174 protein-coding genes, 1 other RNA gene, 2 pseudogenes and 2 riboswitches (1 of these 179 cut by a window edge) are annotated in these 230,686 nt (G+C 66.0%); of the genes and pseudogenes, 116 read left to right on the top strand and 61 right to left on the bottom strand.

Features of this window, described 5'->3' with window-relative positions; all coding sequences use genetic code 11:
- The 3 genes from AC3WJE_RS02520 to AC3WJE_RS02510 form a co-directional block, all read right to left on the bottom strand.
- A protein-coding gene (locus tag AC3WJE_RS02520) for a valine--tRNA ligase (protein ID WP_493729197.1) crosses the window boundary here: on the bottom strand, positions 1 to 2,904 show its 5' portion. The gene continues 102 nt to the left of window position 1, outside the view; 2,904 of the gene's 3,006 nt are visible here — the first part of the coding sequence; its start codon is at positions 2,902 to 2,904; its stop codon lies off the left edge, out of view.
- A gap of 144 nt (positions 2,905 to 3,048) precedes the next feature.
- Positions 3,049 to 3,474, bottom strand: a complete 426-nt coding sequence (locus AC3WJE_RS02515) for a DNA polymerase III subunit chi (RefSeq protein WP_493729196.1) — start codon at positions 3,472 to 3,474, stop codon at positions 3,049 to 3,051.
- A gap of 96 nt (positions 3,475 to 3,570) precedes the next feature.
- Positions 3,571 to 5,046 (bottom strand): leucyl aminopeptidase, encoded by a 1,476-nt coding sequence (locus tag AC3WJE_RS02510; RefSeq protein ID WP_493729263.1) that lies wholly within the window; start codon positions 5,044 to 5,046, stop codon positions 3,571 to 3,573.
- 111 nt (positions 5,047 to 5,157) lie between these two features.
- Here AC3WJE_RS02510 and lptF point away from each other — a divergent pair, with 111 nt between their 5' ends.
- Positions 5,158 to 6,240 carry an LPS export ABC transporter permease LptF gene (gene lptF, locus AC3WJE_RS02505; protein WP_493729195.1) on the top strand — a complete coding sequence of 361 codons (1,083 nt, stop codon included), beginning with the start codon at positions 5,158 to 5,160 and terminating at the stop codon, positions 6,238 to 6,240.
- Entirely contained in the window at positions 6,237 to 7,343 is a 1,107-nt protein-coding gene (lptG, locus tag AC3WJE_RS02500; protein ID WP_493729194.1) for an LPS export ABC transporter permease LptG, read from the top strand. Before lptF ends, lptG begins: the two co-directional genes overlap by 4 nt.
- A gap of 107 nt (positions 7,344 to 7,450) precedes the next feature.
- Here the strand turns inward: lptG and AC3WJE_RS02495 are convergent, their stop codons facing one another.
- On the bottom strand, positions 7,451 to 7,927 hold the full coding sequence (locus tag AC3WJE_RS02495) for an RDD family protein (RefSeq protein ID WP_493729193.1): 477 nt from the start codon (positions 7,925 to 7,927) through the stop codon (positions 7,451 to 7,453).
- A 214-nt stretch (positions 7,928 to 8,141) separates the two neighbouring features.
- Between AC3WJE_RS02495 and xerD the strand changes: the two genes are divergently transcribed.
- From xerD to AC3WJE_RS02405, 18 genes are all read left to right on the top strand, one after another.
- Positions 8,142 to 9,071 carry a site-specific tyrosine recombinase XerD gene (gene xerD / locus AC3WJE_RS02490; protein ID WP_493729262.1) on the top strand — a complete coding sequence of 310 codons (930 nt, stop codon included), beginning with the start codon at positions 8,142 to 8,144 and terminating at the stop codon, positions 9,069 to 9,071.
- Positions 9,072 to 9,215: 144 nt separating this feature from the next.
- Entirely contained in the window at positions 9,216 to 10,034 is an 819-nt protein-coding gene (locus AC3WJE_RS02485; RefSeq protein WP_493729192.1) for a DsbC family protein, read from the top strand.
- Between the two features lie 261 nt (positions 10,035 to 10,295).
- Positions 10,296 to 14,339, top strand: coding sequence for a phosphoribosylformylglycinamidine synthase (gene purL / locus AC3WJE_RS02480; RefSeq protein WP_493729191.1), 4,044 nt, complete (start codon positions 10,296 to 10,298; stop codon positions 14,337 to 14,339).
- Between the two features lie 415 nt (positions 14,340 to 14,754).
- Positions 14,755 to 21,372 carry an ESPR-type extended signal peptide-containing protein gene (locus AC3WJE_RS02475; RefSeq protein ID WP_493729190.1) on the top strand — a complete coding sequence of 2,206 codons (6,618 nt, stop codon included), beginning with the start codon at positions 14,755 to 14,757 and terminating at the stop codon, positions 21,370 to 21,372.
- 212 nt (positions 21,373 to 21,584) lie between these two features.
- Positions 21,585 to 23,411, top strand: coding sequence for a S8 family peptidase (locus AC3WJE_RS02470; RefSeq protein ID WP_493729189.1), 1,827 nt, complete (start codon positions 21,585 to 21,587; stop codon positions 23,409 to 23,411).
- Positions 23,412 to 23,558: 147 nt separating this feature from the next.
- The gene (gspE, locus tag AC3WJE_RS02465) at positions 23,559 to 25,274 is read left to right on the top strand and encodes a type II secretion system ATPase GspE (RefSeq protein WP_493729261.1); all 1,716 of its coding nucleotides are present in this window, start codon (positions 23,559 to 23,561) and stop codon (positions 25,272 to 25,274) included.
- Positions 25,275 to 25,378: 104 nt separating this feature from the next.
- Positions 25,379 to 25,747 (top strand): GIY-YIG nuclease family protein, encoded by a 369-nt coding sequence (locus AC3WJE_RS02460; protein WP_493729188.1) that lies wholly within the window; start codon positions 25,379 to 25,381, stop codon positions 25,745 to 25,747.
- 28 nt (positions 25,748 to 25,775) lie between these two features.
- Positions 25,776 to 26,990: a type II secretion system protein XpsF gene (gene xpsF / locus AC3WJE_RS02455; RefSeq protein WP_493729187.1), complete on the top strand. Its 1,215-nt coding sequence runs from the start codon at positions 25,776 to 25,778 to the stop codon at positions 26,988 to 26,990.
- 153 nt (positions 26,991 to 27,143) lie between these two features.
- A complete protein-coding gene (gspG, locus tag AC3WJE_RS02450) occupies positions 27,144 to 27,578 on the top strand; it encodes a type II secretion system major pseudopilin GspG (RefSeq protein WP_493729186.1) in 435 nt (144 codons plus the stop codon).
- A 24-nt stretch (positions 27,579 to 27,602) separates the two neighbouring features.
- Positions 27,603 to 28,076: a type II secretion system protein XpsH gene (xpsH, locus tag AC3WJE_RS02445; protein ID WP_493729185.1), complete on the top strand. Its 474-nt coding sequence runs from the start codon at positions 27,603 to 27,605 to the stop codon at positions 28,074 to 28,076.
- Positions 28,073 to 28,477, top strand: coding sequence for a type II secretion system protein XpsI (xpsI, locus tag AC3WJE_RS02440; RefSeq protein ID WP_493729184.1), 405 nt, complete (start codon positions 28,073 to 28,075; stop codon positions 28,475 to 28,477). The genes xpsH and xpsI overlap by 4 nt, the downstream gene beginning before the upstream one ends.
- Positions 28,478 to 28,647: 170 nt before the next feature.
- A complete protein-coding gene (locus AC3WJE_RS02435) occupies positions 28,648 to 29,331 on the top strand; it encodes a type II secretion system protein J (RefSeq protein ID WP_493729183.1) in 684 nt (227 codons plus the stop codon).
- The gene (locus AC3WJE_RS02430; protein ID WP_493729182.1) at positions 29,328 to 30,317 is read left to right on the top strand and encodes a type II secretion system minor pseudopilin; all 990 of its coding nucleotides are present in this window, start codon (positions 29,328 to 29,330) and stop codon (positions 30,315 to 30,317) included. The genes AC3WJE_RS02435 and AC3WJE_RS02430 overlap by 4 nt, the downstream gene beginning before the upstream one ends.
- Positions 30,314 to 31,438, top strand: coding sequence for a PilN domain-containing protein (locus AC3WJE_RS02425; protein WP_493729181.1), 1,125 nt, complete (start codon positions 30,314 to 30,316; stop codon positions 31,436 to 31,438). Before AC3WJE_RS02430 ends, AC3WJE_RS02425 begins: the two co-directional genes overlap by 4 nt.
- Positions 31,422 to 32,057, top strand: a complete 636-nt coding sequence (gene gspM, locus AC3WJE_RS02420; protein ID WP_493729180.1) for a type II secretion system protein GspM — start codon at positions 31,422 to 31,424, stop codon at positions 32,055 to 32,057. The genes AC3WJE_RS02425 and gspM overlap by 17 nt, the downstream gene beginning before the upstream one ends.
- Positions 32,047 to 32,811, top strand: a complete 765-nt coding sequence (locus AC3WJE_RS02415) for a type II secretion system protein, XpsN-like (RefSeq protein WP_493729179.1) — start codon at positions 32,047 to 32,049, stop codon at positions 32,809 to 32,811. Before gspM ends, AC3WJE_RS02415 begins: the two co-directional genes overlap by 11 nt.
- 15 nt (positions 32,812 to 32,826) lie before the next feature.
- Positions 32,827 to 35,118: a type II secretion system secretin GspD gene (gene gspD / locus AC3WJE_RS02410; protein WP_493729178.1), complete on the top strand. Its 2,292-nt coding sequence runs from the start codon at positions 32,827 to 32,829 to the stop codon at positions 35,116 to 35,118.
- Positions 35,115 to 35,951, top strand: coding sequence for a glycosyltransferase family 2 protein (locus AC3WJE_RS02405; RefSeq protein ID WP_493729177.1), 837 nt, complete (start codon positions 35,115 to 35,117; stop codon positions 35,949 to 35,951). Before gspD ends, AC3WJE_RS02405 begins: the two co-directional genes overlap by 4 nt.
- Positions 35,952 to 36,031: 80 nt before the next feature.
- On the opposite strand, the gene AC3WJE_RS02400 is transcribed toward AC3WJE_RS02405, so the two are convergent.
- The 6 genes from AC3WJE_RS02400 to AC3WJE_RS02375 all read right to left on the bottom strand — a co-directional run bounded on the left by AC3WJE_RS02400 (position 36,032) and on the right by AC3WJE_RS02375 (position 42,860).
- Positions 36,032 to 36,772 carry a UTRA domain-containing protein gene (locus AC3WJE_RS02400; RefSeq protein WP_493729176.1) on the bottom strand — a complete coding sequence of 247 codons (741 nt, stop codon included), beginning with the start codon at positions 36,770 to 36,772 and terminating at the stop codon, positions 36,032 to 36,034.
- Positions 36,773 to 36,860: 88 nt separating this feature from the next.
- Positions 36,861 to 37,442 carry a nicotinamide riboside transporter PnuC gene (pnuC, locus tag AC3WJE_RS02395; protein WP_493729175.1) on the bottom strand — a complete coding sequence of 194 codons (582 nt, stop codon included), beginning with the start codon at positions 37,440 to 37,442 and terminating at the stop codon, positions 36,861 to 36,863.
- A gap of 109 nt (positions 37,443 to 37,551) precedes the next feature.
- Positions 37,552 to 39,744, bottom strand: a complete 2,193-nt coding sequence (locus AC3WJE_RS02390; protein ID WP_493729174.1) for a TonB-dependent siderophore receptor — start codon at positions 39,742 to 39,744, stop codon at positions 37,552 to 37,554.
- Between the two features lie 88 nt (positions 39,745 to 39,832).
- Positions 39,833 to 40,804 (bottom strand): sulfurtransferase, encoded by a 972-nt coding sequence (locus AC3WJE_RS02385; protein WP_493729173.1) that lies wholly within the window; start codon positions 40,802 to 40,804, stop codon positions 39,833 to 39,835.
- On the bottom strand, positions 40,801 to 41,943 hold the full coding sequence (locus AC3WJE_RS02380; protein WP_493729172.1) for a phosphotransferase enzyme family protein: 1,143 nt from the start codon (positions 41,941 to 41,943) through the stop codon (positions 40,801 to 40,803). Before AC3WJE_RS02380 ends, AC3WJE_RS02385 begins: the two co-directional genes overlap by 4 nt.
- Positions 41,940 to 42,860, bottom strand: coding sequence for an ABC transporter substrate-binding protein (locus tag AC3WJE_RS02375; protein WP_493729171.1), 921 nt, complete (start codon positions 42,858 to 42,860; stop codon positions 41,940 to 41,942). Before AC3WJE_RS02375 ends, AC3WJE_RS02380 begins: the two co-directional genes overlap by 4 nt.
- A gap of 552 nt (positions 42,861 to 43,412) precedes the next feature.
- Here AC3WJE_RS02375 and AC3WJE_RS02370 point away from each other — a divergent pair.
- The 10 genes from AC3WJE_RS02370 (at position 43,413) to AC3WJE_RS02325 (ending at position 58,030) form a co-directional block, all read left to right on the top strand.
- A complete protein-coding gene (locus AC3WJE_RS02370; protein WP_493729170.1) occupies positions 43,413 to 44,252 on the top strand; it encodes a glycosyltransferase family 2 protein in 840 nt (279 codons plus the stop codon).
- 28 nt (positions 44,253 to 44,280) lie between these two features.
- Positions 44,281 to 45,462 carry a nicotinate phosphoribosyltransferase gene (gene pncB / locus AC3WJE_RS02365; protein ID WP_493729169.1) on the top strand — a complete coding sequence of 394 codons (1,182 nt, stop codon included), beginning with the start codon at positions 44,281 to 44,283 and terminating at the stop codon, positions 45,460 to 45,462.
- Between the two features lie 214 nt (positions 45,463 to 45,676).
- The gene (gene bcsD, locus AC3WJE_RS02360; RefSeq protein ID WP_493729168.1) at positions 45,677 to 46,129 is read left to right on the top strand and encodes a cellulose biosynthesis protein BcsD; all 453 of its coding nucleotides are present in this window, start codon (positions 45,677 to 45,679) and stop codon (positions 46,127 to 46,129) included.
- 45 nt (positions 46,130 to 46,174) lie between these two features.
- Complete coding sequence (locus tag AC3WJE_RS02355; protein WP_493729167.1) at positions 46,175 to 46,504, top strand: hypothetical protein; 330 nt, start codon at positions 46,175 to 46,177, stop codon at positions 46,502 to 46,504.
- A 70-nt stretch (positions 46,505 to 46,574) separates the two neighbouring features.
- Positions 46,575 to 48,713 (top strand): UDP-forming cellulose synthase catalytic subunit, encoded by a 2,139-nt coding sequence (gene bcsA, locus AC3WJE_RS02350; protein WP_493729166.1) that lies wholly within the window; start codon positions 46,575 to 46,577, stop codon positions 48,711 to 48,713.
- A 47-nt stretch (positions 48,714 to 48,760) separates the two neighbouring features.
- Positions 48,761 to 51,082: a cellulose biosynthesis cyclic di-GMP-binding regulatory protein BcsB gene (gene bcsB / locus AC3WJE_RS02345; RefSeq protein ID WP_493729165.1), complete on the top strand. Its 2,322-nt coding sequence runs from the start codon at positions 48,761 to 48,763 to the stop codon at positions 51,080 to 51,082.
- Positions 51,079 to 52,260 carry a cellulose synthase complex periplasmic endoglucanase BcsZ gene (gene bcsZ, locus AC3WJE_RS02340; RefSeq protein ID WP_493729164.1) on the top strand — a complete coding sequence of 394 codons (1,182 nt, stop codon included), beginning with the start codon at positions 51,079 to 51,081 and terminating at the stop codon, positions 52,258 to 52,260. The genes bcsB and bcsZ overlap by 4 nt, the downstream gene beginning before the upstream one ends.
- Positions 52,242 to 56,693, top strand: coding sequence for a cellulose biosynthesis protein BcsC (locus AC3WJE_RS02335; protein ID WP_493729163.1), 4,452 nt, complete (start codon positions 52,242 to 52,244; stop codon positions 56,691 to 56,693). Before bcsZ ends, AC3WJE_RS02335 begins: the two co-directional genes overlap by 19 nt.
- Positions 56,694 to 56,808: 115 nt before the next feature.
- Entirely contained in the window at positions 56,809 to 57,336 is a 528-nt protein-coding gene (gene def, locus AC3WJE_RS02330; RefSeq protein WP_493729162.1) for a peptide deformylase, read from the top strand.
- Positions 57,337 to 57,559: 223 nt separating this feature from the next.
- Positions 57,560 to 58,030 (top strand): hypothetical protein, encoded by a 471-nt coding sequence (locus AC3WJE_RS02325; RefSeq protein WP_493729161.1) that lies wholly within the window; start codon positions 57,560 to 57,562, stop codon positions 58,028 to 58,030.
- Positions 58,031 to 58,076: 46 nt separating this feature from the next.
- Here AC3WJE_RS02325 and AC3WJE_RS02320 read toward each other — a convergent pair whose 3' ends face one another.
- Positions 58,077 to 59,201 (bottom strand): cytochrome-c peroxidase, encoded by a 1,125-nt coding sequence (locus tag AC3WJE_RS02320; RefSeq protein WP_493729160.1) that lies wholly within the window; start codon positions 59,199 to 59,201, stop codon positions 58,077 to 58,079.
- 122 nt (positions 59,202 to 59,323) lie between these two features.
- On the opposite strand from AC3WJE_RS02320, the gene AC3WJE_RS02315 reads away from it, so the two are divergent.
- From AC3WJE_RS02315 to AC3WJE_RS02295, 5 genes and pseudogenes are all read left to right on the top strand, one after another.
- Positions 59,324 to 65,443, top strand: a complete 6,120-nt coding sequence (locus AC3WJE_RS02315; RefSeq protein WP_493729159.1) for an IPT/TIG domain-containing protein — start codon at positions 59,324 to 59,326, stop codon at positions 65,441 to 65,443.
- Between the two features lie 216 nt (positions 65,444 to 65,659).
- A complete protein-coding gene (locus AC3WJE_RS02310; protein ID WP_493729158.1) occupies positions 65,660 to 70,801 on the top strand; it encodes an RHS repeat-associated core domain-containing protein in 5,142 nt (1,713 codons plus the stop codon).
- Between the two features lie 633 nt (positions 70,802 to 71,434).
- A pseudogene (locus AC3WJE_RS02305) lies at positions 71,435 to 71,635 on the top strand (RHS repeat-associated core domain-containing protein); the annotation flags it as partial.
- Between the two features lie 144 nt (positions 71,636 to 71,779).
- Entirely contained in the window at positions 71,780 to 72,019 is a 240-nt protein-coding gene (locus AC3WJE_RS02300) for a hypothetical protein (protein ID WP_493729157.1), read from the top strand.
- The gene (locus AC3WJE_RS02295; protein WP_493729156.1) at positions 72,009 to 72,347 is read left to right on the top strand and encodes a hypothetical protein; all 339 of its coding nucleotides are present in this window, start codon (positions 72,009 to 72,011) and stop codon (positions 72,345 to 72,347) included. Before AC3WJE_RS02300 ends, AC3WJE_RS02295 begins: the two co-directional genes overlap by 11 nt.
- A gap of 648 nt (positions 72,348 to 72,995) precedes the next feature.
- Here AC3WJE_RS02295 and ettA read toward each other — a convergent pair.
- Positions 72,996 to 74,660, bottom strand: a complete 1,665-nt coding sequence (gene ettA, locus AC3WJE_RS02290; protein ID WP_493729155.1) for an energy-dependent translational throttle protein EttA — start codon at positions 74,658 to 74,660, stop codon at positions 72,996 to 72,998.
- Between the two features lie 479 nt (positions 74,661 to 75,139).
- Here ettA and AC3WJE_RS02285 point away from each other — a divergent pair, with 479 nt between their 5' ends.
- From AC3WJE_RS02285 to ribD, 5 genes and pseudogenes are all read left to right on the top strand, one after another.
- Complete coding sequence (locus AC3WJE_RS02285) at positions 75,140 to 75,607, top strand: RcnB family protein (RefSeq protein WP_493729154.1); 468 nt, start codon at positions 75,140 to 75,142, stop codon at positions 75,605 to 75,607.
- Positions 75,608 to 75,883: 276 nt separating this feature from the next.
- Positions 75,884 to 77,137: a serine hydroxymethyltransferase gene (gene glyA, locus AC3WJE_RS02280; RefSeq protein WP_493729153.1), complete on the top strand. Its 1,254-nt coding sequence runs from the start codon at positions 75,884 to 75,886 to the stop codon at positions 77,135 to 77,137.
- A gap of 105 nt (positions 77,138 to 77,242) precedes the next feature.
- A pseudogene (gene nrdR, locus AC3WJE_RS02275) lies at positions 77,243 to 77,692 on the top strand (transcriptional regulator NrdR); the annotation flags it as partial.
- A 71-nt stretch (positions 77,693 to 77,763) separates the two neighbouring features.
- Positions 77,764 to 78,249 (top strand): GNAT family N-acetyltransferase, encoded by a 486-nt coding sequence (locus tag AC3WJE_RS02270; RefSeq protein ID WP_493729152.1) that lies wholly within the window; start codon positions 77,764 to 77,766, stop codon positions 78,247 to 78,249.
- Between the two features lie 46 nt (positions 78,250 to 78,295).
- Positions 78,296 to 79,399 (top strand): bifunctional diaminohydroxyphosphoribosylaminopyrimidine deaminase/5-amino-6-(5-phosphoribosylamino)uracil reductase RibD, encoded by a 1,104-nt coding sequence (gene ribD / locus AC3WJE_RS02265; protein ID WP_493729151.1) that lies wholly within the window; start codon positions 78,296 to 78,298, stop codon positions 79,397 to 79,399.
- A 259-nt stretch (positions 79,400 to 79,658) separates the two neighbouring features.
- Here the strand turns inward: ribD and AC3WJE_RS02260 are convergent, their stop codons facing one another.
- The gene (locus tag AC3WJE_RS02260) at positions 79,659 to 80,303 is read right to left on the bottom strand and encodes a hypothetical protein (RefSeq protein WP_493729150.1); all 645 of its coding nucleotides are present in this window, start codon (positions 80,301 to 80,303) and stop codon (positions 79,659 to 79,661) included.
- Positions 80,304 to 80,471: 168 nt separating this feature from the next.
- Positions 80,472 to 80,669, top strand: a riboswitch (FMN riboswitch).
- Between the two features lie 123 nt (positions 80,670 to 80,792).
- Here AC3WJE_RS02260 and AC3WJE_RS02255 point away from each other — a divergent pair.
- The 16 genes from AC3WJE_RS02255 (at position 80,793) to AC3WJE_RS02180 (ending at position 101,500) form a co-directional block, all read left to right on the top strand.
- Positions 80,793 to 81,395, top strand: a complete 603-nt coding sequence (locus AC3WJE_RS02255) for a riboflavin synthase (protein ID WP_493729149.1) — start codon at positions 80,793 to 80,795, stop codon at positions 81,393 to 81,395.
- Complete coding sequence (ribB, locus tag AC3WJE_RS02250) at positions 81,392 to 82,522, top strand: 3,4-dihydroxy-2-butanone-4-phosphate synthase (RefSeq protein ID WP_493729148.1); 1,131 nt, start codon at positions 81,392 to 81,394, stop codon at positions 82,520 to 82,522. The genes AC3WJE_RS02255 and ribB overlap by 4 nt, the downstream gene beginning before the upstream one ends.
- Positions 82,523 to 82,692: 170 nt before the next feature.
- A complete protein-coding gene (gene ribH, locus AC3WJE_RS02245) occupies positions 82,693 to 83,157 on the top strand; it encodes a 6,7-dimethyl-8-ribityllumazine synthase (protein WP_493729147.1) in 465 nt (154 codons plus the stop codon).
- The gene (gene nusB, locus AC3WJE_RS02240) at positions 83,154 to 83,627 is read left to right on the top strand and encodes a transcription antitermination factor NusB (RefSeq protein WP_493729146.1); all 474 of its coding nucleotides are present in this window, start codon (positions 83,154 to 83,156) and stop codon (positions 83,625 to 83,627) included. Before ribH ends, nusB begins: the two co-directional genes overlap by 4 nt.
- Positions 83,628 to 83,711: 84 nt before the next feature.
- Positions 83,712 to 84,686: a thiamine-phosphate kinase gene (gene thiL / locus AC3WJE_RS02235; RefSeq protein WP_493729145.1), complete on the top strand. Its 975-nt coding sequence runs from the start codon at positions 83,712 to 83,714 to the stop codon at positions 84,684 to 84,686.
- A gap of 257 nt (positions 84,687 to 84,943) precedes the next feature.
- Positions 84,944 to 86,524 (top strand): CocE/NonD family hydrolase, encoded by a 1,581-nt coding sequence (locus AC3WJE_RS02230; protein ID WP_493729144.1) that lies wholly within the window; start codon positions 84,944 to 84,946, stop codon positions 86,522 to 86,524.
- Positions 86,525 to 86,947: 423 nt separating this feature from the next.
- Positions 86,948 to 87,655 (top strand): TorF family putative porin, encoded by a 708-nt coding sequence (locus tag AC3WJE_RS02225; RefSeq protein WP_493729143.1) that lies wholly within the window; start codon positions 86,948 to 86,950, stop codon positions 87,653 to 87,655.
- A 13-nt stretch (positions 87,656 to 87,668) separates the two neighbouring features.
- Positions 87,669 to 87,761, top strand: a complete 93-nt coding sequence (locus AC3WJE_RS02220; protein WP_493729142.1) for a potassium-transporting ATPase subunit F — start codon at positions 87,669 to 87,671, stop codon at positions 87,759 to 87,761.
- A 10-nt stretch (positions 87,762 to 87,771) separates the two neighbouring features.
- The gene (kdpA, locus tag AC3WJE_RS02215; protein WP_493729141.1) at positions 87,772 to 89,472 is read left to right on the top strand and encodes a potassium-transporting ATPase subunit KdpA; all 1,701 of its coding nucleotides are present in this window, start codon (positions 87,772 to 87,774) and stop codon (positions 89,470 to 89,472) included.
- 63 nt (positions 89,473 to 89,535) lie between these two features.
- A complete protein-coding gene (gene kdpB / locus AC3WJE_RS02210; protein ID WP_493729140.1) occupies positions 89,536 to 91,599 on the top strand; it encodes a potassium-transporting ATPase subunit KdpB in 2,064 nt (687 codons plus the stop codon).
- A 9-nt stretch (positions 91,600 to 91,608) separates the two neighbouring features.
- Positions 91,609 to 92,223 carry a potassium-transporting ATPase subunit KdpC gene (gene kdpC / locus AC3WJE_RS02205; protein ID WP_493729139.1) on the top strand — a complete coding sequence of 205 codons (615 nt, stop codon included), beginning with the start codon at positions 91,609 to 91,611 and terminating at the stop codon, positions 92,221 to 92,223.
- 105 nt (positions 92,224 to 92,328) lie between these two features.
- A complete protein-coding gene (locus tag AC3WJE_RS02200; RefSeq protein WP_493729138.1) occupies positions 92,329 to 94,989 on the top strand; it encodes a DUF4118 domain-containing protein in 2,661 nt (886 codons plus the stop codon).
- Entirely contained in the window at positions 94,979 to 95,707 is a 729-nt protein-coding gene (locus AC3WJE_RS02195; RefSeq protein ID WP_493729137.1) for a response regulator, read from the top strand. Before AC3WJE_RS02200 ends, AC3WJE_RS02195 begins: the two co-directional genes overlap by 11 nt.
- A gap of 497 nt (positions 95,708 to 96,204) precedes the next feature.
- Positions 96,205 to 97,764, top strand: a complete 1,560-nt coding sequence (locus tag AC3WJE_RS02190; protein ID WP_493729136.1) for a pyridoxal phosphate-dependent decarboxylase family protein — start codon at positions 96,205 to 96,207, stop codon at positions 97,762 to 97,764.
- Complete coding sequence (locus AC3WJE_RS02185; protein ID WP_493729135.1) at positions 97,761 to 99,101, top strand: lysine N(6)-hydroxylase/L-ornithine N(5)-oxygenase family protein; 1,341 nt, start codon at positions 97,761 to 97,763, stop codon at positions 99,099 to 99,101. The genes AC3WJE_RS02190 and AC3WJE_RS02185 overlap by 4 nt, the downstream gene beginning before the upstream one ends.
- On the top strand, positions 99,098 to 101,500 hold the full coding sequence (locus AC3WJE_RS02180; RefSeq protein WP_493729134.1) for a GNAT family N-acetyltransferase: 2,403 nt from the start codon (positions 99,098 to 99,100) through the stop codon (positions 101,498 to 101,500). The genes AC3WJE_RS02185 and AC3WJE_RS02180 overlap by 4 nt, the downstream gene beginning before the upstream one ends.
- An 88-nt stretch (positions 101,501 to 101,588) precedes the next feature.
- On the opposite strand, the gene AC3WJE_RS02175 is transcribed toward AC3WJE_RS02180, so the two are convergent.
- The 5 genes from AC3WJE_RS02175 to AC3WJE_RS02155 form a co-directional block, all read right to left on the bottom strand.
- Positions 101,589 to 102,488, bottom strand: a complete 900-nt coding sequence (locus AC3WJE_RS02175; protein WP_493729133.1) for a siderophore-interacting protein — start codon at positions 102,486 to 102,488, stop codon at positions 101,589 to 101,591.
- A gap of 216 nt (positions 102,489 to 102,704) precedes the next feature.
- Positions 102,705 to 104,099 (bottom strand): FAD-binding oxidoreductase, encoded by a 1,395-nt coding sequence (locus AC3WJE_RS02170; RefSeq protein WP_493729132.1) that lies wholly within the window; start codon positions 104,097 to 104,099, stop codon positions 102,705 to 102,707.
- A complete protein-coding gene (locus AC3WJE_RS02165; protein WP_493729131.1) occupies positions 104,096 to 104,644 on the bottom strand; it encodes a metal-dependent hydrolase in 549 nt (182 codons plus the stop codon). The genes AC3WJE_RS02170 and AC3WJE_RS02165 overlap by 4 nt, the downstream gene beginning before the upstream one ends.
- Entirely contained in the window at positions 104,644 to 105,012 is a 369-nt protein-coding gene (locus AC3WJE_RS02160; protein ID WP_493729130.1) for a YraN family protein, read from the bottom strand. Before AC3WJE_RS02160 ends, AC3WJE_RS02165 begins: the two co-directional genes overlap by 1 nt.
- 2 nt (positions 105,013 to 105,014) lie before the next feature.
- A complete protein-coding gene (locus tag AC3WJE_RS02155; RefSeq protein WP_493729129.1) occupies positions 105,015 to 106,742 on the bottom strand; it encodes a penicillin-binding protein activator in 1,728 nt (575 codons plus the stop codon).
- A gap of 82 nt (positions 106,743 to 106,824) precedes the next feature.
- Here AC3WJE_RS02155 and rsmI point away from each other — a divergent pair, with 82 nt between their 5' ends.
- A complete protein-coding gene (gene rsmI, locus AC3WJE_RS02150; protein ID WP_493729128.1) occupies positions 106,825 to 107,649 on the top strand; it encodes a 16S rRNA (cytidine(1402)-2'-O)-methyltransferase in 825 nt (274 codons plus the stop codon).
- A 177-nt stretch (positions 107,650 to 107,826) separates the two neighbouring features.
- Positions 107,827 to 108,179, top strand: an RNA gene (gene rnpB / locus AC3WJE_RS02145) — RNase P RNA component class A.
- A 390-nt stretch (positions 108,180 to 108,569) separates the two neighbouring features.
- On the opposite strand, the gene AC3WJE_RS02140 is transcribed toward rnpB, so the two are convergent.
- Positions 108,570 to 109,334 carry an NRDE family protein gene (locus tag AC3WJE_RS02140; RefSeq protein ID WP_493729127.1) on the bottom strand — a complete coding sequence of 255 codons (765 nt, stop codon included), beginning with the start codon at positions 109,332 to 109,334 and terminating at the stop codon, positions 108,570 to 108,572.
- Between the two features lie 320 nt (positions 109,335 to 109,654).
- On the opposite strand from AC3WJE_RS02140, the gene mraZ reads away from it, so the two are divergent.
- From mraZ to lpxC, 15 genes are all read left to right on the top strand, one after another.
- On the top strand, positions 109,655 to 110,101 hold the full coding sequence (mraZ, locus tag AC3WJE_RS02135) for a division/cell wall cluster transcriptional repressor MraZ (protein ID WP_493729126.1): 447 nt from the start codon (positions 109,655 to 109,657) through the stop codon (positions 110,099 to 110,101).
- Positions 110,102 to 110,115: 14 nt separating this feature from the next.
- The gene (gene rsmH / locus AC3WJE_RS02130) at positions 110,116 to 111,141 is read left to right on the top strand and encodes a 16S rRNA (cytosine(1402)-N(4))-methyltransferase RsmH (RefSeq protein WP_493729125.1); all 1,026 of its coding nucleotides are present in this window, start codon (positions 110,116 to 110,118) and stop codon (positions 111,139 to 111,141) included.
- Positions 111,138 to 111,401, top strand: a complete 264-nt coding sequence (gene ftsL / locus AC3WJE_RS02125; RefSeq protein ID WP_493729124.1) for a cell division protein FtsL — start codon at positions 111,138 to 111,140, stop codon at positions 111,399 to 111,401. The genes rsmH and ftsL overlap by 4 nt, the downstream gene beginning before the upstream one ends.
- Positions 111,398 to 113,242 (top strand): peptidoglycan D,D-transpeptidase FtsI family protein, encoded by a 1,845-nt coding sequence (locus AC3WJE_RS02120; RefSeq protein ID WP_493729123.1) that lies wholly within the window; start codon positions 111,398 to 111,400, stop codon positions 113,240 to 113,242. Before ftsL ends, AC3WJE_RS02120 begins: the two co-directional genes overlap by 4 nt.
- Positions 113,239 to 114,744, top strand: a complete 1,506-nt coding sequence (locus AC3WJE_RS02115) for a UDP-N-acetylmuramoyl-L-alanyl-D-glutamate--2,6-diaminopimelate ligase (protein WP_493729122.1) — start codon at positions 113,239 to 113,241, stop codon at positions 114,742 to 114,744. The genes AC3WJE_RS02120 and AC3WJE_RS02115 overlap by 4 nt, the downstream gene beginning before the upstream one ends.
- On the top strand, positions 114,741 to 116,246 hold the full coding sequence (locus AC3WJE_RS02110; protein ID WP_493729121.1) for a UDP-N-acetylmuramoyl-tripeptide--D-alanyl-D-alanine ligase: 1,506 nt from the start codon (positions 114,741 to 114,743) through the stop codon (positions 116,244 to 116,246). The genes AC3WJE_RS02115 and AC3WJE_RS02110 overlap by 4 nt, the downstream gene beginning before the upstream one ends.
- Positions 116,236 to 117,321: a phospho-N-acetylmuramoyl-pentapeptide-transferase gene (gene mraY, locus AC3WJE_RS02105; protein WP_493729120.1), complete on the top strand. Its 1,086-nt coding sequence runs from the start codon at positions 116,236 to 116,238 to the stop codon at positions 117,319 to 117,321. Before AC3WJE_RS02110 ends, mraY begins: the two co-directional genes overlap by 11 nt.
- Positions 117,321 to 118,646 (top strand): putative lipid II flippase FtsW, encoded by a 1,326-nt coding sequence (gene ftsW, locus AC3WJE_RS02100; RefSeq protein ID WP_493729119.1) that lies wholly within the window; start codon positions 117,321 to 117,323, stop codon positions 118,644 to 118,646. Before mraY ends, ftsW begins: the two co-directional genes overlap by 1 nt.
- On the top strand, positions 118,643 to 119,923 hold the full coding sequence (murG, locus tag AC3WJE_RS02095) for an undecaprenyldiphospho-muramoylpentapeptide beta-N-acetylglucosaminyltransferase (RefSeq protein ID WP_493729118.1): 1,281 nt from the start codon (positions 118,643 to 118,645) through the stop codon (positions 119,921 to 119,923). Before ftsW ends, murG begins: the two co-directional genes overlap by 4 nt.
- Positions 119,920 to 121,356, top strand: a complete 1,437-nt coding sequence (murC, locus tag AC3WJE_RS02090) for a UDP-N-acetylmuramate--L-alanine ligase (protein ID WP_493729117.1) — start codon at positions 119,920 to 119,922, stop codon at positions 121,354 to 121,356. Before murG ends, murC begins: the two co-directional genes overlap by 4 nt.
- The gene (locus AC3WJE_RS02085; RefSeq protein ID WP_493729116.1) at positions 121,353 to 122,306 is read left to right on the top strand and encodes a D-alanine--D-alanine ligase; all 954 of its coding nucleotides are present in this window, start codon (positions 121,353 to 121,355) and stop codon (positions 122,304 to 122,306) included. The genes murC and AC3WJE_RS02085 overlap by 4 nt, the downstream gene beginning before the upstream one ends.
- A 136-nt stretch (positions 122,307 to 122,442) precedes the next feature.
- The gene (locus AC3WJE_RS02080) at positions 122,443 to 123,264 is read left to right on the top strand and encodes a cell division protein FtsQ/DivIB (protein WP_493729115.1); all 822 of its coding nucleotides are present in this window, start codon (positions 122,443 to 122,445) and stop codon (positions 123,262 to 123,264) included.
- Positions 123,261 to 124,496 (top strand): cell division protein FtsA, encoded by a 1,236-nt coding sequence (gene ftsA, locus AC3WJE_RS02075; RefSeq protein WP_493729114.1) that lies wholly within the window; start codon positions 123,261 to 123,263, stop codon positions 124,494 to 124,496. The genes AC3WJE_RS02080 and ftsA overlap by 4 nt, the downstream gene beginning before the upstream one ends.
- A gap of 195 nt (positions 124,497 to 124,691) precedes the next feature.
- On the top strand, positions 124,692 to 125,924 hold the full coding sequence (ftsZ, locus tag AC3WJE_RS02070; protein WP_493729113.1) for a cell division protein FtsZ: 1,233 nt from the start codon (positions 124,692 to 124,694) through the stop codon (positions 125,922 to 125,924).
- A 248-nt stretch (positions 125,925 to 126,172) separates the two neighbouring features.
- Positions 126,173 to 127,084 carry a UDP-3-O-acyl-N-acetylglucosamine deacetylase gene (gene lpxC, locus AC3WJE_RS02065; RefSeq protein ID WP_493729112.1) on the top strand — a complete coding sequence of 304 codons (912 nt, stop codon included), beginning with the start codon at positions 126,173 to 126,175 and terminating at the stop codon, positions 127,082 to 127,084.
- A 182-nt stretch (positions 127,085 to 127,266) separates the two neighbouring features.
- Here lpxC and AC3WJE_RS02060 read toward each other — a convergent pair whose 3' ends face one another.
- A complete protein-coding gene (locus AC3WJE_RS02060; protein WP_493729111.1) occupies positions 127,267 to 127,704 on the bottom strand; it encodes a DciA family protein in 438 nt (145 codons plus the stop codon).
- A gap of 10 nt (positions 127,705 to 127,714) precedes the next feature.
- Here AC3WJE_RS02060 and AC3WJE_RS02055 point away from each other — a divergent pair, with 10 nt between their 5' ends.
- From AC3WJE_RS02055 to AC3WJE_RS02045, 3 genes are all read left to right on the top strand, one after another.
- Positions 127,715 to 128,659 carry a peptidoglycan DD-metalloendopeptidase family protein gene (locus tag AC3WJE_RS02055; protein WP_493729110.1) on the top strand — a complete coding sequence of 315 codons (945 nt, stop codon included), beginning with the start codon at positions 127,715 to 127,717 and terminating at the stop codon, positions 128,657 to 128,659.
- 163 nt (positions 128,660 to 128,822) lie between these two features.
- On the top strand, positions 128,823 to 131,555 hold the full coding sequence (gene secA / locus AC3WJE_RS02050; protein ID WP_493729109.1) for a preprotein translocase subunit SecA: 2,733 nt from the start codon (positions 128,823 to 128,825) through the stop codon (positions 131,553 to 131,555).
- 420 nt (positions 131,556 to 131,975) lie between these two features.
- Entirely contained in the window at positions 131,976 to 132,920 is a 945-nt protein-coding gene (locus AC3WJE_RS02045; RefSeq protein ID WP_493729108.1) for a Nudix family hydrolase, read from the top strand.
- Positions 132,921 to 133,119: 199 nt separating this feature from the next.
- On the opposite strand, the gene AC3WJE_RS02040 is transcribed toward AC3WJE_RS02045, so the two are convergent.
- The 4 genes from AC3WJE_RS02040 to AC3WJE_RS02025 form a co-directional block, all read right to left on the bottom strand.
- Positions 133,120 to 133,686: a hypothetical protein gene (locus AC3WJE_RS02040; protein WP_493729107.1), complete on the bottom strand. Its 567-nt coding sequence runs from the start codon at positions 133,684 to 133,686 to the stop codon at positions 133,120 to 133,122.
- A gap of 146 nt (positions 133,687 to 133,832) precedes the next feature.
- Positions 133,833 to 134,660 (bottom strand): methylenetetrahydrofolate reductase [NAD(P)H], encoded by an 828-nt coding sequence (gene metF, locus AC3WJE_RS02035; RefSeq protein ID WP_493729106.1) that lies wholly within the window; start codon positions 134,658 to 134,660, stop codon positions 133,833 to 133,835.
- Between the two features lie 146 nt (positions 134,661 to 134,806).
- Positions 134,807 to 135,556: an SDR family oxidoreductase gene (locus tag AC3WJE_RS02030; RefSeq protein WP_493729105.1), complete on the bottom strand. Its 750-nt coding sequence runs from the start codon at positions 135,554 to 135,556 to the stop codon at positions 134,807 to 134,809.
- Positions 135,557 to 135,576: 20 nt separating this feature from the next.
- Positions 135,577 to 136,008, bottom strand: a complete 432-nt coding sequence (locus tag AC3WJE_RS02025) for a (R)-mandelonitrile lyase (protein ID WP_493729260.1) — start codon at positions 136,006 to 136,008, stop codon at positions 135,577 to 135,579.
- 296 nt (positions 136,009 to 136,304) lie between these two features.
- Here AC3WJE_RS02025 and AC3WJE_RS02020 point away from each other — a divergent pair, with 296 nt between their 5' ends.
- Both AC3WJE_RS02020 and AC3WJE_RS02015 read left to right on the top strand, forming a co-directional pair.
- Positions 136,305 to 137,288: an aldo/keto reductase gene (locus AC3WJE_RS02020; RefSeq protein ID WP_493729104.1), complete on the top strand. Its 984-nt coding sequence runs from the start codon at positions 136,305 to 136,307 to the stop codon at positions 137,286 to 137,288.
- Positions 137,289 to 137,597: 309 nt separating this feature from the next.
- Complete coding sequence (locus tag AC3WJE_RS02015; protein ID WP_493729103.1) at positions 137,598 to 140,591, top strand: TonB-dependent receptor; 2,994 nt, start codon at positions 137,598 to 137,600, stop codon at positions 140,589 to 140,591.
- A gap of 200 nt (positions 140,592 to 140,791) precedes the next feature.
- Here the strand turns inward: AC3WJE_RS02015 and AC3WJE_RS02010 are convergent, their stop codons facing one another.
- Entirely contained in the window at positions 140,792 to 142,219 is a 1,428-nt protein-coding gene (locus AC3WJE_RS02010; RefSeq protein WP_493729102.1) for an alpha-amylase family protein, read from the bottom strand.
- A gap of 267 nt (positions 142,220 to 142,486) precedes the next feature.
- On the opposite strand from AC3WJE_RS02010, the gene AC3WJE_RS02005 reads away from it, so the two are divergent.
- Positions 142,487 to 143,044 carry a DUF3228 family protein gene (locus tag AC3WJE_RS02005; RefSeq protein WP_493729101.1) on the top strand — a complete coding sequence of 186 codons (558 nt, stop codon included), beginning with the start codon at positions 142,487 to 142,489 and terminating at the stop codon, positions 143,042 to 143,044.
- Positions 143,045 to 143,168: 124 nt separating this feature from the next.
- On the opposite strand, the gene AC3WJE_RS02000 is transcribed toward AC3WJE_RS02005, so the two are convergent.
- The 6 genes from AC3WJE_RS02000 to ahcY form a co-directional block, all read right to left on the bottom strand.
- Positions 143,169 to 143,873 (bottom strand): DUF4097 family beta strand repeat-containing protein, encoded by a 705-nt coding sequence (locus tag AC3WJE_RS02000; RefSeq protein ID WP_493729100.1) that lies wholly within the window; start codon positions 143,871 to 143,873, stop codon positions 143,169 to 143,171.
- Between the two features lie 208 nt (positions 143,874 to 144,081).
- Positions 144,082 to 145,848, bottom strand: coding sequence for a CocE/NonD family hydrolase (locus AC3WJE_RS01995; RefSeq protein ID WP_493729099.1), 1,767 nt, complete (start codon positions 145,846 to 145,848; stop codon positions 144,082 to 144,084).
- Between the two features lie 96 nt (positions 145,849 to 145,944).
- On the bottom strand, positions 145,945 to 147,084 hold the full coding sequence (locus AC3WJE_RS01990; protein WP_493729098.1) for a helix-turn-helix domain-containing protein: 1,140 nt from the start codon (positions 147,082 to 147,084) through the stop codon (positions 145,945 to 145,947).
- A 297-nt stretch (positions 147,085 to 147,381) separates the two neighbouring features.
- The gene (locus AC3WJE_RS01985; RefSeq protein ID WP_493729097.1) at positions 147,382 to 147,606 is read right to left on the bottom strand and encodes a CGNR zinc finger domain-containing protein; all 225 of its coding nucleotides are present in this window, start codon (positions 147,604 to 147,606) and stop codon (positions 147,382 to 147,384) included.
- Positions 147,607 to 147,701: 95 nt separating this feature from the next.
- Positions 147,702 to 148,145, bottom strand: a complete 444-nt coding sequence (locus AC3WJE_RS01980) for a ribonuclease domain-containing protein (protein WP_493729096.1) — start codon at positions 148,143 to 148,145, stop codon at positions 147,702 to 147,704.
- A gap of 253 nt (positions 148,146 to 148,398) precedes the next feature.
- A complete protein-coding gene (gene ahcY, locus AC3WJE_RS01975; RefSeq protein ID WP_493729095.1) occupies positions 148,399 to 149,844 on the bottom strand; it encodes an adenosylhomocysteinase in 1,446 nt (481 codons plus the stop codon).
- A 36-nt stretch (positions 149,845 to 149,880) separates the two neighbouring features.
- Positions 149,881 to 149,972, bottom strand: a riboswitch (S-adenosyl-L-homocysteine riboswitch).
- A gap of 350 nt (positions 149,973 to 150,322) precedes the next feature.
- On the opposite strand from ahcY, the gene ppc reads away from it, so the two are divergent.
- From ppc to AC3WJE_RS01945, 6 genes are all read left to right on the top strand, one after another.
- A complete protein-coding gene (ppc, locus tag AC3WJE_RS01970) occupies positions 150,323 to 153,037 on the top strand; it encodes a phosphoenolpyruvate carboxylase (protein WP_493729094.1) in 2,715 nt (904 codons plus the stop codon).
- A gap of 170 nt (positions 153,038 to 153,207) precedes the next feature.
- A complete protein-coding gene (locus AC3WJE_RS01965) occupies positions 153,208 to 153,795 on the top strand; it encodes a TetR/AcrR family transcriptional regulator (protein ID WP_493729093.1) in 588 nt (195 codons plus the stop codon).
- On the top strand, positions 153,792 to 154,811 hold the full coding sequence (locus AC3WJE_RS01960; RefSeq protein ID WP_493729092.1) for an Lnb N-terminal periplasmic domain-containing protein: 1,020 nt from the start codon (positions 153,792 to 153,794) through the stop codon (positions 154,809 to 154,811). Before AC3WJE_RS01965 ends, AC3WJE_RS01960 begins: the two co-directional genes overlap by 4 nt.
- On the top strand, positions 154,808 to 156,748 hold the full coding sequence (locus tag AC3WJE_RS01955) for an esterase/lipase family protein (RefSeq protein WP_493729091.1): 1,941 nt from the start codon (positions 154,808 to 154,810) through the stop codon (positions 156,746 to 156,748). Before AC3WJE_RS01960 ends, AC3WJE_RS01955 begins: the two co-directional genes overlap by 4 nt.
- Positions 156,749 to 156,993: 245 nt before the next feature.
- Positions 156,994 to 159,777, top strand: a complete 2,784-nt coding sequence (locus AC3WJE_RS01950; RefSeq protein ID WP_493729090.1) for a TonB-dependent receptor — start codon at positions 156,994 to 156,996, stop codon at positions 159,775 to 159,777.
- Between the two features lie 7 nt (positions 159,778 to 159,784).
- Positions 159,785 to 161,032: a histidine-type phosphatase gene (locus AC3WJE_RS01945; protein WP_493729089.1), complete on the top strand. Its 1,248-nt coding sequence runs from the start codon at positions 159,785 to 159,787 to the stop codon at positions 161,030 to 161,032.
- Positions 161,033 to 161,061: 29 nt separating this feature from the next.
- Here the strand turns inward: AC3WJE_RS01945 and AC3WJE_RS01940 are convergent, their stop codons facing one another.
- The 4 genes from AC3WJE_RS01940 to metK all read right to left on the bottom strand — a co-directional run bounded on the left by AC3WJE_RS01940 (position 161,062) and on the right by metK (position 165,113).
- Positions 161,062 to 161,346, bottom strand: coding sequence for a hypothetical protein (locus tag AC3WJE_RS01940; RefSeq protein WP_493729088.1), 285 nt, complete (start codon positions 161,344 to 161,346; stop codon positions 161,062 to 161,064).
- Positions 161,347 to 161,828: 482 nt separating this feature from the next.
- Positions 161,829 to 162,341 carry an acyl-CoA thioesterase gene (locus AC3WJE_RS01935; RefSeq protein WP_493729087.1) on the bottom strand — a complete coding sequence of 171 codons (513 nt, stop codon included), beginning with the start codon at positions 162,339 to 162,341 and terminating at the stop codon, positions 161,829 to 161,831.
- 536 nt (positions 162,342 to 162,877) lie between these two features.
- Positions 162,878 to 163,786 carry a ketopantoate reductase family protein gene (locus AC3WJE_RS01930; protein ID WP_493729086.1) on the bottom strand — a complete coding sequence of 303 codons (909 nt, stop codon included), beginning with the start codon at positions 163,784 to 163,786 and terminating at the stop codon, positions 162,878 to 162,880.
- Between the two features lie 115 nt (positions 163,787 to 163,901).
- Entirely contained in the window at positions 163,902 to 165,113 is a 1,212-nt protein-coding gene (metK, locus tag AC3WJE_RS01925; protein ID WP_493729085.1) for a methionine adenosyltransferase, read from the bottom strand.
- Positions 165,114 to 165,317: 204 nt separating this feature from the next.
- Here metK and olsF point away from each other — a divergent pair, with 204 nt between their 5' ends.
- The 3 genes from olsF (at position 165,318) to AC3WJE_RS01910 (ending at position 168,825) form a co-directional block, all read left to right on the top strand.
- Complete coding sequence (gene olsF, locus AC3WJE_RS01920; RefSeq protein WP_493729084.1) at positions 165,318 to 167,033, top strand: bifunctional ornithine lipid synthase OlsF; 1,716 nt, start codon at positions 165,318 to 165,320, stop codon at positions 167,031 to 167,033.
- Positions 167,030 to 167,848: a UDP-2,3-diacylglucosamine diphosphatase gene (locus tag AC3WJE_RS01915; protein ID WP_493729083.1), complete on the top strand. Its 819-nt coding sequence runs from the start codon at positions 167,030 to 167,032 to the stop codon at positions 167,846 to 167,848. Before olsF ends, AC3WJE_RS01915 begins: the two co-directional genes overlap by 4 nt.
- Positions 167,849 to 168,225: 377 nt before the next feature.
- Positions 168,226 to 168,825 (top strand): nitroreductase family protein, encoded by a 600-nt coding sequence (locus AC3WJE_RS01910; protein WP_493729082.1) that lies wholly within the window; start codon positions 168,226 to 168,228, stop codon positions 168,823 to 168,825.
- Between the two features lie 696 nt (positions 168,826 to 169,521).
- Here the strand turns inward: AC3WJE_RS01910 and dusB are convergent.
- The 4 genes from dusB to AC3WJE_RS01890 all read right to left on the bottom strand — a co-directional run bounded on the left by dusB (position 169,522) and on the right by AC3WJE_RS01890 (position 175,197).
- Positions 169,522 to 170,523, bottom strand: coding sequence for a tRNA dihydrouridine synthase DusB (gene dusB / locus AC3WJE_RS01905; RefSeq protein WP_493729081.1), 1,002 nt, complete (start codon positions 170,521 to 170,523; stop codon positions 169,522 to 169,524).
- Between the two features lie 46 nt (positions 170,524 to 170,569).
- Positions 170,570 to 172,687 carry a TonB-dependent receptor gene (locus AC3WJE_RS01900; RefSeq protein WP_493729080.1) on the bottom strand — a complete coding sequence of 706 codons (2,118 nt, stop codon included), beginning with the start codon at positions 172,685 to 172,687 and terminating at the stop codon, positions 170,570 to 170,572.
- 156 nt (positions 172,688 to 172,843) lie between these two features.
- On the bottom strand, positions 172,844 to 173,800 hold the full coding sequence (locus tag AC3WJE_RS01895) for a ribokinase (protein ID WP_493729079.1): 957 nt from the start codon (positions 173,798 to 173,800) through the stop codon (positions 172,844 to 172,846).
- Positions 173,801 to 173,871: 71 nt separating this feature from the next.
- On the bottom strand, positions 173,872 to 175,197 hold the full coding sequence (locus tag AC3WJE_RS01890; RefSeq protein ID WP_493729078.1) for a NupC/NupG family nucleoside CNT transporter: 1,326 nt from the start codon (positions 175,195 to 175,197) through the stop codon (positions 173,872 to 173,874).
- Positions 175,198 to 175,416: 219 nt separating this feature from the next.
- Between AC3WJE_RS01890 and AC3WJE_RS01885 the strand changes: the two genes are divergently transcribed.
- The 3 genes from AC3WJE_RS01885 to AC3WJE_RS01875 all read left to right on the top strand — a co-directional run bounded on the left by AC3WJE_RS01885 (position 175,417) and on the right by AC3WJE_RS01875 (position 177,631).
- On the top strand, positions 175,417 to 176,388 hold the full coding sequence (locus AC3WJE_RS01885) for an aldo/keto reductase (RefSeq protein WP_493729077.1): 972 nt from the start codon (positions 175,417 to 175,419) through the stop codon (positions 176,386 to 176,388).
- Between the two features lie 144 nt (positions 176,389 to 176,532).
- Positions 176,533 to 176,727: a hemin uptake protein HemP gene (gene hemP, locus AC3WJE_RS01880; protein ID WP_493729076.1), complete on the top strand. Its 195-nt coding sequence runs from the start codon at positions 176,533 to 176,535 to the stop codon at positions 176,725 to 176,727.
- Between the two features lie 226 nt (positions 176,728 to 176,953).
- The gene (locus AC3WJE_RS01875) at positions 176,954 to 177,631 is read left to right on the top strand and encodes a hypothetical protein (RefSeq protein ID WP_493729075.1); all 678 of its coding nucleotides are present in this window, start codon (positions 176,954 to 176,956) and stop codon (positions 177,629 to 177,631) included.
- 132 nt (positions 177,632 to 177,763) lie between these two features.
- Here the strand turns inward: AC3WJE_RS01875 and AC3WJE_RS01870 are convergent, their stop codons facing one another.
- The 7 genes from AC3WJE_RS01870 to AC3WJE_RS01840 form a co-directional block, all read right to left on the bottom strand.
- Positions 177,764 to 178,117, bottom strand: a complete 354-nt coding sequence (locus tag AC3WJE_RS01870; protein WP_493729074.1) for a DMT family protein — start codon at positions 178,115 to 178,117, stop codon at positions 177,764 to 177,766.
- A gap of 103 nt (positions 178,118 to 178,220) precedes the next feature.
- Complete coding sequence (locus AC3WJE_RS01865) at positions 178,221 to 179,036, bottom strand: ABC transporter permease (RefSeq protein WP_493729259.1); 816 nt, start codon at positions 179,034 to 179,036, stop codon at positions 178,221 to 178,223.
- Between the two features lie 53 nt (positions 179,037 to 179,089).
- The gene (locus AC3WJE_RS01860) at positions 179,090 to 179,944 is read right to left on the bottom strand and encodes an ABC transporter ATP-binding protein (protein WP_493729073.1); all 855 of its coding nucleotides are present in this window, start codon (positions 179,942 to 179,944) and stop codon (positions 179,090 to 179,092) included.
- Between the two features lie 3 nt (positions 179,945 to 179,947).
- The gene (locus tag AC3WJE_RS01855) at positions 179,948 to 180,997 is read right to left on the bottom strand and encodes an ABC transporter substrate-binding protein (protein WP_493729072.1); all 1,050 of its coding nucleotides are present in this window, start codon (positions 180,995 to 180,997) and stop codon (positions 179,948 to 179,950) included.
- Positions 180,998 to 181,043: 46 nt separating this feature from the next.
- Positions 181,044 to 181,943, bottom strand: a complete 900-nt coding sequence (locus tag AC3WJE_RS01850) for a TauD/TfdA dioxygenase family protein (RefSeq protein WP_493729071.1) — start codon at positions 181,941 to 181,943, stop codon at positions 181,044 to 181,046.
- Between the two features lie 157 nt (positions 181,944 to 182,100).
- Positions 182,101 to 184,578 carry an ABC transporter permease gene (locus AC3WJE_RS01845; RefSeq protein WP_493729070.1) on the bottom strand — a complete coding sequence of 826 codons (2,478 nt, stop codon included), beginning with the start codon at positions 184,576 to 184,578 and terminating at the stop codon, positions 182,101 to 182,103.
- A complete protein-coding gene (locus AC3WJE_RS01840; protein WP_493729069.1) occupies positions 184,575 to 185,336 on the bottom strand; it encodes an ABC transporter ATP-binding protein in 762 nt (253 codons plus the stop codon). The genes AC3WJE_RS01845 and AC3WJE_RS01840 overlap by 4 nt, the downstream gene beginning before the upstream one ends.
- On the opposite strand from AC3WJE_RS01840, the gene AC3WJE_RS01835 reads away from it, so the two are divergent.
- The 3 genes from AC3WJE_RS01835 (at position 185,327) to AC3WJE_RS01825 (ending at position 188,157) form a co-directional block, all read left to right on the top strand.
- Positions 185,327 to 185,950, top strand: coding sequence for an arylesterase (locus AC3WJE_RS01835; protein WP_493729068.1), 624 nt, complete (start codon positions 185,327 to 185,329; stop codon positions 185,948 to 185,950). The genes AC3WJE_RS01840 and AC3WJE_RS01835 overlap by 10 nt on opposite strands.
- 91 nt (positions 185,951 to 186,041) lie before the next feature.
- Entirely contained in the window at positions 186,042 to 186,755 is a 714-nt protein-coding gene (locus AC3WJE_RS01830) for a response regulator transcription factor (protein WP_140723889.1), read from the top strand.
- A gap of 130 nt (positions 186,756 to 186,885) precedes the next feature.
- On the top strand, positions 186,886 to 188,157 hold the full coding sequence (locus AC3WJE_RS01825; RefSeq protein WP_493729067.1) for a sensor histidine kinase: 1,272 nt from the start codon (positions 186,886 to 186,888) through the stop codon (positions 188,155 to 188,157).
- A 638-nt stretch (positions 188,158 to 188,795) separates the two neighbouring features.
- Here AC3WJE_RS01825 and AC3WJE_RS01820 read toward each other — a convergent pair.
- Entirely contained in the window at positions 188,796 to 189,494 is a 699-nt protein-coding gene (locus AC3WJE_RS01820) for an SGNH/GDSL hydrolase family protein (RefSeq protein ID WP_493729066.1), read from the bottom strand.
- A 209-nt stretch (positions 189,495 to 189,703) separates the two neighbouring features.
- Here AC3WJE_RS01820 and AC3WJE_RS01815 point away from each other — a divergent pair, with 209 nt between their 5' ends.
- The 8 genes from AC3WJE_RS01815 (at position 189,704) to AC3WJE_RS01780 (ending at position 195,464) form a co-directional block, all read left to right on the top strand.
- A complete protein-coding gene (locus AC3WJE_RS01815; protein WP_493729065.1) occupies positions 189,704 to 190,084 on the top strand; it encodes a diacylglycerol kinase in 381 nt (126 codons plus the stop codon).
- A gap of 24 nt (positions 190,085 to 190,108) precedes the next feature.
- Positions 190,109 to 190,858 (top strand): TerC family protein, encoded by a 750-nt coding sequence (locus AC3WJE_RS01810; RefSeq protein ID WP_493729064.1) that lies wholly within the window; start codon positions 190,109 to 190,111, stop codon positions 190,856 to 190,858.
- Positions 190,859 to 190,955: 97 nt separating this feature from the next.
- On the top strand, positions 190,956 to 191,597 hold the full coding sequence (locus AC3WJE_RS01805; protein ID WP_493729063.1) for a LemA family protein: 642 nt from the start codon (positions 190,956 to 190,958) through the stop codon (positions 191,595 to 191,597).
- Between the two features lie 10 nt (positions 191,598 to 191,607).
- Entirely contained in the window at positions 191,608 to 192,504 is an 897-nt protein-coding gene (locus AC3WJE_RS01800; RefSeq protein WP_493729062.1) for a TPM domain-containing protein, read from the top strand.
- Positions 192,504 to 192,995, top strand: coding sequence for a TPM domain-containing protein (locus tag AC3WJE_RS01795; protein WP_493729061.1), 492 nt, complete (start codon positions 192,504 to 192,506; stop codon positions 192,993 to 192,995). The genes AC3WJE_RS01800 and AC3WJE_RS01795 overlap by 1 nt, the downstream gene beginning before the upstream one ends.
- Before the next feature lie 176 nt (positions 192,996 to 193,171).
- A complete protein-coding gene (gene lgt / locus AC3WJE_RS01790; RefSeq protein ID WP_493729060.1) occupies positions 193,172 to 194,077 on the top strand; it encodes a prolipoprotein diacylglyceryl transferase in 906 nt (301 codons plus the stop codon).
- On the top strand, positions 194,074 to 194,868 hold the full coding sequence (locus AC3WJE_RS01785) for a thymidylate synthase (protein ID WP_493729059.1): 795 nt from the start codon (positions 194,074 to 194,076) through the stop codon (positions 194,866 to 194,868). Before lgt ends, AC3WJE_RS01785 begins: the two co-directional genes overlap by 4 nt.
- Positions 194,869 to 194,885: 17 nt before the next feature.
- The gene (locus tag AC3WJE_RS01780) at positions 194,886 to 195,464 is read left to right on the top strand and encodes a dihydrofolate reductase (protein ID WP_493729058.1); all 579 of its coding nucleotides are present in this window, start codon (positions 194,886 to 194,888) and stop codon (positions 195,462 to 195,464) included.
- Positions 195,465 to 195,548: 84 nt separating this feature from the next.
- Here the strand turns inward: AC3WJE_RS01780 and AC3WJE_RS01775 are convergent, their stop codons facing one another.
- From AC3WJE_RS01775 to msuE, 4 genes are all read right to left on the bottom strand, one after another.
- Positions 195,549 to 196,622, bottom strand: coding sequence for a sigma-54 interaction domain-containing protein (locus AC3WJE_RS01775; protein ID WP_493729057.1), 1,074 nt, complete (start codon positions 196,620 to 196,622; stop codon positions 195,549 to 195,551).
- Between the two features lie 98 nt (positions 196,623 to 196,720).
- Positions 196,721 to 197,908: an acyl-CoA dehydrogenase family protein gene (locus AC3WJE_RS01770; RefSeq protein ID WP_493729056.1), complete on the bottom strand. Its 1,188-nt coding sequence runs from the start codon at positions 197,906 to 197,908 to the stop codon at positions 196,721 to 196,723.
- A 70-nt stretch (positions 197,909 to 197,978) separates the two neighbouring features.
- Positions 197,979 to 199,133 (bottom strand): FMNH2-dependent alkanesulfonate monooxygenase, encoded by a 1,155-nt coding sequence (ssuD, locus tag AC3WJE_RS01765; RefSeq protein WP_493729055.1) that lies wholly within the window; start codon positions 199,131 to 199,133, stop codon positions 197,979 to 197,981.
- Between the two features lie 15 nt (positions 199,134 to 199,148).
- Entirely contained in the window at positions 199,149 to 199,712 is a 564-nt protein-coding gene (gene msuE, locus AC3WJE_RS01760) for an FMN reductase (RefSeq protein ID WP_493729054.1), read from the bottom strand.
- A 516-nt stretch (positions 199,713 to 200,228) separates the two neighbouring features.
- Between msuE and AC3WJE_RS01755 the strand changes: the two genes are divergently transcribed.
- The 8 genes from AC3WJE_RS01755 (at position 200,229) to AC3WJE_RS01720 (ending at position 212,916) form a co-directional block, all read left to right on the top strand.
- Positions 200,229 to 202,328, top strand: a complete 2,100-nt coding sequence (locus AC3WJE_RS01755) for a TonB-dependent receptor family protein (RefSeq protein ID WP_493729258.1) — start codon at positions 200,229 to 200,231, stop codon at positions 202,326 to 202,328.
- Positions 202,329 to 202,689: 361 nt separating this feature from the next.
- Positions 202,690 to 204,831, top strand: coding sequence for a TonB-dependent receptor family protein (locus AC3WJE_RS01750; protein ID WP_493729053.1), 2,142 nt, complete (start codon positions 202,690 to 202,692; stop codon positions 204,829 to 204,831).
- A 56-nt stretch (positions 204,832 to 204,887) separates the two neighbouring features.
- Complete coding sequence (locus tag AC3WJE_RS01745; RefSeq protein WP_493729052.1) at positions 204,888 to 206,180, top strand: acyl-CoA dehydrogenase family protein; 1,293 nt, start codon at positions 204,888 to 204,890, stop codon at positions 206,178 to 206,180.
- Positions 206,177 to 207,637, top strand: a complete 1,461-nt coding sequence (locus AC3WJE_RS01740) for an LLM class flavin-dependent oxidoreductase (RefSeq protein ID WP_493729051.1) — start codon at positions 206,177 to 206,179, stop codon at positions 207,635 to 207,637. Before AC3WJE_RS01745 ends, AC3WJE_RS01740 begins: the two co-directional genes overlap by 4 nt.
- Positions 207,634 to 209,268: an ABC transporter substrate-binding protein gene (locus tag AC3WJE_RS01735; RefSeq protein WP_493729050.1), complete on the top strand. Its 1,635-nt coding sequence runs from the start codon at positions 207,634 to 207,636 to the stop codon at positions 209,266 to 209,268. The genes AC3WJE_RS01740 and AC3WJE_RS01735 overlap by 4 nt, the downstream gene beginning before the upstream one ends.
- On the top strand, positions 209,265 to 210,245 hold the full coding sequence (locus tag AC3WJE_RS01730) for an ABC transporter permease (RefSeq protein ID WP_493729049.1): 981 nt from the start codon (positions 209,265 to 209,267) through the stop codon (positions 210,243 to 210,245). Before AC3WJE_RS01735 ends, AC3WJE_RS01730 begins: the two co-directional genes overlap by 4 nt.
- Positions 210,242 to 211,126, top strand: coding sequence for an ABC transporter permease (locus AC3WJE_RS01725; RefSeq protein ID WP_493729048.1), 885 nt, complete (start codon positions 210,242 to 210,244; stop codon positions 211,124 to 211,126). Before AC3WJE_RS01730 ends, AC3WJE_RS01725 begins: the two co-directional genes overlap by 4 nt.
- A complete protein-coding gene (locus AC3WJE_RS01720; protein WP_493729047.1) occupies positions 211,123 to 212,916 on the top strand; it encodes a dipeptide ABC transporter ATP-binding protein in 1,794 nt (597 codons plus the stop codon). The genes AC3WJE_RS01725 and AC3WJE_RS01720 overlap by 4 nt, the downstream gene beginning before the upstream one ends.
- Before the next feature lie 360 nt (positions 212,917 to 213,276).
- On the opposite strand, the gene AC3WJE_RS01715 is transcribed toward AC3WJE_RS01720, so the two are convergent.
- The 10 genes from AC3WJE_RS01715 to AC3WJE_RS01670 form a co-directional block, all read right to left on the bottom strand.
- Positions 213,277 to 214,182 carry a symmetrical bis(5'-nucleosyl)-tetraphosphatase gene (locus AC3WJE_RS01715; protein WP_493729046.1) on the bottom strand — a complete coding sequence of 302 codons (906 nt, stop codon included), beginning with the start codon at positions 214,180 to 214,182 and terminating at the stop codon, positions 213,277 to 213,279.
- Between the two features lie 13 nt (positions 214,183 to 214,195).
- Positions 214,196 to 214,579 (bottom strand): Co2+/Mg2+ efflux facilitator ApaG/CorD, encoded by a 384-nt coding sequence (apaG, locus tag AC3WJE_RS01710; RefSeq protein ID WP_493729045.1) that lies wholly within the window; start codon positions 214,577 to 214,579, stop codon positions 214,196 to 214,198.
- Between the two features lie 150 nt (positions 214,580 to 214,729).
- Positions 214,730 to 215,533, bottom strand: coding sequence for a 16S rRNA (adenine(1518)-N(6)/adenine(1519)-N(6))-dimethyltransferase RsmA (rsmA, locus tag AC3WJE_RS01705; protein ID WP_493729044.1), 804 nt, complete (start codon positions 215,531 to 215,533; stop codon positions 214,730 to 214,732).
- Complete coding sequence (locus AC3WJE_RS01700; RefSeq protein ID WP_493729043.1) at positions 215,530 to 215,868, bottom strand: tRNA-binding protein; 339 nt, start codon at positions 215,866 to 215,868, stop codon at positions 215,530 to 215,532. Before AC3WJE_RS01700 ends, rsmA begins: the two co-directional genes overlap by 4 nt.
- A gap of 155 nt (positions 215,869 to 216,023) precedes the next feature.
- The gene (pdxA, locus tag AC3WJE_RS01695; RefSeq protein ID WP_493729042.1) at positions 216,024 to 217,010 is read right to left on the bottom strand and encodes a 4-hydroxythreonine-4-phosphate dehydrogenase PdxA; all 987 of its coding nucleotides are present in this window, start codon (positions 217,008 to 217,010) and stop codon (positions 216,024 to 216,026) included.
- Between the two features lie 3 nt (positions 217,011 to 217,013).
- A complete protein-coding gene (locus tag AC3WJE_RS01690) occupies positions 217,014 to 218,387 on the bottom strand; it encodes a peptidylprolyl isomerase (RefSeq protein ID WP_493729041.1) in 1,374 nt (457 codons plus the stop codon).
- A complete protein-coding gene (gene lptD / locus AC3WJE_RS01685; protein ID WP_493729040.1) occupies positions 218,384 to 220,768 on the bottom strand; it encodes an LPS-assembly protein LptD in 2,385 nt (794 codons plus the stop codon). The genes AC3WJE_RS01690 and lptD overlap by 4 nt, the downstream gene beginning before the upstream one ends.
- Positions 220,769 to 220,896: 128 nt before the next feature.
- Complete coding sequence (locus AC3WJE_RS01680) at positions 220,897 to 221,805, bottom strand: histone deacetylase family protein (protein WP_493729039.1); 909 nt, start codon at positions 221,803 to 221,805, stop codon at positions 220,897 to 220,899.
- Positions 221,806 to 221,873: 68 nt separating this feature from the next.
- Positions 221,874 to 222,416 carry a cob(I)yrinic acid a,c-diamide adenosyltransferase gene (locus AC3WJE_RS01675; protein ID WP_493729038.1) on the bottom strand — a complete coding sequence of 181 codons (543 nt, stop codon included), beginning with the start codon at positions 222,414 to 222,416 and terminating at the stop codon, positions 221,874 to 221,876.
- A 7-nt stretch (positions 222,417 to 222,423) separates the two neighbouring features.
- On the bottom strand, positions 222,424 to 223,005 hold the full coding sequence (locus AC3WJE_RS01670) for a hypothetical protein (protein WP_493729037.1): 582 nt from the start codon (positions 223,003 to 223,005) through the stop codon (positions 222,424 to 222,426).
- 568 nt (positions 223,006 to 223,573) lie between these two features.
- On the opposite strand from AC3WJE_RS01670, the gene AC3WJE_RS01665 reads away from it, so the two are divergent.
- Genes AC3WJE_RS01665 through AC3WJE_RS01640 form a run of 6 tightly spaced genes read left to right on the top strand, consistent with a single transcriptional unit; the run spans position 223,574 to position 230,320 of the window.
- On the top strand, positions 223,574 to 224,140 hold the full coding sequence (locus tag AC3WJE_RS01665; RefSeq protein ID WP_493729036.1) for a GspH/FimT family pseudopilin: 567 nt from the start codon (positions 223,574 to 223,576) through the stop codon (positions 224,138 to 224,140).
- A complete protein-coding gene (gene pilV, locus AC3WJE_RS01660) occupies positions 224,130 to 224,621 on the top strand; it encodes a type IV pilus modification protein PilV (RefSeq protein WP_493729035.1) in 492 nt (163 codons plus the stop codon). The genes AC3WJE_RS01665 and pilV overlap by 11 nt, the downstream gene beginning before the upstream one ends.
- A gap of 8 nt (positions 224,622 to 224,629) precedes the next feature.
- Positions 224,630 to 225,550 (top strand): PilW family protein, encoded by a 921-nt coding sequence (locus AC3WJE_RS01655; protein ID WP_493729034.1) that lies wholly within the window; start codon positions 224,630 to 224,632, stop codon positions 225,548 to 225,550.
- A complete protein-coding gene (locus tag AC3WJE_RS01650) occupies positions 225,547 to 226,086 on the top strand; it encodes a pilus assembly PilX family protein (RefSeq protein WP_493729033.1) in 540 nt (179 codons plus the stop codon). The genes AC3WJE_RS01655 and AC3WJE_RS01650 overlap by 4 nt, the downstream gene beginning before the upstream one ends.
- Entirely contained in the window at positions 226,083 to 229,904 is a 3,822-nt protein-coding gene (locus AC3WJE_RS01645; protein ID WP_493729032.1) for a PilC/PilY family type IV pilus protein, read from the top strand. Before AC3WJE_RS01650 ends, AC3WJE_RS01645 begins: the two co-directional genes overlap by 4 nt.
- On the top strand, positions 229,904 to 230,320 hold the full coding sequence (locus AC3WJE_RS01640; protein ID WP_493729031.1) for a type IV pilin protein: 417 nt from the start codon (positions 229,904 to 229,906) through the stop codon (positions 230,318 to 230,320). The genes AC3WJE_RS01645 and AC3WJE_RS01640 overlap by 1 nt, the downstream gene beginning before the upstream one ends.
- Positions 230,321 to 230,686 lie beyond the last annotated feature (366 nt).

Raw genomic sequence — 230,686 nt, 5'->3', positions numbered from 1 at the left:
GAACTTGGCCAGCTTGCTCTCGCTCTTGTCCTTTTCGATGCTGACGCGGGCGATCTCCTTGTCCAGGCGCACGCGTTCGGCATCCAGATCGACCAGCCCTTCCAGCGGGATGTTCAGTACCAGCTGGGTGCCGTTGGGAATGCCGGATGCGGATGGCGGCGCGCTCTCGCCCGCCTCCAGCCAGCGGATCGAATCGAGCTTGGCCAGGAAGCGGATCTGACCGGTGAACCGCTCGATGCGCTGCCGGTCACTGGTGTGGCCGGAGCCGAGCAGCAGCGGAACGGCCAGCGACGGCGAGATGCCGAGGCTGCTGCGGATCTTGCGCAATTCGGAGATGACGTTCTTCAGCCATTCCACGTCGGCTTCGGCAGTAGCGAAATCCTGTCCGGCGGCCGCTCCCGGCATCCTGCCTTCCGTGGCACTTGTGCATCCATGCACGGCGAAATCGGCCGGCTGCGGATAGCGTTGCAGCGAAACCGTGCTCGCATCGATACCCAGGCGCGGGGCGACCTGCTGCCACAGTTCCTCGGTGACGAACGGGATCAGCGGGTGCAGCAGGCGCAGCAACGCTTCGAGCACGTATAGCAGGGTATGACGGGTGCTGTCGGCGGCGACGCTATCACCACCGTTGAGCGCCGGCTTGGCCAGCTCGACGAACCAGTCGCAGAACTCGTTCCAAGCGAATTCGTACAACACTTGCGCGAGCAGATCGAAGCGGTAGGCGGCAAATTGCGCCTCGGCCTCCTGCGTGACTTTCGCCAGCCTCGACAGGATCCACTTCTCGGCCTCGGTGACGGGAATCCGCGATGGGTTGAACGAATCCCCAATCCCGAATGCCGAATCCCCGCTGTTCATCAACGCGAAGCGGCTGGCGTTCCACAGCTTGTTGCAGAAGTTCTTGTAGCCCTCGGCGCGGCCGAGGTCGAACTTGATGTCGCGACCGTGGCCGGCCAGTGCGGCGATGGTGAAACGCAGCGCATCGGCGCCGTGGGCGGCGATGCCCTCGGGGAATTCCTTGCGCGTGGCCTTGGCGATGCGCTCGGCATCCTTGGGCTTCATCAAGCCGGTGGTGCGCTTGGCGAGCAGGTCATCCAGCGAGATGCCGTCGATGATGTCCAGCGGATCGAGCACGTTGCCCTTGGACTTGGACATCTTCTGGCCCTGCGCATCGCGGATCAGGCCGGTGATGTAGACGTCGCGGAACGGCACCTGACCGGTGAAGCTGTCGGTGGCCATGATCATCCGCGCCACCCAGAAGAAGATGATGTCGAAGCCGGTGACCAGCACGGACGAGGGCAGGTAACGATCGAAGCCGCGCTCGGCCATCGCCTGTTCGTTGGGCCAGCCCAGCGTCGAGAACGGCCACAGCTGCGAGGAGAACCAGGTTTCCAGCACGTCGCTGTCCTGGGTGAGGATGGCATCGGCGCTCAGTCCGTGCTTCTCGCGCACCTCGGCTTCGTTGCGGCCGACGTAGCACGTGCCGTCGCCGTCGAACCACGCCGGAATACGATGGCCCCACCACAGCTGGCGGCTGATGCACCAATCCTGGATGTTCTCCATCCAGTGGCGATAGGTGTTGATCCAGTTCGGCGGGACGAACTTCACGTCACCGTTCTCGACCAGCTCAAGGCCGCGCTTGGCCAGCCCGTCCATCTTCACGAACCACTGGTCGGTCAGGTACGGCTCGATCACCTGGCCGGTGCGATCGCCACGCGGCACCTGCAGCTTGTGCGGCTTGGCCTCGACCAGCAGGGTGAGTTCTTCCAGTTCGGCCAGCACCAGCTTGCGCGCCTCGTAGCGATCCAGGCCGACATATTTGGTCGGAATCTTGTATGCAAGGTGCTGACCGAGACGCTTGCGTTGAATTTGATTCAGGTCATGGAAATCGATGTCCTGAACAAACGGGTACTCATCGTCCGGATATTGCTTGCGGGGATCGAGAATCTTCGCCTCTGGCGTGAACAGATTCACCAGCGGGAGGTTATGTCTCTCGCCGACCTGGTAGTCGTTGAAATCATGCGCCGGGGTGACCTTGACCACGCCGGTACCGAAGGCGCGATCGACATAGTCATCGCCAATGATGGTCACGCGACGGCCGGTCAGCGGCAGCGTCACCTGCTGGCCGATCAGGCTGGCGTAGCGCGCATCTTCCGGATGCACCATCACCGCGGTGTCGCCGAGCAGTGTCTCCGGGCGGGTGGTGGCGACGATCAGGTAATCGCGGGTTTCGCGCAGGATTTCGTTGCCGTCGGCATCGTGCTCGACATGCTCGTAGCTGACGCCGTCGGCCAGCGGATAGCGGATCGACCACAGGAAACCGTCTTCTTCGACATTTTCCACTTCCAGATCGGAGATCGCGGTCTTCAGCACCGGATCCCAGTTGACCAGGCGCTGGCCGCGATAGATCAGGCCCTGCTCGTACCAACGCACGAACGCCTCGTTCACCGCCGCCGACGGCTGCGGATCCATCGTGAAGGTGCTGCGTGACCAGTCGGCCGAGGTGCCGATGCGGCGCATCTGCCGCTCGATGATGTCGCCGGACTGCTGCTTCCACTCCCAGACCTTGGCGATGAAGCCATCGCGGCCCAGCGAGTCGCGGGTTTCGCCGTTGCCTTCGAGGGCGAGGTTGCGGCTGACCACCATCTCGGTGGCGATACCGGCGTGATCGGTACCGACCTGCCACAAGGTGTCGTAGCCGCGCATGCGGTGATAGCGCACCAGCGCATCCATCAGCGTCTGCTGGAAGGCATGGCCCATGTGCAGCGTGCCGGTGACGTTCGGCGGCGGCAGCAGGATGGTGTACGGCTCGCCCTTGCCGGACGGCTTGAAATGGCCGGCGGCCTCCCACTCGGCGTACAGGCGCGATTCGAAGGATTTGGGTTCGTAGCTGGAGGCGAGGGACATGAGCGGCGTGATTCGTGATTGGTGATTGGTGATTCGAAAGAGCAGTGATTCGCAGCGGGTGTTTCGCGGGATCGGTTCAGAGCGACAGTCGATTTTCGCCTTTAACCAATCACGAATCCCCGATCACGAATCACGGCCTTCCAACTACATGTCGTACTTGTTCACATCCAGGCCGCGCGCCTTGTACTGCTTCCAGCGCTCGCGCAGCGGTTCACGTGCGCTGGGATCGGCGGGCACCACTTCCAGCACGCGTTCGCAGGCGCCGGTCCAGGCATCGTCGCGCAGGTTGATCACCAGCGGGCGCGAGGGCGTATCGCTGTCCGGCGTGGCGATCAGCACCGGGGTGATCTCATCATCCTCGTCGCTGCTGGCGATCTGGTGCGGGATGTAGGCATCTGCATCGAATGACCACAGCAGGTCGTCCAGTTCCTCGGCCTGCGCGGTATCGCGGGCCAGGATCAGGATCGGCTGGTTGCTGTCGTAGCCCTTGCGCGCCAGTTCACAGACCAACCGCAGCGGTTCGGCTAGGAAGCGCGGTTTGGCGATCAGGTAGAAGTCGGCGCGGGGCATAGGGGCAGGGATTCGTTATTGGGGATTCGGGATTTGCAAAAGCGGTGTTTCAGGAGCGGGGATGTTTTTCACGAATCCCCAATCCCGTATCCCGAATCACACCGCGCCACCGGCGCGGTCCAGCAACCACTGCGTCAACAACCCGACCGGGCGGCCGGTGGCCATGCCGCGCTTGCCTTCGTCGCTGGCGCTGCCGGCGATGTCCAGGTGCGCCCAGCGCTGGCCTTCGGTGAAGCGCGACAGGAAGCAGCCTGCGGTGATTGCGCCGCCCCAGCGGCCGCCGATGTTGTAGACGTCGGCGAAGGTCGAATCCAGCAGGCTCTGGTACTCGTCCCACAGCGGCAGGCGCCAGGCGCGGTCGAAGACCTGCTCGCCGGCGGCCAGCAGTTCGTTGGCCAGGTCGTCGTGCTTGCTCATCAGGCCGCTGGCCTGGTGGCCGAGCGCGACCATGCAGGCGCCGGTCAGCGTCGCCACGTCGACCAGTGCGGCCGGGTTGAAGCGCTCGGCGTAGGTCAGTGCGTCGCACAGGATCAGGCGGCCCTCGGCGTCGGTGTTGCCGACCTCGATGGTCCTGCCGGACATGCTGGTGATCACGTCCGACGGGCGATAGGCGTTGCCGTCGATCGCGTTCTCGACCGCCGGCACCACCACCACCAGGTTGATCGGCAACTGCGCGGTGACGGTGGCGACGAAGGTGCCGATCACGGTGGCGCCGCCACACATGTCGTACTTCATTTCCTCGATGCCGCCCTGCGTCTTCAGGTTGACGCCGCCGGTGTCGAAGGTGATGCCCTTGCCGACCAGCACGTAGGGGCGTGCATCGCCGCCGCCGTTCCACTTCAACACCACCAGGTGCGGACGGTTGGCCGAGCCACGCGCGACCGACAGCAGCGAGCCCATGCCGAGCGCTTCCATCTGCTGCTCGTCGAGGATCTCCGACTCGGCGCCGGTGTGCGCGGCGGCGAAGGCCTGCGCCTGCTCGGCCAGGTAGGCCGGGGTGCAGATGTTCGGCGGCAGGTTGCCCAGCTCGCGGGCGAACTCGACGCCGGCGGCGATTGCGATGCCCTGCGGCAGCGCGGTGGCGTCGTCGCCGGCCAGCACCAGTTCGGTCAGTGCGCGCTCTTCGGGCTTGCGCTTGCCGAGCGTGGCGGTATAGCGGTAGGCGGCGTGATCGGCGGTGGCGATCGCCTGGCGGATGTTCCAGGCGGCATCGCGGCCCTTCACGGTCAGTTCGGTCAGGGTCAGCAGCGCCTTGGCGACCGGAGTGCCCTTGAGGGCGCGCACTGCATCGCCGATCACCTTGAGGTACTGCGGCACACCGAACTTGCCGGCTTCGCCCAGCCCGATCACCAGCACGCGCGGGGCGGTCACGCCCGGCAGGTCGTGCAGCAGCGTGCTCGTGCCGGTCTTGCCGGCGAGGTCGCTGCGTGCGGCCAGTGCCTTGATGCGGCCCTCGCTGGCGGCGTCCAGCGCCTGGCCGGCGGGCGACAGCGAGCCGTCGGCAAAGGCGCCGACCACGACGCAGTCGAGTTCTGCGCTGGCGGGCGCGGCTTGGTTCAGGGTGAATTGCAGGGCCATTGATCAGATTCCGTTGGCAAGTACGTACAATCGCGGGTCGTCCACGCCGGGTATGGCAGGCTGTCCGGCGCCGCGAACGAATCCGAGAGTTTAAATCAACACCCCATGCCGAAGCTCGACCGATACCTGCTGAGCGATTTCACCCAGAGCTTCCTGGCAACCCTGATCGTGTTGTTGGTGGTCAGCGTGGGCGGCGTGCTGGTGGACATCCTCGGCAAGATTGCCGATGGCGGCATCCCCGCCCGCTTGCTGTTGTCCCAGTTGGGCCTGCAATTCGTGACCTATCTGCCGCTGATCCTGCCGCTGGCGCTGATGCTGGGCCTGCTGCTGGCACTGGCACGGCTGTATCGGGATTCGGAGATGGCGGTGCTGATGGGCATCGGGGTCGGCCCGCGCCGGCTGCTGCGCCCGATCCTGATGCTGGTGGTGCCGCTGGTGCTGGTGATCGGCGCCTGCTCGCTGTGGCTGGGCCCGTGGGCCAGCGCCACCGCTGACAAGATGGTGGAGGATGCCAATCGCAGCGTGGTCATCGCCGGACTCGAACCCGGCCAGTTCACGCCGTTGTCCGGCGGCGGGGTGGTGTACCTGAATACGGTGTCCCAAGACGGCAGGCAGCTCGGCAAGGTGTTCATGCAGCGCGAGAAGGATGGCCGCCTGGACGTGGTCACCGCTGACCGTGGCGAGGTCTATCTGGAGAGCAATGGCCGGCGCTTCCTGCGTCTGCGTGATGGTTACCGGGTGGAAGGGCCGACCAACGCCACCGACCTGGATTACCGGTTGATGCGTTACGAGACCAGCGAGTCGGCGTTGCCGGACAGCGCCGCCACCCATGACGAGAACGATCCGGAAGTGATGAGCACCGCACGCCTGATCGCCGATTCCCGGCCCGAAGCCAAGGCGCAGCTGCACCTGCGCATCGCCCCGCCGCTGCTGGCGCTGGCATTCGCGCTGATGGCGCTGCCGCTGTCGCGCAGCGCACCCCGGCAGCAGCGCTATGGCCGGATGATGATGGCGTTCCTCGGCTACGTGGTCGGCAGCAACATGTCCACGATCGGTGCGCGCTGGATCGCCGATGGGCGGATCCCGGCCGCCGCCGGCCTGTGGTGGCTGACCCTGCCGCTGCTGGCGCTGGCGATCTGGCTGTACGCCCGTGACGGCCGCATGGGCCGCCCGCGGAGGACCGCATGAAGCTGCTGCCGCGCATCCACGACGTCTACGTCGGTCGTTCGGTACTGTCCACGGTGCTGCTGACCTGGGCGGTGCTGGTCGGCCTGTTCGTGATGATGGGCGTGTCCGACCAGTTCAAGGACATCGGCAAGGGCAGCTACACCTTCGGCCACGCCATCGCCTACGTCGCTTACGGTGTACCGCGCAATGCCTACAACCTGTTCCCGACCGCGGCGGTGATCGGTGCGTTGATGGGGTTGGGGCAGATGGCGGCGACGTCCGAACTGACCGCCTTGCGCGCGCTGGGTTTGTCGCGGCGCCGGCTGGGGCTGTCGGTGGCGGCCACGATTTCGATCATCACCGCGGTGATGGTGATCAATGGCGAGACGCTGGCGCCATGGGCGCAGAACCAGGCCGATGTGCTCAAGGCCAACGCCAAGTTCAATACCAACATGGCCACCGCCCGATACTCCGGGCTGTGGGCGCGCGAGGGCGATACCTTCCTCAATGCGCAGGGCGGCGAGGAGAAGCTGGGCACGTCGGGTGGCATGTCGCTGCAACTGCACGACGTGCGGCTGTACCAGATCGGCGACGACGGCCGCATGGAAACCCTGACCTATGCCGCCATGGTCGAGCATCTGGCTTCCGGCTGGGTGCTGCATGGCGTGCATCGCGATACGTTCGATGCACGTTCGGTCAAGCGTGAGACGTTCGATCAACTGCCGTGGCAGTCGCGCCTGGATCCGGCGGCGCTGGCGGCGGGCCTGTCCAAGCCGCGCAACCTCTCGGTGAGCGAGCTGCACAGCAGTATCAAGTACCGCCATCGCAACGGCCTGGACGCGCGCGATTACGAAGACCAGTACTGGAGCCGTTGGTTCTACCCGGCCAACGTGCTGGCGCTGTGCCTGGCGGCGGTGCCGTTCGCGTTCGGTTCGCTGCGCAGTGGCGGCATGGGCAAGCGGCTGTTCCTGGGCGTGCTGTTCGCGCTGGGGTTCTGGTTGCTGCAGCTGTTCTTCGGGCGCATGGCCGGCGCGCTCAAGCTCGATTACCGCATTGCCTACGCGCTGTCGCCGGTGATGATGCTGCTGATCTCCGGCTGGCTGTTCCGGCGGCGTAGTACCTGACCGCGTTTTTTGACTGTGCTCTTGACTGTGCTGTTGTAGGAGCGGCTTCAGCCGCGATCGGGCTTTACCGGTAAAACCCGATCGCGGCTGAAGCCGCTCCTACAGGGTCATTTGCGTCGATGCTTCCGGACCAGCCTTGTCCCGCTCGCGCGGTCGTGCCAGGTCAGGCGCTCCCGATCCACCAACGCCCACCAGAATCCCAGGCCGCCGGCCAGCAGCGACAGCGTGCCGATCAGGTAGCGCAGCCACAGCGTCTTCCATGACACGGGCCCATCGACAGATCCCGCCAGATGCAGCCGCCATGGCCGCATGCCGAGGGTCTGGCCGCCGTGCCGCCAACTGATCGTCGCGTACAGGCCGGTCACCAGCCAGCAGGTGCCCCACAGCAGCCAGCTCAGCGGCGAGAACGGCGCGATGTTCTGGTGCGGATCGTGATGGCCGAGGAAGGTGTAGCCGAGCGTGAACGGCACCGCGACCAGCATCCATAGCGCGAGTGCCGGCCAGATGTCATAGGCCAGTGCGAGCAGGCGCCAGCCGATCAGGCTGCGTGGGCGGTCGAGGGGCGTCGTCGGTGCGGTCGGCATGCGTTGCAAAGCATAACGGCAGAGCGCGATCGGGCATGTGGCGCTGCGGAAACCGGCGATCATTCCCGCGTAGCGCTTCGGCTGCTGAGAAAGGCTTCCCGTCTTCGCGGCGATGACGGCACTGCAATTTGATGGTTTCCGATTCCGGGTTAGGTTCTAAGCTGTAGGCATGAGCGCACTCACTCCAGCCGAGCGACGTCAACTCGCCTTGCGATTGCCCGCGCTGCGTGAGGATGAAGCGCAGGCAATCCAGCGTTTCCTCGATGCCATCTGGGCCGAGCAGGGACTGTCTCAGCTGACGCTGGACAGCTATCGCCGCGATCTGGGGGGCTTCGCGCGCTGGCGTGACGGCGTCGGCGGCGGGCTGATCGGTGCCGATCGGGCCACGCTGTCGAAGTATCTGGCGTGGCGCTTCGAACAAGGTTACTCGCCCAAGAGCAACGCCCGCCTGCTGTCCTCGCTGCGCGCGTTCTTCGGCAGGCAGGTGCTGCGCGGTGAGCGCAGCGACGATCCGACCGCGCTGCTGGATCCACCGCAACTGCCGCGCTCGCTGCCCAAGGCGTTGACCGAGAGCCAGATCGACGCGTTGCTGGCCGCGCCCGACATCACCTCCCCGTTGGGCTTGCGCGATCGCGCGATGCTGGAGCTGATGTACGCCGCCGGGTTGCGCGTGAGCGAATTGGTCGAGCTGCCGGCGAACGCGATCAATCTGCGTCAGGGTGCACTGCGGGTCACCGGCAAGGGCAGCAAGGACCGGCTGGTGCCGTTGGGCGATGAATCCCAGCATTGGCTGCAGCGCTATCTGGATGTCGCGCGGCCGGCGCTGAGCGGTGGCAAGGCGGTGCCGCCGATGAGCAACAAGCAGGTGCCGTTGTTCATCGACGCCGAGCGGCAGGCACTGAGCCGGCAGGCGTTCTGGGGGCTGGTGAAGCGCTACGCGGCCGTGGCCGGCATCGACCCGGCCAAGGTCAGCCCGCATGGACTGCGCCACAGCTTCGCCACCCATCTGCTCAACCACGGTGCCGATCTGCGTGTGCTGCAGATGCTGCTGGGACACAGCTCGCTGTCGACCACCCAGATCTACACACTGGTGGCGCGCGAGCATCTGCAGAAGCTGCATCGCCAACATCACCCGCGTGGGTGAACGGGGTTCGCAGCGCCGGGCCTGCTCGGCTGGGGCTCTCCCGCGAATGCCTCAGCCGAGCGAGCTCGGCTCTACCGAAGGGGCGGCGATCGCTTCATGTTGGCTGTGCGAGAATCGACACAACCATCGCTTCCGGATGCACGAATGCTTCGTCTTGCCACTGCCGCTCTGCTGGGCGCCCTGAGCCTGTCCGCCTGTGCCCAGTCTTCGGCTCCGCCACCGGCCGCCAAGGGGGCTCCCGCCCCGTCCACGACGTCTGCGGCTGCGCCGGCTGCCGGCTCGGCCGATCAGAAGGTGCGTGCCGCGCTGACCACGCTGGATCCCGATTTCAAGCCGGATTACCTCGGCGCCGCGCCGTTCCCGGGCTTCCGTGAGGTGGTGGTGGGTGGGCAGGTGCTGTACGTGTCCGACGATGGCCGCTACCTGATGCAGGCACAGCCGTTCGACATCCAGGCCAAGCAGTTCGCCGCCAGCGAGGGCCTGCTGGCCTATCGCCGCAAGCAGTTGGAGGCGATTCCGGCCGCCGACCGCATCGTGTTCTCGCCGCCGAACCCGAAGTACACGATCAGCGTCTTCACCGACATCGAGTGCGGCTACTGCCGCAAGCTGCACAGCGAGATCGCCGAGCTGAACAAGCAGGGCATCGCGGTGGAATACCTGGCGTTCCCGCGCATGGGCCTGGGCAGCCAGGACTACAAGGACATGGTCTCGGTCTGGTGTGCGGCGGATCGCAAGCAGGCACTGACCGCCGCCAAGCAGGGCCAGCCGGTGTCGGCACGCAGCTGCAAGAACCCGGTGACGATGGAATACGACCTGGGCCAGCGCCTGGGCGTGAACGGCACCCCGGCGATCTTCGCCCCGGACGGCACCCAGCTCGGTGGCTACCTGCCGCCGGCCCAGCTGCGCGCCGCGCTGGAAAAGCGCGCTGCCGCGGCCGCCACGAGCACCGCCGGCAGTCCCTGAAAGGCTGGGATTCGGGATTTGGGATTTGGGATTTTAGGGGATTCGTAAAAAGCCAGCTTCGGAGAGTGGCTGGCAGGGGTAGGGGATTCCAGCCTCGACGGGCTTTGCCGGCCTGCTGTCACGGGCGCTGAAGCCGCTTCCGTAGAGGTGCATCGAATCGTTTGACTGCCAGAACCTGGCAAAGACGCTTTTCCCGAATCCCGAATCCCGAATCCCGAATCCCACTACAATAGCCGGCCCGTTATCTCCACGGTTTCCCGGATGATCGTCCTCGAGGGCGCCGCCGCCCTGTCGCCGTTCCGCCTTGCTCGGCTCGAATCCCGCCTGCAGTCCGTCGCGCCTGACCTGCGTATCGCGGGTGCCTGGCACGTCTACTTCATTGAACCGGAGGCCGGGCGCACGCCCGACCTGACCACGCTGCGCCGCATCCTGCAGGCCGAGGGCGAGCCGGTCAGCGCCGAGGCCGCCGCGCAATCGCGCTTCGTGGTGCCACGCCTGGGCACGCTGTCGCCGTGGTCGAGCAAGGCCACCGAGCTGGTGCGTGGTGCCGGCCAGCCGATCAAGCGGGTCGAGCGCGGCATGCGCATCGATCTGCTGGGCTGGCCCGCCGATGCGGCGGTGCAGACCGCGCTCGGCAAGCTGCTGCACGATCCGATGACCCAATCGCTGCTGGACAATGCCGAGGCGGCACAGGCGCTGTTCACCGCGCTGCCGCGTGGCACGGTCGAGCGCATTCCGCTGGCGTCGCTGGAGGAGGCCAACAGCCGCCTCGGCCTGGCGCTGGCGGCCGACGAGATCGAGTACCTGCGCGCGCGCTACGCCGAGCTGGGGCGCGATCCGTCGGATGTCGAACTGATGATGTTCGCGCAGGCCAATTCCGAACACTGCCGGCACAAGATCTTCAACGCCAGCTGGACCATCGACGGCAAGGATCAGGACCGATCCCTGTTCCGGATGATCAAGCACACCCACCAGCAGACGCCGCAGCACACGCTCAGCGCGTACAGCGACAACGCGGCGGTGATCGAAGGGCATCCGGCGGCGCGTTATCGCCCCGATCCGAAGACCGGCCAGTACCGCAGCGAGGCGGTGGTGCCGAGCGCGTTCCAGATCAAGGTCGAGACCCATAACCATCCAACCGCGATCGCGCCGTTCCCGGGCGCCTCGACCGGCGCCGGTGGTGAGATCCGCGACGAGGGTGCGACCGGTCGCGGTGGCAAGCCCAAGGCCGGTCTGACCGGTTTTTCGGTCTCGCACCTGCGCATTCCGACGTTGCCACAGCCGTGGGAAGCGCCGCGCGCGCTGAATCCGCGCATGGCCTCGGCGCTGGAAATCATGCTCGACGGCCCGCTCGGCGGCGCCGCGTTCAACAACGAGTTCGGCCGTCCCAACCTGCTCGGCTATTTCCGCAGCTTCGAGCTGGCCGAAGACGGCATCGCGCGCGCCTACGACAAGCCGATCATGCTGGCCGGCGGCCTGGGCGCGATCGACCGCGTGCAGGTGGACAAGATCAAGCTGCAGCCGGGCGATGCGGTGATCGTGCTCGGCGGCCCGGCGATGCTGATCGGCCTGGGCGGCGGCGCGGCCAGTTCGGTGGCCTCCGGCGAGAGCGCCGAGGACCTGGACTTCGCCAGCGTGCAGCGCGACAACCCGGAGATGGAGCGACGCTGCCAGGAGGTCATCGACCGTTGCGTGGCGCTGGGTGCGGACAACCCGATCCAGTTCTTCCACGACGTCGGCGCCGGTGGCCTGTCCAACGCGATTCCCGAGCTGCTGCACGACTCGGGCGTGGGCGGTGTGATCGACCTGGGCAAGGTACCGACCGACGACCCGTCGCTGTCGCCGCTGGAGCTGTGGTGCAACGAATCGCAGGAGCGCTACGTGCTTGGCGTGCCGGCCGAGCGGCTGGAAGAATTCGCGGCGATCTGCGCGCGCGAGCGCTGCCCGTTCGCGGCGGTCGGCGTGGTCACGGCCGAGGAGCGGCTGGTGGTGGGGTATGGCGTGTTTGGTGCCGGGATTGGGGAGTCGGGATTCGGGATTGGCAAGAGCGCCGCTTCCGCTTCTGACGAATCACCAATCCCCGCTTCCCACAGCCGAATGGCTGGTCATCCCGAATCCCGGCACCCCATCGATCTGCCGATGGACGTGTTGTTCGGCAAGGCGCCGAAGATGCACCGCGACACCGCGCATCCGCCGGCACCGCGCTGGCCGCAGCTGGCGACCGATGCGCTGGAACTGCGTGAGACCGGTCTGCGCGTGCTGGCGCACCCGACCGTCGCGGCCAAGAGCTTCCTGGTCACGATCGGCGATCGCAGCGTCGGTGGCCTCACCGCGCGCGAGCAGATGATCGGTCCGTGGCAGCTGCCGATGGCCGATTGTGCGATCACCCTGGCTAGCTTCGAAGGCTATGCCGGTGAGGCGATGTCGATCGGCGAGCGCACCCCGCTGGCGCTGTTGAACTCGGCCGCAGCCGCGCGCATCGCGGTCGGCGAGGCGATCACCAACCTGTGCGCCGCTCCGGTCGAGACGCTGGACACGGTCAAGCTGTCGGCCAACTGGATGGCCGCCGCCGGCCACCCCGGTGAAGACGCGCTGCTGTTCGACGCGGTCAAGGCCGTCGGCATGGAACTGTGCCCGGCGCTGGATATCAGCATTCCGGTGGGCAAGGACTCGCTGTCGATGCAGGCGCAATGGGCAGGGATTGGGGATTCGGGATTCGGGATTGGTGAAGAGCCATCCGCGTCTGCGAATCCCGAATCCCGAATTTCGAATCCCGTCGCTCACAAAAGCGTTTCGCCCGTCTCGCTGGTCATCACCGCGTTCGCGCCGGTCGCCGATGCGCGTCGCCAGTTGGTGCCGCTGCTGGATCGCGAGGAAGACAGCGATCTGTGGCTGATCGGTCTGGGCGCGGGCAAGCAGCGTCTGGGTGGGTCGGTGCTGGCGCAGGTGCATGCCGGTGACGAGGCGTTGCCGGCGTTCGGGGGCGAGGTGCCTGACCTGGACGATCCGCAGCGTCTGCGTGCGTTCTTCGAGCTGATCCGCGATGCGCGTGAGGCCGGGCTGTTGCTGGCCTATCACGACCGCAGCGACGGCGGTGCTTTCGCTGCGCTGTGCGAGATGGCGTTCGCCTCGCGTCGTGGTCTGGACATCGTGCTCGACGGCTGGGGTGAGGATGCCTTCCGCAGCCTGTTCAACGAGGAACTGGGTGCGATCGTGCAGATCGCCAGCGAGGATCGCGCCGCGTTTGCCGATCTGGTCGAGCGCCATGCGTTGACCGAGTGCGCACAACGCATCGCCCGGCCGGTCAGCGCGCCGCGCATCCGCGTCGGTGCCGAGGGCAAGACCCTGGCCGAGTGGAGCTGGCAGGAGCTGTTCGATGCCTGGTGGTCGGTCACGCATGCGATGCAGAAGCTGCGCGACAACCCCGACAGCGCCGACGAGGAGCGGGCGATCGCACGCGACTTCAATGCGCCGGGATTGAAGCCCAAGCTCAGCTTCGATCCGGGCGAGGATGTGGCAGCGCCTTACATTGCTACCGGCGCTCGTCCGAAGATCGCGATCCTGCGCGAACAGGGCATTAACGGCCAGATCGAGATGGCCAACGTCTTCGAACGTGCCGGCTTCACCAGCCATGACGTGCACATGAGCGACCTGATCGCCGGGCGCGTGGATCTGAAGGATTTCCGCGGTCTGGCCGCGTGCGGTGGCTTCAGCTACGGCGACGTGCTCGGTGCAGGCCGCGGCTGGGCGACTTCGATCCTCGAACGCCCGGCGCTGCGCGAGGCCTTCGCCGCGTTCTTCGCGCGCGAGGACAGCTTCGCGCTGGGCGTGTGCAATGGCTGCCAGATGCTGAGCCAGCTCAAGGACATCATCCCCGGCGCCGAGCATTGGCCGCGTTTCCTGCGCAACCGCAGCGAGCAGTTCGAGGGGCGCACTGCGTTGCTGGAGGTGGTGGAATCGCCGTCGATCTTCCTGCGTGGCATGGCCGGCTCGAGGATCCCGGTCGCGGTCGCGCACGGCGAGGGCTATGCCGACTTCGACAGCGCGGTCGATCAGGCCGCCGCGCGTGTGGCGCTGCGCTATGTCGATGGCGACGGCAAGGCTGCGCGCTATCCGCTCAACCCGAACGGCTCGCCCGACGGCATCACCGGCCTGACCAGTAACGACGGCCGGGTGACGATCCTGATGCCGCACCCGGAGCGCACCCCGCGCAGCGTCAACCTGAGCTGGTCGCCGGCCGGTTGGGGCGAGGACTCCTCACCCTGGCTGCGGATGTTTCGCAACGCACGGGTGTGGTGCGGCTGAGACCGTCACGCCCGCCGTCCTGACGGCATGCAGCACCCAAACCCGCCGCTCCCCGGCGGGTTTTTTTGTGCATCCGCGCATCGGTTTTTGTCGTGATTGCCATATGTGGTTGTTTTGGCTGGAATTAACAAAAAATTATCAAATTTCCATAAAACATTGATTTTGATCACCTTCCATAAGGTTATGAGTCAAAACCTTGACGTTGAAATTTGTCGCTGTTAACACTTGGGGACGTCGCACGGTTCGTTGCTGTTCATTTTTTTGACGGCGCTGGCAAAAGATTCACCGCCGCCAGCCACTTTCGAACGGATCGCGCCACCTAACGCCCTCGGGGGGATCGCATGGCCTGGAAGTCGCCGTGCGGTGGTGAGTTTTTCACCAAAAAAACCAGCCTAATTGAAGGAGCACCACGTCGATGAATCGGATTTATCGCAAGGTCTGGAACACATCTTTGGGTCTGTGGACCGTGGCCTCGGAACTGGCCAGCGGCGACAGCAGGGGACAAGTGGCGCAAGGCCACGTGGTTCGGCGTAATCGTCTGGTCCTGCCCGTGGCGGTCGCGGCGGTGCTCGCGGCCGGGGCATTGCCACCGGCGGCGCTGGCGCAGTCGGTCGAGGTCGGCGGCAACCAGAACTGCATCGTGCTTGGCGGCAGCATCATCGACAGCTGCGTGGTCGACGGCAGCGCCAATGCGTCCGGCACCAACGCGGTGGCAGTCGGCGCGGGCAGCCAGGCCACCGGTGCGCACAGCGTGGCGACAGGGGCTGGCGCGGTTGCCAGTGGCGGCGCGGCCGCGGCGGTCGGCGCATTGAGCGAGGCATCGGGGACCGAGTCCACCGCGCATGGTTACTACAGCACCGCCTCCGGCGAGCTGAGCACCGCGATCGGCGCGGAGAGCATCGCTGCCGGCACCAGTGCGGCCGCATTCGGCTTCGGCGCGGAGGCGGTCGCCAACTACGCGACCGCGCTCGGTGGTTATGCCAGCGCCAGCGGCTTCAACAGCACGGCGGTCGGCAATTTCAGCACGGCATCGGGCTCGGGCGCGGTCGCGCTGGGCGGCGATGCGGTCGCTTCCGGCAACTACAGCATTGCGTCCGGTCAGGGCAGCATTGCCAGCGGTTACAACAGCGTTGCAATCGGTGGTGCGCTCGCCGGTTTGTTGCCGACCGAGGCGTCGGGCGATTACTCCACCGCCGTCGGTGGTGCAGCGTGGACGCCGGGCGTCAACAGCACCGCGGTCGGCAATTTCAGCACCGCCTATTCGGATGACAGCGTCGCGCTCGGCGCCGATGCCACCGCCGAGGCGGCCGGCAGCGTGGCGTTGGGCCAGGGTTCCTACGCGGATCGCGAGAACAGCGTGTCGGTCGGCAGTGCCGGCGCGGAACGCCAGATCACCAATGTAGCGGCCGGCACGGAAGCCACCGATGCGGTGAACGTGGCGCAGCTCAATGAAGTCGCAGCGGTGGCGCAGACCACCGACAAGTACTTCAAGGCCAGCGGCAGCAGCGATAGCGATGCCGGTGCCTACATCGAAGGCGACAACGCTACTGCGGCGGGTGAAGCGTCCAATGCGATCGGCACGGGTGCTTCGGCGTTCGGCAGCGGCGCGAATGCGTTGGCCGATGGCGCCACCGCAGTCGGTCTGGATGCGCTGGCCACCGGCAGCAATGCCGCCGCGCTGGGCAACAACGCACAGGCGCTCGGCGAAAACAGCAGTGCGATCGGCAGCGGCGCGGTTGCGTCCGAAGTCGGCGCAACGGCGACCGGTGCCGGTGCGCAAGCGGCTTCGACCTACGCCACGGCAGTCGGTAACGAGGCGACAGCCACCGACAACCAGGCCACCGCAGTCGGCTTCCGCAGCGCAGCTTCGGCGACCGGTGCGACCTCGTTGGGTGGTTACAGCGAAGCGACGGGTTATCTGTCATCGGCTCTCGGCTACGGTGCTTCGGCATCGAACGATTACGCCACGGCGGTTGGTGTGGCAGCCACGGCCGCTGGCGCCAGCAGCGTGGCGGTCGGCGAGTTCAGTGAAGCCACCGGCGATGAGAGCGTGGTGGTGGGTGGTTCGGCTTACGGATTGATCTCGGCCCGTGCCAGCGGCACCGGCGCATCCGCGTTCGGCGCGGGTGCATGGGCGACCAATGATCAGGCCACTGCGATTGGCTGGAATGCCTGGGCCGACAGCGTCAATGCCACCGCGTTGGGTCAGAGCGCTTTCGCGCTGGCGGATGATGCGACGGCGTTGGGTAGCAATGCGCTTGCCCTCGCGACAAATTCGGTCGCGCTGGGTGCGGGTTCGGTGGCTGAGCGTGCCAACACGGTCTCGGTCGGCGATGCTGGCAGCGAACGCCAGATCACCAACGTCGCGGCAGGTACCGAATCCACCGACGCGGTGAACGTGGCGCAGCTCAATGAGGTGGCGGCGGTCGCGCAGACCACCGACAAGTACTTCAAGGCCAGCGGCAGCAGCGATAGCGATGCCGGTGCCTACATCGAGGGCGACAACGCTACTGCGGCCGGTGAAGCGAGCAATGCGATCGGCACGGGTGCATCGGCGTTCGGCAGCGGTGCCAATGCACTGGCCGATGGCGCAACTGCTGTGGGCTTGGATGCACTGGCCACCGGGAGCAATGCCGCTGCACTGGGCAGCAACGCACAGGCGCTCGGCGAAAACAGCAGTGCGATCGGTAGCGGCGCGGTTGCATCGGAAGTCGGTGCGACGGCAACGGGTGCCGGTGCGCAAGCGGCTTCGACCTATGCCACGGCGGTTGGCAACGAGGCTTCGGCTACCGACAACCAGGCCACGGCAGTGGGCTTCCGCAGTGCGGCTTCGGGTGTGGGTTCGACCTCGCTGGGTGGCTACAGCGAGGCGACCGGCTATCTGTCTTCGGCGCTCGGCTACGGCGCTTCGGCATCCAACGACTACGCCACGGCGGTCGGTGTGGCCGCTACAGCAGGCGGTGCCAGCAGCGTGGCAGTTGGCGAGTTCAGTGAAGCCACTGGCGATGAGAGCGTGGTGGTCGGTGGTTCGGCTTACGGGTTGATCTCGGCGCGTGCCAGCGGCACCGGTGCGGCGGCGTTCGGCGCGGGCGCTTGGGCGACCGATGACTATGCCACGGCGATCGGCTGGAACTCTTATGCCAACGGCGTCAACGCCACCGCGTTGGGCCAGAGCGCGTTCGCGCTGGCGGACGATGCGACGGCGCTGGGCAGCAATGCCTATGTCACTGCCGCGAACGCAGTCGCACTGGGTGCGGATGCGGTGGCCGATCGTGCCAATACGGTCTCAGTCGGCAGTGCTGGCGCCGAGCGTCAGATCACCAACGTCGCAGCAGGCACCGAGGACACCGATGCGGTGAACGTGGCGCAGCTCAATGAGGTGGCGGCGGTGGCACAGACCACCGACAAGTACTTCAAGGCCAGCGGCAGCGGCGACAGCGATGCCGGCGCCTATGTCGAAGGCAGCAATGCCACGGCGGCGGGCGAAGCGAGCAACGCGATCGGGAGCGGCGCTTCGGCGTTCGGCAGCGGCAGCAATGCATTGGCCGATGGCGCAACGGCGGTGGGTTACAACGCACTGGCTTCCGGCCAGAACAGCGCGGCGTTCGGCCAGAATGCACAGGCCACCGGTCCGGCTGCGGTCGCGGTCGGTGGCAATGCGGTCGATGCGGATGGCAATCCGCTGATCACCAACGGTGGGGTGGCGGTGGACACCGGTGCGACCAGTGCCGGCGTCGGCGGTACCGCAGTGGGCGCAAGCGCCGAGGCGTCGGGCTTTGCCGCCTCGGCCTACGGTGTCGGCGCTTATGCCTCCGGTGCACAGGCGTCGGCGTTCGGCGCGGTCTCCAACGCGATCGGTGACTACAGCACTGCGGTCGGCACGCAGAGCAGCGCGACCGGCACCAGCAGTGTGGCGCTGGGTGGTCCGGCCGATCTGATCCCGGGCCTGGGTGCCTATGTATCCACGCAGGCCAGTGGCGAGGCGTCGGCCGCGCTCGGCGCCGGTGCGGTTGCCTCGGGCGACTACAGCACCGCGACCGGCACGCTGAGCGAAGCGTCGGGTCTCGAGGCGACCGCGCTGGGCTACTTCGCCTATGCGCCAGGCACGGGTGCCAGCGCGCTGGGCGCCGAATCCTGGGCAGTGGGTGATCTGAGCACCGCAGTGGGCTTCTACAGCACCGCGTACGCGGACAACTCGGTTGCACTCGGCGCCAATTCGGTAGCCGAACGCGCCAACACGGTATCGGTGGGCGATGTCGGCAGCGAACGCCAGATCACCAACGTCGCGGCAGGTACTGAAGCCACCGATGCAGTGAACGTGGCGCAGCTCGATGAAGTGGCGGCGGTCGCACAGACCACCGACAAGTACTTCAAGGCCAGTGGCAGCAGTGACAGTGATGCCGGCGCTTATGTTGAAGGCGATAACGCGACGGCGGCCGGTGAAGCGAGCAATGCGATCGGGGTCGGTGCTTCGGCATTCGGCAGCGGTGCCAATGCACTGGCGGATGGCGCAACTGCTGTGGGCTTGGATGCACTGGCTACCGGTACCAATGCCGCTGCACTGGGCACCAACGCACAGGCGCTCGGCGAAAACAGTAGCGCGATCGGCAGTGGTGCGGTTGCATCGGAAGTCGGTGCGACGGCAACGGGTGCCGGTGCGCAAGCGGCTTCGACCTATGCCACGGCGGTTGGTAACGAGGCTTCGGCTACCGACAACCAGGCCACGGCAGTGGGCTTCCGCAGTGCGGCCTCGGGTGTGGGTTCGACGTCGCTGGGCGGCTACAGCGAGGCGACCGGCTATCTGTCTTCGGCGCTCGGTTATGGCGCTTCGGCATCCAACGACTACGCCACGGCGGTCGGTGTGGCAGCCACGGCCGGCGGTGCCAGCAGCGTGGCGGTTGGCGAGTTCAGTGAAGCCACCGGCGATGAAAGCGTGGTGGTGGGTGGCTCGGCTTACGGGCTGATCTCGGCACGTGCCAGCGGCACCGGCGCGGCAGCGTTCGGCGCGGGCGCATGGGCGACCAATGACTACGCCACGGCGATCGGCTGGAACTCCTATGCCAGCGGCGTCAACGCCACCGCATTGGGCCAGAGCGCGTTCGCACTGGCGGACAACACGCTGGCCCTGGGCTCGGCAGCACGTGCCAGTGCCGTCGGCGCGACTTCGATCGGGGCGGATGGTTCGGCTACCGGTGTGAACAGCACCGGCGTGGGTCGTCAGACCAATGTGATCGGCACGAATGGCGTGGCGGTCGGCTACAACAGCATCGTCAACGAACGCGCCGAAAACGGTGTGGCACTCGGCGCGAATGCCGGCGTGAGTGCGGCCAATTCGGTCGCGCTGGGTGCCGGTTCGCGTGCTTACACCGCCAACACGGTGTCGGTGGGTAGCGGCGATGGTGTCGGCGGCCCGGCCACGCGCCGGATCACCAACGTCAGCGACGCAGTGGAGGTCAACGATGCGGTCAACAAGGGCCAGCTCGATGCGATCGCGGCCACGGTGCAGGCGACCAGCGATGGCTTCCAGGCCAGCGGTGGCAAGGTCGCCCTCGCCAGTGGCACCGACAGCACCGCCGCCGGTGCCGGTGCCACCGCCAGCGGTGCACGCAGCACCGCGATCGGTGCCAGCAGCACCGCATCCGCCACGGGGGGCAGCGCGTATGGCGTCGCCAGCACCGCGGTCGGCGTCAACAGCACCGCGATCGGACGCCAGACCAGCACGCTCGGTGAAAATGGCTTGGCCGTGGGCTACAACTCGTTCGTGCGTCAGAGCGCCAGCAACGGCGTTGCGCTGGGTGCGAATGCAGGGGCCAGTGGTGCCGATTCGGTCGCGCTGGGTTCCGGTTCGCGTACCTACGAGGCCAATGTGGTTTCGGTGGGCAGCGGCAACGGCGTCGGTGGTCCGGCCACGCGCCGCATCGTCAACGTCGGTGCCGGCGCGCTGACCGCCAGCAGCACCGATGCGATCAACGGTGGCCAGCTGTTCCAGTCGCTCGGCAACATCGCCAGCTTCCTCGGTGGCGGTGCGGCGCTCGGTGCGCAGGGTGTGTTCGTCGCGCCGACCTACGTGATCCAGGGCGCGACCTACCGCAACGTCGGTGCCGCGCTGACCGCGCTGGACAACAAGGTCAGCGAGCTGGATGCGCGTACCGCGTCGTCGAACAGCGGCGACTCGCATGGATCGGTGCGTGGCCCGAGCATCGCCGCTGCTTCGGTCGAAACGATGGAGACGGCGAGTGTGCAGGAAGCGACAGTGGCCAGCACCGAGACGACATCGACCAGCAGCGTCGCCAGTTCCACGGCGGTCGGCACCTCGGCGCAGGCCAATGACGTGACCGGCACCGCGATCGGCGGCAGTGCCTATGCGCATGGCCCGAACGACACCGCGATCGGCAGCAATGCACGGGTCAACGCCGACGGCAGTACCGCGATCGGTGCCAACACCACGATCGCCGCGGTGGCGACCAATGCGGTGGCGGTGGGCGAGGGTGCCAGCGTCAGTGCGGCTTCGGCCACGGCGATCGGCCAGGGCGCATCGGCGACCGCGCAGGGGGCGGTGGCGCTGGGCCAGGGTTCGGTGGCTGATCGTGCCAACACGGTGTCGGTGGGCAGTACCGGCAACGAACGCCAGGTCACCAACGTCGCAGCCGGTACCCAGTCCACCGATGCGGTCAACAAGGCGCAGCTCGACAGCGGTGTCGCCACCGCCAACAGCTACACCGACAACCGCTTCGCGGCGATGGCCGACACGTTCGACACCTACAAGGGCGAGATCGATGACCGCTTCCGCCGCCAGGACCGCCGTATCGACCGCCAGGGCGCGATGAACGCGGCGATGTTGAACATGGCCACCAGCGCGGCCGGCATCCGCACCGACAACCGCGTCGGCGTCGGCGTCGGCTTCCAGAGCGGTGAGTCGGCACTGTCGATCGGCTACCAGCGTGCGCTCAGCGATCGCGCCACGGTCACCCTGGGCGGTGCGTTCAGCGGCGACGACAAGTCGGTCGGCGTCGGTGCCGGTTTCGGCTGGTGAGTAATCCGGGCGGTCGCTGCGTGCGGCCGCCCGTCTCATAGCGCCCGACAGGGCGGTAAGGCAACTCCCGGCGGGGCCAGCCGGGAGGACGCAAGGAAGTGCATGGCCTCAGAAACGACGACGGATCCACGAAAACCGAAGAGGACTTCAACGTGATCGACAAGCAGAAACACCGTCTCAACGCTCTTGCATACGCCGTACTGATTGCGGCAATGGGAGCTTCCGGCGCACACGCCGCCGAACCGAAGCTGTTGGTCAGTGAGCCGGCCAAGGCGGTGCCCGCCGACGCGGAAGTTGCCAGCCGCATCGTGGTCCGCTATCGCGACGGCAGTTCCGCCGCCGCCAGCGCGACCAGCAAGCTTTCCGCCGCACAGTCGGCAGTGACCCGCGCTGGTGTGACGGCCGCTGCGAGCGGCCGCGCGACGGCGGTCGCACCCAAGGCCACCTACGTGCGCAAGCTCGGTGTCGGCGCCGACCTGCTCAAGCTGTCGGGCAAGCTCGATCGTGCCCAGCTGGACAAGGTGCTGGCCGAGCTGGCCGCTGATCCGGCGGTCGAGTACGCCGTGGTCGATACCAAGCTGCAGCACGCCGACATCCAGCCGGCCACCGATACGACACCGCAACTGGTGCCGAACGATCCCTACTACGCTACCTATCAGTGGCACTTCAACAGCGCGACCGGCGGCATCAACGCACCGGCGGCATGGGACGTTTCGCAAGGTGAAGGCGTGGTGGTGGCGGTGCTCGACACCGGCATCCTGTATGACCATCCGGATTTCGCCGGCACCACGATCCTGGAGGGCTACGACTTCATCTCCGACGCCGAAACCTCGCGCCGTGCGACCGATGCACGCGTACCCGGAGCGCTCGACTACGGTGACTGGGTCGCGACCGCCAACGAGTGCTACAGCGGCTCGACCGCGTCGAACAGCTCCTGGCATGGCAGCCATGTGGCCGGCACCATCGCCGAGACCACCGACAACAGCGTCGGTATGGCCGGCGTCGCCTACAAGGCCACGGTGCTGCCGGTGCGCGTGCTCGGCAAGTGCGGCGGCTACCTGTCCGACATCGCCGACGCGATCACCTGGGCCTCGGGCGGTCACGTCGATGGCATCCCGGACATCACCACCCCGGCTGAAGTCATCAACATGAGCCTCGGCGGCAGCAGCGCGTGCGATGCGCTGTACCAGTCGGCGATCAATGGTGCGGTGTCGCGCGGCACCACCGTGGTGGTGGCGGCCGGCAACAGCGCCGGCGACGTCGCCAACTTCCGCCCGGCCAGCTGCGACAACGTGATCGCGGTCGGTGCCACCCGCATCACTGGCGGTATCGCCTACTACTCCAACTACGGTGCCAAGGTCGATCTGTCCGCACCCGGCGGCGGTGGCAGCGTCGACGGCAACCCGGGCGGCTACGTCTGGCAGGCCGGCTACACCGGCCTGACCACGCCGACTTCCGGTGCCTACACCTACTCGGGCAAGGGCGGTACCTCGATGGCCTCGCCGCACGTGGCGGCGACGGTGGCGCTGGTGCAAAGCGCGGTCGTTGCCGCTGGCGGTACCCCGCTGACCCCGGCCGCCGTCGAGACCCTGTTGAAGGAGACCGCACGGCCGTTCCCGGTGACGATCCCGGCCGCCACCCCGATCGGCACCGGCATCGTCGATGCCAAGGGCGCACTGGACAAGGCCCTGGAACCCCCGTGCAATCCGGCCACGGAAACCTGCGGTCCCGAAGCCACGCCGTTGACCAACAAGGTGGCAGTGGGCGGGCTGGCCGGCGCCGCCGGCAGCGAAGCGCTGTACAGCTTCAAGGCCGATGCCGGCGCGGTGCTGAGCTTCCTGAGCTACGGCGGCACCGGTGATGTCTCGCTGTACGTGAAGTTCGAGGCCGAACCCAGCGCCAGCAGCTACGACAGCAAGTCGACCCGCTCCGGCAACAGCGAGACCGTGCGCTTCACCTCGCCGCAGGCGGGCACCTACTACGTCAAGGTGGTGGGCGAAGCGGCCTACTCGGGAGTGAGCCTGGTCGCGCGCCAGTAACGCATTCATCTTGATGGATGAGGAAAACCCCGGCCAACGCCGGGGTTTTCCGTTTCTTGACGTGGCTCACCGCCTGGAATGAGCGAGCGGTCGCGTCGAACTGCTAAAGTCCGCGCTTCACCATGGGAGAGATGCGTGAACGCGCTTGTGGCTGGATGGAACGAGGAGGGTGGTGCTGAGTCGCGCGTGGTCGAGCGACTGCTGGAACGGCGCAAGCTCAAGGATGGCGACCTGGCGCGTGCACGTCAGCTGCAGGCCGAGTCCGACCTGGGCCTGCTCGCGTTGCTCGGGCGGCTGGGTCTGGTGTCCGAGCGCGACCACGCCGAGGCATGCGCCGAGGTGCTGGAACTGCCGCTGCTGGACGCCCGGCAACTGCCGGACACCCCGCCGGAAGCACTGCCCGAGATCCAGGCGCTGTCGCCGCGCTTCCTGAAGCAGTTCCACGTCTGCCCGCTGGGCGAGCAGGGCGGCAGCATCGAGCTGTGGAGCGCCGATCCCTACGACGATTACGCGACCGACGCGGTGCGGTTGGCGACCGGTTGCCAGGTGCGCCTGCGCGTCGGCCTGCGCTCGGAGATCGACGATGTGATCGAGCGCTGGTTCGGCCAGGGCCGCAGCGCGATGGGCGCGATCGTCGAGACCGCCGACAGCGAGACCGGCGCGGCCGACGACATCGAAACCCTGCGCGACCTCGCCTCCGAGGCGCCGGTGATCCGGCTGGTCAACCTGGTGATCCAGCACGCGGTCGAGCTGCGCGCCTCGGACATCCATGTCGAGCCGTTCGAAAACCGCTTGAAGGTGCGTTACCGCGTCGATGGCGTGCTGGTCGAGGGCGAGAGCCCGCCGGCCAAGCTGACCGCCGCGGTGATCAGCCGCATCAAGATCATGGCCCGGCTCAACATCGCCGAGCGCCGCCTGCCGCAGGACGGCCGCATCCAGCTGCGCGTGCAGGGCAAGGAACTGGATCTGCGCGTGAGCACCGTGCCGACCGCGCACGGCGAGAGCGTGGTGATGCGTCTGCTCGATCGCGAGACGGTGGTGTTCGACTATCACCGGCTCGGGTTCACCGAAGAATTCCTGCCGCAGTTCCGCAAGGTGCTGGAGCTGCCGCACGGCATCCTGCTGGTGACCGGCCCGACCGGCTCGGGCAAGACCACCACGCTGTACACCGCGCTGAGCCAGCTCAACACCGCCGACGTCAAGATCATCACCGTCGAGGATCCGATCGAGTACCAGATCGAGGGCATCAACCAGATCCAGGCCAAGCCGCAGATCGGGCTGGATTTCGCCAACGCGCTGCGCTCGATCGTGCGCCAGGATCCGGACATCATCATGATCGGCGAAATGCGCGACCTGGAGACCGCGCGCATCGCGATCCAGTCCGCGCTGACCGGCCACCTGGTGTTGTCCACGCTGCACACCAACAACGCCGCCGGTGGCATCACCCGCCTGCTCGACATGGGCGTGGAGGATTACCTGCTGACCTCCACCGTCAACGGCATCCTCGCCCAGCGCCTGGTGCGACGGCTGGAGCCGCAGCATGCGGAGAAGTATCCCGCCACGCCGGAGGAGATCGAGAAGTTCGGTCTGCGTCGCTTGCAGCCGGAGGGCGAGATCTTCCTGTACCGGCCGCGCCCGTCGTCACTGGCACCGACCGGCTATCTGGGACGTACCACCATCGTCGAATTCCTGGTGATGAACGACGAACTGCGCCGCGCGGTGATGCGCCGCGCCGGCATGGGCGAGATCGAGCAACTGGCACGCACCGCCGGCATGCGCACGATGTTCGAGGACGGCCTGTCCAAGGCGCTGCGTGGTGAGACCACGATCGAGGAAGTGCTGCGGGTTACGGAGGAGGGATGAGTAGAGGGTCGCTGTACCCTCGACTTCCGTCATTCCCGCGAAAGCGGGAAGTGGTTTTCAACAGCGCAACGCGCTGGTCATCCATGGACGTTCAAGGAGGAACGATGAACAAGCAGCCATGTGTCTATCTACTGGCCAATAATCGCAATGGAACGCTTTATGTCGGCGTGACCAGCGATCTGATTGGCAGAGTCTGGCAGCACATAGAACATGTAGCGGACGGATTCACCAAGCGCTATGGCGTCGCACGGCTGATGTGGTATGAGCTGCACGACACGATGGAGTCTGCGATCTTGCGCGAAAAGCAGATCAAGAAATGGATACGTGCTTGGAAGTTGGAGCTGATCGACGCAAGCAATCCGTCTTGGAGGGATTTGTGGCCTGACATCATCGGTCAGGTTCCAAGCGCTGACGTCCATGGATGGCCAGCGACTTGCGCTGTCGAAAACCGCTTCCCGCTTTCGCGGGAATGACGAAAAAATTACTCCGAAGATTTCCCCGATGCCCCTGTACCGCTACAAAGCCCTCGACGCGCAGGGCGAAATGCTGGAAGGCCAGATGGAGGCGGCGACCGATGCCGAGGTCGCCGCGCGTCTGCAGGAGCAGGGTCACCTGCCGGTGGAAGCGCGGCTGGCCGATGGTGCATCGGGTACTTCGTGGTCGACGCTGTTCCGGCGCAAGGGCTTCGATGGGCAGGCGCTGGTGCAGTTCACCCAGCAGCTGGCGACGCTGCTCGGCGCCGGCCAGCCGCTGGATCGGGCGCTGTCGATCCTGATGGACCTGCCCGAGGACGATCGCAGCAAGCGCATCATCGTCGCGATCCGCGACACCGTGCGTGGCGGCGCGCCGTTGTCGGCGGCATTGGAGCGCCAGCACGGCGTGTTCTCGCGGTTGTACGTGAACATGGTGCGCGCCGGTGAGGCCGGCGGCAGCATGCAGGACACATTGCAGCGCCTGGCCGATTACCTCGAACGCAGCCGTGAGCTGAAAGGCCGCGTGATCAATGCGCTGATCTACCCGGCGATCCTGATCGCGGTGGTCGGCTGCGCGCTGCTGTTCCTGCTCGGCTACGTGGTGCCGCAGTTCGCACAGATGTACGAGAGCCTGGACGTGGCGCTGCCGTGGTTCACCCAGGCGGTGCTGTCGGTGGGCCTGCTGGTGCGCGACTGGTGGTTCGTGCTGATCGGCGTGCCGGGACTGGCGGTGATCTGGCTGGAGCGCCGCCGTCGCGATCCGCAGTTCCGGCTTGCGCTCGATGGCTGGCTGCTGCAACGCAAGCTGGTCGGCTCGCTGCTGGCCAAGCTGGAAACCGCGCGGCTGGCGCGCACGCTCGGCACGCTGCTGCGCAACGGCGTGCCGTTGCTGGCCGGGTTGGGCATCGCGCGCAACGTGCTATCCAACACCGCGCTGGTGCAGGACGTCGGTGCGGCGGCCGAAGAGGTCAAGAACGGCCGTGGACTGTCGGGCGCGCTCGCACGTGGCGGTCGGTTTCCGCGGCTGGCGCTGCAGATGATCCAGGTCGGCGAGGAATCCGGCGCACTCGACGGCATGTTGTTGAAGACCGCCGATACCTTCGAGCTGGAAACCGCGCAGGCGATCGACCGCTTGCTGTCGGCGCTGGTGCCGGCGCTGACGCTGGTGCTGGCTTCGGTGGTCGGCGTGGTGATCGTCTCGGTGCTGGTGCCGCTGTATGACCTGACCAATGCGATCGGGTGAGAAGACAGTGCCCAGATCTCTATCCCGTAGGAGCGGCTTTAGCCGCGATGAGGCTTTCATGCAGATCCCTCTGCAAAAAGGGGAAAGCCCCATCGCGGCTGAAGCCGCTCCTACAGTGTTCCGCAACTCCGTAACCGCAACAGGAATCCCGTAATGGCAAACCGACGTTCCCTGACTTCCTCGCCTTCCGCCGCGCGCCAGGCCGGCATGAGCCTGCTGGAAATCATCATCGTGATCGTGCTGATCGGCGCGGTGCTCACGCTGGTGGGCAGCCGCGTGCTTGGTGGCGCCGATCGCGGCAAGGCCAACCTCGCCAAGTCGCAGATCCAGACGCTGGCCGGCAAGGTCGAGAACTACCAGCTCGATACCGGCAAGCTGCCGAGCAAGCTCGACGATCTGGTCACCCAGCCGGCCGGCAGCAGTGGTTGGCTCGGCCCGTACGCCAAGCCGGCCGAACTCAACGACCCGTGGGGCCACGCGATCGAGTACCGCGTGCCGGGTGAAGGCCAGGCGTTCGACCTGATGAGCCTCGGCAAGGACGGTCGGCCTGGTGGTACCAGCTATGACGCGGACATCAAGAACGAATAAGCCCGAACGCCGTTCGCTGCCGTCATGCGCCTGTCTCCCGCTTCGCGCCACGTTCGTGGCGTGACCTTGCTGGAAATGCTGCTGGTCATCGCGTTGATCGCGGTGACCGGGCTGCTGGCTGCCGGCGTGCTGACCGGCGGCCTTGACGGCATGCGCCTGCGTTCTTCGGCCAAGCAGATCGCCGCGCAGTTGCGTTTCACGCGGACGCAGGCGCTGGCGAGCGGGCAACCGCAACGCTTCACCCTTGATCCGGTGGCGCGACGCTGGCAGGCGCCGTCCGGTCACCAGGGCGATATCCCGCCGGGACTCGACATCCGCTTCACCGGCGCGCGCCAGGTGCAACGGCGCGAGCAGGAAGGGGCGATCGTGTTCTTCCCCGAGGGAGGTGCCACTGGCGGGCGCATCGAGTTGCAGGCACGGCAGTCGACTTGGCGCATCGATGTGTCGTGGGTCACCGGCGAGGTCACTGCAGGGCCGTTGCGGGGTACCACCGAATGAAGCGCCAGCAGGGCTACTCGCTGATCGAGGTGATCGTGGCATTCGCGCTGCTGGCGGCGGCGTTGACGTTGCTGCTAGGCACGCTGTCCGGCGCGGCGAAGCAGGTGCGCGACAGCGAGACCTACAGCCGTGCCGCACTGTATGCGCAGTCGCTGCTGGCGGTGCAGGGCGTGGAGGCGCCTCTGCAACCCGGTCGCCAGAGTGGCCAGTTCGACGACGGCAGGTTCCAGTGGACGCTGGATGTGCAGCCATATGCCGATCCGCGCGCGCGCAACAACGGAGTGCTGCAGCCGTCGGCTCCATCGCTGCTGCAGATGGACCTGCAGATTCGCTGGGGTGATACGCCGTCGCAGCAACTGCGCTGGCGCACGTTGCGTCTGGCTTCGGCGGTGACGCCGTGATGGGCATTGCGGGTCGCTTGGTTCTTGTCTTCCGTCGTAGATGGAAAGCATTTGGCTGGCCAGTGTGGGGTTTCGCGAGAAACTTCGATCCGTCATTCCCGCGAAAGCGGGCATCCATGGACGTCGAGCCGTTGCCTGCAAAGTCCATGGATGACCAGCGCGTTGCACTGTTGAAAACCACTTCCCGCGTTCGCGGGAATGACGAGTCAGGAATACCGCGCTGCGCTGGCGCCCGGTCCGCCGGCTTCACCCTGCTCGAAGTGCTGCTCGCCACCGCACTGCTGGCAGGCGGTCTTGCATTGGCATTCGTCACGCTGCGCTCGGCCGGTGCGGTCAGCCAGCGCGGCGAAGAGATCGCGAGGCAGAGCGAGCGCATCCGCGCGGTCGAGAGCTTCCTGCGCCAGCGATTGGCGAGCACGTTGCCGGTGGTGATGGAGCGCGCGTCCGATACCGGTCAGGTGCTGCTGTTCGTCGGTGAGCCGCAGCGCATGCGTTTCGTCGCCGATGTGCCGGACTACCTCGGTCGCGGTGGCCCCTACCGGCACGAGCTGACGGTGGAGGGCACCGCACCGGCGCAACGGCTGACGTTGGGACTGGCGATGGTGCAGGCCGGGCACGTGGTCGATGAGGCGCCGGTGCCGCCGGAAATGCTGGCCGATGCGCTGGAAGACGTGCGTTTCAGCTATCGCGGCATCGATCCGCAGAGCGGCAAGCTCGGTGACTGGCAGGAACGCTGGGAATGGCACGATCGCCTGCCGGTGCTGGTGCGCATCGAGATCCGTTCCACACGCGGCAAGTGGCCGCCATTGCTGGTCGCACTGCCGCAGGCGGGCAATGCGGGAGCGCGGCCATGAGCGTCGGTTGCCGATTCCATCGCGGCCTGCATGGTCGTTGTAGCGATGATCTTCGCGCGGTGACCGCCGGCCAGCAGCTCGACGTTGTCACGCGCTCGCAGATCGGCTCGCAGCGTCTGGCCCGGCTTCGCCCGCACAGTTCGATGCACGGCGCCGCGCTGGTGCTGGTGCTGTGGCTGATCGTGCTGCTGTCGGCGATGGTCGGTGCGTTTGCGCTGACCGCACGGGTGGAGGCGATGCAGGCCAGCGTGCTGCGTGGCTCCGGGCAGGCGCAGGAAGTGGCGCGCGCCGGGCTCGAATATGGGTTGTCGCGCGTGCAGTCGAACGATCCGGCCACGCGCTGGCAGCCCGACGGTCGCCGCTACCGCTGGTCGTGGGATGGCGCGCAGGTGGACATACGCATCGTCGACGAGGCCGGCAAGGTCGATATCAACGTCGCCGATCCGACCCTGCTGGCGGCGCTGTTGCGCGCGCTCGGCGCCGAGGCCGGGCAGGACCAGCGGCTTGCCGGGGCGATCATCGATTGGCGCGATGTCGACAACCTGACCCAGGCGGGCGGCGGTGCCGAAGATGGTGACTATGCCGCGGCCGGGTTGCCGTACGGCGCCAAGGACGCCCCGTTCGAGAGCCTGGGCGAACTGCGGCTGATACTCGGCATGCCGCCCGAGCTGTATCACCGGCTGCTGCCGAACGTGACCTTGTTCAGCGCCCGCTCGCAGCCGGATCCGCACTTCGCACCGGCGCCGGTGCTGACCGCGATGGGCCTGGATGCCGCTGCGACGCTGGCCCAGCGCGAGTTGCCTGTCGTCGGCGCACCGCCGGCGGCCATCGCAGGAGGCAGCGGCACCTATAGTATTGAGAGCCGGGCACACTGGGGGGAGGGCCGCGAGGCGGTCGTGCGTGCGGTGGTGCGTACCGGTGCCTCGCCGCTGCCCGGTGCGGCCTATACCGTGTTGCGATGGGAAGAAGGAGCGGCAGTGCAATGAGCGCATGGCGGGACAGTCTGGGACGCATCGGCGGACATGCCGGGCCCGGTGCTGCCGGTTTTCGACGTTGGTGGACGCGTTCGCTGCTGGCCTGGGTGCCGGCGCGCTGGCGGCAACCGCTGGGGTTGGAGCAGGCACGCCTGCTGTTGTCCGCGCAGGGCGACGCGCTGCGGGTATCGCGCGAGCGCGGCGGTGTGATCGAAACCTTCGCCGAATTGCCGTGGCCGCTGCCGCCCGGTGAACTGGATGCGGTGTTGAAAGCGCCGCTGGATACCTTGCCGCGCCACTGGCTGCTGGCGTCGGGTCAGGTGCTGCAGCGTCGGCTGCGCCTGCCGGCGGCTGCGGCGGTGCGGTTGCGTGATGTGGCGCGTTTCGAGATCGACCGGCAGACCCCGTTCGCGGCCGATCAGGTGTATTTCGACGTGCGTGCCTCCGGCCCGGTCGATCAGGCGCTGATCGAGGCCGAACTGCTGGTCGCGCCGCGTCGCGCGCTCGATGGCGAGCACGGCATTCCCGAAGCCTGGCGCGCGACCCTGGCCGGCATCGATGTCGCCGACGCCGCTGGCCGTCCGATGCACCTCAACCTGCTGCCGTCCGCGCAACGGCGCGTGCGTCGCGATCCGATGAGCCGCTGGAATCGCCTGCTGGTGCTGGCCGGCGTGGTGCTGGTGGCGTGCGCCGGCTGGTTGCTGCTGGACAACCGCCGCGCCGCCGTCGATGCGTTGCAGGCGCAGGTGCAGGGCCGGGCCGGGCAGGCGCGCGTGGTCGCCGACGAACGCCAGCAACTGGCCGATCTGGTCGAAGGCGCGAACTTCTTCGAACGCGAGCGCGCCCGCCGCCCGACCGCGATCGAAGTCTGGAACGAACTCACCCGCCGTCTGCCGGCGGGCACCTATCTGGAAAAATTCTCGATGGAGGGCCGGCAGCTGCAGCTGATCGGGCTCAGCAACGAGGCCTCCTCGCTGGTGCGCCGGCTCGAAGGCTCGCCGCTGTGGCATACGCCGTCGCTGACCGGTGTGCTGCAGAGCGATACCGGCGGCGTTGACCGTTTCACGATCACCGCCGAGCTGGCCGGTGACGATGCCAAGGACAAGGAGGCCGCCGATGGCGCCACGCGTTGATCGCGACCGCTGGTTGGTGCTGGGCCTGCTGCTCGCGGTATTGGCTCTGGCCTACCTGCTGCTGGTGCACCCCTGGTTCACCCAGCCGATGCTGGCGATGGAAGGCGACCTGCAGGGGCTGCGCGAGCGTGACCTGCGCGTGCGCGCGCAGATCGCGCAGGCACCGCAGGTGACGCAACGCCTGCGCCAGGCGCGCGAGCTGCTGCAAGCGCGTCCGGGTTTCATGAGCGAAGGCTCGGCCGAGCTGGCTTCGGCCGCGTTGGTGCAGCGGCTGGAACATGCCGTTGCCGAGGCCAGCCCCGGCAATCGCAGCTGCGCGATCAGCAATCGCTCGCCGCTGCCGGCCGATGCCAAGGGACGCTTCACCCGCGTCGCGGTACAGGTGCGCCTGCGCTGCGGCACGCCGGAGCTGTCGGCGGTGCTGTACGCGCTGGAACGCGGCACGCCGCGGCTGTTCATCGACAACCTCAACGTGATGGCGCAGCGTTACCAGCTCTCCCCGAACGAAAGCGGCAACGGGCTGGACGTGGCATTCGAGCTGGCCGGCTATCTGCGTCCCTCCGCCGTGGCGGGGCCACCACCGCCACCACCATCACCGGGGGGTGGCGATGCGCATTGAAACCATCGGCCTGCGTACCTGGTTGCTGATCACGTTTGCCGGTTGGGCCCTGCTGGCGTGCGTACTGGCGTTCGCCGGCCTCGGACGGCGGGTGGCGTTGCTGCCGGATGAGGCATTGGCGCCGCCAGCCTTGCCGGCACTGCCCGCTGCTGCCGGCGAGCGCTTGGGTTCGGCCGACCGCTATGCGGAGATCGGCGCGCGCCCGGTGTTCTCACAGGATCGCCAGCCGCATCCGTTCTATCTGACCGGTGGCAACGGCGAAGCTGCCGCCAACACCAGCCTGCGCCTGACCGGCGTGCTGATCACCCCGCAACTGCGGATGGCGACGCTGACCACCGAACAGGGCCAGTCGCTGCGCCTGCGCCTGCAGGGCGAGGCGGTGAGTGGCTGGCGGCTGCTCGAACTGGCACCGCGCGCGGCCACCGTCGAAGGCCCCGGCGGTACTCGCACGCTGGAACTGCAGGTGTTCAACGGTCAGGGCGGACATCCGGGCAGCGCCACGCCCGCGCCGGCCGTGCCTGTTGCCGCCGGCAATGCTCCCCCTGCGCCTGCCACGGTAGTTGCGGCGGCACCGGCCGCGGGAACGTCCCCGCCGCCGATGTCCCAGCCTGGCACCGCTCCTCAACCCGAATCGGGCACCGCGACTCCGCCTGCGCCTTCCGACGCGCAGCTGCAGGCGATCCGCGACCGCATCGAAGCCCGTCGCCGCCAGTTGCGCGAACGCCAGCAGACCGGCGCCGCAACCGGCCAGTAACCGTAGAGAGAACGCATGACGCCACGCCTCGTCCCATCCCCCCTGCTGATCGTTCCGCTGCTGGTCGGCCTGCTCGCCAGCTGCGCCAGCCTGCCCGCGCCCGATGTGCGCCGCCCGGTGCGCAGCGATAGCGCGACCGGCGTGGCCGGCGCGCAGACCTCGCCGCTGGAAACGGCCGAAACACCGCAGGAGACCGGCCCGCAACCGGTGATCCGGCGCGGCAGCGGCAACGTCATCAACCAGAGCGCGGCGGCGTCGGCCGCCCCCTCGCTGGGCAGCGCCGGCAGCGGCAGCGCCACCTTCAACTTCGAAGGCGAATCGCTGCAGGCGGTGGTCAAGGCCATCCTCGGCGACATGCTCGGGCAGAACTACGTGATCGCGCCGGGCGTGCAGGGCACGGTGACGCTGGCCACACCCAAACCGGTCTCGCCGGCGCAGGCGCTGAACCTGCTGGAGATGGTGCTGGGCTGGAACAACGCCCGCATGGTCTACAGCGGTGGCCGCTACAACATCGTGCCGGCCGATCAGGCCCTGGCAGGCACGGTCGCGCCGAGTACCGCGCCGGTCAGCGCCGCGCGCGGTTTCGAGGTGCGGGTGGTGCCGTTGAAGTTCATTTCCGCCAGCGAAATGAAGAAGGTGCTGGAACCGTATGCCCGCCCGAACGCCATCGTCGGCATCGACGGCGCCCGCAACGTCATCACCCTCGGCGGTACCCGCGCCGAACTGGAGAACTACCTGCGTACCGTCGAGATCTTCGACGTGGACTGGCTGTCGGGCATGTCGGTGGGCGTGTTCCCGCTGCAGTCCGGCAAGGCCTCGCAGGTGGCGAACGACCTGGAAAAGGTATTCGGCGAGAGCAGCAAGACGCCCAGCGCCGGCATGTTCCGCTTCATGCCGCTGGAGAACGCCAATGCGGTGCTGGTGATCACCCCGCAGGCGCGCTACCTGGAGCAGATCCAGGATTGGCTGGATCGGATTGACAGTGCCGGTGGCGGCGAACGGTTGTTCTCCTACGAGCTGAAGTACATCAAGGCCAAGGAACTGGCCGATCGCCTCTCCGAGGTGTTCAGCTCCGGAAGCAGCAGCGGGCGCGGCGACAGCTCGGCTTCGCTGGCACCGGGGGCGACGTCGAATACGCTTTCCAGCGGCGGCGATCGCGATGGCGGCCTGGGCAGCAACAGTGGCGTGACCGGCGGCAGCATCGGCGGTGACAGCCAGTCTTCCTCGTCCTCTTCCAGCAGTGGTGGCCTCGGCAGTGGCTCGTTGCAGCTGTCGAACCGCACCCAGGGCAACGGCGCGGTGACCCTGCAGATCAAGGGCGATACGGTCGGCGTGGCAGCGGTGGAAGAGACCAACGCATTGTTGGTGCGCGCCACACCGCAGGCGTGGAAGTCGATCCGAGAGGTGATCGAGAAGCTCGACGTGATGCCGATGCAGGTGCACATCGAGGCGCAGGTGGCCGAGGTCAACCTCAAGGGCGAGTTGTCGTATGGCGTCAACTGGTTCTTCGAGAATTCGGTCAACGCTTCGGCCAGCAGTGACGACGCCGCGACCAATGGCACCGGGATCGGCGTTGGCGCCGGACTGGCAAGTGCCGCCGGTCGCAATATCTGGGGCACCATCGCCGGCAAGGTCGGATCGACCGGCGTGGGCTGGACCTTCCTGGGCAAGAATGCGGCGGCGGTCATCAGTGCGCTGGATTCGGTCACCAACGTACGCCTGTTGCAGACGCCCTCGGTGTTCGTGCGCAACAACGCCGAGGCCACGCTCAACGTCGGCTCGCGCATCGCGATCAACTCGACCTCGGTCAGCAGCCTGGTGGGCGGCGACACCAGCTACACCACCGCGCAATACATCGATACCGGCGTGATCCTGAAGGTGCGACCGCGCGTGACCAAGGACGGCATGGTGTTCCTGGACATCGTGCAGGAGGTCAGTACCCCGGGCACGCGCCCTGCTGCATGTACCTCCGGGACGACCGTGGTCAATGCTTCGGCGTGCAACGTGGACATCAATACCCGGCGCGTCAAGACCGAGGCCGCAGTGCGCAGTGGCGACACCATCATGCTGGCCGGCCTGATCGACGACAGCACGACGGGGGGCAGCGCCGGCGTTCCGCTCCTCAGCAAGTTGCCGGTAGTGGGCGCGCTGTTCGGCCAGAAGACCCAGAGCAAGACCCGCAACGAAGTCATCGTGCTGCTGACGCCGACGATCGTGCGCAATCCGCAGGAAGCGCGCGACCTCACCGACGAATACGGAAGCAAGTTCAAGGCAATGGAGCCACTGTCGCCGCCGAAGCCGCGATGAGCCATGCGCTGCCCGTGGTGCTGCTGCCGGTCGGTGTCGACGATGCCGCGCTGGATGCTTGCCTGGGCGCGCTGGAACGAAACACGCCGGCGGGCACGCGGGTGTGGCTGGCCGACGATGCGCAGGCCGGCCCGCGCGGGCAGGTGGTGGTGGAGAACTGGCTGGCGCGCACCCGCCTGCAGGCCGACTACACGCGGCGGCCGCGCCTGATCGGCGAGGTGGCGCATCTGGACGAGATGCTGCGCGCCTGCGGCGATGCCGACGTGGTCGTGCTGGCCGCCGACGCGTTGCCGTTGCCGGGCTGGCTGGAGCAACTGACGCAATGCCTGGCACGCGATGCCGCGATCGCCAGCGCGGTGCCCTGGAGCAATGCCGGCGAAGCCGTCGCCTGGCCGCGGCTGGGCGAGATCAACCCGCTGCCGGACGATCCGCAGCGGTTGGCGCATGCCTGCGCGCAGATGCCGCCGCTGCATGCCGAATTGCCCGCCGCCGTCTGCCATGCAGTCGCGCTGCGCGGTCATGCACGGCGCAAGGCCGGCGGCCTGGATGCGAGCAGCTATGGCTCGTGGTATGCCGCGTTGATCGACCTGAGCCTGCGCATGTCCGGACTGGGCTGGCGCAACGTGCTGTGCGAGACCGCCTTCGTCGCACGTCTGCGTGAAGGCGCGCCGTTCGATGGCGACATGGATGCATTGGCTACACGCTGGCCGGCGTGGCATGCGCGGCTGGCGGGTTTCCTGATGAGCGATCCGCTGCGCGGGGAACGCGAGCGCCTGCAGCGGTTGTTGGACGTGCAACCACCGGCGGCTCCACAGCAGTCGCTGTTCGGCTGAGGCTGCACATATCCTCGTAGGAGCGGCTTCAGCCGCGATGTGGCGTTACTGGGAAAACCCCATCGCGGCTGAAGCCGCTCCTACGACGAGGCTTCCGGCGCCTGCACGTCCACCGTCACTGCCAGCGCATCGTGGCGCCAGGATTCGACGTCGAACTCCACGGCCTGGCCGTCGGCGGCATAGCTGACGCGCTGCAGGCGGAAACACGCCGTGCCGGCGGTCGATTGCAGCAATACGGCCTGTTCGGCGTCCAGGCTCGATGGATACATCGTCAGCCGGCTGCGCGCCTGGCGCAGGCCGAGCTGGGTCAACACCGCGCTCAGCGAGCCGGCCAGGTCGTGTTCGAGCAGCGTCGGCACCCACGATGCGCGCAGCACGTTGGTTTCCAGCAGCACTGCGCGGCGGTCGATCCAGCGCCGCCGTTGCAGCACGAACACCTCCTCGTCGGCATCACGCAACTCCAGCCAGCGCGCCAGCTCGGTCCCGGCCGGCTGCCGTTGTGCGGCCAGCAGTTCGGTACGGGGTTGGCGACCTTGCGCAGCCACGTACTGCATGAAGCCGGCAATGCTGGTCGGGTCATGCTGCACGCGCGCGGCGCTGACGAACCAGCCGCGACGGTTCTCGCGATAGATCCGCCCGTCGGCCTCCAACTGCTGCAACGCCTCGCGCAGCGTGATGCGGGTGCAGCCGAACAGTTCGGCCAGTTCGCGCTCCACCGGCAGGCGCTGATCGGCATCCCATTCGCCGGCCTCGATGCGGATGAGCAACGCATCGACGATGCGCTGGCCGGTGCCGGTGGCCGGGTTCAGCGGTGCCGTCATGTTGTCCCCACGTGCGTACCGGATAGCGGCAGACGATCGCTGACGTGGACGCAATCGCGCAAGGTATCGCTCGCGCAATCGCGCCTGCTCATGAAGCGGGCAGGGCCGTGGCCGAGCGACGCATGTCGGCCTGCCACAGCCGCAGCCCGTACACCGCCAGCACCACGAAGCCGGCATACAGTGCCGCGGTCGGATACAGCTGCTTGTAGAGGAATACGCCGACATAAATGCTGTCGAGCACGATCCACAACGTCCAGTTGGCGATGCGCTTGCGCGCGGCCCAGAAACTGGCGACCAGGCTGAAGGCGGTCAGCGCCGCATCCAGCCACGGCAGCGCCGCGTCGGTGTAGCGATGCATCAGCCATCCGAGCGACACCGCGCCAGCGGCACCCGCCAATAGCGAGAGCGTGGCCTCGCGCCGTGGCAACGGGCCGACGTGGACCTTGCCGTGATCGAGCCGGCCTTGGCTCCAGCGCCACCAGCCATAGCTCTGCAGGACCACGTAGACGCCCTGCAGCAGCATGTCCGAGTACAGCTTCCACTGGTAGAACAACCACGCATACAGCACCACCGCCACGATTCCGACCGGCCAGCACCAGTGTATCCGGCGCGCGGTCAGCCACACGCCGAGCACGTTGATCAGGACTGCGAGGATTTCTAGAGGGGACATGGGTGGCTCGGGATTGGGGATTGGGGATTTGGGATTCGCAAGAGCCAGTCAGGGCATCGGGATTAAAGACGCCTTTAATCCCCAATCCCGAATCCCCAATCCCGGCACTTCAGAAATCAAACTGCGCCGTGAACCGCGCGGTCCGCGGTGCACCCAGGAACAGATAGTCGTCGCCGTAATACTCGCCGACATCGCGCCAGTACAGCTTGTCGGTCAGGTTGTCCACGCTCAGCCGCAGCGTAGTCGGCACGTTGCCCAGGCGAGTGGCGTAGCGCGCGCCGAGGTTGTAGACGGTGTAGCCGCCGACTTTGACGGTGCCGATGCGGTTGGCGTACTTGCTGCCGCTGTACTGCGCGCCGCCGAGCAGTGCCAGTCCTTCCAGGCCGGGCACGTCCCAGCTGGCCTGCACGCTGGCGCGCAGCTTGGGAATGTTGAGCGCCTGATGGCCCTCGTAGGCCGGGGTGCCGGTGTTCTCGGCGCGCGCGCGGATGCCGGCGACGCTGGCCTGCACGTGCAGGCGTTCGGTCACCGCGCCGTCGGCCGACAGCTCGATGCCGCGGTTGTGCAGGCGGCCCTGCTGCACGTACAGGAACGAACCATCGGCCTGCGGCTGCGCGTACTGGTAGGCCTGACGAATGTCGAACAGCGCTGTGCCCAGGGTCAGACCGCCGAGCTGGTACTTCGCGCCCACTTCGCGCTGATAGGAAAGCGTGGGTGCGAGCACTTCATCGGCATTGCTGGCGAACCACGACGCGGTGCCGCCCGGCGACAGGCCCTTGGCGAAGCTGGCGTACAGCGATACCGACTCCTGCGGCTTGAACAGCAGCGCCGCCTGCGGCAACAGCTCGGAGCGGCGGGTTTCACGGGTCAGCCCGCCATCGCGATCCCACACCCGCTCGTCGTAACGCACCTGACGCGCGCCGAGCAGCAGCTGCCAGGTCTCGTTGAGGCTGATGCGGTCGCTCGCCACCAGCGCCTTCTGGGTGCTGTCGAAACGACGACGCTTGGGATCGAGTTCGGCATCGGCCTGCGCCAGCACTTCCGGATCGGCGTAGATGCTGCCGGTGCCGATCCACTCGTTGATCGAGCCGGTGCGGTCGATAGTGCGATGCAGCCAGTCCAGGCCGACGCTGAGCTGGTGCTGCAACGGACCGGTGGCGAATGCACCGGTCACGGTGGCCTGCACCTCGTCGGTGCGACGGGTATCGCCCGGGCTGCGATAGTCGTAGATGTCGTACTCGCCCTCGCTGCTGAAATAGTTCGGGATGGCGTCGTCGGCGCAGCTGGCCACGCCGTAGCAACCCCACGGGAAGCTGGAGTAGTCGTCGATCACCACGCGGCTGTGCCCGGCCGACAGCTGCGCGCTCCAGGCATCGTTGAAACGGTACTGGTAGCGTGCCTGCGCATTGAGTGACTCGATGCCGACCTGCTTGGACCACGGTTGATACGCAAGCAGGCGATGTACCGACACGTCGCTGGGCACGGTGGTGCCGCCGAGCAACTGATAGCCCGGCACCGAGCGCTGCGCCTTGTCCTGGTACTCCACGTCCAGCTGCAGCTGCGATTGCGGATTGATCTTCCAGTCCGCTGCCAGCGACAGGAAATTGCGGTGGCCGTCGGCGTGATCCACATAGCTGCGGATGTCCTCGTGCGCGGCGTTGACGCGCACGCCGAACTGCTTGTCGGCACCGAACCAGTCGCCCACGTCGGCGGTGTAGTAACGCCCCCCCTCGTTGTCGGTGCCGACCACCAGCGAACGCACGTATTGCGGACGCTTGGTGATGTAGTCGATCAGGCCGGCCGGCTCATTGATGCCCGATTGCAGGCCGGACAGGCCCTTGAGCACCTGCACCTGCTCCTTGTTCTCCAGTGCCACGTTCTGTTCGCCGACCACGGTCAGGCCGTTGATGCGATAGCTGCTGGCGGCATTGAGCGAATAGCCGCGCACCACGAAGTTCTCGTAGTAACCGATCGGCGCATAGCTGTCGCCGACCGAGGCATCGGCGCGCAGCACCTCGCTGAGCACGCGCACCTGACGGTCGGCCAACTGCTCGCGATCGATCACGCCGATCGAGGCTGGCGTATCCAGCAGTGTGGCGTCGCCATAGCCACCGAGGTTGGAACGATTGCGCGGGCGCTCGCCCTGTACGTTGACCGCGTCCAGTTGCACGGGCGTCTTCTGGGTGACATCGGCAGCGGCGCTTTCGGCGGAATCATCCGCAGCCAGTGCCGGCAACGGCGCGGCGATTGCCAGCGCGAGCGCCAGCGCCAGCGGTGCGAGGGAAGGAATCGGGTGCGACATGGTGGACCTCAAGTAGATGAAGACGGAAAGGGATGTCAGCGGCGCGAGGCGCGACATCGGAAAGGGGGCTGGATGTAGTGGCGGCAGCTCATCGATGCTCATCGCTCTTCGTAGGAGCGGCTTTAGCCGCGATGAGGCTTTCCCGGGAGAGCCCCATCGCGGCTGAAGCCGCTCCTACGGGAGCTACCGCCGGCAGCGTCACCAACGGCAACGCCGGATCGGCGGCCCACTCCTGCAGCGAGCCGTCGTAGATCGCGATTTCGGTCTCGCCGATCAGCGTCAGCGCCAGTGCTTCAGCCGACGCACTGATGCCGCCACCGCAGTACAACAACAGCGGCCGTGCGGAGGTTTCGCGCAACGGCGCGAGCACTTCCAGCAATCGTGATGGCGGCAGGTAGCGGCCATCGGCATCGAACAGTTCGCGCGCCGGCAGATTGCGACTGCCGGGGATATGCCCACGCCGCGCATAGCGACTCGGCACGCGGCCGGCGAATAATGCGGCCGACAGAGCGCACACCAAGGTGCCCGGCGCATCGCCAGCGACCACCGCTTCGATGCGGCGACGATCGGCCCATAGTTCCGGGCGTGGCTTGGGCGTGATCGTGCCGGTTTCGGTCGCGATGGCATCGCCGCTGGCCTCCGGCAGTCCCGCCGCACGCCACGCCTGCCAGCCGCCGTCCAGCACCTGCGCATGCACGCCGACACTGCGCAGCACCCACCACAGCCGCGCGGCCCAGAAGCCATCGCTGCGGTCGTAGACCACCACCTCGCTGTCGTCGCTGATGCCGAGTGCCTGCAGCGCCTCGACCAACGCCGACCAATCCGGCAGCGCGAAGCTGAAGTCCGCTTGCGGATCGGCCAGTGCATGCAGCAGATCGGCATGTCGCGAACCGGGAATATGAGCGGCATGCCAGGCTTCGGCGCCGCTGGCTACGCGGTAGTCGCCATCGAAACGCGGCGCAGGCAGCTCGACGCTGGCATCGAACACACGCAGCCGCGGCTCACCCAGGCGTGCGGCCAGCGCATGAACATCGATCAGTGGCGACACAGAAGCGTTCATCGTGCCGCTTCCGCGCGTTGTTGCAGGTGGCGCAACAGACGCCGGCCTTCCTCGCTGCCGAACCAGTCGGCATGGCCGAGCAGATAGCGCTGGTAGGCAACGTTGGCGTGCTCGTCCGAGCCGGTGATGCCGGCGAAATACTCGACCTCGCTGAGCGCGAAGTCGGCATGCACCAACGGCAACAGCGCCGCCAGCGCACGCAGTCGCGCTGCATCCAGCGGCAGCACGCTGGCGTAGCCATCCAGCAGCGCATCGAGCTGGTCGATCTCGGCGACGGCGCGGCCGCCATCGTCCAGATCCAGCCATGGGATCAGGTTGCGCTCGATCGCGGTGGCGATATCGAACAGCGCGAAGCTGCGATCGGCCAGGCCGAAGTCGAACACCGCGCTGACTTCAGCGGTCGTATCGTGCGTGCGCCACAGCAGATTGGAGGCATGCCAGTCGCCATGCGTCCACAACGCCGGCGCCGTCTGCAGCAATGGCCAGCCCTGCGCATGCCACGGCAGCAGATGCGTTTGTAGATCGCCGCGCCAGTCGCGTTGTTGCAGCCACGCGGCCAGTGCCGGCCGTCGTAGCAGGTCCTGTGTCAGTGCCTGCACCGGATCGGGCTGCCCGAACAGACGGAAGTTGGAGACCAGCAAGGTGGTGCTGCGTGGTGCGGCAGCGTAGCCGGCGGCGGCGCGATGCAGCTCGGCCAGCGCACGTCCGGCCGCATACGCATGCGCGATGCTGGCGAACGGCGTCCATGAGGTCGCCTCGCGGTAGAGGTCCTCGCCCTCGGCCGCGCGCTGTACCTCGTAGGTCCAGTCGCCGATTTCCAGCGCGGTGGCGCCGTCGCGCGCGCGCAACAGCTGCGGCACGGGGGCGCCGTGCGCGCGCAGGTGCTCGATGAAACGATGCTCCTCGCCCAGCGTGTGGGCGTCGCGCACCGTGCGGTGGTGGCGTTTGACGAACAGTCTGCCGCTGTCGGTATCGACTTCGGCTGCGGCGGAGAACGGGCGCGGGCTGTGCCAGCGCAGCGCACGTACGCCGCCGGGCAGATCGAAGCGCTGCAACAGCGCTTCCACTTCTTCATCGCGCAGTGCGGGCCAATCGGCGGCAACCGTCTGCGTGCCCACGCCATGCATCTGGTGGGTCATGCGGCGATGTCCTCGAGAAAATGCGCGTCGGCGGCACCGCGCCAGGCGTCGGCATCGGCGAGCACGCCGTACTGCGCCAGCCATTGCGCGTAGCCCTGCAGCAACGGTTGGCGGATCTGTCCCCAGCGTGCGTCGTGCAGCCAGGTTGGCGCGATCGCGCGCAGCGAGGCGGCCAGCAGTTCGCGTGGGAAGTAAGGGGTAGCGCGTTCGTAAGCTTCCAGCGCCGCCAGCGGTTCGGCGGCAGCGGCCAGGAAGCCGCGCGCGGTGGCGCCGAGGAAGTCACGCACCCACGCGGGACGTGTCTCCAGCGTGCGCTCATGCGCGCCGAGCAGGTAGCTGTGATACGCCGGCGCGCCGAGCGTATCGACCGGCCATGTCACTCGCCGTGCAGGCGCGATCGGGCTGTCCATCAACGCCTCCCAGGCCCAATAACCGCCGAAGCTGGCATCGGCGAGGCCGCCAGCCAGATCCTCCGGGCGCAACTCGCGGGTGCCGGCGTCGACGATGACCACGGCCTCGGGATCGCCGCCGTCATGGGCGATCAGGTGGCGCACCATGGCCAGCCCACGCGGGGTGGGATTCATCGCCAGTCGCCGCCCGGCCAGATCGCGCGGACGGGCGATGCCGGTGTCGGTCAGGGTCTGGATCGCCTCCAGCCCACATTGGTTGATCGCGGCGATCGCCTGCAGCGGCTCGCCGGCGGCACGGCGCACCAGCAGCCGGTTGCTCGGGAATACCGCGAAGTCACAGTCGCCGCGCAGCAGGTGCGCCAGGCCGTCGCCGTGCCACGGATCGGGCAATTGCAGCGCCAACTCCAGGCCCAGCTCGGCATACCAGCCGCGTTCGCGGGCCAGATAGAAGCCGGCCGAGTTCGGCCAAGGGTGGAAGTATTCGAGCATGACGCGCAATCGGCGCATGGCAGGCACGGCGGGTGGGGAAGGGATGGGCATCCTCTCCCTGCAATCTGGTCTAGACCAATGACCGGAGGTCCTATCGATACGTCCGATCGATATATCGGCTGAATGGATGACGGCGCCGCCGGGCCGTCGATACGCGCGGCAGCCAGAAAAGCGGCCGCGGCGTCTGGATTGGGGCGGCAGCGTGCGATCGCAGGCGCTGGCCGTCATCTCGGATGTCGGGAAGTCAGGAGCCGCAGCGGCGGAAGATCGGCCGCTGCGGGGCCGGCATTATGGGCGTGTGGCCACTGTGGCGCCATGGTTTCGGCTGCCGACGAGTGCGCCACCGGTTTGCAGATGCTTGAGGCATGGCGGCAGTTCTCCGCGATCCATCAGATCGTCGTCCCCGCCTGCGCGGGGACGACGATCTGGGAGGCCCCCCTGCAACCGATCACCGGTGCCGACGCCACATACGTGCAAGAGCAGCGTGACCAACGCGGGAACTGATCGAATCCCCAATCCCCAATCCCCAACAACCGCCACGCCCGTGCGCAGTTCCCCGATAATCCCGCCATGACCCAGCAACAGATCGCCGCCGTAGTGGTCACCTACGAGAGCGGCAGCACCATCGACGAATGCCTGCGCCGCCTGCGCGCGGCCGACGGCATTGCCGAGATCCGCGTGGTGGACAACCGCTCCCGCGATGGCACCCTCGAAATCGTGCAGCGGCATGCGCTGCAGGACGCGCGCCTGCACTTCATCGCCAATCCCGACAATCCCGGGTTTGCCACCGCCTGCAACCAGGGCGCGGCCGATTCGCGGGCGCCGTGGCTGGTGTTCATCAATCCGGATCTGATGGTGGAGCCGGACACGCTGGTGCGGCTGCGCGAGCGTGCCGAGGCTATCGGCGAGGCGCTGCTGGGCGTGGAACAGGTCGATGAGCACGGGCGGCCGGACGGTGCGGTGCGCCGCCGCGATCCGGATTTCGCCGCGATGCTGCGTTCGCCGCGACGTGGCGCGCAGTTGGCGGTGCCGGTCGATCCTACACAGACGTTGCAGCCGGTGGACGCGATCTCCGGCGCGCTGATGATGGTTCCGCGCGCGCTGTTCCAGCGGATCGGCGGTTGGGACGCCGGCTATCGGCTGCACGCCGAGGACCTGGACCTGTGCCGGCGCGCGCGCCAGGCCGGCGCGACGGTGGCGGTCGCCAATGACCTGACCGTGTTGCATCTGCGTGGCGTATCCAGCCGGGCACGCCCGTTCTTCGTGGAATGGCACAAGCACCGCGGCCTGTGGCGTTACTTCCGCAAGTTCGAAGCCTCCTCGCGTGGCCTGCTGGTCCGGCTCGGGGTCTGGGCGGCGATCTGGGCGCACGCGCTGGCGCAGGTGCCCCGATTGCTGCGTGGGCGTTGAGACGTCCGCAGCGCGGCATAATGCCGGCATGATCATCGCCTCGCTGCTCGACACCGATCTGTACAAGTTCACGATGATGCAGGCGGTGCTGCATCAGCATCCCGCCGCGCAGGTGGAGTACCGCTTCAAGTGCCGGACACCGGGCATCGACCTGGCGCGCTACATCGAGGAGATCTCGCAGCAGATCGATGCGCTGTGCACGCTGCACTTCCGCACCGACGAGCTGGATTACCTGGGCCGGCTGCGCTTCGTCAAACCGGATTTCGTCGATTTCCTCGGGCTGTTCCACCTGGATCGCAAGCACGTGCAGCTGCGCGTATCCGACCAGGTGGCGGGCGAGATCGAGCTGGTGATCCGCGGGCCGTGGCTGCACACGATCCTGTTCGAGGTGCCGCTGCTGGCGATCATCAACGAGGTGTGGTTCCGCAGTACCTCCCAGGCGGATTTCGTCGAGGGCCGACGCCGCTTGCAGGCCAAGGTCGAGTTGCTGCGCGATGTGGACGGCTACGAAGGCTGCACGATCGCCGATTACGGCACCCGCCGGCGCTACTCGCGCGAGTGGCACGGTCAGATGCTGCCGCTGCTGGCAGAAGGGCTGGGCAAGCATTTCGTCGGCACCAGCAACGTCTACTTCGCCAAGCTGCACGGCTACACCCCGCTGGGCACGATGGCGCACGAGTACCTGCAGGCATTCCAGGCACTGGGGCCGCGGCTGCGCGATTCGCAGGTGGCGGCGCTGGAATCGTGGGCACGCGAGTACCGCGGCGACCTCGGCATCGCGCTGTCGGACGTGGTCGGCCTGGATGCGTTCCTGCGCGATTTCGACATGTATTTCTGCAAGCTGTTCGACGGCATGCGCCATGACTCGGGCGACCCGTTCGAGTGGGGCGAGCGGATCATCGCGCACCTGCAGCAGCATCGCGTCGATCCGCGCAGCAAGGTGCTGGTGTTCAGCGATGGCCTGGACATCGTCAAGGTCAAGCAGCTGTACGACCACTTCAAGGGCCGCTGCCGGCTGTCGTTCGGGGTCGGCACGCACCTGACCAACGACCTGGGGCCGACCCCGCTCAACATCGTGCTCAAGATGACCCGCTGCAACGGCCAGCCGGTCGCCAAGCTCAGCGATTCGCCGGGCAAGAGCATGTGCGAGGATCCGGGCTACCTGGCCTATCTGAGGCAGGTGTTCGAGGTCGCCGACAAGGCGGTGTAGCGGGAAGTGACACAAATGGTTGCTTTGTGACCTCGGTCTGACGCACAGCGGCGCGGTTGACTGAGGAGAAGGACTACATAAAAATGAGACGTGGTTGGCAATTATCTGTATCGTGAATTGAGAGTTCTGGTACTGAACTTGCATCGTCGCTGCGTGTACCTGTGCATGATGTTCTGAAGGACCTCCCCCCGGCTCTGCAGAAGGTTTTTGCTTCGTGAGTTCGCCCGATCCCCTTGTGCTCTACCGCGACCGCGGCTGTTCGATGCAGTGGCGCGGTTTCGTCCAAGCGATGGCCAATGAATTTGCCGCGGAACTGCCCGCGCACGAGTTGCCGACGCTGATGGCCAGGATCGGGTTGCGCTTCGCGCGGATGCATCCGTTGCAGGAGAGCGGTTCGCTCGCCGAGGTGGAAGCGGCAGCCAATCGCATCTGGTCCGGACAGGACTGGGGCGTGTGCCGCCTGCTTGAGCGCATCGAGTACGTGGAGATCGTCCACGCCTGCGCGCCCATCAACGCGGTGCTGGATGTGGATTGGAGCGATGGATTCCTGGAAGGGGTCTATGAAGGATGGTTCCGGCAGTTGGGGATGCTGGCGGGCCTTGCAGTACGCGCTGCGCCGCCGGAGTCGGCGGACCTGCGGCGTTTCCGCCTCGCGCGGGCGATCTGAGACAGATTCTTTACCTGCATTACTCGGCTTTGGGGGCCAGCAGCAATGTCGAAGCACATCAAGCCACCGGGGGCGTCGGGGTCCGACGACATTTCGGTGCTGTTCGAACGTTTTGGCGCAAGCGCCGATGCGAAGAGCTATCAGCCGTTCGACCATCCGGATCTGCCGCAGCGCGCCCGGCCGGCAGAGCCCGCCGCGTCCGAGGTGCCGCCGCCCGCGCCCCTGCACATGCTGCGTCCGGCCGAGATCGCCCATGCCGAGCCGGTGGCGGCTGCGGTTGCGGACACGCCATTGGCGAAGCTGTTCCAGCGCCTGCTGCAGGACACCGCGGAAGTTCGTGATGTCGGGCCGCTGCGGCGACTGTTCCCGCGCTGACCGGCGTCGATCGGCACGCCACGGCGCCCGGGTGAGGTGCGCCGCCTCCAGACTCGAAAAGGAATAATCGATGACCGTATCCCGCCGCCGGTCGGTGCTGCCCAAGCTGGCGACCTGGTCGCTGTGGCTGCTGGGGATCCTGTTGCTGGTGTTCGTCGTGGCGGTGCCGATGGAGGTGGCCCAGCAACTGGTGTTCTCGGCCATTCTGTTCGTCGTGGCGTTGCTGCTGCGCCGGCGTGGCGGCCGCGTCGCGGTGCTGGTGATGATGGGCATGTCGATGGCGGTGTCTTCGCGCTACATCTGGTGGCGCATGACGCAGACGCTGGGCTTTGGCGGGGTGATCGATTTCCTGCTCGGCATGGGCCTGCTGATGGCCGAGCTGTACGCGTTCGTGATCCTCGCGCTCGGCTATTTCCAGGTGCTGTGGCCGTTGAACCGCAAGCCGGTGCCGCTGCCGGCCGACCAGGCGCAATGGCCGAGCGTGGACATCTTCATCCCCACCTACAACGAGCCGCTGTCGGTGGTGCGCACCACGCTGCTGGCCGCGAGCGTGATCGACTGGCCCGCCGACAAGATCAAGATCTACCTGCTCGACGACGGGCGCCGCGAGGAGTTCCGCGCGTTCTGCGAAGAGCTGGGCGTGAACTACCTGACCCGCACCAACAACAACCACGCCAAGGCCGGCAACATCAACGCCGCGCTGAAGAAGTCCAGCGGCGACTACGTGGCGATCTTCGACTGCGACCACATCCCGACCCGCTCGTTCCTGCAGGTGTCGATGGGCTGGTTCCTGCGCGACGACAAGCTGGCCGTGGTGCAGATGCCGCACTACTTCTTCTCGGCCGACCCGTTCGAGCGCAACCTCGGCACCCACGGCAAGGTGCCCAACGAAGGCGAGCTGTTCTACGGGCTGCTGCAGGATGGCAACGACCAGTGGAACGCGACCTTCTTCTGTGGCTCCTGCACGGTGATCAAGCGCGAGCCGCTGGAGGAAGTCGGCGGTGTGGCGGTGGAGACCGTCACCGAGGATGCGCATACCGCGCTCAAGCTGCACCGCCGCGGCTACCGCAGTGCCTATGTGGCGATCCCGCAGGCGGCCGGGCTAGCCACGGAAAGCCTGTCCGGCCACGTCGCCCAGCGCATCCGTTGGGCGCGCGGCATGGCGCAGATCGCGCGTATCGACAACCCGCTGCTGGGCAAGGGGCTCAAGCTGTCGCAGCGGCTGTGCTACCTCAACGCGATGCTGCATTTCTTCTACGGACTGCCGCGCATCATCTATCTGACCGCGCCGCTGGCCTACCTGTTCTTTGGCGCGCACGTGATCCACGCCTCGGCGCTGATGATCCTAGCGTATGCCTTCCCGCACATCCTGCAGGCGAACATCACCAACCTGCGCACCCAGGGCAAGTTCCGCCACCTGCTCTGGAACGAGGTCTACGAGACCGCGCTGGCCTGGTACATCTTCCGGCCGACGCTGGTGGCGGTGATCAATCCGAAACTGGGCAAGTTCAACGTCACGCCCAAGGGCGGTCTGGTCGAACACAGCTATTTCGACCGGCAGATCGCCAAGCCCTACCTGTTCCTGTTGTTGTTGAACACGGCTGGCATCATCGCCGGCGCCATGCGCCTGTTCTACGTGGGCGATGTGGGCGAGATGCACACGATCTGGTTCAACCTGGGCTGGACGCTCTACAACATGCTGCTGCTCGGGGCGACGATTGCCACTGCCAGCGAGTCGCGCCAGGTGCGGCGCGCGCATCGCGTGCCGCTGCGGGTGCCGGCCACGCTGCATCTGCCGGATGGGCGGGTGCTGCCGTGCACTACGGAAAATTTCTCCACGGGTGGCATGGCGTTGCGGTTGAACGAGCCGCAGCCGGTGGAGCCGGGGGCTTCCGTGTTCGTCGGGCTCAGTTATCGGGGTGTCGAACGTCCGCTGCCGGCGGTGGTGCGGCAGGATCGCGACAGCCAGATCAGCATCCAGTTCTCCGAAATGACGGTGGAGCAGGAGCGCTGGCTGGTGGCGGCCACCTTTGCGCGCGCCGACATCTGGCTGTCGCAGTGGGGACGGTATGAGCGCGATTCGTTCCGCAGGTCGATGCTGCAGGTGCTGGGAGCCAGCATGCGCGGATTCCAGCGCCTGGGCCAGCACGTCGTGGACAGCGTCCGGCAGGGCTTCCGCCCGGCACGCGCAGCCGGAAAGGACGCCTGAGCATGCGATCCGGTTTTTTTCTTTCCTTCTTTGCCAAGAATTCGCCGATGCGTATCCGTCCCGTCCTTTTCGCCGGAACCCTGATCCTGACGATCAGTCTTGCGCAGGCCCAGACCCAGGCACCCGCGCCGACGCCGACGCCCGCATCGCCGGCTACGGCCGCGCCGGCGGAGAACGCCGTCGCTGCGCCGCTGCCCGCCGCCACCGCGCAGGAGCGTTCGGCGACGTTGCGCCAGCTCGGTATCGACTACGAGATCACCCTGCGTGGCATCGAGGGCAGCGCAGGCGTGCCGTTCAGCGTGCGCACCGATGAGATCGTCAACGCCGCCACCCTGCATCTGAAATACAGCTATTCGCCGGCGCTGCTGCCGGACTTGTCGCATCTCAAGGTGACCGTCAACGGCGTCACCGTGGCGACGCTGCCGGTCGATCAGGCCCACGCAGGGCGGCCGCTCGAGAGCGATGTGCAGATCGACCCGCGCCTGGTGACCGATTACAACCAGCTCAACCTGCAGCTGATCGGCCACTACACGCGCGACTGCGAGGATCCGGACCATACCAGCCTGTGGGCCAACATCGATGCGGCCAGCGCGCTTTCGCTGGTCACCGTGCCGGTGGCGCTGGCCAATGACCTGGCGTTGCTGCCGGTACCGTTCTTCGATGTGCGCGACACCCGCAAGCTGGAGCTGCCGTTCTACTTCCCGCATCGTCCCGACCTGGAGACGTTGCAGGCGGCGGGTATCGTGTCTTCGTGGTTCGGCACGCTTGCCGGTTATCGCGGCGCCACGTTCCCGGTCTCCACCTCCGGGCTGCCGGCGAGCGGCAACGCGGTGGTGATGGCCACGCCGTCGACGCTGCCGGCGGAGCTGGTCACGTCGCAGAATGGGCTGGCGAACCTGCGCGGTCCGACGCTGGCGATGGTGACGAACCCGAGCGATCCAAACGGCAAGCTGCTGCTGGTGCTCGGACGCAACGCTGCCGAGTTGCGCCAGGCCGCCACGGCGATCGCATTGCGCGCGCCGCTGTCGGGCGCGGTCGCGGTCGTCGACGATCTGCAGCAGCCGGAGCCGCGTCGGCCCTACGACGCGCCGAAATGGATATCGAGCGAGCATCCGGTGCGCTTGGGCGATCTGGTGAACCGCCACGAACAGCTCGATGTCACCGGTTATCACCCCGACGTGGTCCGGGTCGGCCTGCAGTTGCCGCCGGACCTGTTCGTCTGGAAGAGCAACGGCATCCCGGTGAACCTGAAATATCGCTACACCGTGCCGGAACTGGACAACAAGTCCGCGCTCAACGTGAGCATCAACGACACCTTCGTGGTCACGCTGCCGCTCAATGGCCGCCCGTACGAGCAATCGCTGCCGAGGCGCTGGTGGAACCAGGTCGTCAGCACGCGCGGCAAGCTGCCGGTGGAGCAGCAGATCAGGCTGCCGACCGGCCCGTTCTCGGCCAACAGCCAGCTGCGCTTCCACTTCTTCTTCGACCGCCCGCAGGCGGAGGCGTGCAAGAACACGTTCCCGGACGTGTCCGGCGCGATCGATGCCGATTCCACCATCGACGTGAGCGGCTTCCCGCACTACATGGCGATGCCGAACCTGGCCGCGTTCGGCAATGCCGGCTATCCGTTCACCCGGCTCGCCGACCTGTCCGAATCCACGATCGTGCTGCCCAACAATCCGGGCGACCAGGATTTCGGCAACGTGCTGACCTTGCTGGGGCGCTTTGGCGCTTCGACCGGCTACCCGACGCTGCGGGTGCAACTGCTGCCGCCGAACCAGGCGGAAAAGCAGCCGGATCGCGATCTGGTGATCCTGGGTTCGCCGGCCAGCCAGCCGTTGTTCGAGAAGTGGCGCGAGCGTCTGCCAGTGGAGCAGAGCAAGGCCAGCAACCGTTTCGCGCTGACCGACTGGCTGCTGGACCGGATGCCCGGCTTCCTGTCCTTCGATGCGCGTCGCACCGATCTGCCGACCGTTGCCGAAGTCGCATTGCAGCCGCAGCCCGGCGATGTGCTGATGATGGGATTTGAATCACCACTCAAGAGCGGGCGCAGCGTGGTGGCGCTGCAGGCCGACGATCCGGCCGACATGAGCCGGCTGTTCGAGGTCTGGTCCAGTCCCGATCTGCTCAAGGATGTTCAGGGCAGCGTGGTGCTGCTGCACCAGAACAAGGTCACCAGCCTCGCCGGCAACCAGGCCTACTACGTGGGGCACCTGCCGTTGTCGACCTGGCTGCGTTGGTACTTCTCCAACCACCCGGTGTGGCTGGCGGTGACGGTGATCGTGCTGTGCCTGCTGCTGGCGCTGGCCGCGCGCGTGCTGCTGCGCCTGCACTCGACCTATCGCCTGCGCGAGGGACGTCATTCGTGAGTGCGGCGGACGTCCCGCGCGACGGCGCGCGCAGGCACACGCTGCGGATGCTGGCGCTGATGGGCCTGGCCGGCGCCGGCTTGCCGCTACGCTCGGCACCGGTGGCATCCTGTGCGCCGTGGCCGGCGTGGACCTCGTTCGTCGGACGGCATGTCCAGCAGGATGGACGCGTGGTCGACTTCGCCACGCCCGACCAGCGCTCCACCTCCGAGGGCCAGTCGTATGCGCTGTTCTTCGCCCTGGTCAACAACGACCAGGCGCTGTTCGAGCGCGTGCTCGGCTGGATCCGCCACAACCTCTGCGGCGACCGGCCGGACCGGAACCTGCCGGCGTGGCTGTGGGGCCGGGCCGGTGACGGCAGTTGGCGCGTGCTCGATGGCAACAGCGCTTCCGATTCCGATCTGTGGATCGCCTATGCGCTGCTGGAGGCCGGACGGCTCTGGAATCGTCCTGGCTACGTCAGCGCCGGACGGCAGATGCTGCGTCTGGTGCAGGCGCAGGAAGTTGGCGACATACCCGGTCTCGGGCCGATGCTGCTGCCGGGCCGGGAAGGTTTCGGCGACGGCAAGCGCTGGACGTTCAACCCGAGCTACATGCCGATCCAGTTGCTGCGCTATTTCGCCTCGATCGAACCGAAGGGGCCGTGGGCAGGCATCGCCCAGCGCAGTGCGCGCCTGATCCGCGACGCCTCGCCGGTGGGTTTCGCGCCGGATTGGACCGGTTGGGATGGGCGTGCATTTGGCATCGATCCGGCCAAGGGCAACCTCGGCAGCTACGACGCGATCCGCGTCTACCTGTGGGCCGGCATGCTGGATCCGGGCGAATCACGCCGTCAGCCGCTGCTGGAGGATCTGTCTGGGCCGGTGCAGATGCTCAAGGCGCAGGGCAACTTTGCCGAGAAGATCGACACCACGCGCGGCGTCGGTATCGGCACCGCGCCGATCGGATTTTCCGCCGCGCTGCTGCCCTATCTGAGCGCGTTGCGCGAGCCCGCACTGCTGAAGACGCAAGCCGCCCGAATCCCCGCGGCAGCACAACCGGCGGCCGCCGCGCTTCCCTACTACGAGCGCGTGCTGGTCCTGTTCGGCCAGGGCTGGCTCGAGAACCGTTTCCGCTTTTCCGCAGACGGGCGCCTGCTGCCTGCCTGGAGGTCGACCTCATGCTCCGCAAGAACCTGAAGCTGCTTTACCTCGCTGGCATGATCGACCTGTGCCTGCTGGCCACGCCGGCGCACGCACAGGACACCACCCAGCGGCTGGTGAGCCAGGGCAACTACTGGCATGACCAGGGCCGCGACGATCTCGCCGCCGATACCTGGAAGAAGCTGCTGAGCATCGACCCCAACCAGCCCGACGCGCTGCTCGGCCTGGGCCAGATCGATCTCGCGCAGGACCGCCCGGCCGACGCGCGCAAGCACCTGCAGCAGCTCGAAGCGCGCCATCCCAATTCGCCCCAGGCCCAGCGCCTGCGCATCGCGGTCGGCGGCGGCCAGAGCAGCGGCAACGTGAACCTGGCGGCGGCACGCCGCGCCGCCGCGGCCGGTCGTTACGTCGAGGCGGTGCGCGCCTACGAGGCGAGTTTCGAAGGCAAGACGCCGCCGCCGAATCTCGCGCTGGAGTATTACCAGTCGCTGGCCGGCACCCCGCAGGGTTGGGAAAAGGCGCGCGACGGCATGCGCCGCCTGCGCGATGCCGATCCGAACAACGCCTCGGTGTCGCTCGCCCTGGCGCAGGTGCAGACCTACCGCGAACCGAGCCGCCGCGAAGGCATCGCGCAGCTGCGCGAACTGGCTCAGCGCGCGGATGTCGGTGGGCCGGCGCGCAACGCCTGGCGCCAGGCATTGCTTTGGCTTGGCGCCGGCAGCGCCGATGCGCCGCTGTACCAGGCCTTCCTCGCCGAGATGCCGAACGACGCCGAAGTGGCCGCCAAGCTCGCCAAGCTGCGCGAGCAGCGCAACGCGCCCGGCACCGACCCGAATGGCGTGCTGCTGGGCGAAGCGTTCAACACACTCAACGCCGGCAACCTGGCCGCCGCCGAACAGCGTTTCATGCAGGTGCTGCGTGCCCGTCCGCGTGATCCGGAGGCGCTGGGCGGACTCGGCTCGGTGCGCCTGCGCCAGCAGCGCTTCTCCGAGGCGCAGGAGCTGCTGCGTCCGGCGGCGGCCGCAAATGGAAAGTGGAAGTCCGCCTACGACTCGGCGCGCTACTGGCAATTGCTGCAGCAGTCGGCGACGGCCAGCAAGCGCGGCGCGACCAGTGAGGCCGCCACGCTGGCGCAGCAGGCCCAGCAGATCGATCCCAAACAGCCGGCCGCATACGCCGCACTCGGCGACCTGCAGAGCGATGCCGGTGCCGCCGAGCAAAGTTATCGCAAGGCACTGGCGCTGGATGCCAACAACGTCGGCGCATTGCAGGGGCTGGTCGGTCTGTACAGCCGGCAGGGCCGCGTGCAGGAGGCGACCGAGCTATTCAACCGCCTGCCCGCCGCGCAGCGCGAGAAATCCGGTGGCGAGGCGATGCTGCGTTCGAACGTCCAGCGTGCCCGCGCGCGCCAGGCCATGGAGGCCGGCGATGCCGTGACCGCGCAGACCGAGCTGGAAAACGCCATGGTCGAGCGCCCGGGCGATCCGTGGGTGCGTCTGGACCTGGCCCGGCTGTACCAGCAACTCGGCCGTCCCGATCAGGCACGCAGCGTGATGGATGGCTTGATCGCCGTGCATGGCGACATGCCCGAGGCGCAATACGCCAATGCGCTGCTGGCGCAGGAGAGCGGCGACTGGGCCACCGCCTATGCCAGTCTCGAGCGCATCCCGCAGGCCCAGCGCACGCCGGAGATCAACCAACTGCGCAACATCGCCTGGCTCGAACTGCAGGCACGCCAGGCCAAGGTGCTGCAATCGCAGGGACAGTCCGCGGAGGCACAGGCGCTGCTGGCGCGCACCGAGACCGCGCTCGGTGACCAGGCCAACCAGCCGCAGCTGCTGGCCTCGCTGGCCGGCGCCTGGGCCGACGCCGGCAACCCGCAGCGTGCGCTGGTGCTGGCGCAGCGCCTGGTCGCCGGCCCCAACGTCGGCACCGAGGAGCGCCTGCAATACGCCGGCGTGCTGCTGCGCGCGCATCAGGACGCCGAGCTGTCGGCGGTATTGCGTCAGCTGCAGGGCCTGACCATGACCCCGGAACAGCTGCGTCGTTATCGAGCACTGCGCACCGGCTACGCGTTGCGCCAGGTCGATGCCCTGCGCGAACTCGGCAATCTGGAAGCCGCCTACGATGCGCTTGCGCCGATCCTGGCCGAGCAGCCGCAGGATCGCGAGGCACTGGCCGCGCTCGCGCGGCTGTACACCTCGGCGGGCGACCAGCGCCAGGCGTTGGTGATCTACCAGCAGATCCTGCAATCGCATCCCAATGATCTGGACACGCTGGTTGCCGCGGCCAACAGCGCCGCCGCGCAGTCCGACCTGGACAGCGCCGAGGTCTACCTGCAGCGTGCGCTGGCGCAGGCACCGGATTCGCCCGACGTGCTCGCCGCCGCAGGCCGCGTCTATCGAAGCGCCGGCAAGAAGCGCAAGGCCGAACAGTACTTCAAGGCCGCGCTGGCGGCGCAGCAGCGTCAGGCAGGGCAGCTCGACAACGGTTTCCCGGGTGCGCGCGGCAGTGCCGCCTACGCATCCGCCAGCCGGCCATTCAACCCGTTCGCCGGCATGACCGGGCCGATGCGCAACACCCGCGCAGTGCTGTCCGATACGCAATCGGCCGCGGCTTATCCGCTGCCAGGCGCCGGCGTTGCCGTCGCACCACAGGCACCGGTGTATGCAGCCGGCGATGACGGCCTGCCGCCGCCGGTCAGTGCTTCATCGGTGGCGTCACCGTTGGCCGCGTTGCCGGTTCCCGGCCAACGCAGTGCCATCGTCGCGGCGCCAGCCTATGCTGCCGGAACGACATCGCTGCCGATGCGTGCGGCCGCAGCACAACCGCTGCCGACACGCGCCTCGGGCAACACGGTGCTGGACGAACTGCGCGAAGTGCAGGCCGACAACAGCAATGAGCTGTCTGCGGCCGCCAACTTCCGCAGCCGCGATGGCGAATCCGGCCTGGGCAAGCTCGACGAGATCCAGACCCCGCTGCACGGCGAGTTCACGGTCGGCGAGGGCAAGTTCGGTGTGGACGTCACCCCGACCCTGGTCGATGCCGGCAACGTCAGCACCGACTACGCCACCGCCAGCCGCTTCGGCGCCGGCCCGTCGGCCGCGTTGAACGATGCACTCGCTGCCGACAAGAGCACCGTCGACGACTACGTGACCAGCAGCCTGTACCAGTTGCTGCTCACCCAGGGCGATACCACCGCCGCGGAGACGCTGTTCTACAAGTACGCGGTCAGTACCGGCCTGTACAGCGAGCTGTACACCACCTACGGCAACGATGCCGACACCCGCACGGCGATCTACGAGCAACCGCTGTTCGCCTACCTGCTGAGCATCAACGCCTCGACCACGACGATCTCGGAGATCGCCACGGCGATCCTCGGCAACAGCGCGATGCTCGAGGACCTGAGCGCGGCCGACCTGGCCTCGTTGAAGTCATTGGCTGCCAGCACCGCGGCGGCCAAGCTGACCGCCACCGAGTTGTCCAGCACGCTGTATTCGATGGCGGCCGCCGGCTCGGCGTCGCGCCGGCTCGGCCAGGATGCCAGCGGCCTCGGCCTGTCGGTCAGCTATCGCAACGGCGGCCTGCGCGCGGATATCGGCAGCACGCCGCTGGGTTTCCCCGAGCAGCGCGTGGTCGGCGGAGTGGGCTACAAGGGCGAGCTGGGCGATCACCTGAGCTACGACGCGCAGCTGTACCGGCGCGCGGTGACCGACAGCGTGCTTTCCTTCGCCGGTGCCGAGGACAGCCGCAACGGATTGACCTGGGGTGGCGTCACCAGCAACGGCGCACGCATCTCGACGACGTTGGACAACGGCCTGCTCGGCGGTTACGTCAACCTCGCCGCGGCGCGCCTGGTCGGCCACAACGTGCAGGACAACAACTATGCACAGGCCGATCTCGGCGTGTACGTGCACGCCCTGGAAACCGGCAACCAGTCGCTCACCGCCGGCCTCAACCTGACCACCCTGCGCTACGCCAGGAACCTGGCCGGGTTCACCTACGGGCAGGGCGGGTATTTCAGCCCGCAGCAGTATTTCGACGTCGGCTTCCCGGTGCATTGGAGCGGTCGCTCGGCAAGCCAGAAGGTCAACTGGGAGGTCGACGCCAGTGTCGGCGTGCAGCATTTCCGCACCGACGACAGCCTGTACTTCCCGACCAGTGCGACGATGCAGCAGGCCGCCTACGACGCGGCCTCGATCGCTGCGCTGCTGGGCTTGTCCTCGGTCTACACCGACCCCGTCTACGCCGGCGCGAGCAAGACCGGCGTGTCCTACAACCTCGCCGGTGCGGCCGAATGGCAGGTGGCGCCACAGCTGTTCCTGGGTGGCCGGATGACGCTCAACAACGCGCGTGACTACCAGCAGTTCAACGCCAACATCTACCTGCGCTTCGTGCTCGACCGGCTGGGCGCAGCGCTGGGCCGCGAGCCCAAGGTGCTGGCTTCGCCGTACGCGAACGGATATTGAATGACATAGAGCCGAACAAGCTCGGCTCTACAAAGGCCATAGGAGCCAATCGGACTTGCCTGCTGCAGTCCCGCCGAGCAAGCTTGGGCAAACCCGTACTGCCCGGAGGTCGAGCATGATCCGTGACATCGTGAGGATGGGCGAACCCGTGCTGCTGCGCGTAGCCGATCCGGTCGAAGGCTTCGGCAGCGGCGAACTGCGCGACCTCGCGGCAGACATGTTCGAGACCATGGATCTTGCCGGCGGTGTCGGCCTGGCCGCCCCGCAGATCGCACTTTCCCGACGCGTGATCGTGTTCGGCTTCGAAGCCAGCGAACGCTATCCGGACGCGCCGCCGGTGCCGCGCACGGCGCTGTTCAACCCGAGCATCGAACCTTTGTCGGACGAACTGGAAGACGGCTGGGAAGGCTGCCTGTCGATTCCCGGCCTGCGTGCGGTGATCCCACGCTTCCGCCGCATCCGCTACAGCGGCTGGGACGTGGAAGGGCGCCGCCTGGAGCGGGTCGCCGAAGGTTTCCATGCGCGCGTGGTGCAGCACGAGCTCGACCACCTCGACGGCATCCTGTATCCATCGCGGATCCGCGACTTCTCCACCTTCGGCTTCACCGACGTGTTGTTCCCGGAGATCGGCGAGGGCAAGTAACGCAGCGCGTGTTCGGCCCGGGTCTGGATTCTCGTAGCAACTGTGTTCTCAAGCGGAGGCGATAGCAGCCTCCGCGTCACGTTCGTTGATAGTTTCGCGAGACGGGGAAGTTCATCATCAACCACAACTGAGACCTTGCATCAGATGGCCGGCTACAGCTCGTTCCCGCTGCGATAGGATGTGGCCTCCCGTGGCATGGCCACTTCAGCGAAAGGAACGCAGCATGGGATCGGTTCGGACACCAACGGTGGCAATGGCGCTATGTCTCGGGATGGCAGCGCTAGTGGGCTGCAAGCCCGATGCATCGAAGGCCGGCACAGCGGAAGCCGTGCCGGCAACGCAGGTCAAAGCGCTGGAAATCACTGAAATCCAAGCCGGTGTTGCCGATGCGGCGAAGGACGCGACGATGCGGCCGGCGTATCCGAAGGACGGCATCGAAGTGACGATCCACACCGCCGGCAAGGCGGATGGCGCGAACCTGTCAGTCAAGCTGATCGCGCTGACCAATGGCAGCGTGGTGGGTACCCAGGACGTCCGCTTGGATGCTTCCACGACATCCTCCCACAGCGTGCGCTTTCAGCCAGCACCGGCATGGGGGACCGGGCGTTACCTGATCGAAGTCACTTTGAATGGGAAACTGGCCGGGCATCAGGAGCTGGAAATCTTCCCGAGTGAGGATCCGACGGCGAGTTGAGCCCGCAGTGGCAAAGGCGCGCAGAACGAGCGCGCCTCATTGCGTTTCACTCGATGCTGAGCGTGTGCAGGAACGCCACGAGCTGGCGTTGTTCCTCCACAGTAAGTTTGATCGGCTTGCCCTGGATCAACCCGCGGTAGTACAGCTCGTGCTCGATAGCGGCCTCCAGCGTGGCGATGCTGCCGTCGTGCATATAGGGCGCGGTATTGGCCACATTGCGGAGCGTAGGGGTACGGAATGCGCCTAGATCTTGTGGCTTGCCGGTGACGGCGAAGCGCCCCAGTTCGGCGATGTCCAGATCGGTCAGCACCAACCTGCCCAACGGCATGCCGGAACTCCGGGCGGCATCGATGCGCGTCAACAGCGGAGCGATATTGCCCGCGATCCGATCGAAACCGATGCCGGTGTGGTGATAGTTGCCGTCGGTCAGTGGCGAGCCGGCCTCGGTGATGACATGGCAGGACACGCACTGCGCCTTGCCTTGAAACAGGTGCAGACCTGCCTCGGCGTCGTGGCCCAGCAGGGAAAGATCGCCTGCCTTGCGCGCACGTTCGAACAATGTATTGCCGGTATCCAGCGACCGCAGATAAGCCATCAGAGCCGTGGCGACATCAGCTTGGAGAAGATCGTCGTCGGTGCGTAGCGCCTTGCGATACTCAGGCAATTCGGAGATCCGCTGCAGTACCGCCTGCATGTTCTCGTGGCCCATTTCGCGTGGATTGGCGAATGGTTGCAGCACCGCGGCGGACAGATCGTGTTCGCGTCCATCCCAGAACAATGGTCGGCCTGCGTCGAGGTCCAGCAAGCTGGGTGCATTGCGCGTGCCTGGGCGGTCGAATGCGCCGACCGAAACCGGCTTCCCATCAGTGAACGCCTGTGCGGGCAGGTGACAGCTGGCGCAACTGACCTTGCCGTCCGCGCTCAGGCGCACGTCGTGGAAAAGACGCGCGCCGGTCCTGGCGAGCTGCTCCTGGGCACGATGGGACGTGGATGTTGGCACGCATCCTTGCATTGCGCAGATCGCGGTGATGACGGCCGCAGCCACCGCGATGATCTTCCTGTATCCCGCTGACATGGTCCCTGTCTGACTTGACTTGTCACCGGGCGCAGGATAAATGAATGCGCTGGGGTGCGCCACGATGGCGCCAAAAAGCACAGGAGCGGCCAGCATGGCCGCAAGCTCAGGAGTGAGCCGAAATGGAATTATTCGAGTGGTGGAAGGCCCGATCTGCCCGGCATGCACATGCTGCAGGGGACAATGCAAGGACGCGCCGACGCAGTAGAAGCGCTGCGTTGTTGGCATTGCTCGGTGGCATGGTGCTGGCGACCTGGGCCTACGCGACCAGCTACGTCTATGACGCCAACGGGCGTCTGGTGGCGGTAAGCAACGACGCCGGCGAATCGGCGCGCTACGCCTACGATGTCATGGGCAATCTGACCCAGGTGGAGCGTTTTGCGCCTGGGGAACTCGCTCTGTTCGGATTCAATCCCGATCGCGGCACGCCCGGTATTCCGGTGAGGCTGCAGGGACATGGTTTCAGTCCGGTTGCCGCGGACAATCTGGTGCGCTTCAACGGTGTGCCCGCAACGGTGTCGGCGGCGGGCGGCAACGAGTTGATGACCAGCGTTCCGGTCGGAGCCAGCACCGGGCCGATCTCGATCACGGTTGGTGGGCAGATGGTTTCCAGCAGCGCGGATTTCATCGTGGATGAAGTCTCGCAGCTGCCGGTGATCCATTCGGTATCGCCACTGGTTGCGACTACCGGAACGATGATTACCGCTACTGGTGAATCGTTGAATACCGTGCCGGGCCAGACCACCGTGCATCTGGGGATGCGTTCGGCTCAGATCGGTGTCGCCAGCAACAGCGAAGTGAATTTCATGGTGCCGGCCAACGCCGCCAGCGGCAAGGTATCGATCACTACGCCTTACGGCATTGCGCTCAGCGCCGAGGACGTGGTGGTGGTACCTAGCGGCGTGGGCGCATCGAGCATCACGCAGAGCGCGCGAGTGTTGCCGGATTCGGCGGCCACGGAATTCTCGGTAGCGGCTACCGGCGAACAGGTGGCGGTGCTGTTCGACGCGGTGGCAGGCGAATACCTGGGCGCGCAGTTCAGTGACATCAGCGTGACCAGCATCACCTACAACTTGTACGGCTTGGACAATCGTCTGCTGGCCAGCGGATCGGTCACGCCTTCCAACCCGACCATCCTGCTGCCGCGACTGAGCGCCTCGGGTACCTACCTGATATTGCTCAAGCCGGTGCAAGGTCCGGCCAGTTGGAAGATGGCGATCGAGCGGAGCCGGCCGGTAGCGCTGGACGGGGATTCTTTGGTGTCGGCAACAGGAGTTCCGGCCCAGCGGAAGTGTTTCATTTTCTTTGCTGAGGCCGGTCAACGCCTGGGTCTGGGTATCAGCGATCTGACGGTATCGACGGGCAGCTACGTCAACGTGGCGGTCTACCGACCGAACGGGGCTAGTCTGACCAGTACGACCTGTTCCCAATCCAATGGGGGCTGTAGTTTGAACCTGTCGCCGGCCGAGACCGGGACCTACAGCGTGGTGGTGACGCCGCAGAGCGCCACGCAGACGATGCAGTTCAAGGCCACCATGTCGTTGGATAAGCGTGCGGTCTTGTCGCACGATACTCCGCTGGAACTGGTGTTGGATCGTCGCGGCCAGAACGCGCGTCTCACCTTCACTGCCGAAGCCGGTGAAACGCTGGCGTTGCAGATGGCTGGGCAGACCACGGTACCGTCGGGACGAACCGTGTACTACACCCTGTTCCGTCCAGACGGTACGCAACACACCAGTACCAGCACCAGCGGCAGCAACCTGACCTTCAATCTCCCGAATCTGCCGATGGCTGGCGAATATCAGTTGTTCGTCGATCCGAATTACGGGGAAACGCTGAGTGCTCAGATACTGCTGGCGTCGGGTGTCAGGGGAGGCATCGGCGATGGAGAAGAAGCCAATGCCTATGCGACTACCGTGTCTGGGCAGAGCGTGTACCTGGATTTCCAGGCCGAGGCCGGTCAACGGCTGGGCTTAGGCCTCAGCGATCTGACGGTATCGACGGGTACCTACGTCAATGTGACTGTCTACCGTCCCAGCGGAGCCAGCCTGATCAGTACGACCTGCTCCCAATCCAACGGTGGCTGCGGTTTGAACCTGTCGCCCGCTGATACCGGAATTTACAGCGTGGTGGTCACGCCGCAGAGCGCCACGCAGACGATGCAGTTCAAGGCCACCTTGTCGCTGGACAAACGTGGAGCCTTGTCACGCGATACGCCGTTGGAACTGTTGTTGGATCGTCGGGGCCAGAATGCGCGTCTCACTTTCACTGCCGAAGCCGGCGAGACATTGGCATTGCAGATGGCTGGGCAGGCAACGGTACCGTCGGGGCGGACCGTGTACTACACCGTGTTCAAACCGGATGGGAGCCAGCTGGCCAGTACTAATGCGATCAACTACATCACGTTGAACTTGCCCAACCTGCCTAGCACTGGTGAGTACCAAGTTTTTGTTGATCCGGATTATGGCGCGACGCTCGGTATGCAACTGACGTTGGCGACTGGAACCGTGGGCGGCACAGAGGTGGATGGCGTTATCGGTGATTTTTCCACCACCTTGCCTGGTCAACCGGTCTACCTGACCTTTCCGGCTAAGGCAGGTCAGCGGTTGGGGTTGGGCCTGAGTGATCTAACGCTGACCACTGGTACCTTCGTCAATGTGGCCGTCTACCGCCCGAATGGGGCCAGCCTGACCGATACGAACTGTTTCCAATCCAATGGGGGCTGCGGCTTGAACCTGTCGCCCGCCGAGACCGGGACCTACAGCGTGGTGGTGACGCCACAGAGTGCGACGCAGACGATGCAGTTCAAGGCCACCTTGTCGTCGGATAAGCGCCAAGTCCTGCAGCGTGACGTGCCGTTGGCGTTGTTGCTGGATCGACGTGGTCAGAATGCGCGCCTGACCTTCAGTGCCGAAGCCGGTGAAACGCTGGCATTGCAGATGGCCGGTCAGGCCACTGTACCCACGGGTCAGACGGTGTACTACACCGTATACAAACCGGATGGCAGCCAACTGGCCAGCACGAACACCGGTAACTACACGACGCTAAACCTTCCCAACTTACCGGCTGCTGGTGAGTACCAAGTGTTTGTCGATCCGGGTAATGGGGCTACGCTCGGTATGCAGTTGACGTTGGCGACTGGAACCACGAGCGGCACGGAGGTAGACGGTGATAGCGGTGATTTTTCCACCACTTTGCCTGGCCAGCCGGTCTACCTGACCTTCCCGGCTGAGGCCGGCCAGCGGTTGGGCCTGGGGATTAGCGATCTAACGGTCACGACCGGTACCTACGCCAACGTGACTGTCTACCGTCCGAGTGGGTCCAGCTTGATCAGTACGGCTTGTTTGCAATCCAATAGCGGCTGTGGTTTGAACCTGTCACCGGCCGAGACCGGGATCTACAGCGTGGTGATCACGCCACAGAGTGCGACGCAGACGATGCAGTTCAAGGCCACCTTGTCGTTGGATAAGCGTGCGGTGTTGTCGCGGGATGCGCCGTCGGAACTGATATTGGATCGTCGAGGCCAGAATGCGCGTCTCACTTTCACCGCCGAAGCCGGTGAAACGCTGGCGTTGCAGATGGCTGGGCAGGCTACGGTGCCGTCGGGGCGGACCGTGTACTACACCCTGTTCCGTCCAGACGGTACGCAACACACCAGTACCAGCACCAGCGGCAGCAACCTGACCTTCAATCTCCCGAATCTGCCGATGGCTGGCGAATATCAGTTGTTCGTCGATCCGAATCACGGGGAAACGCTGAGTGGTCAGGTGTTGCTGGCATCGGCGGTCAGAGGAAGCATTGGCGAGGAGATAGAGCCCGCTACTTACACAACTACCGTATCAGGACAGAACGTATACCTGGACTTCCAGGCCGAGGCCGGTCAACGGCTGGGTCTGGGTATCAGCGATCTGACGGTCACGACCGCTACCTACGTCAACGTGACTGTCTACCGCCCCAGCGGAGCGAGCCTGATCAGTGCGACTTGTTTCCAATCCAATGGTGGCTGTGGTTTGAACCTGTCGCCGGCCGAGACCGGGACCTACAGTGTGGTGATCACACCGCAGAATGCCGCGCAGGCGATGCAGTTCAAGGTTGCGTTGTCGTTGGATAGGCGAGCGGTGTTGTCGCGGGATACGCCGTTGGAACTGGTGTTGGATCGTCGAGGCCAGAATGCGCGTCTCACTTTCACCGCCGAAGCCGGTGAAACGCTGGCGTTGCAGATGGCTGGGCAGGCTACGGTGCCGTCGGGGCGGACCGTGTACTACACCGTGTTCAAACCGGATGGGAGCCAGCTGGCCAGTACTAATGCGATCAACTACATCACGTTGAACTTGCCCAATCTGCCGGTTGCCGGTGAGTACCAAGTCTTCGTCGATCCGGATTACGGCGCGACGCTCGGCACGCAATTGACGCTGGCAACCGGGACGACAGGTGGTACGGAAGTGGATGGTGGTATTGGTGATTTTTCCACCACCTTGCCTGGTCAACCGGTCTACCTGACCTTCCCGGCTGAGGCAGGTCAGCGGTTGGGGTTGGGCCTGAGTGATCTAACACTGACCACCGGCACCTTCGTCAATGTGGCCGTGTACCGCCCGAACGGGGCCAGCCTGACCAATACGAACTGTTCCCAATCCACCGGTGGCTGCGGCTTGAACCTGTCGCCCGCCGAGACCGGGACCTACAGCGTGGTGGTGACGCCGCAGAGCGCCACGCAAACAATGCAGTTCAAGGCCACCTTGTCGTCGGATAAGCGCCAAGTCCTGCAGCGTGACGTGCCGTTGGTACTGTCACTTGATCGTCGTGGTCAGAATGCGCGCCTGACCTTCAGTGCCGAAGCCGGTGAAACGCTGGCATTGCAGACGGCTGGGCAGGCTACTGTGCCTACCGGTCAGACGGTGTACTACACCGTATACAAGCCGGATGGAAGCCAACTGGCCAGCACGAACACCGGTAACTACACGACGCTAAACCTTCCCAACTTACCGGCTGCTGGTGAGTACCAAGTGTTTGTCGATCCGGGTAATGGGGCGACGTCCGGCATGCAGGTGACATTGGCCACCGGAACGATAGGTGACACCGAAGTAGATGGAGGTATTGGTGAATTTTCCACTACTTTACCTGGCCAGCCGGTGTATCTGACCTTCCCGGTTGAGGCTGGCCAGCGGTTGGGTCTGGGGATTAGCGATCTGACGGTCATCACCGGCACCTACGTCAACGTGACTGTCTACCGCCCCAGTGGAGTCAGTCTGACCAGTGCGACCTGTTTCCAATCCAATAGTGGCTGCGGTTTGAACCTGTCGCCGGCTGAGACCGGGATCTACAGCGTGGTGATCACGCCACAGAGCGCCACGCAGACGATGCAGTTCAAGGCCACCTTGTCGCTCGATAGGAGCCAAGTCCTGCAGCGTGACGTGCCGTTGGTGCTGTCGCTGGGTCGTCGCGGTCAAAATGCGCGCTTGACCTTCACCGCTGAAACGGGTGAAACGCTGGCGTTGCAGATGGCCGGGCAGGCCACAGTGCCATCGGGCCGGACGGTGTACTACGCCGTGTACAAGCCCGACGGCACACAGCTCCAAAGTTCCAGCGCCAGTGGCAGCAACCTGGTCTTTAATTTTGCGAGCTTGCCGATGGCCGGTGAATATCAGGTGTTCATCGATCCAGGTTACGGCGAGACGCTGAGCGGTCAGGTATTGCTTGCGTCGGGGATCAGGGGAATCATCGGTGATGAAAAAGAGGCCGCGGCCTATACGACTACTGTGTCTGGGCAGAATGTGTACCTGGATTTCCAAGCCACAGCAGGTCAGCGACTGGGCTTGGGTCTCAGTGATCTGGTGATGTCAGATGGCGGAGACCTCACCATTGTGGTCAGGCGTTCGAGTGGAGCCGGCTTGCTCGGTGTGAGCTTCCGTACATCCACTGGCGCCTTCGAGCACAACCTGACGATGCCTGATACGGGGGCGTATTACATGGAGGTGTCGCCGGGAGCGACGCAGACCATGCAGTTCAAGGCGACATTGTCCACGGACGTGGAGGCGACGCTGGAACGCAATGCGCCATTGACCGTATCGCTGCCGCGGCGAGGGCAGAATGGTTGGTACGCGTTCGATGCCACGGCAGGGGGCAGTGTGACGTTGCAGGTGGAAAACCAGAGTTCCATGCCATCCGGTCGCGTTTCCAAGTACGACGTGTATCGTCCCGATGGGAAATATCTGAGCGGTACGACGACTGACAGCAATACGACTTTCAATCTGACCAACCTACCGACCACCGGCACATATCACGTGTTGGTGGACCCATTCGACGGGGCAACACTCAGTGCAACACTGACGGTGAAGTAGCGGTTGGAAACTGGATCGAGTCGTCAAGGAACTCGCGCAAGGACACGGAGCAAGCGCATGAAGAATGAACTTACAGGCTGGAGAGCCATCGCGGCCGGGATGCTGCTCGGACTGATCGCAGCTGCCAGCGCGTCCGGACAGCAACCCGCGGGACAGGTCAGCCCTGACATGCCGGCTGCGACGGCTTCCAAAGACTCAAATGCGCGCTCTGACGAGATGACCGGAGTGGAGCAGCGCCTGCGCCTGGACGACCAGCGTTCGCTGGTCCTGTCATCCAATGGTCTGGAATTGCAAGCCGTTTCCCGCAATCGTCCTGCGCGCAGCTGGAGCCTGCCGACGCAGCGTCGCAACGCCAGCCTGACTCAACTGCCCAGCGGTCGGGTGCTGATCTGGGGCGGACGTGACAGCCAGGGCAGGTTGCAATCCGGTGGGCTGTGGTTCGATCCGGACTTGCAGGTTGTGGAGCCGGTTGACTCGCTGCCGCTTTCGCCGCGAGCGGGGCATACGACCACCGTTCTGACCGACGGCCGGGTGTTGTTCGCAGGTGGACAGAGCGAAGGAGCGACGTATGAACTATGGGATCCCGATACCGATCAATGGAGTGCACTGGCAGGCAAGCCCGGTTTGCCGAAAGGACATCAGGCCGAGTTGCAGGCCGATGGTCGGGTGCGCCTGTTCGGTCGTGGCGTGGAGGGACAGGCAAGTGGAAATGGCCGCACCGATCTTCTCTTCGACCCACTGAACCAGGATGTGACTGTCAGCCCTGCCGATGCCAACGTTCAGTCCGCGGACGCACCTGGACTTGTCGCCTCGCTGCCGCAGGCCGGTGCCAAGGAAGTCGCCATTGATGCCCGTCTGGCGTTGCGCTTCAGCGAGCGGATCCGCTCTGGGGATCTGAACGCCTCCACGGTGACCTTGTTCGGCCCCGGCGGCAGCACGGCGATACGCGTGGTGGCTGCCGAGCATGGCCGGTTGGCCTTCATCAACCCTCGCCAGGAACTGTTTCCGGATACGCCCTATACCTTGATGGTGGACGGTCTGCACACCCAGTCAGGGGCGCGTCTACCGCTGCTGGTACTGGATTTCCGTACCGCCGCGTTGTCATCCGATGCCGGATCGCCACAGGGCGTAGCCGCTGATACGGACACGAGTACGGCCTCCCGTACGCCGACCTCAACCGATTACTGCGATGGCCGGTTCAGCCGTCCGCAACTGTGCGATCGTCAGAGCCGCATGCAGGAGGGTCGGTGGACGCCGGGGCAGGATAGCCTCGGAGAAAACTGGCGCGTGCCTGGACGGCAGCCCGAGCAGATGTACCTGGGTTTCATGCCGCAATTGTTCGAGGCGTGGAAACTGACCACGCTGACCGGCAGTGTCCTGCGTGCCGATGGACAGCCGGTAGCGGGTGTGGCGGTCAGCATCGGTGCACGGCTTGCCCGTACCAACGCAGAGGGGCGGTTCTGGCTTTACGACGTGCCCTCCGGCCGTCAGCGGGTGTATGTGGATGGCACCACGGCCAATGCGTCCGGCGTGGAGTACGGCCAGTTCGTGGTCGGCGTGGATGTGGTGGCGAACACGCTGACCCAGGTGCCGTTCACGATGTACCTGCCGCGGATTGCCGGACGCGACAAGATCACGATTCCTTCGCCGACGCTGCACGACATGGTGCTGACCCACCCGGACCTGCCCGGCATGGAACTGCACCTGCCCGCGGGAACGGTGATCCGCGACCACAAGGGCAAGATCGTCACCGAGATCGCGATCGTGCCGACCCCGGTCAATCGCTCGCCGTATCCGCTGCCGACCAATTTCCCGATGTACTTCACGCTGCAGCCGGGTGGCGCGGTGCTGCAGGGGCTGACGCCGGAAGCCGGTCGCGGCGCGCGGGTGTATTACCCGAACTATGACCACTACCCGGCAGGCACTGCCGGGGACTTCTGGCTCTACGACGCGATGGAAGGCTGGCGCGTGTATGGACAGGGACGAGTCAATGATGCCGAGACCCAATTCGTGCCCGAGGATGGGGTTGCGCTGCACGAGGTGGTGACGTTTGGTGCGTCGGTGAGCCCGAGTGATCCGGCGCCGGAGGAAGGCATGCCGCCGGACCCGCAGGAATGCGGCGAGTGCAATGCCGGCACCGGCGGCAACGCCACGGCCGGCGATCCAATCGACCTGAGGACGGGCCGCTTCTCCTACCAGGAGACCGACATCGCGATCGACGATGTCGTGCCGATCGTGTTGGGGCGCAACTACCGTCCCAGCGACAAGGTCAAGCGCGAGTTCGGCTATGGCACCGCCGCAGGCTTCGCCTATCGCCTCAGCATGAAGAGTTCGGACTACAGCGAACTGCAACTGGTGCTGCCCAACGGCTCACCGCTGGTGTTCAAGCAGACCTCCGGCTCTGGCGCCTACGGCACGTGGCTCTCTGACGGCAAGCACGGCATGTTTGGTGCCACCCTGGCCTCAGAGAGCAGTAACAGTTACAAGTATCGACTGACGCTGCGCGATGGGTCACAGATGGTGTTCGAGGCACACAGCCCGAACCGTATCCTGTTGAGCCAGGACCGCTACGGCAACAAGACCGAGTACGTCTACGACGCCGGCCGGATCAGCCGGATCGTGTCACCGAATGGCCGTTACCTCGACCTGAATTACGACACTCAGAACCGCATCGTTTCGGCCAACGACCCGCTGGGCACGACCTGGCGCTATGAATACAACGCACAGGGTTTATTGGCGAAGGTGACCTACCCGGACACCACCACCCGCCGCTACGAGTACCAGAGCTGGGGCAGTGGCAGCACTCTGCAACATCGGTTGTCGGCGCTGTATGACCAACGCGGCAACCGGGTGCTGCTGAACGAGTACGAGCAGGCCCTCAACGGCACCGTCACGACCACGACAGGCCGGGTCATCAAGCAGACCTTGGCCGATGGCGCGGTGTACACCATCGATTACGACCATGTGGATGGAGACAGCACGGGCGTACTCGTGACCCACCCGGATGGCAGCCAGCGGCGCGTGGTGTTTGGCGCCGATCTGTATCCCGTCTCCGACACGCTGGCTTACGGAACGCCGTTGGCCCAGCAGTACCGCTTCGAACGCAACAGCCTGGGCCAGATGACCGCACGGATCGACCCGCTGGGGCGTCGTACCGAATACGAGTACGACAGCCAGGCACAACTGATCCGCAGTACTGCATTGGCGGGTACGTCAGAGGCGGTGTCCAATCGGATGGGCTACACCTCCGCGGGAGATATGGCCTGGAGCACCGATCCACTGAACCGGACCACGCATCTGGATTACACCCAGGGTTGCCTGAGCCGCCTGACTGATCCGCTGGGCAAGTCCACGCAGTTCATCTGCAACAGCGCCGGCCAGACCATCGTCGCGACCGATGCGTTGCTGCAAAGCACGCAGATGCAGTACTTCGGCAGCGATCTGACCACCATTGAGGATCCGTTGGGACGACGGGTCTACTTCCGCCATGACGGGCTAGGCCGGGTGATCGCCGTCGAGGACATGCAAGGCCACCTGAGTCGGCGCGAATACGACGCACAGGGCCGGTTGATCCAGTCCATTGCCCCAGATGGCAGCACCACGGAAATCGGTTATGACGCCAATGGCAACGTTGCCGCGGTGCTGTTGCCGAACGGGACCGGTATCACCAACGAGTACGACGTACGCGATCGTCTGATCAAGCGTACCGACAGCTTGGGCCAGCAGGAGAGCTGGAGCTACGACGTGATGAACCGGATCACCCGTTACACCGACCGAGCCGGTCAACAGACCGGTTACACCTATGATCTTCTGGGGCGACAGACACGCATCACCTATCCCGACGGCGGAACGGTTACCGCGGCTTACGACGCTGCGGGGCGATTGCTGAGTCTGGTGGATAGCAGCGCTGGAACGTTGGGTTGGCAGTACGACGACTTCGATCGCGTGGTCGCGGCCATCAGTCCGCAAGGCACTATCACTTATGCCTACGATGCGATCGGTCGTCGGACGGCGATGACGGTAGAGGGGCAGGCGCAAGTGGAGTACCGCTACGACGCCGGCAATCGCCTGACCCGGATCCTGCAAGGCGCCGACGTCGTCGAGTTCGACTACGACGACATCGGTCGCTTGATCCGGACTCAGCTACCCAACAACATCCAGGCTGGTTACGCTTACGACGCAGGAAGCCAGTTGACCGGCCTGGCCTGGCAGGCGCCCGATGGAAGCGCCCTGGGCAGCTTGGGCTATGCCTATGATCAGGCCGGCCAACGCGTGGCGCAGACCGGCAGTCTGGCGCAACAGGCCCTGCCGCCCGCACATGCGAACAACGCGTTCGACGACAACAACCGGCAGACAAAGTACAACGGGCAGTCGCTCAGCTACGACGCGAACGGCAATCTGGCTTCGGACGGCAGCCGCACCTACCGGTGGAACGCCCGCAACCAGCTGGTAGCGATCGAACAAGGCGGCACTTCGATCGCCACCTACAGTTACGATGCTCTGGGCCGGCGATACAGCCGCAGCGAGGGCGGCCAGACGATCGAGTATCTGTACGACGGTCAAAACGCGGTGCAGGAGAAGATGGGCACCACCGCGACGCCGATCCTGACCGGTCTGGGCATCGATCAGCGATATGCGCGAGGCGGAACGACGAACCGGAACTACTTCCTGACCGATGCGTTGAACAGTACCCGCATGCTGACCAATGCCGACGGGAATGTGGTGCAGCGTTACGACTATGATCCATATGGCGGCACCCAAGCCCTTGGATCAAGCAACAACCCGTATCAGTACACCGGCCGTGAGCAGGATCTGTCTGGGCTGTACTACTACCGGGCGCGCTACTATCACCCGGGAATGGGGCGGTTCATCAGCGAAGACCCGATTGGATTGCGTGGGGGATTGAATATGTATGCCTATGTGGGCGGCAATCCCATCAACTATTTCGATCCTTTTGGTCTGGCGCGCTTTGGTTTCAGGCCACTGGGTGACGGTCAAAAGAAGTTCGAGCCGGGTAAGGCACCTAGCGGCAGTTCCAACGTCGAGCGTGCGCATGAGCAACTATGGTTTGACGATAACAAGAGCGAGAATGTGGGCTTCTTCAGCGGCGACGGCAAGGGGAACGGATTCCAGCTCTGCGGCGAGCAAGGCCAAGTGCGAAGCGACGCGGGCCATAATCGCGACCAGTACACTTTCTTCGGTCCCACATACGACGATGCCACAATGCGCAAGGTTGTAGAGAAGGTGAGCAGGGGCTGGACAAATAAGAGCTATTGCCTAGTTGGACAAAACTGTCAGGATTTCGCGGATGCGCTTCGCGCAGAATACATGCGACAGCAAAATAAGGGGGGTAAGTAATGCGTATGTCGCTGTCGCTCAGCTTCTGGGGAACCGGATTGCTTGCATGGCTCGGCCTGCCCTGGGGGCTATCGTGGGCTTCTGAGCATTGGTCTCACGGTCTGCTATGGCTGGCGCTGCACCAGCTCTACTATCTTCCGTTGGCGTCCTGGCTGGATGGCCCTTTCTTCACGAGCGACAGCGACATCGCGTTCACTGTCGCGCCCGCTGGACGGGCCCTGACGGCGACCTTCTATTTGCTCGTCGCCGCGTCTATCCTTTTTCTCCGCCGGAGGCGCGCGTGCCTCCATGAAGTATCGAGGGCCGGGAAACAATAGGTCGATGACGGCTTAGACAAAGCCCCTTCGCGGGTTTTTATTCATTCGCCACCTACGGTTACGACGCTCTGAGTCGGCGATACAGCCAGAGCGAGGGCGGCCAGACGACCGAATTCTGTATGGCGGCTAGAATGCGGTCCAAGAAAAGGCGGGCACCATAGCGACGCCGATCCTGACCGCTCTGGGCATCGATCAGAGCTACGCACGGGGTGAGGTGACGAACCGGAACTACTTGCTGACGGATGCGTTGAACAGCACCCGGATGCTCACCGGTGCGGACGGGAATGTGGTGTAGCGTTACGACTACGGTCCCTACGGTGGCACCCAGGCGTTGGGCTCAAATACCAACCCATATCAGTACACTGGTCGTGAACAGGACCGGTCAGGCCTGTACTACTATCGGGCTCGTTACTACGACCCTGGAATCGGGAGGTTCATAAGTGAAGATCCGATTGGATTAGTAGCTGGGTGGAATGTTTATTCTTATTCTTTGGGTGATCCGATTTTATATACGGATCCGCTTGGTCTGAATATAACAGTTTGTTTGTATGACGGAGCAGGTGGTCAAGGACATCTAGGTGCGGGAGTAAATACGTATACGACCGCAGGCTATTACCCGAATTCAAGTGCGCCCGGCAATCCAGTAACTGGGATTGCCGGAATGTTAAAACTCGATGATCCGGGAAAAAGATTGGAATGTAAGACAATAAGAACAAATGCCGAACAGGATGAAAGAATGGCCGAATTTATGAGAAACACCGCTAAAAACCCAGGTCGGTATCGGTTGATGGGCAACAATTGTGTCAATTTTGTTCGCGAGATGCTGGGGCATGGTGGAGTAACTACGCCGGATGGAATAAGGCCAAAGCCTTACTTTAAAGAGCTGCCAAATGAAAAGTAACCCAAAAATGCGCATGATCAATTCCGTTTTGGTTGCTTCCAGCCTGGGCGCTATCATCGCATTTTCTTGGCTGGTGTATTACTTTTTCTGGGGTGGGAGAGGAGTCTCGGAAAGTTTTGTTTTGTTATTTTGGCCGGCATCAATATTGTTGATTGGTGATCCGGTTGATAGTGATTTAGGTCTTTGGTTAACTGCGGTAATATGTAATGCCCTGCTTTACGGGTTTGTTGGTTTATTTATTTGGAAAGGATTCTATCGTTCCAAGTTGTTTATTTTTCCGGTCGTTGGTTTGGTTGTTTTTTTGTGGCTTTTGGTTTTTTATTTATGATTGGCGCATTAAAATCTTAGGGGGTGTTTGATGAGCTATATAGCCGATTCTGACCGGGTTGGGCTTCAGCCAGCGCTACGCATGGGGTAAAGCGGCCAACCGGGATTGTTTCCTGCCCGATGCGCTGAACAGTACTCGTTTGTTGACGGACACCGACGGCAATGGAGTGCAACGCTACGACTGCGATCCCTACGGCGGTACGCAATCCTTGGATTCAAGCAACAGCCCGTAAGCAGCAACAGCAATGCAAAGTGCACTTGTGGGAGGGACTTCAGTCCCGACGCTGGTGCTGTCGGCAAAGCGTCGGGACTGAAGTCCCTCCCACAAAGGGCCGGTCGCGGCAACGGGACAAATCCATTGGGATCCCCGACATCGAACGCGGACAAAACAAGAAACGGGCGCTTTCGAGCGCCCGTTTCTTTCAGATCATTTATTACGCTTCAGTACCAGGTCTCAGGATCCCCGCCTGCGCGGAGATGACAGCTTGGCAAAGGCACCAGTGCGATGCGCGCCAACTTCTCGTCGTTCCCGCGAAGGCGGGAACCCAGTGACTTTTGCGTGAACTGGACGGAAGTCACTGGATCCCCGCCTGCGCGGGGATGACGTTCCGGCAAAGGCGCCCGCGTTATGCGCAGGCGCGCCGGAACGTCACTTCAACGCCTTGAACCTCAACCGCTTCGGACCGGCGTCATCACCCAGGCGGCGGCGCTTGTCTTCTTCGTACTCGCGGTAGTTGCCCTGGAAGAACTCCACGTGCGAGTCGCCTTCGAAGGCGATGATGTGCGTGGCGATGCGGTCCAGGAACCAGCGATCGTGCGAGATCACGAAGGTGTTGCCGGGGAACTCCAGCAGCGCGTCTTCCAGTGCACGCAGCGTCTCGATGTCCAGGTCGTTGGACGGTTCGTCGAGCAGCAGCACGTTGCCACCCTGCAGCAGAGTCTTGGCCATGTGCAGGCGGCCGCGTTCACCACCGGACAGCGAGCCGACCATCTTCTGCTGGTCCTGGCCCTTGAAGTTGAAGCGGCCGATGTAGGCGCGCGACTGGATCTCGATGCCGTTGATGTTGAGGATGTCCAGGCCGCCGGCGATTTCCTGGAAGACGTTGTGGTTGCCTTCCAGCTTGTCGCGGCTCTGGTCGACGTAGGACAGCTGCACGGTCGGGCCGACCACGATCTCGCCCGAGTCCGGCTTCTCCACGCCCGTGATCATCTTGAACAGCGTCGACTTGCCGGCGCCGTTCGGGCCGATGATGCCGACGATCGCGCCCGGCGGAATGATCATCGACAGGTTGTCGATCAACAGGCGCTCGCCGAACTTCTTGGAGACGCCCTTGAACTCCATCACCGCGTTGCCCAGGCGCTCGCCCGGCGGGATGAAGATTTCGTTGGTCTCGTTGCGCTTCTGGTAATCCACCGACTGCAGCTCTTCCAGGCGGGCCAGACGCGCCTTGCCCTTGGTACGGCCGCCCTTGGCGTTCTGCCGCGACCACTCCAGTTCCTTCTGGATCGCCTTCTGGCGGGATTTTTCCTGGTTGTCTTCCTGCTTGAGGCGCTCGTCCTTCTGCGTCAGCCAGTCGGTGTAGTTGCCCTTCCACGGAATGCCGCGGCCGCGGTCCAGTTCCAGAATCCACTCGGCGGCGTTGTCGAGGAAGTAGCGATCATGGGTGACCGCCACGACGGTGCCGCTGTAGCGGGCCAGGAACTGCTCCAGCCATTCCACCGACTCGGCGTCGAGGTGGTTGGTCGGTTCGTCGAGCAGCAGCATGTCCGGCTTCTGCAGCAGCAGACGGCATAGCGCCACGCGGCGCTTCTCACCGCCGGACAGGTTGGCGATCTTGGCCTCCCACGGCGGCAGGCGCAGCGCATCGGCGGCCACGTCGAGCTGGTTTTCCAGGGTGTGCGCATCACCGGCGGCGAGGATCGCCTCCAGGCGCTCCTGTTCCTTGGCCAGCGCGTCGAAGTCAGCGCCTTCCTCGGCATAGGCGGCGTACACCGCCTCCAGCGAAGCCTGGGCCTGCAGCACCTCGCCGACGCCTTCCTCGACCGACTCGCGCACGGTCTTGTTCGGATCCAGCTGCGGTTCCTGCGCCAGATAACCGACCTTGATGCCGGCCTGCGGGCGGGCCTCGCCTTCGAAATCGGTGTCCACGCCGGCCATGATCTTCAGCACCGTGGACTTGCCGGCGCCGTTCAGGCCGAGCAGGCCGATCTTCGCGCCCGGGAAGAACGACAGCGAGATGTCCTTGATGATCTGCCGCTTGGGCGGGACCACCTTGGACACCTTGTTCATGGTGTAGATGTATTGCGACGACATAGGGGCTGTTTTCGGGTATGGAATGGGCCGCGCCAGACCTGAGGGCGTGCGAGGCAAGGAAGAGGGAGGGAGTGGATGTTGATCCACGACCGAGCGATGACACAGTATCGCACGCCCTCAGGTCTGGCCCTACGGGTTGCTCCTCAGTGAGCACCAGACGCTGTCGCACAGCTTGACTTGACGGCCAGTCAAGCGCTGCGCTGCGCGACAGCGTCTGGTGCTCACTGGGAGCAACGCGGCTCATTCCATACCCGAAAACAGCCCCCATCTCCTGGCGCACGTACGGCCGGTCCTGCCAGCGGACCGGGGATATGAAAGGGATGCGGCAAGTATAGCGGCAACGCCCTTGGGGCTTGCCCTGCCAGCCTGCCTACTGTTGGATAAATGGGGCTTTGGGGTAACCGATTCCAGCCAATGCCGGTTCATCTTCGTGGCGCAATATGGCAACCGTGACAACAACCCGTGTATTTGGAGCTGCCATGAAGCCGATTCGTCTAATTGCCGTTGCCTTGACGTCCGTGTTGGCGCTGGGCGCCGTGGCGCCTGCTGCCCTGGCCGACGATCATGGCCGCCATGGGTACGACCGCGGATATGACCGTGGCTGGAAGGACCGCAGCCGCGACGACAATCGCTACGAGCGTTACCAGGACCGCCGTGATCGCTACGATCGCCGTGAAGCTTACGGCCGTGGCTACTATGACGGTCGCCGCGATGACCGCTACTACCGCCCGGCGCCGGTCTATCGTGCCGGCCCGCCGTACGGCTGGGCGGTGGGCCGCCGCTATCACGACTACTACCGTGGGCCGGTCTACGTGGTCAACGACTATCCGGGCTACCACCTGCGCCGTCCGCCGTACGGCTACCGCTGGATCCGTGACGACACGGGCAATTTCCTGATGGTGGCCATCGCGACCGGCATCATCGCCGACCTGGTGCTCAACCACTGAGCCACCGGCGGGGCCTGATCGGGAAGGGCGCACAGTGATGTGCGCCCTTTTTTGTGAGTCCCTCATGTGAGTCCCTCGCAAGAGCACGGCACATCCATGTACCGGGGTCCTTGTTTGTGAATCCCTCACAAGAGCACCGCACATCCTTGTGCGGGGTCCCTTTTTTGTGGGCTGTGTGGCAGTAGGGCGGCTCCGGGGATCGTCAAATTGGTCACGGACCCCCGTGGGGCTTAAACTCCGGCTCCCGCTTTTCCCTTCCGCTGCCCCGGAGATCCGATGTTCCCGCGCGACGCCCGTATCGAAAACTACGATCCCGAACTGGCCAAGGCCATCGCCGATGAAGCCCGCCGCCAGGAGGATCACGTCGAGCTGATCGCCAGCGAGAACTACGCCAGCCCGCGCGTGATGGAGGCCCAGGGCAGCCAGCTGACCAACAAGTACGCCGAAGGCTACCCGGGCAAGCGCTATTACGGCGGCTGCGAGTACGTCGATATCGCCGAGCAACTGGCGATCGACCGGGTCAAGCAGCTGTTCGGCGCCGACTATGCCAACGTGCAGCCGCACAGCGGCTCGCAGGCCAACCAGGCGGTCTACTTCGCGCTGTTGCAGCCGGGCGACACCATCCTGGGCATGTCGCTGGCCCACGGTGGTCACCTGACCCACGGTGCCAAGGTCAATGCCTCGGGCAAGCTGTTCAACGCCGTGCAGTACGGCGTCAACGAGCAGGGCCTGATCGACTATGACGAAGTCGAGCGGCTGGCGCTGGAGCACAAGCCGAAGATGGTCGTGGCCGGCTTTTCGGCCTATTCGCAGCAGATCGACTGGGCGCGCTTCCGCGCCATCGCCGACAAGGTCGGTGCATATCTGTTCGTGGACATGGCACACGTGGCCGGTCTGGTCGCCGCCGGGGTCTATCCGAACCCGCTGCCGCACGCACACGTGGTCACCTCGACCACCCACAAGACCCTGCGCGGTCCGCGTGGCGGCATCATCCTGGCCCAGGGCGCCAGCGAAGACCTGACCAAGAAGCTGCAGTCGATCGTGTTCCCGGGCATCCAGGGCGGTCCGCTGATGCACGTGATCGCCGCCAAGGCGGTGGCGTTCAAGGAGGCACTGGAGCCGGAATTCACCGCCTACCAGCAGCAGGTCGTGAAGAACGCGCAGGCGATGGCGAACACGCTGATCGCGCGCGGCTACAAGATCGTCTCCGGCGGCACCCAGAACCACCTGATGCTGGTCGACATGATCGGCAAGGACGTGTCCGGCAAGGATGCGGAGGCGGCGCTGGGCAAGGCCCACATCACCGTCAACAAGAACTCGGTGCCGAACGACCCGCGCTCGCCGTTCGTGACCTCGGGCCTGCGCCTGGGCACCCCGGCGATCACCACCCGCGGCTACCTGGAGCAGGACAGCGTCGACCTGGCCAACTGGATCGCCGACGTGCTCGACGCCCCGGCCGACGAAAGCGTCATCGCCGCAGTGCGCGAGAAGGTGACCGCGCAGTGCCGGAAGTATCCGGTGTATGGCTGAGAGGCCGGGATTGGGGAGTAGGGATTGGGGATTGGCGAACAGCCAAGTCCACTGTATTCCTGCTTCTCCCAATCCCGAATCCCGAATCCCGAATCCCGGCCCCTAATGCACTGCCCCTTCTGCCAGCACAACGACACCCGTGTGATCGATTCGCGCGTCTCCGAAGACGGCACGACGATCCGGCGGCGGCGTGAGTGCGAGGCGTGCGGTGAGCGCTTCAGCACGCTGGAGACCATCGAGCTGAAGCTGCCGACGGTGGTCAAGAGCGATGGTGGTCGCGAGGCGTTCGATGCCCGCAAGCTGCGCACCAGCTTCGATCGCGCGTTGCAGAAACGGCCGGTATCGGAGGAGCAGATCGAAGCAGCGGTGCGCGCGGTCGTGCACCAGCTGCGCATGTCCGGCGAGCGCGAAGTGGCGTCGATCCGGGTCGGCGAGTATGTGATGACCGAGCTGCGCAAGCTCGATCACGTTGGCTACGTGCGTTTCGCCTCGGTGTACCGCAGCTTCCAGGATGTGGCCGATTTCCGCGAGGAGATCGAGAAGCTGGAGCGTGAGCTGCCGGTCGGCAGCGATCAGTTGCCGCTGCTGGAAGCGGCGCTGGAACAGGTCGTCAAGACCGGCAAGCGGTGAGCGCGCCGCACATCGTGCGCCTGGCGCAGGTGCCGGAACATATCGGCGAGCTGGCCCGTGCGCATGTGGACGCCTTCGGCGCGTTGCTGCCGGACTGGACGCTGGAAGTGGCCGAACAGGAGCTGCGTTCGCACACCGATGACGTGGCGATTCCGGCCACCTGGGTGGCACTCGACGAGGCCGGTTGGTGCGGCTCGGTGAGCCTGCTGCACGACGACCATCCGCTGATCCGCGATTACTCGCCTTGGTTGGCTTCGCTGTACGTGCGCGCGCAGGCGCGCGGGCAAGGCATCGGCGAGGCGCTGGTGGCGCATGGCGTCGCGGCGGCACGGGACTTGGGGATCGGCCGTGTATTCCTGTACTGCGAGCCGCCGTTGGTGCCGTACTACGAACAGCGAGGCTGGGCGGTCGAGGTGTGGGTCGATCTGCCGCTGGTGCCGAAGCTGGCGGTGATGGCGATCGATACCGCGCTGGATGCGTGATGACGCACACTGTGCGGACTCAAGATCCCCGCACGGAATCCCGACGATGAGCGCCGCATCCACCGCCTTTCATTTCAGTGCCGACGATCATCGCTGGATGGCGTTGGCGTTGCGCCTGGCCGAGCAGGGCGCGTTCACCACGCAGCCGAATCCGCGCGTGGGCTGCGTGATCGTGCGCGATGGCGAGGTGGTGGGGCAGGGCTTCCATCAACGTGCCGGCGGACCGCACGCGGAGGTGTTCGCGCTGCGCGAGGCGGGCGAACGCGCGCGTGGTGCGACCGCCTACGTGACGCTGGAGCCGTGTGCGCATTACGGGCGCACGCCGCCGTGCGCGCTGGCGCTGGTGGAGGCAGGTGTCGCGCGGGTGGTCGCGGCGATGGCCGATCCGTTTCCGCAGGTCAACGGCGGCGGTTTCGAGCGGCTGCGTGCGGCCGGGATCGAGGTCGCTTCCGGATTGATGGAGGCGCAGGCGCGCGCGTTGAACCAGGGTTTCCTGTCGCGGGTGGAGCGCGGTCGGCCGTGGCTGCGGCTGAAGTACGGCAGCAGTCTGGATGGGCGCACTGCGCTGGCCAGCGGCGAGTCGAAGTGGATCACCGGCGAGGCTGCGCGCGCCGACGTGCAGCGCTGGCGCGCACGCGCTTCGGCGATCCTGACCGGCGCGGGCACGGTGCTGGCCGATGATCCGTCGCTGACCGTACGGCTGCCGTCGTCGGCTGAATTCGTGCCGCCGCTGCGGGTCGTGCTCGACACGCGCCTGCGCTCGCTCGAACGCGAGAAGGTGCGCGACGGTGCGGCGCCGACGTTGTATCTGCATGCCGCCGATCTGGTGCCACCGGCGCTGGACGGTGTTGAGTTCGCGGGAGTGCCGTTGCATGAAGGCCGGCTCGATCTGCATGCGGCATTGGTGCTGCTGGGCGAGCGCGGCATCAACGAGGTGCAGGTCGAGGCGGGTGCCGAACTCGGTGGCGCGCTGCTGAAGGCCGGACTGGTCGACGAACTGCTGCTGTACATGGCGCCATTGCTGCTCGGTGGCGACGCGCGGCCGCTGCTGTCGGGGCTGGGCATCGAGACGATGGCGCAGCGGCTGGCGTTCAAGCCGGTCGATGTGCGGCAGGTGGGCGAGGATCTGCGTTTGTTGCTGCGTCCTTAGGGCGCGGTGGGGTGAGAAGTGGAAGGGAGCGGCGCGGATGTGCTGTTGGTGTTGATTGGCGATTGAGTGGGAAGTGTGGCTGATCTTTGTGGGAGGGACTTCAGTCCCGACGCTCTATCGGTACAGCCTGTCGGGACTGAAGTCCCTCCCACAGAAAATCCTTCCCACAAGGGCAGGGGCGATCCCACAGTGGCGGATGCCAGTAAGAAGAAGGGCTCCTTACGGAGCCCTTCTTCTGTGTTGCTCAGGTGTCGCCGAATCAGAAGCTGGCGCGGACACCGAGCGACAGCTGGGTGGTGCTGTCGATGAACTGCGCCTCGCCGACCAGGCCCCAGGTCGTGTCGAAGTTGACCTTGCCGCCGAGGGTGCCGACGAACTCGCCCTTGTCCATGTCCCGGCCGTCCATGTAGCCGGCCTTGATCCACGCCTCGGTGCGCCACGACGGCTTGCCTCGCACGCCCAGGCCGACGCGCCCGGCGTTGCTGTGGCCCTTGTAGGTGCCGTCGATGTCGTCGTAGCCGTAGTAATCGTTGTAGCCCTTCAGCTTCACCTGGGCCATGAGGCGCACGTAGGCGATGTCGGCGATGAAGTCCACGCGTTCAGTCATTTCCTGGCGATAACCAATGCCGATTTCCGGCTCGCTCAGGGTGTATTTGTCACGCAGGCCGTCGCCGTAGTTGTAGCTCTTCTGGACCTGGTTGAACGAGGCGAACAGGTAGGTCGGCTCGGCGATCTGCCAGGAGCCGCGGACGTAGCCGCCGTTGGCGTGCTCGTCGCTGCCGTCGACATCGACGCTCAGGCGGGTCCAGCCGGCTTCGACGTAGTTGTAGCTCAGGCCGTCGACGGCCGAGGCAGTGAACGGGGTGGCCGCCAGCAGGGCAGCCAGAATCAGGGTCTTGCGCATGGGGAAGTCTCTCCAATGTGATGTCCGTGTCGCCGTCCCATTGCGGGATGGCATGCGACGTCCGGTCGCCACGGGATTTTAACATCGCTTCGGCGGAACGCTGCGTGGCGCTGGGGGCGCGATAGGGGCTGCTAGAATGGCCAAGCCGGTGGTTCGCCGGCATTCCACGAACGTCTTCAGGGCGGGGTGCGATTCCCCACCGGCGGTAGGTGCGGCTCCTTCGGGAGCACGTACGAGCCCGCGAGCGCTTCCGGCCACCGCGAGTTTTCGCGAGGGCGGGAAGGTCAGCAGATCCGGTCAGATGCCGGAGCCGACGGTCGGTGTGGTCCTGACCACGCCGGAAAGTCCGGATGAAAGAAGACGGTGCCGCATGGCGCTCATGCCGTGCGCGTGCCTGTTTGCCTTGTGGCGTTTTTCGCTGACCTTTAATGCGAGAAACGTAATGAATAAGTACAGCAACATCTGCACCTGCCTGATGGAGGTGCGCTGATGTTCACCGGCATCATCGAAGGCGTCGGCCGACTGGCCGCACGCGAGCCGCGCGGCGGCGACATCCGTTTCAGTTTCGAAGTCGGCACGCTGCCGTTTGAAGGCGTGCAGCTCGGCGAGAGCATCGCGGTCAATGGCGCATGCCTGACCGTGATCGCGTTCGATGCGCATTCGTTCCAAGCCGATGCTTCGACCGAGACGCTGGCACTGACCACGCTAGGCCAGCTGGCCGAGGGCGCGGTGCTGAACCTGGAGCGCGCGATGCGCCCGACCGACCGCCTCGGCGGGCATATGGTCAGCGGGCATGTGGACGGGCTGGGCAGCGTGCTCTCCGTTCACGACGATGCGCGTGCGCAGCGCTGGCGTTTCGCAGCGCCGGCGACATTGCTGAAGTACATCGCCAAGAAGGGTTCGATCTGCGTGGACGGGGTCAGCCTGACCGTCAACGAGGTCGACGACGAGGGCTTCGAGGTCGCGCTGATCCCGCATACCGCCGCGCATACGCGCTTTGCGCAGACCGCGGTCGGTGATGCGGTGAATCTGGAGATCGATCTGGTGGCGCGCTATGTCGAGCGTCTGCTCGGCGCGAGGAGCGGGGCATGAACTTCGCGCCCGTTCCCGAACTGCTGGAGGAAATCCGCGCCGGCCGCATGGTGGTGATCGTCGATGACGAGGATCGCGAGAACGAGGGCGACCTGATCATGGCCGCCGAGCTGGTCAAGCCGTCGGACATCAATTTCATGGTCACCCACGGCCGTGGCCTGGTGTGCCTGCCGCTGACCCCCGAACGCGCGGGTCAGCTCGGGCTGGCGCCGATGGTGCGCGCCAACACCGCGCAGTTCCAGACCAACTTCACGGTCAGCATCGAGGCCGCCGAGGGTGTCACCACCGGTATCTCGGCCTACGACCGTGCGCACACCATCCGCACCGCGGTGAAGCCGGACGCCAGGCCGGCCGACCTGCACCAGCCCGGTCACATCTTCCCGTTGATCGCCCAGCCCGGCGGCGTGCTGACCCGCGCCGGCCACACCGAGGCCGGTGTCGATCTGGCGATGCTGGCGGGGCTGGAACCGGCCGGGGTGCTGGTGGAGATCCTCAATCCCGACGGCAGCATGGCGCGGCGGCCGGAGCTGGAGGTGTTCGCGCGCGAGCACGGCCTGAAGATGGGTTCGATCGCGGACCTGATCACCCACCGGCTGGCGACCGAGCACACCGTCGAGCGCCTGGACGAGCGCGAGATCGAGACCGAATTCGGCCCGTTCCACTTGATCACCTACCGCGACCGCATCGCCCATGACCTGCATTTCGCACTGGTCAAGGGCACGCCGGACGCGGCCACCCCGACCTTGGTGCGGGTGCAGGTCGAGAACCCGTTGGCCGATCTGCTGCATTGGCGGCGCGACGATTTCGGCGTGGCCGGTACCGATGCGCTGCGTGCGATCGCCGCCGAGGGGCAGGGCGTGATGGTGGTGCTGTCGGCCCCGCGCGACACCGACGCGCTGCTGGCGCGGCTGCGTCGCGAGCCCGAAGTGCGTCCGGCCGGCAAGGACAAGGACGTGGGCCAGTGGCGGCGCAACGGCGCCGGCGCGCAGATCCTGGCCGACCTGGGCCTGGGCAAGCTGCGCGTGCTCGGCACCCCGCGCCGGCAGGTCGCGCTGGGCGGGTACGGGTTGGAGATCGTGGAGTATCTGGAAGGCAGGGATCAGGGGCCGGAGGCCAGGGGCCAGTGAGAAGCAAAGCCCGTCGTTCCCTGGCCTCTGGTCCCCGGCCTCTGGCCCCCGAGTAAGGGACCAGGGAGAAGTGAAGCCTGTGGTTCCCTGACCTCTGGTCCCCGGCCTCTGGCCCCTGCTTCGGCCCCTCCCCCCTGATAAACTGACCCACCTTTAGGATCCCGCCCTGCATGAGCCACTACGAAGGCGACCTTCGCCCCAACAGCGCGCGCTTCGCGATCATCGCCAGCCGCTGGAATGCCCGCATCACCGACGTGCTGGTCGCTGGCGCGCGCCAGAGCCTGGCCGGTAACGGCATTCCCGACACCGCGGTGGACGTGGTGCGCGTGCCCGGCGCGTGGGAGATCCCGATGGCCGCCAACCGCGTGGCCCAGGGCGGCCAACATGCGGCGATCATCGCGCTGGGCTGCGTGATCCGTGGCGATACCCGTCATTACGAGCACGTTTCCGACCTGTGCGCGGAAGGCCTGATGAGCGTGCAACTGCAGACCGGCGTGCCGGTGCTGAACGGGGTGCTGGCGGTCGAGCGTGTCGAGGATGCCGAGGCGCGTGCCGGCGGCAGCCATGGCAACAAGGGCGAGGAAGCCGCGATCGCGGCGCTGGAGATGGTCAACCTGCTGGAGCAACTGCCATGAACAAGCCGGCTGGCCACCACCACAAACCCCGTCGCGACGGCGTCGATCCGGTGCTGCGTTCGCGCGCGCGCCGGCGTGCGCTGCAGGCGGTCTACGCCTGGCAGATTTCCGGCGGCTTCGCCAAGCAGGTGATCGCGCAGTTCGCCCACGAGCAGGCGCATGAAGTGGCCGACCTGAGCTACTTCGAGAACCTGGTCGAAGGCGTGCTGACGCACCATCGCGAGCTGGACGAGGCGTTGACGCCGTACTTGGACCGCAGCGTGGCCGAGGTCGACGCGATCGAACGCGCGGTGCTGCGTCTGGCTGCCTTCGAGCTGCTGCACCGCCAGGACGTGCCGTATCGCGTGGTGATCAACGAGGCGATCGAGACCGCCAAGCGTTTCGGCTCCGAGCACGGCCACACCTACGTCAACGGCGTGCTGGATCGTGCTGCGGTGGTCTGGCGCCATGAAGCCGGCAATCGGGAATAGAGAATAGGGAATGGCAAGAGCGCGGCAGAATGCTGCGTCGCTTCTGCCGTTCCGATTCCCCAGTCCCGATTCCCCAGTCCCGGCATGGAAGAATTCACCCTGATCGACCGCATCCAGGCCCGCAGTCGCGGGCGTGGCGATGTCGTGCTCGGGATCGGCGACGATGCCGCGCTGCTGCGGGTGCCGGCCGGCGAGCAGTTGGTGGTGACGATGGACACGCTCAACGAGGGCGTGCATTTCCCCGCGGAGAGCCTGCCGTTCGACATCGGCTGGAAGACGCTGGCGGTGAATCTGTCCGATCTAGCGTCGATGGGCGCGCGACCGGCGTGGTGCACGTTGTCGCTGTCGTTGCCGCAGGTGGAGCCGGCGTGGCTGGACGGTTTTGCCGACGGGTTCTTCGCGTTGGCCGACCAGCATGGGATCGCGCTGATCGGCGGTGACACCACGCGCGGGCCGCTGTCGCTGGCGGTCACCGCGATGGGGCATGTGGCTGATGGGAATGCGCTGCGCCGCGACGGCGCACGTGTCGGTGACGACATCTGGGTGACCGGTACGCTTGGCGATGCGGCGGCGGCATTGAAGCTGTGGTTGGCCGGCACGCTGGCGGTGGCCGACGAGGCCGATGTGGCGATCGAGCCACTGCGGCAGCGCCTGCAGCGGCCGACGCCGCGCGTGCAGGCCGGCTTGAGACTGGTCGGGCTCGCGAGTGCGGCGGTCGATATTTCTGATGGACTGCTCGCCGATCTCGGGCATGTCTGCGTGCGCAGTCGAGTCGGTGCGCGCGTGCAGTTGCAGGCGTTGCCGGCTTCGGCGGCGCTGCATGCGACGTTCGATGGCGACGAGCGCTATCTGATGCAGTGCGCGGGCGGCGATGACTACGAGCTGTGCTTCACCGCGCCGCCACAGCATCGCGATGCTGTGGAGCAGGCGATGCAGTTCGCCGAGGTGCCGGTGGCGCGGATCGGTCGTGTCGTGGCCGGCGAGGGCGTGCAGGTGGTGGATGCGGCGGGCAACCCGTGGGCACCACCGCGGACGGGGTATCAGCACTTCGTGGGGTAGAGGCGCGGCTTGTTCTGCTGCTTTCATGGCAGTTTTCTATGGCCCTCTTCCGGTAGTCGCTGATTCGGCGCTTTCTGTGTGATCTCCCTCTCGTCATCCCCGCGCAGTCGGGGATCCAGTGGCTTGGCTCATCTCCATTGGCGCCAAACCATACTTAATGGTACGGTCCGTCCACTCGCTCCCCCAAGACGGGTTTCCACCTTGATGTTGTTCCCGCCGGGCCATCCCGGTTCGGTGGGTTGCCCTGGGAGGAGCTCATGAGCAGGTTCGTCACTCGCTGGCTCGCGCTGGTCGCATTGCTGGCCTTTTCCGCTGGCGCATTCGCGGCCGGTTTCAACAAGACCTATCAACGCATCCCGAGTTGGGATGGCACCGAGCTCGGTGCGTTGGTGCTGGTGCCGCAAGGGCAAGGCGCGGGGCCGTTTCCGCTGGTGGTGATGCCGGCCAGTTGGGCGCTGCCGAATCTGGAGTACCTCGGCCGTGCGACTCAGCTGGCCAGTAACGGCTATGTCGTCGTCAGTTACACCTCGCGCGGGTTCTGGGATTCAGCGGGGCTGATCGATATCGGCGGTGCGCCGACCGTCGAGGATGTCAGTGCGGTGATCGATTGGGCCCTGGCCAACACGCCGGCCGATGCGCGTGCGATCGGGGTCTCGGGCATCTCCTACGGGGCCGGCACCAGCCTGCTCGCGGCGGCGCGCGATCCGCGCATCAAGGTGGTTGCCGCGCTCAGTGGCTGGGCCGATCTGGAAGCTTCGTTGTACGCCAATAGGACTGTCAGCAAGCAGGCGGTGGCGCTGCTGGTCGCAGCGGGGGCGTTGACCGGTCGTCCCGGGCCGGAACTGGCGCAGATCACCGCAAAGGTCGCGGTGGGTGATTACAACGGCGCGGTGCAGGGTTTCCTGCCGCAGGCGGCCAGTCGTAGCGTGGTGAACGAGGTCGACGCGCTCAACAACAACGGTACCGCAGTGCTGTTGGCGAATGCGTTCAACGACGGTTTGTTCCCGCCCGATCAGTACGTGGATTTCTACGACCGCCTGCGCGGCCCCAAGCGGTTGATCTTCAGTCAGGGCGACCACGCCACTGCGGAACTGCCTGGCGCGCTGGGGCTGCCCAACGCGGTCTATGACGCAACCGTGAGCTGGTTCGATCGATACCTGAAGGGCGTGGCGAATGGTGCCGAGAACGATCCGGCAGTGCGGCTGGCCACGCTGGATGGGCAGTGGCTGGACTACGCCAGCTGGAGCGCGGTGCAGGCCGCGCCGACCACGTACGGGTTGAACAAGCCGGCCGGGCTGCTGTTGCCAACCGGAGCATTGCTGGCTGGCGATGCCACCGGCTGGAGCCATCGCATCGCCACCGGGGTGCCGACGGTGGCCGATTCGGGCGTGGTGCTGATCAGCGGATTGCTGCAGGGCTTCGGTCAGCCGGCGGTGGCCTCGATTCCGCTGGTGGCACGCGCCGGTGCCAGCGTGTGGATGGGGCCGGTGTATTCCAGCGAACGCACGCTGGCGGGATCACCGACACTGCGGATCACGGTGACGCCGAGCCAATCCAATGTCTCGCTGTTCGCCTACCTCTACAGCGTCGATGCGCTGGGTGTTGGCCAACTTCTCAGCTACAAGCCATACAGCCTGCGCGAAGTGACGCCGGGTGCGGCGCAGACGGTGGACATCACGCTGGAAGCGACCGCGGCGAAGATCGCGGCCGGACGCCGGTTGGTGCTGGTGATCGACACGCTCGATCCGCGCTACGCCGATGCGACCACGTTCGGCGGTACGGTGACATTCGGCTCGCCAACGGCGACGCCATCGCGGCTGAGCGTGCCGCTGCGCTGAAGGGGCGGAGGGTGGGGCAGAGCGTGTTATGCCCTTTCTCATGAGATGCGTTGGCCGTCAGCGGTGCGGAGCCGGTGTCGCGTGGTCCAGCCTTGGCGGGGGGCAAGGCAAGCCGCGTGGCACCGGCTCCGTGCCGCTGACGGCCAACCCTCCGGGAAGTCGCTTGTGCCGCGCCGATACTGCGTTGCGCGCTTTGCCCAGGCGGCCAGCCTGGGCCGCAGCACGCGCCTTGTCTCGACGCGCCACAAGCGGCTTCGCACTCATGAAAAAGGGCATAACACGCTCTAGGCAGGCTTCACCCTCCCTTGCGCGGAAGTTACGCAGAATTTACGGCGTGCTGCGGGATCCGCCATGGAGACTTTATGGGCAGCGGGAACAGACTGGCTGCATTGGCGGAGGGGTTCCGCCCACGGATCGTGTTTCATGAACTCGCAGTCTGTTTTGTCCCCGTCGCGCCTGCGTGGCGTGATGCTCCTTGGCCTGTGTGCGGCGATGCCGCTGGCGCAGGCCGCCACCTTCGGCGGCAGCGCTGCGTTCACCAGCGACTACGTCTGGCGCGGCTCCAGCCAGAACCAGGGCAATGCCGCAGCGCAGGGCGGGCTGAAGGCGTCCACCGACAACGGTTTTTACGGTTCGTTGTGGGGCTCGTCGGTGAATTTCGGCGAGCAGGTCGGCGCCAGTACTGAAATGGACTTCGTTGCAGGCTGGAGCGGCAACCTGGCGCCGGATTGGGCGCTGGACGCCAATCTGACCCGCTACCAATACCCGGGCAGTCGCACCGATCTGAACTGGAACGAGCTGGGCGGCACCGTGACCTGGAAGCAGAACTATTGGCTGCAGGTGGGCGTGTCCGACAACGCGTTGGCCAGCAACCACGCCGGCACCTACGCCCAGCTCGGCGCACGCCTGCCGCTGAACGACGCGCTGCGTCTGGAAGCAGCGGCGGGTCATTACTGGCTCGACAGCGCCTACGCCAGCGACTACTCGCACGAACTGGTCAGCGCCGTGTGGGCCTTCGCCAAGCCGTTCGAACTGCGCGTGACCGGGCACTTCACCGATGACGCCGCTCGACGCCTGTTTCCCGGCCAGGCGGGTTCGCGGCTGGAAGTAGCGCTGCAAGCATCCTTTTGATTGGGACAAGATCATGACTACGTGGCTTTCATTCGTATGCGGTATCGCCGTGCTGATCGTGGCGGTGTATCTGCTGTACGTCGTGTTGCGTCCGGAACAGTTCTGAGGACGCCACGATGACCGAAACCTTTTTCGTCTATGCGCTGGCGATCGTGCTGGCGTGGCCGCTCGGGCGCTACCTGGCGGCGGTGATGCGTGGTGCGCCGATGCGTGGCGATGCGCTGTTTGGCTGGTTCGAGCGACCGCTGTACGCGCTGCTCGGCACGCGGCCCGGGCAGGGCATGTCGTGGCGCGGCTACGTGCGCGCGTTCCTGCTCAGCAATCTCGTCGTCGGCGTGCTGGTGTGGGCGGTGTTCATGACCCAGGCGTGGCTGCCGTTCAATCCGGACGGCATTCCCAACCTGCGTTGGGATAGCGCGCTGCACACCATGATCTCGTTCCTGACCAATACCGATCAGCAGCACTATTCCGGGCAGGCGCAGTTGTCCTATCTGGCGCAGATGACCGGCATCGTCGGCCTGCAGGTGATCACGCCGATGATGGGCCTGGCGCTGGTGGTGGCGACGTTGCGTGCATTGTTCGGCGGGCGTAATGCCGAAGTGGCGCATGCCGATGCTGCTCAAGTCGACGTCGGCAATTACTGGGCCGACGTGATCCGCCCCAGCGTGCGCGTGCTGTTGCCGCTGTGTCTGGTATGGACGTTGCTGCTGGGCTGGCAGGGCGTGCCTTCGACGTTGCACGGCGCGGCGCTCGCGCATCCGCTGGATACGAGCGCCGGCATGGCCGAACAGAAGATCCCGGTCGGGCCGGTCGCGGCGATGGTGGCGGTCAAGCAACTGGGTACCAACGGCGGTGGCTGGTACGGCCCCAACGGTGCGATGGCGCTGGAGAACCCGACGCCGCTGGCCAATCTGCTCGAAGCACTGGCGATCGTGCTGCTGCCGATGAGCGTGGTGTTCATGGTCGGCTTCTTCACCGGTCGCAAGCGGCTGGCGGCGCTGGTGTTCGGCACGATGCTGCTGATGTCGGCGGCGTCCACCACATTGATGTTGTGGTCGGAAGCGCATTCGGCCAGTACCGCCTCGGCGGCGTTGATGGAAGGCAAGGAAGTGCGCATCGGCGCGGATGCCTCCGCGTTGTGGGCGGCACTGACCACGCAGACCTCCAACGGCTCGGTCAATGCGATGCACGATTCGCTGGCGCCGCTGAGTGGGTTGGTGACGCTGGTGAACATGCTGATCAACGCGATCTGGGGCGGTATCGGCTGCGGTCTGCAGCAGTTCATCGTCTACCTGTTGCTGGGCGTGTTCCTGGCCGGATTGATGACCGGACGTACGCCGGAGCTGTTCGGCCGCAAGATCGAGGCGCGTGAAGTGCAGTTGCTGGCATTGCTGATCCTGCTGCAGCCGCTGGTGCTGCTGAGCATGACGGCGCTGGCATTGGCACTGCCGCAGTTCACCGCCAACTCCAATCCCGGCTTCCACGGCATCAGCCAGGTGTTCTACGAGTACACCTCGGCGTTTGCCAACAACGGTTCCGGTTTCGAAGGATTGGGTGATGGCACTTACTGGTGGAACCTGACCTGCTCGCTGGTGCTGCTGCTGGGCCGCTATCCGGCGCTGATCGTGCCGCTGATCGTCGCCTCGCGTCTGGCCGCCAAACGGCGTGCACCGGAGTCGGCCGGCAGCCTGCAGATCGAAACCCCCACCTTCGCACTGACGCTGGTCGCCGTGATCGTGATCCTCACCGTGCTGCAGTTCATGCCGGCGCTGGTGCTGGGTCCGATTGCCGAACACCTGTCGCTGGCCGCAGCTTAAGACCCCGGCACAAGGATGTGCCGTTGTTCTTGCGAGGGACTCGCACATTCAGAGAACGATGCAATGAATACTTCCGTTTTGCCACCAGAACGTCCTACACAAAAACGCGAGCGCACCCAGCAACGCCTGTTCGACGGCGCGGTGCTGGCGGCGGCCAGCCGTGATGCCTTCCTCAAGCTGACGCCGCGCCATCTGCTGCGCAGCCCGGTGATGGCGGTGGTGATGGTCGGCACGCTGTTGTCGGCGCTGATTACCGTCAGTGGCGCGGCCGCACCCGGCTTCGGCTGGGCGGTCACCGTGATCCTGTTCGTCACCGTGTTGTTCGGCAACTTCGCCGAGGCGATCGCCGAAGCGCGGGGTCGTGGTCAGGCCGCTTCGCTGAGGCGTGCACGCAAGGACCTGGTTGCGCGTCGCGTGGAAGGCGAACGCGGAGGACGCGAAACCAGCGTGCCGGCCGCCGAACTGCGTCCGGGCGATTACGTGATCGTGTCCGAGGGCGAGTTCGTGCCCGCCGACGGCGAGATCGTGCATGGACTGGCGACGATCAACGAGGCCGCAGTGACTGGCGAATCCGCACCGGTGCTGCGCGAGGCCGGCACCGATCGCAGTGGCGTGATCGGCGGTACCCGCGTGCTGTCCGACGAGATCGTGTTCAAGGTCACCGCCGAACCGGGACATAGCTTCCTGGACCGCATGATCGCGCTGGTCGAAGGCGCCAATCGCCAGAAGACCCCGAACGAGATCGCGCTGACGCTGCTGCTGGCGGCGATGACGCTGACCTTCCTGATCGTGGTCGCCACGCTGCCGGCGATCGCCGGCTTCGTCGGGGTCAAGCTCGATCCGTTGCTGCTGATCGCGCTGCTGGTGTGCCTGATCCCGACCACCATCGGCGGGTTGCTGCCGGCGATCGGTATCGCCGGCATGAACCGCGCGTTGGCTGCCAACGTGCTGGCCAAGTCAGGCAAGGCGGTGGAGGTGGCGGGCGATGTGGATGTGCTGTTGCTCGACAAGACCGGCACGATCACCCACGGCGACCGCCAGGCAACCGCATTCCATCCGCTGGCGGGCATCGACATGAGCCAGCTGCGTGATGCGGCGATGCTGGCCTCGCTGGCTGACCCGACACCGGAAGGCAAGTCGATCGTGAAGCTGGCGCGCGAGCTGGGTGCGCAGCCAGTCGAGCCGGATGGCGCGCACTTCATTGCCTTCACCGCACAGACCCGCATGTCCGGTGTCGACGTGGACGGGCGCAGCATCCGCAAGGGGGCCGGCGATGCGATCGTCGCGTTCGTGCAGACACTCGGCGCTACGGTTTCGCCGGAACTGGCCGGGCGCGTCGAGCAGGTTGCGCGCGGCGGTGCCACGCCGCTGGTGGTGGCCGACGGCAAACACGTGTTGGGCGTGGTCGAGCTTTCGGACGTGGTCAAGCACGGCATCAAGGAGAAGTTCGCGCAGCTGCGTGCGATGGGCATCCGCACGGTGATGATCACCGGCGACAACCCGCTCACCGCCGCGGCGATCGCCGCCGAAGCTGGCGTCGACGATTACATCGCGCAGGCACGGCCGGAGGACAAGCTGGCACGCATCCGTGCCGAGCAGGCTGGTGGCCGGCTGGTGGCGATGGTCGGCGATGGCACCAACGACGCCCCGGCGCTGGCACAGGCCGATATCGGTCTGGCGATGAACTCGGGCACGCAGGCGGCCAAGGAGGCCGGCAACATGGTCGATCTGGATTCGGATCCGGCCAAGCTGCTGGCGGTGGTCGAGGTCGGCAAGCAGCAGCTGATCACGCGCGGCGCATTGACCACGTTCTCGCTGGCCAACGATGTGTCCAAGTACTTTGCGATCCTGCCGGCGCTGTTCGCTGCGGCGATCCCGTCGATGGCCGCGCTCAACGTGATGCAGCTGTCGAGCCCGCGCAATGCGGTGCTGGCGGCGCTGGTGTTCAATGCGCTGATCATCCCCGCGCTGATTCCGCTCGCGCTGCGCGGCGTGCGCTTCCGCCCGGCCGGTGCCACCGCGCTGCTGCGCCGGAACATGCTGGTCTACGGCGTCGGCGGCGTGCTGCTGCCGTTCGCCGGGATCAAGCTGATCGACATGGCGCTGGCCGCCTTCTCCGGAACCTGAGGAACCATCATGTCCAAGACTCCGATTTCCGCCGATGTCCTGCCACTGCACGATGGTGGCGCCTGGCGTGCCTCGCTGGTGCTGGCGCCGGTGATCCTGCTCGGTTTCGGCCTGCTGTACTCGCTGGCCGCGACCGGAATCACCGGAACGCTGTTTCCGCAGCAGTCCACCGGCTCGCTGGTCGAGCGCAACGGCGTGGTTGTTGGCTCGGCGCTGGTCGCGCAGCCGTTCGCCGCCGCTGGCTACTTCCAGCCGCGTCCTTCGGCCGCCAAGTACGACCCGACGGCCGCTGCTGCCAGCAATCAGGCGCGTTCCAATCCTGAGTTGATCAAGCGCATTGCCGATACCCGCAAGGAAGTGGCGGCGCGCGACGGTATTGCCGAAGCCGATGTCGCATCGGATCTGCTGACCCAATCCGGTAGCGGCCTGGACCCGCATATTTCAGTGGCGGCTGCGCGTCAGCAGGTCGCGCGGGTGGCGAAGGCGCGCGGCTGGCCAGAAGCGCGCGTGAGCGCGCTGGTGGACTCGGCGATCGAGCCACCGCAGTTCGGCGCGCTTGGTCAGCCGCGGGTGAATGTGCTGAAGCTCAATCTCGTGCTGGATGCTCAAGCACCAGGCACCTGATGGAACTCTGTAGGAGCGGCTTCAGCCGCGAGGGCCTTCCCGGTAAAGCCATCGCGGCTGAAGCCGCTCCTACACGATCACGCGTTCTCCTACACAATCGCGCCCATGACCGACGCCCGCACCCAACAGGCCGATGCACTGATCGGCGAACTGCAACGCGAACGCGGCGGCCGCCTGACCGTGTTCCTCGGTGCCGCGCCGGGCGTGGGCAAGACCTACGCGATGCTGTCGCGGGCGCGCGAACGGATGCGCCAGGGTGTGGACGTGGTCGCCGGCATTGTCGAAACCCACGGCCGCGCCGAGACCGCCGCGCTGCTCGACGGCCTGTCGCTGCTGCCGCGCACGCGCATCGCCTACCAGGGGCGCATGCTGGAGGAGCTGGACCTGGACGCGTTGCTGGCGCGCAAGCCACAGCTGGCGCTGGTGGACGAACTGGCGCATCGCAACGCGCCCGGCAGCCGTCACGAGCGGCGCTGGCAGGACGTGGCCGAGCTGCTTGATGCCGACATCGACGTCTACACCACGGTCAACATCCAGCACCTGGAAAGTCTCAACGACGTTGTCCATCGCATCACCGGCGTGCGTGTGTCCGAAACCGTGCCCGATGCGGTGTTCGACCGCCTGCGCGACATCGTGCTGGTCGATCTGCCGCCGCGCGAGCTGATCGAACGCCTGCAGCAGGGCAAGGTCTACCTGCCCGAGCAGGCGGCGCAGGCGTTGCAGGCGTTCTTCTCGCCGTCGAACCTGTCGGCGCTGCGCGAACTGGCGATGCAGACCGCCGCCGACCGCGTCGACAGCGATCTGCGCGATGCCCAGGCCGCACGCGGACTGCCCGGCACCACCGCGTTGCGCAGGCGCGTGGTGGTGGCGATCGATGGCTTGGGCAGCTCCGAGTACCTCGTGCGCGTGGCGCGGCGGCTGTCCGAACGCCGCGATGCGCCGTGGACCGTGGTGACCGTGCAGACCCGCACCGTTGCCGATGCCGACTGGCAGTTGGAGATCGATCGCGCCTTCGCACTGGCGCGTCGTCTCGGCGGCGACACCGCCTTGCTGCACGACGCCAGCATCGCCGACGCGCTGCTGGATTTCGCCACGCAGAACGGCGTATCCACGCTGGTGCTCGGTCGCACCCGCGAGCGCCCGCTGGCGCGGATGTTCAACCGCACGCTGACCCAGCAGCTGCTGCAGCGTGGTGCGCATTACGAATTGGTGATCGTCAGTTCCGGCGATGCGCGTGCGCGTGCGCGGCGGAGCTGGCGACGCCCGGCGCAATGGCTGCGTCGCTACGACATCGCCTACGCGGTGTCCGCCACCGCCGGTGCGGTCGGCGTGGCCGCATTGCTGCAGCGATGGACCGACATCGACGACCTGTCGATGGTGTTCATCGTCGCGGTGGTGCTGGTGGCGGCGCGCACGCGCATGGCGGCGGCGGTGCTGGCGGCGCTGCTGAGTTTCCTGGCCTACAACTTCTTCTTCATCGAGCCGCGCTTCACCTTCCAGATCAGCGCACGCCAGGGCGTGGTCACGGTGTGCCTGTTCCTGATCGCCGCGCTGGTGGCCGGACGCCTGGCCTCGCGGCTGCGCAGCCAGGTGCTGGCGCTGCGTGCGGCCAATACGCATGCCAATGCATTGCAGGCGTTGGGTCGTCAATTGGGCGCTGCGGCCGATCTGGGACAGGTGCTCGATGCCGGTCGACGCGCCATGGCCAGCGCACTCGATGCCGAGGTGTGGCTGCGGCTGGAACAGCGTGAGAGCGATCCCGGCGCCGGCTTGAGCACGTTGGATCGCGCCGCCGCCGACTGGACGCAACGCCACGGCCAGCCGGCCGGACGCTACACCGACACCCTGGCCGGCGCCGGCTGGTGGTGCCTTCCGGTACGCGCGGAAAAGGGCACGCTGGGTGTGGCGGCATTGCGCTTCGGCGCCGGTCAGGTGCGGCCGACACTCGAGCAGCGCCGCCTGGCCGAAGCGATGGTCGAGGACATCGGCCAGGCCGCGTTGCGTACCCGGCTGGTCGCCGATCTGGAAGGCGCGCGCGTGACCGGCGAGACCGAACGCCTGCGCTCGGCATTGCTGTCCTCGGTCTCGCACGACCTGCGCTCGCCGCTGGCCTCGATGATCGGCTCGGCCAGCAGCCTGGCCAGCTATGGCGAACAGATGGACGCCGCCGATCGCCGCAGCCTGCTGGAAACCATCCAGATGGAAGGCGAGCGCCTGGATCGCTACATCCAGAACCTGCTCGACATGACCCGGCTCGGCCACACCGGGCTGACCTTGAACCGCGACTGGATCGGTGTGGATGAGCTGCTCGGCTCGGCGGTGCGGCGCTTGCAGCGCTACCAGCCGCAGGCCAGGGTCGAGCTGACGCTGGCCCCCGGGCTGCCGCCGATCTGGGTGCATCCGGCACTGGTGGAACAGGCGGTGTTCAACGTGCTGGAGAATGCCGCCAAGTTCTCGCCGCCGGGCGAACCGGTGACGGTGGCCGCGCAGCTGCGCGAGGGCACGTTGCGCATCGACATCGCCGACCGCGGCCCCGGCATTCCCGAGGACGAACGCGCGCGCATCTTCGACATGTTCTACAGCGTCGAGCGCGGTGACCGTGGCCGCCACGGCACCGGGCTGGGGCTGACGATCTGCCAGGGCATGATCGGCGCGCACGGCGGCAGCGTGGAAGCGCTGGCCGGTGCCGATGGCCGTGGCACGGTGATTCGCATTACCCTGCCACTGCTGCAGCCCGCCCCGCCAGCCCAGGCCGATGACGACTGACCCTGCTTCCGCGATTCCCGCACCGCGCGTGCTCGTGATCGATGACGAGCCGCAGATCCGCCGTTTCCTCGACATCAGCCTGCGTGCGCAGGGCTATCGCGTGCTGCAGGCCGCCACCGGTGAAGAAGGATTGGCGATGCTGGCCGCGCAGGGCGCCGAGCTGGTGGTGCTCGACATCGGCTTGCCTGATCGCGACGGCCATGAGGTGCTGCGCGCGATCCGCGAGTGGTCGGCGGTACCGGTGATCATGCTGACCGTGCGTGCCGGCGAATCCGAAAAGGTCGCCGCACTGGATGCCGGTGCCAACGACTACGTGACCAAGCCGTTCGGCGTGCAGGAACTGATGGCGCGTATTCGCGGGCTGCTACGCCAATCCGCCAGCGGTGCGACGAACATGGAGGAGGCGGTGTTCGACGACGGACACCTGCATGTACACCTCGGCCTGCGCGAGGTGACGTTGGATGGCGAGGCGCTGGCGCTGAGTCGCAAGGAATACGCATTGCTGGCGCTGTTGCTGCGGCATACCGGGCGGGTGGTGACGCAACCGCAGTTGCTGCGCGAACTATGGGGTCCGACCCACGAAGGCGATACGCATTACCTGCGCATCCTGGTCGGCAAGCTGCGGCAGAAACTGCACGACGAAGCGACCGCACCACGTTACATCGTGACCGAACCTGGTGTGGGATTGCGCTTCATCGGCGCGCATCGCGGCGGATAGTCACCCCATCGTAGAGCCGAGCTCGGCTGAGGCCTTCCCGGCAAGTCCCCAGCCGAGCGAGCTCGGCTCTACCAGATGCGCCATCGATTGATTCCTTCATCGCGTAATCGCTTTACCGATGCACGCTTCCCAGCGCATCGGCGCGAATGTGTGGATACGTGCCGAATGTGTCAGCAAAGATGCATGAATCACAGTGAAAGTGGGCAGTGCGTGATATTGACGTTCACTCCGCATAGCCGCTAGTTTTCAGCGCCGGGCCGGAGGCCCGCAGCTACGACCGCATATGACGGCGGCGATGCCCACTCCTCGCGACGGCGAGGTACACACGGCATCGGATACGCAGCCAGGCCAGCCCGCTTCGTGACAGGGGCGCCATGCCATCGCCATCCGGCGACGGCGGCGCGCGACGCATGCCCGCACCCGCATCTCTCTCCTCGCCGCTACGCCGGAGGCATGCTGCTGCATGCGTTTCCGGCTCATCAGGATGCCTGTCTGCAATGAACCTGCCCACGCCGTTGTCCCTGCTTACCCCGCTGCCGCGTTCCACACCGTCCGCAGCACCAACGCAGGATGCGCTCTTCAACGAAAACACCCTGTCGCATTACCGCGATCAACTTGGACAAGGCCTGGCGCTGGTCCAGCGCACGCTCGCCGGCGTGGAGCATCCGTTCAGTGGCATCGCGCCGGCCGAACTGCGCGAACGTTTCGCCGATATCGATCTCGACCAGCGCCTGCCCGATGTCACACATGCGTTGGAGGAAGTGGAAGCGCTGTACCTGCGCGATGCCGTCTACTTCCACCATCCTCGCTACGCCGCGCACCTGAACTGTCCGGTGCTCAACATCGCGTTGCTGGCCGAACTGCTGCTGTCGGCGGTCAACAGCTCGATGGATACCTGGGATCAGAGCGCTGGCGCAACGCTGATCGAACAGAAACTGATCGACTGGACTGCCGCGCGCATCGGCCTGGGCGCGGAGGCCGATGGCGTGTTCACCAGCGGCGGTACCCAGTCCAATCTGATGGCGCTGCTGCTGGCGCGCGACAATGCCTGCGCACCGCGTTACCCGGAAGGTGCGGCCAAGCATCACGGCCTGCCGGGCGACTTCCGCAAGCTGCGTATCTTCGCCTCGCGCGCCAGTCATTTCAGCGTGCGCAAATCCGCGGCGGTGCTCGGCCTCGGCTATGACGCGGTGGTGGCGGTCGATTGCGACCGTCATCGGCGCATGGACGCGGCAGCGCTGGCGCATGCACTCGACGAAGCCGATGCGGCAGGGCAGTGGCCGATGGCGGTGGTCGCGACTGCCGGCACCACCGATTTCGGCAGCATCGATCCGCTGCCGGAGATCGCCGCGCTGTGCCGGCAACGCGGATTGTGGCTGCACGTGGATGCCGCCTACGGCTGCGGCCTGCTGGTCTCGCAGCGGCATCGCGCTCGACTTGAGGGCATCGAGCTGGCCGATTCGGTGACGGTGGATTACCACAAATCGTTCTTCCAGCCGGTCAGTTGCAGCGCGTTCCTGGTGCGCGAGCGCCGGCATCTGGCGCATCTGACCTACCACGCCGACTACCTCAACCCGTCCACGCAGGCGGCAGCGGGCATTCCCAATCTGGTCGACAAGAGCCTGCAGACCACACGCCGTTTCGACGCGCTCAAGCTGTGGCTGAGCCTGCGCACCGTCGGTGCCGATGACATCGGCGAGATGTTCGATCAGGTACTGGCCCTCGCGCGCGAGGGACACGCGCTGCTGACACGGCAGGGCTGCTTCGAACTGGCACACGAAGCGCCGGAACTGAGCACGCTGGTGTTCCGCTTCCGTCCACACGGCTGGCAGGACGGTGGCGCGCTGGATGCACTCAATCGCGGCATCCGCCAGCGCCTGTCGCGCAGTGGTCAGGCGATGATCGCGGCCACCCGCGTGGATGGTCAGCAATACCTCAAGTTCACCCTGCTCAACCCGCAACTCGGCAGCGAAGGGCTGCAAACGCTGGTTGCGCTGGTGCGCCAGCAGGGCGAGCACCTGCTGGCCGAGGCGGCGCGCGAGGAGATGCGGGCATGAGCAAGGTGCATGACTTCGTCGCGATCGGGCTGGGTCCGTTCAATCTCGGCCTGGCCTGCCTGACTGCGCCGATCGCCGGCCTGGAGGGGGTGTTCCTGGATCGCCGCGCGGGCTTCGACTGGCATCCGGGCATGATGCTGGACGATGCCTCGCTGCAGACACCGTTCCTGGCCGATCTGGTGACGCTGGCCGATCCGACCAGCCGCTTCAGCTTCCTCAATTACCTCAAGACCCAGGGACGGATCTACTCGTTCTACATCCGCGAGGATTTCTTCCTGCTGCGCCGCGAGTACAACCAGTACTGCCAGTGGGCGGCAGCGCAGTTGCCCAACCTGCACTTCGGGCACGAGGTGACGCAGGTGGAGTACGACGCCGGACGCGACTGCTACCACGTGCATGGACGCCACGTCGGCAGCGATCGCAGCTTCGTCCATGCTGGTCGCCATCTGGTGCTGGGCACCGGCAGCACGCCCTGGCTGCCGGAAAGCTGCCGGCCGCTGCGTGCACCGGTCAGCCATTCGTCCACCTATCTCGACGACAAATCGCGCCTGCAATCGGCACGCTCGATCACCGTGCTCGGCAGCGGTCAGAGTGCGGCGGAGATCTATCGCGACCTGCTGCAGGACATCGACCAGCACGGCTACGCACTGTACTGGATCACGCGCTCGCCGCGCTTCTTTCCACTGGAGTACACCAAGCTCACGCTGGAGATGACCTCGCCCGAGTACATCGACTACTTCCACGCGTTGCCGTCGAACCGACGCGACGCGCTGCTCGCCCAGCAGGCCGGCTTGTACAAGGGCATCAACAGCTCGCTGATCAACGAGATCTTCGACCTGCTGTATCGAAAACGCCTGCGCGGCCCGCTCGATACCGAACTTGCGACCAATACCGAACTGCGGGCCTGCCATCGTCGTGACGACGGCGGGCTGCTGCTGGAACTGCATCAGCACGAGCAAGGCCGCTCCTACACGCATCGCACCGATGCGCTGGTGCTGGCGACCGGCTACCGATCGCAACTGCCGGAATTCCTGGCGCCGATTGCCGAGCACATCCGGCGCGACGAACGCGGCCGCCTGGCGGTCGATCGCCATTACGGCATCGATGCCGCCGGACGCATCTTCGTGCAGAACGCCGAATTGCATACTCATGGGCTGGCCTCGCCCGACCTGGGCATGGGCTGCTACCGCAATGCCTGCATCATCGCGCGCATGCTTGGGCGCGAGCACTACCCGGTGGAGCGGCGTATCGCGTTCCAGCGTTTTGGTGTGCCGGAGCATGCCGAGTCGGTACCCGAGCAGGTCGATACCGCCCTCGCTGTGGCGGCAGCGCCATGAGCGGCGCTGGCGAATCCAACGCCGCTCTCGCACCGATGATGCATCGAGGCTTCGCACTGCATCCGTTGCGCTTGCCGGAGGACGTGGTGCTGGTGCACGACTGGGTGACACGCGACTACGCGCGCTTCTGGGGCATGCAGCAGGCCACGCCCGTGGATGTCGAGACGTTCTATCGCAGGCTGCAAAGCTCCGGCACTGGCAGCGCGTGGCTGGCATGGAACCAGGCCGGGCCTGCATTCCTGCTCGAATGCTACGACCCTGCGCATGACGAGATCGGCGGCCACTACCCGGTGCAACCGGGCGACCGTGGCATGCACCTGCTGCTGGCGCCGTGCGAGCAGCCCGTGTCCGGCTTCAGCCTGCAAGCGATGCGCGCGGTGCTGGATTTCATCTTCGCCGACCCCGTCGCGCAGCGGGTGGTAGTGGAGCCGGACCTGCGCAACGCCGGCATCCAGCGCCTCAACCAGCGCGCCGGCTTTCGCCGCGAGCGCATCGTCCAGCTGCGCGAAAAACAGGCGCTGCTGTCGTTCTGCACCCGCGATGACCATCGCGACGGTGTGACTCACCTTCATTCTTCGGAAGATCCCATGTCCCTGCTCACCCACGTTCCGACCGTTCCCGAATTGCACGCCGCGCACCTCAATCCCGAGGCGTGGGCGTCGGCCAATCGTCATCTGCTGAGCAAGGCCATCGCCGAGTTCGCCCACGAGCTGCTGCTGGAACCCGAAGCGTTGGAGCACGATGGCGACTGGCAACACTACCGTCTGCGTGTGAGTGAACACGTGCTTTACCGATTCCGCGCACGACGGATGCGCTTGGATCACTGGCATCTGGACGAAGCCTCGCTGAAGCGCGAATTGGATGGCGTGCCGGCCGAACTGGACGCCTCGGCCTTCATCGTCGAATGCGCTGTGCAACTCGGCATCAACGCCGAGACCTTGCCGGTCTACCTGGAAGAGATCGCCAGCACCTTGTACGGCGCCTGCTACAAACGTCGTCGCGACGTGCCGGATGCCGCGGCGCTGGCGCAGGCGCCGTTCCAGCGGATCGAGTCGGCGATGAGCGAGGGGCATCCGGTGTTCGTCGCCAATAACGGCCGCATCGGCTTCGGCGCCGATGACTATCTGGCCTATGCACCGGAGACCGGTGCGCCGATACGGCTGGTATGGCTGGCGGTGCATCGCGATTGCGCGCGCTTCTCGGCGATCGACGGATTGGAGCATCGCGCGCTGCTGCAACAGGAGCTCGGCCCGCAACTGGATGCGTTCGAGCGACGCCTGCGCGAAAATGGTCTTGATGCAGAGGATTACCTGTTGATGCCGGTGCATCCCTGGCAATGGTCGAACAAGCTCTGCCACGTCTTCGCCGCCGAACTGGCTGCGCAACGCATCGTCTGTCTCGGTTTCAGCGACGACCGCTACCAGGCGCAGCAGTCGATCCGCACCTTCTTCAATCTCGACCATCCCGAGCGCCATTACGTGAAGACCGCACTGTCGGTGCTCAACATGGGTTTCATGCGCGGGCTGTCGCCGTACTACATGGAGCACACGCCGGCGATCAACCAATGGCTGAAGGGCGTGGTCGAGCACGATCCGTTCCTGCGCGGGTGCGGTTTCGAGATCCTGCGTGAAGTTGCCGCAGTGGGATACCGGCATCCGTTGTTTGAGCAGGCACTGCCGGCCGTAAGTGCCTATCGCAAGATGCTGGCGGCGCTGTGGCGTGAGAGTGCGGTGACGCGCCTGAAACCCGGCCGACGCGCGATGACTATGGCCGCGCTGCTGCACCGTGACGATCAGGGGGCGGCATTGTTGCCGGCGCTGATCGAGGCCTCAGGTGTCAGCTGCGAGCGCTGGCTGCGTGCCTACCTGCATGCCTATCTGGCGCCTCTGCTGCATTGCTTCTACGCCTACGAACTGGTGTTCATGCCGCATGGCGAGAACCTGATCCTGGTGCTGGAAGATCACGTGCCGGCACACGTGTTGATGAAGGACATCGCCGAGGAGATCGCGGTGATGGACCCGCAGGTGCAACTGCCGGAGCAGGTACAGCGCATCGCGGTGTCGGTACCGGAGGACATGAAGGTGCTGTCTATCTTCACCGACGTGTTCGACTGCTTCTTCCGTTTCGTGTCCGCGATTCTGGTCGAACATGGCGACTGCGACGAGGCACAGTTCTGGGGCTGGGTGGCCGACTGCATCCACGACTACCAGGATGCGCATCCGCAGTACGCCGAGCGCTTCGCCCGCCACGATCTGTTCGCGCCACAGTTCCGTCGCTCGTGCCTCAACCGGTTGCAGCTGCGCAACAACCGGCAGATGGTGGACCTGACAGATCCGGCCGGCAGCCTGTGTTTTGCCGGCGTGCTGGATAACCCGATCGCCGAGTTCGCGCGAGGCTGATGCCGCTGTTTTGTGGGAGGGACTTCAGTCCCGACGGGCTTTTCCAGGAAAGCCCGTCGGGACTGAAGTCCCTCCCACAATTGCTGTCTCAATCCAGCGCGCGCCCCTGCCGCCAATAACCCATGAACGTGATCGCACGCCGGTCGATACCGCGCTCGCCGAGCAGATGCCGGCGGATGCGCATCACCACGCCGGCCTCGCCGGCGATCCAGGCGTAGAAGCCACCGGCCCCGGTGCTGGCCTGCTCCCACAGGATGTCGCGATCGACATCGACAGTGGCCAACTCTTGCGGTATGTCCGCACGCACGCTGTCCAACTCCAGAGCACGCACCGCGTCCAGCAAGCGTTCGCCATGGGCTGCGTCGGCGCGTGCCAGCCAGCGCACCGACGCGAACGCGCCATCGCGAAGCGGCGGATAGGCATCGTCGCCGGCATGCGGCAACTCGACCAGCGCTCGCACCTGCGGTGGCTGCGCTCTTGCCGCAAGTTCCTCGAGGATGCCGGCGGCCGCAGGCAGTGCGGTTTCGTCGGCCACGATCAGGATCTGCCGCGCATCTGCAGGTGGTCGCCACTCGTAGCCGGCCATCTCGGCCGTGCAATCTTCGCTCGGCGCCCACACCTGCAGCGCATCCCCGACGTGCGCATGTGCCGCCCAGCGCGAGGCCGGACCGGTATCGCCATGCAGGACGAAATCGACATCGAGTTCGGCGCACTCCGGGCGCAACGCACGGATCGTATAGGTGCGCATCGGCGGTCGCGTCGCCTCCGGCTGTGCGCGGTAGGCGCTGTACCACTCCGGGCCATCGACCAGCGCCGGCGGGCTGCCGTCGGCATTGGGGAAGAACAGCTTGATGCGCTGGTCCGGGCCATAGCTGCGCATCAGCGCCACGCTTTCGCCGGTGAACACGATCCGCGTCAGCGAGGGTGTCAGCGCGATCCGGCGCGCGACGCGCACATCGAACAGGCGATAAGGGGAAGGGGTGGACATCGAGCCTCCTGGTTGGAGCGGACGCCGTGAGGGCGGCGTAGGGGAGGCTGGCGATGACGCTGGCGGGAAGTTTCAATATTACAGCGCGCGTGGCTGCGAGAAGCACACTGGCGTTTCTGTGGGAGGGGCTTCAGCCCCGACGGGCCTTACAGGAAGAGCATCGGGGCTGAAGCCCCTCCCACAGAACTCGACCCGGAACCGCGACGCGATGCTTGGCTAACTGTGCCTGGTGTCCGCAGGCAACACCTTCCCCGGATTGAGAATCCCATCCGGATCCAACGCGGCCTTGATCGCGCGCATCGCCGCCAGTGTCGCCGCAGTGAACGCCTGCGCCATGTAATCGCGCTTGGCCACGCCGATGCCATGCTCGCCCGACAGCGTGCCCTCCAGCGCCAGCACCAGCGCGAACACACGCGGCAACGCGGCCTGCGCGCGTGTGGTCTCGGCTACATCCGCATCGTCGTACATGATGTTGATATGCAGATTGCCGTTGCCGGCATGACCGAAGGCGACGATCGGCAGTGCGATCTCTGCGGCCAGTGCTTCCACGCCAGCGACCAGATCGGGGATGCGCGACACCGGCACCACCACGTCCTCGTTGATCTTGCCCGGCTTGATCGTGCGCAGCGCCGGCGACAACGCCTTGCGGGCGGCCCACAGTTTGTCGCGCGCAGCGCCATCGGCGGCGACGTCGAGCGAGAGCAGGCCATCGCCTTCGGCTGCATCGGCGAGCGCCTGCAAGGCGTAGGGCAGGGTGTCGTGATCGCCGTCGGCTTCGATCAGCAACATCGCACCGGCCTCGGGCACGTCGCTGCCGTTGCGGCGAAGCAGGGCGATCGCACTGCGATCCATGAATTCCAGCATCGCCGGCGTGGTCGGCTGCGCCATGATCCGCGACACCGCCGCGGCTGCGCTGGCGGCGTCGCGATAGAACGCGCGCAGCCCGGCCTGTGCCTGCGGACGTGGCGCCAGCTTCAGCGTGGCCTCGACGATGATCGCCAACGTGCCTTCGCTGCCGACGATCAGATGGGTGAGGTCGTAGCCGGTCGCATCTTTCGTGTAGGCGCCGCCGCAACGGATCACCTCGCCGGTGCCGGTCACCGCGACGAGTCCGAGCACGTTGTCGCGGGTTGCACCGTACTTCACCGCGCGCGGGCCGCCGGCATTGGTGGCGAGATTGCCGCCAATGCTGCACAGCGCCGCGCTGGACGGGTCCGGCGGCCAGAACAATCCATGCGGCGCCAACGCCTGCTGCAGATCCTCGTTGAGCACGCCCGGTTCGACCACCGCGCAGCGATCGGCCGGACGCAGCGCGACGATCCGGTTCATCCGCGCCAGCGACAACACTACGCCGCCATCGAACGGCACCGAAGCCGCCGTGGTCGCGGTGCCGGAACCGCGCGCGATCAGCGGCACCTTGTGCGCCCGGCAGGCGCGCACGATCGCGACCACTTCTTCGACCGTGCGTGGCAGCGCTACCGCATCGGCCAGCGCCCAGCGCCGTGAATCATCCTCGCCGTAATGGCGGCGGCTGTCGGCGTCGACGCGCCAGCCATCCGCGCCGAGCAGCGCGGAGAGTTCGGAAGTCAGCGTGTCGGGCAGGGCGGTCATCGGGAGCGGGACGATTCGGAAGAGGCGGGCGGCGACTGGATCAGTCTCCACCCCAGCACGGCCACCGCAAGTGGCAGCCAGACCCAGCGCAGTTCGGAGGCCAGCGTTTCCAGCCCGCGTGCATTGAAGAAGCCGTTGACGAACGGCGAGACCCGGATCGGCCGCCATGGCGCGAACCAGCGCGCATCACTCCACGGCCACGCCAGCGCGACTCCGAGCCCGCCGGAGGTCATCGCGTCTAGCAGCGGATGCGAGACCGCACAGACGAACAGCCACGCAGCCGCCTGCAATGGCCGCGCGCGCAGCCAGTGGCATGCACATACCCCCAGCAATGCCACCACCGCGGCGAACAGCAGCGAATGACTGGCACCGCGATGGCCGAACGCATCGGCATAGGGAATGTGCAGCACGAAGGCCGCCACGTCGGCATCCGGCAGCATCGCCGCGATGATGCCGGCACCGAGCAACGGTGGCGAAATCCGTCCGCGCTCGCTGGCGCACCAGAGCGCAAGGGGAATCGCCGCGTGGGTGATGATGGTCGGCATCAGCAATCGTCCGCGCGGAACGCATCGCGGATCCACGCCAGTTGTGGTGGCTCGCCATGCGCATCGATCACGTCGAAGCGACACGGCGCCTGTGCCAGCGCCGGGTGGGCGACGAGAAACGTCTGTGCCGCCAGTACCAGCTTGCGGCGCTTGCGCAGATCCACCGAGGCCGCGCCGCCGCCGAACGCATCATCGCGGCGGTAGCGCACTTCGACGAACACCACATGGGCACCGTCGCGCATCACCAGATCCAGCTCGCCGCCACGGAAGTTGGCATTGGCGGCGAGCAGGCGCAGCCCGGCGCGTTCCAGCATCCGGCGCGCGGCCGCCTCGACCGCGTCGCCGCGCTCGCGCCGGCCGCCGGTCATGCTCAGCGGTCCGAGATCGGAGTCGGTACGCCGGACTGGAACGTCGACCATGCCGGCGTGCGCAGCACATTGCCGAAGCCGTCCAGGTGCAAGGTGCCGGTCGCGCCGGCGACGCCGCCGCCGGTGCTGTTGGTGAGCTTTTCCAGGTAGGCGGTGATCGTCCACGCGTCGTAGCCGAACGCGAACAGACGCGCGCCCGGCCCGCGTGCCGTCGGCAGCAGGCTGGCGGTGCTCGCTGCCGGCGGCAGGCCGGACACGCCACGCATGCTCCAGATTTCGCTGGGGAAGGCGATGCCGTCCAGCGTCACGTCCTCTTCGGCCTTGCCGGTACCGGCCACCAGTTGCGAGGTGCCGACGCGGCTCTTGCCGGCGAAGCCCGCCAACGCCAGCTGCGGCATCAGCGCGCGTGCGGTGCTGCCGCGCACGGCCAGGAACACCGCATCGGCGCTGCCGTAGTTGCGCAGCTGCGCGCCGATGTCGCCAGGTGCCTCGGCGACGCTGATCACGCCCGCCACCCGGCCGCCGCGTTCGGCGAAGCGCTCGCGGAACGCATCCACCGCGCGCCGGCCGTTGTCGTCGCTGCTGCCGATCACCAGCACGTTGCCACGCTCGCGCGCCAGCAGGTACTCGGCGGCCATGATCCCGTCGTCCTCCGGCGCCAGCGAGAAGCCAGCGCTGCCCGGCGGCGGCGCCTTGCCGTCGGCCGGGCGATTGAGCGCCAGTATCGGCACGCTCAGCTGCTCGCGCGCGAACAACGCACTGACCTCGTCGCGGCTGAGCGGGCCGACCACGAAATCGGCGCCCGCAGCGACCGCCTTGTCGTAGGCCGCATTCGCTCCGCCCGGGGTACCGGCGGTGTCGAAGAAGTTGATCTCCGGCCGATGCCGGCGCTCGGCGTAGTAACCGGCGAGCAAACCATCACGCACGGGCGCGGCGGCGGTGGCGAGGTTGCCGGTCAGCGGCAGCAGTACTGCCAGCTTCACCGGCGGCCGGTAGCCATCGCGCTCGGCCGGCGGCCGCTTGCTGGTGTCCAGCGCCGACTGCGCGTCACGATCGAACGGACGCGGCAGCGGCAGGCCACGGCTGAGCAGGGCACGCCCGGCGAAGTTGTAGAGCGGGTCGCCGACCGGCAATGCGGCGGCGCGGCTGGCGAGGGTGCCGCCGTCGAGCGAGGCCAGCAGGCGGGCGATCGCGCGCTGGTTGTCACTGCGCGTGGTGCCGCTCAGGCCGATATCGGCCCGCGCGCGGTCGCTGGCGGCACCGAAGGTGTCGCCGGTCGCCTCACGGCCCAATGCGCGCGCCAGGTGCCAGCGTGCCTGCAGGTCCTGTGGCAATCCGTGCGGAGATTCGCCGAGCGCGGCCAGCGCCTGCGCCGGCTGCTTGTCGGTGATCGCCAGTTCCGCATTCAGCAGGCCGAAGCGGGCGCGGGTGTCGCCACCGAGCTGTCGTGCATTGACCTGGGCGATCAGGCTGCGTGCCCGCGCATCGTCCTTGGCTTCGTGCCAGGCGAAGGCGGCGTCGGCCAGCAAGCGGCTGCGCTGCGCACCGCTGGTGCCGGCGGCCTGGGCTTCCAGTTGCTGCGCCGCCTCACGCGGCTTGCCCTGGGCGAGCAGGGCAAGCGCCGCCGACTGCTCCGGTGTGGTGGTCTGGGTGAGGCTGCCAGTGGCGCACCCGGCGGCCAGCAGCACAACGAGCGACAGGGCGAAAATCCTTGCGAAGCGCTGGTTCATTTCAGGTCCATTCGGCAGGGCGCGCCAAGGCGTGCCGGTGAAAAACGCTACGATTCTACCCTTGACCCCGGAATGCCCGCTGATGACTTCGCCTGGAATCCTGCACGTGGTGGCCACCCCGATCGGCAATCTCGCCGACCTGTCGCCACGTGCGCAGGAGGTGCTGCGCAGCGTGGACGCGATCTGTGCCGAGGACACCCGCCACAGCAAGCACCTGTTGAGCCATTTCGGCATCGAGCGGCCGTTGCTGGCGCTGCACGACCACAACGAGGACGCGATCGCCGAGCGCATCGTCAGCCGGCTGCTGGAGGGGCAGTCGCTGGCGCTGGTGTCCGATGCCGGCACGCCGCTGGTCAGCGATCCAGGTTTCCGGCTGGTGCGTGCCGCGCGTGCGGCCGGGGTGAAGGTCAGCCCGGTGCCCGGTCCGAGCGCGGTGATCGCCGCCCTCAGCGTCGCCGGCCTGCCGAGCGACCGCTTCACCTTCGAGGGCTTCCTGCCGGCCAAGGGCGCGGCCCGACGCGATCGGCTGGCGCGACTGGCTGGCGAGCCACGCACGCTGGTGTTCTACGAATCCTCGCACCGCATCGCCGAATCGCTGGCCGACCTGCGCGAAGCCTTCGGTGACGAGCGCCCGGCGGTGATCGCGCGCGAGCTGACCAAGCTGTTCGAAACCGTGCTCGACGGCACCCTGGCCGAGCTGCAGGCGCGGGTCGAGGCCGACGAAAACCAGCGCAAGGGCGAGTTCGTGGTGATGGTGCAGGGCGCCGGTGAGGATGCCGATGCCCAGATCACGGAAGGCAAGCGGCTGTACGCGAAGCTGGTCGAGTACATGAAGCCGTCGCAGGCGGCCAAACTCGCCGCCGAACTCAGCGGTGCATCGCGCAAAGTGCTCTACGGCGGCGAGTAGCCTGAACCGGTGGTTCAGCTCTGTCCGGCCTGGCGCATCTGTCTGCAAGTCACAGCCCCCTTTGGTAAAGGGGGCGCGGCGACAGCCGCGGGGATTCAGAGGGTGCGGAGCGGGGCCCGAAGTTTGCGCAGCAAACTTTGGGGTATTCGCAGGCGAAGCCGTAGAATATGCACCGGCGGAGTCGGCCAGGCAGTCGCGTCATCCGAAAGGGTGCCGAGGAAAGTCCGGGCTCCACAGGGCAAGGTGCCAGGTAACGCCTGGGCGGCGCGAGTCGACGGAAAGTGCAACAGAAAGATACCGCCGAACGGCTTCGCAAGAAGTGCGTGGTAAGGGTGAAATGGTGCGGTAAGAGCGCACCGCGAGTCCGGTAACGGACCGGTACGGCAAACCCCACCTGGAGCAAGACCAAATAGGGATCCTATGGCGTGGCCCGCGCTGGATCCGGGTAGGTTGCTTGAGCGCCGCGGTGACGCGGCGCCTAGAAGAATGACTGCTCACGACAGAACCCGGCTTATCGGCCGGCTCCGCCGCTTTTCCGCCCGCCGGGCGGAAAAGCCCCACGTTTTCGTACCGCCGTGGCGGTACAAAAACGCGGGCCCCAGGCCCTTGGCCTGCCGAATCCCCGCGGCTGTCGCCGCGCCCCCTTTACCAAAGGGGGCTTTGCTCCAGAACGGATCCCTGCGGCTGCGGAATACCCAGCGGATACCGTTTTTGGTAGGAGCGACTTCAGTCGCGATGGGGCTTCCTCGGGAAAGCCCCATCGCAACTGAAGTCGCTCCTACGGAATGTGTGGGGCCTGCGGCTTTCTGTGGGAGGGGCTTCAGCCCCGACAGCAGGCCGGGAAAGCTCGTCGGGACTGAAGTCCCTCCCACAACAGCCATCTGGCCAGGCCCACGCTTTCCCCAATCACGAATCACACATCACGAATCCCGGCTTTCAAGCCTCGTCTCGCCGAGAAACACCCCATCCGGACCGAAGCGGCGTTCATGGATCCAGCCATGGCCGTCGTGGTCGATCGCCAGGATCGTGCTGGCGCGGGTGCCGTAGTCGCGGCCACGGATAAAGGCGGACGACAGGCGGCGTTCCAGCTCCAGGCCGACGCCGGTGTCCGGCAGCGTGTCGTCGGCAGCGATCGTCTCGTCGGCGAGGGCGTCCCATAACTGGTCGAGCTCATTCGTGCCGGTGGCCTGCCAGGCCGCGAGTCGTTCGGTGAGCCGGCGTGTCTTCGGCCAGGGCGCATCCAACCGGCCGTTGGACATGCCATGGACGCCGGGCTCCAGCACTTGGCAGTCGGCCGGATGGTTGCCCAGGTACTGGCAGCGTTCGGCATCGGCCAGCAGCAGGTTGAACGGCGGGTACTCACCCGCGCGTCCGCGCATGACCTCGGCGTAGGCCGCCGCGTCGGCGCTGCCGGCCAGGTAGTCGGCGATCAGTTGGCCGCGTGACGGCCCGGACGCGCTTGCCAGCGGATCACGGACATTGGTGACTACCGCCGCGCGGCCTTGTCGGTTGATCCCGACCCAACTGCCTCCCGAGCGCAGGTCGCGTCCCGCCAGCACCCCTTCGAAGGGCGCCGTCCAGGCGTCCAGCGGGGCGGTCGGACGCCCGTGGAACTCGTCACGGTTGCCCGCCAGCAGCAGACGCCAGCGTGGATGGGACTGCCAGGAAAGCGCGACGAGGCACATGCGCGGATTGTGGCGTCTTGCGCACTCGCATGCGATTCCAGTTCAAGAAAACGCTGAATAGGAAGCCCGGTTTAACGCCACCTGCACGGGGCTGAATTTCCGCTCAATCTCAAAATCTGAGACGAAACAGCAACTTGTGGATAAGCCTTGAACAAGTCTCTAAAGGTTGCTGCAAGCTATTGATGCGCATGGCGATTTCTGTGCCGGAAAGTTGTTGACAACCTATTGCTCGCTGCTAAGGTGGGCACAAGAGGGAAAACCGGGTTTTTTGTGGTTTTTCGTGGTTCAATGACCAACCAGCGGAGAGAGGTTGCAACAGCGTGTTCCAGGGTGAGACGGCCATCACGATGGACGACAAAGGGCGAATGGCGGTGCCAACCGCGTATCGCGACCTGGTTGCGCATGCCAGTGGTAATCGTCTGGTACTGACCTACAACCCGTTCGAGTCGGGTTGCCTCTGGCTGTATGCGGAAAAGGAATGGGAGCGGGTCCGTGACGACGTCATGGCCAAGCCCAACACGCAGCGCGTGGTGCGGGTCCTCCAGCAGAAGCTGGTCGGCTCCTCGGCGGTGCTGGAGCTGGATGGCAACGGTCGGATCAGCATCCCCTCGAGCCACCGCGGCGCGGTCGGGATCGAAAAGAAGGCGGTATTGCTCGGAATGGGCGACAAGTTCGAACTCTGGAGCGAGCAGGCCCATCGCGCATTGATCCAGCAGACATTGTCTGACGGGGATCTGGGCGATGGATTGCTCGACCTCAGGTTGTGAGCCGGGGTGCCCGGATGCGCGATGAAGCGCAGCCCGGTCACCCGGTGTCGCAGCCGCCGGCGGCGCATGTGCCGGTGCTGTACACGCAGGTTCTGGAAGGCCTGCAGGTGATCGAAAACGGAACCTATCTCGACGGCACGTTCGGGCGCGGGGGGCACGCGCGCGGGGTGCTGCAACGACTCGGTCCGGGAGGCCGGCTGCTGGTGATGGACAAAGACCCCGACGCGATCGCCGTGGCCGAACAAGCGTTCGGTGCCGATCCGCGCGTGTCGATCCATCGCCGCAGCTTTGCCGAACTGGCGCAGGTGGCCGCAGCGGACTCGCTGGACGGCATCCTGTTCGACCTGGGCGTGTCTTCGCCGCAGCTGGACGTGGCCGAGCGCGGTTTCTCGTTCGGCAAGGACGGTCCGCTGGACATGCGCATGGATCCCGATTCGGGCGAGAGCGCCGCCGCATGGCTGGCGCGTGCCGACGAGCGCGAGATCGCCGACGTGCTGTGGACCTACGGCGAGGAAAAGCAGAGCCGCCGCATCGCCCGCGCGATCGTCGCCCGTCGCGGCGAGCAGGCGCTGGTGCGCACCGCGCAACTGGCCGAGCTGATCGCTTCGGTGATGCCGCGCGGCAAGGACAAGATCCACCCGGCCACGCGCAGCTTCCAGGCGATCCGCATCCACGTGAACCGCGAACTGGCCGACCTCGAAGCCGGGTTGGACGCGGCCATGGCGGCGCTCAAGCCGGGCGGTCGGTTGACGGTGATCAGCTTCCATTCGCTGGAAGACCGCATCGTCAAGCAGTTCATCAATCGCCATGCCAAGGCGCCGCCGACCAATCGCCGGCTGCCCGAAGCGCAGGCGTTCGTGCCGACGCTGCAAGCGTTTGGCGGGGCGATCAAGGCTGATGACGATGAGCTGGCCATCAACCCGCGCGCGCGCAGCGCAGTGCTGCGGATTGCCGAGAAGTTGGGATCGGAGGTAAGTGCTTCCCGAATCCCCAATCCCCAATCCCAAATCCCGGCACCTCCAGAAGGAGGTGCCCAATGAGCCGCATCCTGCTGATCGTGCTGCTGGCCGCCAGCGTCGCTTCGGCGATCGGTGTGGTCTACATGCGCCACATGCACCGCAAGCTGTTCGTGCAGCTGTCGGCGCTGGAGCGCGAGCGCGATGAGCTGAACATCGAGTTCGGCCGGTTGCAGCTGGAGCAGGCGACCTGGGCCGAGAGCAATCGCATCGACCAGATCGCGCGCGGCCGGCTGGGGATGAAGTTCCCGGAAGCCAATGACATCGTGGTGGTGCGTCCATGAAAGCCGGTCGCAACCGCACCCGCAGCAACTTCAACCTGCGCGGCCGCGTGATGCTGGTCGGCGTGGCGCTGGGGCTGTGCTCGGTGACGTTGATCGGCCGCGCTGCCTACGTGCAGCTGATCAACAGCGATTTCTACCAGCGCCAGGGCGAGGCCCGCTTTCTGCGCGAGCTGCCGATCGCGACCTCGCGCGGCATGATCACTGATCGCAACGGCGAGCCGCTGGCGGTGTCCACGCCGGTGGAATCGATCTGGGCCAATCCGCAGGAACTGCTGCGCAGCCCGGATCGCATCCCCGAGCTGGCGCGCGCGCTGGAGCTGCCGGCCGATGACCTCACCGCCCGGCTGACCCAGAAGGCGGACAAGGAGTTCATGTACCTCAAGCGCCGGATCAATCCGGACAAGGCGCATCAGGTCGTCGCGCTGAAGATCCCCGGCGTGTTCTCGCAGCGCGAATTCCGTCGCTTCTACCCGCAGGGTGAGGCGATGTCGCACGTGTTGGGCTTCACCAACATCGACGACCGTGGCCAGGAAGGGCTGGAGCTGGCCTTCGACGACTGGCTGCGCGGCAAGCCGGGCTCCAAGAAGGTGGTGCGCGATGCGCGCGGCGCAATCGTGGAGAGCGTGGATCTGGTGCGTCCGGCCGAGCCGGGCAAGGATCTCACCCTCAGCATCGATCGCCGCATCCAGTTCCTGGCCTACAAGGAACTGCGCAACGCGCTGGTCCAGAACAACGCCGCCGGTGGCTCGATGGTGGTGATGGACGTGGCCACCGGCGAAGTGCTGGCGATGGTCAACCTGCCGACCTACAACCCGAATTCGGTAACGGGCATCAATCCGGCGGCGCGCCGCAACCGCGCGGTGACCGATCTGGTCGAGCCGGGTTCGACGATGAAGCCGCTGACGATCGCCACGGCGCTGCAGGCCGGCGTGGTCACGCCGAACACGATCATCGATACCAATCCTGGTTACATGAACCTGGGTCGCTTCACGATCCGCGACGTGCCGCGCAACAACGGCGTGCTCAACGTGACCGGCGTGATCACCCGCAGCTCCAACATCGGCGCGGCCAAGATCGGCGCCAAGCTGCCGGACCAGACGTTCTATCAGTCGGTCCACAACTTCGGTTACGGCAGCGCGCCCAAGAGCGGCTTCCCGGGCGAATCGGCCGGCGTGTTGCCATCGCCGGCGCGTTGGAGCGGCACCTCCAAGACCACGATGTCGTATGGCTACGGCCTGTCGGTGACACCGCTGCAGATCGCGCAGGCGTACGCGGCGCTGGGCAACGGCGGCAAGCTGATCCCGCCGACCTTCGTCAAGGGCCAGCACAACGAGCCGCGCCAGGTGATCAGCCCGGAAGTGGCGCACGAGGTCATCGGCATGATGGAGACGGTGGTGACCCAGGGCGGCGCCAAGGGCGCGGCGATCCTGGGTTATCACGTTGCCGGCAAGACCGGCACCGCGCGCATGAACGGGCCGGGTGGTTACGTGCGCGGGCACTACAACTCGCTGTTCGCCGGACTGGTGCCGGCCACCAACCCGCGCTTCGCCACGGTGATCGTGATCAACGACCCGCAGGGCAAGGTGTACTACGGCGGCCTGGTGTCCGCGCCGGTGTTCCACAACGTGATGGAAGGCGCGCTGCGGCTGATGGACGTGCCGCCGGACGACATCCAGTCCTGGCTGGCGGCGCAGGCGGCCGGCAAGACCGGCAAGCCGCTCGCCAAGCCGGTGGTCGAGCCGGATCCCGAAGTGATGCCGGATGCGGCCGACGAAGTGAACGCGGCGATCCCGACCACTGCGGCCGTCGCGCCGGCGCTGCAGCCGGAGACGCATCAATGAGCCGCTCGATGCCGCTCTCGCAGCTGATCCCCGACGTGCCGCTGGCACGTGATGTCGAGCTGTCCGGCCTGGTGCTGGACAGCCGTCAGGTGCGTGCGGGCAATGCCTTCGTCGCGATCGCCGGTTTCGGCGCGCACGGGCTTGGTTTCGTCGAGCAGGCACGGGCGAACGGCGCGGCGGCGATTTTGTTCGAGCCGCCGGCTCCGGTCGATCTTCCGGCCCCCGCCGATGCGATCGCGGTGCCGGGTCTGCGCGCGCGCCTGGGTGTGATGGCCGATCGTTTCCACGCGCATCCGTCGCAGACCATGACGATGGTGGGCGTGACCGGGACCAACGGCAAGACTTCCACGGTGCAGTTGCTGGCGCAGGCGTGGACGCTGACCGGCACCGAAAGCGGCAGTATCGGCACGCTCGGTGTCGGCCTGTATGGCCAGGTCGTGCCGACGGGGTTCACCACGCCGCTGGTGCTGCAGATGCACGAGGCACTCGCGCAGTTGCGCGACGCCGGCGCGCAGGCGGTGGCGATGGAGGTCAGCTCGCATGCACTCGATCAAGGCCGCGTCGATGCGGTGCATTTCGACGTCGGCGTGTTCACCAATCTCACCCGCGATCACCTGGATTACCACGGCGACATGGCCAGCTACGGCGCGGCCAAGGCGAAGCTGTTCACGCGCGCCGGGTTGAAGGCGGCGGTGCTGAATCTGGACGATGTGTTCGGTCGCGAACTGCTGGCGGCGCTCGATCCGCAGGTGCGTGGCGTCGGTGTGAGTTCGCGCGGGCAGGCGCAGGCGACGGTGCGTGCCGACAACCTGCAGCTGGACAACCAGGGCATCGGCTTCGATCTGTGGATCGACGGTCAGGCCCGGGGTGTGCGGTCACCGCTGCTGGGACGTTTCAACGTCGACAATCTTCTGGCGGTGGCGGGCGCGTTGTATGCACTCGGCCATGCGCCGGTGCAGATCGCCGCGGTGCTGTCGCAGCTGCAGCCGATCCGGGGCCGCATGAACCGCCTCGGTGGCGACGGCATGCATCCGCTGGTGGTGATCGATTACGCGCACACCCCCGATGCCCTGGAACAAGCGCTGGACAGCCTGCATGCGCATGTCGAAGGCCGGTTGATCTGCGTGTTCGGCTGCGGCGGCGAGCGTGATGCCGGCAAGCGTCCGCAGATGGCGGCGATCGCCGAGGCCAAGGCCGATGCGGTGATCGTCACCGACGACAACCCGCGCAACGAGAACGGCGACGCGATCGTGGCCGACATCATGGCCGGCTTCGCCAACCCGGCCGCGGTCAGCGTGCAGCGCGATCGCGCCGCTGCGATCGCCACCGCAATCGGTGAGGCCAGGGCCGGTGACATCGTGCTGATCGCCGGCAAGGGCCACGAGCCCTACCAGGAGATCGCCGGGGTCAAGCACGCCTTCGACGACACCGAAGTGGCGCGCGCTGCGTTGGATGAAGCGATGGAAGCGGTGCCGCCGCAGGACGCGGAGGAGCAACCATGAAGCGCACGCTGTTGTCGCTGATCGCGCACTGGGCTGGCGGCGAGCTGCATGGCGATGATGTCGCCATCGACGCCATCACCCAGGACACGCGCAGCCTGACGGCCGGCGGGCTGTACGTGGCGCTGCGTGGCGAGCGCTTCGACGGCCATGATTTCGCTGCCGATGCCGCCGCGCGCGGCGCGAGCGCATTGCTGGTCGAGCGCGTGCTGCCCGATATCGAGTTGCCGCAGGTGTGCGTGGCGGATTGCCAACTGGCGCTGGCCCGCATTGCGCAGGGCATGCAACGCGATCGCGCGACCAAGGTGTTCGCGATCACCGGCTCCAACGGCAAGACCAGCGTGAAATCGCTGCTGCTGGCGATCCTGGAGCACGCCGGCCGCATCGCCGGCACCACCGTGTACGCCAATCCGGGCAACCGCAACAACGAGATCGGGCTGCCGCTGGCGATGATCGATGCGCCCGAGGACGCCGACTTCGCCATCTATGAAATGGGCGCCGGCAAGCTGGGTGACATCGCCTACCTGACCGACATCGTGCGGCCGGATTTCGCGCTGGTGAACAACATCGCCCCGGCGCACCTGGAGCGCATGGGCAGCCTGCTCGGCGTGGCGCAGACCAAGGGCGCGATCTATGCGGCGCTGCCGGAGAACGGCGTGGCCGCGATCAACGCCGACGATGCCTTCGGCCTGTGGTTCGAACAATATTTTCTGCCGGCGCAAACTGCGCCGCGCCGTCAGGTACTGCGCTACGCGCTCGATGTCAGCGCCGAGGTGCATGCGCGCGACATCGTGCTGGATGAGTCCGGCTCGCGCTTCATCCTGGTCACGCCACAGGGCGAGATCGCGGTGACGCTGGCGTTGCCAGGTCGCCACAACGTGCGCAATGCGCTGGCGGCGGCGAGCTTGACGCTCGGCGCCGGCATTCCGCTGGCACAGATCGCAGGTGGTCTGGCCGAAGCCAGGCCGGTCGCCGGTCGTCAGATCCGTCATGTGCTGCCGAACGGCGCGGTGCTGATCGACGACAGCTACAACGCCAATCCGGGTTCGCTGGCGGCGGCGATCGACGCGCTCGCGATCGGTCCGGGCGAGGGTTGGCTGGTGCTGGGCGACATGCGCGAGCTGGGCCCGGATGCGGAGGCGTTGCACGCCGCCGCCGGTCAGCGCGCACGTGCAGCGAAGCTGGCGCGCCTGTACGCACTCGGTTCGCTGAGCGCTGCCGCCGCGACTGCTTTCGGTGCGGGCGGCCGTGTGTTCACCAGCCACGCCGAACTGGCAACGACGTTGTGGACCGATATCGCGCAGGCCATCGCGACCCGGGAAAAGCAGGATCAAGAGCAGGAACCGAAGCAGATGCATGAGAACACCGGCGTTTCGCCTTTCCGGGTCCCGGGTCCCAGGTCCCGGGTCCCGACCCTCCTGGTCAAGGGATCGCGCGGAAGTGCCATGGACAAGATCGTGACCGCACTGTTGGCGCACGGGGAGGACGTTTCGGATGTTGCTTGAGTTGACCCGTTGGCTGCAGCAACTGGAGAGCCTGTTCGGGCTGTTCAACTATCTGACGTTGCGCGGCATTCTCGCCGCGCTGACGGCGCTGTTCCTGTCGCTGTGGATGGGCCCGTTGATGATCCGCCGGCTCGCCCAGTTCAAGGGCGGCCAGCCGATCCGCAAGGACGGCCCGCAGAGCCATTTCTCCAAGGCCGGCACGCCGACCATGGGCGGCGGCCTGATCCTGATGACGGTCGCCGCCTCGGTGTTGCTGTGGGGCGACCTGCGCAACCGCTACGTATGGCTGGTGCTCGGGGTGATGGTCTGCTTCGGTGCGATCGGTTGGTACGACGACTGGATCAAGATCGTCCGGCGTGATCCCAACGGCCTGAAATCGCGCTGGAAATACCTGCTGCAATCGATCTTCGGCCTCGCCGCCGGTCTGGTCCTGTACTACACCGCCGACGTGCCGGCGGCGATCACCTTCTATATCCCGATGTTCAAGGCGATCGCGCTGCCGCTGGCCGGCGTGAGCTTCGTGGTGATCGCCTACTTCTGGATCGTCGGCTTCTCCAACGCGGTCAACCTGACCGACGGCCTGGATGGCCTGGCGATCATGCCGACCGTGCTGGTGGCCTGCGCGCTGGGTGTGTTCGCCTACGCTTCGGGCAATGCGGTGTTCGCGGGCTATCTGAAGATCCCGGCCATCCCGGGCGCGGGCGAACTGGTGATCATCTGCGCGGCCATTGCCGGCGCCGGATTGGGTTTCCTGTGGTTCAACACCTATCCGGCGATGGTGTTCATGGGCGACATCGGCGCGCTCGCGCTCGGTGCGGTGCTCGGCACCATCGCGGTGATCGTGCGCCAGGAGCTGGTGCTGGTGGTGATGGGCGGCGTGTTCGTGATCGAGACGCTGTCGGTGATGATCCAGGTCGCCAGCTTCAAGCTGACCGGCAAGCGTGTGTTCCGGATGGCGCCGATCCATCACCACTTCGAGCTGAAGGGCTGGCCTGAGCCGCGCGTGATCGTGCGCTTCTGGATCATCTCGGTGGTGCTGGTGTTGATCGGCCTGGCCACGTTGAAGGTGCGCTGATGAACGATCTGTCGCGTCAGGCAACCCGACTGGAATCGATCGGAGGTCGCTATGACCCGTGGCTGATGGGTGCGGCGGTCGCGCTCGCCTCGCTCGGCGTGGTCATGGTCGCCTCCAGTTCCATCGAACTGACCGACAGCCCGTTCTATTACCTGACCCGTCACCTGCTGTTCCTCGGCATCGGTATCGGTCTGGCGTTCTGGGTGATGCGTACCGAGCTGAAGACCGTCGAGCAGCACAACCAGGTGCTGCTGCTGGCCTGCTTCGGCCTGCTGATCGTGGTGTTCGTGCCGGGCCTGGGTAGCAGCGTCAATGGCGCGCGCCGCTGGATCAACCTGGGCGTTTCAAAGTTCCAGACCGTCGAAGCGGTCAAGGTGCTCTACATCATCTGGTTGTCGAGCTATCTGGTGCGCTTCCGCGACGAGGTCAACGCGACCTGGCCGGCGATGCTCAAGCCGCTCGGCGTGGTCGGTCTGTTGATCGGCCTGCTGTTGCTGCAACCGGACTTCGGTTCGTCGACGCTGCTGCTCGGCATCACCGCCGGCATGCTGGTGCTGGGTGGCGTCAACCTGCCGCGCATGTCGATGCCGATCGTGGTGGCGCTGCCCGCCTTGGTGGCGCTGGTCGTGTTCGAGCCGTACCGCATGCGCCGCGTCACCTCCTTCCTCGACCCGTGGGCCGACCAGCTCGGTTCCGGTTACCAGCTGTCCAACGCGTTGATGGCGATCGGCCGCGGCGAGTGGAGCGGGGTCGGCCTCGGTGCCTCGGTGCAGAAGCTCAACTACCTGCCGGAGTCGCATACCGATTTCATCTTCTCGGTGATTGCCGAGGAGCTGGGCTTCGTCGGCGTGTGCATGATCGTGGCGCTGTACGGGCTGCTGGTCGGGCGCGCGTTCTGGCTGGGCATGCGCTGCATCGAAATGAAGCGCCATTTCTCCGGTTACATCGCCTTCGGTATCGGGTTGTGGATCGCGATGCAGAGCTTCGTGTCGATCGGCGTGAACCTGGGCATGCTGCCGACCAAGGGCCTGACCCTGCCGCTGATCTCCTCCGGCGGTTCGTCGGTACTGATGACCTGCGTGGCGATGGGCGTGCTGTTGCGCGTGTCCTACGAGACCGATCGCGCCGAGCGCCTGCGCAGCAAGCTGGCGCCGGGCGCGCAGCCGGTGGCCGAGGCGGTTGTGCCCGAAGCCGAGCATGCCGCGCCGGTGTGCGAATCCTTCAGCGCGACCACGACGGCGCCGGTGCAGAAGCCGGCATCCGAGCGCGGTACCAGCCGCGTGCGTGAGCGCGTCGAGCCGACCTTCGGCGGGAGGCTCACATGAGTGCGAGTCCCTCGCAAAAGCCCGCACATCCAGGTGCGGGGATTCAAAAAAACCGTCCGGTGATGATCCTGGCCGGCGGTACCGGCGGGCACATCTTCCCGGGCCTGGCCGTGGCCAAGGTGCTGCGCGCGCGCGGCGTGCCGGTGGTGTGGCTGGGCGCGGTCGGAAAAATGGAAACCAAGCTGGTGCCGCAACACGGCATCGAGATCGACGCGATCGATATCGCCGGTCTGCGTGGCAAGGGCAAGCTGGCCTTGCTCGGTGCGCCGTTGCGGGTGATGCGCGCGATCCGCGCCGCTGGCTTCGTGCTGCGTCGCCGCCAGCCGCGCGCGGTGGTGAGTTTCGGCGGCTTTGCCGCGGGTCCGGGTGGCATCGCTGCGCGCCTGATGGGGTTGCCGCTGATCGTGCACGAGCAGAACCGCGCGCCCGGCATGACCAACAAGGTGTTGTCGCGCTTCGCCCGGCGTGTGCTGGCTGGTTTCCCAGGCAGCTTCGCCACGCGCGAAGAGGCAGTCGGCAACCCGGTGCGCGAGGAAATCGCCACGCTGCCGGCACCGGCCGAACGCTTCGCAGGTCGCAGTGGCCCGGTGCGGTTGCTGGTGCTCGGCGGCAGCCAGGGCGCACGCGTGCTCAATCAATCGGTGCCGGCGGCGCTGGCCGCGCTCGCGCGCCACGACGTCGAAGTGCGTCACCAGTGCGGCGAAGCGATGCGTGCCGAGGCCGAAGCCGCGTATGCGCAGGCCGGCGTCACCGCCAGCGTCGAACCGTTCATCGCCGACATGGCCGCCGCCTACGCCTGGGCCGATCTGGTGGTGTGCCGCGCCGGCGCTTCCACGCTGGCCGAACTGTGCGCCGCCGGTGTCGGCAGCGTGCTGGTGCCGTTCGCCGCCGCGGTCGATGACCACCAGACCCGCAACGCCGAATACCTGGTCCAGGCCGGCGCCGCATTGCTGCTCAAGCAGGACAGCGCGCTCGCCGCGAACCTGCAAGCCGCGCTGCCGGCGCTGCTGGACGACGCCAGTCGCCGCCTGGCGATGGCACAGGCGGCGCGCGGTCTGGCCCGGCCGGATGCGGCCGAGCGCATTGCCGACATCATTCTTGAAGAAGCCGGGATTCGGGATTCGGGATTTGGGATTCGTAAAGATCAAGAGCAAGAGCAGGAACACATGCACGACAGTTCGAACGATGCGCCGAAGGAACCTTCGATCGCACGGGATTCCACCAATCCCGAATCCCAAATCCCAAATCCCGGCACCTCCAAAGGAGGTGCCAAGTGATCCGCCGCCTGCACGACACCGGTGATCTGGTCCGCGCGTTCCCGCGCGTGCACTTCGTCGGCATCGGCGGTACCGGCATGAGCGGTATCGCCGAGGTGATGCTGACGCTGGGTTATGAGGTGTCCGGTTCGGACAACGCCGACAACGCCGCGACCCGGCGGCTGGTCCAGCTTGGTGCGCGCGTGATGCGCGGCCATTCGGCGGCCAACGTGCTGGGCACCGACTGCGTGGTGGTTTCCAGCGCGATCCGCGATGACAACCCGGAGCTGATGGAGGCGCGCAGCCAGCGCATTCCGATCATGCCGCGCGCGGCGATGCTGGCCGAACTGATGCGTTTCCGCCGCGGCATCGCGGTGGCCGGCACGCACGGCAAGACCACCACCACCAGCCTGACCGCGGCCGTGTTGAGCGAGGGCGGGCTCGACCCGACCTTCGTGATCGGCGGCAAGCTGCTCGCTTCGGGCGCCAACGCCAAGCTCGGCGGCGGTCAGTGGCTGGTGGCCGAGGCCGACGAGAGCGACGGCAGCTTCCTGCGCCTGAATCCGCTGGTCGCGGTGATCACCAACATCGACGCCGATCACCTGGAGAACTACGGCAACGACTTCGCGCGCGTGCAGGAGGCGTTCGCCGAATTCCTGCAACGCCTGCCGTTCTATGGCCTGGCGCTGCTGTGCATCGATGATCCGGAAGTGGCCGCGCTGGCGGCGAAGACCCCGCGCCACGTGATGAGCTACGGCATCAGCGGCAATGCCGACGTGCGTGCCGAGGACGTGGTGCAGGACGGCCCGCGCATGCGCTTCACCCTGCGCCTGCCGGAAGGCACCACCACGCCGGTGACGCTGGCGTTGCCGGGTCGCCACAACGTGCTCAACGCGCTGGCTGCCGCCGCGATCGGTTGGCAGCTCGGCGTGGCACCGGAGACGATCGCGCGCGCGCTGGAGAACTTTGCCGGCATCGGCCGTCGCTTCAACGATCTGGGTGAAGTGACCACGGCCAGCGGTGCGCGTGTACGCATCATCGACGACTACGGCCACCACCCGCGCGAGTTGGAGGCGGTGTTTGCCGCCGCCCGTGGCGGCTGGCCTGAGCGGCGTCTGGTGGTGGCCTTCCAGCCGCACCGTTTCAGCCGTACCCGCGACCAGTTCGATGCTTTCGCGGCAGTGCTCAGCACCGTCGACGCACTGGTGCTCAGTGAGGTCTATCCGGCTGGCGAAGCACCGATCCCCGGTGCCGACGCGCGCTCGCTGGCGCGCGCCATCCGTGCGCGTGGACGCAGCGAGCCGGTGGTCGTTCCGCAGGTGGCCGAGCTGTCGTCGGTGTTGCCGGACGTACTGCAGGACGGTGACCTGCTGCTGATGATGGGCGCCGGCGACATCGGCCACGTTGCCCAGCTGATCGCAAGCGAAGGTTTCAGCGGAGGCAAGTCGGCATGAGTACGCTGAGCGCTGCCCGCCATTCCGATCCGGCCGTGTTCGGCCGCGTCGCCGTGTTGCTGGGTGGCACTTCTTCCGAGCGTGAAGTCTCGCTCGACTCCGGCCGCAACGTGCTGGAGGCGCTGCACGCGCGCGGTGTCGATGCGCAGCCGGTCGATGGCATTCCGGCGCTGGCGCAGGCGCTGGCCGGTAAACAGTTCGATCGCGTGTTCAACGTGCTGCACGGCCACAACGGCGGCGGCGAAGACGGCATCGTGCAAGGGCTGATGGAAGCCTTCGGCGTGGCCTACACCGGCTCGGGCGTGCTCGGCTCGGCGCTGAGCATGGACAAGGTCCGCACCAAGCAGGTGTGGCTGTCGCTCGGCCTGCCGACGCCGCGCTACGTGCGTCTGGCCGCGACCGCGCAGGCCGCCGATGTGCACGCCGCCGCGCGCGGGATTGGCTTGCCGGTGATCGTCAAGCCGGCCAATGAAGGTTCCAGCGTCGGCGTCAGCCGCGTGTTCGACGACGCCCAGCTCGACGAAGCAGTCGCCCTGGCCGCGCGCTACGACGGCGAGCTGCTGATGGAACAGCTGATCGAAGGCGACGAGCTCACCGTCGCGATCCTCGGCGACATCGCGCTGCCGTCGATCCGGATCGTGCCCAAGGGCCAGTGGTACGACTACAACGCCAAATACATCGCCGAGGACACCCAGTACCTGTGCCCCGGCCTGGACGGTGTCGACGAAGCCGAGATCGGCCGCATCGCACTGGCCGCGTTCCGTGCCGCCGGCTGCCGTGGCTGGGGCCGCGTCGACGTGATGCGCGACCGCGCCAGCGGCGCCTTCTACCTGTTGGAGGTCAACACCGCACCGGGCATGACCAGCCACTCGCTGGTGCCCAAGGCGGCACGCCAGCTCGGCGTGTCGTTCGAGGAACTGGTCTGGCGTGTGCTGGAGCAGACGGTATGAAGAAGCCGGGATTGGGGATTCGGGATTGGAGATTGGCAAAGGCCGAAGCACGATTTGCTTCGGCCGGGCAGCGTGCGTCTGCTCTTGCCAATCCCGAATCCCAAATCCCCAATCCCGCAGCCCAGAGGGCTGCCCCATGAACGCCTCCCTGCGCATCCTCGCCTGGCTGCTCGCGGTGGCGCTGGTCGCGTTGCCGGTGGTGGCTGTGCTCAATGGCTGGGTCGGCGCCGAGCGCTGGCCGCTCAGCCGCTTGCGCGTGACCGGGGATTTCAAGCGCATCTCGCCGGAGCAACTGCGTGCGGTGGTGCTGCCGTATGCGAAGTCGGGTTTCTTCGCGGTCAAGTTGCAGAACGCGCAGGACGCGATCGAACGCTTGCCGTGGGTGGAAAGCGCGCAGGTGCGCAAGAGCTGGCCGGACGTGCTGGAAGTACGCGTGGTCGAGCACCAGCCGTTCGCGCGCTGGGGCGCCAACCAGATGCTGTCCGAGCAGGGCCGGCTGTTCCCGGTGCCGCCGCTGTTGAAGGACCTGCAGTTGCCGCAGCTGGATGGCCCGGACAGCAAGACCGCCGAAGTGGTCGAGCTCTACAACGAATCGCGTGCGCTGTTCGCGCCGGCCGGACTCGACGTCAAGCAACTCGCGCTGGACGCGCGCGGCAGCTGGTCGCTCGGCCTGAGCAATGGCGTACAGATCGTGGTCGGTCGCGACGACGCACGCGCACGCCTGCAACGCTTCGCGCGGGTGCTGCCGCAGCTGACCGATCCGGCCCAGCCGATCCAGCGCGCCGATCTTCGTTACACCAATGGTTTTACGGTTGAACGGCGGGGATTGGGGAGTGGGGATTCGGGATTGGAGAAACCGCAGACCCGGCATGAGGCTTCCGCCGATCCCCCCGCTCGCTGGAACCCGCTCTTCCCAAATCTCCAATCCCGAATTACGAATCCCGGCTCCAAAACATGAACCGCAAAGGCGACAAATCCCTCATCGTCGGACTGGACATCGGCACCTCCAAGGTGACGGCGCTGGTCGGCGAATATTCTCCGGGCAATCCGATCGAAGTGATCGGTATCGGCTCGCATGAATCGCGCGGTCTCAAGCGCGGCGTGGTGGTCGATATCGAATCGACGGTGCAGTCGATCCAGCGCGCGGTCGAGGAGGCCGAGTTGATGGCCGGCTGCGAGATCCGCTCGGTCTACGCCTCGATCTCCGGCAACCACGTGCAGTGCCGCAACTCGCAGGGCATCCAGCCGATCCGCGATGGCGAGGTCACCTGGAACGACTTGGAGCGCGTGCTCGAAGCCGCCAAGGCGGTGGCGATCCCGGCCGACCAACGCATCCTGCACGCAATCCCGCGCGAGTACGTGCTGGACAACTCGCAGGAAGGCATCCGCAACCCGGTCGGCATGACCGGCGTGCGCCTGGAAGTGCACGCGCACCTGGTGACCTGCGCGCAGTCGGCAGCGGCCAACATCAGCAAGTGCGTGCAGAAGTGCGGCCTGCAGGTCGATGACCTGGTGCTGTCCTCGCTGGCGTCCTCGGTGGCGGTATTGACCGCCGACGAGCGCGAGCTGGGCGTGGTGCTGGTCGATATCGGCGCCGGCACCACCGACATCACCGTGTACGTGCAGGGCGCGATCAGCCACACCGCCTCGTTGCCGATCGCCGGCGACCATGTCACCAACGACATCGCGCACATGCTGCGCACGCCGACCCCGGAAGCCGAGCAGATCAAGGTGCGTTACGCCTGCGCGCTGGCGCAGCTGGCCACCGCCGAGGAAAGCATCCAGGTGCCGTCGGTCGGTGATCGTCCGCCGCGTCGCATGCCGCGCCACTCGCTGGCGCAGGCGGTGCAGGGCCGTTACGAGGAAATTTTCGAAATGGTGCAGGCCGAGCTGCGCCGCTCCGGCTTCGAGGAACTGGTACGCGCCGGCATGGTGCTGACCGGCGGCGCTTCGAAGATGGAAGGCGTGGTCGAACTGGCCGAGGAAATGCTGCAGATGCCGGTGCGCGTGGGCATCCCGCAGCACGTCACCGGCCTGGGCGAAGTGGTCGGCAACCCGGTGCACGCCACCGGCGTCGGCCTGTTGCTGATGGGCAGTCAGATCGAACACCCGCGTCGCCCGTCGATCCCGACCGGACGCGCCGGCAGTTTGTTCAAGAAGTTGAAGAACTGGTATCGCGGTGAGTTCTGAGGGCCGGGATTGGTGATTCGGGATTTGGGATTGGCAAGTGCGACAGCAGTGGCGACAGCAACAGCGTTAGGCAGTAGCGGTAGAGCAGTACAACAAACCACAAGAGAACGCCGGAACCCGGGTTGACGATGAAGTGATCAAGCGAATCACGAATCCCCCATCCCGAATCACGGCTCCACAACGAGGACAACGGACATGGCACATTTTGAACTGATCGAGAAGATGGCACCGAACGCGGTGATCAAGGTCGTCGGCGTCGGCGGCGGCGGCGGCAACGCCGTGGCACACATGGTCAACAGCAGCGTGGAGGGCGTGGAGTTCATCACCGCCAACACCGATTCGCAGGCGATCAAGAACTGCGGTGCCAAGCTGCAGCTGCAGCTCGGCAGCAACGTCACCAAGGGTCTGGGCGCGGGCGCGAACCCGGAAGTCGGCCGTCAGGCCGCGCTCGAGGATCGCGAGCGCATCATGGACGCGCTGCAGGGCGCCGACATGGTGTTCATCACCGCCGGCATGGGCGGCGGCACCGGTACCGGCGCGGCGCCGGTGGTGGCGCAGCTGGCCAAGGAGATGGGCATCCTGACCGTGGCCGTGGTCACCAAGCCGTTCCCGTTCGAAGGCCGTCGCCGCATGCAGGTCGCGCTGAAGGGCATCGAGGAACTGTCCTCGCACTGCGACTCGCTGATCACCATCCCCAACGAGAAGCTGATCACCGTGCTTGGCCGCAACGCCACCATGATCCAGGCGTTCCGTGCTGCCAACGACGTGCTGCAGGGTGCGGTGCAGGGCATCGCCGATCTGATCGTGCGTCCGGGCCTGATCAACGTCGATTTCGCCGACGTGCGCACCGTGATGTCGGAAATGGGCCTGGCGATGATGGGCACGGGTTCGGCACGCGGTGACGATCGCGCCCAGGCTGCGGCCGAGTCGGCGATCCAGAACCCGCTGCTCGACGACGTCAACCTGGCCGGCGCCAACGGCATCCTGGTCAACATCACCGCCGGCCCGGATTTCACCATGGCCGAGTTCGACGAGATCGGCCGCACCGTCGAGGGCTTCGCCTCCGAGGACGCGACCGTGGTGGTCGGCACCGTGCTGGATCCGGACATGCAGGACGAAGTCCGCGTGACCGTGGTCGCGACCGGCCTGAACCGTGCGGTCTCGCGCCAGTCGCAGCGTCCGGAACAGCGCGCTCCGATCAAGCTGGTGCGCAATGCCACCACCGGTCAGGCCGAGTTCGGCGGCGACTACGAGAGCGGCGATGCGGTTTCGCGCGCGGTCGGCGGTTCGATGGGCCTGGGCCTGCGCCGTCCGAGCAGCGACACCGCGGCGGCCTCGTCGTCCACGCTGTCCTCGACCGTGCCGACCGCGGAGCTGCCGAGCGACTACCTGGATATCCCGGCGTTCCTGCGTCGCCAGGCTGACTGACGTCCGTCAAGGCGGTGCCTCGCGCACCGTCGGCGGTACCTGTGTGAAGCGGTGCGGGGCCTTGTCCTCCCCGCGCCGTGGCAGCATCCTTTCTGCCGGGCCCTGAACGGCCCGGCAGGTTTTGCCGACCGCGCCACGCCGGGTGAAACCGCGGCAACCCGGATCTGGTAAATGTTAAGATAAAGCTAAATCAGTGCCCCGCATCTGGTTCAGCTCCCATCTGTACCCGTCCTTCACACTGTCCGGCCATGACCCAGCAACGCACCCTCAAGAACACGATCCGCGCCACCGGCGTCGGCCTGCACAGCGGCGACAAGGTCTACATGACCCTGCGACCTGCGTCGGCCAACCACGGCATCGTGTTCCGGCGCGTGGACCTGGAGCCGGTGGTGGAAGTGCCCGCCAGTGGCGAGCTGGTGACCGAAGTGACGTTGTGCACCGGCCTGACCCATCACGGCGCCAAGATCCAGACTGTCGAGCACCTGATGTCGGCCTTCGCCGGGCTCGGTATCGACAACGCCATCGTCGAACTGTCTTCGGCCGAATTGCCGATCATGGACGGTTCTTCCGGTCCGTTCGTATTCCTGCTGCAGTCCGCCGGCATCGTCGAGCAGGACGCGGCCAAGCGTTTCATCCGCATCAGGCAGCCGATCGAAGTGCGCGAGGGCGACAAGATCGCTCGTTTCGAGCCTTACGACGGCTACAAGCTGGGCTTCACCATCGAGTTCGATCACCCGATGATCCCGGCCAGGCAGTCGCGCCAGGAGATCGATTTCTCCACCGCCGCGTACATCAAGGAAATCGCGCGTGCCCGCACGTTCGGCTTCATGCGTGATCTGGAGTACATGCGCGAGCGCAACCTGGCCTTGGGTGGCTCGATGGACAACGCGATCGTGCTCGACGAGTTCCGCGTGCTCAACGAAGACGGCCTGCGCTACACCGACGAATTCGTGCGCCACAAGATCCTCGACGCGATCGGCGATCTGTACCTCGCCGGCGGTCCGATCCTGGGCCACTACGAGGGCTTCAAATCCGGTCACGCGCTCAACAACAAGCTGGTGCGCGCGCTGTTGGCCGAACAGTCGGCCTGGGAATGGGTGAGCTTCCCGCAGGGATCGGCCCCGCCGCCGGTGACCTACGCGCCGCCGGTCTATGCCTGAGCCCGATCGGGCCGGGCAACCGGTGTGAAATGTGAATCCGGTCAGGTCATCGGCCTGAATTTAACGATTATTTAACTTCTATCTAACGACTGCCCGCGCCATGGCGGCTAGGATGCGTCCGGTCGTGCGCGGAATTTCTCATTTTCTTCACGCGCCGAACCGGCCTCCCAAGGCCGGGGTTGTCAGCGCTTTTTTGTTGGCGCGACATCCTGCAAGGACGCCAGTGCGTCGCGCAGTCCTTTTTGCGTGGCCTCGGAAATCGGTTGTGACCGGCGTTGATCCTGTTGCGTTGGGGAACGCAGTGCAGCGGTCGCGGTCTTGACGGTCACCCGTGTGACCTTCAGCCCGATGGAGCGGGCAGCATCGATGAGCTGTTGTTCGGCAAGCCGCAACTTGGCATGCCAGACCGGGGAATCGACGAGAAAAACGAGCTGTTCGTCCTTCACGTTGGCCAGTCGGCAACGATTGGCAAGTGGAGGCGGCAGATAGGGGCGCAACTGCCGGTCCAGCGCATCGAGCCACAGGGCGCGGCGCAAGGGATCGCCAGACTTCACCGCCAGCGCGGCCTCAAGAGCCGGCCGGGGGACGGAGTTGGGTGTACCGGATTTCGGCTTTGACATGAAAACGCAGATGGCCTTTAAAAAAATCGTAATCAAATCGAGGGAGACCGGGGGCCAGCGCATCGCGCGGCAGGTCCGTGGTTTCGCCGAGAACCGTCCGCTGGTCGTGCTCGGTGCCGTGCTGTGCGTAGGTCTGTTGGCCGGCTTCGGCGGTAGCGCCGCAGTGGGCATGGTGGACAATACGCGCTTGCACGCCAAGCTTGAGCAACAGCAGGCTGAACTGGCCAAGGTACGCGGCGAATCGCAGACCGAGGTCAACGCGCTCGCGGCGCGGCTGGGCGAGCTGCAGGCCCAGGCCAACCGCCTGAATGCACTCGGCCAGCGCCTGACCCAGATGGGCGAGTTGAAGGACGGCGAGTTCGACTTCGACGATCCGGTTGGCGTCGGTGGCGGTGACGAACCGATGCAGGACATGCCGCCGCAAGACCTGAAGCAATCTCTAGGGCAACTCGAACAGCAGTTCTCCACCTCCGGCCGGCAACTGAACGTACTGGCCTCGCTGATGTTCGATCATCAGCTCGAGCAGAACGCGGTGCCGTCGCGCACGCCGATCAAGAACAGCTACATCACTTCCGGCTTCGGCCGGCGCGCCGATCCGTTCAACGGTGGTGCGGCCGAGCACAAGGGCATCGATTTCCATGCCAATGTCGGTGATCCGGTGCTGTCGGTGGCCGATGGCGTGGTCAGCTTCGCCGGTGTACGCAGCGGCTACGGCAACGTGGTCGAGGTCGATCACGGCAACGGTTACGTGACCCGCTACGCGCACAACTCGCGGCTGGTGGTGAAGGCCGGCGATCTGGTGCGGGCCGGCGAGCAGATCGCCAAGGCCGGTTCGACCGGGCGTTCCACCGGTGCGCATGTGCACTTCGAGGTGTGGAAGGACGGGCAGGTGATGAACCCGCGCAAGTTCCTGGGTGACGGCGCCATCCCGGTCGGGCCCACCGGCCGCGGCTGATCGGTACGGGGACGCGGGTTCAGGCTTGAATCACTGACCCCCGCCCCAAGCTACAATGAGGCGTTGCCATAGACAGGGCGCATTGCGCCCTGTTTCGTTTACGGCGGTCGGGTCCAGGGGAGCCGGCGTCGGTCAAACCGTTCCTTTTCAACCGGTTTCCTCAATGATCAACAGCTTGCTTACCCGCGTCTTCGGCAGTCGCAATGAACGCCTGCTTCGCCAGCTCAACCGGATCGTCATCAAGATCAATGCCCTTGAGCCGGAGATGGAGAAGCTCTCCGATGCGGAGCTGCAGGCCAAGACCCCCGAGTTCAAGCAGCGTATCGCCGGCGGCGAGCCGCTGGACAAGGTGCTGCCCGAAGCCTTCGCGGTCTGCCGCGAGGCCAGCCGGCGCGTGCTCGGGATGCGTCATTACGACGTGCAGTTGATCGGCGGCATGGTGCTGCACCTGGGCAAGATCGCCGAGATGCGCACCGGTGAGGGCAAGACGCTGGTGGCGACGTTGCCGGTGTACCTCAACGCGCTGGAAGACCAGGGCGTGCACGTGGTCACCGTCAACGACTACCTGGCGCGTCGCGACTCGGCGCAGATGGGCAAGTTGTACAACTGGCTGGGCCTGAGCGTCGGTGTGGTCTATCCGGGCATGCAGCACAGCGACAAGCATGCTGCCTACGCCGCCGACATCACCTACGGCACCAACAACGAGTTCGGCTTCGACTACCTGCGCGACAACATGGCGCTGTCGCGGGCCGACCGTTACCAGCGTGGCCTGCACTACGCGATCGTCGACGAGGTCGACTCGATCCTGATCGACGAGGCGCGCACGCCGCTGATCATTTCCGGCCCGGCCGACGAGTCGCCGGAGCTGTACATCCGCGTCAACCGGATCGTGCCGCAGCTGACCCGCCAGACCGAGGAAGAAGGCGAGGGTGATTTCTGGGTGGACGAGAAGTCCAAGCAGGTGCACCTGTCCGAGGCCGGCATGGAGCATGCCGAGGAACTGCTGCGCCAGGCCGGCATCATCGGCGGCGACGCCGAAGGCCTGTACGCTGCGCAGAACCTGAGCGTGGTGCATCACCTCAATGCAGCGATGCGCGCGCATGCGATCTACCAGCGCGACGTGGACTACATCGTGCGCGATGGCGAGGTGGTGATCGTCGACGAATTCACCGGTCGTACCCTGACCGGACGGCGCTGGTCCGACGGCCTGCACCAGGCGGTCGAGGCGAAGGAAGGCGTGCCGGTGCAGCGCGAGAACCAGACGCTGGCGAGCATCACCTTCCAGAACCTGTTCCGCATGTACAAGAAGCTGTCCGGCATGACCGGTACGGCCGATACGGAAGCCTACGAATTCCAGAGCATCTACGGCCTGGAAGTGGTGGTGATCCCGACCAACCGCCCGACCGTGCGCAAGGATCATCCGGACCAGGTGTTCCTCAACCGCAAGGGCAAGTTCAACGCGGTGCTGGCCGACATCGAGGACTGCGCCAAGCGCGGCCAGCCGGTGCTGGTCGGTACCACCTCGATCGAGACGTCCGAGATGCTCTCCGAGCATCTGCGCAAGGCCGGCGTGAAGCACGAGGTGCTCAACGCCAAGCAGCACGAGCGCGAGGCGACCATCGTCGCCAACGCCGGTCTGCCTGGCGCGGTGACGATCGCCACCAACATGGCCGGTCGCGGTACCGACATCGTGCTCGGCGGCTCGCTGGAAACCGAACTGCAGGCGCTGGGCGAAGAGGCCGACCAGGACCAGCGTTTCAGGGCGAAGACCGAGTGGCAGCGTCGTCACGACGCGGTCAAGGCTGCCGGCGGTCTGCATATCATCGGCACCGAGCGCCACGAGTCGCGGCGTATCGACAACCAGCTGCGCGGCCGTTCCGGTCGCCAGGGCGATCCGGGTTCCTCGCGCTTCTACCTGTCGCTTGAAGACAACCTGATGCGCATCTTCGCCTCGGACTGGGTGCAGAAGGCGATGCGCATGATGGGCATGAAGGAAGACGACGTGATCGAGGATCGTCTGGTCAGCCGCCAGATCGAGAAGGCGCAGCGCAAGGTCGAGGCGCACAACTTCGACATCCGCAAGAACCTGCTCGACTTCGACGACGTCAACAACGACCAGCGCAAGGTGATCTACGCCCAGCGCGACGAGCTGCTGGACGCCGAGTCGGTCAAGGACAACATCGACGGTATCCGTGGCGACGTGGTGTACGACCTGGTCGCGCGCTTCGTGCCGCCGAACTCGGTGGACGAGCAGTGGGACCTGCAGGGCCTGGAGTCGACGCTGGACAGCGAGCTGGGCGTCCAGCTGCCGCTGACGCAGATCGCCTCCGAGCACGAGGAACTGGATGCCGAGCGGATCGCCGAGAAGGTGCAGGAGACGGTGACCACGCATTTCTCGGACAAGGAGAATGCTGTCGGCCCGGAGACCATGCGCGCGCTGGAAAAGCACGTGATGCTGACCGTGCTCGACCAGGGCTGGAAGGAGCATCTGGCCAAGATGGATTACCTGCGCCAGGGCATCTATCTGCGCGGTTATGCGCAGAAGCAGCCGAAGCAGGAATACAAGAAGGAAGCCTTCGAGCTGTTCTCGGAGATGCTGGAGAACGTCAAGCGCGAAGTGGTGAACATGCTGGCGCGCGTGCGTATCCGCAGCGAAGAGGAAGTGGCCGCGCTGGAGGAGCAGGAGCGTCGTCAGGCCGAGGCGCGCTTGCTGGCCTCGCAGTTCCAGCACCAGGAAGTGGGTGGCTACGGCGCCGATGAAGAGGCCGCCGAGGTCGCCGGTCCGGGTGGCGCGGTGGCACAGGTGGTTCGTGATGCGCCGAAGGTCGGTCGCAACGATCCGTGCCCGTGCGGCAGCGGCAAGAAGTACAAGCATTGCCACGGTCAACTCAGCTGAGCTGAGTTGACCGTGAACCCGGAATCCGCGTAGCGGATTCCGGGTTCACGGTCTTTGCCTCCGATCCCCGCGGCTGTCGCCGCGCCCCCTTACCAAGGGGGGAGCGCACATCGGGCTTCGCCCGCTGCGCCCCAAACTTCGCTACGCGAAGTTCGGGCCCCGGCTTGATGCCTCCGATCCCCGCAGCTGTCGCTGCGCCCCCTTACCAAGGGGGCTTTGTCTCGGATGCATCTTCTTACTCGTTGATCGGGCCGGAATCAGGGCCGAGGCTTACGCGCCAAATCTTTTTCTCGTCATCCCCGCCTGCGCGGGGACGACGTTTGGTTTTGATGCGGCGGCGGATGTTGGGTCGCTGATCAAGTGCTGAAAAGGCGCCGCCGGCTATTGCCCGACGGCCGTCTATCACGGCAAAGTCGGGTCATGCCTGATTCCTTGAGATCGATCCATGTGGTGGCCGGCGTCATTCAGGACGCGCGTGGCCGCATTCTGTTGGCGCGTCGTACCGAAACCCGTGACATGCCCGGCCTGTGGGAATTCCCGGGTGGCAAGCGTGAGCCGGGTGAGAGTTCCGAACAGGCGCTGGTGCGCGAATTGCACGAAGAACTCGGCATCGAGGCCGAGGTCGGCGAATGGCTGATGGAGGTTCCGCAGCTGTATCCCGACAAGCGCCTGCGCCTGGAAGTGCGGCGCATCGCCGGCTGGAAGGGTCAGCCGCGTGGTCGCGAGGGCCAGGCCTTGACCTGGGTGAGCCCGGATCGGCTCGGGCGCTATTCGATGCCGCCGGCGGACCTGCCGGTGGTGGCGATGTTGCGTCAGCCGGAGCATTACCTGGTTACGCCCGCGCCAGGCAACGATGAGGAAGGTTGGCTGGGGCGCATCGAACAACTGCTGCGCGATGGCGTGCGACGCGTCCACTTGCGTGCGCATGGGCATGATCCCGTGCGTTGGAGCGCGCTGGTCGAGCGTGTGCTGGCACAGCGTGGCCGTCAGCCGGTGCAACTGCTGCTTGAGGGCGACATCGCGATGGCGCGCGAGTTGGGTATTGGCGTGCATCTGGAGGCCACCCAACTGGCGTCGCTGGAAACACGGCCGCTACCGGCGGGGCAGCCGGTAGCCGCGTCCTGCCATGATCTGGCGGGATTGCAGCAGGCGCAGCGGATTGGCTGCGATTTCGCGGTGTTGGGGCCGGTGCTATCGACGGTTTCGGCGGCGACGCCGTTGGGGTGGGAGGGGTTCGAGGCGATGCGCGAGAAGGTGTCGTTGCCGATCTATGCCAGTGGTGGGTTGCATCCTGAGCATGTGGTCGAGGCTCGGCGGCATGGCGCGCAGGGGATTGCGGCGTTGCGGTCGCTTTGGGTGGGGTGATCTGTTGGGTTGATGGTTCGCTCGTGTAGTGGAGTTTGGGTTCGCATCCCTTCTTCGGAGTTCCTCCGCATTTCACGCGTTCCATCTACCGTCATCCCCGCGCAGGTGGGACCCAGTGGCTTACGTCTGGATCGCGATGCAAGGAATCACCGCGCCATCTGCACGCGAGTGTCGCTTTGAATGCGGGTGCAGAAACGCGCTAGAAGCTCACCCAGAAGCAGTTGTACTGCCGGCGCAGGTTGAAGATCGTGCGCGAGGGTGTGCTGCCGTTGGCGAGGGTCTGTTCCAGACGCAGGCCCGATGGGCGCGGTGGGCTGGGCTGGGGTGCCTCCGCGGTAACGATGGAGGCGTCAGTGGACGCGGCGGTGGCTGTCGTCTCGGGCGCTTCCGGGTAGACCGGTGCGATGTCGATCAATGGGCGGTCGGCGATGGCTTCCAGCCGCGTCAGCACCTGGTTGGCGGATTGCTCGGAGAGGTTGCTCCACAGATAGAGGCTGGATAGCCGGTTCACGTCGCGCGCGTCGATCGCCGAGCGCAGTTGATCGACCAGCTCGCTCAGGCGGCGCGGGCAGCCGTTGCGATACAGGCCTGCGTCGCCGTCGCGGGGTATGGCTGCTGGCAGGCGCGAGGTCGCGCCGATGTCTTCGCAGCGGCGGTCGGTGAACACGGTGGCGCCGTCCGGGCCGGTGCAGCGGTGGATCTGCTGGGATTGGGCGTGGACGGTGGCGGCCATCGCCAGCAAGGGCAGCAGCAGGATCGAGCGCATCGTCGAAGCCTAGCCGTCGTGGTGATGGGCGTACAGCGGCTTTTCGTTGATGTCGGAAGGCGCTGGATCGGGATATGCCCGCACGGATGGAAACCCGGCGCTGGTCTGGATGAGGTTGACCGGCGCCGATGCCGTGACGAAATCGTTCAGCGGTCGAGCCGCTGCAACACCAGGCCGGCCGGCTTGGCCAGGTTGAGTGTGTAGAAGTGCAGCGAGGGCGCGCCACCGGCGATCAGGCGCTCGCACAGGGCGGCGACCACGTCGGCGCCGAAGTTGCGTACCGACTCGGCATCGTCGCCGTAGGCCTGCATCTTCTTGGCGATCCAGCGCGGGATCTCGGCACCGCATTGTTCGGAGAAGCGACGCAGCTGGCTGAAGTTGGAGATCGGCATGATTCCCGGCACGATCGGGATCTGCACGCCGAGCGCGCGCACCGCGTCGACGAAGTGGAAATAGGCGTCGGCGTTGTAGAAGTACTGGGTGATCGCCGCGTCGGCGCCGGCATCGACCTTGGCCTTGAAGTGCTTCAGGTCGTCCAGCGCATCGCTGGCTTGCGGGTGGGTTTCCGGATACGCGCCGACCTCGATGTGGAAGGCGTCGCCGTGCTCGGCACGGATGAACTCGATCAGTTCCGAGGCGTAGCGCAGGTCGCCGGGATGACCCATGCCCGAGGGCAGGTCGCCCCGCAGCGCGACGATGCGCCGGCAGCCGATCGCCCGGTACAGCTTGAGCAGTTCACGGATTTCCTCGCGGCTGCCACCGACGCATGACAGGTGCGGCGCGGCCTCGAAACCATGGTGCTGGTTGAGGTGGCGCACGGTCTCGGAGGTGTAGCTGAGCGTGGAGCCGCCGGCGCCGAAGGTGCAGGAGACGTACTCGGGCGCGTAGCTCTTCAGCTTGGCCGCGGTGCGGTCAAGCTGGCTGCGCTGTTCGTCGGTCTTGGGCGGGTAGAACTCGAAGCTGATCGGCGTCATCGGCGGGGTCGGGGCGAAAGTGCCCGCCAATAATATCTCTCCATCGCGATGGATGTATATATGTGGATGGCGCGCCCTGGATCAGATGGTTACGTATCCCGTTCACCGTAGGAGCGGGATACGTCATCACTTGATCCGAAAACGTTCTAGTACTCCTGCTTGGTCGGGCGGAACAGGATCTCGTTGATGTCCACATCTTCCGGCTGGGTCATGGCGTACACCACTGCGCGGGCGAATGAATCGGCCGGGATCGCGGTGCTGGCATAGAACTGGCGGGTGGCTTCGCGTACATCCGGTTCGGTGGCGCTGTCCGGTAGCTCGGTGTCCACTGCGCCGGGCGAGATCACGGTGGTGCGGATGTTGTAGGGCTTCACTTCCTGGCGCAGGCCTTCGGTGATCACGCGCACGGCGTGCTTGGTCGCGGAGTAGACCGCGCCGCCGGCGCGTACCTTGTGGCCGGCCACCGACGATACGTTGATGATGTGCCCGGCCTTGCGCGCGCGCATGTGCGGCAGCACCGCGGCGATGCCGTAGAGCACGCCCTTGATGTTGACGTCGATGGTGCGGTCCCAGTCTTCGATCTTGAGTCGCTCCAGCAGCGATTGCGGCATCAGGCCGGCGTTGTTGATGATCGCGTCGACATGGCCGTATGCCTGCACTGCGGTATCGACCAGACGCCTTACCTGCGCGACATCGGTGACGTCGGTGGCTTGCGCCAGCGCTTGTCCGCCGGCGGCGATGATCTGCTCGGCGATCGCCTGGATGCGCTCGACGCGGCGCGCGCCGAGCACGACGATCGCGCCCTGTGCGGCGAGCAGGCGTGCGGTGGCTTCGCCCAATCCGCTGCTGGCGCCGGTGATGACGACGACCTTGTCCTTGAGGGAAGCGTTACTCATTGCGGTTGCTCCGGGTGGAATCATTCGTCGCGATATTGTGTGTCGCTGACCTGTTCGAGCCAGGTGACAGGCGAGCCGTCGACGGCCTCGGCGATGGCGATATGGGTCATCGCCGTGTCTGCGTTCGCGCCGTGCCAGTGCTTGACGCCCGGCGGAATCCAGACGATGTCGCCGGGCCGTATCTGCTGCGCGGGCTTGCCCCATTCCTGCACCCGGCCGGCACCGGCGGTGACGATCAGGGTCTGGCCCAGCGGATGGGTATGCCAGGCGGTACGTGCGCCCGGCTCGAAGGTGACGGTGGCGCCGCCGACGCGTGCGGGTGGGGTGGTGCTGAACGGCGCGTCGATGCGCACGCGGCCGGTGAAGTAGTCGGCGGGGCCGACGGCCGAGGGTTTGCTGCCGGCATGGGTGACACTGACCGGACCGGCGTCGCCGGTCACGGCAGCAGCCATCGACAGTGACATCGTGGTGAACAGGTTCATCGTGGATCTCCTGATGGGAACGTGATCCCACCATAGGCGCACCTGCGATGTGCCACTAGCCGCTGTGATCGACATGGACTCATGAGGTGCGTTCACCAATTGACAGGATGGTGTCCATGCCTGGGCCCGCTGGCGTTATCCGATGTGTGAAGGTCCTGCACCGGACAATTGATGAGGCTGGCTCATGTCGGAATTCTCTGTAGCCGGCTTAATCGCATCGGTGTCGAGGTCTAGGCTGTGCCTCCACGTCGCACAGGAGACATGACATGCAAACGCGCACACTAGGCAACGGTGGCTTGACGGTCTCGGCCATCGGGCTGGGCTGCATGGGCCTCAGCTTCGGCTACGGTCCGGCGGTCGACAAGGCGGACGGCATCGCGTTGATCCGTGCCGCGTTCGAACGCGGCGTCACCTTTTTCGATACCGCCGAGGCGTATGGCCCGTTCACCAACGAGGAACTGCTCGGCGAGGCGCTGGCACCGTTCCGCGATCAGGTGGTGATCGCCACCAAGTTCGGTTTCGTCGATGGCCAGACCGGCAAGGGCCTGGACAGCCGGCCCGAGAACATCCGCGCAGTTGCCGAGGCTGCGCTCAGGCGCTTGCGTACCGATCGTATCGACCTGTTCTACCAGCATCGCGTCGATCCGGCGGTGCCGATCGAGGATGTCGCGGGTGCGGTCGCGGAATTGGTCGCCGAGGGCAAGGTCGGGCACTTTGGTCTGTCCGAGGCGGGCGCGCAGACGATCCGGCGCGCGCATGCGGTGTTGCCGGTGGCGGCACTGCAGAGCGAATACTCGCTGTGGTGGCGCGAGCCGGAGCGGGAGATCCTGCCGACGCTGGAGGAACTGGGCATTGGCTTCGTACCGTTCAGTCCACTCGGCAAGGGCTTCCTGACCGGTGCGATCGACGCGTCCACCACGTTCGACAAGAGTGATTTCCGCAACGTGGTGCCGCGCTTCTCGGAAGAGAGCCGCAACGCCAATGCAGCGCTGGTCGAGGTGCTGGGTCGTATCGCCGATGCGCGCGGCGTCACCCGTGCGCAGATTGCGTTGGCCTGGCTGCTCGCGCGCAAACCCTGGATCGTGCCGATTCCGGGCACCACCAAGTTGCATCGGCTCGAAGAGAACACCGGTGCGGCCGACGTGGCGCTCGATGCCGCCGATCTGGCTGCGATCGAGCAGGCGCTGCAGGGCATCGAGGTCGTGGGCGAGCGTTATCCGGCGCATCTGCAGCAGCGTGTCGGACGCTGATCAAGGGCATCAATGTCCGAGGCAATACGGCGCGATCGTCTGCATCGCGCCGTCGTCCATTTCCCCGATCCGGGGGCGTTGCAGGTGATGGCGCGACAGCCGACGTCGTGCGTGCAGGCGCGGGGCTATCCGGTGTCGCGGCGGGATCGAAATAACCAAGAGTGGTTGTCAGATAGCGACAAGATATTTCTTTATCGGCACATTCGCGGGGATTAATGCACACGGGGATTCGATAGCAGCGCGCGGGCACGGCAGCCAACGAGACGTGAGGCCGGGTTCCCGTACCCCACCACCCGAGTTCGTTTTCCGATGAAGAAGAATCATGCGTCTTTGCGCCCCGGCCTGTTGGCCCTGGCGCTGGCGATAGCTGCTGCCGCGCCTCTCGCCCATGCCCAATCCACCACCGGCGCCATTTCAGGCCAGGCGCCCGAGTCGGCACGCCGCATCCAGGTCCGCAGCGATGCCGGTATTACCCGTGAAGTCGAAGTCGACGCGCGCGGACGTTACTCGATCAACCAACTGCCGCTGGGCACCTATACCGTCGTTGCCAAGGACGGCGATGGCCACGAATTGCAGACGCGCCAGGGCGTGAGCCTGACAGTTGGCGCGAGCACGGACGTCTCGTTTGTCGCCGTATCCAATCTGGGGGGCGTGCAGGTCACCGCCGATCGGGCTGCGGCGGCGATCGATGTCACCAGCGTCGACTCGCGCACCGTGGTCACCGCCGAGCAGTTGCAGCGCTTGCCGCTGGGGCGTTCGGCCGAGGCGATCGCGCAGCTGGCGCCGGGCGTGGTCGGCAACAGCGGCAGCGGCACCTACATCGGGCCGACGGGTGCACAGCTGGTCAGCTTCGGCGGTTCGTCGTCGGCGGAGAACGCCTACTACATCAACGGCTTCAACACGACCGATCCGCTGCGCGGCCTCGGTGGCCTCACGCTGCCCTACGGCAGCATCGACCAGCTGGAGGTCTACACCGGCGGCTACAGCGCCAAGTACGGTCGTTCCGACGGCGGTGTGATCAATGCGGTCGGCAAGCGCGGTACCAACGAATGGCATTTCGGCGGACAGGCGACCTGGGAGCCGGCGTCGCTGCGGTCGTCGCAGAACGACATCTACTATCCCGGCAATGGCGAGCTGTATCGCCCGGACAGCAAGAACAATTCATGGGTGACCACGCAAAGCATCTACGCCGGTGGCCCGCTGGTGCAGGACAAGCTGTTTTTCTTCGGCTCGTATGAGCTGCAGCGCCAGGAGGGCCACAAGGTCTACAGCGTCGAGGACACCAATCCGTACTACGACTACGCGTATCGCCGCCCGAGCTGGTACGCCAAGCTCGACTGGAACATCAGCGACAACCACCTGCTGGAGGTCACTGGTGCTTCCAGCCGTTACATCACCCGTGGCACGTACTACAACTACGATTACGACAATCGTGAGATCGGCAGCCGCCGTGGCAGCGCCGATACCACCAAGACCGGTGGCAGTCTGTGGAACGCCAAATACACCGGTTACCTGACCGACCGGCTCACGCTCAGTGCGCAGTACGGCAAGATGTCCACCGATGATTACGTCGGCAACCCGACCTACAACGGCGCGTTGACCTATGTTTCCGGCGCATCGTTCCAGAATCCCGCCTACACCGGCGGCACGCCGATCACCAACGCGCAGACCACTTCGCTGCTGGTGAATCCGGACCGTGGCAACCGCACCGACAACCTGCGCATCGACCTGAACTACGTGCTCGGCGACCACAGCATCACGATCGGCATCGACAACCAGAACGCGCGTGCGCTCAATCGTGGTTCGGTGGCCTCCGGCGACGGTTACTACTGGGTCTACGGCCAATCCAATCCCGCCGTGCCGATCAACACCGGCCTGGGCGTACCGGCCACCGGGGCCTATCCGAATGGCGAGGACGGCTACTACGTGCGCCGTTACGTCTACAGCGCACTGGCCTCGGTACGTGCAGCGCAGCGTGCGCAGTACATCGAGGACAACTGGCAGGTGAGCGATCGCCTGCTGCTTAGCCTCGGCCTGCGTCTGGATCAGTTCACCAACTACAACCGCGACGGCGATCCCTACATCAAGCAGAGCAGTGGGCAGTGGGCGCCGCGACTGGGCTTCAGTTGGGACGTGGCTGGTGACAGCCACTTCAAGGTGTACGGCAATGCGGGCCGCTACTACCTGGCGTTGCCGTTGAACCCGGCTTTCAATGCGGCCGGTGCGACGCTGGCGACGTCGACCTACTACACCTACGGCGGCATCGACAGCAATGGTTATCCCACCGGACTGACCCAGATCTCCGACGCGGTTTCGGCCAACAACTACTACGGCAACCTGCCCGACCCGAAGACGGTGGCGACGCAGGGCATCAAGCCCTCCTACCAGGACGAGTTCATTCTCGGCTTCAACAAGACCCTGGGCGACAGCTGGGTGTATGGCGCCAAGGCCACTTACCGCGTGCTGCGCAGTGGTGTGGACGACTACTGCGACATCGATACGGTGCTGGCCAAGTCCACCGCGCTCGGCTACAACGTCACCACCGACAGCAACCCGGTCAGCTGCTGGCTGATCAATCCTGGCAAGGCCAACACCTTCACGTTGGTGGATACCTCCGGCAACTACGTCAGCGTACCGCTGAGCAAGAGCGAGCTGGGGCTGCCCGACTTCAAGCGCAACTACTACGCAGTCAACCTGTCGCTGGAACATCCGTTCGACGAGCGTTGGTATGGCCGCGTCGACTACACCTGGTCGCGCAGCTACGGCACCACCGAGGGCCAGTTGCTGTCGGGCATTGGCCAGACCGCGGTGTCGACCACACAGGCCTGGGACTACGCGCAGTTGATGGAGTACACCAACGGCCCGCAGAGCAACGACCACACCCATCAGCTCAAGCTGTCTGGCTACTACCAGCTGACGAGAGAGTGGTTGGTATCGGCCAATGTGCGGGTGGTGTCAGGATCGCCGTTCAGTGCGCTCGGTTCCTACGGTAGCGATCACACCGATCCGGCCGGCTACGGCATCGCCTATCACTTCTATCAAGGGCAACCGGCGCCTCCGGGCAGTCAGGGACGACTGCCGTGGTTGAAGCAGCTCGATCTGGGCGTGGCATGGCGCCCGTCGTTCGCCGACAACAAGCTGAGCTTCAATCTCGACGTGTTCAACGTCTTCAACAGCCAGACTGCGTTGTGGAAGTACCCGTATTCAGAACTGGAACCGGGTCAATCCGATCCGTTGTATGGAGCGGCCACCTTGAGTCAGGCACCGCGTTCGTTGCGGTTGAGCGTGAGTTACGACTACTGAGGCAAGCCTGATGCGGGCCGGTGTCTGTGAGGGCACCGGCCCGCGGTGGCATGTGAAACGGCAAGGGTGTCGTTGTTACCGGAAACAGCATTGACTATGGCCGGTGTCATTCGATGTTTTCTTCCCGGCATGCTCGTCCACGCAAGCTTGAGCCCAGCCTGCCGAGGCCAATCGATGCGTCCGTTTTGTGGAGCTGACCGTCAGCGCTGCCACATCCGCGCCTGCCGCGGCGGCAGGCTGAAGGTGTACGAGGCACTGCCGATGTTGACGACACTGCCAGAGCCGAGCGCATCGGTGTAGTTCACGTTCCACCACACCACGCTGCCGTTCATCGCCACCGTGGTGTTGACCGTACTGCCACACTTGTTGATGCCGACGATGCCGAGATTGCCGCGACGGAACAGCAGGTGACAGGCGCTGTGCGAGAGCACCTGCATGTCGTTGCCCTGCATCGCGTTGTGAAAGCCGACCATGCGCTTGATGTCGTCGCGGAGATAGGCGTTCACCCAGCGGTTGTCGCCGCTTTCGTTGTTGTCCGAATAGACCATCGGAACGCCGCCGTCGCGGCCGAGCAGGTAGGCATACGCCAGGGTTTCATCGACCGGATCGAGAATGGCGTAGCGGAAGCCGGCATTGTTCGGGATGTCATGCGTGATCGCGAACGTCACCGCGCGCGCACCGGGCAATGCCTGCCCGGATGCACCCGGATCGACCAGCGCATCCAGGCTGCCGGCCGGCAGCAGCGCGTTGCGGAGTGTGTTGAACAACGGGAAGTCATAAGCCCCGTGAGTGGTCTGCTGCAGGTACGGCGCCAGGAACTGGTCGTAATCACTGTTGCCGGAGCCACCGCCGGTGATCACCTCGCCGAACACGTGCACGCCACTGCGGATGCCGGCATCGAAGACGCGATTGAGGTGGTCGAAGGTCATGTGCTTGGCCGCATCGACCCGGAAGCCGGTGACCCCCAGCGCCTTCAACGCCAACAGATAGGCACGCTGCTGCTGCACGACCCAATCATTGCCCATCAGATCCGGCAGGCCAGGATCGCCGTTGCCGCCGCAGATGCGGTAAGTACGCACCTGGTAGACATCGTTGTAGTCGGAAATGCATTGCGCCGGGCCGAAGTCGTCCGCGCTCAGGAAGTTCGAGGAGAGATCGCCGAACAACCGCAGTTGTGCATAGCCCGAGGGATTGGTGGCGTACTGGGCCAGCACCGTCGCGCCCGGGTAGTTCAGGTCCGAACGAATCGCCGCCTCGTTGGCCATGTGATTGAACACGATGTCGGCGTAGGTTTCCACGCCATGCTCGGCCAGCGCCTGCACCATGCTGGCGAAGGCATTGGTGTCGCCGAGCGGGTTGTCGATCACGCGGATGTCCTGCGGCTGATAGCGCGCCCACCATTCGCTGCCTTGCGAGCGATAGGCCGGTGCCACCAGCACCTTCTTGTAGCCGGCCTGGGCGATCTGCGCGGCGCGCGCCTCGACGGTGGCGTAGGGCCAGTTGAAGGCGTGCAGAATGACCTCGGCCTGCGCACTGACTGCCATTGCGGCAAGCAGCAGCGCAGCGAGAAAGCGGTGCCAGTATCGGCGGGGACGTTGTGTGCCGAGAATGGAAGGCGTGTCGCGCATTGCACATGTCTCCTTGATGGAACGACGGACATGCACCGCTGCTGCGAGCGGACCCATCTCGTCGAGTGGGCTGATCCCTGTTCCGGAAATGCACAGCCACGACCTGCGGTGGCCCGGGAATGCTAAGCGCGCATCGCGGCGCAGCATGCGATCTACGCATACGTATTCATTGCGTCGCGTCGCGGCGGGCCAGCGGGAGGTATGGCGTCTGGGCGGGGACGACGACGGTGCCTATCATGTGGAGACTACTTCCCTTCGGTACGCTGCATGTCCATCGTTCTGACCCCGTTCGCCCGTGCCCGTCTGTTTCCGCGCGATCGCCGCCGCAACGCGATCCAAGACTGCACGCCGGAGGAGTTCCAGCGTCGTCTCAACGATGAGGCCCCGCTGAAAGTGATCGATGGCTACGCCCCGTTCTGCAAGTTGCACGTGCATCGCAACTGGACCCGCACGCGCTGCCTGACGGTGCCGGTCACCGTTGAGAACCGTCATCTGCTGCGTTCGGGGTACGAGGCGCGCAACTCCGAGGAATTGCCGGTGCTGGTGCGCTGGTTCGAAGGCGTCGAAGCGCCGGTCGCGAACTACCTGCTGCCGATCCTCTACAGCGCCGAGCAATTGGCGAAGGAAGGCTCACCGATCGACGCCGACTGGGGCATCGTCGGCTGTCTCTACACGACCGAGCCGGAAGAAATCCCGATGGCACCGATCACGATGATGCGCAACACGCTCGGCGTGGAGGAGGGCGGTTCAGGCGTGCCGATGGACCGCGCGGCCTATCGTCGCGCGGTGGCGTTCTGGGAGAGCAATGCGAACTGGCGTCCGTGAGCGTCGTGTGTTGCTGGGTCGCAGTCCTGGAAACTTCTCAGGTTCCTTCGAAAGGAGCCTGATGGGTTATCCCGTGCGATATCGCGCCGCCGTGTCGGAAGCCCGGCAGCAACGGTGCCTGTGATCAGTTCTTCGGCGTGCTGGGCGTCGAGTACGGGATGGCGGTGGCGCCGGTGATCTTGCCGGTCCTGGCGGTGCTGTGTACGTAGAGCTTGACCGGCAGTTCGAAATCCAGCGGTCCGTCCACCACGGCATTGGGGCCGATTACCACGCGCGGCGGGCGCGGAAGCTTGCTGTAGAACGGCTTCTTGAGATGCACGCGGCCTTTGACGTGCGATCCGATGCCCACGGTGACGTCGCTGCTGACGAAGGTGATGTCACCGTCCACCTCGGTTTGCACCAGGCCGATGTCGCCGCTGACCGAGGTGACGTCGCCGCCGACCTTTCCGCCGTGATCGACGAAGATGTTGCTGCTGACCGTGGTCAGGCCGCCATCGACCACCACGTTGCGGCCCAGGGTGAGGTTGCCACTGACGCTTTCCAGCTTGCCGGTCGTGCTGTTGTCGGCGATCTTGAAATCGCCGCTGGTGCTGCTGGCCTTGCCGATCTTGGCACCTGCGTCGATGGTGATATCGCCGCTGACGGAGTTGACCTTCCTGGCCTTGACGTTGCTGGCCACGTGGATGTCGCCGCTGACCGTGGACAGTTCGCCGTACTTCTGCCCGGCCTGCGTCTCCACGTTGTCGGAGATCTTGCTCAGGTCTTGCTGGGCGAAGGCGGGTACGGCGGCCAGCAGGGCCAGCCACAGGATGGATCGCGGTGCGTGCATGCTGAATACCCTCTGCGATGAATGAGCGGGCCTTGCCTGGAGCAGCCCTTGCCGAGCATGGCACCACGCTTGGCCGGCATCGGGCACCTGCCTGAAGTCACTAGGAGGTTCGTGGGATCCCGTGATGCATGAGCGCCGGGCATGTCCTGCCCGGAGCGGGGCCCATGAAACCGATCGTCTGAACCGGTGCGCCCAAGCGGGCCTCGGCTCACGGTTTCGCGGATGCGGCAATCGGCACATGCAACGCACTCGGATGGTCGGCATCGTGGTGCAACTCCACCATCACCGTGCGCGCCTGTACCGAGGTTTCCTGCGCGACCACGCCGCCCGCGTTGTAGTTGCGCTCGAACAGCGTGCCGGTGCCGGGTGCGACGATCAGGCGTAGCCGGCTGCCGCGTTCAAGGCGGCGGGCGATGAACTGGAAGCGGTCGAAGACGTAGCGCTCGGCGATGCCTTTTTCGACGGGCCTGGCCTCGCGCAGGCTTTCGCGATAGCGGGCGCGGACCTGGTCGTAGCCGAGGAAGGTGGCGGTCCCGTTCGGGTGGATCTCGTACAACCATGCGGTGATGTCGGTATCGGGTTGATCCAGCGACAGCCATGCTTCGAAGCGGAAGAAGCCGGCGATCTCCGTTGGCGTTTCAAAGGGAGCGCTGTGATAGAGCAGCAGTTGCCGGTCCCGCGCCTGCATCGCCATGCTCTGGTCGGAGATGGAGCGCGGGTCGATCAGGTTCGGTTGCGCTCCAGGTAGGCGCGGGTCGAAGACGTAGCGGTCCGGCTCGCTGTCCTGACGCGGTGCGTCCGCATCCAGCCGTCCCGAGGCGAATACATCGTTGGCGCGGCCACCTTCGGAGTTCAGATACAAGGGGCGGCTCTCGCTGGTGATCTGCTCCAGCGTATCGGCGTATCGCCATTCGTCGGCACCCTCGCCGAGCACGTAGTAGGCCACGCGCTTGCGCAGGAACTCGGGTTTCGCGCCGTCCCGGAGTGTCCAGTCGTACCAGGCTTTGTGCAGCGCGTTGAGGTCCAGCAGGCTGGCGGCACCGAAATCGACACCGGCGATCTCACGCCTGGGTGTGCGGGTGCCGGCGTGATCCCACGGGCCGATCACCAGATAGTGCCGGGCCTTCGCCGCAGTGGATGCACCGCGCATATGCGCCCGGTAGTAGGCGAGTGCATCGTTGCCGAAGTCGTACTGCCCGGTGATGGTGAGGATGGGCAGATCGATCGCGGCGAACTCGGCTGCGGTGGGAACAAAGCCGTCCCAATACGCATCCAGTGCGGGATGCTGCAGCCAGCGCTGGAAGATGGCATCTGCCCGCCCCAGGCCGAGATCGAACTGCACGAATGGGCGATGCGAGTCCTGCAACTCCATCAATCGCGTCTGCCAGAAGCTGTTGTCGCCGAAGATCGCATCCTGCGCTGTGTGGTCGCGGGTGAAGGTCAGCCACATCAGCGCGTAAGTCATGAAGATGTTGTTGCGCATGGGAAAGTCCAGCCCCGGCCATGGCGCCGCGGCGGGCACGATGCTGCGCAGCGCCGGTTGCCGCCACTTGGCCGCAAGCCACTGGTTGTAGCCGGCGTAGGAGCCGCCCCACATCGCGATACGGCCGCCGCAGTACGGTTGCCTGGCCAGCCAGTCGACCACGTCGCGCACGTCCTCGACCTCCTGCCGCATGGGGTCGAACTCGCCTTCGGAGTTGCCACGGCCGCGCGCATCGATGGTGAGAAAGGCATAGCCATGGGCCGAAAAGTATTGGCCGCGCTCGTGGTAGGTCTGGGCGATGTATGGGGTCAGGGTGAACACGCAGGCTGCCGGTTGCGGATCGGCTGCGGGCCGGTACAAGGTGGCCTGCAACCGCACGCCATCGCGCAGTGGAATCCTGACGCCCCACTCGAAGCGCGGCGGATCGCTCTGCGCGGCCCATGCCGTCACACTCATTCCCAGCCATAGTCCCCACCACAACGCGATGCGCATCATCTCCGTGCTCCCGTTCGAAGCCGGTGGATGCCGGCAAGCGGGAGGATGACCGGATGTACATGGTGCGACGTCCGAGCGAATGGGATCGGACGCTCAGGCGGGCACCTCGGACGCTTCGATACGCTCACGTTCGCGGAACTGACGCGGCGTGAGGCCGGTACCGCGACGGAACGCCGCGTTGAAGGTCGACTTGCTGCCGAAGCCGCAGGCCATCGCGATCTCCAGCACGGTCCTGCGATCGGCCGGATCGGCCAGGCAGCGGCGTGCGGCCTCGACGCGGAACCCATTCACGAACTCGAAGAAGTTCTGCTTCAGGTGCAGGTTCAACGCCTGCGAGATGTAGGCCGGCGGCCACCCGCTGAGCCGGCTGAGCGTGGCAAGGTCGAAGCCTGCGTCCACATGCGGTTGGCGCTCCTGCATCAAGGTGATGAGGTCGGTGGCGATCCGTGCGCGGCCGTCCTCATCGAGCGCCGACTTCGCATAGCGGACGCTGGGTGATGGACCGTCGCCGAACTGCACGGGCAGCGTGTCCGCGATCCGTTGCCGCAGGCGCGGCCAGCCGAGCAGGACGGTGGCGATCACCAGGGTCAGGCCGGCATTGGCCAGTTCGCGTTCCACACCGAGCGAGGCCACGACGAATCGTTTTGCGCCCATCAGCAGCCAGAGCGCGAGCATCACCAACGTGAGTGTGCGCAACGCTTGAGTAGATCGGGTGTCGATCGCGCCATTGGCCTGCCCCGCGTCCGGCACAAGGCGACAGGCGAGCAGCGCGGCGCCGGCAAAGTAGGGCAACCCCTGCACAGCCCATGCGTGGTAAGCGAAGAGGACAGCCGTCGCGCCCGCAGGATGCTGTTCGAAGCCGGGCCACGTGGCATTGGCCAACTCCACCACCAGCGCGACCAGGAGCGGCAGCACATGCCAGGCATTCTCGCGACGCCAAGCTGTGCGTTGCGATACCAGTGAGGTCACGTAGACATGGAAGAGTGGGCCGAGCAGGTAACAGGCCGGCACCCCGATCACGTGGATCCATCGCACCTCCGCCGGGGAAAGCCACAGCTGCCAGCCGACCAGCGACAACGTCGACAGGTTGGTCAGCGTCACGCACGCGAGGAAGATCAGCAACGAGACCTGACTGCGTCCGCGCTTGCCGGTCATTTCGCCCGCTGTGATCCACGCGCCCGCAGCGGCCAGGATCGTGCAACCAACAAGTTCGAGTATCGAGATCGGGGTCATGACGTTCGCACCGTTGAGATCACCGTGAAAGCAGCCACCGCGAAGGAGACGTGGGTCGAATCCTTATCGCGAATCTGACCTGGATGGAAACATGTCGTCCCACAGTGAGCCAGGGTCGGCACAGCATGGCATCCGGTTATCACATGACCCCGCTGATGCTTTTCGAGCTCGTCGATTTCGATGTCATACGCGATCCGGAGGTATTGGACCACTGCCCGCTGCCGCGCACGATGCGAGTGGCGGTTCTATTCCAAGATGTGGTGGCGATCGTTGACCAACGGGTCGTTGCGCGCTGGGTTACAGCGCTTCGCGCTTGCGCCGGCGAAACTCGGCGACCTTGTGGCGGTTGCCGCAGGCGGTCATCGAGCACCAGCGGCGGTCGCCGGAGCGGGAGGTATCGAGGAACAGGATCGCGCAGCCGTCGCCTTCGCATTGCTGGATGCGCTCGGCGCTCTCGCCTCCCAGCAGGGCAATCGCTTCGCGTGCGACATAGGCCAGTAGCGAGTCGGCATCGCCGCGCAAACATTGGAGCCGGTGGGAAGCACGTCCGGATACACAACGGGCGCCTTGCGGCGCCCGTTGTGTTTTCCGTCGCGATCTAGCGACTTGCGTCCTGATCAGATAGCGCAGAACGATTGGTAGTGATCGGCCGAGTAGTAGCGCTGTTCGACGACCTGCTTTTTCTTGCCTTCGGTCACCAGGAAAACCAGCCGGTAGGTGCCGGCGGGACCGCCGGATTGCTGGCGTGCCTTGCCTTCGTAGTACTGCTGGCCGCGGCCTGCGCCAGGCAGGCGGTTTTCGTTGTTCCCGAAGACCTGCGCATCGACGTCGGTAGCGCCGCACGCGCTGATCGGGTTCTCCATGGTGATGCAATAGGCCAGCGTCCTTTCGGCATCACGGACATAGGTAGGTAACGTTCCGCACGCCGGCAGCTTGGCCGCGGCTGCGACGAACGGGGTGAGCGACAGCATGAGTACGGCAATGATGAGCGGGGTGCCACGCATGATGGTTCTCCTTGGGATGCTGCAGTTGAGGTCGGTGATCGCCTCGGTCACGTCCATGGATACTCTCGACGTGGCGGGGAGTCGCCGATGCGTGGTGGGAGGCATCGGCGTGGAGCGGAGTAAAACGCATCCGTGCAGGCATGTGAGGCGTGTCCTGGCAGGTTGCAACAACGGGTAAAGAACTCGGCAGTTCTGTCCGCATGGCGCGTACTGTCGCCGCATCGAATGCGATGCACGGCGTGCGTCGAGGCCTATAACGAAGACGGGCGCCTTGCGGCGCCCGTCGTGGTATCGGCAGGAGTCGTGCCGATCAGTAGCGGTAATGCTCCGGCTTGAACGGGCCGTCGACCGGCACGCCCAGGTAGTCGGCCTGTTCGGTGCTCAGCTTGGTCAGCTTCACGCCGATCTTTTCCAGGTGCAGGCGCGCGACTTCCTCGTCGAGCTTCTTCGGCAGGCGGTACACGGTCTTCTCGTAGACGTCCTTGTTCTGCCACAGGTCGATCTGTGCCAGCGTCTGGTTGGAGAAGCTGTTGGACATCACGAACGAGGGATGGCCGGTGGCGCAGCCGAGGTTGACCAGGCGGCCTTCGGCCAGCAGGAAGATCGCGTTGCCATTGGCGAACACGTACTTGTCCACCTGCGGCTTGATGTTGATCTTCTGCACGCCGGCATAGGCGTTCAGCGCATCGACCTGGATCTCGTTGTCGAAGTGGCCGATGTTGCAGACGATGGCCTGGTCCTTCATCGCGCTCAGGTGCTCGATGCGGATGATGTCCTTGTTGCCGGTGGTGGTGACGTAGATGTCGGCTGTGCCCAGGGTGTCTTCGATGGTGGTGACCTCGAAGCCTTCCATCGCCGCCTGCAGTGCGCAGATCGGATCGATCTCGGTGACGATCACGCGCGCGCCGTAGGCACGCAGCGAGGAGGCGCAGCCCTTGCCGACGTCGCCGTAACCGCACACCACCGCGACCTTGCCGGCCAGCATCACGTCCAGCGCGCGCTTGAGGCCGTCGGCCAGCGACTCGCGGCAACCGTACAGGTTGTCGAACTTGCTCTTGGTCACCGAGTCGTTGACGTTGATCGCCGGCACCAGCAGCTTGCCGGCCTCGGCGATCTGGTACAGGCGGTGCACGCCGGTGGTGGTCTCTTCGGACACGCCCTTCCAGTCCTTGACCACGCGGGTCCAGTAGCCGGGGCGCTCGACGGCCACGCGCTTGAGCAGGTTCTTGATGACCTGCTCCTCATGCGAGGAGGCCGGTTCATCGACCCACTTGGCGCCGTTTTCCAGCTCGTAGCCCTTGTGGATCAGCAGGGTGACGTCGCCGCCGTCGTCCACCACCAGCTCCGGTCCGGTCAGGGTGCCGTCGGCCAGGGTGAAGGTCAGTGCGTCGAGGGTGCAGTCCCAGTATTCCTCCAGCGTCTCGCCCTTCCAGGCGAACACGGGGGTGCCGGTGGCGGCGATCGCGGCGGCGGCGTGGTCCTGGGTCGAGAAGATGTTGCACGAGGCCCAGCGCACGTCGGCGCCGATGTCCTTGAGGGTCTCGATCAGCACCGCGGTCTGGATGGTCATGTGCAGCGAGCCGGTCACGCGCACGCCCTTGAGCGGCAGGGTGGCGGCGTACTGGCGGCGGATCGACATCAGGCCCGGCATCTCGTGCTCGGCGATGTCCAGCTCCTTGCGACCCCAGTCGGCGAGGCCGATGTCGGCGATCTTGTATTCGCCTTCGGTCGAGAAGATCTTGGCTACAGCATTCATGGTATGGCTCCGGTAAGGGCAGGTGGGGAACCTGCTCGTTTCCGGGCGCCGTTGTGTGGTGGACCTCCGTCGAGCCTGGCCGGAAGCGGAAGAACCCGCCATGCCCGGTCGCAGCGCCCCTCGACGGGGGATGGCGATTATATCGCGGGGCCTGCGGCGGGGCTGAATCTGCGGATCGGCTTGGGGTGCGGCATTGGGCACTCGTAGGAGCGGCTTCAGCCGCGAGGGCGTTCATGCAGGTCCCTCTGCAAGAGCCCGCACATCCATGTGCGGGGGGGCAAAGGGGGAACGCCTTCGCGGCTAAAGCCGCTCCTACGAGGGCCTTGAAGGCGTCGAATCCATTCCTTTCAGGTCCGATCGCATGCATTGCGGGAATGGCTTATGCGACAGCAGCGGACAACCTCGCCGATGGTTGCAAAAGCGAGCTTTCGCTTCGGTTAGGCTTGGACTGAATCCCCACTGTCTGATCCGTATCGCAATGAACGAGTACCGCAGCAGTCTGATCTTCGCCACACCCGATATTCCGCTGCGCGACGACGTGCGCAAGCTTGGCGCGCTGGTGGGCGATCTGCTGGCCGAACAGGTGTCGGATGCCTTCCTGGGCGAGATCGAGCAGATCCGGACCACCGCGATCGCACGGCGCGAGCGCGATACCCCGCCGGACTCGTTGAGCGCGCTGCTGGACACGCGCGAGCCGCGCGATGCCGAGTCGCTGGTGCGTGCGTTCAGTACCTATTTCCAGGTGGTCAACATCGCCGAGCGGGTGCACCGCATCCGCCGTCGTCGCGATTACCAGCGCAGCGGCGCCGGCACGCCGCAGCCGGACGGTCTGCACGACGCGCTGCGCCGGCTCAAGGCGCAGGGCGTGACGCGGGAGGAATTGAGCGACTGGCTGCCGCGCATCGACATCGAACCGGTGTTCACCGCGCATCCGACCGAGGCGGTGCGTCGCGCGCTGCTGGAGAAGGAACAGCTGATGGTCGCCAGCCTGATCGACAACCTCGACGGCATGCGCACGCCGGGCGAACAGGCGGTGGACGAGGCGCGCTTCCGCATGGCGTTGACGGCGGCGTGGCAGACCGCCGATTCCTCGCCGGTGCGCCCGAGTGTGGAGGACGAGCGCGAGCACGTCGGCTTCTACCTGACCCAGGTGCTGTACCGGGTGATCCCGGCGCTGTACGAGACGCTGGAACACGCGATCGAGGAAACCTGGGGCAGCGCGCTAGCGTTGCCGCGATTGCTGCGCTTCGGCACCTGGGTCGGCGGCGACATGGACGGCAATCCGAACGTGGATGCCAGGACCGTCACCGCCACGCTCGACGCGCAACGTCGTGCGGTGCTCGATCGCTATCTCAAGGAACTGTGGCAACTGGCGAGCCTGCTCAGTCAGTCGACCACGCTGGTGTCGGTCAGCGACGCGCTGCACGCGCGGCTGGCCGAATACCAGACCGCCTTGCCCGAGGCGGCCAAGCGCTCGCGCCCGCGCCACGGCGACATGCCGTACCGGCTGCTCAACGACCTGATGCGCGCGAAGTTGCAGGCCACGCTCGACGATGCACCCGGTGCCTACGCCTCACCGGCCGAGTTCGAGCAGGACATCCAGCTGATCCTCGACAGCCTGAAGGCCAACAAGGGCCTGCATGCCGGCTGGTTCGCGGTGCGCCGGCTGTTGTGGCGGGTGCGCACGTTCGGTTTCCATCTGGCGCGGCTGGATGTGCGCCAGGAGTCGAGCGTGCATGCGCGCGCGGTGGCGACGGCCCTCGGCGACGAGGCCTGGGAGTCGAAGGATTACGCCGAACGTGCGAGCGTGCTGCAGCCGTTCGCGGCCGGCGAGACCACGCTGCCGACGGTCAGCGACGACGGCAATGCGCGGCTGGACGCGGTATTCGCCGCACTCGCCGATGCCCGTCACCGCCACGGCGCCGATGCGCTTGGCAGCTACATCATCTCGATGGCGCACAACCGTGCCGACGTGCTGACCGTGCTGGCGCTGGCGCGGCGTGGCGGGCTGGTCGATGAGAGTAGCGCGGTGCCGTTGGACATCGTGCCGCTGTTCGAAACCGTGGACGACCTGCGCAGCAGCATCGCCACGCTGCACGATCTGCTCGCCGATCCGGTCTACCGCCGGCATCTGGCCGCGCGCAAGGACGTGCAGATGGTGATGCTCGGTTATTCCGACAGCGGCAAGGACGGTGGCATCGCGGCTTCGCGCTGGGGCCTGCAACGCGCGCAGGTCGAGTTGCTGGAAGCGGCCGAGCAACTCGGCATCCGCCTGACCTTCTTCCACGGCCGCGGCGGTTCGATCGTGCGCGGCGGCGGCAAGACCACCAAGGCGCTGGAAGCGGCGCCGCGCGGCAGCGTCGATGGACGCCTGCGCGTGACCGAGCAGGGCGAGGTGATCCATCGCAAGTACGGCATCCGCGCGCTGGCGCTGCGCTCGATGGAGCAGATGGCCGGCGCGGTGCTGCTGTCGAGCCTGCGTCCGCGTGCGCCGGAGCCGCGCGAGGAACAGTGGCGGGCGGTGATGGATGTGGTGGCCGATGTCAGCTCGCAGGCCTATCGTGATTTCGTCGGCGCGCCGGAGTTCATGGCGTACTTCCGCCAGGCCACGCCGATCGATGTGATCGAGCGGATGACGCTGGGCTCGCGGCCCTCGCGCCGGCTTGGCCAGAACGCGGCGCTGGGCAACCTGCGCGCGATCCCGTGGGTGTTCGCCTGGAGTCAGGCGCGTGCGGTGATCCCGGGCTGGTACGGCGTCGGCAGCGGTCTGCAGGCGGCGGTGGATGCCGGCCACGAAGACGCCCTGCGCGAGATGGCGGCCGACTGGCCATTCTTCCGCACCTTCCTCGACGACATCGCGATGGTGTTGTCCAAGGGCGACCTCAACATCGCCGAGATGTTCTCGCGGTTGTCCGGGCCGCTGCATGAGCGCTTCTTCCCGCGTATCCGCGACGAACTGGCGCTGACCAAGCGCTGGGTCAAGGACCTGACCCGGCAGCAGTCGCTGCTGCAGCACGATCCGCGCCTGGCATTGTCGATCCGCCTGCGCAATCCCTACATCGACCCGATCAGCGTGCTGCAGGTGGACCTGCTGCGACGCTGGCGCGAAACCGGCGGTGAGGACGAGGATCTGCTGCGCGCGCTGGTGGCCTGCGTCAACGGCGTCTCTCAGGGGCTGCAGAACACCGGTTGAGGCGACCGATCAGGTCTGGAGCGGGCGCCTTCCCCTGTAGGTGGGGAAGGCCGAATCCTGAATGCGTGCAGGGGTGTCCGGCGTGTGGGAGTGGGTACCAACCGACCCCCTGAATGCCTCTGACAAAAGTCACTGGCGCAACCGGACAATTTTGTCCGAGAATGCGCGCCATGACTACACCACGTACCGATGCCGCGCTGCGACGCCGGCAAATCCTCGATGCCGCCGACGATGTGTTCAGCGAACACGGCATCCATGCTCCTCTCGAACTCGTGATCGAACGTGCCGGCCTGGGCCGGGCCACGCTGTATCGCAATTTCCCGGATCGTCTCGCGCTGATGGCGGCGCTGCTGGAACGAGGCATGGATGCCTTTGCCAACGCCGCGCGCGATCTCGGTGAGCGTCCAGACGGCTTGGGTGTGCTGTTGCACGACGCCGCCGAGTACATCGCCGAGTCGGCTCCGATGCTGGATTTCTGGCGCACGATGGAGCGCGATCACCCGGCGATCGAGGGTACCGACAACCGCGCGCTGGTGATCTTCATGCCATTCGTGCGCCGTGCGATCGATGCTGGGCTGTGCCGGCCCGACGTGGACGAGGAACAGATGCTGCTGGTGATGGACATGCTGGGTGGCTGCGTGCGCGGTGCCGATGATGGAGAACGCCGTCGTCTGGCGCATCGATCGGCCGACCTGCTGATGCGCGCGCTGGGCATGTCGCCCGAGTTGTTGGCCTCGACCTCGCACGGTCACGCGTGAAGTCGGCACTGCGGCTGGCAGGGCTCTGGGTGCTGCGCGCGGCGGTGGTCGCGGCCGGCAGCTGGAGCCTGTTGTCGATGTACTTCCTGATCCGCGACGACGCCTTCCTGCGCTGGGCGACGATGGCGATCTGGGTCGGTGTCTCTGCAGCCGCGCTGTGGGGCCTGCGCCGTGGTCGCGAGAACTGGGCATTGCCGGGCATCTTCGCGCTGGCCTTCGCCGGGCTGCAGTACGGCTGGTGGACAATGCAGCCCAGCCAGGACCGCGACTGGGCCCCGGACGTCGCCGAGCGGCTGCGTCCGGAAGTGCACGGCAATCGCGTGGTGCTGCACAACGTGCGCGATTTCGACTGGCACAGCGACAACGATTACCAGATCCGCTGGCAGACCCGCGAGTACGATCTGGATCATCTGGCCAGCGCCGATCTGGCGCTGTCGTACTGGATGGGCCCGGCGATCGCGCACACGCTGGTGTCGTTCGGCTTCGATGACGGCTCGCAGGTGGTGTTCTCGCTGGAGATCCGCAAGGAGCGCGGCGAGTCGTTCTCGGCGCTGGGCGGTTTCTTCCGCACGTTCGAGGAAACCCTGGTCGCCGCCGACGAGCGCGACATCCTGCGCGTGCGCACCAATGCGCGTGGCGAGGACATGTACCTGTACCGGCTGAACATGCCGCGCGAGGCGCTGCGTGCGATGTTCCTCGGCTACGTCGAGCGTGCACGCGAGCTGGACCGCGCTCCGGAGTTCTACAACACGCTGACCAGCAACTGCACCACCATCGTGTTCGAACTGGTACGCCGGCTCGATCCCGGTCTGCCGCTGGATTGGCGCCTGCTGGCGTCCGGCTATCTGGCCGAATACGCCTTCGACCAGCATGGCCTGCTGCCGGGCTATACGTTCGACCAGCTCAGGCAAGGCGGCCACATCACCGCGCGAGCCCGCGCTGCCGATGCCGCGGCCGATTTCTCCGCGCGCATCCGTGCGGGCATGCCGCTGCGACCGGCAGCGGAGGCGCGATGAAATTCCAGGCGTTGGCAAGGTTGCTGGTAGTGGCCACCCTGCTGGCGGCGTCCGGCTGCGCGATGGTGACGGTGAAGTCGCGCGGTACCGGCGATTACGTGGCGATGACCCGCGGCGATGTGCTGACCACCGGCAAGCTCAGCGAGAGCGGTACCGAGACGCTGCGCGTGGCCGGTATCGAACCCAAACCCTGCCGCAGTGCGCCGGCGAGCTGCGTTGCGCAGCTGGATGCGGTGTCCGGTCTCGGTGACGAGCGCCGCCTCGCCACCCAGGCCGAGCTGTGGACTGTCGAGGCGATCGCGCGTGGGCGCCATGCCGGCGGCAAGGCGATGGACGATGCCACCCTGCACGCGTGGCTGGAGGCGGCACGTCACGCCTACGCGTATCTGTTCTTCACCGCGCGCACGCCGGGCGAGCGGGCTTTCGAGAACCGCCAGACCCAGGTCCGCGACTATTACAACTACGCGGTGCAGCAGGTGGTCGGCGAGGCCTTCCGGCGCTGGCGGGCGACGCCGCAGCCTCAGGACAATGGCAGCCTGCCGATCGACGGCTGGCGATTCGATACCGACCTGTCCGGCTTCCGCCTGCCCGGCGACACCCAGGTGCCGGAAGATCTGTACGACGCCAATGGCCTGCGCTTCAACGGCTTGCGCAGCACCTACCGACGCGATGGTTTCGGTGCCGAGCTGGTCGCCAAGGTGCCGCCGTCGGCGGTGGGTGATCCGACCGCACGCCTGCTCGATCCGGACGCGACAACCGACAACGACGCCGGCCAGGAAGCGGGCGAGCGCGATGCGGACTTCAGTGAGATGCCGTACGCACCGACCACCGCGCTGCTGCGTTTCCATGGCACCTCGTTGCAGGAGGTGCTGACCACCCGTCAGGTGACCCTGGTGCCGTACGACCCGTATCGCAATGCCGAGGTCGTGCTGCATGGCCAGCGCGTGCCGCTGGCGGGCAACTTCACCGCCGCCTATGGGCTGTGGCTGGCGCAGTCCGGGTTCGCGGCGCAGTCGGTGCGCTCGATGCTCGGCCGCAAGCACGGTATCGATCGGCCACACCTGTATCTGATGCAGCCTTACGATCCGGACCGGCGCATCCTGCTGATGCTGCATGGTCTGGGGTCGAGTCCGGAGGCCTGGGTCAATGTCGCCAACGAGATCATGGGCGACGAGGCACTGCGCCAGCACTACCAGATCTGGCAGGTCTATTACCCGACCAATACGCCGATCGCGTACAACCGCGCGCAGATCGAGGCGATGGTGCAGCGGACGTTGAAGCATTTCGATCCGAGCGGCCGCGCCGCGGCCTCGCAGCACATGGTGCTGATCGGGCACAGCATGGGCGGGGTGATCGGACGCTTGCTGGTGTCCTCTTCCGGCGAAACGCTGTGGCAGTCGTTGACCGCCGACCGTCGCCTGGATGGTGAGCGCGGTCAGCGCATCCGCGAGCGGCTTTCGCCGTTGCTGCATTTCGAACCGTTGCCGGAGGTGGACCGTGCGATCTTCATCGCCGCGCCGCATCGCGGCACGCCGGTAGCCGAGGGCAAGCTCGGGCGGCTGATCGGCAGGCTGATTCGTCTCCCCGTGACCCTGGTGCAGCGCTTCGGCGACGTGGTGCAGGATCTGGCCGGGCAGGACAGCAAGAGTGCGCACATCGTGCCGACCGGCATCGACAACCTGCGCGACACCGATCCGTTCATTCTTGCCAGCGAGAACCTGCCGCTCTCGCCGCGCGTGCGCTACAACACCATCATCGGCAAGGACGATGATCTGCCGCTGCTCGATTCCAGCGATGGCGTGGTGCCTTATCGCAGCGCCCATCTGGACGGTGCCGAGTCCGAGAAGGTGATCCGCTCCTGGCACAGCGTGCAGGAGACGCCGCAGGCGATCCTGGAGATCCGCCGCATCCTGCACGAGCAGATGCGGTCGGAATAGGGTGACGCGCGGCACCTTGTCGGCGCGACTGCGTCGACAACTGCAATGAAGTCGCTTTCGGTTGTGCCGGTTTCCGCACAAATGATGCTGAAAGTCACGCGCTGACAACGATGTCATGAAACTGCAAACGCGCGCTGCGAACAATGCGCGCCGTCGTCGTTCCCCGGAGCGGCGGTACCTCCTCATATCGCCTTACCCAGCATGGCCGTGGCTGCGCTGGCGGGCCCTTTCGTCCGGTATCTGTCATGCCCCATTCGCTGCACTTCCAGAATCGCCTGTCCCGGGCCATCGTCGTGGCACTGCTCGGCCTGGTGCCGGCGGCGTTCGCGCAGGCCCAGGACGCACAGGACGCGGAGACGTCCACCACGCCGGTGGCGACCAATGCCAAGACCCTGGACAAGGTCACCGTCGCTGCCACCCGCTACAACGCCACCGACATGCAGATGGCCGCCGACAACACCGCCAGCGTGCTGTCCGCCGACGACCTGAAGTACACCGCCGTGCACAACATCGCCGAAGCACTCGGCCTGATGCCCGGCGTCAGCGTGATCAACTCCGGGCAGTCCTACTTCGGCGGCATCGACGGTGCCGCGCGCGGCGAGGGCATGTTCGCCTCGGTGCGTGGTCTCAATGCCGAGTACAACGTCAACCTGATCAATGGCATCAACGTCGCGCAGGGCATGCCGTACAGCCGCAGCGTGCAACTGAGCCTGCTGCCGCCGTCCGGCCTGCAGACGATCGTGCTCAACAAGACCTCGACCGCCGCGATGGACGGCGACGCGATCGGCGGCACCATCGACTACCGCACGCCCACCGCCTTCGACTACCGCGAGGCGCAGGGCGGCAGCATCACCGCCAGTGGCCGCGTCGAGAGCCGCGCCCGCGATTACGGCGAGAACGGCCTCGGCGGCGGTCTGGCCGGCGAATACCACTTCCGTTTCGGCGACGACAACCAGTTCGGTTTCTACGCCAGCGGCTACTACGACACCCGCAGCTACGTGAACAGCGAAGTCGCCGGTGCCACCGCCGCCGGCAACGACGGTTCCTGGGAATTCGCCCGCACCACCGCCGACGGTGCGCTGGCCAGCGGCTACGACCCGCAGCAGTCGCTGATGGGCACCGGTCTCAATGTGGGCTACTCGGAAGGCACCACGCGTCGCTACGGCGGCAACGCCTCGTTCGACTGGCGCGTGGATCCGACCCTGCACCTGTATGCACGTGCCACCTACGCCTACGCCAAGACCGAACAGAACACCGGTTATTCGCAGCTGGTGCCCACCAATGTCAGCTATGTCGCCACCGGTACCAATGGCGTCTACCAGCCGTCGATCGGCAGCTACTCGGTGCGCTACTGGTACGAGACCAACCCGGAAATCGCCGACCTGGCGACGTTCCAGATCGGTGCCGACAAGCAGGCCGGCAACTGGACGTTCTCGCCGAACGTGTTCTACAGCTTCGGCGACAACGACCGCCCCGATCACATCGAAATCTCCGCGCGCACCAACCAGTATTCCAACAGCGCCAACCCGAGCTACGGCTCGACCCAGTTCCTGACCTACGACAGCGAGGGCTTCCCGATCCCGCTGCTCACCGCTGCGATGAGCGACAGGCTCAACAACATCGGTGGCCTGTATGCGCGTCGCACCGGCCAGCTGACCAAGGAATACAGCGGGCAGGACAAGGGCGGTGCCAAGTTCGACGTGCGCTACGACTTCGATCAGGGCGCGTTGCAGAACGTGCAGTTTGGCGTGAAGTACGTGGACAGCTCGCGCACCTTCACCAGCCGTGACTGGACCACCGCCAAGTACACCGACGGCACCTTGCTGGACCAGACCGGCCTGGTGGTCGGCGAGTACGACTCGGTGTATCCGGGCAAGTACGACTGGAGCACGGTCAAGCTCAGCAACTCGGCATTGAAGGCGCTGATCGCCAACAACCTGACCGCCGCCAGCTTCGACACCTGCGGCAGCCTGTACGTCAACAACTACAACTGCAACACGATGCGCGGTACCGAGGCGGTGTCCTCTGCATATGTGATGGCGAACCTGCGCTTCGGCGACCTGGAGATCATCCCCGGCCTGCGCTACGAGCACACCTCGATCCGCAACACCTACTGGGTGATGCCGGAAGATGCCGATGGCAACGAAGTCGCCGGCCACTTCGACAACAACCGCTCGCTCTACAACGAGCTGTTGCCGAGCGTATTCCTGAACTGGCGGCCGAGCGACCGCAGCGTCTACCGCGCTTCGGTGTGGACCAGCTATACGCGCCCGGCGCTCGTGCAGCTCGGCGGCGGCGTGTCCCAGGACGTTTCCGACGATGGCGTGACTACCATCACCGAGGGCAATCCGAACCTGAAGCCGATCAAGTCGATCAATCTCGACATGTCCGGCGAGTGGCAGAACGATGTCGGCGGCCATGCGATGCTCGCGTTCTACTACAAGCACCTGAGCGATTACATCTACGAGAGTGGTTCGGACGCGGCCAACGAAGGCAGCTTCGGCGACGGGGCCATCATCTACAAGCGTCCGCAGAACGGCGGCGACGGCAAGGTCTACGGCATGGAGATGGCATTGCGTCAGCGCTTCCAGGGCCTGCCGCCGCTGCTCGACGGCCTTGGCGTCAGCGTCAACGCCACCCGCCAGAGCACCCGCGTCGATCTCGGCATGGATGGTTTCCACGATGAGCGCATCCAGAACGCGCCGGACCTGATGGCCAATGCCGAGCTGTTCTACGACCACGGCCCGCTGTCGGTGAACCTGATCTACCACTACTCCGGCGAGTTCATCTCGGCCTACGACTACCTGCGCCAGGGCGCGAAGTGGGACGACCTGTGGGTCAAGCCGAGTTCGCGCGTCGACCTGCATGTCGGCTATGCCTTCGGCGAGCGCTGGCGCGCCGACCTGTCGGTGTCGAACTTGACCAAGCGTGTCAGCTACTGGGCACACGTCGGCCACAACAGCACGGCGCTGTCGGATATCGTCGATTCCGGGATGACCAGCCTGTTGACCGTCAAATATGCGTTCTGAGCGTGACTTGACGCGACTGCGCCGCTATCGCGGCGTGGTCGCGGTGTTGTTGTCGTTCTGCCTCGTGCCGTCGCTGGCGTGGGGCGGTGCGATGGATGATGGCCTGCAGTTGGAACGCGTCGTGCTGGTGGTCCGGCACGGCGTGCGCGCACCGCTCGATGGCGAGGCCGCTGCGGCGCGTTTTGCCGATGCGCCGTGGCCGCACTGGGATACACCGGCCAGCCTGTTGACCCCGCACGGTCGCGAGGGTGTGCGGCTCAGTGGTGTCTATCTGCGGCAATGGCTGCAGCAGGCGGGTGTGTTGCCGGCGCAGGGCTGTCCGGCGAAGGGGGCGGTCGCGATCTGGGCCAACACCGACGCGCGCACGATCGATAGTGGCCAGTTGCTGGCCGATGCGTTGGCGCCGGGTTGCGGCATCGTTGCCGGTCATCGTGAAGCGGGCAGCAATGATCCGTTGTTCCGCCCGGTCGAGGCGGGCGCGGTGGCGTTCGATGCGAAGGCCGCGGTTGCCTCGATCCTGCGCGAGAACGGCGGTCCGGCTGCGCTGGTGGCCGCGCATCGCGATGAGCTTGAGTCGATGCAGGCGCTGCTGGGGTGTGCGGCGGACTGCAACTTCGCGACGATGCCTTCGACATTGGCGCCATCGGAGAACGGTCGTGGCCTGTCGCTACAGGGCCCGGTCGATCTGACGTCGGGGACGGGCGAGGTGTTCCTGCTGCAGTACGCCGAGGGGCTGCCGCTCGATCAGGTGGCCTGGGGCCGTGCCACGCCGCAGCGGCTGGAAGCGGCATCGCGCCTGCATGCGTTGCTGTTCGATGTCTATGCGCGTCCGCGCTACATGGCCTCGCGGGCTGGCGTGCCGCTGGCGCATGAGGTTCTGGAGCGGCTGGACCGGAAGAAAGCACCGGCGCTGTCGTTGTTCGTCGGTAGCGATACGCACATCGCTGCGCTGTCGAGTCTGCTCGGGGTGCATTTCCATCTGCCGGGTTATGGGGCGGACGATCCGCCGCCGGGTGGGATGTTGGCGATTGAGCGCTGGCGGGATCGGAAGAGTGGGGCGCGATACGTGCGTGTGGAGTATCTGGCGCAGTCGTTGGATCAGTTGCGTGATCTGCAGGTGTTGGATCTGGGGCATCCGCCGTTGCGGCAGGGGCTGGTGATTGGGGTTTGCGGTGGTGCGGTGATGTCGGTGGGGTGTCCGTTGGATGTGTTTGTTGCGGGGTTGCGGGAGGCTTCGCGGCCTGCTTTGCCGTAGGTGTGGTGGTGTGTGGATGGACTGGGCTGTCAATCCTTCGCCACGATCTCTCTATCGTCATCCCCGCGTACGCGGGGATCCATGGACGTTCGTGCAGGTGGCAGCGACCTCGTAGAGCGGAGCTTGTGCTTGCATCCCTTTTTCGGGGCTCCGCTGCTCTTGCGTTTGATTTGCTGTTTGTTGAAGGTAACAGCAACAGCAACAGCAACAGCAACGGCAACTTCAACAGCAACTTCAACATCAAAGGCTTTCGCTCCTTCGGAGCGAGTCACCTTTCTTTGCTCGTGCAAAGAAACGTAACCCAAAGAAAGCACGCCCCAGTCCTCGCGCCCTTCGCTGCGCTACGGGTGCACTGCGCCAGCGGGATTTTCTGACGCGGCATCCGTGCCGCGGCAGAAAACGACGTGCATCCATGCACGTCGCCCTTCGGGTTTTTCCCGCTGGCTCCGTCGCTGCGGATGGGGGCCCGAAGAGCAGACGGCAACAGCCAAAGCAACAGCAAAATCACGAGCCACAGCCACAGCCACAGCCACAGCCACAGCCAAAGCCAAAGCCAAAGCCAAAGCGTGAGTCACGATCCGCACTTGATCGTTGATGTGGATTCGGGTCGGGCGCACTTACTTCAAGTGCCCAACCCGTCGTCCCCGCGTAGGCGGGGACCCAGCGACTTTCGATCCAATCGGAGAGAAAACCGCTCGCCTCGTGCCTGCACGGGAGTGACCGAGAAACATTTGGCCAGGCATGTGGCCGTCGAAAGACGTTTCACAGGATTCAACATCATCCAGGATGTCGGCGACTACGCAGCAGACTCCGTCGAGGCCTCCGGCATGGCGGCCAGCAGTTCGCGTTGGCGCTGTTCCATCTCCTGGCGCAGTTGCCGGCGGATCTGCGCGGCGGCATTGCGGCGTTTTTCGCTGGAGGTCTGCGGTTCCAGCGGCGGTACCGGGGTCGGTTTGCCTTCGTCGTCGACCGCGACCATGGTGAAGAAGCAGCTGTTGGCGTGGCGCACGCTCTGTTTGAGGATGTCCTCGGCCACCACCTTGATGCCGATTTCCATCGACGAGGTGCCGGTGTAGTTCACCGAGGCCAGGAAGGTGACCAGTTCGCCGACGGCGATCGGTTCGCGGAACATCACCTGGTCCACCGACAGGGTGACGACGTAGCGGCCGGCGTAGCGGCTGGCGCAGGCGTAGGCCACCTGGTCGAGCAGGCGCAGGACCGCGCCGCCGTGGACCTTGCCGGAGAAGTTGGCCATCTCCGGTGACATCAACACGGTCATCGCCAATTGGTGGGGCTTGAATTCGGACATCGGACGCCTGCCGCAGGGGTGGGGAGCCCGCAGGCTACCTGACCAGCCCGGTATTTCGTAGAGAGGAGCGCGTGCCTCATCACCTTTTCCGGAAAGTAGCCCTGCTTTTCCGCATTGGCTTTTGATTTCGCCGTTGCCGCCGTTGCCGCTGTTGCCGCTGTTGCTGCAGTTGTTGTTGCTCGTGATTTTGCTGTTGCTATTGCTCGTGATTTTGCCTTCGCTTTTGACCTTCCCGGGCCCCCATCCGCAGCGACGAAGCCAGCGGGAATAACCCGAAGGGCGACGTGCATGGATGTGCGTCGTTTTCTGCCGCGGCATGGATGCCGCGTCAGAAAATCCCGCTGGCGCAGTGGACCCGTAGCGCAGCGGAGGGCGCGAGGACTGGGGCGTGTTTCTTTGGGTTACGTTTCTTTGCACGAGCAAAGAAAGGTAACTCGCTCCGAAGGAGCGAAAGCCTTGGCTGTTGCTCCTGCCTTCAACAGCAAATCAAATGCAACAGCAGCGGAGCAAGCTCCGCTCTACGAAACGCCAGCCCGTTAAATGTCGACACGCGTTGCAGCAGCCAGATCGTGCTGCTTGACCAGCACGTGCAGCACCCGATTGGCCGGCGTCGGGATCCCGAGTGCCTCGCCCTCACGCACGATGTGGCCGTTGATGAAGTCGATCTCGCTGGGCCTGCCGCGCGCGACGTCGCGTGCGGTGGAGGAGAGCTGGCCGGGCATGCTGCGCGAGATCGCCATGACCTCGTCCCACAGCGTTGCCGGCAGTGCGATGCCGCGTGCGCGCGCCACTGACTCGCATTCGCTGACCACGTCGCGCATTGCCGCCACCACACCGGCGTCGCGCACGAATTCACCATAGGACTGCTGGGTCAGCGCCGATATCGCGTTGTAGGCGCAGTTGATCGCCAACTTGGTCCACAGTGTTTCGATCACCCGCCCGGAGACTTCACTCGGCACCAGCGAGCGCGAAAGCAGTGCAGCGATATCCTCACTTGCGGGTGTCGGGCCAAGCACGAGTTCGCCACGGCCGTGGTGGACGACATGACCTGGGCCGGCCATGCCGGCGGCGACGTAGACCACCGCCGGAATCGCTTCGCGGCCGAGTACCCGCGACAGGCGTTCGGCATTGTCCACGCCGTTCTGCAGGCTCAGTACGTGTGTGCCCGGTGACAGGTGCGCTGCGATCGCCGCGCCGGCCGATTCGGTATCGCCGGACTTCACGCAGAACAGCACCAGCGCGCAGCCGGCGACTGCTGCCGGATCGGTCGCGGCACGCATCGGCACGAAGTCGTCGAAGCCCGCCATCTGCAGATGCAGACCATGCTGCTGCACCGCTTCAGCCAGTGCCGGGCGACCGATCAACACCACGTCGTGGCCGGCCTGGCGCAGCCGCGCGCCGAAGTAGCAGCCGACCGCGCCGGCACCCATCACTGCGATTTCCACTGACGCCTCTCCTGACATTGCGAGCGCGCCGATGATACGCGGGCATGCCGGGGGCAAAAACGCGACGGGCCGCCCGAAGGCAGCCCGTCAACCATCCCGAAGCTCGGGAAGGCGCTTACTTCAGCTTGGCATCGGCGCGCAGCGCTTCGGCCTTGTCGGTCTTTTCCCACGAGAACGCGGTCGCGGTGACGGTCTCGCCGGCGCCGTTGACGTAGCTGAACTCCTTCGGCTTGCGGCCGAAGTGACCGTAGCTGGCGGTCGGCTGGTACATCGGGTGGATCAGGTCGAGCATCTGGATGATGCCGTACGGGCGCAGGTCGAAATGCTTGCGGATCAGCTTCTCGATCTTCTCGTCCGGGATCTTGCCGGTGCCGAAGGTGGTCACCGAGATCGAGGTCGGCTCGGCCACGCCGATCGCGTAGGAGACCTGCACTTCGCAGCGGTCGGCCAGGCCAGCGGCCACGACGTTCTTGGCGACGTAGCGCGCCGCGTAGGCGGCCGAGCGGTCAACCTTGGACGGATCCTTGCCCGAGAACGCGCCACCACCGTGACGGGCCCAGCCGCCGTAGGTGTCGACGATGATCTTGCGGCCGGTCAGGCCGCAGTCGCCCACCGGGCCGCCGATCACGAACTTGCCGGTCGGGTTGATGTGGAACTTGGTGCCCTTGTGCAGCCACTTGGCCGGCAGCACCGGCTTGAGGATTTCCTCGCGCACGGCTTCGATCAGGTCCTTCTGCTTCACGCCCGGATCGTGCTGGGTCGACAGCACCACCGCGTCGATCGCGGTCGCCTTGTCGTTTTCGTAGCGCAGGGTGACCTGGCTCTTGGCGTCCGGGCGCAGCCACGGCAGCGGCGAGTTCTTCTTCTTGCGGATCTTGGCCTGCTGCTCGACCAGGCGGTGCGCCAGGTGGATCGCGGCCGGCATGTAGCTGTCGGTCTCGTTGGTGGCGTAGCCGAACATCAGGCCCTGGTCGCCAGCGCCCTGTTCTTCCGGCTTCTTGCGGTCAACGCCCTGGTTGATGTCCGGGGACTGCTTGCCGATCAGGTTCAGCACGCCGCAGGTGGCGCCGTCGAAGCCGACGTTGGAGCTGTCGTAGCCGATGTCCAGGATCACCTTGCGGGTCAACGCTTCCAGGTCGATCCAGGCGGAGGTGGTGATCTCGCCGGCAACGATCGCCACGCCGGTCTTCACCAGCGTCTCGCAGGCCACGCGGGCGCGCGTGTCCTGGACCAGGATCGCATCCAGCACCGCATCGGAAATCTGGTCGGCGATCTTGTCCGGATGGCCTTCGGAGACCGATTCGGAAGTGAACAGGTAGCTGGACATCGGGCTTATATCCCTTTATTCGGATGAAAAGATGGGGGCGCATGATACACGCGCCGGGGCAGTCTTGCATTGTGCCCTGCGCGGGGTTGTCCCGGGGTTAAGTCCAGGGCGGGCCGGGCACCGTCACGCAATTGCCTTGTCGCTGCAACATCGTCGTCGCCACCGCTCCGGAGCATGCGCACAACGGGGAACGGAGATGCCGTGATGACGTTGCTTGAGCAAACCCTGCAGCAGAGGTATCCGGGGTTGTTCAACGGGCGCAGGGCGAAACTGGTGCAGCCGCTGTTGCGCGGCTTCGGGCAGTGGTCCGGGCTGGGCCGTGCCGAACGCTTCCTGGCCGATCAGCAGCCCGGCGCGGACGCGCTGGATTTCGTGCGCGCCGGCCTGGATTTCCTGAACACCACCTGCGAAGTACAGGCGGCCGACCTGCAGCGCATCCCGCGCCAGGGCCGGGTGCTGGTGCTGGCCAACCACCCCTCCGGTGCGCGCGACGCGCTGTCGCTGCTGGAGGCGGTCGGGCGGGTGCGCCGTGACGTGTGCATCGTCGCCAACGACTGGCTGGAGGTGGTCGAACCGCTGCGCGAGCTGCTGCTGCCGGTGCGGATCCTCGGCGGGCAGCCTTCGCGCGCCAGCGTGCTGGCAGTGGAGGAGGCGCTGCGCCAGGAGCGCTGTGTGATCGTATTTCCCGCCGGTGAGGTCTCGCGACTGAGCTGGCGCGGCGTGCAGGATGGGCGCTGGCGGCGTGGCGTGCTGCGTTTCGCGCGTCGTACCGGCGCGCCGGTGCTGCCGGTATGCGTGCAGGCGCGCAATTCGGCGCTGTTCTACGGCGCCTCGGCGGTGTTCAGGCCGGCCGGCACCGCGCTGCTGGCCCGCGAGACACTGGCACACAGCCGCCCGCAGCGGGTGCAACTGCATATCGGCCAGCCGCGTCACCTGCCCGAGGACGGCAGCGACGATCAGCGCGAGCTGCACGCACTGCGTCGCGAACTGTATGCCTTGGGCAAGCTGGCCGGCGGTTGCCGTGCCGAGACGCTGGCCGAACCATTGCCGCCAAAACAGCTGGCCGAGGGGATCGCCGCACTTGATCTGCTCGGCCACACTCTCGATGGCAAGGAAGTTCGCTACGGCACTCTGGCTGCGGATGCGCCGCTGCTGCTGGAAATCGGCCGGCTGCGCGAACTGACCTTCCGCGAGGTCGGCGAGGGCACCGGCCTGTCGCGCGATCTGGACCGCTACGACGCCTGGTACGAACACATCGTGCTGTGGGACGGCGCGGCCAGCCGCATCGTCGGCGCCTACCGGGTCGCGCGCTGCGCCGGGCTGCTCGCGCAGCGCGGCCTGGCCGGGCTCTACACCGCCAGCCTGTTCGACTACGACGAGGCGATGGTGCCGCGACTGGCGCAGGCGCTGGAACTGGGCCGCAGCTTCGTGGTGCCCGATTACTGGGGCAGCCGCAGCATCGACTACCTCTGGCAGGGCATCGGTGCTTACCTGCGCCGGCATCCACGGCTGCGCTACATGGTCGGCGCGGTATCGATCAGCGCCGCGCTGCCGCCGGACGCACGTGCGCAGATCGTCGCCTACTACCGCCACTACCACGGCGATTCGATCGATGGCGCTGCGGCCAAGCGCCCGTTCGCACCCGATATCCCCAGCGCGCTGTTCGCCGAACTGGACGCGGCCACTGCCTTCCGCGTGCTCAAGGACAACCTCGACGCGCTCGGCGCGGCAGTGCCGATGCTCTACAAGCAGTACGTGGAACTGTGCGAGCCGGGTGGAGCGCGCTTCCTCGCGTTCGGCGTGGACCCGGATTTCAGCGACGCGGTCGATGGCCTGATCGAGGTCGACCTGCACCAGCTCAAACCGAAGAAGCGCGAGCGCTATCTCGGCGCTCGTCACGAAGAGGAGGCTGTCGCATGAACGTCCTGACCCTGGAGCCCGCACGACGCGCGGTGTTCATCTCCGACCTTCACCTGGGCTCGCGCCACTGCCATGCCGCTCAGGTCGCCGATTTCCTCGGTCGCCTGCGTTGCCGCACGCTCTACCTGGTCGGCGACATCGTCGATCTATGGTGGATGTCGCAGCGTCGCGCGCACTGGGATGCCGCCCACCAGCGCGTGGTCGAAGCCCTGCACGCCCTGGCCCAGGCCGGCACCGAGATCATCTACGTGCCGGGCAATCACGATCGCTCGATCCGCCGCTTCTGCGGACTGACCATGCCGATGGCGCAGGTGCGCCGCCGCGCCATCCACGTCACCGCCGACGGCCGTCGCCTGCTGGTCACGCATGGCGACGACTACGACGCGGTCACGCATTTCGGTGGCCTGCAGGAAAAACTCGGCGACTGGCTCTACTACCGCATCCTCACCGGCAACAAGCTCACCAACTACGTGCGGCGTCGGCTCGGACTGCGTTACTGGTCGCTGGCCGAATACCTCAAGCGCCAGAGCGGCGCGGCCGAGCGCTACATCGCCCGTTTCGTTGATGCCGGCCTGGCCGATGCAAGCCGGCGTGGGCTGGATGGCATCGTCTGCGGGCACATTCACCGTGCCTCGCTGCTGGAACGCGATGGCCTGGTGTATGCCAACGACGGTGATTGGGTGGAGAGCCTGACCGCGCTGTGCGAGAACCCTGACGGCACCCTGCAACTGGTCGGGCATACCGGGCAGGTGCTGGCGGAGGTCGCCCCGCGTTCGCGCCCCGGTGCCGGCCGCGCGTGGCCGCAGGTGGCCTGAACGAAAGGTGTCCGGTTGCGGCGGTTTGGCCTGCGCCGCCTGTACGAGCCTGTTCACGGTCTTCCCCGTGGTTCCCAGTTTTTTGCTCGTCATTCCCGCAAAGGCGGGAATCCATGGACTTGGTTATTACTTCCCGGTCCCATAGAGCCAACGTCCTTGGATGATCAGCCTTCGGCTGCTGAAAAGCGCTTCCCGCTTGCGCGGGAATGACGACGTTTCTGCGGCCCCCCATGAATCCGTGAAAAGGCTCTCCAGTGAGCCCAATGGAACGATCCATTTCCTGGCTGGCCCCTTGGAGCGCTTGCCGTGCTCCCTATCCTGATGGCGGACCAGGTGCGCATGTCGCGCATCCACTTTCCCCTCAGAGGATGTACGCAATGACCAACAAGGCACTCGAAGCGATCAGCAAGCGTCGCACCCAGTACGCGCTCGGCAAGCAGTTGCCGCTCAGCCAGGACGAGATCACCGCCCTGATCAAGGAAACCATCCGCCAGACCCCGTCCTCGTTCAATTCGCAAAGCTCGCGCGCGGTGATCCTGTTCGGCGCGCAGAGCGTGAAGTTCTGGGATCTGGTGAAGGAAGGTCTGCGCAAGATCGTTCCGGCCGACAGCTTCGCCCAGACCGAACAGCGACTGGCCGGCTTCGCCGCCGGTGCCGGCACCGTGCTGTTCTTCGAGGACCAGGATGTGGTCAAGGGCATGCAGGAGCAGTTCACGCTGTACGCCGACAACTTCCCGATCTGGTCCGAGCACTCCTCCGGTATCGCCCAGTTCGCGGTGTGGACCGTGCTCGCCGAGGCCGGTATCGGCGCCAGCCTGCAGCACTACAACCCGATCGTCGATGAGGCGGTGCAGAAGGAGTGGAACGTGCCGGCGTCGTGGAAGCTGCGTGCGCAGATGCCGTTCGGTTCGAACGAGGCACCGTTCGGTGAGAAGAGCTTCATCGAGGATGCTAAGCGGTTCATCGTTGCGGGCTGATTGGGTGGTGTTGGGCACGGCCTGGGGGTCGTGCTCGCGGCCATCGTCTTCGCGTGGGTGAAGGCGATGGCTGGGAGGCACACGGCCATCTATCTACCGTCGTCCCCGCGCAGGCGGGGACCCAGCGACTTCCACGCGATCTCACTACCGTCGTCCCCGCGAAGGCGGGGACCCAGTGACTTCCGCGCCATCTCTACTACCGTCATCCCCGCGAAAGCGGGGGCGAAGCGCCACTGCTTGCGAGCCACTGGTTCGCGTGGTGCTGAGCGCCATCGGCGCTATGCCGATGGCCGGGGATCGAAGATCCATGGATGTTGCTTCTTGGGTTTGGAGTAACGGCAACAGCAACAGCCAAGGCTTTCGCTCCTTCGGAGCGAGTTACCTTTCTTTGCTCGTGCAAAGAAACGTAACCCAAAGAAAGCACGCCCCAGTCCTCGCGCCCTCCGCTGCGCTACGGGTCCACTGCGCCAACGGGATTTTCTGACGCGGCATCCATGCCGCGGCAGAAAACGACGCACATCCATGTGCGTCGCCCCTGCGGGGTTTTTCCCGCTGGCTCCGTCGCTGCGGATGGGGCCCCGGGAAAGTCAAAGTCCAGGGCAACTGCAAAGTCAAAATCACGGGCAACGGCAACGGCAACGGCAACGGCAACCGCAACCGCAACCGCAAGATCAACCGCGGCGCTGCGAATTCACCTTACGCCGCAGCCGACAGCACGTCGCCTGCGATCAGTCGGTCGAAGTAGTCGGCAGTCAGGCGCAGTTGTTCTTCGGCGGTTTCCGCGCGGTTGACCACGGCACGGAATGCGCCGCTTTCCGGGTGGTCCTTGGCGTACCAGCCCAGGTGCTTGCGGGCGATGCGCACGCCTTGCAGCTCGCCGTAGAAGTCGTGCAGTTCGCGCAGGTGGCCCAGCAGGATCGTGCGCACCTCCGGTAGCGATGGCGGTGGCAGTTCCTCGCCGGTCGCCAGGTAGTGGGCGATCTGGCCGAAGATCCACGGCCGGCCCTGTGCGGCGCGGCCGATCATCACGGCGTCCACGCCGGTTTGCCGCAACACCTGCTCGGCCTTGCGTGGCGAGTCGATGTCGCCGTTGGCGAGTACCGGGATCGACAGCTGCGCCTTGATCGCGGCGATGGTCTCGTACTCGGCCATGCCGGTGTAGTGCTGGTCGCGGGTGCGGCCGTGTACCGCCAGTGAAGCGATGCCACTCTGCTCGGCGATACGCGCGATCACCGGCCCGTTGCGGTGGTCGCAGTCCCAGCCGGTGCGGATCTTCAGCGTCACCGGTACGTCCACTGCGCCGACCACCGCTTCCAGGATCCGCGCCACCAGCGTCTCGTCGCGCATCAGCGCCGAGCCGGCCCAGGCATTGCAGACCTTCTTGGCCGGGCAGCCCATGTTGATGTCGATGATCTGCGCGCCGTGGTCGACGTTGTAGCGCGCCGCTTCGGCCAGCAGCTGCGGTTCGGTGCCGGCGATCTGCACGCTGATCGGGTCGGGCTCGCCGTCATGGTCCATGCGGGTGCGCGACTTGCGGGTGTTCCAGAAGCGCGGGTCGCTGATCGTCATCTCCGACACCGCCAGGCCGGCGCCCAGGCGCTTGCACAGCTGCCGGAACGGCTTGTCGGTGACCCCGGCCATCGGGGCCAGGACCACGTTCGGTTCGATCAGGTAGGGGCCGATACGCATGCCGCGCATTGTACCGGGAGCACTGTGGAGGCTCCCGGTACCCGCGTCATGCCGGTCAGAAGCGCGCTATCCAGCCCAGCGTCAGCACCCGCCCGCGCCCGGCGGTGTAGGTGTCGTTGCGTGGCGTGGTCTGGGCGTAATAGGTCACGTACTGCTCGCCCAGCAGGTTCTCCACGCCGATGTTCAGGCGCCCCAGCGGCAGCGCGACGGTCGCCTGCAGGTCGAGCGTGGTGTAGCCGTCGAAGCGGTCCACCTCGGTACCGCGTAGATCGAAGCGGCGGCTGATCGCGCGATTGCCCTGCACACGGGTGGAGAAGCCCGGTGTCCATTGCTGCTGCCAGAACGCGGTGACGCGGTCTGGGCTGACGTTCGCACCGGGCATGTCGCTGTCCACGCGGTCGTCGCGGTTGCTGTCGTAGCGAGCAACGGTGGTGGCGTAGCCGGCGCCGATGCGGCCCCGCTCGGAGAACTGCCAGGAGCCGGTGCCTTCGAAGCCACGGATCTCGGTGCGCTCGCGCGCCACGCGGTAGCTCTGGATGGTGTAGTCGTAATCCAGTCGGGTGCCGTGTTCGGCGTCGGACCAGTAGTAGGCCGCGTGCACCAGCCAACGGCCGTCGTCGTAATCCACGCCGATTTCGCGGTTGTCCGATATCACCGGGCTGATGTCGACCAGATTGCCCACGTCCTGGTTCGGGATGTTGATCGCACGAAGCACGCGGCCGATGTCGGCGACGGTGTAGCCCTCCGAGTACGAGGTATACAGCTTGAGCGCGTCGGTGGCTTCCCAGACCAGGCCGACGTTGGGCAGTGTCTCGTTGGTGGTCGGCTTGCCGCCGCGTACGAACTGGCCACCGTTGTTGCTGGGGATGGTGGTGAAGTCGTTCACCTCCAGCTTGCCGTGTTCGTAGCGCAATCCGCCGGTGAGCAGCCATTGCGGCGCGAGCCGCCATTCGGCCTGCACGAACGGCGACAGCGAGGTGTAGGTGGTGGCCGGCACCCACTTCAGGCCGCTGTGCACCAGTTCCTGGTAGGTGCGGTCACGCGCCAGATCCAGGCCGAAGGTGGCACGTACCGGCAGGCCGAACAGTTCGTCGCGCGACCAACTGGTCTTGGCGCCGACCTTCTCCGAGGTGTTCTGCGACTGGTCGAAGGTATTGCGGCCGTCGTTCCAGAGATTGGTGAAGGCGGTGCCGCCATACAGCCCGTTGAAGTCCACCCAGTACGCCTGCGCCTGCAGGTAGCCGCCGGCCAGTGCGGTGTCGCTGTAGTCCAGCGTCAGCGAGGTGGAGCGGTTGCGTGGTGCCTCGGCATCCTTGCGGCCGCGCCGGGAGGTGGCGAGCAGGCCGGTGGCGGGATTGCCGTTGACGGTCAGGTAGTCGTTGTCGCCCTGCAACTGATAGTGGTTGGCGGTGAACTGCAGGCGACGATGGTCGTCGATGGTCCAGCCGGCCTTGGCGAACACGCTGCGGCTGCTGGCGTCCATCAGGTCGCCCTGCACATCGTTGACCGCGATCGCGCGGCCGTCGCCGTCGTAATACAGCCCTTCCTGCGCGTAGGACACGCCACCGACGAAGTCGAACGCGCCCTGGCGCGTGCCGAACAGATAGGCGCCGCGGTAGCCGCTGCTGTCGCGCTTGTGCGGCAGCGCGCTGCTGGTGCCGAGGCTGACCTCCTGGAAGGTCTGTCCGTCCTGGCGCGGTGCGCGCTTGGTGATGATGTTGATGATGCCGCCGGACGCGCCCAGGCCCTGCAGTGCATTGGCGCCATGGATGACCTCGATGCGCTCGATCATCGCCGGGTCGATGGTGTGGCCGTCGCGACCGCCATCGCGCAACGGCGTGGACTGCGGCACGCCGTCCACCAGGTACAGCGGCTTGCGCCCGCGCAGGGTCTCGCCGGCGTTGGTGAGCTTCTGCCGGCTCGGCGAGAACGACGGGATCAGGTTGGACAGCACCTGCGACAGGTCCTGGGTCAGTGCCAGCTGCTGCTCCAACTGCACCCGGTCGATCACGGTGATCGTATTGGGCAGTGCGGCTTCCGAGGTCGGCATGCGGCTGGTGCTGGCGGACACCGTCAGCTTGTCCAGATCGACCACGTCGCCGGACTGGGCATGCGCGAGCGGGGTGGCCAGGACGGCCAGCAGGGCGGCGGAAAGCAGGTGACAGCGGGGCATGAGCGGCGCACGGGAATGAAGTGGCCGCGGAGTGTTAATGAGATTCGTTATCGAATCAAAATGTCACGGGTATGCCGGTTCATGTCGGCATCGCCACATTCGGACGGCGATCGCCGCCGGATCAGGGAGGCGGGTGCACAGGGCACCCGCTTGGACTCAGGCCGCGCTGTCCGGGGTCAGGTGCGGCATCGATACCGCGGCCCCGGCGACTTCGGTCGAGCGGGCGGCATAGCGGTTGGCAAAGCGCACGTGCTGGGCGAACGCCGCGGTCGGCTGCTGCGCCAGCGACGCGGCCAGCGCGCCATTGAACGCATCGCCGGCACCGGTGGTGTCGATGGTATGCGCGCTCTCGGCACCGACCCGGTAGTAGGGCTGGGCATCGCCGCGCAACTGCTCGTCGGCATGCGAGATGAAGGCGCCGACCGAGCCCAGCGTGATGATCACCGTGCCGCCCGGCAGCAGCTTGCGGCACAGCGCGTGCAGCGTATTGCCGTCGGTGGCGGCGACGTCGTCGGCGCTGAGGCGCTCACCGACGTGGCGGCCAAGCAGTGCGGCGAATTCGGTCTCGTTGGGCGTCAGCACGTCGGCGGCCTTGAGCAGGCCGATGGTGCTCTGGGCGTTGGCGGGGGCGGCGTTGAGCACGGTCAGCACGCCGGCTTCGCGTGCCAGCAGCAACGTCGCTTCGATCGTCTCCACCGGCGATTCCAGCTGTGCCAGCACCACCTGCGCCGCTTCGATCCGCGCGCGCTGGGCTTCGATGAAGCCGGTGCTCAGCACCGCATTCGCACCGGGTCCGATCACGATGGTGTTGCGGCCATGCCCATCGACGTAGATGCCGCCGGTGCCGGTGGGTTCGCTGCTGGGCTCGGCGACCAGTTCCAGGCCGTCCTGCGCGGCCAGGCCGCGCGCCATCGCGCCGCCGGGGTCATCGCCGAGCGAGCACACGAACGCGGTTTTCGCGCCGGCACGTGCGGCGGCCACCGCCTGGTTGAAGCCCTTGCCGCCGGGTCCGGTGCTGTAGCGGCCGGCAATCGTCGCGCCCGGGGCGGGCAACGCCTCGCAGCGCCAGACGTGATCGACATTGAAGGAACCGACGACTACAACCGAACTCATCTTGATACCTGCTTGCTTGAGTGAAACGTGGCTTGCTTGATTGGACGCGGTGGCGGCTGAACCGCCGCCGCTCAGCCGAAGTGCGAGAGCACGCCGGCGATGGTGGCGGTCATGAAGGTGGCGATCGAGCCACCCAGCACCGCGCGCAGGCCGAACTTGGCCAGGTCGTGGCGGCGCTCGGGCGCCAGCCCGCCGATACCGCCGATCTGGATCGCGATCGAGCTGAAGTTGGCGAAGCCGCACAGTGCGTAGGTGGCGACCAGCGCGCCTTCCTTGCTCAGCACCATGCCCGGCACCTGTCCTTTCAGGATCTGCGACAGCTCGGTGTAGGCGACGAATTCGTTGATCACCACCTTCTGGCCGATCAGCGCACCGACCGTGGTCGCATCCGCCCACGGCGTGCCGATCACCCAGGCCACCGGCGCCAGCAGATAGCCGAGGATGGTGGACAGGTTGGTCGGCTTGCCGATCGCGGAGGCGATGCCGGTGACGTCGCCGACCCAGGTCAGCGGCGCGTTGATCAGCGCGATCAGCGCGATGAACGCCAACAGCATCGCGCCGATGTTCAGCGCCAGACGCAGGCCATCACCGGCGCCGGCCGCGGCCGCGTCGATGATGTTGCTGGTGTTCTTTTCCACTTCCATCTTGACCGTGCCGCGGGTCAGCGGCGTGCCGGTTTCCGGGATCAGCAGCTTGGCCACCACCAGTGTCGCCGGCGCGGCCATGATCGAAGCGGCGAGCAGGTGCTTGGCGTAGAACGCCTGCTGCGCCGGGTCGCCGCCGCCGAGCATGCCCACGTAGGCGGCCAGCACGCCGCCGGCGATATGCGCCATGCCGCCGATCATCATCGTCAGCAGCTCGGACTGGGTCATCTTGGCGATGTACGGGCGCACCGTCAGCGGTGCCTCGGTCTGGCCGATGAACACGCTGGCGCAGACACTGGTGGTCTCCGCGCCGGATACGCGCATCACCTTGGTGATCGCCCACGCCATCGCCCGCACCACCATCTGCATCACGCCCAGGTGGTAGAGCACGCCCATCAGCGCGGAGAAGAAGATGATCGTCGGCAACACCTGGAAGGCGAAGATGAAGCCGTAATTCTTGGTGTCCATCAGGCTGCCGAACACGAAGGTCGAGCCTTCGTTGACGAAACTCAGCACCTTCACGAATAGCTGGCCGAGCCAGTCGAACACGTCGCGCCCGCCGGGAACCAGCAGCACCACGCCGGCAAACGCGATCTGCAGGATCACGCCGGTGGCGACCAGGCGCCAGTCCACCGCGCGCTTGTTGTTGGAAAACAGCCAGGCGATGCCGATCAGAACGGCCAGCCCGAACAGGCCGAAGCCGACCCGCCCCAATCCATCGACCAAACCGGCCCAATGATCGGTGGCGTGCAACAGGCTGCTCCTCCCCAAAACTCCGACCATGCGTAGCCCCTGCGTCCGGCAAAACGGGAAGCCTAGGGCAGGGCCGGGCAGCGAGCAAGGAAAACCCTGCTCACGGTGGCGCGCGCGCCGCCAGATCGGCGCGTTTACCGCGTCCTTTCGCCGCCGCGCCTTACACTGCCGACCGATCCGATGGCGGTGCCGCCATCCCTGCCTGCGAGGAGTGATTGCATGTTCTACCGCCGCCTGGGTTCCACTGGCCTGCAACTGTCTGCACTTTCTTTCGGCGCCTGGGTGACCTTCGGGCGCCAGATCGGCCGCGACGAAGCCCGCAACCTGATCGCCTGCGCCTGGGATCACGGGGTCAATTTCTTCGACAACGCCGAAACCTATGCCGCCGGCCAGGCCGAGCAGGTGATGGGCGATGTGATCGCCGACCTGCGCCTGCCGCGCGATGGCTACTGCGTCTCCAGCAAGGTGTTCTTCGGCGCGGTGGAATCGCCGGCACCGACCCAGCGCGGGCTGTCGCGCAAGCACGTCGTCGATGCCTGCCACGCCGCGTTGCGCCGGTTGCGGGTGGATTACCTGGACCTTTATTTCTGCCACCGCCCCGATCCGGAAACGCCGGTCGAGGAAACCGTGCGGGCGATGGACTTGCTGGTCCGCCAGGGCAAGGTGCTCTATTGGGGCACCTCCGAATGGCCGGCCACGCTGATCCGCGAGGCGCGCGAGATCGCCAGCGCCGAGCATCTGTTCGGCCCGTCGATGGAGCAGCCGCAGTACAACCTGCTGCACCGCCTGCGCGTGGAGCGCGAGTACGCCGAACTGTGCGATGCCGGCATGGGCACGACCATCTGGTCGCCGCTGGCGTCCGGCCTGCTCACCGGCAAGTACAACGAGGGTGTCGCTAGCGGCACGCGCCTGGACCAGCCCGGCTACGGATGGCTGCGCGAGGAAGTGCTCGGATCGGGCGGGGCCGATCGCGTTGCCCAGGCGCGCCGCTTCACTGCGTTGGCCGAAGAGCTGGGCGAGCGCCCCAGCCCGTTGGCGATCGCCTGGTGCCTGCGCAATCCGCACGTATCCAGTGTGATCCTGGGTGCCAGCCGGGTCGCGCAGCTTGAGGAGAACCTCGGCGCGCTGGACGTGCTGGAGCGCCACGACGCCAGCGTCTGGCAGCGGATCGAGGCAGCCGTGGCGGGCTGAGCGCCTTCTGGCGTGATTGATCCGCCCCGACCTCCCGGGCGGATCACATCGACAGCATCAATCGGAAAAGATGAGAACGCCTCTTGATTAGTTTGTGAGAATAATTATCATTTGATCCCGACACCCACTCCGAGAGTACGGATCATGACTGCTCAACCCGTCCTGCTGCGTCCCGAAACCCTGTCGCTGCGCGATCGCACCGTGCGTGCGGTGCCGGTCGAGGAAACCATCGGCAGCGACGCGCTGCTGAAGGGGCGCCGCGAAGTGCTGATCCAGCACGGCGACCGTATCTATCGCCTGCGCCACACCAGCAACGACAAGCTGATCCTGACCAAGTAAGTCGCTTCATCGGCCTGGGGCGCGTCATCCCTTCTGGATGATGACGTGGCCCCAGGTGGGCCCAACGCCTCCCAGATGGTCGTCGTCCAGCGCTTCTGACTCAGTCCTCCCCCACGGAGGCATGCGCCGGCGATCGGTGTGGCGAAGCGCCATGCAGCATCGAAGTGGCCCGACAGGCTCGCTGTGACCTGCTCGGAAATCGACGACACGTTCCAAGGAGATCCGCATGCGACATCCGGCTTTCTCCGCTTCTTTCTCTCCCTCCCGCTCGTCCGGCCGCGAGTCGATCGCGATGCCGGCGTCGGGGGTTTTCGTCGCGCCGGTGACCCGACAAGCCGAGGCCACCGATGCGCTGCCTCGTCCTTCGCAGCTGGCGACGCTGGGCACCGTGCTATGCCTTTATCGACCTTCGTTCGGTAGTGAGCTGGCCGGCTGGGCACGTTCGGCGACGCTGGCCGTGCAGTTGCAGATGGATAGCGACGGGCTGCGCGAGAGCCTGTGGTTCTTCGATCGCGAGGGCCAGTGCTGCTGGCGCCTGCACCTGCTGCCGGACAGCGACTTCCTGGCCTGGGACCGATTGGCGTCGGCCTTGCCCGGCTTGCCGGCCCAGGACAGCAGTGGCGGAATCGGCGAGCGGCTGTGGCGTCGCCTGGCCAACCGGGTACGCGGTGACACCTGGCGGATGAGCGTGCTGCGCCTGCACGCCATCGGCGGCCTCGGCGACGAACTGGCGGCCAGTCCGGCGCCGCTGTCGGCGCTGGGAGCCGGGCTGCTGCGTCGGGTTGCACAGGAGGAGGGACTCGATCTGCCTGTTCCTGCAGCCATGCACGATTGCTGCTGCAGCGGCGGCGCTCGCCATGCCGTCAGCGACGATGCCGCCAGGGCGCCGCTGATACGGCTGTAGCCGGATCGGGCGAGACCAGTCCGGATGATCCTTCCGCGCTGGTTCTGATGTGGACGCAATCCGGAGCGTGTGCCGCCGATCAATGCGTACCTGTCCGCAACTGCATCGGCTGTGGCGCGGCTTGCGCGCGGCTCACTCCTTGAACATCAGGAACGCCGCCACGGTGATCAGCGCGAACGCCGCCCAGTGATTCCACTTCAGCGACTGGCCGAGGTAGGCGGACGAGAACGCCGCGAACACCAGCAGCGTGATCACTTCCTGGATGCCCTTGAGCTGCGGCGCCGAATACACCGCGCTGCCCATCCGGTTGCCCGGTACCTGCAGGCAGTACTCGAAGAACGCGATGCCCCAGCTGACCAGGATCACCAGCATCAGCGGCGAGCTCTTGAACTTGAGGTGGCCGTACCAGGCGAATGTCATGAACACGTTGCTGGCAAGCAGCAGCAACACGGGATAGAGGTAGGCCGTGAACGAGGAGGCGGGCATGGCGGCGCGTCGTGGGAAGGTGCCGCAGCATACCGAGCGCCGGTTCCTGTGTAGAAAAAGGGATTGACCAAGGCGGGCCATCGAGGCCGCCTATGAGCTGGAGTCAGCGCTGCATGCCCCAGCGCCGCACGGTCAGCCGTTCCAGCAGTTGGAACACCACGCCCTCCACCAGCAGCCCGAGCAGGATCACCATCGCCAGGCCGGCGAACACGCGATCGGTGTACAGCTCGTTGCGGTTCTGGAAGATGTACCAGCCCAGGCCGCCCTGGCCGGAGGTGGCGCCGAACACCAGCTCGGCGGCGATCAGGGTGCGCCAGGCGAACGCCCAGGCGATCTTCAACCCGGACAGGATCGAGGGCAGCGCCGCTGGCACCAGGATCGCGGCGACGTAGCGCAGCCCGCGCAGGCCGTAGTTGCGCCCGGCCATCCGCAGCGTCTCCGGCACCGCCGAGAAGCCGGCGTGGGTGTTCAGCGCCAAGGGCCACAGCACCGAATGCACCAGCACGAACACCAAGCTGCCCTGGCCCAGGCCGAACCACAGCAGCGCCAGCGGCAGCAGCGCGATCGCCGGCAGCGGGTTGAACATCGAGGTCAGGGTGTCGAGCAGGTCGCGCCCGAGCCGGGTGGAGGCCCCCAGGGCCGCCAGCACGAACGCCAGCGCCACGCCCAGCAGGTAGGCCTGTGCCAGAACGCCCAGCGAATTGCCGACCCGGTGCAGCAGCTCGCCGGATGCAAGACCCTCGTAGAAGGCGCGTGCGGTCTGCAGGAAGCTGGGCAGCAACAGGTCGTCGCCGACCAGGCGCGCGGCGGTTTCCCAGGCCAGCGCCAGCGCGGTCAGGATCAGCACCCTGCGCAGCCAGGGCGGTGCGGTCCACCGTTGCCGGCGCGGTGCCGACAGCAGCGCCGGATCGACCGGCAGTACCGGCCGCTCGTATTCGGCGCGGATCGGCGGCAGTGCGCTGTCGGAACTGCTCACGAGACCACCTCGCGACGTGCGCCGGCCGGGTGCAGCAGCGCGATGTTGCTGGCGGCTGCCGGCGGTTCGTTCAGGGGGGCATCGTCGAACAGCAGTTGGTGGATCCGCCGCGCAGCCTGCTGGAACGCGACGCTGCCGGCGCTGTGCGGCGCGAACGCGTGTGCGTTGAGTTCGGCGCGCACCTGGCCCGGATGCGCGGACAGCAACAGCACGCGGTTGCCCACCAGCAGCGCCTCCTCGATCGAATGGGTCACGAACAGCAGGGTGAAGCGCGCCTGCTCCCACAGTTCCAGCAACTGTTCCTGCATGCGCCGGCGGGTCAACGCGTCGAGCGCGGCGAACGGCTCGTCCATCAGCAACACCCGCGGCTGCGCGGCGAGTGCGCGCGCGATCGCCACGCGCTGCTTCATGCCGCCGGACAGGGTATGCGGGTAGGCGTCGGCGAAGCCGCTCAATCCGACCTTGTCGAGGTAATGATCGGCGCGCTCGCGGGCCTCGGCGCGACCGAGCCGGTGCGTGGCGCGCAGTCCGAACACCACGTTCTGGCGCACCGTCTTCCATGGCGAGAGCTGGTCGAACTCCTGGAACACCACCACCCGGTCCGGCCCGGGCGCGTGCACCGCGCGGCCGTCCAGGCGGATCTGGCCCTCGCGCGGGGCGACGAAACCGGCGATCGCCTTGAGCAGGGTCGACTTGCCGCAGCCGGACGGCCCCAGCAGCACGAAGCGGTCGCCCGCGTACACGTCGAAGCTGACCCGATGCGTGGCACGGACCACGCGCCGCGCATTGGCGTATTCCAGGCTGACGCCGTCCACCTGCAGCAGCGGCGCCGGCAGCATCGACAGGTTCATCGCTCAGCTCCCGCCCGCGATCAGCGGGTCGTCGAAGAAGTAGTCGTTGATCGAGCCGGGTTCCTGCTTGATCGCGCCGACGCGGTGCAGGAACTTGCCCAGCCCCAGCGTGTTCTGCGGGGCGACCTTGAACTGCACCTGCGGGTCCTGGAGGATCTTCAGCACCAGCGCGCGGTCGATCGAGGAACCGTTGCGGCGCAGGAAGATGTCGGTGGCCTGCTCGGGATGTTCGCTGACGAAGCGCGCGGCCTCGGCCAGCGCGGCGACGAAGGCGCGGTAGGTCCTGGGGTTGTCGCGGCGGAACTTCTCGGTGGCGTACAGCACCGTGGCCGAGGACGGGCCGCCGGTGACGTCGTAGGAGTTCAGCACGATATGGGCCTTGGGATTGCGCGCCAGCTCCTGTTCCTGGAACGGCGGGGTGGCGAAGTGCGCGCCGATCTCGGTGCCGCCGCGGATGATCGCCGCCGCCGCGTCCGGGTGCGGCAGCGCCACCTGCAGCGGATCGAGCTGGTTGTAGCCCTTGTCGCCCCAGCGCTGCGCCGAGGCGTATTGCAGCAGCCGCGACTGCACCGACACGCCCACCGCCGGCAGCGCGATGCGATCGCGCGGGGTGAAGTCGCCGATGCTCCTGATCCGCGGCTGGTTGCTGATCAGGTAGTACGGGAAGTTGCCGAGCGAGGCCACGCCGCGCACGTTCTGGCGCCCGCGGGTGCGGTCCCAGATCGTGAACAACGGGCCGACCCCGGCACCGGCGACGTCGATCGCGCCGCTGAGCAGGGCGTCGTTGACCGCCGCGCCGCCGGACAGCTGCAGGAACTGCACGTCGATATCGACGCCGGCGGCCTTGCCCTGCTTCTCGATCAGCTTCTGGTCCTGGGCCACGTCCAGCAGCAGGTAGACGATGCCGAACTGCTTGGCGATGCGCAGCTGGCCCTCGGCCTGTGCCTGCGTGCTGTGCAGCAGCGCCAGTGCGGACAGTGCCAGGGCGAGCAGCAGGCTGCCGGCGCGTGGGCGTGCCGGCACTGTGGACGGAAGGGAGGAAATCGGGGGCATGCGTCGTTCCGGTGGGGGAAGGGGCGGGGTGCAGGAACGGAACCGCTCAGAACGGCACGTCGCCTTCGATGGTGGTGCGATGCAGCCGGCGGCGCAGGTGGTCGGGCGTGCCGGCGGCCAGATGGGTCACCGAGCGGTTGTCCCAGAACACCATGTCGTGCGGCTGCCAGCGATGGCGGTACACTAGTTGCTCGCGCGTGCTGTGCGCGAACAGCTCGCGCAGCAGCGCATCGCTCTCGTCCTGCGGCACGCCGACGATGCGGGTGGTGAAGTGCTCGCTGACGAACAGCGCACGCCGGCCGTTCTCCGGATGCGTGCGCACCACCGGGTGCTGCACCGGCGCGACTTCGGCGATCTGCTCGGGCGTGAGTGCCGGGCGCCACGGGTTGCGTGCGCGCAGCTCCTCGTACTTGGCGAGGTAGCTGTGTTCGGCGCGCAGGTCCTCCACGGCGTTCTTCAGCGCCTGTGGCAGGGTTTCCCACGCCAGGTGCTGGTTGGCGAAAAGAGTGTCACCGCCCTCGGACGGCAGCTCCTGCGCGTGCAGCAGCGAGCCGAGGCTGGGGCGTTCCTTGTAGGACAGGTCCGAGTGCCAGTAGTAGCCGGCATCGCCCAGGCCGATCGGCTCGCCGTTCTCCTTGATGTTGGAGACCACCAGCACCTCCGGATATTCCGGCAGCTGGAACTTGCGCAGCACGTGGATCTGCAACGGCCCGAACCGGCGGCTGAAGGCGACCTGCTGCGCCGGATCGATGTGCTGGTCGCGGAACACCAGCACGTGATGCTGCAGGTGCGCCTGGTGGATGCGCGCGAAGGTGTCCGGGTCGAGCGGGATCGACAGGTCCAGACCCAGCACCTCCGCGCCCAGCGGGCCATCGAAGGGGCGGATCCGCACGGAACCAGCGGAAGGGGCCGGCGCGAAGGTACGCGCGGCGGAGAGGTTGGCCATGGTCAAGTCACCTGGGCGGCGGGGACGCCGGCGGACGGCTGGACCTTCGACAGTAGGCGGCGGTTGCGGGAAGACGAACGAACGATTCGATCGATGCATATGCCCGATAGGCATAACGGCCCGCCCGCAGGAGCGGCTGAAGCCGCTCCTGCGCGGATCAGGGAGCGCGCAACGCCAGCGCTGGCGGCGTGGACAGGATCCGGCGGGTACCGGACCAACCGGCGAACATGCTCAGCAGGATTCCCGCAGCGCCGCCCAGCAGCAGGGTCGACCAGGGCGGAGAGAAGCTGAGTTCGAATGCCTGTTGCGCCACCGCCGTACCGATCCCGGCAGCAGCGGCCACTGCCAGCAGCGCGGCGCACAGCCCGAGTGCACCGAACTCCACCAGCACCGCACCGCGCAACTGCGGACTGCTGGCACCGAGCGTGCGCAGCACCGCGCTGTCATAGCGACGCTCGCCGGCAGTGGCCTGCAACGCGGCCAGCAGCACCAGCAGGCCGGCAAGCAGGCTGAAGCCCATCACCAGTTGCACCGCCTGCCCGACCTGCTCCATCACCTCGCGCACCCGCACCAGGATCGCGTCGATGTCCAACACCGAGACATTGGGCAGATCGCGGGTCAGCGCGGCCAACTGCGGTGCCTTGCCCGGCGCCAGATGGAAGCTGGAAATCAGGTTGTATGGCGCGTCGCCGACCGCGCCGGCGTTGAGCAGCAGGAAGAAGTTGACCCGGAACGAATCCCAGTCGGCCGCACGCAGGCTGGTGACGGTGAAGCTGCGTTGCTGTTCGCCGAGCAGCAGGGTGATGCGATCACCGAGCTTGATGCCGTAGCGCTTGGCCCAGCCGTCCTCGACCGAAGCCTCGGCCGCGGTGCTGGCCGGTTCCCAGAAACGACCGGCGGTGAGTTTGTTGGCGGGTGGGAAGTCGCGACGCCAGGAGAAGTTGATCGGCCGATCTTCGCCCTGATCATCCGGGCCACGTTCCTGGCGCTGCGGCGGACGCTCGTTGATCGCCACCAGTCGTCCGGTGCTGAACGGCTCCACGTCGGCGTCTTTCACGTTCAGCGCCGCCAGATGACGGCGTACCGCGTCGGTCTGTTCGGGCTGGATGTTCATCAGGAAGTAGTTGGGCGTATTGGCCGGCAGACGGTCGCGCCACTGGCCGAGCAGGCCCGGGCCGACCACCGCCAGCAACAGCAGCGCGCACAGCGACAGCGACAGACCGACCAGTTGCACGACGCTGAGCGCTCGCCGCCGCGTCAGCGAGGCCAGCCCGAGCCGCCATGGACCGCGCAGGCGATGCTGCAGCCCACGGATGGCAGTCAGCAGCAGTGCGCCGAGGCCACCGGACACCAGCGCCAGCGCCGCCAGTCCGCCGAGCACCCAGGCGGCCAGCTTGGCATCGCCGGTGGCGTGGACGGTGAGCGCGAGCGTGGCGATGAGCGCTGCCGTATAGGTCAACAACGAGGCCGGCGGCGCCACCGCGAAACTGCGGTTGAGCACGCGCATTGGCGGCACGTTGCGCAGCCGCAGTAGCGGCGGCAGGCCGAAGCCGAGCAGCAGCACCAGGCCGATGCCGGCGCCGGTCAACGCCGGCGTGGCCTGTGGCAGCGGCAGACGTTCGGGGACGAGACTGCCGAGTGCCTGCACCAGGCCTTCCTGCGCCAACATGCCGATCCCGATGCCGATCAGGCAGGCCGGGATCGCCACCAGCAGCAGTTGCAGCGCCAGGCTCAGCAGGATGTCGCGCTGGCGTGCGCCGAGGCAGCGCAGCACCGCCACCGTGTCGATGCGATGCAGCGCGAAACGGTTGGCCGCCAGCGCGGTCGCCACGCCTGACAACAGCACCGCCAGCAGCGCCGACAGCGAAAGGAAACGTCCGGCGCGGTCGAACGCGGCGCGCATGCCGCGCTGGGTGTCCTGGATGCCGACCAGTTGGTAGGCGGTGGCGCGCGGCTTGAGCCAGTCGCGCAGGCCGGCGATCGCATCGGGCGCGCCGACGAACATCAGCCGGTACGAGGCGCGGCTGCCGGGCCCGAGCAGGCCGGCGGCATCGACGTCGGCGCGATTGACCATCAGCGGTGGCGAGAGCTGCAGCAGCTCGCCGGAGGCGTCGGGCTCGGCGCGCAGCACGCCGGTGACCTTGAGCGTGCCGGCGCCGAATTCCAGCGCATCGCCGAGCTTCAGGCCCAGCGCTTCGATCAGGCGTGGATCGGCGTAGGCCTCGCCTGCTGGCGGGGCGCCACCGGGCGTGCCGGCGGTGCCGGACGCTTCGCGTGAGACGAGTAGTTGTCCGCGCAGCGGATAGCCGTCGCCGACCGCGCGGATCGTCGCCATCTGGCTGGCCTCGCCATGGAACAGCACGCTAGGGAAGGCGACCATGCGCGTGCTGCGCAGGCCGCGCCGCGCGGCTTCATCGGCGAAATCCTGCGGGATGTCCTGGCGGCCGGTGACGCCCAGATCGCCGCCGAGCACTTCGGCCGCGCTGGAGGTCAGCGCCAGCGTCACCCGGTTGACCAGCGTGCCGACCGCGGTCATCACCGCCACGCCGAGCACCAGCGCGGCGAACACGGTCAGCAGGTCGCCGGCGAGGAATTCGCGCCGCACCGAGCGCAATGCCTGACGCAGGATGTTCATGCGTCGGCATCCTGCTGGCGGTACAGGCGCCCGCCGTCGATGCGATAGACGTGCTGGCAGCGCCGCGCCAGCGTGGTGTCGTGGGTGACCAGCACCAGCGTGGTATCGCTGTCGGCGTTGAGCGCGAACAACAGGTCGCTGACCTGGCGGCCGGTGGCTTGATCGAGGCTGCCGGTCGGCTCGTCGGCGAACAGAATGCGCGGTCGTGCCACGAACGCACGCGCCAGCGCCACGCGTTGCTGCTCGCCGCCGGAGAGCTGGCGCGGGTAATGGCGCGCACGCGACTTCAGCCCGACTGCCTGCAGCACCTCGCGCACGCGTGCCGGATCCTCGCGGCCGGCCAGTTCCAGCGGCAGCGCGACGTTCTCCTCGGCAGTCAGCGAGGGCAGCAGGTGGAAGCTCTGGAATACGAAACCGACCTCGCGGGCGCGCAAGGCCGCGCGCGCTTCCTCGTCGAGCGCGCCCAGCGCGTGTCCGGCCAGGGTGATGCTGCCGCGGGTCGGCAGGTCCAGCCCCGCGAGCAGGCCGAGCAGGGTGGTCTTGCCCGAACCGGAGGCGCCGACGATCGCGACGCTGTCGCCTTCATTGATCGTCAAGCCGATGTTGTCGAGGATGTGGAGGGTGCCTTCCGGTCCGTCGACGGACTTGCCGACGTCGCGCACATCGAGTGCGACGGGGGAGTGTGGGGGCTGGCGTTCGATGAGGAGTTCTCCGGATGGAATACGGACTGCGATTGCGTTATCGGGCCATGGCGACATGGCTTCTGCTTGCATGCTGGCTGCTCGTGCCGGCGCTTGCCTATGCCAAAGGTCCGGGTAGTGGCCCGATCCTGGTGGTGGGCGACAGCTTGAGCGCGGCTCACAACATCCCGGTGCAGTCGGGCTGGGTGAGCCTGCTCGAACAGCGCCTCAAACAGCAGATGAAGGCGCCACCGGCCGTCGTCAATGCCAGCATCAGCGGCGAGACCAGTTCCGGCGCGCTGACCCGCCTGCCCGGATTGCTGGAAAAGCATCATCCCGGCGTGGTGGTGATCGAGCTGGGGGGCAACGACGCCCTGCGCGGGCTGGCACCGACGCAGCTCAAGGCCAATCTGGACCGGATGATCGTCCTCAGCCGCCAGGCCGGTGCACAGGTGCTGCTGCTGGGCATCGACGTGCCGCCCAACTACGGCCCCGCCTACCGCGAGCGGCTGAGGGGCGTCTATGCGCAACTGGCCGAGCAGTACCGGTTGCCGCTGGTGCCGTTCTTCCTGGAGGGCGTCGCCTTGCACCCGGAGCTGATGCAGGCCGACGGACTGCATCCCACCGCCGCGGCTCAGCCCAAGGTGCTCGACAACGTCTGGCCGGTTTTGAGGAAGATCGTAATTAACTGATTTGGAACGATTTATTCGCGCCGTTATTTCTTCACGCGATATCTACCCGCGATACGGCATGTTTCACAAAGCTGAAGATCGAGGGATTTCCATGCGTCAGACCAAGGAAACGTCCGGACTGGTACTGGTCGTTGAAGACAATCGCAATATTTCCGAGATGATCGGGGAGTATCTGGAGGGCCGCGGCTTCGAGGTCGATTACGCGGTCGATGGGTTGGACGGCTACCGCCTGGCGGCCGAGAACAGTTACGACGTGGTCGTGCTGGACCTGATGCTGCCGCGTCTGGACGGCATCGAAGTCTGTCGCCGGCTGCGCAATGACGCGCGCAAGTCCACGCCGGTACTGATGTTGACCGCGCGCGACACCCTGGACGACAAGCTGACCGGCCTGGGTTTCGGGGCGGATGACTACCTGACCAAGCCGTTCGCGATCCAGGAGCTGGAAGCCCGGCTGCGCGCGCTGATCCGCCGCGAACGCCGCCAGGTGGGATCGGAGGTGCTCAAGGTCGCCGACCTGGTGCTCGACCCGGTCAGCATGCGTGCGACCCGTGCCGGCACCGAGCTGCAGCTCTCGCCGATCGGCCTGAAGCTGCTGACCATCCTGATGCGCGAGTCACCGCGGGTCGTCAGCCGGCAGGAGATCGAGCGCGAGATCTGGGGCAACGGCCTGCCGGACTCGGACACGCTGCGCAGCCACCTGTACAACCTGCGCAAGATCATCGACAAGCCGTTCGACCGGCCGCTGCTGCACACCGTGCAGAGCGCCGGTTACCGCATCGCCGATATCGCCCAGCCGATGGGCTGAGTATCGTCGGCTGTGCGCCGACACCCCAGCCTGACCGCCGCGCGATGCGAGCCTGCATCGCGCGGTGGTCGGCACCGGCAGCCGGCGCCGCTCCTACCTATAATTCCGGCGCGCATCCTTGGACGCCGTAATGCCCTACGGGTTGCCCCGCAAAATCCGCATCGCGTTCATCGTGCAGACCGTGCTGGCGAGTCTGGCCATCGTGGTGGGCGCGTATCTGGTGTCGGCGGTCATCAAGTACAGCCTGATCCGCACCGTGCTGCAGGACGAGGCCACGCATTTCTGGCAGTTGTACGAAGTATCGCCGTCGCAGCCGCCGCCCAACACCTCGACGATCCGCGGTTACCTGCTGCCGCCCGGTTCATCGCGTCTGGCGCTGCCCGAACACATGCGCAACCTGCCGGCCGGATTCCACGAATTGCCCCGGCAGGACCAACTGGTGCTGGTGCAGGACCATCCGCAGGGGACGCTGTACGTGGCCTTCCTGCGTTCGCAGGCCCAGCACCTCGCCTTCTGGTTCGGGGCGGTGCCGGTGCTGCTGATCCTGTTGGCGGTGTACCTGGTGTCGTGGCTGACCTACCGCATGTCCAAGCGCCTGGTCTCGCCGGTGAACTGGCTGGCACGGCGGGTGGCGAACTGGGATCCGCGCCATCCCGATGCCAGCGATCTGGCGCCGGAGCATCTGCCCGACGACCTGCAGGGCGAGACGCGGCAATTGGCGTTGGCCCTGCACACCATGGCCACGCGGGTCGGCGAGCACGTCGCACGCGAACGCAACTTCACCCGCGATGCCAGCCATGAGCTGCGCACGCCGCTGACGGTGGTGCGCGTGGCCACCGACATGGCGATCGCCGAGGAAGGCGTATCGCCGCGCGTGGAGCGCAGCCTGCGCCGCATCCAGCGCGCGGGGCGCGACATGGAGGCGGTCATCGACGCGTTCCTGATCCTGGCGCGCGAGGCGGAGGTTGCGCCGCAGAGCGAGACCTTCGATGTCGCCGATCTGGTCGAGGAAGAGGTCGAAAGCGCGCGCGAGCTGTTGGGCGAGAAGCCGGTGCGGGTAGAGATGAGGTTTGTCCATGCGTTGGCGCTGCATGCGCCGCCGCGCGTGCTGCGGGTGGTGCTGAGCAACCTGCTGCGCAATGCCTGTGCCTATACCGACAGCGGCAGTGTGGTGGTCGAGGTGCGCAGTGATGGTGTCGTGGTGCGCGATACCGGGATCGGCATGAGCGAGGAGGCGCGGCGGCGCGCGTTCGAGCCGTTCTTCCGGGCTGAGCCGGATCGGCCGTTGGGGACGGGGTTGGGGCTTTCTATCGTGCGGCGGTTGTGTGATCGGTTTGGGTGGCGGATTGAGTTGGAGAGTGAGCTTGGGGTGGGGACTGTGTTTACGGTTCGATTTGATTGAGGGGTGTCGTCCGGGGTCTGATGATTTCTGCGCCTGCGTCATCTCTCTACCGTTTTCCCCGCAAAGGTGGGGATCCAGCGACTTCCCTCGCCATCTCTCTACCGTCATCCCCGCGGAAGCGGGGGCGAAGCGCCACTGCTTGCGAGCCACTGGCTCGCGTGGTGCTGAGCGCCATCGGCGCTATGCCGATGGCCGGGGATCGAAGATCCATGGACGTTGCTTCTTGGGTTTGACGTTGCGGCAACGGCAACAGCAACAGCAACAGCAACAGCCAAGGCTTTCGCTCCTTCGGAGCGAGTCACCTTTCTTTGCTCGTGCAAAGAAACGTAACCCAAAGAAACACGCCCCAGTCCTCGCGCCCTTCGCTGCGCTACGGGTGCACTGCGCCAGCGGGATTTTCTGACGCGGCATCCATGCCGCGGCAGAAAACGACGTGCATCCATGCACGTCGCCCTTCGGGTTTTTCCTGCTGGCTCCGTCGCTGCGGATGGGGCCCCGGGAAAGCAAAGAGCAACTGCAAAGGCAAAATCATGAGCAACGGCAACGGCAACGGCAACGGCAACGGCCACAGCCACAGCCACAGCCACAGCCACAGCAAAGCGGGGGCTGGGCTTTGTTTGGTGTTCCTGGTGCGCCGCTTACTTGCGCGCCAGTTCCGGAGCTACCGCGTCGCGCCAGATTTCATAGCCGGCGCGGGTCATGTGCAGTTGGTCTTCGCGGAACAGTTCGGGGCGCGGTTGGCCGCTGGCGTCCAGCATGCGGGTGTAGACGTCGATGAAATCCACGTGCGGCAGTCGTGAGGCGGCGTGCCGGATCAGGCTGTTGGCTTCTATGACTTGCGGGATCAGCTGCGCGCGTGAGGGGCTGGGTTTGATCGAGATGTAGGCGATGCGGGTGTCGGGCAGGTCCTTGTGCACGCGCTGTACGAAGGCGACGAAGTCGTCGCGTACCTGGGCGGGTGTGCGGCCGGCAGCCAGGTCGTTGTCGCCGGCGTAGAACACGACCAGGCGCGGGGCGTACGGGATCACGATGCGGTCGGCGTACCAGGTGCTGTCGCGGACTTCCGAGCCGCCGAAGCCGCGGTTGATCACCGGTTGGCCAGGGAAGTCGGTGGCCAGCGTGTCCCAGAACCGGATCGAGGAGCTGCCGACGAACAGGATCCCGTGTTGCGGCGGGGGATGGGCGGCGTCGGCGGCTTCGAACCTGGTCATGTCCTCTTCCCATGCGGGATTGGACACCTGGGCCGGGATCTTCGGGGCGGGGTGTTCGAGTGCGTGGGCCTGGACGCCGATGAAGGCCAGTGCCAGCAGTGCGGAGCGGATGAGGCGGTGTTTCACGGGCAATCCCGACGCGGTGGAACCGGCCGCCATGGTGCGCCGACGGTGGGGTTCGGGCAAATCGTCGCGGCCTTGTCGGAGTGACCAAAACGGCGGATGTGGCAGAATTACGGGCTCATTACCCTCGTTCCCGTGCCCGATGACCTGTCCGATGACTGATTGTTGCCGTCGCGCGCCACGCTTTTGCCTTGCGCCAGGACATTGCTGAGATGGCTGATCAGTCCGGGCATCTGCCACGTGGTCCACGACGCATGCTCAAGGCGGCGGTGTGGTCGTTCCAGGGGTTGCGTGCGGCCTGGCTGCACGAGTCCTCGTTCCGGCTCGAGGTGTATCTGACGGTCGTGCTGGCGCCGTTGGCGCTGTGGCTGGGCCAGACCCCGGTCGAGCGTGTGCTGATGATCGGCTCGCTGTTGCTGGTGCTGGCGATGGAACTGGCCAACTCGGCGATCGAGGCGGTGATCGAGCGCTATGGCCCGGAGCACCATGAACTGGCCGGCCGCGCCAAGGACATGGGCTCGGCGGCGGTGTTCGTGCTGTTGATGAACGTATTGCTGTGCTGGGCACTGATCCTGGCGCCGCGTTATCTCTGACATTTCCCAATTGAAGGTTTTCCCATGCTGCTCGAACTGCTGACCGATCCCAATGCCTGGCTGACGCTGATTACGCTCAGCGCACTGGAAATCGTGCTCGGTATCGACAACCTGGTGTTCATCTCGATCGCAGTCAGCAAGCTGCCGGAAGAACGTCGACCGTTCGCGCGTCGCCTCGGTATCGCGGTGGCCTGCATCACCCGCATCGCGCTGCTGGTGTCGCTGGCGTATCTGGCGCACATGCAGGCCAACCTGTTCACCGTGGCCGGGATGGGCATCTCGGTGCGTGACCTGGTGCTGGTCGTCGGCGGCGTGTTCCTGCTGGTGAAGGGCATCATGGAAATCCGCGAGCTGATCACCGGCGGCGAGGACAGCGACCCGACCACCAACAAGGCTACCGGCGTGTTCGGGATGGTGATCCTGCAGATCGCGATCATCGACATCGTGTTCTCGCTGGACTCGGTGATCACCGCGGTCGGCATCGCCGAACACATCCCGGTGATGGTTGCCGCGATCCTGCTGTCGGTGGCGGTGATGCTGCTGGCGGCCAATCCGCTGGGCCGCTTCATCGATGCCAATCCGACCGTGAAGATGCTGGCGCTGGCCTTCATCGTGATGATCGGCGTGGTGCTGATCCTGGATGGGCTGGAGGTGCACGTGCCGAAGCCGTACATCTACTCGGCGATGGGGTTCTCGGTGCTGGTGGAGTGGCTCAACCTGCTGATGCGCCGCCGTGCCGCCGCGCACGACGTGCCCGGCGCCGGCAAGTGGTGATCTGCCGGTAGCGCGGCGGAGCGCCCGGCCTGCACATCCCGTGCACAGGGGGTTCATGGCATGCTGGAGCTCCCTAGTACCGCACCGGAGTAGTGTCATGCGTCTGCTGATCCGTTCGTTGCTGCTGTGGGTGGTGGTCGCCTCGCTGGCCGGGTGCGGCTACAACACGATCCAGCAGAAGGATGAGGCGGTGAAGGCGGGTTGGTCGGAAGTGCTCAACCAGTACCAGCGCCGCTACGACCTGATCCCGAACCTGGTCAATACGGTCAAGGGCTACGCCCAGCATGAGCAGCAGGTGCTGACCCAGGTCACCGAGGCGCGCTCCAAGGTCGGCCAGATCCAGGTCAACGCCGAGGATGCGCAGTCGCTGCAGAACTTCCAGCAGGCGCAGGGCGAACTCGGCAGCGCGTTGCAGCGCCTGCTCGTGGTCAGCGAGAACTATCCGCAGCTGAAGGCCGACCAGTCGTTCCGTGATCTGCAGGCGCAGCTGGAAGGCACCGAGAACCGCATCACCGTGGCGCGCGGTCGCTACATCCAGTCGGTGCAGGACTACAACACCTACATCCGCCAGTTCCCGCAGGTGCTCACCGCCAAGGTCACCGGCGCCAAGGAAAAGCCGAACTTCAGCGTTGCCAACGAGGGCGAGGTTTCGCGCGCGCCGACGGTGGATTTCGGCAGCCCGCAGTCGGCCCCGCAGCCGCAGCAGGCCCCGCAGCAGGCACCTGCGCCGGGTAACTGAGGCCACCTCGATGATGCCCGCCCTTCGGCATTGCGCGGCGGCGCTGGCATTGTGGCTGGCGCTGCTGGTGCCAGCCTGGGCACAGCAGCCGTTGGCGGCGATTCCCGCGCTGGATTCGCCGGTGGTGGACCAGACCGGCACGCTCGACACGGCACAGAAGCAGGAGCTCGAACAGCAGGCGCAAGCATTGGCGCAGCAGAAGGGCAGCCAGTTGCAGGTGCTGATCGTCGCCAGCACCCAGCCGGAGACGATCGAGGAGTACACCCAGCGCGTGTTCGATGCGTGGAAGCTCGGCCGCAAGGGCGTGGACGATGGCCTGCTGCTGGTGGTCGCCAAGGACGATCGACGTGTCCGCATCCAGCCCGGCTATGGGCTTGAAGGGGCGATCCCTGACGCGATCGCCAATCGGGTGATCCAGGAGTACCTGGCGCCGCATTTCCGCCAGGGCGATTACGCCGGCGGTATCCAGGAAGCGACCGGTGTGCTGGTCCAGTTGATCGATGGCGAGGCGCTGCCGGCGCCGGTCAGCGGTCATCAGGCGCCGGCGGGCGGTGCTTCCGGTGGCGGCTGGCTGGTGGCGCTGTTCGTCGGCTTTGTCGCCGCCAACATCGCGCGTGGTCTGTTCGGGTGGTTGCCGCGTCCGCTGCGGGCACTGCTCAGCGGCGGCGTGGCAGGTGGCGCGGCGCTGCTGTTCACCTCGTTGTTCTTCGCCAGCGGTTTGGCGGCGCTGATCGGTTTGTTCATCGGCCTGCTGTCCGGTTCACCGGGCAGCTTCGCCCGCGTGGGCGGGTGGGGAGGCTGGGGCGGCGGTGGATTCGGTGGTGGAGGCGGCGGCTTCGGCGGAGGGGGCGGCTGGGGCGGTGGCGGTGGTTCGTCGGGAGGCGGTGGCGCCTCGGGGAGCTGGTGATGCGCTGGGTCCGACATCTGTTTGCGCCTTCGGCGCGCAGCCTGTTCCCGCCCGAGCGGCTGGACGCGATCGCCGCGACCATCGCCGCCTGCGAGCAGGCGCACCACGGCGAGATCATGTTCGCGGTCGAATCGGACCTACCCGCCATGGCGCTGCTGCGCGGGGTGGGCCCACGCGCGCGCGCCGAGCATGCCTTCGCGCAGTTGCGGACCTGGGATACCCACGCCAACAACGGCGTGCTGATCTACCTGCTGCTGGCCGATCACGCGATCGAGATCGTGGCCGACCGGGGCCTGCACGGGAAGGTGGCCGAGGAACAATGGCAGGAGGTGTGCAGGCGGATGGAAGAGGGCCTGCGCTCCGGTCGGGTCGAAAAGGCGGTGACCAGCGGGATCCAGGCGGTATCGGGCCTGCTAGCCGAGCATTTTCCGCGGAATGGCGATGAGCCGGACGAGAACGAACTGCCCGATCGTCCGCAGGTGCTGGGTTAGTCCTTGAGTCGTAGAGCCGAGCTTGCTCGGCTGGGCTTTCATGGGAGAGCTCCAGCGGAGCGAGCTTCGCTCTAGGAGGGCGCCCCGCGGATCTGGCCCGGTGAAGGGCGGTACAGCCCCGCGACCGGCTTAGCTGGCAAAATGGCGGCCTCGCTTTCCGCCGGGCTCTGCCGCGCATGATCTATCTCCACAACATCGACCCGATCGCTTTTTCGCTGGGGCCGGTGCAGGTTCACTGGTACGGGATCATGTACCTGCTGGGTTTCCTCGCCGCCTGGGTGTTGGGGCGTGCCCGCATCCGCGCTGGTCGGCTGCCGGGTGTGGACGACAACGGCTTCTCCGACCTGTTGTTCTACTCGATGCTCGGCGTGGTGCTGGGCGGGCGCATCGGCTACATGCTGTTCTACGCGTTCGACGCGCTGCTGCAGAACCCGCTGATCCTGTTCAAGGTCTGGGAAGGCGGCATGAGCTTCCACGGTGGCCTGCTCGGTGTGCTGATCGCGGTGGCGTGGTGGGCGCGCAAGCATCGGCTGCACGTGTTCGACGTGGTCGACTTCATCGCGCCGCTGGTGCCGCTGGGGCTGGGTTTCGGCCGGCTCGGCAACTTCGTCGGCGGTGAGTTGTGGGGCAAGTTCACCCAGGCGGGTTGGGGCGTGATCTTCCCGCATGCACCGTTGTCGGATATTCCGGCCGGGCAGGCGCCGATGCAGGAGCTGATGAGCGCGGCGCAGATCCAGCAGCAGTACGCGGCCGGATTGCTGGATCGTTATGCGCGCCATCCCTCGCAGCTGTATGAAGCCGTGCTGGAAGGGCTGGTGATGTTCAGCGTGATCTGGGTGTTCTCGATGAAGCCGCGTGCACGCTATGCGGTGTCCGGCGTGTTCGCGCTGCTGTACGGCGTGTTCCGCTTTGCGGTGGAATTCGTGCGCATGCCCGACAACGGCGTCTACGTCGCCTTCGGTTGGCTGACGCGCGGGCAGATCCTGAGCCTGCCGTTGATCGCGCTGGGCTTGTTCCTGCTGTGGCTGTCGCGGCGCGCACCGGTGCTGCAGCCGGTGCCGGCAGTGGAGCCCGCCAAGTGAAGCAATATCTCGATCTGCTCCAGCACGTGCTGGAGCACGGCACGGAGAAATCCGACCGTACCGGCACCGGCACGCGCAGCGTGTTCGGCTGGCAGATGCGCTTCGACCTCAACGAAGGCTTCCCGCTGGTCACCACCAAGAAGCTGCACCTGCGCTCGATCATCCATGAGCTGCTGTGGTTCCTGAAGGGTGACACCAACATCGCCTACCTCAAGGCCAACAAGGTCGGCATCTGGGACGAGTGGGCCGATGCGAATGGCGATCTCGGCCCGGTCTACGGCAAGCAGTGGCGCAGTTGGGCCACGCCGGAGGGTGGCGAGATCGACCAGATGCGCTGGTTGGTGGACGAGATCAAGCGCAATCCGGATTCGCGTCGCCTGGTGGTCAGCGCCTGGAACGTGGCCGACCTGCCGAAGATGGCGCTGATGCCGTGCCACAACCTGTTCCAGTTCTACGTGGCCAACGGCAAGCTCAGCTGCCAGCTCTACCAGCGCAGCGGCGACATCTTCCTGGGCGTGCCGTTCAACATCGCCAGCTATGCACTGCTGACGCAGATGGTGGCGCAGGCGACCGGGCTGGGCGTGGGCGATTTCGTGCACACACTGGGCGATGCGCATCTGTATTCGAACCACTTCGAGCAGGCGCGCGAGCAGCTGTCACGCACGCCGCGCGCGCTGCCGAAACTGCGGCTCAATCCGGCGGTGAGCGACCTGTTTGCGTTCACCTTCGAAGACATCGCCATCGAGGATTACGACCCGCTGCCGGCGATCAAGGCGCCGGTGGCGGTATGAAGGACCGGGAATCGGGAATGGAGAATCGGGAATCGACGTCCCCGGAGACTGCTGCTTCATCCGATTCCCCATTCCCCATTCCCCATTCCCGGCTCCATTCCCAGCTCTCCCTCATTGCCGCACTCGATCGCCGCAACGCCATCGGCCGCGACAACGACTTGCCGTGGCGCTTGCCGGACGACTTGAAGCGCTTCAAGGCGCTGACGCTGGGCAAGCCGGTGCTGATGGGGCGCAAGACCGCCGAGTCGCTAGGACGTGCGTTGCCGGGGAGGTTGAATCTGGTGCTGACCCGTTCCGGGCAGGTGCCGTTCGAGGGCATGCAGGCGGTGGCCTCGCTGGATGAGGCGATGGCGCGTGCCGAACAAGACGGTGCGCCGGAGCTGTGTGTGATCGGCGGCGGTGAGGTCTATCGGCTGACGCTGGCGCGCGCCGATGTGTTGCATCTGACTCATGTCGATACCGAGGTCGAGGGCGCTGATGCGTTCTTTCCGGCCTTCGATGCGGCGCAGTGGCAGACGGTGGCGCGTGAGGCGCATGCCGCCGATGCACGGCATGCGCTGGCGTTCGAGTTCGTGGATTACCGGCGGGTTCGGTAGACACGGCTGGTAGAGCCGAGCTCGCTCGGCTGGAGCGTTCCCGGTACAGCTTCAGCCGAGCGAGCTCGGCTCTACGAGAGCGGGTTACGTCGCGCGCTTGTTGACCACCAGCTCACCCAGTTCGATCAGGCGTGCACGCACGACGTTGCGGCTCAGGCCCAGCAGTGCGGCGGTCCTGACCTGGTTGTGGTGGCAGTGCCTGTAGGCGGCGCGGAACAGCTGGTTCTCGATCGAGGCGTGCAGCGTGCCATCGGCACTTTCGAACAGGGCTTCGAAGGCGCGCCCGAGCAGGGCTTCGCCGTTCTCGTGCGGTTCGCCCCCGGTCTGGGTCGGCAATCGCAGCTGCGAGAGGCGGATGTCCTCGGCGCGCACCACGCCGTCGCGGTGGATCAGCAAGGTGTGGTGAATGACGTTTTCCAGCTCGCGGATGTTGCCCGGCCAGGGGTATTCAACCAGGGTGCGCTCGGCCTCGGGGCTGATCGTCACTTCGCCATGGCCCAGACGCTGGCTGTACTTGTCGACGAAGTGGCGGATCAGCGGCGGGATGTCACCCGGACGCTCGCGCAGCGGTTTCAGCTCCACGCCGACCACGTTGAGGCGGTAGAACAGATCCTGGCGGAAGTGACCGTTCTGGATCGCGTGATCCAGCGGTACGTTGGTGGCGGCCAGCACGCGCACGTTGATCGGCACGCTGCGCCGCGAGCCCAGCCGCACCACCTCGCGTTCCTGCAGTACGCGCAGCAGCTTGACCTGGATCGGCATCGGCAGGTCGCCGATTTCGTCGAGGAACAAGGTGCCGCCGTTGGCTTCCTCGAACCAGCCGGCCTTGGCGCTGAGCGCGCCGGTGAAGGCGCCTTTCTCGTGGCCGAACAGCTCCGCATCCACCAGCGATTCGCTGAAGGCGCCGCAGTTGACCGCCACGAACGGATGCTGGCGGCGCGCGCTGAGGTTGTGGATGTGGCGCGCGACCAGCTCCTTGCCGGTGCCGGACTCGCCGATGATCAGCACGCTGGCTTCGCTCGGTGCCACGCGTCCGAGATGGGTCAGCAGGGCTTGTGATGAGGGATCCTCGAAGACGTGGGCGGTGGCGCGCACGGCGTTGGCAGCGAGCGCACGCTGGTGCGATGAGGGCAGGGTGAGCAGGCGGAAATCGGACATGGGACGGGGCTCGGGCGTGGGGGAGGGAAGGCGCGAGGCGGCGTCGTGTCAACACGGCGGAACGCGGGAACCAGGACGGAAGCGGAACATCGGGACACTCATGAGTAGAAGCTGGGTGTGGGCGGACGTCGTTGCAGTGCCCATTCGCCCAGCTCGCGCAGCTTGTAGTCGAGCGGATCGTGCAGCGATTGCGTGCGCAGGTTGCGCCAGTAGCGATCCAGGCGCAGCGCGGCGTGGGTGGCGCGCGCGCCGGTGACTTCGAACAGGCGGTTGCACAGTTCCAGCCCGATGCGGGTGGTCGAGACCTTGGCGGCCGCAACGGCCAGCGCCAGTTGCGCGCGTTCCTCGCTGCCGAGTGCATGCTCCTTGCGCCAGGCTTCGTCGAGCAGCGTGGCGGCGCGGGCTGCGAGCAGTCGCGCGCTTTCCAGGCCGAGCCAGAACTCGCCGTAGTGGCCGAGGATGTAGGGATCGTCAGTGGCGTGCTCGACGCCGGAGCGGAACCAGGCGCGGGTCTCGGTCAGGGTGTACTTGCGCGCCTCTTCGAACGCGCCCTCGGCGATGCCCAGGAACAGATGCGCGAACAGCAATTGCGCGATCAGCGGGCGCAGGCAGGCGAACGGCGTGCTCAGCGGGCCGGGATCGAGCAGCAGCTCGGTTTCCTCGACGCGCACGCGCTCGAAGGTAGTGCTGCCGCTGTCGGTCTGGCGCTGGCCGATGTTGTCCCAGTCGTGCACCAGGGTGATGCCGCTGCGCGCGGTGGGGATGGCGCCGATCAGCAAGGCGCCGCTGTCTTCGTCCAAGGCCGAGGCGATCAGCATTTCCGAATCGATCGCGCCGGAGCAGAAGCTCTTCTTGCCGGAAAACTCGCGCCAGCCGTCGCAGCGACTTGCGACGGTTCGCGTATCCAGCGGATTGAGCGCGTTGCCCCAGAACCATTGCTTGCGCGCGGTCTGCTCGAACCACGGCTGCCATTGCTGCGGACGGCCGAACAACCGCACGGTCGCCAGCATCAGGTGATGGAAACCGAACACGTGCGCGATGGAGCTGTCGACCTTGGCGAACTCGCGCACGATCTGCAGCACCTCGCTCCAGCTGGCGCCGAGGCCGCCGTACTGGGCCGGGATGCTCAGCCCGAGCAGGCCGCTGGCACGGATCGCGTCGCGCTCGGCCTTGGGCGTGCCGCCGCGCGCGTCACGCTCGACCGCGGTCTCGGCGAACTCGGCGGCAAGACGGCGGGCGGTGTGCAGCGGGTTGAGCAGGATCGGTTGCGGGTGACGGCTCGTCATGAGCGAAGTTCTCGGGTCGGGAGTGAAAAACATCTGCGCACTTGGACCGGTGCGAAGGGTTCACAAAAGATCAGCGCGTTGCACTGCGCGGCGCCGGTGGCAGCACATCGTTGGCGATCATTTCGCCGAACGGGCCGGTCAGGTTGGTGCGGCCGTGACCGGCCAGGCTGGCGTACGGTTCGGGCAGCAGCGGGAACACCAGTTCGGCGAAACGGTAAGCCTCTTCAAGGTGCGGGTAACCGGAGAAGATGAAGCTGTCGATGCCCAGGTCGGCGTACTCCTTGATACGCGCAGCGACCTGCTGCGGATCGCCGACCAGCGCGGTGCCGGCGCCGCCGCGCACCAGCCCGACCCCGGCCCACAGGTTGGGGTAGATCTCCAGGCCGTCGCGGCGGCCGTTGTGCAGCGCGGCCATGCGCCGCTGACCTTCCGAATCGAAGCGTGCGAACGAGCGTTGCGCGCTGCTGATGGTGTCGTCGGAGACGTGTTCGATCAGTTTGTCGGCGGCGCGCCACGCCTCCTCGGCGGTCTCGCGCACGATCACGTGCAGGCGGATGCCGAAGCGCAGCGTGCGCCCGTGACGCGCGGCGCGCGCGCGCACGTCGGCGATCTTGGCGGCGACGGCGGCCGGTGGCTCGCCCCAGGTCAGATAGACATCGACCTGGCTGGCGGCCAGCGCGTGCGCGGCGTCGGAGGAACCACCGAAGTACAGCGGCGGATACGGTTGTTGCAGCGGCGGATACAGCGCCTTGGCGTTGGCCACGCGCAGATGGCGGCCTTCGAAATCGACGCTCTCGCCTTGCAGCACGCGACGCCAGATATGCAGGAACTCCTCGGCAGCCTCGTAGCGCTTGTCGTGTTCCAGATATAAACCGTCGCCGCGGTTCTCGTCGGGATCGCCGCCGGTGACGACGTTGATCAGCAGGCGCCCGCCGGAGAGGCGATCGAGGGTGGCGGCCATGCGTGCCGATACGGTCGGTGAAATGATTCCGGGACGGATCGCGACCAGATAGCGCAGGCGCTCGGTCAACGGGGCCAGCGCCGAGGCGACCACCCAGGAGTCCTCGCAGGAGCGCCCGGTGGGAATCAGCACGCCGTGGTAGCCGAGCGCGTCGGCGGCCTGCGCGACCTGTTTCAGATAAGGCAGCGTGACCGGGCGCGCGCCTTGCGTGGTGCCCAGGTAGCGGCCGTCACCGTGGGTGGGGAGAAACCAGAACACATCCATGATTGGGATTCTCGATCAGGCGATGCGCCGCAGCGCTTCGGGGCGGGCGCCGAACAGGCCGGCGGCGCGTTCGGCCGCCAGTTCGATGCGTTGCTGCAGCGCCGGGCTGACGATGCGGTAGTCGTGGAAATCCGCTTCGGCGGCGTAGATGCCGATCGGCAGCGTCAGTGCCTGGAAGAAGCCGAACAACGGTCGTAGCTGGTGCTCGATCACCAGCGCGTGGCGATCGCTGCCGCCGGTGGCGGCGAGCAGCACCGGCGTGTCGATCAGCGCGTTGAGGTCGATCAGATCGAACAGATGCTTGAGCAGGCCGGGATAGGAGCCGCGATACACCGGTGTGACCACCAGCAGCAGGTCGGCCGATTCGATCTGGCGCAGCGGCTGCTCCAGCGTCTCGCTCAACTCGTTGCGCCATAGCGTGGCGCCGAGCGGGCGGGCGATATCGCCGAGCTGGATCAGCGTGGGTCTGATCGGCAAGCGTTGTCCGAGTTCGGCCAGGGTGGCCTCGGCCAGGGCCAGCGTGCGCGAGGGGCGCGAGGTACTGCCGGAGACGGCGACGACATTCAGTGGTGTGCGCATGGAGTTGGGGGTCCTGTGATGGCAAGCGGACAGTGGTCGGTGCGAGTGCTCACGCAATGTCCGTGCCATCGGTTGAGGCAAGGCGTGTTGCTGGAGGTGCAGAGTGCAGCGCGAGGACGCTGTTCATCGGCGTGCATCGTGCTTTCCATATGACCGCAGGCCGGTGCAGGCAGCAATGGCGTGGTGTCGCCAATATGCCGGGGTGCTTAGCAGATTTGATAATGACCTTATGAATGATCCTGGAAACAGGGCGATTCAACGCTGTTTTCGTTGAATCGCTCATGTCGCCAGGTAATGACGATAGTTTCTGGGTTTATATGGATGCCGAAAATGTTCTCCAGGAAACATCTGATCAGCATTCGAGACGAATATCCGCAGCAGAATCACCCTTTATAAAAGGTTGTTTCGATCTCGCTCCTTGAATACCGGTGTCTGCAGCTCGCTGGCATGCGATGTGCGTATGCAGCATCGGGCCGGCGCATCCAAGCCGGCGATCAACCGGAGAGCGATGTGGGTATGAAGAAGAGCGGCGTGTTGTATTCGGCGATCGTGTTGGCGATGGCGGGGCAGCTGCATGCAGAGGAAGTGGCAGCACCGCTGCCGGCCGATGCCAAGGTCGGTACGCTGGATGCGTTGACGGTCACCGCCGAGCGCAAGCCGGAGCAACAGGAGGCAAAGGCGAAGCTCGACAAGGTCGCCGGCAATACCGCGGTGGTGGACAACGAGCAGGTCGAGCGTGGTCGTGCTTCCAGCGCCGAGGATATGCTGGCGTTGCAGCCGGGCGTGTTCGCGCAGTCCACCAGCGGCAACGCCGCCGCCAAGATCTCGATCCGGGGCTCCGGGTTGAACACCTTCTATGGTGGCTACGTGCTCGGCACCAAGTTCCTGTTCGACGGGCTGCCGATCACCGGCCCCGGTGGCACCCAGGAAGACCTGCTGAGCATTGCCGGCGTCAACTACACGGAAGTGCTGTACGGCGCCAACGCCTTCCAGTACGCGGCCACCACGCTCGGTGGCGCGATCAACTTCGTCACCCACACCGGCTACACCTCGCCCGGCACCTACCTGCGCCTGGAAGGTGGCAGCTTCGGCTACCGCAAGCAGCAGGTCAGCAACGGCGGTGTGGCCGGCAACTTCGACTGGTACGTATCGCTGCTGCACAACCAGCGTGATGGCTACCAGGACAACACCGACAACAGCGGCAGGGAACTGGTCGCCAACTTCGGCTACCGCTTCAGCCCGCGCCTGGATACGCGGCTGCTGGTGCGCTACCGCGAGGAAGAGCTGATCAACGGCGGCACCCTGACCCTGGCGCAGATCAACAGCGGCTCGCGTGCCAATCCGGCGCCCTACGGCCGCAAGAAGAAGGGCACCACGCTGGTCGGCAGCAAGACCACCTATGTATTCGACGACGATGCGCGGCTGGAGCTGGGCGTGGACGTGGACAACTACCCGCTCATCAACAGCTGGCGCTACTCGACCACGCCCAACCTGTGGCGTTCGACCGATCTCAACACCACGCTGCGTTACCTGCGCAGCGGCGACACGCTGTTCGGGCGGCCACTGGACACCAGCGTGACCTGGAGCGATACGCGGCTGGTGTTCGGTGATGCGCGTACCTACGACCGCGACAGCTGGCGCCTGCTCAAGCACGTGCGCTACACCGGCTCGCGCGACACCGTACTGGCACTGGGCGGGGAGTTGCAGCTGGATCCGGCGCTGTGGCTGTCGGCCGGGGTGTCGTTGATCAACATCGATCGCGACGTGCGCGTGGTGTATTCGACTACGCCCAATACCAGCGTGTTTCCGGATCGCTATGCACTGAACAGCTGGTACGCCGCGCCGCGCCTGGGGCTGCGCTATCAGCTGACGCCGGACGTGCGGCTGTTCGGCAACCTGAGCCGCTCGATCGATCCGCCGATCACCTGGCAGATCAGTGGCGGCGGCGTTGCTACGCCATACGCACGGCCGCTGGTGCCGCAGAAGGCCACCACCGCCGAGTTCGGTGTGCGCGGCAGTCATGGCATCTTCGATGGCAGCCTCACGGTCTACCGCTCCTGGATTCGCGACGAGCTGCTGACGGTGGTGATCCAGCAGGCGACCGCGACCACCGATGCGGTGACCGCCAACTCCAATGCCGAGCCGACCGTGCATCAGGGCATCGAGGCGGCGTTGACCGCGAAGCTGTGGCAGGGCGAGCGCGGGGATGGACTGAGCCTGCGCCAGGCCTACACCCTCAACGACTTCCATTACCGCCACGACGGCAGCTTCGGCGACAACCAGCTGCCGGGTCTGCCGCGTCAGGTCTACCAGGCCGAACTGCAGTATTCGCACGGCAGCGGCTTCTATGCCCAGCTCAACACGCGTGTGGCTTCCAGCTACTACGTCGATTACGCCAACACCTTCAAGGCACCCGGCTACGCGCTGCTTGGCGCCAAATTCGGTTACGGCCTGCCGAGCGAGCGCTGGAGCGCATGGGTGGACCTGCGCAACCTCACCGACAAGCACTACGCCACTGCCACCAGCACCGTCTACAACTTGAATGGCAGGGACAGCAACGTGTTCTACGTGGGCGACGGCTTCAGCGTGTTCGCCGGGGCTTCCTATCGCTTCTGAGTGGTGTGCTCATTGCGAAAGCTGATGAGCATATGGCGTTCCCGTGGTTTTACCGGGCTGCTTATGTATCGCCGGTGATGAATATATATCGATGGATTATCAATAAATGAATTTTGTCCCTGCATCGACACTGGATCAGCAGTTTATTCGCCGCGAACATGTGTTTTCCGTGGTTTCTGCTGTGTATGCCCTGGTTTTCTCGTGTTTACGCGCATGGCACGCGATGTGCGTAAGCAGCATTGAACGTGACGGACGGTCCGTCGGCGCAATGGTTGATTGAGAACATGGGGCTAAGCGAATGCGATCGGTTGGAATTGGGCGATATCGAAATGAGCAGCTGCAACATCGTAGCGACGGCCGCGTGGGTGATGCCTGCCTGCGTCGGCTACCGCTCGCGCTGGCGTTCGCAACGGTGTGGCTGGCGCATGCGGCGCCGGTGCGGGCCGACGACGCGAGCGGTCCGCGTGTGCAGGAGCTGGACGCAGTGAAGGTCAGTGCCAAGGGCGTGGCGGCCAAGGAAGCGGCGCAGGCCGACGTGGACGCGGTGCCGGGCGGGGCGGCGTTGATCGATCAGGAGCGCGTCGAGCAGGGCCGCGTCGCCACCAATCAGGACGTGCTGGCCTATCAACCCGGCGTGTACGCACTGGCGGCCGGTGGTGCTGATGGATTGAAGATCAACATCCGCGGCTCGGGCATCAATCGCGGTACCAACTACTTCCGCTCCGGTATCTATTTCCTGTTCGATGGATTGCCAGTGTCCGGGCCGAGTGGCTCGCCGTTCGAACTGTTCGAGCCGCTCGGGCTGAGCTACACCGAGGTGTTGAAAGGCGCCAACGGCTTCGACCTGGGCAGTCTGGCGCTGGGCGGGGCGATCGACTACGTCAGCCTGACCGGGCGCGAGGCCTCGCCGCTGGAGCTGCGCTACGAACTGGGCAGCTTCGGTTACCAGAAGCGCCAGCTCAGTTCCGGTCAGACCTTCGGCAACTTCGATTACTACGTCAGCCTGACCGATGGGCGCAGCGATGGTTATCAGGCGCATTCGGCCAGCCGCAATCACGGTGTCGCCGCCAACGTGGGTTGGCAGATCAGTCCGGATCTGGAAACCCGGCTGTACCTGCGCTATCGCGAGGTCAAGTTCGACAACGCCGGCAGCGTGACGCTGGAGCAGGCGCTGCACGATCCGCGCGCGGCCAGTCCTTCGGCCACGGCCTACGACTGGGACCGCAATCATCCCGGCACGACCTGGATCGGCAGCAAGACCACGTGGCGCATCGATGATGACCAGAGCCTGGAGTTCGGCCTGACCTATCACGACTACCCGCTGACCACGAACTGGTGGGTAGTGCACGAGACCTGGGCGTTCCGCGACGTCAGCGCGACCGTCAACTACACCCGGCGCGGGCAGTGGTTCGGTCGCGACAGCGTGACCCGGTTCGGGCTGGTGTCGACCTACAACCTGGATTCGTCATCGCACAGCTATTCCAACAGCGAGGCCGATACCGGTTACGCGGTGGGCACGCCGCGCTCGGCGCGCAAATACGACGGTTCCTCCGACAGCGTGCTTCATGCCAGCAACGAGCTGGCGCTGCGCCCGGACCTGTGGCTGACCACCGGCCTGTCGCTGCTGTACACCGAGCGCAAGGCGCAGATCACCTATCCGGTCACTGCCGAGACGCAACCGGCCTACCGGCGCGATCGCCTGGATTACGCACCACGCTTGGGCCTGCGCTACGAGCCGAGTGCAAGCCTGCAGTTCTACGGCAACCTGAGCCGCTCGATAGAGCCGCCCAATGCCTGGGCGATGGTCGGCGGCAATTACTTCGCCAATGGCATCGCAGCGGGTCTGGCCAGCGGCGTGATGGACCTGAAGAACCAGACCGCGACCACAGCGGAGATCGGCAGCCGTGGCGAGGCCGGGCTCGGGCAGTGGGACGTGTCGCTGTATCGCGCGGCGGTACGCAACGAATTGTTGTCGGTGGTGATCGCCGATCGCAATGGCGCGGCGGTCACCGAGGAGACCAACGCCAGCGCGACCACGCACCAGGGTGTGGAAGCCTCGCTGCACAGCACGCTGTGGGAGACCGCCGGCGGGCAGCGCCTGAGCGCACGTCAGGCCTACAGCTTCAGCGATTTCCACTACGACCACGACGCGGTGTTCGGCTCCAACCGCCTGCCCGGCATCCCGCGTCACTACTACCAGGGCGAACTGCGATACGAGCATCCGGCCGGTTACTACGCCGGCATCAACAGCTGGATTGGCTCGCCGATCTCGATCGACTACGCCGACACCCGCCGCACGCCCGGCTACGCGATCTACGGCGCCAACCTCGGCTTCAACGCGCCGTCCGGGCGTTGGTCGGCCTATCTGGACCTGCGCAACCTCACCGACAAGCGCTACGTGGCGATCGTCTCGCCCGGCTACGACGACGCCGGCACCGATCAGGCGCGGGTGACGCCGGGCGAAGGCTTCGCCGTCTATGCCGGTTTCACCTGGAGGTTGTGAGTGATGCGACTGCGCCTTTCCCGTCCGCTTCCTTCTATCGCATTGGAGATAACCCGATGAACGCTCGTGCCATCTTCGAAACCGACACGCAGGCGCTGGCGCCGCGCGAACACGCCGCACCGAGCGACGAGGCGTTGGCGCGGCGCTTCGATCCGGTGTTCGCGCGCATTGCCGAAGGCACGCTGGCGCGCGAGCGCGAACGTGAGCTGGCCTACGAACCGGTGGCGTGGCTGCGTGAGACCGGCTTCGGCGCGCTGCGCGTACCGCAAGCCCATGGTGGCCTCGGTGCCAGCCTGCCGCAGCTGCTGCGCCTGCTGACGCGGCTCGGCGAGGCCGATTCCAATGTGCCGCAGATACTGCGCGCGCATTTTGGTTTCGTCGAAGGCTTGTTCGGCGATGACGCTGATAACGCGGTGCTGCGTGAGCGCTGGTTCCCGCGCATCGCGACCGGTGCGCTGTTCGGTGCGGCGATGGCCGAGCGCGGGCCGGCCACCGAGAACACGCTGGCGCTGAGTCGCGACGGTGCGCGCTGGCAGTTGAACGGCGAGAAGTACTACTCCACCGGCACGCTGTACGCGGACTGGATCCTGGCCGCGGCGGTGGACGGCGAAGATCACCTCGCACTGGCGGTGCCGGCCGAGGCGCCGGGCGTGGTGCGTATCGACGATTGGGACGGCTTCGGCCAGCGCCTGACCGGCAGCGGCAGCACCCGTTTCAGTGCGGTGAGTCTGGACGACGAACACGTGCTGCATCGTCATCCCGGCGGACGCCCGCGCCCGGACAGCTACCTCACGGCGTTCTACCAGAGCGTGCATCTGGCGACGCTGGCCGGCATCGCGCGTGCGGTGCTGCGCGACGGCGTGGCGTTCGTGCGCGGCCGCACCCGTGTGTTCGGCGTGCCGGGGCAGGTGCGCCCGGCCGATGATCCACTGGTGCAGCGCGTGGTCGGGCGATTGTCGAGCGTGGCGTTCGCGACCGAGGCGGTGGTGGAGCAGGTCGGCGCGGCCTTGCAGCGGATTCATCTGGCGCACCAGGACGGCAGCGCGGTCGAGGCCGATTACATCGCCGCCGATGTCGCCGCCTATCACGGCCAGCAGGTCACGCTGCCGCTGGTGCTGGAGGCGGCCACGCTGGTGTTCGAAGTCGGTGGTGCCTCGGCCACCGAGCGCAGTCGCGCGCTCGATCGGCATTGGCGCAATGCACGCACGATCGCTTCGCACAATCCGGCGATCCTGCGCGAACGCGCGCTCGGCGACTGGCGCCTCAACGGCACGCGTCCGCGCGAAGCCTGGTTCTCCGGCACCACGCCGAAGACGGACGCAGCCGTGCAGCCGGGAGCACCGGCATGAGCGTCGCCGCTGAACCCAAACAGCTGCACGTCAACCTGTTCGAGATGAACTGCGTCAGCCACATCGTGCATGGCATGTGGGTGCATCCGGACAACCAGCGCCATCGCTTCAACGATCTGGATTACTGGACCGAGCTGGCGCAGTTGCTGGAATACGGCACCTTCGACGGCGTGTTCCTGGCCGATGTGATCGGTGCCTATGACAGCTTCGGCCACGGTCCCAAGGCGGCGCTGGAAGAGGCGGTGCAGATTCCCAGCAATGATCCGCTGCTGTTGATTCCGGCGATGGCACAGGTGACCCAACATCTCGGCTTCGGCGCGACCTTCTCCACCACCTACGAGCCGCCGTTCGCGTTCGCGCGGCGCATCAGCACGCTCGATCACCTGACCAAGGGCCGGGTCGGCTGGAACATCGTCACCTCCTACCTGCCCAACGCGGCGCGCAATTTCGGCCTGGATGGCGAGGTACCACACGACCATCGCTACGAGATCGCCGACGAGTATCTGGATGTGCTCTACAAGCTATGGGAAGGCTCGTGGGACGACGATGCGGTGATCCAGGATCGCGAGCGGCGCATCTATACCGATCCATCGAAGGTGCGCCATATCGATCACGTCGGCGAGTTCTTCAAGGTCGCCGGCCCGCATCTGAGCCAGCCCTCGCCGCAGCGCACGCCGCTGCTGTTCCAGGCGTCGGGCTCGGCGGCAGGGTTGGAATTCGCCGCGCGCCATGCCGAGGTGGTGTTCACCGGCGGTCTCACCGCCGTTGACGTACGTCGCAACATTGCCAACACCCGCGCACGGGTCGCCGCGCAGGGCCGCGATCCGCGCGCGATCAGGTTCCTGGTGCAGGCTGGGGTGATCGTTGGCCGCACCGATGAGGACGTGGCCGCCAAGCTAGATGGCTACCGCAAGTTGATGAGCGTGCGCGGCGGGTTGGTGCACGCGCAGTCGGACATCGATCTGCTGGCATATCCGCGCGATTTGCTGATCGGTGAGATCGTCGGCGGCCGTGGCAAGGGCAGCGCCAGCGGAATCGGGCGCGGCGTGCTGGCCGGGTTCGATCCGCAATGGACGGTGGGGCAGGTGTTGAAGCGGTTGGAGGCGTTCGATCGCGAGCGTTACTTCGTCGCCGGTACGCCCACTGCGGTGGCCGACACCATCGAGCGCTGGCTCGACGAGGATGACATCGATGGCATCAACCTGCGCCAGTACCTGTCGTTCGAGACTGCGCGCGATTTCATCGAACTGGTGGTGCCGGAACTGCGCCGGCGCGGCCGTTTCCGTGAGTCGTACCGCGATGGCGAAACCTTGCGCGAGCGTCTGTTCGGCGCCGGCAATGCGCGTCTGCCGGCCGACCATTTCGGCGCGCGTTACCGCGATCCGGCCAATCTGAAAGTGCCGCCACCGCCGCTGCGCTTTCCGGCACCGGTAGCAGCCGTGGGAGCTGCCGGATGAGGGCGATGCTTGCCGCGATGCTGGCCGCGTTGGCGTTGGTCGGTTGCAGGCAGACACCGGCGACACAGGCGGTCGCGGATGGTGAAGCACCGCGCCAGGGCGGCACGCTGATCTACGCCACCGACCGCGAGCCGACCTGCCTGGATCCGCACGTGCAGGGCGACATGCCGCAGGTATTCGTGGCGCGTCAGTACCTGGACTCGCTGGTGTCGATGGACGAGCACGGTCGCATCGAACCGTGGCTGGCGCGCAGCTGGGAGGTTTCCGGGGACGGCAAGACCTACACCTTCCACCTGCGTGACGACGTGCGTTTCAGCGACGGCACGCCGTTCACCGCCGAAGCGGTCAAGGCCAACCTCGATCACATGGCCGATCCGCGCACGCAATCCAGCACCGCCGGCGGCTACATCCGCCAGTACGTCCGCACCGAGGTCGTCGACGATCACACCGCAGTCGTACAACTGGACAGCCCATACGCGGCGTTCCTGGAAGTGCTGGCGCAGGGGTTTCTCGGCATCGAGTCGCCGACCGCGCTCAAGCGCACACGCGATCAGAACTGCCAGAGCCCGGTCGGCACCGGGCCGTTCAAGGTCGAACGCTGGGATCGCCAGAACCAGGTCGTACTGGTGCGCAATCCCGATTACAGCTGGGCGCCGCCGAGCGCAAAGCATCAGGGACCGGCGTATCTGGATCGGATCGTCTGGAAGTTCATCGGCGAGCCCTCGGTGCGCTTCGCTTCATTGCAGGCCGGGGAGGTCGACGTGATCGAAGGCCTGCCGCCGGAGGCACACGCGCCGGCACGCGCCAATCCGGAACTGTCGCTGCTGGTCGCCAACCGCCCCGGCAACCCGACCAACGGCACGCTCAACCTGACCCGCGCGCCGTTCGACGACATCCGCGTGCGTGAGGCATTCCTGCGCTCGGCCGATGTCGAGGGCGCGTTGCAGAGCGTGTTCTTCGGCGAGTTCCCGCGCGCCGGTGGTCCGCTCAGCGTCGGCACGCCGTTCTACAGCCCCGACTTCGAACATGTCGCTGACTACGACCCGGCACGCGCCAATCGCCTGCTCGATGCCGCCGGCTGGGGTACGCGCGACGCCGAAGGTTATCGAACCAAGAACGGGCGCCGCCTGACCGTGCACGTGCTGATGCGCAACCAGTCGCCGCCATCCGAGCAGACCCTGTGGGAGCAGGTGCAGGCCACCGCGCGCGCGACCGGTTTCGACGTGCGCCTGGACCTGCTCAGCGACGCACTCTCGCAACAGCGTCAGGCCGACTGGGATTACGACGTGCGCGTGGGCTACTGGAACACCAACACCGCCGACGTGCTGCGCATCATCTTCAGCTCGAAATTCCTGGCGCCGGTGGGTGGCAAGGGCGGCTTCCATCAGAACGGTGCCGGCTTCGCCGATCCGCAGTTCGACGCGGTGGTCGAACAGGCATTGGCCACGCAGGACCTGCAACAACGTGCGCAGCTCTATCACGAGGCGCAGCGCATCGCCGCCAGCCAGTTCCTGCAACTGACCACCTTCCCGCAGAGCACGCGGCTGGGCATCTACAAGACCGCGCACGGGGTGGGGATAGAGCCTTCGCTGCGGGTCACCACGCTCTACGACGCCTGGGTGAGCAAATGAACGCGACCGCTGTCCTGCTGTTCCGTCACGCCTCCACCTGGCCACGTCACCTGCGTGCGCTGGGTGCACAGCTGATCGGCGCCACGCTGGTGTTGTGGGCCGCCGCCACGCTGCTGTTTCTGGTGCTGCGGCTGATGCCTGGCGATCCCGCGCTGGCGATCCTTGGCGGGCCCAGCGCCAACCCCACCGCCGAGACGCTGGCGGCGGTGCGGCTGGAATACGGACTGGACCAGCCCTTGCCGCAGCAGTATCTGCAACACCTGGGCCGCTTGCTGCACGGCGATCTGGGCAACTCCTACTCGCAGCACATGCCGGTGGCGCAGGTGCTGCGCGAGCAGGCCGGCGCGACCTTGCAGCTGACCGGTACCGCACTGCTGCTGGCGTGGCTGCTGGCGCTGGCCTCAGTGTTGCCGAGCGTGCGCCGGGGCTGGCGCGACAAGCTGTTCTCGACGCTGGAAACGCTGGCCGCGGCGTTGCCGCAGTTCTGGCTCGGATTGGTGCTGCTGGCGGTGTTCGCATTCGGCCTGCGCCTGCTGCCGCCGGCCGGCAGCGATGGCCTGCGCAGTCTGGTGTTGCCGGCGCTGACGCTGGCGTTGCCGCTGGCCGGCTTCATCGGCCAGGTCACGCGTGAGTCGATGGCGTTGGCGCTGGAGCAGCCGTTCGTGCTGTCGGCGCGAACGCGCGGTCTGGGCGAGGTCGCGGTGCGGCTGCGACACGTGTTGCGGCACGCATTGCTGCCGGGATTGAGCCTGTCTGGCTGGGCGATCGGCGCAACCATCAGCGGCGCGGTGGTCACCGAGGTGATCTTCTCGCGCAAGGGCATCGGCCGGCAGCTGTTCTACGCGGTGCAGGCGCAGGACCTGCCGCTGGCGCTGGGCATCGTGCTGTTCATCGCCGTGGTCTACGTGATCGCCAACCTGCTGATCGATGGCCTGCAACGGCTGGTCGATCCGCGCCTGCATGGAGAATTCCGATGAACGCCACCGTCCTCTCTTCACCGGCACCGTCCTGCGCGCTGTGCGCCCGCGTGCGTGGCGCGTTGCGACAGCTGGCGACGTTGCCGCCGGGTCCGGCGCTGGCGGCCGCATTCCTGTTGCTGCTGGTCGCGATCGTACTGGCGCCGGGAGTGTTCGCCGGTGCCGATCCATGGGGCGTGGCGCCGCGCGAGGCATTCCAGCCGCCGAGCTGGGCGCATTGGTTCGGCACCGACGCTTCCGGTCGCGATCTGTGGGCACGCGTGGTGTACGGCGCGCGCGAGTCGCTGACGATCGGCGTAGCGGCCACCGCGCTGTCGATGGCGGTGGCGATCGTGCTGGGACTGACCGCCGGGCTCGGCGGACGCCTGCTCGATCGCGCCATCGGCAGCCTGCTCAACGTGTTGTTCGCGTTTCCTGCGTTGCTGGTGGCGCTGGTGCTGGTGGCGGTGTTCGGCGCCGGGCTGGGGCCGGTGATCGTGGCGACCGGCCTGGGCTGCTCGCCCGGCTACGCGCGGATGGTGCGCGCGCAGGTGCTGGCGGTGCGCGGCTCCGGCTACATCGAGGCCGCGCGCGTACTCGGGCACTCGCCGTGGCGGATCATCGTGCGCCAGATCCTGCCCAACGCGATGCGGCCGCTGCTGGTTACCGTGACGCTCGGTGTTGGCCAGATCATCGTCTGGGCTTCGGCGCTGAGCTTTCTCGGCCTGGGCAAGCCACCACCGGCGGCGGAGTGGGGCACGCTGTTGTCGGTCGGCCGCGACTTCGTCGCGCTGGCATGGTGGATGACCTTCTTCCCCGGCCTGTTCATCGTGCTGACCACGCTGTCGACCACGGTGCTGGGGCGCTGGCTGCAACGTCGCCTGGAGGGACGCACGCCATGAGCGATGCACTGCTGCGGGTGGAAGGATTGTCGGTCGAGTTCGCACGCCCCGGACAGCCGCCGCATACGGCGGTGCGCGAGATATCGTTCGCGCTGACGCCGGGTCGCGCGGTGGCGTTGGTCGGCGAGTCCGGCTCGGGCAAGAGCGTGACCGCGCGCAGCCTGGTCGGACTGGCTGGCGAGCATGCGCGGGTGAGTGCGCGGGTACTGGAGCACGCCGGTCGCGACCTGCGCAACTGGAACGAGCGGCAGTGGCGCGGTTTGCGCGGCAAGGACATCGGCTTCGTGCTGCAGGACGCGCTGGTGTCGCTGGATCCGCTGCGCCCGGTAGGCCGCGAGATCGAGGAAGCCCTGGCCGCACACGGCTGGGGCGACCGCCACAGCCGCCGTGCGCGGGTGCTGGAGCTGCTGGAACAGGCCGGCGTGCCCGAACCCGCACTGCGCGCCCGCCAGCGCCCGGATCAGCTCTCAGGCGGCCTGCGCCAGCGCGCGCTGATCGCCTCGGCGCTGGCCAACTCGCCGGGCGTGCTGATCGCCGACGAACCGACCACCGCGTTGGACGCCACCGTGCAGGCGCAGGTACTGGCCGAATTGCGGGCGATCAAGCATCGCGGCGGCGCGTTGCTGGTGATCAGCCACGACCTGGCACTGGTGTCGCAACTGGCCGACGAAGTGCTGGTGCTGCGCCACGGCGAGGTGGTCGAGCAGGGGGCGATCGCGCAGGTGCTGCGGCGTCCGGTGCACTCTTATACGCGTGCATTGCTCGATGCGGTACCGGGCGTGCATCCCAGGACCGGCAGGAGGAAGGATGCGGCGGGATGGATTTCAGCTCGAGCTGCAGAAAAACCCAACAACCATGTCGTATGGCGCGCGACGCCGCGGGAAGGTGCATCCGGCGAAGGCCGTTCTGTGGGAGGGACTTCAGTCCCGACAGGGCTCAGCCGGGAAAGCGTCGGGACTAAAGTCCCTCCCACACAAAAGCCCGCGTCGGACACCGTGCCGCTGCTGGAAGCGCACAACCTCCGCAAGGTGTACCGCACCCCGGACGAAGCCCCCCACGTCGCTGTGGACAACGTCAGCTTCGTCCTGCACGCCGGTCGCACGCTCGGCATCGTCGGCGAATCCGGCTCCGGCAAAAGCAGCCTGGCGCGACTGGTGCTGGGCCTGACCGAACCCGACGCCGGCGAAGTGCGACTGGACGGCCGCCCCTGGACCGGCACCGGTCCAGCACATGTACCCGAAGCACAACGACGACCCTGGCGACGCACGATCAGCGCCGTCTACCAGGATCCGCTGAGCTCGTTCGATCCACGCTGGAACGTCGCCCACATCCTCGGCGACGCACTCGACGCCGCCGGCCTGCCACGCAGCGCGCACCCGGCGCGGATCACCGAACTGCTCGATCAAGTGCGACTAGCTCCATCGCTGGCCGCTCGTTTCCCGCTGCAACTCTCCGGCGGCCAGCGCCAACGCATCGCGATCGCCCGCGCCATCGCCACCGGGCCCCGCCTGATCGTCCTCGACGAAGCCGTATCCGCGCTGGACGTATCAGTGCAGGCACAGGTGCTGGACCTGCTGGACGACCTGCAAGCCCAGCTCGGCTTGGCCTACCTGTTCATCTCGCACGACCTGGGTGTGATCCGCCAGATCAGCCACGAAGTGCTGGTGATGCGCCACGGCCAAGTGCTGGAAAGCGGTTCGATAGAGCAGGTGTTCGAACGACCGCAGCACGCCTACACCCGTGAATTACTGGCGTCGGTGCCGCAACTGGCTGCTCTGGACGCAGCGTGATGCCTATCGGGTGAATCGACATTCGGGATCAAACCGTCACAAGCGCCGTTGCCGTTGCGGCCACTGCAACGTCAAACCCAAGAAGCAACGTCCATGGATCTTCGATCCCCGGCCATCGGGCATAGCCCGACGGCGCTCAGCACCACGCGAGCCAGTGGCTCGCAAGCCGTGGCGCTTCGCCCCCGCTTTCGCAGGGACGACGGTAGGTAGATTGCGAGGGGCAACCAGATTCCCGCTTGATCAGCGATTACCAACCATGCCGCCGTTGTGAAGCACTTCGGCGGCGCAAAAGCGCTTCGCGGAAACTACGATGGAAATATCCGGAAGAAGCAGGGTAGCAGCAAGCAACAGCCCAAAAACCTACGTAGAAGCCGGCTTGGCCTGCCGTCGCCGCTGATCCGGCCGACGTCGCGGCGGACGCGGACGACTGACCGGCGGCGGCCCCTCGACCTCACGCCCCGGTACCTGCACCACCCGCAACTCATCGGTATCCAGTTGCAACGCCGTGAGCTTGCCACCCCACACCGCACCGGTATCGATCGCATGGATGCCTTGAGTGATGGTCAGATTCAATGCCGACCAATGCCCGCAGACGATCTTGAGATCGCGCTCCACCCGTCCCGGTACCTCGAACCATGGATACATGCCTTGCGCCTGCGTGCCGGGCGTGCCCTTGTCCTCGGTGGCGATACGCCCGCGCGGGCTGCAATAGCGCATGCGGGTGAAGATGTTGATGATCGCGCGGCTGCGGTCGTAGCCGCTCAGTCCCGGTGACCAGCTCGGCTGATCGCCGTACATGTTGCGCAGCAGCTTGCGATAGCCGGCGCCCTGCAACTGCTGCTCGACCTCGCGCGCATGCTTCTCGGCCATCTGCGTGGTCCACTTCGGCGCCAGCCCGGCGTGGATCATCATCCAGCCGAGGGTGCGGTCCACGTGTGCCAGCTTCTGCATGCGCAGCCAGTCCAGCAGCACATCGCGATCCTCGGCGAGCACCACGCGCTGCAGGTCCGGATTGACCTTGCGCTGCTCTTCTTCCGAGCGCGCACCGATCGCCAGCAGCGACAGATCGTGATTGCCGAGCACGACGACGCTGTGTTCGCGAAGCGAATGCACCAACCGCAGCGTCTCCAGCGACTGCCCGCCGCGATTGACCAGGTCGCCGCAGAACCACAGCGTGTCCTGCGCCGGATCGAAGCGGATCTTTTCCAGCAGCCGCTGGGTGACGTCGTAGCACCCCTGCAGGTCGCCGATGGCCCAGATGCTCATGCGCGGCTTCTCATCAGTGCAGGGTCCGCGGCACGCTCAACACGAAGGCGGCGATCGGCGCGGCGAACTCGGTGCCGTCGTCGGCGACCATGTCGTAATGACCCTGCATCTGGCCGTGCTCGGTATCCAGCATCACCCCGGAGGTGTACTGGAAGTCCTCGCCCGGGCGCAGCCGCGGTTGCTCGCCGACCACGCCTTCGCCATCGACGTGCTGGATCTGGCCATTGCCGTCGGTGATCAGCCAATGGCGTGCGACCAGCCGCGCGGCGACGTCGCCGGCATTGCGGATGCGGATCGTATAGGCGAACGCGTACCGGCCGTCGGACGGCGTGGATTGTTGATCGAGGAAGCGGGGTGAAACCTCCACTTCGATCCGGTAGCGGGAAATGTCTTGCATGCAGTGAGTTTAGGGTTTGTCGAGATTCCCGAACAGCGCGCGTCGGCACGCGCCTGCCCGGGAAATTCCAGCGGAGCGGAGCAAGTGTCGCGGCTCCTTGAGTGAATCGCCGTGAAAACCACGGCCCGCCCGGCGATGCCGGGCGGCCGATCAATCCACCGTCACGTTGGCCAGGCGGATGAAGTCGGCAACTTCCAACTGCTCGGCACGCGCGTCCGGACGTACCCCGGCAGCCTCGAAATGGCGGCTGTCGCAGACTTCGGACAAGGCATTGCGCAAGGTCTTGCGGCGCTGCCCGAAGGCGGCGCGCACCACATTGGCGAAGCGACGCGCATCGTTGATTCCGACCGTGGCCGGATCGCGTGGCACCAGCCGCACCACCGCCGAATCCACCTTCGGCGGCGGCCGGAACGCACCCGGCGGCACCACGAACAGCGACTGCACCTGGCAATAGGCCTGCAGCATCACGCTGAGCCGGCCGAAGGTCTTGCTGCCCGGCCCGGCGGCCATGCGATCGACCACCTCCTTTTGCAGCATGAACACCATGTCGATGATCGCCGCGGCGTGGTCCAGCGCATGGAACAGGATCGGCGAGGACAGGTTGTAGGGCAGGTTGCCGACCAGGCGGATCCTGCCTTCGCCGGCCAGCGCGGTGAAATCCACCGCGAGCACGTCGCGATGGATGATCTCCAGCGTGCCGATGTCGCGTGCGGCCTCGGTCAGCGGGAAGATCAGGTCGCGGTCGTACTCGATGACGGTCAGCTCGCCGTGGCGCTTGAGCAGCGGGAAGGTGATCGCGCCCTGGCCCGGGCCGATCTCCACCAGGTGATCGCCCGGCTGCGGATTGACCGCCTGCACGATCCGGTCGATGTAGACGCGCTCGTGCAGGAAGTGTTGGCCGAGCTGTTTCTTGGCCGCGCCGAACTCGGTGGCGGGAGTGCGGAAGTTGCTCACAGCAGTCGGGTCCCCAGCGGTACGTCGCGGTCGGGCACGCACAGCGCGACATGGCCGTCGGCGTCGTGGAAACCGGTGACGAGGCATTCGGACATCAGCGGCCCGATCTGCTTCTTCGGGAAATTGACCACCGCCACCACCAGCCGGCCGACCAGCGCCTCGGGCGTGTAGTGCACGGTGATCTGCGCGCTGGACTTGCGCACCCCGATCCCGGGGCCGAAATCCACCTGCAGCACGTAAGCCGGCTTGCGCGCCTCGGCGAAAACCTCGGCGGACAGCACGCGGCCCACACGCAGCTCCACCTTGGTGAAGTCGTTCCAGTCGATGAGTTCCATGGGCGAATTATGCGGGATTTCGCTTATGGGCCCGTAATGGCCGATGCCGATGGGGCCGTGGAGCCGAAGTCGCTGGGTCCCCGCCTGCGCGGGGACGACGACCTGAAGGTTTCGCTGGAAGGCTTCGTATGAGGGATGCAAGCACAAGCTTCGCTCTACGAGATGGCAGGCTTCTTCCGCGCCGCCGCGATCCGCGCACAGCATTCCACCGCCGCGAACAGGCTGGACGGATCGGCCAGACCCTTGCCGGCCAGATCCAGCGCGGTGCCGTGGTCGACCGCCACGCGCGGGTAGGGCAGGCCGAGGGTGATGTTCACCGCCTGCTCGAAGCCGCTGTACTTCAGCACCGGCAGGCCCTGGTCGTGGTACATCGCCAGCACCGCGTCGAAGTCCTTGAGCTTGCCCGGCAGGAACGCGGTGTCGGCCGGCAGCGGGCCGATCAGGCGCATGCCCTGATCGCGCAGCGCGGCCAGTACCGGCTCGATCACCTCGATCTCCTCGCGGCCCATGTGCCCGCTTTCGCCGGCGTGCGGGTTGAGGCCGAGCACGGCGATGGTCGGCTGCTCGATGCCGAAGTCATCGCGCAGCGCGGCGTTGGTGATGCGCAGTACCCGTTCGAGCAGCTCGGCGGTGATCGCGTCCGGCACCGCGCGCAGCGGCAGGTGGGTGGTGACCAGCGCGACCCGCACGATGTGGTTGGCCAGCATCATCACCACGTCGGTGTCGGCGCGGCGGGCGAGGTGCTCGGTGGTGCCGGTGTAGGCGATGCCGGCGGCGTTGATGCTGGCCTTGTGGGTCGGGCCGGTGACGATGCCGTCCAGTTCGCCACGCAGGCAGGCGTCGGAAGCGGCGTCCAGCGCCGCGATCACAGCAACCGCATTGCGCGGATCGGTGCTGCCGAAGAGGTTGGGGGCGGCGTTGCGGATCGCATGCAGCGGCAGATCGCCGGGGTCACGCGCGGATGCCGTCTCGGGCAGCAGGCGCAGCGGCAGCGACAGCGCCGCTGCGGCGGCAATCAGGGTGTCCGGATCGGCGAAGGCGAGCAGCCGGCAATCGGAGCGCGGCTGCTGCGCGAGGCGTACGCACAGCTCCGGGCCGACGCCGGCCGGCTCGCCTGGTACCAGCGCGAGCGTCGGCCGCATGACTCAGTTCTGCGGCGGCTTCGCCGGTGCGGCGGGAGCGCCCGGCGTAGCGGTCGCGTTCTCGTCGGTGCGGTCGCCGGTGCGGAAGCTCACATAGGCTTCGCCACGCAGTTCCTGCAGGAAGCGGTTGTATTCCTCTTCCAGCTTGCGGCGACCAATCGTTTCACGGACCTGGGCGCGTTCGTTCTGGCTGGTGACGTCGGTCTGGCGGGTACCGACGCGCTGCACGATGTGCCAGCCGGCATCGGTGCGGAACGGCTGGGAGACCTGACCGTCGCCGACGCCGTCGACCTGCTGACCAAAGGCCGGGCCGAACGCGTCGATCGGGAACCAGCCCAGATCGCCGCCCTGGCCGCGGCTGTTGGTGTCCTCGGACGATTCGCGGGCCACGGTCTGGAAGTCCGCGCCGCCTTCGATGCGTGCACGCAAGGTGTCGATCTTGGCCTTGGCGTCGGCGTCGCTCTGATTCTCGGTGATGCGGATCAGGATGTGGCGGGCGTGATACTCGGTGACCATCTGCTTCTGGCCGGAGGCCGAGCTGTCGCGCACTTCGACCAGCTTGAGCAACTGGAAGCCGCTCGGGCCACGCAGCGGACCGACCACCTGGCCGGGCTTCATGTCGTGGATCAGCTGGGCGAATGCGTTGGGGATCTCGTCCAGGCTGCGCCAGCCCAGGTCGCCGCCTTCCAGCGCGTTGGGGCTGTCGGAATAGCGGACCGCGGCGGCGGAGAAGTCCAGTTCGCCCTTGTCGACCAGGTTCTTCACGCCATCGGCCTTCTTCTGGCCGGTGGAGATCTGGTCGGCGGTGGCGCCGTCGGGCAGTGCGATCAGGATGTGCGCCAGGTGGTACTGGCTGCCACCGGTGGCCTGCTGGGCGAGGGCGGCATCGACCTCGCCTTCGCTGACGCTGATGCGGCTCTGCGCGAAGCTCTGGCGCAGGCGCTGCACGGTGATTTCATCGCGCACCGAGCTGCGGAAATCGCCGTAGGCCATGCCGTCGGCGGCCAGCTTCTGGCGCAGGCCATTGACGTCGGTGCCGTTCTGCTGGGCGATGCTGGCGATGGCGCGGTTGAGTTCGTCGTCGCTGACCCGGATGCCGCTGCCGTCGGCGCGTGCGACCTGCAGCTTGACCAGGACCAGGCGCTCCAGCACCTGCCTCTGCAGCACGTCATCGGGAGGCAGTTGGTCGAGGTGGCCGGCGTATTGGCCCTTGACATTGCGGACTGCGCGATCGAGCTCGCTCTGCAGTACCACGTCCTCGTCGACGATCGCGGCGATACGGTCCAGCGGTTGGCCTTGCTGTGCCGACACGGCAGGCGAGAACGTGCTGGAAACGGCCAGCACCGAGACAAGAAAAGCGGAGAGAGGCTTGATCATGGAATCTCGTTCGGATCGTAATCGTCCGGATCGGTCGTGGTGTTGCTGGGCGGTACCAAGTACAGGTCGTCGCGGTAATAGCCGAGAATAGCACGCCGCAAAGGACGGTCCGTGTTCTGGCCGATGGAGCTCAAACCCTTCAGCACGAATTCAACTTGGAAGGCCGTGTCGGTTTCGCCGGCGGTGTTGCGGATGTAGCGACGCAACACCGTGCGGACCGCCAGACAGCAGCTGTCCCACTGCAGGCCGCCGATGATTTCCAGCGGTTCCTTGTCCAGCAGCGAGTAGTAGTAGCGGCCGACCACGCTCCAGGTGGGATTGATCGGGTACAGGAAGGAGAAATCGGCCTGCTTGATCTGGTCGGTGCCGTCCGAGGCGTTGCGGCGGTAGCGGTAGGACAGGTTGATGATGCCGTCGTTGCCGATCAGGTAGCGGGTGCGGAAGCTGGCCAGATCTTCGCGCCGGTACTCCGGGTTCCATTGGTAGGTGCCACCCAGGCTCCAGCGGTCGTTGATCATGTAGCTGGCATCGGCGACCCAGGCCGACTTGCCTTTGTTCACCGCTTGCTCGCTGCTGTCGAGGGTGACCAGGGAGTCCTCGAAATACAGGATCTGACCGGCACTCAGCGACAGTTTCTCTTGGCCATCGGACTGGCGCAGCCAGCGCGAGGTCACCGCCAAGGTCATCTGGTTGGCGTCGTTCTGGCGGTCCGCGCCGCTGTAGCGGGTGTCGCGGAACAACTGGCTCCAGCTGAAGGTCAGCGTGCGCGTGTCGAACAGCGGCAGATCGCTCTGGTCGCGGTAGGGCACGTATAGATAGAACAGGCGCGGTTCCAGCGTGTTGAGGTAGGTGTCGCCGAATACGGTGGTTTCGCGGTCGAAGTAGAGACCGGCGTCGAGCGAGGCGATCGGCAGGCTGCGGGTCGGCGTGCGGTTGCCGTTGAGCTGATCGGCCAGGCCCTTGTCCAGCTCGTAGGCGGTATAGCGCCAGGCCAGCGTCGGGGTGATGAACCAGGCCGCGCCCGACAGCGGGAACGAGATGTACGGCTTGATGTCCAGCCGCGAGCCGCCGTAGTAGTACTTGTTGATGGTGTTGGTGCGGGTGTAGTTGCCGTCCGCATCCTCGGTGACCGCGTAGGAATCATCGTGGGTGAAGCGCACCGCCTCGGCGGAGATGCCGGCCTCGAACCAGTGCGCGAACGGCTTGTCCCAGGTGAAGTACAGCCGCGGCTGGCGGTTGTAGGCCAGCGAGGTCTCGTCCAGCGTGTAATCGGTGAGCTGCCAGCGGTCGGCCATGATGCCGGCAGTCCATGTGTCGCCGGTACCGTAGATGCCGACCGTACTCTCGATGCTCGATGAGGAGGACACGCCGTTGAGGCGGTTGCTGAAGTCCTCCATATAGCGGGTGTCGCTGACCCAGCGCAGGCTGGAACGCGCCTGCCAGTGCGAGTCGATGTTGTGGTAGCCGTCGTAACGGAAGCTGCCGCGATCCTTGTCGCGCAGTTCGTCATCGGGCATGTAGGTGGCGAGCGCGGTGCCCTTGCCGCCGTCGTACAGGTAGCGGAACTCGTTGCCGAGCATCCAGCCGCGCGAGCTCATGTAGCGCGGATACAGGGTGTCGTCGTAGTTCGGCGCGAGGTTCAGGTAGATCGGCTGGGTGTAGTCGAAGCCGTTGCGGCTGGACATGCCCAGCTCCGGGTACAGCAGGCCGGTCTGGCGGCGGTCGTCGATCGGGAACTTGAACCAGGGCATGTACAGCACCGGCACCTTGCCGATCTCCAGCACCGCATTGCGGGCGGTGCCGAAGCCTTCCTCGTTGTCCACGTCGATTTCCGGCGCACGTAAGCGCCAGATCGGCTGTGACGGATCGCAGGTGGTGTAGGTGGAGCGATGCATCTGGCCGACCGCTCCCTGGATGTCCACGGTGCGCGCCACGCCGTTGCCGCGCCGGTCCACCAGCTGGTACTGGATGTTGGTGACCTTGTGGGTGTCGCTGTCCTGGTTGCCTTCCGCGCGGTCGGCAACCATCCGGATCGAGGCGTCCTGGTAGCGGACATGCCCGTCGGCGATGTAGTTGCCGCTGTCGGTATCGAAGCGCAGGTTGTCGGCATGCAGGTACTGGTCGCCCCGGTTGAGGGTGACATTGCCGCTGTACTGGGGCACGACGGTGGTGCCCGAGAGCTGGTCGCCTTCGATGTTGGTCTGTTGCTGGGTGCGGTCCAGGGCGGCCTGCTGCGGCGTGGCGGGCGGGATCGCCTCGAAACCCGGGAGCGGTTCCGTGACCGGGCACAACCCCCAGTTCAAGGGCTTGTCGGCCGCCATTGCGGGCAGGCAGACGGCGATGCACAGGGACAGGGGCAGCAGGCGAGGGGCTCGGCGCACGCGGTCAGGTCGAGGTGAAAACGACGTTTAGCTTGCCCGATGCACTGCATGGGGGCAATGAAGGCGCTGTCGCGGGGACGGAGGAGATTCAGGCCGGACCTGGCCCGCCCGGAATTTGATGACACATCTCAGCGCAGCGCGGCCACGTGCGCCACGCTGGACTCGCGCAGCGCTTCCAGGTCGTAGCCACCCTCCAGCATCGATACCACCCGGCCGCCGGCATGGCGGTCGGCGATGCGTCGCAGCTCCCGGGTGACCCAGCCGAAGTCCTCGGCTTCCAGCATCAGATCGGCCAGCGGATCGCGTCTGTGCGCATCGAAGCCGGCGGAGATCAGCAGCAATTGCGGCTGGAAGGCATCGACCAGCGGCAGCATCTGGTCGGCCCACAGGTTGCGGAAGCGGAAGCCGTCGCTGCCCGGTGGCAGCAGGGCGTTGTGGATGTTGCCGACGCCGCGCTCGTAGGTGCTGCCGGAATGGGGATACAGGCCGGACTCGTGGCTGCTGAGGTACTGCACGCGCGGGTCGCGCTCGAAGATCGCCTGGGTGCCGTTGCCGTGGTGGACGTCGAAATCGACGATCGAGATGCGTTCCAGGCCGTGGACGTCGCGGGCATGGGCGGCGGCCACGGCGATGTTGTTGAACAGGCAGAAGCCCATCGAGGCCTGGCCGGTGGCGTGGTGGCCTGGTGGGCGTACTGCGCAGAACACGGTGCTGGCCTGACCGTTCATCACCGCGTCCACCGCCGCGGTCCCGGCGCCGGCGGCGCGCAGGGCGGCCAGGTGCGAGCCGGGCGACATCACGGTATCGACGTCGATCCTGTGGTGGCCGGTGAAGCGGGGTTCCAGGATGGCATCGATCTGCTCGCGCTCGTGGACCCGGCTGAGGTCGCCGAGCTTGGCCAGCGGTGCTTCGCGCCATTCCAGGTCCGGGAAGGCAGTGTGCAGCGCGGTGGTGACTTCGCGCAGGCGGGCCGGACGTTCGGGATGGTCGGGGCCTGGATCGTGGTCGAGGCAGGCTGGGTGGGTGAAGACGAGCATGAGGAAATATCAAGGTTCGTGTTTGATCCCCGCACATGGATGTGCGGTGCTCTTGCGGGGGACTCGCACTATCTCCGCCAGAGCACCTCGCCTTCGCCGGCGTCGCGGGCCAGTACGCGGGCCAGCACGAACAGCAGGTCGGAAAGGCGGTTGAGGTAGCCGATCGCTTCCGGCCGGACCGGTTCCTGGCGTGACAGGGCCACCGCTTCGCGTTCGGCACGGCGGACGATGGTGCGCGCCAGGTGGCAGCGCGCGGCCGCCTCGCCACCAGCCGGCAGGATGAATTCCTTCAGTGCCGGCAGATCGGCGTTCAACGCATCCAGGTGTTGTTCGAGCGCGGTGATGTCATCGGCCTGCATCGCGGCGTGCCCGGGGATGCACAGTTCGCCACCGAGGTTGAACAACTGGTGCTGGATCGTGGTCAGCAGCTCGCGGACCGGTGCGGTCAGGCCAGGTGCGGCCAGCAGCAGGCCGATCGCCGAGTTCGCTTCGTCCACGGTGCCGTAGGCGCAGACGCGCAGGGCGTCCTTGCCGGTGCGGCTGCCGTCGCCGAGACCGGTGCTGCCGTCGTCGCCGGTGCGGGTGTAGATCCTGGAGAGACGGTGACCCATCGCCGGCTCAGTGGGCCAGCGGCCGGGGCTGTGCGCGGTTACCGAGGCGTTCGGCAGCCCATTGCACGGCGGCGGCGATGGCGACGTACAGCGCGGCGGTGCGCAGGTACGGCAGGAACCAGTCGGCGTAGTTCCTGGCCCAGCCGGCGAGGCTGGGATCGGGCACGTTGGCGCTGGTCCAGTAGAAACTGCCCTGCGAGAGCAGGTGGCACAGCGCGACCGAGGCAAGCAGGGCCAGCGCGGTGCGTCCCAGCGCCGGCAGGCTTGCGCCGCTGTAGTGGCCGCGCAGCCAGGCGCCGCCGGCCCACATCGCGAAGTAGGCCGGGATCAGCGCGGCATAGCCGGGCGAGATGCAGTAGTGCTGCCAGAAGTTGATGCCCTGGCCGCTGATCACCGCCCAGTCGATCGCCACCGCCAGCGCCATCAGCAGCGGGAATGCCCAGCGCACCTGCCGGCGCAGCTGGAAGCCGGCAATGAAGAACACCGCCCAGGACGCATCCGGCACCGGCGCGAAGTGATTGATGCGGGTGGCGAGCATCAGGGCGGCGAGGACTATGAAGAGCGTGGCGGATCGGCGGGATTCGTTCATGGCGGGCGCGGGTGGTGGCGTGGCGAAGGTCGATCTTAGGACATGTCATCCCTTGTCGAGCGATGGCGGGTCCTGAGGGCGCGCTCGGTTGGGCATGGGGGCTGGTCCGGTGCTGTTCGAGGCAGGTGTTGCGAGAGGCAGGTAGGCGGGATCCGGCGAACGCCTGCTGCGCAACGGAGGGTGCGGCTTTGCTGCGCAATGTGATCGGTTCGACAGATCACTCCCATCTGCCGCGGGCGGGCGATGGGGCGGGACGCGCCGGATGAGCGATGTTCCAGTGGACTGTTTTCACCCCCGTCCGCCCTTCGGGCAGCTTCCCCCTGCAGGCGGGAGAAGGGAAAAACGACTGCTGTCGCTGTACTTGCCAGGTGCCCATGCGCGCTTCGTTGGCAATTCTTGTCCGTAAGTTGCCATCAAGAACATTGATTGCCATCGGACCGGAATGGGTACGCATTAAGTTCGCCCGACTGCGACAGACTTGGGGCTGGCGTGATGTTCCGGTTGGGGCCGGACACACGACGGGAATCCGCGCAGCGGCTGACCGGGGACTTGACGACGTATGACACAGATGGGGAGGCGAACGTGCCACCCGCGGCGCGAAGCCGGTTTCACGCTGATCGAACTGATGGTGGCGATTGCGGTGCTGGCGATCATGCTGGCGCTGGCGGCACCCAGTTTCAGCGCGCTGATCAACAGCAATCGGCTGGTCGGGCAGGTCAATGAGCTGGTCGCATCGGTGCAGCTGGCGCGCTTGGAAGCGATACGCCGCAACGCTCGCGTGGCGGTGTGCGGCAGCAGTGACGGCAGTACCTGCAACAGCTCTGCGACGGAGTGGACTTACTGGCTGGTGGTGGTCGTGTCCAGCAGCGATGTGCTGCACGCCGGCAAGGTCAAGGGCAGTGTCCAGCTGACCCCGAGCGCGGCGGTGCAGGACAACGATGATCAGGTGGTGTTCTCCGGTGACGGCCTGGCGCGTGACGCGTCCGGGTCGCTGCTGGCGGGCAGCATCGCGGTATGCCTGCCGACCACGCAGCCGGAACAGAACACGCGCCGTCTGACCATTGCCAGTGGAAGTCGGATGCGGACGCTCAGCGAGAACACCAGTGGCAGTTGCGGGGTGCCGGATGACGACTGATGCGCGATTCCGCAACACGCCGACGCATCTCGGTCGGACCTTCCAGCGCGGTGAACTGCTGATCGAGGTGCTGATCGCAGTGTTGCTGCTGAGCGTGGGCCTGCTCGGCATCGCCGCGATGCAGGCCGGTGCGCTGCGCAACAGCCAGAGCGCGTTGCAGCGCGGGCAGGCGGCCACGCAGATCCACGCGATCCTGGATGCGATGCGCGCCAACCGTACCAACGCGCTGGCCGGCAGTTATGCGATGAGCCGGACCTGCTCGGTGCCATCGGGAAGTGGTCTGGCCGGTACCGATCTGAGCACCTGGATGACAGGCGTCCAGGAAACACTCGGCTCGACCGCCTGCGGCACGGTGTCCTGTACCAGCACGGTCTGCACGGTCGTCGTCGATTGGGACGACAGCCGCGCCAACGATGCCGGCAGCGATGGTGTGACCACCGGCGATAGCGCCTACACCCTCACCGTGAGTGCGCGGCTATGAGGCGATCCATGCAAGGTGCGCGGCGCAGCGATGGCTTCAGTCTTATCGAACTGATGATCGGCATGCTGCTGGGGCTGATTGTGACCGCCGCGGCGATCGGTATCTTCCTGTCGAACCAGCAGACCTACCGCGCCACCGAGGGCCTGGGGCGCGTGCAGGAAAACCTGCGCACCGCCTACGAGCTGATGGCGCGCGATCTGCGCGCGGCCGGCGGCAACACCTGCAACGATCTGCCGGCGAACTTCAAGAACAAACTGACCAGTGACACCAGCGAATGGTGGGGTGCGCTGGCCAGCGCCGACTGGAGCAGTGCGATCAAGGGCTACGCCAGCACGGTCGGGTTCGACGTGGGCGGGCCGTCCTTCGGCACGTCGGAGGGCGAGCGCCTGAGCGGTAGCGCGGCGATCGAGCTGTTCTCCGGCGGCGATCTGGCGGCCAGTGTTGCCTCGGACAGTGGCAGCGCGTTCACGCTGAACAGTTCCAGCCACGGTTTCGTCAGCGGTGACGTGCTGCTGGTCTGCGATACCAACAACTCGGCGATCTTCAACGCCACCACGGTCTCGGGCACCAGCGTCAGCCACACCACCTCGATCAGCTATGCCGCCAATGCCACGGTGTCGCGCCTCAACGCGGTGCGCTGGTACATCGCCTACAACGGCAACGGCGGCACGTCGCTGTATCGCTCGCGGGTGTATGCGGGCAGCGAGCGCCAGGAGGAAATCGCCGACAACGTATCCGCGCTCGACCTGCAGTACCTGATGGACGGCGGGACCGAATACGTAGACGCCAGCGAAGTCACCGACTGGTCGTCGGTATTGGCGATACGGGTGAGCTTGAGCATCACCAGCCCGGACAAGGTCAGCACCGACGGCACGGTGCTGACCCGCACTTCCACGCACGTGGTCGAACTGAGGAACCGCAACGCATGAGCGCGCCCCGGCATGCGTCACCCCGTGGCCAGCGTGGCGTCTCGCTGCTGGTGGCCTTGATCCTGTTGTTGATGATGACCCTGCTGGGGTTGGCGGTACTGCGCACCACCACGCTGGAAGAGCGCATGAGCGCCAACATGCTGGACCGCACTTATCAGTTCCAGGCGGCGGAATCGGCGTTGCGGCAGGCCGAGGCGCTGATCGCGGCGGGCAGCATCACGGTGCCGAGCAGCGGTTGCACGTCCGGAGTCTGTGCCACACCCACCGCTGGCGACAGCGATCGCTGGCTGGACAGTAGCTTCAGTGGCTGGGTCAGCAGCGATGGCACCGGCAACCACGATGATGCCATCACCACGCAGTACTTCATCGAGTACATGGGCGATGGCGCCTATGGCCCGGCATGCACCACTTCAAAGTCCACCGCGGCCGCGACCGATCCCAACTGCTCGATGCTGCGCTACCGGGTGACCGCGCGCAGCCAGGGGGACGGCCGCGCCGCGGTGATCGTGCAGAGCAACTACCTGACAGCCCAATGACCCCGCGCCCAGCCCCCTTCCAGAAACCGTCGCTGCCGCATCGCGCAGCCCGTATCGCGGGCTATGCACTGCTGGCGCTGTTCGCCGGGCCGGTGGTCGTCGAGGCGGCGACCACCGGGCTGACCATCCCGGACAGTCCGTTGATCACCGATGCGCAGGTCGCGCCGAACATCCTGTTCGTGCTCGACGATTCCGGATCGATGGCTGACGGCTACCTGCCTGACGACGTGCCCAAGGTCGGCGCCACCTCGGCCGGCAGCGGCAGCTTCAGCCAGACCTGCGACAGCTACACCAACAACGCATCGGTCGACTATCTGGCGTGCAGCGCCTACCCACGCAACACGCTCTACTACAACCCGGCGACGACCTACGAGCCGTGGACGCTGCCGGACGGCAGCCTGATGACCGGCGGCACCAGCTACACCTCGGCCTATTCCAACACCTTGTATGTGCCCTACAGCGCCACCGGCCCGGCAGGCAATGGCACCGTGGTCACGACCAGCGCCACCACCGATCTGTCGGGCAGCGTGCAGAATTTCTACGTTCCCAAGGACACCACCAGCACCGACAGCACCACCTACCTGGCGACCGCGACCAACTACTACCGCTACCAGATCCAGACCGATGGCACGGTATGGCGCAGCGAGTACCTGGCCTACAGCTCGAGCAACACCACGGGCACCACGACGTCGGGAACACTGGCCAGCGCGGTTTCCGCCAGCAGCGGAAACTACCTGGGGGCGTACACCATCACCGTGCCGTCGGGGGTGTCGTCACTGACGATCTCCACATCGAGCACGTCGTCCTGCAGCAACAACAACCGTTGCGCGGATCTTTACGTCAAGCTCGGCAGCAGCCCGACCACGAGTTCGTACGGCTACCGCTCGATCAACAACGGCAACACCGAGTCGATCACCATCAGTTCGCCCAGTGCCGGCACCTGGTACGTGCGGCTGTACGCGCAGAGCACGTTCAGCAGCGTCACGTTGAGCTACAGCTACACCACCAGCAGCCACGGCTGCGACACGAGCACCAGCGGCTACGGCTGGCGCAACTGCACCGAGGTGACGCCAACCGGTCGCACCGAGGCGAACGAGCGCATCAACTACGCCACCTGGTACTCCTACCACCGTACCCGCAACAAGGCGGCCAAGGCAGGTGCCAGCGCAGCCTTTGCCGAGCTGGGCGACGACGTGCGGGTGGGATTCCGCACGATCTGGGGGCGGGGTGCCTGTGGTGGCAGTAGCGGCAGCAACTGCACCTACAGCTATTCCAACACCTACAACATGCCGACCCAGGATCTGCCGATCCCGGTCAACTACAACAACGGCCTGTTCTCCGACACCGGGAGCAGCAGCAATTCGTCCGCGTACAACAACCGGACCCAGTGGTACAGCCGGCTGTTCACCGCCACCGCCAGTAGCGGTACGCCGTTGCGCTTGGCATTGCAGAATGCCGGCACCTATTTCAGCAGTTCGGATTCGACCGGGCCTTACGGCCCCGAGTCCAGCACGGATCAGTACGTCTGCCGACAGAACTTCACGATCCTGACCACCGACGGCTACTGGAACGAGAGCTACAGCAACAGCACGATCGGCAATGCCGACAACACCAGCGGCAGCACCATCACCAGTTCGAGCGGCAGTACCTATACCTACTCTCCGGTCGATCCGTACAAGGGCGGGCTGGCTTCGGACAGCACGTCGACATTGGCCGACGTGGCGATGTACTACTGGAAGACCGATCTGCGGACCGATCTTGCCAATGCCGTCCCCACCAACTCCGACGATCCGGCGTTCTGGCAGCACATGACCACCTTCGCGATCGGCCTTGGTCTGAGCGGCACCGTGGACCAGACCACCGTCGATGAAGTGCTGGCCAACGGCACCGCCACGGTGGATGGCGTGTCCGGCTGGCCGACGCCGGTCAACAACACCATCACTGCGGTGGACGACCTGCTGCATGCCGCGGTGAACGGTCATGGCGCGTACGTTGCGGCCAGCAGTCCCGACGAGTTCGCCGAAGGCCTGACCGCCGCGCTGGCGACAGTGACCGAACGCACCGGTTCGTTCTCCAACGTCACCGCCGAGAGCGCCAGCGTCAGCAGCGACAACTACCTGTTCTCGGCCAGTTATGTCTCCGGCACATGGACCGGACAGCTGATTGCCTGCGCGGCGACCGCGAGCAGTTGCAGTGCGAGCACGGCGATATGGAAGGCGACCACCCAGCTGGCGAGCGTGGATGCGAGCGATCGCAACATCTTCACCTACGAGAGCAGCGCCGGCGCGGTCTTCCCCACCACCACCCAGCAGACCACGCTGGGCGGTTCGGACATCACCGACTACCTGCGCGGCGACCAGAGCAACGAACTGCAGAACGGTGGCAGCTACCGCAACCGCAGTACGGTCCTGGGCGACATCGTCGATTCCTCGCCGACCTACGTGACCGCCACCGACACCGTCTATACCGGCGCCAACGACGGCATGCTGCATGCGTTCGATGCCAGCAGCGGTGACGAGCTGTTCGCTTACGTTCCCGCCGCGGTCATCGGTTCGGACCTGGCGACACTGGTCAGCACCGACTACTCGCACAAGTACTTCGTGGACGGCCCGATCACGGTCTCCACCACCTCGCAGACCAGCAGCAAGAACATCCTGGTCGGCACGCTCGGTCGCGGTGGCAAGGGCCTGTATGCGTTGAACGTGACCAGCCCGAGCAGCTTTGCGAAGAGCGACGTGCTGTGGGAGGTCACCGAGACCACCAACGGCAACATGGGCAAGATCATCGGGCAGCCGTTCATCGCCAAGCTCAACAACGGCGTGACTGCGCTGGTGACCGGCAACGGCATCAACAGCTCCACCGGGCATGCGGTACTGCTGATCTACAACGTGCTTACCGGCGCCCTGATCAAGGAGATCGACACCGGCGTTGGCGGCACCACCACGGCCACCACCAACGGCCTGTTCGCGCCAACCGGCTGGGATGACGACAGCAGTGGCACGGTCGACTACGTCTATGCCGGCGACCTGCAAGGCCATGTCTGGAAGTTCGACCTGTCTTCGACTACGGCCAGCAGCTGGACGGTCGGCAACGATGGCGACTCGCTGTTCACCGCCACCGACAGCGACGGCACCGCGCAGCCGATCACCGGCGGCATGCTGGTCGCGGAGAAATCCAGCACAGGCGATACCTGGGTGTTCTTCGGCACCGGCAAGTACATCGAGAGCGAGGATCTTGAAGACACCTCGGTGCAGACCCTGTATGGCGTCATCGACGAAAGCGAGGACAGCAGCGGCACCACGCTGACGCGCAGCAGCCTGACTGCGCGAGGTCTCCACCAGACGACCAGCACCTCGACCAGCGAGACGGTGCGCTCGTTCGATGCGCATGCTTCGCTGCCGTCCGGATCGGATGGCTGGTACGTCGATCTGGTCGTCAACAGCGACGAGGAAGGCGAGCGCATCATCAGTACGCCGCTGAGCTACGGCAGCTACCTGATCGTCAGCAGCATCATCCCCAGCAGTGACGGCTGCACGTCCAATGGCACAGGCTGGGTCTATTCGCTGGACATGTTCACCGGTACCAGCAGCTCCACGTCCTACTTCGATCTGGATAGCAGTGGCAGTACCAGCAACGACACCACGGCGCTTGGCACCGCGGTCGGTGGCGTCTCCACCAGCAGCGGCATGGCGTCGGTGGCGGCGCTGCTGAACGGCAAGCTGGTGGTCGGTGATTCCAGTGGCAGCACCACCACCAAGTCCACGGTCAAGGCCAGTTCCAGCCGTGTGTCGTGGCGCGAAATCCGCAAGGAGGATTGATGAACGGTAGTTCCCGCCGCCGGCGTTCCGGCGGCTTCACCCTGATCGAGTTGATGATCACCGTGGCGATCATCGCCATTCTTGCGGCGATTGCTTATGCGAGCTATCAGTTTGCGGTGGTCAAGGGGCGACGCAGTGCTGCGGCGGTGTGTCTGCAGGAGCGAGCGCAGTTCATGGAGCGCTACTACACGACCAACATGACCTATGTCGGCGCGTCGGATCCGCCCGCATGCGATACGGTCTCCAACTTCTACGCAATGGCCTTCGCTGAGGACTCCACGGCGACCACCTTCGTGATCAGCGCGACACCGCAGGGGGCGCAGGCGACAGCTGACACCAAGTGCGGGACGTTGACGATCAATCAGGCGGGTACGCGTACGGCTAGTCTTGCTTCCGATGCGGGTGAGTGTTGGTAAGGGGGAGGCTGGCTCCCTTGGTGAGGGAAGTGGATGGGTGCTTCATAGGGTGGGGCTTGTGCTTGCTCCCTTTTGGGGCTTTGCCGCTTTTCGGGAGATTGTGATGGGATGGCCCCGATTTTCTGGGGGTCTGGTCATCGTTGTCCGCGCGTAGGCGGGGGCGAAGCGCCGCTGTTTGCGAGCCACTGGCTCGCGTGGTGCTTAGCGCCATCGGGCTGTGCCCGATGGTCGGGGATCGAAGATCCATGGACGTTGCTTGTTGGGTTTGGAGTAACGGCAACAGCAACAGCAACGGCTTTCGCTCCTTCGGAGCGAGTCACCTTTCTTTGCTCGTGCAAAGAAACGTAACCCAAAGAAACACGCCCC

This window comes from Pseudomonas sp. GW821-FHT07E12, from assembly GCF_058986605.1.
The sequence above is the reverse complement of the archived record's forward strand: the minus strand, read 5'-3'. Positions and strand labels throughout refer to the sequence as shown.

Excerpts from the sequence above, each read along its gene's own strand:
- AC3WJE_RS02355 (WP_493729167.1), top strand. The coding sequence starts at position 46,175 with ATGTCGAAGCACATCAAGCCACCGGGGGCGTCGGGGTCCGACGACATT.
- AC3WJE_RS01885 (WP_493729077.1), top strand. The coding sequence starts at position 175,417 with ATGTTCTACCGCCGCCTGGGTTCCACTGGCCTGCAACTGTCTGCACTT.
- AC3WJE_RS01935 (WP_493729087.1), bottom strand. The coding sequence starts at position 162,341 with ATGTCCGAATTCAAGCCCCACCAATTGGCGATGACCGTGTTGATGTCA.
- AC3WJE_RS02225 (WP_493729143.1), top strand. The coding sequence starts at position 86,948 with ATGAACTCGCAGTCTGTTTTGTCCCCGTCGCGCCTGCGTGGCGTGATG.
- AC3WJE_RS01655 (WP_493729034.1), top strand. The coding sequence starts at position 224,630 with ATGCAAGGTGCGCGGCGCAGCGATGGCTTCAGTCTTATCGAACTGATG.
- AC3WJE_RS02325 (WP_493729161.1), top strand. The coding sequence starts at position 57,560 with ATGGGATCGGTTCGGACACCAACGGTGGCAATGGCGCTATGTCTCGGG.
- ssuD (WP_493729055.1), bottom strand. The coding sequence starts at position 199,133 with ATGGATGTGTTCTGGTTTCTCCCCACCCACGGTGACGGCCGCTACCTG.
- AC3WJE_RS01855 (WP_493729072.1), bottom strand. The coding sequence starts at position 180,997 with ATGCCCCCGATTTCCTCCCTTCCGTCCACAGTGCCGGCACGCCCACGC.
- apaG (WP_493729045.1), bottom strand. The coding sequence starts at position 214,579 with ATGCAAGACATTTCCCGCTACCGGATCGAAGTGGAGGTTTCACCCCGC.
- AC3WJE_RS02200 (WP_493729138.1), top strand. The coding sequence starts at position 92,329 with ATGACCGACGCCCGCACCCAACAGGCCGATGCACTGATCGGCGAACTG.
- AC3WJE_RS02045 (WP_493729108.1), top strand. The coding sequence starts at position 131,976 with ATGCCTGATTCCTTGAGATCGATCCATGTGGTGGCCGGCGTCATTCAG.
- AC3WJE_RS01995 (WP_493729099.1), bottom strand. The coding sequence starts at position 145,848 with ATGCGCATCGCGTTGTGGTGGGGACTATGGCTGGGAATGAGTGTGACG.
- AC3WJE_RS01670 (WP_493729037.1), bottom strand. The coding sequence starts at position 223,005 with ATGAACGAATCCCGCCGATCCGCCACGCTCTTCATAGTCCTCGCCGCC.
- AC3WJE_RS02020 (WP_493729104.1), top strand. The coding sequence starts at position 136,305 with ATGCAAACGCGCACACTAGGCAACGGTGGCTTGACGGTCTCGGCCATC.
- pdxA (WP_493729042.1), bottom strand. The coding sequence starts at position 217,010 with ATGCGGCCGACGCTCGCGCTGGTACCAGGCGAGCCGGCCGGCGTCGGC.
- AC3WJE_RS02375 (WP_493729171.1), bottom strand. The coding sequence starts at position 42,860 with ATGCGCCGATTGCGCGTCATGCTCGAATACTTCCACCCTTGGCCGAAC.
- olsF (WP_493729084.1), top strand. The coding sequence starts at position 165,318 with ATGACGTTGCTTGAGCAAACCCTGCAGCAGAGGTATCCGGGGTTGTTC.
- AC3WJE_RS01965 (WP_493729093.1), top strand. The coding sequence starts at position 153,208 with ATGACTACACCACGTACCGATGCCGCGCTGCGACGCCGGCAAATCCTC.
- AC3WJE_RS02295 (WP_493729156.1), top strand. The coding sequence starts at position 72,009 with ATGAAAAGTAACCCAAAAATGCGCATGATCAATTCCGTTTTGGTTGCT.
- AC3WJE_RS02120 (WP_493729123.1), top strand. The coding sequence starts at position 111,398 with ATGAAAGCCGGTCGCAACCGCACCCGCAGCAACTTCAACCTGCGCGGC.
- lpxC (WP_493729112.1), top strand. The coding sequence starts at position 126,173 with ATGACCCAGCAACGCACCCTCAAGAACACGATCCGCGCCACCGGCGTC.
- pncB (WP_493729169.1), top strand. The coding sequence starts at position 44,281 with ATGATCATCGCCTCGCTGCTCGACACCGATCTGTACAAGTTCACGATG.
- AC3WJE_RS01910 (WP_493729082.1), top strand. The coding sequence starts at position 168,226 with ATGACCAACAAGGCACTCGAAGCGATCAGCAAGCGTCGCACCCAGTAC.
- AC3WJE_RS02380 (WP_493729172.1), bottom strand. The coding sequence starts at position 41,943 with ATGACCCACCAGATGCATGGCGTGGGCACGCAGACGGTTGCCGCCGAT.
- AC3WJE_RS02170 (WP_493729132.1), bottom strand. The coding sequence starts at position 104,099 with ATGACCGCCCTGCCCGACACGCTGACTTCCGAACTCTCCGCGCTGCTC.
- AC3WJE_RS02385 (WP_493729173.1), bottom strand. The coding sequence starts at position 40,804 with ATGAACGCTTCTGTGTCGCCACTGATCGATGTTCATGCGCTGGCCGCA.
- hemP (WP_493729076.1), top strand. The coding sequence starts at position 176,533 with ATGACTGCTCAACCCGTCCTGCTGCGTCCCGAAACCCTGTCGCTGCGC.
- AC3WJE_RS02370 (WP_493729170.1), top strand. The coding sequence starts at position 43,413 with ATGACCCAGCAACAGATCGCCGCCGTAGTGGTCACCTACGAGAGCGGC.
- gspD (WP_493729178.1), top strand. The coding sequence starts at position 32,827 with ATGACGCCACGCCTCGTCCCATCCCCCCTGCTGATCGTTCCGCTGCTG.
- thiL (WP_493729145.1), top strand. The coding sequence starts at position 83,712 with ATGGAAGAATTCACCCTGATCGACCGCATCCAGGCCCGCAGTCGCGGG.
- AC3WJE_RS01740 (WP_493729051.1), top strand. The coding sequence starts at position 206,177 with ATGAGCGTCGCCGCTGAACCCAAACAGCTGCACGTCAACCTGTTCGAG.
- AC3WJE_RS02185 (WP_493729135.1), top strand. The coding sequence starts at position 97,761 with ATGAGCAAGGTGCATGACTTCGTCGCGATCGGGCTGGGTCCGTTCAAT.
- AC3WJE_RS01690 (WP_493729041.1), bottom strand. The coding sequence starts at position 218,387 with ATGATCAAGCCTCTCTCCGCTTTTCTTGTCTCGGTGCTGGCCGTTTCC.
- bcsA (WP_493729166.1), top strand. The coding sequence starts at position 46,575 with ATGACCGTATCCCGCCGCCGGTCGGTGCTGCCCAAGCTGGCGACCTGG.
- AC3WJE_RS01650 (WP_493729033.1), top strand. The coding sequence starts at position 225,547 with ATGAGCGCGCCCCGGCATGCGTCACCCCGTGGCCAGCGTGGCGTCTCG.
- AC3WJE_RS01825 (WP_493729067.1), top strand. The coding sequence starts at position 186,886 with ATGCCCTACGGGTTGCCCCGCAAAATCCGCATCGCGTTCATCGTGCAG.
- AC3WJE_RS02485 (WP_493729192.1), top strand. The coding sequence starts at position 9,216 with ATGCTTCGTCTTGCCACTGCCGCTCTGCTGGGCGCCCTGAGCCTGTCC.
- ftsL (WP_493729124.1), top strand. The coding sequence starts at position 111,138 with ATGAGCCGCATCCTGCTGATCGTGCTGCTGGCCGCCAGCGTCGCTTCG.
- AC3WJE_RS02405 (WP_493729177.1), top strand. The coding sequence starts at position 35,115 with ATGAGCCATGCGCTGCCCGTGGTGCTGCTGCCGGTCGGTGTCGACGAT.
- AC3WJE_RS02255 (WP_493729149.1), top strand. The coding sequence starts at position 80,793 with ATGTTCACCGGCATCATCGAAGGCGTCGGCCGACTGGCCGCACGCGAG.
- AC3WJE_RS02515 (WP_493729196.1), bottom strand. The coding sequence starts at position 3,474 with ATGCCCCGCGCCGACTTCTACCTGATCGCCAAACCGCGCTTCCTAGCC.
- AC3WJE_RS02425 (WP_493729181.1), top strand. The coding sequence starts at position 30,314 with ATGAGCGCATGGCGGGACAGTCTGGGACGCATCGGCGGACATGCCGGG.
- xpsF (WP_493729187.1), top strand. The coding sequence starts at position 25,776 with ATGCCCCTGTACCGCTACAAAGCCCTCGACGCGCAGGGCGAAATGCTG.
- AC3WJE_RS01735 (WP_493729050.1), top strand. The coding sequence starts at position 207,634 with ATGAGGGCGATGCTTGCCGCGATGCTGGCCGCGTTGGCGTTGGTCGGT.
- AC3WJE_RS02430 (WP_493729182.1), top strand. The coding sequence starts at position 29,328 with ATGAGCGTCGGTTGCCGATTCCATCGCGGCCTGCATGGTCGTTGTAGC.
- xpsH (WP_493729185.1), top strand. The coding sequence starts at position 27,603 with ATGCGCCTGTCTCCCGCTTCGCGCCACGTTCGTGGCGTGACCTTGCTG.
- lptG (WP_493729194.1), top strand. The coding sequence starts at position 6,237 with ATGAAGCTGCTGCCGCGCATCCACGACGTCTACGTCGGTCGTTCGGTA.
- AC3WJE_RS01860 (WP_493729073.1), bottom strand. The coding sequence starts at position 179,944 with ATGAACCTGTCGATGCTGCCGGCGCCGCTGCTGCAGGTGGACGGCGTC.
- AC3WJE_RS01870 (WP_493729074.1), bottom strand. The coding sequence starts at position 178,117 with ATGCCCGCCTCCTCGTTCACGGCCTACCTCTATCCCGTGTTGCTGCTG.
- AC3WJE_RS02335 (WP_493729163.1), top strand. The coding sequence starts at position 52,242 with ATGCTCCGCAAGAACCTGAAGCTGCTTTACCTCGCTGGCATGATCGAC.
- AC3WJE_RS01665 (WP_493729036.1), top strand. The coding sequence starts at position 223,574 with ATGGGGAGGCGAACGTGCCACCCGCGGCGCGAAGCCGGTTTCACGCTG.
- murG (WP_493729118.1), top strand. The coding sequence starts at position 118,643 with ATGAGTGCGAGTCCCTCGCAAAAGCCCGCACATCCAGGTGCGGGGATT.
- AC3WJE_RS02260 (WP_493729150.1), bottom strand. The coding sequence starts at position 80,303 with ATGCGCAAGACCCTGATTCTGGCTGCCCTGCTGGCGGCCACCCCGTTC.
- bcsB (WP_493729165.1), top strand. The coding sequence starts at position 48,761 with ATGCGTATCCGTCCCGTCCTTTTCGCCGGAACCCTGATCCTGACGATC.
- mraY (WP_493729120.1), top strand. The coding sequence starts at position 116,236 with ATGTTGCTTGAGTTGACCCGTTGGCTGCAGCAACTGGAGAGCCTGTTC.
- AC3WJE_RS01640 (WP_493729031.1), top strand. The coding sequence starts at position 229,904 with ATGAACGGTAGTTCCCGCCGCCGGCGTTCCGGCGGCTTCACCCTGATC.
- AC3WJE_RS02195 (WP_493729137.1), top strand. The coding sequence starts at position 94,979 with ATGACGACTGACCCTGCTTCCGCGATTCCCGCACCGCGCGTGCTCGTG.
- metK (WP_493729085.1), bottom strand. The coding sequence starts at position 165,113 with ATGTCCAGCTACCTGTTCACTTCCGAATCGGTCTCCGAAGGCCATCCG.
- AC3WJE_RS01755 (WP_493729258.1), top strand. The coding sequence starts at position 200,229 with ATGAAGAAGAGCGGCGTGTTGTATTCGGCGATCGTGTTGGCGATGGCG.
- AC3WJE_RS01720 (WP_493729047.1), top strand. The coding sequence starts at position 211,123 with ATGAGCGATGCACTGCTGCGGGTGGAAGGATTGTCGGTCGAGTTCGCA.
- purL (WP_493729191.1), top strand. The coding sequence starts at position 10,296 with ATGATCGTCCTCGAGGGCGCCGCCGCCCTGTCGCCGTTCCGCCTTGCT.
- msuE (WP_493729054.1), bottom strand. The coding sequence starts at position 199,712 with ATGCGCACACCACTGAATGTCGTCGCCGTCTCCGGCAGTACCTCGCGC.
- AC3WJE_RS01675 (WP_493729038.1), bottom strand. The coding sequence starts at position 222,416 with ATGGGTCACCGTCTCTCCAGGATCTACACCCGCACCGGCGACGACGGC.
- metF (WP_493729106.1), bottom strand. The coding sequence starts at position 134,660 with ATGACGCCGATCAGCTTCGAGTTCTACCCGCCCAAGACCGACGAACAG.
- AC3WJE_RS02030 (WP_493729105.1), bottom strand. The coding sequence starts at position 135,556 with ATGAGTAACGCTTCCCTCAAGGACAAGGTCGTCGTCATCACCGGCGCC.
- AC3WJE_RS01775 (WP_493729057.1), bottom strand. The coding sequence starts at position 196,622 with ATGTCCGATTTCCGCCTGCTCACCCTGCCCTCATCGCACCAGCGTGCG.
- AC3WJE_RS02110 (WP_493729121.1), top strand. The coding sequence starts at position 114,741 with ATGAAGCGCACGCTGTTGTCGCTGATCGCGCACTGGGCTGGCGGCGAG.
- AC3WJE_RS02230 (WP_493729144.1), top strand. The coding sequence starts at position 84,944 with ATGAGCAGGTTCGTCACTCGCTGGCTCGCGCTGGTCGCATTGCTGGCC.
- gspG (WP_493729186.1), top strand. The coding sequence starts at position 27,144 with ATGGCAAACCGACGTTCCCTGACTTCCTCGCCTTCCGCCGCGCGCCAG.
- AC3WJE_RS02080 (WP_493729115.1), top strand. The coding sequence starts at position 122,443 with ATGAACGCCTCCCTGCGCATCCTCGCCTGGCTGCTCGCGGTGGCGCTG.
- AC3WJE_RS01850 (WP_493729071.1), bottom strand. The coding sequence starts at position 181,943 with ATGGCCAACCTCTCCGCCGCGCGTACCTTCGCGCCGGCCCCTTCCGCT.
- AC3WJE_RS02025 (WP_493729260.1), bottom strand. The coding sequence starts at position 136,008 with ATGGCTGCTGCCGTGACCGGCGACGCCGGTCCGGTCAGTGTCACCCAT.
- AC3WJE_RS01900 (WP_493729080.1), bottom strand. The coding sequence starts at position 172,687 with ATGCCCCGCTGTCACCTGCTTTCCGCCGCCCTGCTGGCCGTCCTGGCC.
- AC3WJE_RS01875 (WP_493729075.1), top strand. The coding sequence starts at position 176,954 with ATGCGACATCCGGCTTTCTCCGCTTCTTTCTCTCCCTCCCGCTCGTCC.
- ribD (WP_493729151.1), top strand. The coding sequence starts at position 78,296 with ATGAGCGCCGCATCCACCGCCTTTCATTTCAGTGCCGACGATCATCGC.
- nusB (WP_493729146.1), top strand. The coding sequence starts at position 83,154 with ATGAACAAGCCGGCTGGCCACCACCACAAACCCCGTCGCGACGGCGTC.
- xpsI (WP_493729184.1), top strand. The coding sequence starts at position 28,073 with ATGAAGCGCCAGCAGGGCTACTCGCTGATCGAGGTGATCGTGGCATTC.
- kdpA (WP_493729141.1), top strand. The coding sequence starts at position 87,772 with ATGACCGAAACCTTTTTCGTCTATGCGCTGGCGATCGTGCTGGCGTGG.
- AC3WJE_RS01845 (WP_493729070.1), bottom strand. The coding sequence starts at position 184,578 with ATGAACATCCTGCGTCAGGCATTGCGCTCGGTGCGGCGCGAATTCCTC.
- AC3WJE_RS02010 (WP_493729102.1), bottom strand. The coding sequence starts at position 142,219 with ATGCGCGACACGCCTTCCATTCTCGGCACACAACGTCCCCGCCGATAC.
- AC3WJE_RS02415 (WP_493729179.1), top strand. The coding sequence starts at position 32,047 with ATGCGCATTGAAACCATCGGCCTGCGTACCTGGTTGCTGATCACGTTT.
- AC3WJE_RS02055 (WP_493729110.1), top strand. The coding sequence starts at position 127,715 with ATGGCCTTTAAAAAAATCGTAATCAAATCGAGGGAGACCGGGGGCCAG.
- gspM (WP_493729180.1), top strand. The coding sequence starts at position 31,422 with ATGGCGCCACGCGTTGATCGCGACCGCTGGTTGGTGCTGGGCCTGCTG.
- ftsA (WP_493729114.1), top strand. The coding sequence starts at position 123,261 with ATGAACCGCAAAGGCGACAAATCCCTCATCGTCGGACTGGACATCGGC.
- AC3WJE_RS01835 (WP_493729068.1), top strand. The coding sequence starts at position 185,327 with ATGGCGACATGGCTTCTGCTTGCATGCTGGCTGCTCGTGCCGGCGCTT.
- ppc (WP_493729094.1), top strand. The coding sequence starts at position 150,323 with ATGAACGAGTACCGCAGCAGTCTGATCTTCGCCACACCCGATATTCCG.
- AC3WJE_RS02300 (WP_493729157.1), top strand. The coding sequence starts at position 71,780 with ATGTTAAAACTCGATGATCCGGGAAAAAGATTGGAATGTAAGACAATA.
- AC3WJE_RS01815 (WP_493729065.1), top strand. The coding sequence starts at position 189,704 with ATGGCTGATCAGTCCGGGCATCTGCCACGTGGTCCACGACGCATGCTC.
- rsmH (WP_493729125.1), top strand. The coding sequence starts at position 110,116 with ATGCGCGATGAAGCGCAGCCCGGTCACCCGGTGTCGCAGCCGCCGGCG.
- AC3WJE_RS01830 (WP_140723889.1), top strand. The coding sequence starts at position 186,042 with ATGCGTCAGACCAAGGAAACGTCCGGACTGGTACTGGTCGTTGAAGAC.
- AC3WJE_RS02285 (WP_493729154.1), top strand. The coding sequence starts at position 75,140 with ATGAAGCCGATTCGTCTAATTGCCGTTGCCTTGACGTCCGTGTTGGCG.
- AC3WJE_RS02470 (WP_493729189.1), top strand. The coding sequence starts at position 21,585 with ATGGGAGCTTCCGGCGCACACGCCGCCGAACCGAAGCTGTTGGTCAGT.
- lgt (WP_493729060.1), top strand. The coding sequence starts at position 193,172 with ATGATCTATCTCCACAACATCGACCCGATCGCTTTTTCGCTGGGGCCG.
- AC3WJE_RS01895 (WP_493729079.1), bottom strand. The coding sequence starts at position 173,800 with ATGAGTTCGGTTGTAGTCGTCGGTTCCTTCAATGTCGATCACGTCTGG.
- AC3WJE_RS01700 (WP_493729043.1), bottom strand. The coding sequence starts at position 215,868 with ATGGAACTCATCGACTGGAACGACTTCACCAAGGTGGAGCTGCGTGTG.
- AC3WJE_RS01645 (WP_493729032.1), top strand. The coding sequence starts at position 226,083 with ATGACCCCGCGCCCAGCCCCCTTCCAGAAACCGTCGCTGCCGCATCGC.
- AC3WJE_RS02460 (WP_493729188.1), top strand. The coding sequence starts at position 25,379 with ATGAACAAGCAGCCATGTGTCTATCTACTGGCCAATAATCGCAATGGA.
- AC3WJE_RS01795 (WP_493729061.1), top strand. The coding sequence starts at position 192,504 with ATGCGCTGGGTCCGACATCTGTTTGCGCCTTCGGCGCGCAGCCTGTTC.
- AC3WJE_RS02320 (WP_493729160.1), bottom strand. The coding sequence starts at position 59,201 with ATGCTGGCCGCTCCTGTGCTTTTTGGCGCCATCGTGGCGCACCCCAGC.
- glyA (WP_493729153.1), top strand. The coding sequence starts at position 75,884 with ATGTTCCCGCGCGACGCCCGTATCGAAAACTACGATCCCGAACTGGCC.
- AC3WJE_RS02140 (WP_493729127.1), bottom strand. The coding sequence starts at position 109,334 with ATGTGCCTCGTCGCGCTTTCCTGGCAGTCCCATCCACGCTGGCGTCTG.
- def (WP_493729162.1), top strand. The coding sequence starts at position 56,809 with ATGATCCGTGACATCGTGAGGATGGGCGAACCCGTGCTGCTGCGCGTA.
- ribB (WP_493729148.1), top strand. The coding sequence starts at position 81,392 with ATGAACTTCGCGCCCGTTCCCGAACTGCTGGAGGAAATCCGCGCCGGC.
- ahcY (WP_493729095.1), bottom strand. The coding sequence starts at position 149,844 with ATGAATGCTGTAGCCAAGATCTTCTCGACCGAAGGCGAATACAAGATC.
- AC3WJE_RS02005 (WP_493729101.1), top strand. The coding sequence starts at position 142,487 with ATGTCCATCGTTCTGACCCCGTTCGCCCGTGCCCGTCTGTTTCCGCGC.
- AC3WJE_RS02165 (WP_493729131.1), bottom strand. The coding sequence starts at position 104,644 with ATGCCGACCATCATCACCCACGCGGCGATTCCCCTTGCGCTCTGGTGC.
- AC3WJE_RS01980 (WP_493729096.1), bottom strand. The coding sequence starts at position 148,145 with ATGGACGTGACCGAGGCGATCACCGACCTCAACTGCAGCATCCCAAGG.
- AC3WJE_RS02000 (WP_493729100.1), bottom strand. The coding sequence starts at position 143,873 with ATGCACGCACCGCGATCCATCCTGTGGCTGGCCCTGCTGGCCGCCGTA.
- AC3WJE_RS01770 (WP_493729056.1), bottom strand. The coding sequence starts at position 197,908 with ATGACGAGCCGTCACCCGCAACCGATCCTGCTCAACCCGCTGCACACC.
- AC3WJE_RS02175 (WP_493729133.1), bottom strand. The coding sequence starts at position 102,488 with ATGTCCACCCCTTCCCCTTATCGCCTGTTCGATGTGCGCGTCGCGCGC.
- AC3WJE_RS01730 (WP_493729049.1), top strand. The coding sequence starts at position 209,265 with ATGAACGCGACCGCTGTCCTGCTGTTCCGTCACGCCTCCACCTGGCCA.
- AC3WJE_RS02085 (WP_493729116.1), top strand. The coding sequence starts at position 121,353 with ATGAGTACGCTGAGCGCTGCCCGCCATTCCGATCCGGCCGTGTTCGGC.
- dusB (WP_493729081.1), bottom strand. The coding sequence starts at position 170,523 with ATGCGCGGCATGCGTATCGGCCCCTACCTGATCGAACCGAACGTGGTC.
- AC3WJE_RS01805 (WP_493729063.1), top strand. The coding sequence starts at position 190,956 with ATGCGTCTGCTGATCCGTTCGTTGCTGCTGTGGGTGGTGGTCGCCTCG.
- AC3WJE_RS01915 (WP_493729083.1), top strand. The coding sequence starts at position 167,030 with ATGAACGTCCTGACCCTGGAGCCCGCACGACGCGCGGTGTTCATCTCC.
- AC3WJE_RS01745 (WP_493729052.1), top strand. The coding sequence starts at position 204,888 with ATGAACGCTCGTGCCATCTTCGAAACCGACACGCAGGCGCTGGCGCCG.
- AC3WJE_RS01950 (WP_493729090.1), top strand. The coding sequence starts at position 156,994 with ATGCCCCATTCGCTGCACTTCCAGAATCGCCTGTCCCGGGCCATCGTC.
- pilV (WP_493729035.1), top strand. The coding sequence starts at position 224,130 with ATGACGACTGATGCGCGATTCCGCAACACGCCGACGCATCTCGGTCGG.
- AC3WJE_RS02495 (WP_493729193.1), bottom strand. The coding sequence starts at position 7,927 with ATGCCGACCGCACCGACGACGCCCCTCGACCGCCCACGCAGCCTGATC.
- lptF (WP_493729195.1), top strand. The coding sequence starts at position 5,158 with ATGCCGAAGCTCGACCGATACCTGCTGAGCGATTTCACCCAGAGCTTC.
- ribH (WP_493729147.1), top strand. The coding sequence starts at position 82,693 with ATGAGCCACTACGAAGGCGACCTTCGCCCCAACAGCGCGCGCTTCGCG.
- AC3WJE_RS02040 (WP_493729107.1), bottom strand. The coding sequence starts at position 133,686 with ATGCGCTCGATCCTGCTGCTGCCCTTGCTGGCGATGGCCGCCACCGTC.
- AC3WJE_RS01810 (WP_493729064.1), top strand. The coding sequence starts at position 190,109 with ATGCTGCTCGAACTGCTGACCGATCCCAATGCCTGGCTGACGCTGATT.
- AC3WJE_RS02015 (WP_493729103.1), top strand. The coding sequence starts at position 137,598 with ATGAAGAAGAATCATGCGTCTTTGCGCCCCGGCCTGTTGGCCCTGGCG.
- secA (WP_493729109.1), top strand. The coding sequence starts at position 128,823 with ATGATCAACAGCTTGCTTACCCGCGTCTTCGGCAGTCGCAATGAACGC.
- AC3WJE_RS02220 (WP_493729142.1), top strand. The coding sequence starts at position 87,669 with ATGACTACGTGGCTTTCATTCGTATGCGGTATCGCCGTGCTGATCGTG.
- ftsW (WP_493729119.1), top strand. The coding sequence starts at position 117,321 with ATGAACGATCTGTCGCGTCAGGCAACCCGACTGGAATCGATCGGAGGT.
- AC3WJE_RS02310 (WP_493729158.1), top strand. The coding sequence starts at position 65,660 with ATGACCGGAGTGGAGCAGCGCCTGCGCCTGGACGACCAGCGTTCGCTG.
- AC3WJE_RS02475 (WP_493729190.1), top strand. The coding sequence starts at position 14,755 with ATGAATCGGATTTATCGCAAGGTCTGGAACACATCTTTGGGTCTGTGG.
- AC3WJE_RS02180 (WP_493729134.1), top strand. The coding sequence starts at position 99,098 with ATGAGCGGCGCTGGCGAATCCAACGCCGCTCTCGCACCGATGATGCAT.
- AC3WJE_RS01990 (WP_493729098.1), bottom strand. The coding sequence starts at position 147,084 with ATGACCCCGATCTCGATACTCGAACTTGTTGGTTGCACGATCCTGGCC.
- AC3WJE_RS02115 (WP_493729122.1), top strand. The coding sequence starts at position 113,239 with ATGAGCCGCTCGATGCCGCTCTCGCAGCTGATCCCCGACGTGCCGCTG.
- AC3WJE_RS01800 (WP_493729062.1), top strand. The coding sequence starts at position 191,608 with ATGATGCCCGCCCTTCGGCATTGCGCGGCGGCGCTGGCATTGTGGCTG.
- AC3WJE_RS01725 (WP_493729048.1), top strand. The coding sequence starts at position 210,242 with ATGAACGCCACCGTCCTCTCTTCACCGGCACCGTCCTGCGCGCTGTGC.
- AC3WJE_RS02060 (WP_493729111.1), bottom strand. The coding sequence starts at position 127,704 with ATGTCAAAGCCGAAATCCGGTACACCCAACTCCGTCCCCCGGCCGGCT.
- rsmI (WP_493729128.1), top strand. The coding sequence starts at position 106,825 with ATGACTTCGCCTGGAATCCTGCACGTGGTGGCCACCCCGATCGGCAAT.
- AC3WJE_RS02400 (WP_493729176.1), bottom strand. The coding sequence starts at position 36,772 with ATGACGGCACCGCTGAACCCGGCCACCGGCACCGGCCAGCGCATCGTC.
- AC3WJE_RS02155 (WP_493729129.1), bottom strand. The coding sequence starts at position 106,742 with ATGAACCAGCGCTTCGCAAGGATTTTCGCCCTGTCGCTCGTTGTGCTG.
- pnuC (WP_493729175.1), bottom strand. The coding sequence starts at position 37,442 with ATGTCCCCTCTAGAAATCCTCGCAGTCCTGATCAACGTGCTCGGCGTG.
- ftsZ (WP_493729113.1), top strand. The coding sequence starts at position 124,692 with ATGGCACATTTTGAACTGATCGAGAAGATGGCACCGAACGCGGTGATC.
- AC3WJE_RS01955 (WP_493729091.1), top strand. The coding sequence starts at position 154,808 with ATGAAATTCCAGGCGTTGGCAAGGTTGCTGGTAGTGGCCACCCTGCTG.
- kdpB (WP_493729140.1), top strand. The coding sequence starts at position 89,536 with ATGAATACTTCCGTTTTGCCACCAGAACGTCCTACACAAAAACGCGAG.
- AC3WJE_RS01680 (WP_493729039.1), bottom strand. The coding sequence starts at position 221,805 with ATGCTCGTCTTCACCCACCCAGCCTGCCTCGACCACGATCCAGGCCCC.
- AC3WJE_RS01780 (WP_493729058.1), top strand. The coding sequence starts at position 194,886 with ATGGAGAATCGGGAATCGACGTCCCCGGAGACTGCTGCTTCATCCGAT.
- ettA (WP_493729155.1), bottom strand. The coding sequence starts at position 74,660 with ATGTCGTCGCAATACATCTACACCATGAACAAGGTGTCCAAGGTGGTC.
- AC3WJE_RS01840 (WP_493729069.1), bottom strand. The coding sequence starts at position 185,336 with ATGTCGCCATGGCCCGATAACGCAATCGCAGTCCGTATTCCATCCGGA.
- AC3WJE_RS02160 (WP_493729130.1), bottom strand. The coding sequence starts at position 105,012 with ATGACCGGCGGCCGGCGCGAGCGCGGCGACGCGGTCGAGGCGGCCGCG.
- kdpC (WP_493729139.1), top strand. The coding sequence starts at position 91,609 with ATGTCCAAGACTCCGATTTCCGCCGATGTCCTGCCACTGCACGATGGT.
- AC3WJE_RS01715 (WP_493729046.1), bottom strand. The coding sequence starts at position 214,182 with ATGAGCATCTGGGCCATCGGCGACCTGCAGGGGTGCTACGACGTCACC.
- AC3WJE_RS02390 (WP_493729174.1), bottom strand. The coding sequence starts at position 39,744 with ATGTCGCACCCGATTCCTTCCCTCGCACCGCTGGCGCTGGCGCTCGCG.
- AC3WJE_RS02190 (WP_493729136.1), top strand. The coding sequence starts at position 96,205 with ATGAACCTGCCCACGCCGTTGTCCCTGCTTACCCCGCTGCCGCGTTCC.